The organism is Actinomycetospora callitridis, from assembly GCF_028737265.1.
In the GTDB taxonomy this organism is placed as follows: domain Bacteria; phylum Actinomycetota; class Actinomycetes; order Mycobacteriales; family Pseudonocardiaceae; genus Actinomycetospora; species Actinomycetospora callitridis.
This window is the reverse complement of record NZ_JAQZAK010000001.1, coordinates 621707-851040: the sequence shown is the minus strand read 5'-3', so window position 1 is coordinate 851040 and position 229334 is coordinate 621707. Positions and strand designations below refer to the sequence as shown.

206 protein-coding genes, 3 tRNA genes and 1 pseudogene (2 of these 210 running past the window's edge) are annotated in these 229334 nt (G+C 74.2%); 78 read left to right on the top strand and 132 right to left on the bottom strand.

Annotated elements, in window-relative coordinates; all coding sequences use genetic code 11:
- Window positions 1-255: the 3' portion of a MerR family transcriptional regulator gene (locus tag PH191_RS04080; RefSeq protein WP_274193334.1), read on the top strand. Its footprint begins 144 nt before the window's first position; 255 of the gene's 399 nt are visible here — the last part of the coding sequence; the start codon falls outside the window, past its left edge; it ends in the stop codon at window positions 253-255.
- A 27-nt stretch (window positions 256-282) separates the two neighbouring features.
- Here PH191_RS04080 and PH191_RS04075 read toward each other — a convergent pair whose 3' ends face one another.
- Window positions 283-2202, bottom strand: coding sequence for a S9 family peptidase (locus PH191_RS04075; protein WP_274193333.1), 1920 nt, complete (start codon window positions 2200-2202; stop codon window positions 283-285).
- Window positions 2203-2363: 161 nt separating this feature from the next.
- On the opposite strand from PH191_RS04075, the gene PH191_RS04070 reads away from it, so the two are divergent.
- Both PH191_RS04070 and PH191_RS04065 read left to right on the top strand, forming a co-directional pair.
- Window positions 2364-3197 carry an SAM-dependent methyltransferase gene (locus tag PH191_RS04070; protein WP_274193332.1) on the top strand — a complete coding sequence of 278 codons (834 nt, stop codon included), beginning with the start codon at window positions 2364-2366 and terminating at the stop codon, window positions 3195-3197.
- A gap of 11 nt (window positions 3198-3208) precedes the next feature.
- The gene (locus PH191_RS04065; RefSeq protein WP_274193331.1) at window positions 3209-3673 is read left to right on the top strand and encodes a GNAT family N-acetyltransferase; all 465 of its coding nucleotides are present in this window, start codon (window positions 3209-3211) and stop codon (window positions 3671-3673) included.
- Between the two features lie 55 nt (window positions 3674-3728).
- On the opposite strand, the gene PH191_RS04060 is transcribed toward PH191_RS04065, so the two are convergent.
- Window positions 3729-3801, bottom strand: a tRNA-Glu gene (locus tag PH191_RS04060).
- Between the two features lie 48 nt (window positions 3802-3849).
- A tRNA-Gln gene (locus PH191_RS04055) sits at window positions 3850-3921 on the bottom strand.
- Window positions 3922-4097: 176 nt separating this feature from the next.
- Between PH191_RS04055 and ileS the strand changes: the two genes are divergently transcribed.
- Window positions 4098-7283, top strand: coding sequence for an isoleucine--tRNA ligase (ileS, locus tag PH191_RS04050; RefSeq protein ID WP_274193330.1), 3186 nt, complete (start codon window positions 4098-4100; stop codon window positions 7281-7283).
- 3 nt (window positions 7284-7286) lie between these two features.
- On the opposite strand, the gene PH191_RS04045 is transcribed toward ileS, so the two are convergent.
- The gene (locus tag PH191_RS04045; protein WP_274193329.1) at window positions 7287-8582 is read right to left on the bottom strand and encodes an MFS transporter; all 1296 of its coding nucleotides are present in this window, start codon (window positions 8580-8582) and stop codon (window positions 7287-7289) included.
- A 205-nt stretch (window positions 8583-8787) separates the two neighbouring features.
- Here PH191_RS04045 and PH191_RS04040 point away from each other — a divergent pair, with 205 nt between their 5' ends.
- Window positions 8788-9537 carry an AIM24 family protein gene (locus PH191_RS04040; protein WP_274193328.1) on the top strand — a complete coding sequence of 250 codons (750 nt, stop codon included), beginning with the start codon at window positions 8788-8790 and terminating at the stop codon, window positions 9535-9537.
- 17 nt (window positions 9538-9554) lie between these two features.
- Here PH191_RS04040 and lysS read toward each other — a convergent pair whose 3' ends face one another.
- From lysS to PH191_RS04000, 8 genes are all read right to left on the bottom strand, one after another.
- Window positions 9555-11213, bottom strand: a complete 1659-nt coding sequence (lysS, locus tag PH191_RS04035) for a lysine--tRNA ligase (protein WP_274193327.1) — start codon at window positions 11211-11213, stop codon at window positions 9555-9557.
- A 55-nt stretch (window positions 11214-11268) separates the two neighbouring features.
- Complete coding sequence (locus PH191_RS04030; protein ID WP_274193326.1) at window positions 11269-12060, bottom strand: fumarylacetoacetate hydrolase family protein; 792 nt, start codon at window positions 12058-12060, stop codon at window positions 11269-11271.
- A gap of 28 nt (window positions 12061-12088) precedes the next feature.
- On the bottom strand, window positions 12089-12724 hold the full coding sequence (locus tag PH191_RS04025) for a hypothetical protein (protein WP_274193325.1): 636 nt from the start codon (window positions 12722-12724) through the stop codon (window positions 12089-12091).
- 363 nt (window positions 12725-13087) lie between these two features.
- The gene (locus PH191_RS04020; RefSeq protein WP_274193324.1) at window positions 13088-14134 is read right to left on the bottom strand and encodes a 3-isopropylmalate dehydrogenase; all 1047 of its coding nucleotides are present in this window, start codon (window positions 14132-14134) and stop codon (window positions 13088-13090) included.
- Between the two features lie 184 nt (window positions 14135-14318).
- On the bottom strand, window positions 14319-15914 hold the full coding sequence (gene serA / locus PH191_RS04015; protein ID WP_274193323.1) for a phosphoglycerate dehydrogenase: 1596 nt from the start codon (window positions 15912-15914) through the stop codon (window positions 14319-14321).
- Between the two features lie 238 nt (window positions 15915-16152).
- On the bottom strand, window positions 16153-17175 hold the full coding sequence (ilvC, locus tag PH191_RS04010; RefSeq protein WP_274193322.1) for a ketol-acid reductoisomerase: 1023 nt from the start codon (window positions 17173-17175) through the stop codon (window positions 16153-16155).
- 56 nt (window positions 17176-17231) lie between these two features.
- Complete coding sequence (ilvN, locus tag PH191_RS04005) at window positions 17232-17738, bottom strand: acetolactate synthase small subunit (RefSeq protein WP_274193321.1); 507 nt, start codon at window positions 17736-17738, stop codon at window positions 17232-17234.
- Entirely contained in the window at window positions 17735-19648 is a 1914-nt protein-coding gene (locus PH191_RS04000) for an acetolactate synthase large subunit (protein ID WP_274193320.1), read from the bottom strand. Before PH191_RS04000 ends, ilvN begins: the two co-directional genes overlap by 4 nt.
- 336 nt (window positions 19649-19984) lie before the next feature.
- Between PH191_RS04000 and PH191_RS03995 the strand changes: the two genes are divergently transcribed.
- From PH191_RS03995 to ilvD, 5 genes are read left to right on the top strand one after another with little or no spacing between them, the layout of a single operon-like run.
- On the top strand, window positions 19985-20302 hold the full coding sequence (locus PH191_RS03995) for a hypothetical protein (protein ID WP_274193319.1): 318 nt from the start codon (window positions 19985-19987) through the stop codon (window positions 20300-20302).
- 11 nt (window positions 20303-20313) lie between these two features.
- Window positions 20314-21210 (top strand): hypothetical protein, encoded by an 897-nt coding sequence (locus PH191_RS03990; protein ID WP_274193318.1) that lies wholly within the window; start codon window positions 20314-20316, stop codon window positions 21208-21210.
- Window positions 21191-21961: a hypothetical protein gene (locus PH191_RS03985; protein WP_274193317.1), complete on the top strand. Its 771-nt coding sequence runs from the start codon at window positions 21191-21193 to the stop codon at window positions 21959-21961. Before PH191_RS03990 ends, PH191_RS03985 begins: the two co-directional genes overlap by 20 nt.
- A gap of 54 nt (window positions 21962-22015) precedes the next feature.
- Window positions 22016-22633, top strand: a complete 618-nt coding sequence (locus tag PH191_RS03980) for a PH domain-containing protein (protein ID WP_274193316.1) — start codon at window positions 22016-22018, stop codon at window positions 22631-22633.
- 57 nt (window positions 22634-22690) lie between these two features.
- Window positions 22691-24541 carry a dihydroxy-acid dehydratase gene (gene ilvD, locus PH191_RS03975; protein WP_274193315.1) on the top strand — a complete coding sequence of 617 codons (1851 nt, stop codon included), beginning with the start codon at window positions 22691-22693 and terminating at the stop codon, window positions 24539-24541.
- 57 nt (window positions 24542-24598) lie between these two features.
- Here ilvD and PH191_RS03970 read toward each other — a convergent pair whose 3' ends face one another.
- The 3 genes from PH191_RS03970 to PH191_RS03960 form a co-directional block, all read right to left on the bottom strand.
- A complete protein-coding gene (locus PH191_RS03970) occupies window positions 24599-24781 on the bottom strand; it encodes a hypothetical protein (RefSeq protein WP_274193314.1) in 183 nt (60 codons plus the stop codon).
- Between the two features lie 106 nt (window positions 24782-24887).
- Window positions 24888-25817: a 2-hydroxyacid dehydrogenase gene (locus PH191_RS03965; protein WP_274193313.1), complete on the bottom strand. Its 930-nt coding sequence runs from the start codon at window positions 25815-25817 to the stop codon at window positions 24888-24890.
- A gap of 24 nt (window positions 25818-25841) precedes the next feature.
- Window positions 25842-26477 carry an alpha-ketoglutarate-dependent dioxygenase AlkB family protein gene (locus PH191_RS03960; RefSeq protein ID WP_274193312.1) on the bottom strand — a complete coding sequence of 212 codons (636 nt, stop codon included), beginning with the start codon at window positions 26475-26477 and terminating at the stop codon, window positions 25842-25844.
- 140 nt (window positions 26478-26617) lie between these two features.
- Between PH191_RS03960 and PH191_RS03955 the strand changes: the two genes are divergently transcribed.
- Entirely contained in the window at window positions 26618-27787 is a 1170-nt protein-coding gene (locus PH191_RS03955) for a PQQ-dependent sugar dehydrogenase (protein WP_274193311.1), read from the top strand.
- Between the two features lie 117 nt (window positions 27788-27904).
- Here the strand turns inward: PH191_RS03955 and PH191_RS03950 are convergent, their stop codons facing one another.
- From PH191_RS03950 to gatC, 4 genes are all read right to left on the bottom strand, one after another.
- A complete protein-coding gene (locus tag PH191_RS03950) occupies window positions 27905-28393 on the bottom strand; it encodes a hypothetical protein (protein ID WP_274193310.1) in 489 nt (162 codons plus the stop codon).
- Between the two features lie 180 nt (window positions 28394-28573).
- Window positions 28574-30094, bottom strand: coding sequence for an Asp-tRNA(Asn)/Glu-tRNA(Gln) amidotransferase subunit GatB (gene gatB / locus PH191_RS03945; protein WP_274193309.1), 1521 nt, complete (start codon window positions 30092-30094; stop codon window positions 28574-28576).
- The gene (gene gatA / locus PH191_RS03940) at window positions 30091-31644 is read right to left on the bottom strand and encodes an Asp-tRNA(Asn)/Glu-tRNA(Gln) amidotransferase subunit GatA (RefSeq protein WP_274193308.1); all 1554 of its coding nucleotides are present in this window, start codon (window positions 31642-31644) and stop codon (window positions 30091-30093) included. The genes gatB and gatA overlap by 4 nt, the downstream gene beginning before the upstream one ends.
- The gene (gene gatC, locus PH191_RS03935; RefSeq protein WP_274193307.1) at window positions 31641-31937 is read right to left on the bottom strand and encodes an Asp-tRNA(Asn)/Glu-tRNA(Gln) amidotransferase subunit GatC; all 297 of its coding nucleotides are present in this window, start codon (window positions 31935-31937) and stop codon (window positions 31641-31643) included. The genes gatA and gatC overlap by 4 nt, the downstream gene beginning before the upstream one ends.
- A gap of 299 nt (window positions 31938-32236) precedes the next feature.
- On the opposite strand from gatC, the gene PH191_RS03930 reads away from it, so the two are divergent.
- On the top strand, window positions 32237-32896 hold the full coding sequence (locus tag PH191_RS03930; protein WP_274193306.1) for an ACT domain-containing protein: 660 nt from the start codon (window positions 32237-32239) through the stop codon (window positions 32894-32896).
- Window positions 32897-32902: 6 nt separating this feature from the next.
- Here PH191_RS03930 and PH191_RS03925 read toward each other — a convergent pair whose 3' ends face one another.
- The 6 genes from PH191_RS03925 to PH191_RS03900 all read right to left on the bottom strand — a co-directional run bounded on the left by PH191_RS03925 (window position 32903) and on the right by PH191_RS03900 (window position 40398).
- Window positions 32903-34294 carry an FAD-binding oxidoreductase gene (locus PH191_RS03925; RefSeq protein WP_274193305.1) on the bottom strand — a complete coding sequence of 464 codons (1392 nt, stop codon included), beginning with the start codon at window positions 34292-34294 and terminating at the stop codon, window positions 32903-32905.
- 182 nt (window positions 34295-34476) lie between these two features.
- A complete protein-coding gene (locus PH191_RS03920) occupies window positions 34477-35295 on the bottom strand; it encodes a 3-keto-5-aminohexanoate cleavage protein (RefSeq protein WP_274193304.1) in 819 nt (272 codons plus the stop codon).
- A 234-nt stretch (window positions 35296-35529) separates the two neighbouring features.
- Window positions 35530-37731, bottom strand: a complete 2202-nt coding sequence (gene ligA / locus PH191_RS03915) for an NAD-dependent DNA ligase LigA (protein ID WP_274193303.1) — start codon at window positions 37729-37731, stop codon at window positions 35530-35532.
- A gap of 48 nt (window positions 37732-37779) precedes the next feature.
- Window positions 37780-38727: an NAD(P)-dependent oxidoreductase gene (locus PH191_RS03910; protein ID WP_274193302.1), complete on the bottom strand. Its 948-nt coding sequence runs from the start codon at window positions 38725-38727 to the stop codon at window positions 37780-37782.
- 28 nt (window positions 38728-38755) lie between these two features.
- Window positions 38756-39832, bottom strand: coding sequence for a uroporphyrinogen decarboxylase/cobalamine-independent methonine synthase family protein (locus PH191_RS03905; protein WP_420791741.1), 1077 nt, complete (start codon window positions 39830-39832; stop codon window positions 38756-38758).
- 395 nt (window positions 39833-40227) lie between these two features.
- The gene (locus PH191_RS03900; RefSeq protein WP_274193301.1) at window positions 40228-40398 is read right to left on the bottom strand and encodes a hypothetical protein; all 171 of its coding nucleotides are present in this window, start codon (window positions 40396-40398) and stop codon (window positions 40228-40230) included.
- A 102-nt stretch (window positions 40399-40500) separates the two neighbouring features.
- Here PH191_RS03900 and PH191_RS03895 point away from each other — a divergent pair, with 102 nt between their 5' ends.
- Window positions 40501-41382: a 3-methyladenine DNA glycosylase gene (locus tag PH191_RS03895; protein ID WP_274193300.1), complete on the top strand. Its 882-nt coding sequence runs from the start codon at window positions 40501-40503 to the stop codon at window positions 41380-41382.
- Here the strand turns inward: PH191_RS03895 and mrf are convergent.
- Window positions 41363-43030 (bottom strand): ribosome hibernation factor-recruiting GTPase MRF, encoded by a 1668-nt coding sequence (gene mrf, locus PH191_RS03890; RefSeq protein WP_274193299.1) that lies wholly within the window; start codon window positions 43028-43030, stop codon window positions 41363-41365. The two genes, PH191_RS03895 and mrf, sit on opposite strands and share 20 nt — an antisense overlap.
- 59 nt (window positions 43031-43089) lie before the next feature.
- On the opposite strand from mrf, the gene rpmG reads away from it, so the two are divergent.
- From rpmG to ykgO, 3 genes are read left to right on the top strand one after another with little or no spacing between them, the layout of a single operon-like run.
- On the top strand, window positions 43090-43254 hold the full coding sequence (gene rpmG / locus PH191_RS03885) for a 50S ribosomal protein L33 (RefSeq protein ID WP_274189482.1): 165 nt from the start codon (window positions 43090-43092) through the stop codon (window positions 43252-43254).
- Between the two features lie 55 nt (window positions 43255-43309).
- Window positions 43310-43615, top strand: coding sequence for a 30S ribosomal protein S14 (rpsN, locus tag PH191_RS03880; RefSeq protein WP_274193298.1), 306 nt, complete (start codon window positions 43310-43312; stop codon window positions 43613-43615).
- Window positions 43616-43630: 15 nt separating this feature from the next.
- A complete protein-coding gene (gene ykgO, locus PH191_RS03875) occupies window positions 43631-43753 on the top strand; it encodes a type B 50S ribosomal protein L36 (RefSeq protein ID WP_274193297.1) in 123 nt (40 codons plus the stop codon).
- On the opposite strand, the gene PH191_RS03870 is transcribed toward ykgO, so the two are convergent.
- Window positions 43744-44037 (bottom strand): DUF222 domain-containing protein, encoded by a 294-nt coding sequence (locus PH191_RS03870; protein WP_274193296.1) that lies wholly within the window; start codon window positions 44035-44037, stop codon window positions 43744-43746. The two genes, ykgO and PH191_RS03870, sit on opposite strands and share 10 nt — an antisense overlap.
- A 16-nt stretch (window positions 44038-44053) precedes the next feature.
- Window positions 44054-45358, bottom strand: coding sequence for an HNH endonuclease signature motif containing protein (locus tag PH191_RS03865; RefSeq protein WP_274193295.1), 1305 nt, complete (start codon window positions 45356-45358; stop codon window positions 44054-44056).
- Window positions 45359-45505: 147 nt separating this feature from the next.
- Here PH191_RS03865 and PH191_RS03860 point away from each other — a divergent pair, with 147 nt between their 5' ends.
- Together PH191_RS03860 and PH191_RS03855 are read left to right on the top strand one after the other, a co-directional pair.
- Window positions 45506-46441: a helix-turn-helix domain-containing protein gene (locus PH191_RS03860; RefSeq protein WP_274193294.1), complete on the top strand. Its 936-nt coding sequence runs from the start codon at window positions 45506-45508 to the stop codon at window positions 46439-46441.
- A gap of 97 nt (window positions 46442-46538) precedes the next feature.
- On the top strand, window positions 46539-47765 hold the full coding sequence (locus PH191_RS03855; RefSeq protein ID WP_274193293.1) for an acyl-CoA dehydrogenase family protein: 1227 nt from the start codon (window positions 46539-46541) through the stop codon (window positions 47763-47765).
- On the opposite strand, the gene PH191_RS03850 is transcribed toward PH191_RS03855, so the two are convergent.
- Window positions 47762-48292 (bottom strand): PadR family transcriptional regulator, encoded by a 531-nt coding sequence (locus PH191_RS03850; protein ID WP_274193292.1) that lies wholly within the window; start codon window positions 48290-48292, stop codon window positions 47762-47764. The two genes, PH191_RS03855 and PH191_RS03850, sit on opposite strands and share 4 nt — an antisense overlap.
- A gap of 97 nt (window positions 48293-48389) precedes the next feature.
- On the opposite strand from PH191_RS03850, the gene PH191_RS03845 reads away from it, so the two are divergent.
- The 5 genes from PH191_RS03845 to PH191_RS03825 are packed head-to-tail and all read left to right on the top strand — an operon-like array spanning window position 48390 to window position 55170.
- Entirely contained in the window at window positions 48390-49922 is a 1533-nt protein-coding gene (locus PH191_RS03845; RefSeq protein ID WP_274193291.1) for a class I adenylate-forming enzyme family protein, read from the top strand.
- On the top strand, window positions 49922-52321 hold the full coding sequence (locus tag PH191_RS03840) for a xanthine dehydrogenase family protein molybdopterin-binding subunit (protein WP_274193290.1): 2400 nt from the start codon (window positions 49922-49924) through the stop codon (window positions 52319-52321). Before PH191_RS03845 ends, PH191_RS03840 begins: the two co-directional genes overlap by 1 nt.
- On the top strand, window positions 52312-53091 hold the full coding sequence (locus PH191_RS03835) for an enoyl-CoA hydratase/isomerase family protein (protein ID WP_274193289.1): 780 nt from the start codon (window positions 52312-52314) through the stop codon (window positions 53089-53091). The genes PH191_RS03840 and PH191_RS03835 overlap by 10 nt, the downstream gene beginning before the upstream one ends.
- Before the next feature lie 43 nt (window positions 53092-53134).
- Window positions 53135-53977, top strand: coding sequence for an FAD binding domain-containing protein (locus PH191_RS03830; RefSeq protein ID WP_274193288.1), 843 nt, complete (start codon window positions 53135-53137; stop codon window positions 53975-53977).
- Complete coding sequence (locus PH191_RS03825; protein ID WP_274193287.1) at window positions 53974-55170, top strand: xanthine dehydrogenase family Fe-S subunit; 1197 nt, start codon at window positions 53974-53976, stop codon at window positions 55168-55170. The genes PH191_RS03830 and PH191_RS03825 overlap by 4 nt, the downstream gene beginning before the upstream one ends.
- A 34-nt stretch (window positions 55171-55204) precedes the next feature.
- Here the strand turns inward: PH191_RS03825 and PH191_RS03820 are convergent, their stop codons facing one another.
- The 3 genes from PH191_RS03820 to PH191_RS03810 are packed head-to-tail and all read right to left on the bottom strand — an operon-like array spanning window position 55205 to window position 59501.
- Window positions 55205-55438 carry a hypothetical protein gene (locus tag PH191_RS03820; RefSeq protein WP_274193286.1) on the bottom strand — a complete coding sequence of 78 codons (234 nt, stop codon included), beginning with the start codon at window positions 55436-55438 and terminating at the stop codon, window positions 55205-55207.
- A complete protein-coding gene (locus PH191_RS03815) occupies window positions 55435-57423 on the bottom strand; it encodes a hydantoinase B/oxoprolinase family protein (RefSeq protein ID WP_274193285.1) in 1989 nt (662 codons plus the stop codon). Before PH191_RS03815 ends, PH191_RS03820 begins: the two co-directional genes overlap by 4 nt.
- Window positions 57420-59501 carry a hydantoinase/oxoprolinase family protein gene (locus tag PH191_RS03810; protein WP_274193284.1) on the bottom strand — a complete coding sequence of 694 codons (2082 nt, stop codon included), beginning with the start codon at window positions 59499-59501 and terminating at the stop codon, window positions 57420-57422. Before PH191_RS03810 ends, PH191_RS03815 begins: the two co-directional genes overlap by 4 nt.
- A gap of 122 nt (window positions 59502-59623) precedes the next feature.
- Here PH191_RS03810 and PH191_RS03805 point away from each other — a divergent pair, with 122 nt between their 5' ends.
- On the top strand, window positions 59624-61276 hold the full coding sequence (locus PH191_RS03805; protein WP_274193283.1) for a helix-turn-helix domain-containing protein: 1653 nt from the start codon (window positions 59624-59626) through the stop codon (window positions 61274-61276).
- On the opposite strand, the gene PH191_RS03800 is transcribed toward PH191_RS03805, so the two are convergent.
- Window positions 61236-62324, bottom strand: coding sequence for a LacI family DNA-binding transcriptional regulator (locus tag PH191_RS03800; RefSeq protein WP_274193282.1), 1089 nt, complete (start codon window positions 62322-62324; stop codon window positions 61236-61238). The genes PH191_RS03805 and PH191_RS03800 overlap by 41 nt on opposite strands.
- A gap of 16 nt (window positions 62325-62340) precedes the next feature.
- On the bottom strand, window positions 62341-63273 hold the full coding sequence (kce, locus tag PH191_RS03795) for a 3,5-dioxohexanoate:acetyl-CoA acetone transferase (protein ID WP_274193281.1): 933 nt from the start codon (window positions 63271-63273) through the stop codon (window positions 62341-62343).
- A 297-nt stretch (window positions 63274-63570) separates the two neighbouring features.
- Here kce and PH191_RS03790 point away from each other — a divergent pair, with 297 nt between their 5' ends.
- Genes PH191_RS03790 through PH191_RS03775 form a run of 4 tightly spaced genes read left to right on the top strand, consistent with a single transcriptional unit; the run spans window position 63571 to window position 68279 of the window.
- Window positions 63571-64470, top strand: coding sequence for an FAD binding domain-containing protein (locus PH191_RS03790; protein WP_274193280.1), 900 nt, complete (start codon window positions 63571-63573; stop codon window positions 64468-64470).
- Window positions 64463-64963 (top strand): (2Fe-2S)-binding protein, encoded by a 501-nt coding sequence (locus PH191_RS03785; RefSeq protein WP_274193279.1) that lies wholly within the window; start codon window positions 64463-64465, stop codon window positions 64961-64963. Before PH191_RS03790 ends, PH191_RS03785 begins: the two co-directional genes overlap by 8 nt.
- Window positions 64960-67389 (top strand): xanthine dehydrogenase family protein molybdopterin-binding subunit, encoded by a 2430-nt coding sequence (locus PH191_RS03780; protein ID WP_274193278.1) that lies wholly within the window; start codon window positions 64960-64962, stop codon window positions 67387-67389. Before PH191_RS03785 ends, PH191_RS03780 begins: the two co-directional genes overlap by 4 nt.
- Window positions 67386-68279, top strand: a complete 894-nt coding sequence (locus PH191_RS03775; protein WP_274193277.1) for a cyclase family protein — start codon at window positions 67386-67388, stop codon at window positions 68277-68279. The genes PH191_RS03780 and PH191_RS03775 overlap by 4 nt, the downstream gene beginning before the upstream one ends.
- Before the next feature lie 4 nt (window positions 68280-68283).
- Here PH191_RS03775 and PH191_RS03770 read toward each other — a convergent pair whose 3' ends face one another.
- The 6 genes from PH191_RS03770 to PH191_RS03745 all read right to left on the bottom strand — a co-directional run bounded on the left by PH191_RS03770 (window position 68284) and on the right by PH191_RS03745 (window position 73452).
- The gene (locus tag PH191_RS03770) at window positions 68284-68640 is read right to left on the bottom strand and encodes a PRC-barrel domain-containing protein (protein ID WP_274189469.1); all 357 of its coding nucleotides are present in this window, start codon (window positions 68638-68640) and stop codon (window positions 68284-68286) included.
- An 11-nt stretch (window positions 68641-68651) separates the two neighbouring features.
- On the bottom strand, window positions 68652-69116 hold the full coding sequence (locus tag PH191_RS03765; RefSeq protein WP_274193276.1) for a hypothetical protein: 465 nt from the start codon (window positions 69114-69116) through the stop codon (window positions 68652-68654).
- Between the two features lie 83 nt (window positions 69117-69199).
- The gene (mnmA, locus tag PH191_RS03760) at window positions 69200-70273 is read right to left on the bottom strand and encodes a tRNA 2-thiouridine(34) synthase MnmA (protein ID WP_274193275.1); all 1074 of its coding nucleotides are present in this window, start codon (window positions 70271-70273) and stop codon (window positions 69200-69202) included.
- Window positions 70274-70343: 70 nt separating this feature from the next.
- Entirely contained in the window at window positions 70344-71531 is a 1188-nt protein-coding gene (locus tag PH191_RS03755; RefSeq protein WP_274193274.1) for a cysteine desulfurase family protein, read from the bottom strand.
- Between the two features lie 148 nt (window positions 71532-71679).
- Window positions 71680-72639 carry an electron transfer flavoprotein subunit alpha/FixB family protein gene (locus PH191_RS03750; protein ID WP_274193273.1) on the bottom strand — a complete coding sequence of 320 codons (960 nt, stop codon included), beginning with the start codon at window positions 72637-72639 and terminating at the stop codon, window positions 71680-71682.
- Window positions 72640-72669: 30 nt separating this feature from the next.
- Window positions 72670-73452, bottom strand: coding sequence for an electron transfer flavoprotein subunit beta/FixA family protein (locus tag PH191_RS03745; RefSeq protein WP_274193272.1), 783 nt, complete (start codon window positions 73450-73452; stop codon window positions 72670-72672).
- A 261-nt stretch (window positions 73453-73713) separates the two neighbouring features.
- Here PH191_RS03745 and PH191_RS03740 point away from each other — a divergent pair, with 261 nt between their 5' ends.
- Window positions 73714-73884: a hypothetical protein gene (locus PH191_RS03740; RefSeq protein WP_274193271.1), complete on the top strand. Its 171-nt coding sequence runs from the start codon at window positions 73714-73716 to the stop codon at window positions 73882-73884.
- A gap of 39 nt (window positions 73885-73923) precedes the next feature.
- Here PH191_RS03740 and PH191_RS03735 read toward each other — a convergent pair whose 3' ends face one another.
- The 11 genes from PH191_RS03735 to PH191_RS03685 all read right to left on the bottom strand — a co-directional run bounded on the left by PH191_RS03735 (window position 73924) and on the right by PH191_RS03685 (window position 85947).
- Window positions 73924-74937: an ABC transporter substrate-binding protein gene (locus PH191_RS03735; RefSeq protein ID WP_274193270.1), complete on the bottom strand. Its 1014-nt coding sequence runs from the start codon at window positions 74935-74937 to the stop codon at window positions 73924-73926.
- 29 nt (window positions 74938-74966) lie between these two features.
- Window positions 74967-76631 carry a condensation domain-containing protein gene (locus PH191_RS03730; protein WP_274193269.1) on the bottom strand — a complete coding sequence of 555 codons (1665 nt, stop codon included), beginning with the start codon at window positions 76629-76631 and terminating at the stop codon, window positions 74967-74969.
- A gap of 98 nt (window positions 76632-76729) precedes the next feature.
- Complete coding sequence (locus PH191_RS03725; protein ID WP_274193268.1) at window positions 76730-77770, bottom strand: FecCD family ABC transporter permease; 1041 nt, start codon at window positions 77768-77770, stop codon at window positions 76730-76732.
- A complete protein-coding gene (locus PH191_RS03720) occupies window positions 77767-78840 on the bottom strand; it encodes a FecCD family ABC transporter permease (protein WP_420791740.1) in 1074 nt (357 codons plus the stop codon). Before PH191_RS03720 ends, PH191_RS03725 begins: the two co-directional genes overlap by 4 nt.
- Window positions 78837-79535: an isochorismatase family protein gene (locus PH191_RS03715; RefSeq protein WP_274193267.1), complete on the bottom strand. Its 699-nt coding sequence runs from the start codon at window positions 79533-79535 to the stop codon at window positions 78837-78839. The genes PH191_RS03720 and PH191_RS03715 overlap by 4 nt, the downstream gene beginning before the upstream one ends.
- A complete protein-coding gene (locus PH191_RS03710) occupies window positions 79532-81253 on the bottom strand; it encodes a (2,3-dihydroxybenzoyl)adenylate synthase (RefSeq protein ID WP_274193266.1) in 1722 nt (573 codons plus the stop codon). Before PH191_RS03710 ends, PH191_RS03715 begins: the two co-directional genes overlap by 4 nt.
- Window positions 81250-82500, bottom strand: a complete 1251-nt coding sequence (locus PH191_RS03705) for an isochorismate synthase (protein ID WP_274193265.1) — start codon at window positions 82498-82500, stop codon at window positions 81250-81252. The genes PH191_RS03710 and PH191_RS03705 overlap by 4 nt, the downstream gene beginning before the upstream one ends.
- 75 nt (window positions 82501-82575) lie before the next feature.
- On the bottom strand, window positions 82576-83337 hold the full coding sequence (locus tag PH191_RS03700) for an SDR family oxidoreductase (RefSeq protein ID WP_274193264.1): 762 nt from the start codon (window positions 83335-83337) through the stop codon (window positions 82576-82578).
- The gene (locus PH191_RS03695) at window positions 83334-84779 is read right to left on the bottom strand and encodes a lysine N(6)-hydroxylase/L-ornithine N(5)-oxygenase family protein (RefSeq protein ID WP_274193263.1); all 1446 of its coding nucleotides are present in this window, start codon (window positions 84777-84779) and stop codon (window positions 83334-83336) included. Before PH191_RS03695 ends, PH191_RS03700 begins: the two co-directional genes overlap by 4 nt.
- A gap of 217 nt (window positions 84780-84996) precedes the next feature.
- Window positions 84997-85305 carry a hypothetical protein gene (locus PH191_RS03690; protein WP_274193262.1) on the bottom strand — a complete coding sequence of 103 codons (309 nt, stop codon included), beginning with the start codon at window positions 85303-85305 and terminating at the stop codon, window positions 84997-84999.
- 228 nt (window positions 85306-85533) lie between these two features.
- Window positions 85534-85947, bottom strand: coding sequence for a DoxX family protein (locus tag PH191_RS03685; protein WP_274193261.1), 414 nt, complete (start codon window positions 85945-85947; stop codon window positions 85534-85536).
- Window positions 85948-86055: 108 nt separating this feature from the next.
- Between PH191_RS03685 and PH191_RS03680 the strand changes: the two genes are divergently transcribed.
- Window positions 86056-86814: a class I SAM-dependent methyltransferase gene (locus tag PH191_RS03680; RefSeq protein ID WP_274193260.1), complete on the top strand. Its 759-nt coding sequence runs from the start codon at window positions 86056-86058 to the stop codon at window positions 86812-86814.
- On the opposite strand, the gene PH191_RS03675 is transcribed toward PH191_RS03680, so the two are convergent.
- On the bottom strand, window positions 86792-87082 hold the full coding sequence (locus tag PH191_RS03675) for a hypothetical protein (protein WP_274193259.1): 291 nt from the start codon (window positions 87080-87082) through the stop codon (window positions 86792-86794). The two genes, PH191_RS03680 and PH191_RS03675, sit on opposite strands and share 23 nt — an antisense overlap.
- Before the next feature lie 152 nt (window positions 87083-87234).
- Here PH191_RS03675 and PH191_RS03670 point away from each other — a divergent pair, with 152 nt between their 5' ends.
- Both PH191_RS03670 and PH191_RS03665 read left to right on the top strand, forming a co-directional pair.
- Window positions 87235-88782: a 1,4-alpha-glucan branching protein domain-containing protein gene (locus tag PH191_RS03670; RefSeq protein ID WP_274193258.1), complete on the top strand. Its 1548-nt coding sequence runs from the start codon at window positions 87235-87237 to the stop codon at window positions 88780-88782.
- A 70-nt stretch (window positions 88783-88852) separates the two neighbouring features.
- Window positions 88853-90085, top strand: coding sequence for a glycosyltransferase family 4 protein (locus tag PH191_RS03665; RefSeq protein WP_274193257.1), 1233 nt, complete (start codon window positions 88853-88855; stop codon window positions 90083-90085).
- A gap of 28 nt (window positions 90086-90113) precedes the next feature.
- Here the strand turns inward: PH191_RS03665 and PH191_RS03660 are convergent, their stop codons facing one another.
- The gene (locus tag PH191_RS03660; protein ID WP_274193256.1) at window positions 90114-90860 is read right to left on the bottom strand and encodes an acyltransferase; all 747 of its coding nucleotides are present in this window, start codon (window positions 90858-90860) and stop codon (window positions 90114-90116) included.
- 23 nt (window positions 90861-90883) lie between these two features.
- On the opposite strand from PH191_RS03660, the gene PH191_RS03655 reads away from it, so the two are divergent.
- The 3 genes from PH191_RS03655 to PH191_RS03645 are packed head-to-tail and all read left to right on the top strand — an operon-like array spanning window position 90884 to window position 93304.
- Complete coding sequence (locus PH191_RS03655; RefSeq protein ID WP_274193255.1) at window positions 90884-91747, top strand: ribokinase; 864 nt, start codon at window positions 90884-90886, stop codon at window positions 91745-91747.
- Window positions 91735-92682 (top strand): nucleoside hydrolase, encoded by a 948-nt coding sequence (locus PH191_RS03650; protein ID WP_274193254.1) that lies wholly within the window; start codon window positions 91735-91737, stop codon window positions 92680-92682. The genes PH191_RS03655 and PH191_RS03650 overlap by 13 nt, the downstream gene beginning before the upstream one ends.
- A 52-nt stretch (window positions 92683-92734) precedes the next feature.
- Complete coding sequence (locus tag PH191_RS03645) at window positions 92735-93304, top strand: DUF5709 domain-containing protein (RefSeq protein ID WP_274193253.1); 570 nt, start codon at window positions 92735-92737, stop codon at window positions 93302-93304.
- 69 nt (window positions 93305-93373) lie between these two features.
- Here PH191_RS03645 and PH191_RS03640 read toward each other — a convergent pair whose 3' ends face one another.
- From PH191_RS03640 to PH191_RS03620, 5 genes are read right to left on the bottom strand one after another with little or no spacing between them, the layout of a single operon-like run.
- Window positions 93374-93715, bottom strand: coding sequence for a TraR/DksA family transcriptional regulator (locus PH191_RS03640; protein WP_274193252.1), 342 nt, complete (start codon window positions 93713-93715; stop codon window positions 93374-93376).
- Window positions 93716-93729: 14 nt separating this feature from the next.
- Window positions 93730-94950 carry a THUMP-like domain-containing protein gene (locus PH191_RS03635; RefSeq protein ID WP_274193673.1) on the bottom strand — a complete coding sequence of 407 codons (1221 nt, stop codon included), beginning with the start codon at window positions 94948-94950 and terminating at the stop codon, window positions 93730-93732.
- Window positions 94947-95888 (bottom strand): class I SAM-dependent methyltransferase, encoded by a 942-nt coding sequence (locus PH191_RS03630; protein ID WP_274193251.1) that lies wholly within the window; start codon window positions 95886-95888, stop codon window positions 94947-94949. The genes PH191_RS03635 and PH191_RS03630 overlap by 4 nt, the downstream gene beginning before the upstream one ends.
- Window positions 95885-96664 carry an enoyl-CoA hydratase/isomerase family protein gene (locus PH191_RS03625; protein ID WP_274193250.1) on the bottom strand — a complete coding sequence of 260 codons (780 nt, stop codon included), beginning with the start codon at window positions 96662-96664 and terminating at the stop codon, window positions 95885-95887. The genes PH191_RS03630 and PH191_RS03625 overlap by 4 nt, the downstream gene beginning before the upstream one ends.
- A gap of 39 nt (window positions 96665-96703) precedes the next feature.
- Window positions 96704-97468, bottom strand: a complete 765-nt coding sequence (locus PH191_RS03620; RefSeq protein ID WP_274193249.1) for an ABC transporter ATP-binding protein — start codon at window positions 97466-97468, stop codon at window positions 96704-96706.
- Between the two features lie 153 nt (window positions 97469-97621).
- Here PH191_RS03620 and glgX point away from each other — a divergent pair, with 153 nt between their 5' ends.
- Complete coding sequence (glgX, locus tag PH191_RS03615) at window positions 97622-99673, top strand: glycogen debranching protein GlgX (RefSeq protein WP_274193248.1); 2052 nt, start codon at window positions 97622-97624, stop codon at window positions 99671-99673.
- Window positions 99674-99725: 52 nt separating this feature from the next.
- On the opposite strand, the gene PH191_RS03610 is transcribed toward glgX, so the two are convergent.
- Window positions 99726-100637, bottom strand: a complete 912-nt coding sequence (locus tag PH191_RS03610; RefSeq protein WP_274193247.1) for a DUF559 domain-containing protein — start codon at window positions 100635-100637, stop codon at window positions 99726-99728.
- Between the two features lie 116 nt (window positions 100638-100753).
- Window positions 100754-103291 (bottom strand): alpha-glucan family phosphorylase, encoded by a 2538-nt coding sequence (gene glgP, locus PH191_RS03605; protein WP_274193246.1) that lies wholly within the window; start codon window positions 103289-103291, stop codon window positions 100754-100756.
- 1841 nt (window positions 103292-105132) lie between these two features.
- Here glgP and PH191_RS03600 point away from each other — a divergent pair.
- The 6 genes from PH191_RS03600 (at window position 105133) to PH191_RS03575 (ending at window position 114812) form a co-directional block, all read left to right on the top strand.
- Window positions 105133-107229 carry an alpha-1,4-glucan--maltose-1-phosphate maltosyltransferase gene (locus tag PH191_RS03600; protein WP_274193672.1) on the top strand — a complete coding sequence of 699 codons (2097 nt, stop codon included), beginning with the start codon at window positions 105133-105135 and terminating at the stop codon, window positions 107227-107229.
- Between the two features lie 104 nt (window positions 107230-107333).
- Window positions 107334-107834, top strand: a complete 501-nt coding sequence (locus tag PH191_RS03595) for an FxsA family protein (protein WP_274193245.1) — start codon at window positions 107334-107336, stop codon at window positions 107832-107834.
- A 66-nt stretch (window positions 107835-107900) separates the two neighbouring features.
- Window positions 107901-109709 (top strand): maltose alpha-D-glucosyltransferase, encoded by a 1809-nt coding sequence (gene treS, locus PH191_RS03590; protein ID WP_274193244.1) that lies wholly within the window; start codon window positions 107901-107903, stop codon window positions 109707-109709.
- Window positions 109709-111157: a maltokinase N-terminal cap-like domain-containing protein gene (locus tag PH191_RS03585; RefSeq protein WP_274193243.1), complete on the top strand. Its 1449-nt coding sequence runs from the start codon at window positions 109709-109711 to the stop codon at window positions 111155-111157. Before treS ends, PH191_RS03585 begins: the two co-directional genes overlap by 1 nt.
- Window positions 111154-113382, top strand: a complete 2229-nt coding sequence (glgB, locus tag PH191_RS03580; RefSeq protein WP_274193242.1) for a 1,4-alpha-glucan branching protein GlgB — start codon at window positions 111154-111156, stop codon at window positions 113380-113382. The genes PH191_RS03585 and glgB overlap by 4 nt, the downstream gene beginning before the upstream one ends.
- Before the next feature lie 47 nt (window positions 113383-113429).
- Window positions 113430-114812 (top strand): neutral zinc metallopeptidase, encoded by a 1383-nt coding sequence (locus tag PH191_RS03575; protein WP_274193241.1) that lies wholly within the window; start codon window positions 113430-113432, stop codon window positions 114810-114812.
- Between the two features lie 157 nt (window positions 114813-114969).
- Here PH191_RS03575 and PH191_RS03570 read toward each other — a convergent pair whose 3' ends face one another.
- Both PH191_RS03570 and PH191_RS03565 read right to left on the bottom strand, forming a co-directional pair.
- The gene (locus PH191_RS03570; RefSeq protein ID WP_274193671.1) at window positions 114970-115926 is read right to left on the bottom strand and encodes a tetratricopeptide repeat protein; all 957 of its coding nucleotides are present in this window, start codon (window positions 115924-115926) and stop codon (window positions 114970-114972) included.
- Window positions 115927-116016: 90 nt separating this feature from the next.
- Window positions 116017-116334 (bottom strand): thiamine-binding protein, encoded by a 318-nt coding sequence (locus tag PH191_RS03565; RefSeq protein WP_274193240.1) that lies wholly within the window; start codon window positions 116332-116334, stop codon window positions 116017-116019.
- Between the two features lie 46 nt (window positions 116335-116380).
- On the opposite strand from PH191_RS03565, the gene PH191_RS03560 reads away from it, so the two are divergent.
- The gene (locus PH191_RS03560) at window positions 116381-116884 is read left to right on the top strand and encodes a MarR family winged helix-turn-helix transcriptional regulator (RefSeq protein ID WP_274193239.1); all 504 of its coding nucleotides are present in this window, start codon (window positions 116381-116383) and stop codon (window positions 116882-116884) included.
- Here PH191_RS03560 and cydC read toward each other — a convergent pair.
- The 3 genes from cydC to PH191_RS03545 form a co-directional block, all read right to left on the bottom strand.
- Window positions 116860-120150 (bottom strand): thiol reductant ABC exporter subunit CydC, encoded by a 3291-nt coding sequence (gene cydC, locus PH191_RS03555; protein WP_274193238.1) that lies wholly within the window; start codon window positions 120148-120150, stop codon window positions 116860-116862. The two genes, PH191_RS03560 and cydC, sit on opposite strands and share 25 nt — an antisense overlap.
- A gap of 107 nt (window positions 120151-120257) precedes the next feature.
- Window positions 120258-121220: a cytochrome d ubiquinol oxidase subunit II gene (cydB, locus tag PH191_RS03550; RefSeq protein WP_274193237.1), complete on the bottom strand. Its 963-nt coding sequence runs from the start codon at window positions 121218-121220 to the stop codon at window positions 120258-120260.
- Window positions 121221-121229: 9 nt separating this feature from the next.
- A complete protein-coding gene (locus PH191_RS03545) occupies window positions 121230-122663 on the bottom strand; it encodes a cytochrome ubiquinol oxidase subunit I (protein WP_274193236.1) in 1434 nt (477 codons plus the stop codon).
- Between the two features lie 87 nt (window positions 122664-122750).
- On the opposite strand from PH191_RS03545, the gene PH191_RS03540 reads away from it, so the two are divergent.
- Both PH191_RS03540 and PH191_RS03535 read left to right on the top strand, forming a co-directional pair.
- The gene (locus PH191_RS03540) at window positions 122751-123191 is read left to right on the top strand and encodes a BlaI/MecI/CopY family transcriptional regulator (protein WP_274193235.1); all 441 of its coding nucleotides are present in this window, start codon (window positions 122751-122753) and stop codon (window positions 123189-123191) included.
- A 67-nt stretch (window positions 123192-123258) separates the two neighbouring features.
- A complete protein-coding gene (locus PH191_RS03535; protein WP_274193234.1) occupies window positions 123259-124158 on the top strand; it encodes a M56 family metallopeptidase in 900 nt (299 codons plus the stop codon).
- Between the two features lie 7 nt (window positions 124159-124165).
- Here the strand turns inward: PH191_RS03535 and meaB are convergent, their stop codons facing one another.
- Window positions 124166-125119 carry a methylmalonyl Co-A mutase-associated GTPase MeaB gene (gene meaB, locus PH191_RS03530; protein ID WP_274193233.1) on the bottom strand — a complete coding sequence of 318 codons (954 nt, stop codon included), beginning with the start codon at window positions 125117-125119 and terminating at the stop codon, window positions 124166-124168.
- 115 nt (window positions 125120-125234) lie between these two features.
- On the opposite strand from meaB, the gene mce reads away from it, so the two are divergent.
- From mce to PH191_RS03515, 3 genes are all read left to right on the top strand, one after another.
- Window positions 125235-125684, top strand: a complete 450-nt coding sequence (gene mce, locus PH191_RS03525; protein ID WP_274193232.1) for a methylmalonyl-CoA epimerase — start codon at window positions 125235-125237, stop codon at window positions 125682-125684.
- A gap of 85 nt (window positions 125685-125769) precedes the next feature.
- Complete coding sequence (gene ccrA, locus PH191_RS03520) at window positions 125770-127101, top strand: crotonyl-CoA carboxylase/reductase (protein WP_274193231.1); 1332 nt, start codon at window positions 125770-125772, stop codon at window positions 127099-127101.
- A 64-nt stretch (window positions 127102-127165) separates the two neighbouring features.
- Window positions 127166-128323 (top strand): DivIVA domain-containing protein, encoded by a 1158-nt coding sequence (locus tag PH191_RS03515; RefSeq protein ID WP_274193230.1) that lies wholly within the window; start codon window positions 127166-127168, stop codon window positions 128321-128323.
- Here PH191_RS03515 and PH191_RS03510 read toward each other — a convergent pair whose 3' ends face one another.
- The 7 genes from PH191_RS03510 to nucS all read right to left on the bottom strand — a co-directional run bounded on the left by PH191_RS03510 (window position 128324) and on the right by nucS (window position 135021).
- Entirely contained in the window at window positions 128324-128602 is a 279-nt protein-coding gene (locus PH191_RS03510; RefSeq protein WP_274193229.1) for a hypothetical protein, read from the bottom strand. It abuts the gene before it with no gap.
- A gap of 14 nt (window positions 128603-128616) precedes the next feature.
- Window positions 128617-130401 carry a 3-hydroxyacyl-CoA dehydrogenase family protein gene (locus tag PH191_RS03505; protein WP_274193228.1) on the bottom strand — a complete coding sequence of 595 codons (1785 nt, stop codon included), beginning with the start codon at window positions 130399-130401 and terminating at the stop codon, window positions 128617-128619.
- A gap of 59 nt (window positions 130402-130460) precedes the next feature.
- Window positions 130461-131921: an MFS transporter gene (locus PH191_RS03500; RefSeq protein WP_274193227.1), complete on the bottom strand. Its 1461-nt coding sequence runs from the start codon at window positions 131919-131921 to the stop codon at window positions 130461-130463.
- Window positions 131918-132097 (bottom strand): hypothetical protein, encoded by a 180-nt coding sequence (locus tag PH191_RS03495; protein WP_274193226.1) that lies wholly within the window; start codon window positions 132095-132097, stop codon window positions 131918-131920. The genes PH191_RS03500 and PH191_RS03495 overlap by 4 nt, the downstream gene beginning before the upstream one ends.
- A gap of 128 nt (window positions 132098-132225) precedes the next feature.
- Entirely contained in the window at window positions 132226-133734 is a 1509-nt protein-coding gene (locus PH191_RS03490; RefSeq protein ID WP_274193225.1) for an aldehyde dehydrogenase family protein, read from the bottom strand.
- Between the two features lie 130 nt (window positions 133735-133864).
- A complete protein-coding gene (locus PH191_RS03485; protein WP_274193224.1) occupies window positions 133865-134356 on the bottom strand; it encodes an HIT family protein in 492 nt (163 codons plus the stop codon).
- Between the two features lie 5 nt (window positions 134357-134361).
- Window positions 134362-135021: an endonuclease NucS gene (gene nucS, locus PH191_RS03480; RefSeq protein ID WP_274193223.1), complete on the bottom strand. Its 660-nt coding sequence runs from the start codon at window positions 135019-135021 to the stop codon at window positions 134362-134364.
- 94 nt (window positions 135022-135115) lie between these two features.
- On the opposite strand from nucS, the gene PH191_RS03475 reads away from it, so the two are divergent.
- On the top strand, window positions 135116-135601 hold the full coding sequence (locus PH191_RS03475) for an NUDIX domain-containing protein (protein ID WP_274193670.1): 486 nt from the start codon (window positions 135116-135118) through the stop codon (window positions 135599-135601).
- 107 nt (window positions 135602-135708) lie between these two features.
- Window positions 135709-136770: a methyl-accepting chemotaxis domain-containing protein gene (locus tag PH191_RS03470; RefSeq protein WP_274193222.1), complete on the top strand. Its 1062-nt coding sequence runs from the start codon at window positions 135709-135711 to the stop codon at window positions 136768-136770.
- Between the two features lie 7 nt (window positions 136771-136777).
- Here PH191_RS03470 and PH191_RS03465 read toward each other — a convergent pair whose 3' ends face one another.
- The gene (locus PH191_RS03465) at window positions 136778-137458 is read right to left on the bottom strand and encodes an alpha/beta hydrolase (RefSeq protein ID WP_274193221.1); all 681 of its coding nucleotides are present in this window, start codon (window positions 137456-137458) and stop codon (window positions 136778-136780) included.
- A gap of 94 nt (window positions 137459-137552) precedes the next feature.
- Window positions 137553-137960, bottom strand: a complete 408-nt coding sequence (locus PH191_RS03460; RefSeq protein WP_274193220.1) for a PaaI family thioesterase — start codon at window positions 137958-137960, stop codon at window positions 137553-137555.
- 117 nt (window positions 137961-138077) lie between these two features.
- Between PH191_RS03460 and PH191_RS03455 the strand changes: the two genes are divergently transcribed.
- Window positions 138078-138449 carry a nuclear transport factor 2 family protein gene (locus PH191_RS03455; protein WP_274193219.1) on the top strand — a complete coding sequence of 124 codons (372 nt, stop codon included), beginning with the start codon at window positions 138078-138080 and terminating at the stop codon, window positions 138447-138449.
- A gap of 22 nt (window positions 138450-138471) precedes the next feature.
- On the opposite strand, the gene PH191_RS03450 is transcribed toward PH191_RS03455, so the two are convergent.
- Window positions 138472-140487 (bottom strand): protein meaA, encoded by a 2016-nt coding sequence (locus tag PH191_RS03450; RefSeq protein WP_274193218.1) that lies wholly within the window; start codon window positions 140485-140487, stop codon window positions 138472-138474.
- A 150-nt stretch (window positions 140488-140637) separates the two neighbouring features.
- Between PH191_RS03450 and PH191_RS03445 the strand changes: the two genes are divergently transcribed.
- Window positions 140638-140934 carry a hypothetical protein gene (locus PH191_RS03445; protein ID WP_274189415.1) on the top strand — a complete coding sequence of 99 codons (297 nt, stop codon included), beginning with the start codon at window positions 140638-140640 and terminating at the stop codon, window positions 140932-140934.
- Between the two features lie 4 nt (window positions 140935-140938).
- Here the strand turns inward: PH191_RS03445 and murA are convergent, their stop codons facing one another.
- The 4 genes from murA to PH191_RS03425 are packed head-to-tail and all read right to left on the bottom strand — an operon-like array spanning window position 140939 to window position 145207.
- The gene (gene murA / locus PH191_RS03440) at window positions 140939-142207 is read right to left on the bottom strand and encodes a UDP-N-acetylglucosamine 1-carboxyvinyltransferase (RefSeq protein WP_274193217.1); all 1269 of its coding nucleotides are present in this window, start codon (window positions 142205-142207) and stop codon (window positions 140939-140941) included.
- A gap of 12 nt (window positions 142208-142219) precedes the next feature.
- Window positions 142220-143071: an ABC transporter ATP-binding protein gene (locus PH191_RS03435; protein ID WP_274193216.1), complete on the bottom strand. Its 852-nt coding sequence runs from the start codon at window positions 143069-143071 to the stop codon at window positions 142220-142222.
- Window positions 143072-143090: 19 nt separating this feature from the next.
- Entirely contained in the window at window positions 143091-144164 is a 1074-nt protein-coding gene (locus PH191_RS03430; protein ID WP_274193215.1) for a FecCD family ABC transporter permease, read from the bottom strand.
- The gene (locus PH191_RS03425; RefSeq protein WP_274193214.1) at window positions 144161-145207 is read right to left on the bottom strand and encodes a FecCD family ABC transporter permease; all 1047 of its coding nucleotides are present in this window, start codon (window positions 145205-145207) and stop codon (window positions 144161-144163) included. The genes PH191_RS03430 and PH191_RS03425 overlap by 4 nt, the downstream gene beginning before the upstream one ends.
- A gap of 125 nt (window positions 145208-145332) precedes the next feature.
- Here PH191_RS03425 and PH191_RS03420 point away from each other — a divergent pair, with 125 nt between their 5' ends.
- From PH191_RS03420 to PH191_RS03405, 4 genes are read left to right on the top strand one after another with little or no spacing between them, the layout of a single operon-like run.
- Entirely contained in the window at window positions 145333-146328 is a 996-nt protein-coding gene (locus tag PH191_RS03420; RefSeq protein WP_274193213.1) for an iron-siderophore ABC transporter substrate-binding protein, read from the top strand.
- A gap of 19 nt (window positions 146329-146347) precedes the next feature.
- Entirely contained in the window at window positions 146348-147721 is a 1374-nt protein-coding gene (locus tag PH191_RS03415; RefSeq protein ID WP_274193212.1) for a M14 family zinc carboxypeptidase, read from the top strand.
- Window positions 147722-147725: 4 nt separating this feature from the next.
- On the top strand, window positions 147726-148313 hold the full coding sequence (locus PH191_RS03410; protein ID WP_274193211.1) for a cob(I)yrinic acid a,c-diamide adenosyltransferase: 588 nt from the start codon (window positions 147726-147728) through the stop codon (window positions 148311-148313).
- Window positions 148310-149059: a glycoside hydrolase family 16 protein gene (locus tag PH191_RS03405; protein ID WP_274193210.1), complete on the top strand. Its 750-nt coding sequence runs from the start codon at window positions 148310-148312 to the stop codon at window positions 149057-149059. The genes PH191_RS03410 and PH191_RS03405 overlap by 4 nt, the downstream gene beginning before the upstream one ends.
- Here the strand turns inward: PH191_RS03405 and PH191_RS03400 are convergent.
- Window positions 149050-150219, bottom strand: a complete 1170-nt coding sequence (locus PH191_RS03400) for an alanine racemase (protein WP_274193209.1) — start codon at window positions 150217-150219, stop codon at window positions 149050-149052. The two genes, PH191_RS03405 and PH191_RS03400, sit on opposite strands and share 10 nt — an antisense overlap.
- Before the next feature lie 23 nt (window positions 150220-150242).
- Here PH191_RS03400 and PH191_RS03395 point away from each other — a divergent pair, with 23 nt between their 5' ends.
- The gene (locus tag PH191_RS03395; RefSeq protein WP_274193208.1) at window positions 150243-151547 is read left to right on the top strand and encodes a D-arabinono-1,4-lactone oxidase; all 1305 of its coding nucleotides are present in this window, start codon (window positions 150243-150245) and stop codon (window positions 151545-151547) included.
- Window positions 151548-151635: 88 nt separating this feature from the next.
- Here PH191_RS03395 and PH191_RS03390 read toward each other — a convergent pair whose 3' ends face one another.
- The 3 genes from PH191_RS03390 to PH191_RS03380 all read right to left on the bottom strand — a co-directional run bounded on the left by PH191_RS03390 (window position 151636) and on the right by PH191_RS03380 (window position 155309).
- Window positions 151636-152610: a TauD/TfdA family dioxygenase gene (locus PH191_RS03390; RefSeq protein ID WP_274193207.1), complete on the bottom strand. Its 975-nt coding sequence runs from the start codon at window positions 152608-152610 to the stop codon at window positions 151636-151638.
- A 61-nt stretch (window positions 152611-152671) separates the two neighbouring features.
- Window positions 152672-153682 carry a 2,3-diaminopropionate biosynthesis protein SbnA gene (sbnA, locus tag PH191_RS03385; RefSeq protein ID WP_274193206.1) on the bottom strand — a complete coding sequence of 337 codons (1011 nt, stop codon included), beginning with the start codon at window positions 153680-153682 and terminating at the stop codon, window positions 152672-152674.
- A 175-nt stretch (window positions 153683-153857) separates the two neighbouring features.
- Window positions 153858-155309 carry a serine/threonine-protein kinase gene (locus tag PH191_RS03380; RefSeq protein ID WP_274193205.1) on the bottom strand — a complete coding sequence of 484 codons (1452 nt, stop codon included), beginning with the start codon at window positions 155307-155309 and terminating at the stop codon, window positions 153858-153860.
- A gap of 158 nt (window positions 155310-155467) precedes the next feature.
- Between PH191_RS03380 and PH191_RS03375 the strand changes: the two genes are divergently transcribed.
- The gene (locus tag PH191_RS03375) at window positions 155468-156073 is read left to right on the top strand and encodes an FHA domain-containing protein (protein WP_274193204.1); all 606 of its coding nucleotides are present in this window, start codon (window positions 155468-155470) and stop codon (window positions 156071-156073) included.
- Between the two features lie 14 nt (window positions 156074-156087).
- Here PH191_RS03375 and sbnB read toward each other — a convergent pair whose 3' ends face one another.
- The 3 genes from sbnB to PH191_RS03360 are packed head-to-tail and all read right to left on the bottom strand — an operon-like array spanning window position 156088 to window position 164658.
- On the bottom strand, window positions 156088-157116 hold the full coding sequence (gene sbnB / locus PH191_RS03370) for a 2,3-diaminopropionate biosynthesis protein SbnB (RefSeq protein WP_274193203.1): 1029 nt from the start codon (window positions 157114-157116) through the stop codon (window positions 156088-156090).
- A gap of 43 nt (window positions 157117-157159) precedes the next feature.
- On the bottom strand, window positions 157160-159775 hold the full coding sequence (locus PH191_RS03365; protein WP_274193202.1) for an amino acid adenylation domain-containing protein: 2616 nt from the start codon (window positions 159773-159775) through the stop codon (window positions 157160-157162).
- 26 nt (window positions 159776-159801) lie between these two features.
- Window positions 159802-164658 (bottom strand): Pls/PosA family non-ribosomal peptide synthetase, encoded by a 4857-nt coding sequence (locus PH191_RS03360; RefSeq protein ID WP_274193201.1) that lies wholly within the window; start codon window positions 164656-164658, stop codon window positions 159802-159804.
- Between the two features lie 300 nt (window positions 164659-164958).
- On the opposite strand from PH191_RS03360, the gene PH191_RS03355 reads away from it, so the two are divergent.
- Window positions 164959-166656 carry a heparan-alpha-glucosaminide N-acetyltransferase domain-containing protein gene (locus tag PH191_RS03355; protein WP_274193200.1) on the top strand — a complete coding sequence of 566 codons (1698 nt, stop codon included), beginning with the start codon at window positions 164959-164961 and terminating at the stop codon, window positions 166654-166656.
- A 75-nt stretch (window positions 166657-166731) separates the two neighbouring features.
- On the opposite strand, the gene serA (PH191_RS03350) is transcribed toward PH191_RS03355, so the two are convergent.
- Window positions 166732-167931, bottom strand: a complete 1200-nt coding sequence (gene serA, locus PH191_RS03350; RefSeq protein ID WP_274193199.1) for a phosphoglycerate dehydrogenase — start codon at window positions 167929-167931, stop codon at window positions 166732-166734.
- Between the two features lie 105 nt (window positions 167932-168036).
- On the opposite strand from serA (PH191_RS03350), the gene PH191_RS03345 reads away from it, so the two are divergent.
- A complete protein-coding gene (locus PH191_RS03345; protein WP_274193198.1) occupies window positions 168037-168585 on the top strand; it encodes a hypothetical protein in 549 nt (182 codons plus the stop codon).
- A 55-nt stretch (window positions 168586-168640) separates the two neighbouring features.
- Here the strand turns inward: PH191_RS03345 and rutA are convergent, their stop codons facing one another.
- From rutA to PH191_RS03305, 8 genes are read right to left on the bottom strand one after another with little or no spacing between them, the layout of a single operon-like run.
- Window positions 168641-169693 carry a pyrimidine utilization protein A gene (gene rutA / locus PH191_RS03340; protein ID WP_274193197.1) on the bottom strand — a complete coding sequence of 351 codons (1053 nt, stop codon included), beginning with the start codon at window positions 169691-169693 and terminating at the stop codon, window positions 168641-168643.
- A gap of 24 nt (window positions 169694-169717) precedes the next feature.
- Window positions 169718-170791, bottom strand: coding sequence for an LLM class flavin-dependent oxidoreductase (locus PH191_RS03335; RefSeq protein WP_274193196.1), 1074 nt, complete (start codon window positions 170789-170791; stop codon window positions 169718-169720).
- Window positions 170784-172175 carry an MmgE/PrpD family protein gene (locus PH191_RS03330; RefSeq protein WP_274193195.1) on the bottom strand — a complete coding sequence of 464 codons (1392 nt, stop codon included), beginning with the start codon at window positions 172173-172175 and terminating at the stop codon, window positions 170784-170786. Before PH191_RS03330 ends, PH191_RS03335 begins: the two co-directional genes overlap by 8 nt.
- Before the next feature lie 54 nt (window positions 172176-172229).
- Window positions 172230-173618: an amidase gene (locus PH191_RS03325; RefSeq protein ID WP_274193194.1), complete on the bottom strand. Its 1389-nt coding sequence runs from the start codon at window positions 173616-173618 to the stop codon at window positions 172230-172232.
- Window positions 173615-173821 carry a hypothetical protein gene (locus PH191_RS03320; RefSeq protein WP_274193193.1) on the bottom strand — a complete coding sequence of 69 codons (207 nt, stop codon included), beginning with the start codon at window positions 173819-173821 and terminating at the stop codon, window positions 173615-173617. Before PH191_RS03320 ends, PH191_RS03325 begins: the two co-directional genes overlap by 4 nt.
- An 11-nt stretch (window positions 173822-173832) precedes the next feature.
- Window positions 173833-174996, bottom strand: coding sequence for an acyl-CoA dehydrogenase family protein (locus PH191_RS03315; RefSeq protein WP_274193192.1), 1164 nt, complete (start codon window positions 174994-174996; stop codon window positions 173833-173835).
- Window positions 174996-176225, bottom strand: a complete 1230-nt coding sequence (locus PH191_RS03310; RefSeq protein ID WP_274193191.1) for a CaiB/BaiF CoA transferase family protein — start codon at window positions 176223-176225, stop codon at window positions 174996-174998. Before PH191_RS03310 ends, PH191_RS03315 begins: the two co-directional genes overlap by 1 nt.
- Entirely contained in the window at window positions 176222-176749 is a 528-nt protein-coding gene (locus PH191_RS03305; protein ID WP_274193190.1) for a MaoC family dehydratase, read from the bottom strand. The genes PH191_RS03310 and PH191_RS03305 overlap by 4 nt, the downstream gene beginning before the upstream one ends.
- 64 nt (window positions 176750-176813) lie before the next feature.
- On the opposite strand from PH191_RS03305, the gene PH191_RS03300 reads away from it, so the two are divergent.
- Complete coding sequence (locus tag PH191_RS03300) at window positions 176814-177554, top strand: FadR/GntR family transcriptional regulator (protein ID WP_274193189.1); 741 nt, start codon at window positions 176814-176816, stop codon at window positions 177552-177554.
- Between the two features lie 4 nt (window positions 177555-177558).
- On the opposite strand, the gene PH191_RS03295 is transcribed toward PH191_RS03300, so the two are convergent.
- The 26 genes and pseudogenes from PH191_RS03295 to argS form a co-directional block, all read right to left on the bottom strand.
- Complete coding sequence (locus tag PH191_RS03295) at window positions 177559-178002, bottom strand: DUF2550 domain-containing protein (protein WP_274193188.1); 444 nt, start codon at window positions 178000-178002, stop codon at window positions 177559-177561.
- 19 nt (window positions 178003-178021) lie between these two features.
- Window positions 178022-178420 carry a F0F1 ATP synthase subunit epsilon gene (locus tag PH191_RS03290; protein WP_274193187.1) on the bottom strand — a complete coding sequence of 133 codons (399 nt, stop codon included), beginning with the start codon at window positions 178418-178420 and terminating at the stop codon, window positions 178022-178024.
- A complete protein-coding gene (gene atpD / locus PH191_RS03285) occupies window positions 178420-179874 on the bottom strand; it encodes a F0F1 ATP synthase subunit beta (protein ID WP_274193186.1) in 1455 nt (484 codons plus the stop codon). The genes PH191_RS03290 and atpD overlap by 1 nt, the downstream gene beginning before the upstream one ends.
- Window positions 179875-179885: 11 nt before the next feature.
- A complete protein-coding gene (locus PH191_RS03280; protein ID WP_274193185.1) occupies window positions 179886-180926 on the bottom strand; it encodes a F0F1 ATP synthase subunit gamma in 1041 nt (346 codons plus the stop codon).
- Between the two features lie 149 nt (window positions 180927-181075).
- Window positions 181076-182686: pseudogene (gene atpA, locus PH191_RS03275) on the bottom strand (F0F1 ATP synthase subunit alpha); the annotation flags it as partial.
- Between the two features lie 43 nt (window positions 182687-182729).
- Window positions 182730-183578, bottom strand: coding sequence for a F0F1 ATP synthase subunit delta (locus tag PH191_RS03270; RefSeq protein ID WP_274193184.1), 849 nt, complete (start codon window positions 183576-183578; stop codon window positions 182730-182732).
- Window positions 183575-184189 (bottom strand): F0F1 ATP synthase subunit B, encoded by a 615-nt coding sequence (gene atpF, locus PH191_RS03265; protein ID WP_274193183.1) that lies wholly within the window; start codon window positions 184187-184189, stop codon window positions 183575-183577. The genes PH191_RS03270 and atpF overlap by 4 nt, the downstream gene beginning before the upstream one ends.
- Window positions 184190-184229: 40 nt before the next feature.
- Window positions 184230-184436: an ATP synthase F0 subunit C gene (atpE, locus tag PH191_RS03260; RefSeq protein WP_116706531.1), complete on the bottom strand. Its 207-nt coding sequence runs from the start codon at window positions 184434-184436 to the stop codon at window positions 184230-184232.
- An 85-nt stretch (window positions 184437-184521) separates the two neighbouring features.
- Entirely contained in the window at window positions 184522-185301 is a 780-nt protein-coding gene (gene atpB, locus PH191_RS03255) for a F0F1 ATP synthase subunit A (RefSeq protein ID WP_274193182.1), read from the bottom strand.
- 44 nt (window positions 185302-185345) lie between these two features.
- Window positions 185346-185651, bottom strand: coding sequence for an AtpZ/AtpI family protein (locus PH191_RS03250; protein WP_274193181.1), 306 nt, complete (start codon window positions 185649-185651; stop codon window positions 185346-185348).
- A 90-nt stretch (window positions 185652-185741) separates the two neighbouring features.
- Window positions 185742-186236: a Cg1360 family ATP-synthase-associated protein gene (locus tag PH191_RS03245; protein ID WP_274193180.1), complete on the bottom strand. Its 495-nt coding sequence runs from the start codon at window positions 186234-186236 to the stop codon at window positions 185742-185744.
- Between the two features lie 38 nt (window positions 186237-186274).
- Complete coding sequence (locus PH191_RS03240; RefSeq protein WP_274189581.1) at window positions 186275-187408, bottom strand: glycosyltransferase family 4 protein; 1134 nt, start codon at window positions 187406-187408, stop codon at window positions 186275-186277.
- Between the two features lie 54 nt (window positions 187409-187462).
- Window positions 187463-188749, bottom strand: coding sequence for a serine hydroxymethyltransferase (locus tag PH191_RS03235; protein WP_274193179.1), 1287 nt, complete (start codon window positions 188747-188749; stop codon window positions 187463-187465).
- 78 nt (window positions 188750-188827) lie between these two features.
- Complete coding sequence (locus PH191_RS03230) at window positions 188828-189472, bottom strand: L-threonylcarbamoyladenylate synthase (RefSeq protein ID WP_274193178.1); 645 nt, start codon at window positions 189470-189472, stop codon at window positions 188828-188830.
- Window positions 189473-189483: 11 nt separating this feature from the next.
- Window positions 189484-190323 (bottom strand): peptide chain release factor N(5)-glutamine methyltransferase, encoded by an 840-nt coding sequence (prmC, locus tag PH191_RS03225; protein ID WP_274193177.1) that lies wholly within the window; start codon window positions 190321-190323, stop codon window positions 189484-189486.
- Between the two features lie 5 nt (window positions 190324-190328).
- A complete protein-coding gene (gene prfA, locus PH191_RS03220; RefSeq protein ID WP_274193669.1) occupies window positions 190329-191426 on the bottom strand; it encodes a peptide chain release factor 1 in 1098 nt (365 codons plus the stop codon).
- A 129-nt stretch (window positions 191427-191555) separates the two neighbouring features.
- Window positions 191556-191777 (bottom strand): 50S ribosomal protein L31, encoded by a 222-nt coding sequence (gene rpmE / locus PH191_RS03215; RefSeq protein ID WP_274189378.1) that lies wholly within the window; start codon window positions 191775-191777, stop codon window positions 191556-191558.
- 137 nt (window positions 191778-191914) lie between these two features.
- The gene (locus PH191_RS03210) at window positions 191915-193456 is read right to left on the bottom strand and encodes a phenylacetate--CoA ligase family protein (protein WP_274193176.1); all 1542 of its coding nucleotides are present in this window, start codon (window positions 193454-193456) and stop codon (window positions 191915-191917) included.
- Window positions 193456-194523 (bottom strand): nitroreductase family protein, encoded by a 1068-nt coding sequence (locus PH191_RS03205; protein WP_274193175.1) that lies wholly within the window; start codon window positions 194521-194523, stop codon window positions 193456-193458. Before PH191_RS03205 ends, PH191_RS03210 begins: the two co-directional genes overlap by 1 nt.
- A 45-nt stretch (window positions 194524-194568) precedes the next feature.
- Window positions 194569-195009, bottom strand: a complete 441-nt coding sequence (locus PH191_RS03200; protein WP_274193174.1) for an SRPBCC family protein — start codon at window positions 195007-195009, stop codon at window positions 194569-194571.
- A gap of 98 nt (window positions 195010-195107) precedes the next feature.
- Window positions 195108-197342 carry a transcription termination factor Rho gene (rho, locus tag PH191_RS03195; protein WP_420791762.1) on the bottom strand — a complete coding sequence of 745 codons (2235 nt, stop codon included), beginning with the start codon at window positions 197340-197342 and terminating at the stop codon, window positions 195108-195110.
- 420 nt (window positions 197343-197762) lie between these two features.
- Window positions 197763-198656 carry a homoserine kinase gene (gene thrB, locus PH191_RS03190; protein ID WP_274193172.1) on the bottom strand — a complete coding sequence of 298 codons (894 nt, stop codon included), beginning with the start codon at window positions 198654-198656 and terminating at the stop codon, window positions 197763-197765.
- A 32-nt stretch (window positions 198657-198688) separates the two neighbouring features.
- Complete coding sequence (gene thrC, locus PH191_RS03185) at window positions 198689-199705, bottom strand: threonine synthase (RefSeq protein ID WP_274193668.1); 1017 nt, start codon at window positions 199703-199705, stop codon at window positions 198689-198691.
- Window positions 199706-199800: 95 nt separating this feature from the next.
- On the bottom strand, window positions 199801-201162 hold the full coding sequence (locus PH191_RS03180) for a homoserine dehydrogenase (protein ID WP_274193171.1): 1362 nt from the start codon (window positions 201160-201162) through the stop codon (window positions 199801-199803).
- A complete protein-coding gene (gene lysA / locus PH191_RS03175) occupies window positions 201163-202587 on the bottom strand; it encodes a diaminopimelate decarboxylase (protein WP_274193170.1) in 1425 nt (474 codons plus the stop codon).
- A 40-nt stretch (window positions 202588-202627) separates the two neighbouring features.
- The gene (argS, locus tag PH191_RS03170) at window positions 202628-204304 is read right to left on the bottom strand and encodes an arginine--tRNA ligase (RefSeq protein WP_274193169.1); all 1677 of its coding nucleotides are present in this window, start codon (window positions 204302-204304) and stop codon (window positions 202628-202630) included.
- A gap of 157 nt (window positions 204305-204461) precedes the next feature.
- On the opposite strand from argS, the gene PH191_RS03165 reads away from it, so the two are divergent.
- Both PH191_RS03165 and PH191_RS03160 read left to right on the top strand, forming a co-directional pair.
- A complete protein-coding gene (locus PH191_RS03165; RefSeq protein WP_274193168.1) occupies window positions 204462-205349 on the top strand; it encodes a DUF3105 domain-containing protein in 888 nt (295 codons plus the stop codon).
- Window positions 205346-206128: a DUF305 domain-containing protein gene (locus PH191_RS03160; protein WP_274193167.1), complete on the top strand. Its 783-nt coding sequence runs from the start codon at window positions 205346-205348 to the stop codon at window positions 206126-206128. The genes PH191_RS03165 and PH191_RS03160 overlap by 4 nt, the downstream gene beginning before the upstream one ends.
- A 168-nt stretch (window positions 206129-206296) precedes the next feature.
- Here the strand turns inward: PH191_RS03160 and PH191_RS03155 are convergent, their stop codons facing one another.
- On the bottom strand, window positions 206297-207295 hold the full coding sequence (locus PH191_RS03155) for an NAD(P)-binding domain-containing protein (protein WP_274193166.1): 999 nt from the start codon (window positions 207293-207295) through the stop codon (window positions 206297-206299).
- Between the two features lie 51 nt (window positions 207296-207346).
- Here PH191_RS03155 and PH191_RS03150 point away from each other — a divergent pair.
- Window positions 207347-207421, top strand: a tRNA-Arg gene (locus PH191_RS03150).
- A gap of 258 nt (window positions 207422-207679) precedes the next feature.
- Window positions 207680-208159, top strand: coding sequence for a DoxX family protein (locus tag PH191_RS03145; protein ID WP_274193165.1), 480 nt, complete (start codon window positions 207680-207682; stop codon window positions 208157-208159).
- A 120-nt stretch (window positions 208160-208279) separates the two neighbouring features.
- On the opposite strand, the gene PH191_RS03140 is transcribed toward PH191_RS03145, so the two are convergent.
- Complete coding sequence (locus PH191_RS03140; protein ID WP_274193164.1) at window positions 208280-208969, bottom strand: TetR/AcrR family transcriptional regulator; 690 nt, start codon at window positions 208967-208969, stop codon at window positions 208280-208282.
- Between the two features lie 134 nt (window positions 208970-209103).
- Here PH191_RS03140 and PH191_RS03135 point away from each other — a divergent pair, with 134 nt between their 5' ends.
- A complete protein-coding gene (locus tag PH191_RS03135; RefSeq protein ID WP_274193163.1) occupies window positions 209104-209691 on the top strand; it encodes a hypothetical protein in 588 nt (195 codons plus the stop codon).
- Here PH191_RS03135 and PH191_RS03130 read toward each other — a convergent pair.
- Both PH191_RS03130 and PH191_RS03125 read right to left on the bottom strand, forming a co-directional pair.
- Window positions 209676-210203 (bottom strand): formaldehyde-activating enzyme, encoded by a 528-nt coding sequence (locus PH191_RS03130; protein WP_274193162.1) that lies wholly within the window; start codon window positions 210201-210203, stop codon window positions 209676-209678. The genes PH191_RS03135 and PH191_RS03130 overlap by 16 nt on opposite strands.
- Complete coding sequence (locus PH191_RS03125; RefSeq protein ID WP_274193161.1) at window positions 210200-211330, bottom strand: zinc-binding dehydrogenase; 1131 nt, start codon at window positions 211328-211330, stop codon at window positions 210200-210202. The genes PH191_RS03130 and PH191_RS03125 overlap by 4 nt, the downstream gene beginning before the upstream one ends.
- A 197-nt stretch (window positions 211331-211527) precedes the next feature.
- On the opposite strand from PH191_RS03125, the gene PH191_RS03120 reads away from it, so the two are divergent.
- The gene (locus PH191_RS03120; RefSeq protein ID WP_274193160.1) at window positions 211528-212466 is read left to right on the top strand and encodes a LysR family transcriptional regulator; all 939 of its coding nucleotides are present in this window, start codon (window positions 211528-211530) and stop codon (window positions 212464-212466) included.
- Between the two features lie 6 nt (window positions 212467-212472).
- On the opposite strand, the gene PH191_RS03115 is transcribed toward PH191_RS03120, so the two are convergent.
- A complete protein-coding gene (locus tag PH191_RS03115; protein ID WP_274193159.1) occupies window positions 212473-212991 on the bottom strand; it encodes a L,D-transpeptidase in 519 nt (172 codons plus the stop codon).
- 262 nt (window positions 212992-213253) lie between these two features.
- Between PH191_RS03115 and PH191_RS03110 the strand changes: the two genes are divergently transcribed.
- The 3 genes from PH191_RS03110 (at window position 213254) to PH191_RS03100 (ending at window position 214286) form a co-directional block, all read left to right on the top strand.
- The gene (locus PH191_RS03110; RefSeq protein WP_274193158.1) at window positions 213254-213625 is read left to right on the top strand and encodes a DUF488 domain-containing protein; all 372 of its coding nucleotides are present in this window, start codon (window positions 213254-213256) and stop codon (window positions 213623-213625) included.
- 62 nt (window positions 213626-213687) lie between these two features.
- Window positions 213688-213969 carry an amphi-Trp domain-containing protein gene (locus PH191_RS03105; protein ID WP_274193157.1) on the top strand — a complete coding sequence of 94 codons (282 nt, stop codon included), beginning with the start codon at window positions 213688-213690 and terminating at the stop codon, window positions 213967-213969.
- A gap of 29 nt (window positions 213970-213998) precedes the next feature.
- Window positions 213999-214286: an amphi-Trp domain-containing protein gene (locus tag PH191_RS03100; RefSeq protein WP_274193156.1), complete on the top strand. Its 288-nt coding sequence runs from the start codon at window positions 213999-214001 to the stop codon at window positions 214284-214286.
- Here PH191_RS03100 and PH191_RS03095 read toward each other — a convergent pair whose 3' ends face one another.
- On the bottom strand, window positions 214287-215597 hold the full coding sequence (locus tag PH191_RS03095; protein ID WP_274193155.1) for an aspartate aminotransferase family protein: 1311 nt from the start codon (window positions 215595-215597) through the stop codon (window positions 214287-214289).
- Window positions 215598-215765: 168 nt separating this feature from the next.
- Between PH191_RS03095 and PH191_RS03090 the strand changes: the two genes are divergently transcribed.
- Window positions 215766-216506, top strand: coding sequence for a helix-turn-helix domain-containing protein (locus tag PH191_RS03090; RefSeq protein WP_274193154.1), 741 nt, complete (start codon window positions 215766-215768; stop codon window positions 216504-216506).
- A 59-nt stretch (window positions 216507-216565) separates the two neighbouring features.
- Here PH191_RS03090 and PH191_RS03085 read toward each other — a convergent pair whose 3' ends face one another.
- Both PH191_RS03085 and PH191_RS03080 read right to left on the bottom strand, forming a co-directional pair.
- Window positions 216566-217291 carry a 2OG-Fe(II) oxygenase gene (locus tag PH191_RS03085; protein WP_274193153.1) on the bottom strand — a complete coding sequence of 242 codons (726 nt, stop codon included), beginning with the start codon at window positions 217289-217291 and terminating at the stop codon, window positions 216566-216568.
- Window positions 217288-217554 (bottom strand): Ada metal-binding domain-containing protein, encoded by a 267-nt coding sequence (locus PH191_RS03080; protein ID WP_274193152.1) that lies wholly within the window; start codon window positions 217552-217554, stop codon window positions 217288-217290. The genes PH191_RS03085 and PH191_RS03080 overlap by 4 nt, the downstream gene beginning before the upstream one ends.
- 144 nt (window positions 217555-217698) lie before the next feature.
- On the opposite strand from PH191_RS03080, the gene PH191_RS03075 reads away from it, so the two are divergent.
- The 6 genes from PH191_RS03075 to PH191_RS03050 all read left to right on the top strand — a co-directional run bounded on the left by PH191_RS03075 (window position 217699) and on the right by PH191_RS03050 (window position 222509).
- A complete protein-coding gene (locus tag PH191_RS03075; RefSeq protein WP_274193151.1) occupies window positions 217699-218352 on the top strand; it encodes a hypothetical protein in 654 nt (217 codons plus the stop codon).
- 43 nt (window positions 218353-218395) lie between these two features.
- Window positions 218396-218839, top strand: a complete 444-nt coding sequence (locus PH191_RS03070; protein ID WP_274193150.1) for a helix-turn-helix transcriptional regulator — start codon at window positions 218396-218398, stop codon at window positions 218837-218839.
- A gap of 5 nt (window positions 218840-218844) precedes the next feature.
- Window positions 218845-219264 (top strand): VOC family protein, encoded by a 420-nt coding sequence (locus PH191_RS03065; RefSeq protein WP_274193149.1) that lies wholly within the window; start codon window positions 218845-218847, stop codon window positions 219262-219264.
- Between the two features lie 29 nt (window positions 219265-219293).
- A complete protein-coding gene (locus tag PH191_RS03060) occupies window positions 219294-221690 on the top strand; it encodes an excinuclease ABC subunit UvrA (RefSeq protein WP_274193148.1) in 2397 nt (798 codons plus the stop codon).
- 33 nt (window positions 221691-221723) lie between these two features.
- Window positions 221724-222233 (top strand): GNAT family N-acetyltransferase, encoded by a 510-nt coding sequence (locus PH191_RS03055; protein ID WP_274193147.1) that lies wholly within the window; start codon window positions 221724-221726, stop codon window positions 222231-222233.
- 123 nt (window positions 222234-222356) lie between these two features.
- Complete coding sequence (locus tag PH191_RS03050; protein WP_274193146.1) at window positions 222357-222509, top strand: hypothetical protein; 153 nt, start codon at window positions 222357-222359, stop codon at window positions 222507-222509.
- Between the two features lies 1 nt (window position 222510).
- Here PH191_RS03050 and PH191_RS03045 read toward each other — a convergent pair whose 3' ends face one another.
- The gene (locus PH191_RS03045) at window positions 222511-223956 is read right to left on the bottom strand and encodes a DHA2 family efflux MFS transporter permease subunit (protein WP_337994036.1); all 1446 of its coding nucleotides are present in this window, start codon (window positions 223954-223956) and stop codon (window positions 222511-222513) included.
- A 134-nt stretch (window positions 223957-224090) separates the two neighbouring features.
- Between PH191_RS03045 and PH191_RS03040 the strand changes: the two genes are divergently transcribed.
- The gene (locus PH191_RS03040; RefSeq protein WP_274193145.1) at window positions 224091-225008 is read left to right on the top strand and encodes a siderophore-interacting protein; all 918 of its coding nucleotides are present in this window, start codon (window positions 224091-224093) and stop codon (window positions 225006-225008) included.
- On the opposite strand, the gene PH191_RS03030 is transcribed toward PH191_RS03040, so the two are convergent.
- Window positions 225005-229334: the 3' portion of an amino acid adenylation domain-containing protein gene (locus PH191_RS03030; protein ID WP_337994035.1), read on the bottom strand. The gene runs 2807 nt beyond the window's last position; the window shows 4330 of its 7137 coding nt (coding positions 2808-7137); the start codon falls outside the window, past its right edge; its stop codon occupies window positions 225005-225007. The genes PH191_RS03040 and PH191_RS03030 overlap by 4 nt on opposite strands.

Here is a 229334-nt window from a genome sequence, read left to right as displayed (position 1 = left end):
GTCCGCACCCTGCTGGCCGCCGGGCTGTCCACGACCACCATCGGCGAGCTCCTGCCCTGCATGGGCGCCGACGGCGAGCGCCTCATCGCGAGCTGCCCGGAGCTGCTGGACGACCTCCAGCGCGAGCGGGACCGCCTCACCGCCATGATCGACGAGCTCACCGGTGCCCGTGACGGGCTCGACGCGGTCATCGCCACGGCGGTGCCGGACGAGGAGCCGGACGAGGTGCCGGCCTCGTCGGCGGGCCGTTCGTGATCCGGACCCGAGGGATCGAGCCCCGGCTCAGCCGATCCCGCCGCGCCCCCCGAGGTGCTCGGCGAAGTGCCGCTCGATCGCGCGGTAGAGCCGGATCCGGTTCTCGGGGTTCGCGAACCCGTGACCCTCGTCCTGCGCGACGAGGTACTCCACCGGGACCCCGCGCTCGCGCAGCGACGCGACGATGTTGTCGGACTCCGCCTGCACGACGCGGGCGTCGTTGGCACCCTGGGCCACCAGCAGCGGGGTGCGGATGCGGTCGACCATGGTGATCGGCGAGCGCGCCAGCATGTCCGCCTCCTGCTCGGGGACCTCGGGGTCGCCGACGTAGCGGTACCAGTTGGCCACCATGTAGGGCTTCACGAACGGCGGCAGCGTGCGCATGAAGTTCGCCAGGTCCGAGATGCCCACGTAGTCGACGGCGGCGGCGAAGCGGTCGGGCGTCACCGTCACGCCGACGAGTGCGGCGTAGCCGCCGTAGGACCCGCCGTAGATGCCGACGCGGTCCGGATCGGCGTAGCCCTCCCCCACGGCCCAGTCGACGGCGTCGAGGAGGTCGTCGTGCATCGTGCCCGCGAGCTCGCCGATCGCGGCGAGCGTGTGCCGCCGTCCGTAGCCCGAGGAGCCGCGGAAGTTGACGTGCAGCACCGCGTAGCCCCGGTTGGCCAGGAACTGCGCCTCCGGGTCGTAGGACCACGAGTCGTGCGCCCACGGCCCGCCGTGCACGACCAGGACCAGCGGCAGGCCCGCCGGCTCGACGCCGACCGGCAGCGTCAGGAACCCGTGCAGCGGCAGCCCGTCGCGGGCCGGGAAGCCCACCGCCGTGCGCGGCGCCAGGTCGGCCGGGTCCAGGTGCGGGAGCGGCCGGAACAGCAGCCGGCTCTCGCCGGTGCCGTGGTCGTAGAACCAGGTCAGGCCGGGCTCGCGGTCGTGGAGGAACGACGCGACCCACCGCTGCCCGCTCTCGTCCGACGACAGCGTGCCCAGCACCCCGTCGGAGAGCTGCGAGAGCGCGGCGTACACCTCGGCGAAGTGCGGGTCCACCACCTCGATGACGGACCGGTCGCCGACGAAGCGGGCCGCGAGGACCTCACCGGTGGCGCGGTCGGTGAACACGGTGGGCGGCATGCCGGGGGCGGCCGTGCCCATGATGTCCAGGCTGTGTCCCTCGACGGCCGCGACCACGGTCTCCTCGCCGGTCTCCCGGTCGATCCGGACGAGCCGCAGGTCGTCGGAGTCCTGGTAGATGCCCACCAGCAGGCCCGTCCCGTCGGGCGTCACCCTCTGCGGCTGGATCCCCGTCGGGTGCTCCGGCCCGCCGACCCGACGCAGGAAACGCTTCTCCCCGGTCTCGGCGTCCACCGCGGAGAACTCCTGCGTGCCGTCGTCGGCGAGGTAGGAGTAGAAGGCCGCCCGGCCGTCGCGGTCGACCAGGAAGTCGCCCCGCGGCTCGGGCTGCTCGAGGTGCACGGTCGTCTCGCCGGTGGCGACCTCGACCCAGAAGAGGTCGAGGAACATCGGCCGGCGGTTCATCGAGACGAGCACGTACCCGGGCGCCGACCGGACCGGCTCGAAGCCGACCACGCGCGACCCCGCCGGCAGGGGCGTCAGGTCGAGGGCCGGCGTGTCCGGCGCCTCGAGATCGACCCGGTGGAGGTGCCAGTCCTCGTTGCCGTCGGTGTCCTGGAGGTAGAGCAACCAGCGCGGGTCGTCGGTCCAGGAGAAGGTCGTGATGCCGCGCCGGGCGTCCTGCGTCACGCACACCGCGTCCGCGTGCTCCTCGTCGATCCCCCGCACCCACACCTGGCGGCGGCCGTACCGCGGCGCCAGGTAGGCCAGGCGCGTCCCGTCCGGCGAGATCGACGGGTGGGAGAACGCCGGATCGGCGAAGAACTCCTCCACCTCGATCGGCCTCGGCAGGGTGGCGACACGAGCGGTGTCGGTCATCGGACACTCCGTTCCCTCGGTGTGTGCGAGCAGGTCCGAGAACGACGGAACACCGTGCCGTCGCGGCACACTCAAGCCCGAGCGGTGCGCCCCACACCCGTCCGACCGATCCGGTGCGACGATCCCCTCGCCGGGTGGCGTGCGCAGGGACGGAGCGTGTCTTGACTGCTGGAACGGGCGACGAGCACCGTTGGCCGGAGCCCGAACGAGCGCTGGAGGCCGGCATCGACTTCGACCGCGCCAACGCCGCCCGGATCTACGACTACATGCTGGGCGGGGCGTACAACTTCGCCGTCGACCGCGAGCAGGCCGCGAAGATCCTCGCCCAGAACCCGGACATGGACTACGTCTGCCGCGCGAACCGGGACTTCCTGCGCCGCGCCGTGGAGTGGTGCCTCGCCCAGGGCATCGCGCAGTTCCTCGACCTCGGCTCCGGGGTCCCGACGGTCGGCAACGTCCACGAGATCGCCCTCGCCCAGCGTCCGGACGCCCGGGTGGCCTACGTCGACTTCGAGCCCGTCGCCGTCGCCCACGCGCGCGAGCTGATCGCGGGATACGACCAGGTCAGCGTCACCCGCGCCGACATGCGCGAGCTCGACGGGGTGCTCGGCGCCCCGGGCGTGCGGGATCTCCTCGACCTGACGCGGCCGGTCGCGCTGCTCACGGTCGCGGTGCTGCACTTCGTCCCCGACCCCACGCTCCCCGCGATCCTGGGCCGGTACCGGGACGCGCTGGCCCCGGGCAGCGTGCACGTGATGTCGCACGGCAGCGCGGACCACGACGACCCCGATCTCGCCGCGCGGACGCGCGCGATCCAGGACGGCTACCGGGGCAGCGCCACCGAGGTCGTCCTGCGCTCGCGCCCGGAGATCACCGAGCTCCTCGGCGGGCTCGACCTGGTCCCGCCCGGCATGGTCGACATCGTCGACTGGCCCACCGCCCGCCCCGGCGAACGCCCCACCGGGGGCTACGCCGCGATCGCCCGCGTGGTCTGAGCGGTCCGGCGATGACCGCGCCCACCCCCTGGTCCCTGCGGGACGCGAGCCCCGACGACCTCGACGACGTGCTCCGCGTGTGGCGACGCGCGGTCGAGGCCACGCACGACTTCCTCGCCCCGGCCGACGTCGACGGGTTCGAGGTGCAGCTGCGCCGGGAGCTCCCGCGCCTCGTCCTGCGGCTCGCGACCGATCCCGGCGACGGGTCGGTGGTCGGCTTCCTCACCGCGCGCGGCGGCGAGGTCGACGGGCTGTTCGTCGACCCCTCCGTGCACGGTCGGGGTGCCGGGACGGCGCTGCTCGAAGAGGTGGCCGCCCACCACCCGATCCTCACGCTGGACGTCAACGAGCAGAACCCCGCGGCCCGCGAGTGGTACCGCCGGCGGGGCTTCGTCGAGGTCGGGCGCTCCGCCACCGACGCCGACGGCAAGCCGTTCCCGATCATCCACCTGCGGCGCTCCGCCCCTCGCGAATGAGCCGGAACGACGAACGCGGTGCACCGGAGAACCGGTGCACCGCGTCGGTGTGGTGTAGCCCCGAGGGGATTCGAACCCCCGCTACCGCCTTGAGAGGGCGGCGTCCTAGGCCGCTAGACGACGGGGCCCTAGGAGAACGGTGACGACCCTAGATCACGGTCCGGCACCGCTCGCAGCTGGGGTACCAGGACTCGAACCTAGAACAACTGAACCAGAATCAGCCGTGTTGCCAATTACACCATACCCCATGGCGATCACCGAGCGTGACGAAGCGCTGCGCTCGACGACGCCGACAAGTCTAAGACATCGGCCTAAGCGGGTTCGACACCCCCCGCGACCGCGCCGGGCCCGCAGGTCAGAACCGCCTCGGAGCCCCCGGTAGGCTGGCTGAGTTGGGCTGCCGCACCACCAGGAAGATCGAGACGTGAGCTCTCCGCCGTCCCCCGCCACCGGCAAGGCCGCGTTCGCCGCCCTGCCCGCGAGCGTGGACCTGCCCGCCGTCGAGCGCGAGGTGCTGGCCCGCTGGGCCGACCGCGACGTGTTCCGTCGCAGCCTCGAGCGCACCGCGGGCGGTGAGCCGTGGATCTTCTACGAGGGCCCGCCGACGGCCAACGGCCAGCCCGGCACCCACCACGTCGAGGCCCGGGCGTTCAAGGACCTCTTCCCGCGCTTCAAGACGATGCGCGGCTACAGCGTCCCGCGCCGCGCCGGCTGGGACTGCCACGGCCTCCCGGTCGAGCTCGCGGTGGAGAAGGAGCTCGGCTTCACGAGCAAGGGCGACATCGAGAAGTACGGCATCGCGGAGTTCAACGCCGCCTGCAAGGAGTCGGCGCTGCGCAACGTCTCGGCGTTCGCGGCGATGACCGAGCGCATGGGCTACTGGGTGGACCTCGACGAGGCCTACCTGACCATGGCCCCGCGCTACGTCGAGAGCGTCTGGTGGTCGCTCAAGACCATCTTCGACAAGGGCCTGCTGGTCGAGGACCACCGCGTCACCCCGTACTGCCCGCGGGACGAGACGCCGCTGTCCGACCACGAGGTCGCCCTCGGGTACGAGGACGACGTCGACCCCTCCGTCTACGTGCGCTTCCCCCTGACGGACGGGGTCTGGGGGGCGAGCGGAGCGACGGGGGAAGAGACTGCCGGCGCCGACCTGCTGGTCTGGACGACGACACCCTGGACGCTGCCGTCGAACACCGCCGTCGCCGTCGCCCGCGACATCGTCTACGTCCGGGCGACGACCGCCGCCGGGGACGACCTCGTCGTCGCCGAGGACCTGCTGTCCGTGCTCGGTGAGGACGCCCGGGTGACCGACCGCCTCGCGGGATCCGACCTGCTCGGCAGCCACTACCGCCGTCCGCTCGACCTGATCTCCGACGAGCGCTTCGGAGACGCGCACCGCGTCGTGCACGGTGACCACGTCACCACCGAGGCCGGCACCGGCCTCGTGCACATGGCGCCCGCGTTCGGCGCCGAGGACCACCTCGTGGCCAAGGCCGAGGGCCTCGAGATGGTCAACCCGATCGGTCCGGACGGGCACTTCTACGCCGACGTCCCGCTGGTCGGCGGGATGTTCTTCAAGGGCGCGGACCCGACGCTGGTCGACGAGCTGCGCGCACGCGGCGTGCTATGGCGCTCCGAGTCCTACGAGCACTCCTATCCGCACTGCTGGCGCTGCCACACGCCGCTGATCTACTACGCGCTGCCCTCGTGGTTCATCCGCACCACCGAGATCCGCGACCGCCTGGTCGAGGAGAACGAGCGGACGAACTGGTACCCGCCGCACATCAAGCACGGCCGTTACGGCGGGTGGCTCGAGAACAACGTCGACTGGGCGCTCTCGCGCAACCGGTACTGGGGCACGCCGCTGCCGATCTGGCGCAACGACTCCGACCCCTCGGAGATGGTCTGCGTCGGCTCGCTCGCGGAGCTGGGCCGCTGGGCCGGCGAGGACCTCTCGGAGCTCGACCCGCACCGCCCGTTCGTCGACGACATCACGTTCCCGGCGCCGTCGGGCAGCGGCACGATGCGACGGGTCACCGACGTCATCGACGTCTGGTACGACTCGGGTGCGATGCCGTTCGCCCAGTGGGGCGCGCCGCACCACCACGAGGCCGACTTCGAGCAGGCCTACCCCGCGCAGTACATCTGCGAGGCCATCGACCAGACCCGCGGCTGGTTCTACTCGCTGATGGCCGTGGGCACGCTGGTGTTCGACCGGTCGTCCTACGAGAACGTCGTCTGCCTGGGCCTGCTGCTCGACGAGCAGGGCCGCAAGATGTCGAAGCACCTCGGCAACGTGCTCGACCCGTTCGAGCTGTTCGACTCCCACGGCGCCGACGCCGTGCGCTGGCTGATGCTGGCGCAGGGCTCGCCGTGGGTCGACCGCCGCGTCGGGCACGAGGCGCTCCGCGAGATCGTCCGCAAGGTCCTGCTGACCTACTGGAACACCGCGTCGTTCCTGGTCACCTACGCGAACGCCTCGGGCTGGCGGCCCACCGGCGAGCCGGTCCAGACAGGGAAGCACGCCGATAGGTCCCACCCGATGGACCGCTGGGTGCTCGGCGAGCTCGCGGGCTGCGTCCGTGAGGTCACGCGTGCGCTCGACGACTTCGACTCCTCGAGCGCCGGGCGCGCGATCACGTCGTTCGTCGACGGCCTGTCGAACTGGTACGTGCGCCGCTCGCGCCGCCGCTTCTGGGCGGGCGAGCCCGAGGCCCTCGCCACGCTGCACCACTGCGTCGAGACGCTCTCGCGGCTGATGGCGCCGTTCACCCCGTTCACCACCGACCACCTCTGGACGCTGCTCCAGGGCGACGTGGTCGTGGGCGCTCCCGACTCGGTGCACCTCACCGACTGGCCCGAGGTCGACGAGTCCGCGATCGACCGTGGGCTGGCCGACCGGATGGCGCTCGTGCGCCGGGTCGTCGAGCTCGGACGCTCGACGCGCGCCGCCAGCGGCGTGCGCACCCGCCAGCCCCTGGCCCGCGCCGTCGTGGCCGCGAACGGGTTCGGCGCCCTCGAGGACGGCCTGCTCGCCGAGATCGCCGAGGAGCTCAACGTCGCGCGCGTCGAGGCGGCCGGTGCGGACCTCGTCGAGGTGACGGTCAAGCCGAACTTCCGGGCGCTGGGCAAGCGGTTCGCGAAGCGGACCCCGGTCGTCGCGGAGGCGGTCAAGGCCTCCACCGACACCCCGGTCGACGGCACGCTCACCGTCGTCGTCGACGGCGAGGAGATCACGCTGTCCGGCGACGAGATCCTCGTCGAGGAGAGCCCCCGGGAGGGCTGGGCGGTGCGCTCCGAGGGCGGCCTGTCGGTCGGCCTCGACACCGAGCTCACCGACGAGCTGCGCGCCGCCGGCCTCGCCCGCGACGTCGTCCGGGTGGTGCAGGAGGCCCGCAAGACCCGCGGGCTCGAGGTGTCCGACCGGATCGCCCTGACCTGGACCGCCGGGCGGGCCGACGTCGCCGACGCGGTGCGCACGCACGCGGGCACCATCGCCGAGGAGGTCCTCGCGGTGTCGATGACGGAGGGCACCGTGAACGGGGACGCCGCGGCGCACTCCGACGACCTCGCGCTCGCCGTCGCCATCACGCCGACGGAGGTCTGACCCCTACCGCGCCGGGACCTGGTCCGTGGACCGCGCGGACCCCTCCCGGAGCCCGAAGACCGCGACGAGGCTCAGCAGCGACAGGGCCGTGACGTAGAGCGCGATCGGCGTCGACGAGCCGGTGGCGCCGAACAGCGCGGTGGCGACGAGCGGGGTGATGGCCCCGCCGACCATCCCCCCGACCTGGTAGGCGATCGAGATGCCGCTGTACCGCACGCGCACCGGGAAGATCTCGCTGAACAGCCCGCCCTGCGCGCCGGCCATGATGCCCTGGACGATCGCGGCCACCGCGAAGGCGAGGCCCGCGAGCCCGGCGGATCCGGTGTTGACCAGTGCGAACATCGGGACCGGCCAGATCACCGCCGTCACGGCACCGATGATGAACACGCGTCGCGAGCCGTAGCGGTCGGACAGGAGCGCCGCGACCACGATCGTCGCCACCCACACGACCGTCGAGAGCATGATCAGCGTCAGCAGGGTGGTGCGCTCGTAGTCCAGCGCGGTCGTGCCGTAGCTGAGCATGTAGACGATGACGGTGTAGCCGACGGCGGGCGGTGCGATCGAGGCGAGGCTCGCCAGGGCCAGCACCCGGGGATGGCGGCGCAGGAGCTCGGTGAAGGGCACCGTGCTCGTCTCCCGCTTCGCCTTGACCTGCTCGAACTCCGGCGCGTCCTGCAGGCGGCTGCGCACGACGAAGCCGACGACGACGAGCACCACCGACAGCAGGAACGGGATGCGCCAGCCCCAGGACACGAACGACTCGTCGGGCAGGCCGGCCACGGCGAGGAAGGCGAGGTTGGACGTCAGCACGCCGATCGGCACACCGAACTGCGCGAAGCTGCCGTAGACCGCGCGCCGCCGAGGGGACGCGTGCTCGGTGGCGATGAGGACCGCGCCGCCCCACTCCCCGCCGACGCCGAAGCCCTGCAGCAGACGCAGGAGCACGAGCAGCAGGGGGGCGGCGACGCCGATCGCCGCGTACGTCGGCAGCAGGCCGATGAGCGCCGTCGCGCCGCCGGTGAGCAGCAGGGTCAGGACGAGCATCGCCTTGCGGCCGATGCGGTCCCCGTAGTGCCCGATCACCGCGGCGCCCAGCGGCCGGGCGATGAACCCGACAGCGAAGGTGCCGAACGCGGCCAGCGTGCCGGCGACGGAGGAGAACTGCGGGAAGAAGAGGGTCCCGAACACCAGCGCCGCGGCGGTGCCGAAGATGTAGTAGTCGTACCACTCGATCGACGTGCCGATGAAGCTCGCCGCGAAGATGCTCCGGCGGGACGGTGCGTTCGGCGAGCCGGCCACGGGCGTCCTCCTCGACTCCGGGTCTCGGGTTGGACGGGATGGAAGCGCACCCGGACGGGTGAGGGCAACTGTCCGCGCCAACGTCGTCGTCTTCGCGTCCCCCGCTGACGTCGACGTTGACTCCTCGTGTTCGGCAGCGGAATGATTCCGCCGGATGCTCCCCCCGGCGAGCACTCCCTGTCACGCAAGGTCACGAGGAGCCCCGATGCGCAGCAACCTGTTCGCCCCGGAGAACCAGGAGCAGGAGTCCGCGCAGCCGGGTCTGCGACTCCAGAACGGGAAGATGCTCAAGGTCGAGCTCAACGGCGACTGCCTCGCGCGCCAGGGCTCGATGGTCGCGTTCCAGGGACAGGTGCACTTCGAGGCCCTCGGGTCGGGCGGGATCGGCAACTTCCTCAAGCAGCAGTTCACCGGGGAGGGCGTGCCGCTGATGAAGATCAGCGGCCGCGGTGACGTCTTCCTGGCCGACGCCGCCTCGGACGTGCACCTCATCGACCTCGAGGGCTCGGACGACGCGCTGACGATCAACGGGAAGAACGTGCTCGCGTTCGAGCCGTCGCTCTCCTACGACATCGCGATGGTGCAGGGCGCCGGATCGATGTCCGGGGCCGGGCTCTTCAACTGCGTGTTCCGGGGACGCGGCCGGCTCGCGATCACGTGCAAGGGCTCGCCGGTGGTGCTCGACGTGGACCAGCCGACGTACGCCGACCCGCAGGCCGCCATCGCGTGGTCGGCCGGCCTGCAGGTCGGGGTGCACCGCGCCGACCAGCTCGGCCTCGGCACGCTGCTCGGCCGCACGACCGGCGAGGCCTTCACCATGGGCTTCGCCGGCCGCGGCTTCGTCATCGTCCAGCCCTCCGAGGAGGTGCCGGTCAGCGGCGTCGCCGGCCAGGGCAGCGGCCAGCAGGCCGGCCAGAGCGGCGTCGGCGGCGTGCTCGGGAGCTTCCTGCGGTAGTGGCCCTGCAGCCGGGATCAGCCGCCCAGCAGGTGCCGCACCCGCTCGGGGCCGGCGGCGAGGAGCAGGGTGGGCAGGCGCGGGCCGGTGTCGGCGCCGATCAGCAGCCGGTAGACCGTGACGAAGAAGCGGCGCTGCGCGGCCTTGAGCTCGTCGGTGGGCTTGACGTCGAGCGGGAGCCCCGCCTGCTTCTTGGGCACGCCGTAGACCAGCGTCGTCAGGCCGTCGAGCGACCAGTCGTCGGTGAGGTGGTCGCGCAGCATCGCGACGGCCTCGCGGTCCTGCTCGTCGAGCTCGCCGAGCAGACCGGCGTCCGGCTCCCCGCGCAGCCGGGTGTGCGCGTCCTCGGGCATGTAGGTCGCGACCCAGGCGGCGGCGCGGTCGAGGCGCGGGCGCGCGCCGTCGGGCGTCGCGTCCAGCCCGGCCAGGATGCGCTCGAGCTGGGCGGGGTCGCCCGCGGTGATGTCGACGACCGACGCGAGCGTCCGGTAGGCCACCGGCTCCGGGGTCGTCGGCAGCGCGCGCTCGGCCGTCGTCACGGCGCGGAGGTGGCCGGTGGTCTCGATGCCACCGGCCGTCCCGGCGGCCACCTTGCGCCCCAGGGCGTCCCACTCGTCGTAGAGGCGGTGGATCTCCTGGTCGAACGCGACCTTGATCGCCTGGTTGGGGCGGCGGCGGGCGAACAGCCACCGCAGCACCGGCACCTCGAGGATCTCGAGGGCGTCGCCGGGCGTGGGCACCGACCCGCGCGAGCTCGACATCTTCGCCTGCCCGGTGATGCCGACGAACGCGTACATGGGGCCGATCGGGGCCTCGCCGCCGAAGACCTCGTCCACGATCAGCCCGCCGACCTGGAACGACGAGCCGGGCGAGGAGTGGTCGACGCCCGAGGGCTCGAAGTGCACGCCCTCGTAGGCCCAGCGCATCGGCCAGTCGACCTTCCACACGAGCTTGCCGCGCGTGAACTCCCGCAGCAGCACCGTCTCGGAGGACCCGCACGCGCACGTGTAGGTCATCTCCGTGGTGTCGTCGTCGTAGGCGGTGACCGTGGTGTCGTCGCGCCCGCAGGCCCCGCAGTAGGGCTTGAACGGGAAGTACTCGCTCCCGGTGACGACGTCGCCGCCGTCATCGGGGTCGTCGTTCTCCGGGGTCTCCTTCTTCTTCGTGCGGAAGCGCCCGAGGATGCCGTCGATCCGGGCGCGCTCGCGCATCGCGAGCAGCACCTGGTCGCGGTAGGCGCCCGACGTGTACTGCTCGGTCTGGCTGATCCCGCGGTAGGGCACGCCCAGCTCGTCGAGCGCGGCGATCATCGGCGCCTTGAAGTGCTCCGCCCAGTTCGGGTGCTCGCTGCCCGCCGGCGCCGGCACCGCGGAGAGCGGCTTGCCGATGTGCTCCTCCCACGCGGGGTCGATCCCGGCGGGGAGGCGGCGGAAGCGGTCGTAGTCGTCCCACGAGATCAGGTGCTCGCAGTCGTACCCGCGGCGGCGGATCTCGTCGGCGACGAGGTGCGGGGTCATGACCTCGCGCAGGTTGCCCAGGTGGATCGGGCCCGAGGGGCTCAGGCCGGACGCGCAGACGATCTTCTGGTGCGGATGGCGCCGCGTGGCGGCCTCGATCACCTCGTCGGCCATCGTCGACACCCAGTCCGGCTCCGGTGTCCCGGCCGTCTCCACCACCTGCGCGCGCCCCTTCGGTCCCGACGAATCGATCCCGTCCAGGGTACGGGGCGGCCTAACGCGCCTGGACGGGGTTGGTCAGCGAGCCGATGCCCTCGACGGTGACGCTGACCTGCTGGCCCGACGCCATCGGCCCGACGCCCGCCGGGGTGCCGGTGAGGATCACGTCGCCCGGCAGCAGGGTCATCACCCGCGAGATGTAGGCGATGAGCTCCTCGACGGGGTGCAGCAGCAGGTGCGTGCGGGAGTCCTGGCGGACCTCACCGTCGAGCTCGGTGCGGATCGCGAGGTCACCGGGGTCGATGGTCGTCTCGATCCAGGGCCCGAGGGGGCAGAAGGAGTCGTAGCCCTTCGCCCGCGTCCACTGCCCGTCGGCCTGTTGGAGGTCCCGGGCGGTGACGTCGTTGGCCACCGTGTAGCCCAGGACGACGTCGCGGGCGCGGGCCTCGGGGACGTCGCGGCACGGCCGGCCGATGACGATCGCGAGCTCGCCCTCGTAGTCGACGCGCTGCGAGTCGGGCGGCAGCTGGATCGCGACGCCGGGGCCGATGACCGTGGTCGAGGGCTTCATGAAGATCAGCGGCGCGGGCGGGGCCTCGCCGCCCATCTCGCTGACGTGGTCGGCGTAGTTCTTGCCGATGCACACGACCTTGGTGGGCAGGATCGGCGCGAGCAGCCGGACGTCGGCCAGCGGCCAGGTCCGTCCGGTGAAGGTCGGGTCGCCGAACGGGTGCTCGGCGATCTCGGCGCAGATGTCTCCGCCGTCGGGCTCACCGCCCGCGGTGGTGGGCGACTGCAGGGCGGCGAACGACACACCGTCCGCGTGGGTGATCCGGGCGAGACGCACGGGCGCGGACCCTATCCCGACCCGCGTCTCACGGCTCGCCCGCGGCCGTCGGGGGCTGCTCGTCGACCCACTCCCAGGGCTCGCTGCCGGCCAGCTCGGCGTTGAGCGCCTCCACCGTCGTCCCACCGCGCAGCGCCGTGATCCAGACGCCCTGGTCGACCCAGAGCCAGGCGAGGCGCCGCCCCCGCGCGTGGGCGGCGCGCGCCACGGTGAGGTGGACGACGGTGCTGGGGTACTTCGCGGCACCGCGGTAGTCGAGATCGTGGACGTCGTCACCGAGGCGGAGGGCGATGCGGTGGCGCTCGCCGATCTCGAGGTGCTCGAGGCGCACGGTCAGCGCGTCGCCGACCAGCCGGGCGAGGTCGTCCACGTGGCCGGCCACGGTGTCGGCGAGCTGCTCGCCGTGGCCGTCGTGGAAGGCCAGGGCGGCGAGGTACTCGTCGGCGTCGACGCCGGGGTGCCAGTACTCGGCCTCCTGGAGCGCCCCGAGCACCGTGCCGGCGGTGACGGGCTCGCCGGCGTCGGCCACGGACTCCCGCAGGTCCGCGGGGTCGGGGAGCCGGGGCGCGAGGATCCCGGCGCGCCCGAGGATCTCGACGATCCGCGCCAGCTCCTCGTACCCGTGCTTCGACAGCGCGGGCGGGGCTTGGGGTGGGGGCGGCACACGGGGTGTGCCAGCGCTGCGTCCACGCTTGCACTCAACGCCAGGAAATCCGCTTCGATCATGTGCGGGAGCCGGCGCGGCTCTGGCGCGGCGCACGCTGCGCCACGCCATCGTGCCGAGCACCCCGAGGCCCAGGGGCGGCGAGCAGGAACGGGGACGCGCGGTCCGGCGCCGACCGGTCCGGGGCACCGTCCGCAATGAGCCCGAGAACGACGAAGTACGCCGCGACCCCGATGCCGCACGCCAGCTCCACCCCGGCGACGACGAGGTCCCACCGCCGCGCACTCATGATCGACGCGGGTTTCCTCGCACCCAGTGCAAGCGTGGACGCAGGGCTTGCACCGACCGGTGCGGTCCCGACTACTACGCCGGGGTGCGGGTGCCCGCGGCGGAGGAGACCAGGGCGGCGAGGCGGTCGCCGACCGCGTGGGTGCCGCCCGGGTTGGTGTGGTCGCGGGTGGCGAGGTCGAACGCCACGGCGGCCTCGACCCGGCGGGCCAGCTCAGGCTCGCCGAGGTGGTCGAGCAGCAGGGCCACCGAGAGGATCGCGGCCGTGGGGTCGGCGATGCCCTTGCCCGAGATGTCGGGCGCGGACCCGTGGACCGGCTCGAACATGCTCGGGTTGGCGCGCGAGACGTCGAGGTTGCCCGACGCCGCGATGCCGATGCCGCCGGTGACCGCCGCCGCGAGGTCGGTGAGGATGTCGCCGAACAGGTTGTCGGTGACGATCACGTCGTAGCGGCCCGGGTCGGTGACCATGTGGATCGTCGTCGAGTCGACGTGCTGGTAGTCGACGGCGACGTCCGGGTGCTCGAGCGAGACCTCCTCGACCACGCGCGACCACAGCGAGCCGGCGTGGGTGAGCACGTTGGTCTTGTGCACCAGCGTCAGCTTGCGGCGCGGACGCAGCGAGGCGCGGGTGAAGGCGTCCCGCACGACGCGCTCGACGCCGAACGCGGTGTTGATGCTGACCTCGGTGGCGATCTCCTGCGGGGTGTCCTTGCGCAGCAGGCCGCCGGTGCCCGCGTACGGGCCCTCGGTGCCCTCGCGGACCACGACGAGGTCGATCTCCTGGGCCGCCGACAGCGGCCCGCGCACCCCGGGGTACAGCCGGGCGGGGCGCAGGTTGACGTGGTGGTCGAGCTCGAAGCGCAGGCGCAGCAGCAGCCCGCGCTCGAGGATGCCGCTGGGCACCGACGGGTCGCCGACCGCGCCGAGCAGGATCGCGTCGTGCTCCCGCAGCTCGGAGAGCACCGATTCGGGCAGCAGCTCACCCGTCGAGTGCCAGCGCGCCGCACCGAGGTCGTACTGGGTGGTCTCCACCGAGGGAGCGACCTCGTCGAGGACCTTGAGCGCTTCGCCGACGACCTCGGGACCGATGCCGTCGCCGGGCACCACCGCGAGTCGCATCCGCAACAACCTCCACGAGCGGGTCGCCCCGCGACGGGGTGACCGGGGCCGACTCGCGGAGACTACTAGGCGTGTCGGTCGATCACGCAGCCGGATCGCCGGATCGTTGGAGTTCGTTGTCCGACCGGGTTGCTGCGCCCGGCGGGGTTTGGGCCACGGGCCCTCACCCCACCGGACGAAACGGTCACCCGAAGCTGATCAGCCGCGTCGTCCGCGCCCCGAGGGTCGCCCCGATGGGCTCGAGGACCTCCGTCGCGACCGGCTGGTCGACACGGAGCAGCATGATCGACGACGACTTGTCCCGCGTCTGCGACATCTGCGCGGCCTCGATGTTGACGTCCGACTCGCCGAGCATCGTGCCGACGACGCCCATCGCCCCGGGGCGGTCCGAGTACTCGAAGAGCAGGACGTCGCCCTCGGCGCGCAGGTCGAAGCTGCGGCCGTTGATCTCGACGAGCTTCTCGACCTCGTCCTCGCCGGTCAGCGTGCCCGACACCGAGATCGCGTCGCCGTCCTCGCGCACCGCGCGCAGGGTGACCATGCTGCGGTGGTTGGGGCTCTCGCTCTCGGTCTCGACGGCGACGGTGACACCGCGCTCCTCGGCCAGGGCCGGCGCGTTGACGAAGGTGACCGGCTCGTCGACGACCTCGCCGAACACCCCGCGCAGGGCGGCGAGCGACAGCACCGAGACGTCCTCGTGGGCGAGCTCGCCACGCACCAGCACCTGCAGCTCGCGCGGGGCGCCGACCAGGTCGGAGAGCAGCACGCCCAGCTTCTGGGTGATGCCCAGCCACGGCCGGACCTCCTCGCCCACCGCGCCGCCGGAGACGTTCACGGCGTCGGGCACGAAGTCGCCGCGCAGCCCGGCGAGCACCGAGTACGCGACGTCCGTGCCGGCGCGGTCCTGGGCCTCCGCGGTCGAGGCGCCGAGGTGCGGGGTCACCGTGACCCGGGGGAGCTCGAAGAGCGGGCTCGAGGTGGTCGGCTCGGTGACGTAGACGTCGACACCCGCGCCCGCCACGTGCCCGGAGCGCACGGCCTCGGCCAGCGCCTCCTCGTCGACGAGCCCGCCGCGTGCGGCGTTGATGATGATGACGCCCGGCTTGGTCTTGGCCAGCGCCTCCTTGCCGATGAGGCCCTGCGTCTCGGGGGTCTTCGGCAGGTGGATCGTCATCATGTCCGCACGGCCCAGGAGCTCGTCGAGCTCGACGAGCTCGATGCCGAGCTGGGTGGCGCGGCTCTGCGGCAGGTACGGGTCGTAGGCGATGACGTGCGTGCCGAACGACGCGATGCGGCTCGCGAACAGCTGCCCGATCTTGCCGAGGCCGATGACGCCGACGGTCTTGCCCTGGATCTCGACGCCGGAGAGCTTGCTGCGCTCCCACTTGCCGGCCCGCAGGCTCGCGTCGGCCTCGGGGATGCGCCGGGCGGTGGCCAGCAGCAGCGCCAGGGCGTGCTCGGCGGCGGAGACGATGTTCGAGGTCGGCGCGTTGACGACCATGACGCCGTGCGAGGTCGCGGCCGGGACCTCGACGTTGTCGAGCCCGACGCCGGCGCGCCCGACGATCTTCAGCTGCTTGGCGGCGTCGAAGACCTCGGCGTCGACCTGGGTGGCCGAGCGGACGAGCAGGGCGTCGGCGGTCGCCACGGCCTCGAGCAGGGCCGGGCGGTCGGTGCCGTCGACGGTGCGGATCTCGACCTCGTCGCCGAACACCTCCAACGTCGACGGCGCGAGCTTCTCGGCCATCAGGACGACGGGCTTGCTGGCGGCGGTGGTCATCGGTGAGTTCGCTCCAGGGGTCGGCGGTGGGTTCACGCCGACGAGCCCTGCACCTACCCGATGTCAACACACGCCGACGTGCTGCGGGGCATCGTCCCGCACTGACCGGGACCGTACCGACCCGGCGTGAACCGATTCACATGATCGGCGCGGAGCTCGCCGGGAACGAGCGAAGGGCACCATCCGCCGCTCTGTGCGGCTGATGGTGCCCTCCGCGCGGAGAGGAACCGGGCGCGACTCAGGTGGTCGGGCGGGCCATCCAGGGCATGAGGCCGCGGAGCTTCGCGCCGACCTGCTCGATCTGGTGGGCCTTGCCCTCCTCCTCGAGCTTGGTGAAGTTCGGGCGGCCGTTGTCGTCCTCGGCCACCCACTCGCGGGCGAAGGTGCCGTCCTGGATCTCGCCCAGGATCTTGCGCATCTCCTCCTTGACCGCGTTGTTGACGATGCGCGGGCCGCGGGTGAGGTCGCCGTACTCGGCGGTGTCGCTGATGGAGTACCGCTGGCCGTAGATGCCGTTCTCGTACATGAGGTCCACGATCAGCTTGAGCTCGTGGAGGCACTCGAAGTAGGCGATCTCGGGCTGGTATCCGGCCTCGACCAGCGTCTCGAACCCGGCCTGGACCAGCGCCGACGTGCCGCCGCAGAGCACGGCCTGCTCGCCGAAGAGGTCGGTCTCGGTCTCCTCGGTGAACGTCGTCTTGATGACGCCGGCGCGGGCGCCGCCGATGGCCGCGGCGTAGGCCAGCGCGAGCGCCTGGGCCCCGCCCGTCGCGTCCTGCTCGACGGCGATGAGGCACGGCACGCCCTTGCCGTCGACGAACTGGCGACGCACGAGGTGGCCGGGCCCCTTCGGGGCGACCATCGCGACGTCGATGTCCTTCGGCGGCTGGATGAGGTCGTAGCGGATGTTGAAGCCGTGACCGAAGAAGATCGCGTTGCCCGACTCGAGGTTCGGGGCGATGTCGTCGGCGTAGATCGTGCGCTGCTTGGTGTCCGGCGCGAGGATCATGATCACGTCGGCCTCGGCGGAGGCCTCGGCCGGCGTGACGACGCGCAGCCCCTCCTCCTGGGCGGCCGCGCGGGACTTCGACGCCTCCGGCAGGCCGACCCGCACGTCGACACCCGAGTCGCGCAGAGACAGCGCGTGGGCGTGACCCTGGCTGCCGTAGCCGATGACGGCGACCTTGCGTCCCTGGATGATCGAGAGGTCGGCGTCGGAGTCGTAGAAGACCTCGGCGTTGCCGGTGGTCGGGGCACTCATGGGCAGTACTACTTCCTTCCGGGAATGACGACCAGGCGTTGCTGGCTGGGTCGAACCTAACGGTGGTGTGCGGCGATGGAGCGCGGCCCACGGGACAGCGCGACCATCCCGGACTGCACGATCTCGCGGATGCCGTACGGCTCGAGCATGCGACGCAGGGCGTTGAGCTTGTCCTCGGTGCCGGTGGCCTCGACGGTGACCGCCTCGGGGGCGACGTCGACGACCTTGGCCCGGAACATCTGCGTGACCTCGAGGACCTGCGAGCGCACGCTCGCGTCCGCGCGGATCTTCATCATGACGAGCTCGCGCTGCACCGAGGTCGTCGGCTCCAGCTCCACGATCTTGATGACGTGGACGAGCTTGTTGAGCTGCTTCGTCACCTGCTCGAGGGGGAAGTCGTCGACGGTCACGCAGATCGTCATGCGCGAGATCCCCTCCTCCTCGGTGGGGCCCACGGCGAGCGACTGGATGTTGTAGCCGCGCCGCGAGAACAGGCCGGAGATGCGTGCGAGCACGCCGGGCTTGTCCTCGACGAGGACGGACAGGGTGTGTGTGGTGGTCATGCTGTCCCCCTCTCCTTATTGGCAACCTCGTCCGCTCCGCCCGCTTCCGGGTCGTCGAACAGCGGCCGGATGTCGCGGGCCGCCATGATCTGGTCGTTGCCCGTCCCGGCCGCGACCATCGGCCAGACCTGCGCGTCGGCGCCGACGGTGAAGTCGATGACCACCGGGCGGTCGTCGATGGCCATGGCCTCCGCGATCACCCGGTCGACGTCGTCCTTCGACCCGCAGCGCAGGCCCACGCACCCGAGCGCCTCGGCGAGCATGACGAAGTCGGGCACGCGGTGCTTGTGCGTGCCGAGCTCGGTGTTCGAGTAGCGCTCCTCGTAGAACAGGGTCTGCCACTGGCGGACCATGCCGAGGTTGCCGTTGTTGATGACCGCGACCTTGATCGGGATGCCCTCGATCGCGCAGGTCGCGAGCTCCTGGTTGGTCATCTGGAAGCAGCCGTCGCCGTCGATGCACCACACGGTGGTGTCCGGCCGGCCGACCTTGGCCCCCATGGCGGCGGGCACGCCGTAGCCCATGGTCCCGGCGCCGCCGGAGTTGAGCCACGTGCGCGGCTTCTCGTAGCGGATGAACTGCGCCGCCCACATCTGGTGCTGCCCGACGCCCGCCGCGTAGATGGCGTCGGGGCCGGCGATCGCCCCGATCCGCTCGATGACGTACTCGGGCGAGAGCGTGCCGTCGGGCGGGTCGTCGTAGCCCAGCGGGAACGTCGACCGCCAGCGCTCGAGCTGGTCCCACCAGTCGCGCTGCTGCTCGTGACGGCCGCTGCGGGCGTCCTCCCCCGCGGCCCGCAGGGCGCTCGTGAGCTCGATGATGACCTCGCGGGCGTCGCCCACGATCGGCACGTCCGCCGGCCGGTTCTTGCCGATCTCGGCCGGGTCGACGTCCGCGTGGACGATCTTCGCCTCGGGGGCGAAGGTCGAGAGGTCGCCGGTGACGCGGTCGTCGAACCGCGCCCCGAGGGCGATCAGCAGATCGGACTTCTGCATCGCCGCGACGGCGGCGACGGTGCCGTGCATACCCGGCATCCCCAGGTTCTGGCGGTGGCCATCGGGGAACGCGCCTCGGGCCATGAGGGTGGTGACCACGGGCGCGCCGGTCTCGTCGGCGAGGTCGAGGAGCTCGGTGGAGGCCTCGGCCTTGATCACACCGCCGCCGACGTAGAGCACCGGGCGACGCGCCTCGCCGATCAGGCGGGCGGCCTCCCGGATCTGCTTGGAGTGCGGCCGGGTGGTCGGCCGGTAGCCGGGCAGTCGGGTCTCGACCGGCCAGCTGAAGGTGGTCTGGGCCTGCAGGACGTCCTTGGGCAGGTCGACCAGGACCGGGCCGGGACGCCCGGTGGAGGCGATGTGGAACGCCTCGGTGATCGCCCGCGGGATGTCCGCCGGGTCGGTGACCAGCATGTTGTGCTTGGTGATCGGCAGCGTGATGCCGCAGATGTCGGCTTCCTGGAACGCGTCGGTGCCGATGAGCTTGCGGCCCACCTGCCCCGTGATCGCGACGATCGGCACCGAGTCGAGCATCGCGTCCGCGAGCGGCGTGACGAGGTTCGTCGCCCCCGGGCCGGAGGTCGCGATGCAGACGCCGACGCGGCCGGTGGCCTGCGCGTAGCCGGTGGCGGCGTGCCCCGCCCCCTGCTCGTGGCGCACGAGGATGTGGCGCACGAGCGTGGAGTCGTAGAGCGGGTCGTAGGCCGGGAGGATCGCGCCGCCGGGAATGCCGAAGACGACGTCGCAGCCGACGGCCTCGAGCGAGCGCACGAGGGACTGGGCCCCCGTCGCCGGGGAGGGGTCGACGCGGGCAGGACGAGGAGCGGCCGGACGGGTCGCGGGTTGCGCGGCCTGGTCCTGCTGCTCGGTCGGCACGCCGGAGCGCGGCGCCGGGCGCGGTCTGGCTGTGGTCATCGGTGATCAGCCTCTGGGGGATCAGGTACGAGTGTGTGAACGAGCCCCGGACACGAAAAAGCCCTCGCCGCCAGGAGGCGGAGAGGGCCGGCGCGTCAGCGAACTAGGCAGCGAGCACGAGGCTCGTCAGGCGCTGACGCGCCCGGCGAGTACGAGAATTCGCTGCATGCAAGGACCGTAGCACGCCCCGTCCCCCACCCAGCCACCGTGCCGTCGTGATCCGTCCCGCTCCCCGGGCGGCACCACGGAGCACCACGGATTGCGCAATCGGCCCTCGACGACCCCGGTCCGCTCGTACAGTCGGACGCCGCGCAGCACCGGGTGAGGGAGGGCCACATGACCGCGCCGGGCGGTGGGTTCCGGGTCGATCCCGCCGTCGTCGACGCCGCGGCCGTCGCGACGGGCGCCGCCGAGTCGACGATGCGGGCCTTCGGCGAGGAGATCGCCGCGGCGGCCACCGTCGCGGGGGGCGCGGCGGGCGAGGGGCCCCTCGGGGACGTCCTCGCCGCCTTCGGCGCCGGGGCACGGAGCCGCTCGGACGAACGCGGCCGCGAGGCCCGGGAGCTGTCGCAGGACCTGGCCGACAGCGCCGAGGCCTACCGCGGGCGTGACGGCGCGGCCGCGGCGTCCCTCGACACGGTCCCCGGCGGCTGAGTCGCACCGGGATGCCCCGCACTCTCGCCGGCGATCCCGTGGCGCTGCGCGCCGCCGCCGCCCGGCTGCGCGACGCGCGACGGACCGCGGAGGACGCGGCGCGCCAGGTGCAGGACGCGCTCGAGCGCACCACCGGCTCGTGGACCGGACGGGCCGCCGAGGCGTTCGCGGTCGCCGCCGTCGCCACCGCGGCGCGGTTACGGGCCGTCGCCGTCCTCGCGGACGCGGCCGGGCCGCTGGAGACCTACGCGGCCGAGCTCGAGGCGGCGCAGGGCCAGTGGGACGCGCACTTCGCCGCGGCGGCGGACAGCTACGGCACCGTCGGCTACGAGCCGGCCACCCGGGCGCTGACCGACGCGCAGGACCGCGCGCGGGCCGCCAACGAGCGCGCCGCCGCGGAGGTCGAGCGCATCGGGTCGGCGGCGAGCGACGCCCTGGCCGTCGAGCAGTCGCTGCGCACCACGACCAGCTTCGCCGTGGGCACCGGGCTCGGCGCGGTCGGCGCGCACCAGAACCTGCTGCGGGAGGCCGCGGCGGCGGCCCTGGACCCGGCGGCGAGGGCCGCGGCCGGCGCGCGGTACGCCGACGTGACGACGCTGGGCAACCGGCTGGCCTTCGTCGGCCCCGCCGCCGGGCAGTTGCTCTCGGACGCCGACAACCCCCGCTTCAGCACGGCGGAGCGCGCCGGGCGCGCGGCGGCGCAGGGCGCGACGGTGGGAGTCGGGGCCGTCGGTGGGGCCGCCGCGGGCGCCGCCCTCGGCACGCTGCTGTTCCCCGGTGTGGGCACCGCCGCGGGGTTCGCGCTGGGCGCCCTGGGCGGCTGGGGCGGGGCGGTGCTGATGGACGAGGTCAACGACGACGCCGTCGACCGGGTCGGGGAGCAGACCGATGACGTCGTCCCCGAGTGACGTCCCGCCGGTGCAGGGCTGGGCGGCCCTCGCCCTCGGCCTGGGCTGCGTCGTCGTGACGGTGCTGGTCTGGCGCGGCACGTGGCGCAGCTGGGTGGGCGGCCCGACCGGTTCGGCGCCGCTCTTCGTCTTCCCCGCCGGCGCCCTGCTCGCGTTCGACTACGCCGCGACCTTCGTCCTCCCCGAGGGCCGGACCGGGTCGCGGATCGCCGCGCCGTTGCTGCTCGCCGCGGTCCTGGTGATCATCCTCGGGCTGTGGGGCCCGTCGTGGTTCGGGCCGCGGTGGTACCGCCGACGCCACGCGCGGGGCACGGCGACGGCCGCCGCGGACCGGCAGCCGGCGCCTGAGCAGAACAGCGAGGCACTCGCCCGCAGCGCGCGCCGTCCGGCGAAGCCGGGCCGTCGGCGGCAGGCGGCGCTGCTCGAGCCCGGGCTCGGCGCCCCGGAGGGCACCGGCGAGCCCGACCTGGTGCCCGGGCACCTGCTCCTCTACCCCGACGAGATCGTGTTCTGCGCCGAGGCCGCCGACGACGCCGTGCGGCCCGGACCCACGATCCGCGCGATCCCCGCCGGCTCGGTCGTGACGATCGAGGTCACCCCGACCGCACGGAGGTGGGCGGCCCAGATCCGCTTCCCCACCGTCGCGATCCACACCCTCGACGGGACGACCCACCGCTTCGAGTGCGCCCGCGCCGGGGCCGTCGCCGACGACCTCGTCGGCCTCTACCGCGCCCGCCGCGCCCCGGGCTGAGCGCTCCGGCGGCACACCGCGCCCGGACACCGGCCTGCTGGCACCATCGTGGGAGTGAGCACCGAGCGGGGGACGACGGCAAGGACATCGGCGAGCACGACGGCGGCTACGACCGACGAGGTGCCGGCCCGCCCGGCGACGTTCCGGGCCGTCCCGATGCCGGCGCTGATCGCCGTCGGCTTCGTCGCGATCTGCATCTCCCCGATCGCGTTCCTCGGCGGCCCCTGGTTCCTGGTGTTCCTCCTCCCCCTCGCCCTGGGCTGGTGGGTGGTGCGCACGCGCACGACCGTCGACGTCGAGGCCCTGCGGGTGCGCTCGGCCTGGGGCTCGCACCGGCTCGCGTGGGACGACCTCGCCACCCTGCGCGTGGTCGAGCGCGGGTGGGTGCGCGCGGTGCGCGGCGACGAGACCGAGCTGGCGCTGGTTGGCGTCCGCACCCGCGACCTCGGCCGCGTCGCGCAGGCCAGCGGCGGGCGGATCACGATGCCGACGCCCGAGGAGGTCGAGGACGCCGCCGCGCACCAGCGCGAGCTCGAGGCCACGCGGATGCGGATCGCGAGGCTCCGCGAGGCCGAGCAGCAGACCGACCAGCAGACCGACCAGCAGACCGAGCAGGACACCGACCGGGACGCCGCCGACGCGACCCCGGGCGAGGGATCCGAGCGGGCGTAATCTCGGGCGGTCGTCCCCTGATCGTTTCCGCCACCTGATCGTCCTGTGAGGTCACCTGTGCCGCCGCTCCGCTCGCGCGTCACCACCCAGGGCCGCAACGCCGCCGGGGCGCGTGCCCTCTGGCGCGCCACCGGTCTCACCGACTCCGACTTCGGCAAGCCGCTGGTCGCGATCGCCAACTCCTACACGCAGTTCGTGCCCGGGCACGTGCACCTCAAGGAGATGGGCGAGCTGGTCGCGGGCGCGGTGCGCGAGGCCGGCGGCATCGCGCGCGAGTTCCACACGATCGCCGTGGACGACGGCATCGCCATGGGTCACGGCGGGATGCTGCACTCGCTGCCGTCCCGCGAGGTGATCGCCGACGGCGTCGAGCACATGGTGCAGGGCCACGCCGTGGACGCCCTGGTGTGCATCTCGAACTGCGACAAGATCACCCCGGGCATGCTCAACGCCGCGCTGCGGCTCAACATCCCGACGGTGTTCGTGTCCGGCGGACCGATGGAGGCCGGCAAGGCCGTCGTGGTCGAGGGCCTTGTCGGCTCAGCCCAGGCCCCGACCGACCTGATCACCGCGATCTCCGCCTCGGCGTCGGGTGCGGTCTCCGACGAGGGGCTCACCGAGGTCGAGCGCTCCGCCTGCCCCACCTGCGGGTCGTGCTCCGGGATGTTCACCGCGAACTCGATGAACTGCCTCACCGAGGCGCTCGGGCTCTCGCTGCCCGGCAACGGCTCCACGCTCGCGACGCACGCGGCGCGCCGCGAGCTGTTCCTCGACGCGGGCCGCACGGTCGTCGACCTGGCCCGGCGCTACTACGCCGAGGACGACGACTCGGTGCTGCCGCGGAACGTCGCGTCGCGCCACGCGTTCGAGAACGCGATGGCCCTCGACGTCGCGATGGGCGGCTCGACGAACACCGTGCTGCACATCCTCGCCGCCGCCCACGAGGCCGAGCTCGAGTTCTCGCTCGCCGACATCGACGCCGTGAGCCGGCGGGTGCCGTGCGTCTCGAAGGTCGCGCCGAACTCGTCGCACCACATGGAGGACGTGCACCGCGCCGGCGGCATCCCCGCGATCCTCGGCGAGCTCGACCGCGGCGGCCTGCTGCACCGCGACGTGCACACGGTGCACGCCCCCTCGCTCGACGCGTGGCTCGGCGCCTGGGACATCCGGGGCGGCTCGCCGTCCGAGGAGGCCCTCGAGCTGTTCCACGCCGCGCCCGGCGGGGTGCGCACCGTCGAGCCGTTCTCGACGACCAACCGGTGGTCGTCGCTCGACACCGACGGCGCCGACGGGGTGATCCACGACGTCGCGCACGCGTTCTCGGCCGACGGCGGGCTCGCCGTGCTCACCGGCAACCTCTCCCCCGACGGCGCCGTCATCAAGAGCGCAGGCCTGCCCGAGGACGGGCGGTTCTTCCGTGGCCCCGCGCGCGTGGTCGAGAGCCAGGAGGAGGCCGTCTCGATCATCCTCGGGAAGCAGGTGCAGCCCGGCGACGTGATCGTCGTGCGCTACGAGGGCCCCGCCGGCGGCCCCGGCATGCAGGAGATGCTGCACCCGACCGCGTTCCTCAAGGGCGCGGGCCTCGGCGCGGTGTGCGCGCTGGTCACCGACGGCCGGTTCTCCGGCGGCTCGAGCGGCATCTCCGTCGGGCACGTCTCCCCCGAGGCGGCGGCCGGCGGCACGATCGGGCTCGTGCAGGAGGGCGACGAGATCCTCCTCGACGTCGACGCCCGCCGCATCGAGCTGCTCGTCGACGACGAGGTGCTCGCCGAGCGCCGCGCCAAGATGGAGGCCTCGGAGCGTCCGTGGCAGCCCGCCGTCGACCGCAACCGCCACCTCACCAGCGCCCTGCGCGCCTACGCGAAGCTCGTCACCTCGGGCGCGACGGGCGCGGTCCGCTCCGTCTAGGTCGCTTCTCCGGTGGCGAATCCCGCGCTGGGCGCGGGGTTCGCCACCGAGGTCCCGTCACCGCGCCGGAGACCGGTGCGATGCCGCGCGCAGCGCGTCGGCGATCCGGCGGCACTCGTCGCGCGTGAGCACGACCGTGTGCCGGCCCAGGGCCATCACCGCGAACGGGTCGCCGTCCTCGACCTCGACCCGCACGATCTCCTCGCCCGCCCCTGTGCTGACGCTCGTCCACGCTGTCATCGCCCACTCCGCTCCGACGTCGTCCACGTCTCGACGCGTGGGCGTACCACCCTTTGTACATACTTGCGTGCTGCCTAGCAAGTAAGACATCAGGGTGGGTGAGCGCTCAGTACCCGTTGATGACCAGGTTCGGCGGGTCCTCCCCGCGGGCGACGGCCTCGAGCTGGGTGTGCACGACGCGGTAGGCCCGCTCGAGGTGCCCGGGGACGCTGCCGCCGACGTGCGGAGTGATCAGCAGGTTCGGCGCGGACCACAGCGGGTGGTCGGCGGGCAGGGGCTCGGGGTCGACGACGTCGACCGCGGCGCGCAGGCGCCCGGACCGCAGCTCGGCGAGCAGGGCGTCGGTGTCGACCACCGGGCCGCGCGCGGCGTTGACCAGCAGCGCGCCGTCGGGCATCGCGGCGAGGAAGGCGGCGTCCACGAGACCGCGGGTCTCGTCGGTCAGCGGGACGAGGAGCACGACGACGTCGTGGTCGCCCAGCAGGTCGGGCAGCTCCGAGGTGGCGTGCACGCCCTCGCGGGCCCGCCGCCCGACGCGGGTGATGGTGGCGACGTCGAAGGTCTCCATCCGGCGCGCGGTCTGGTCGGCGAGGTCGCCCGCGCCGACGAGCAGGACGCGCTTGCCGGTGAGCGTGTCGGTGATGTGCTGGTCCCAGCGGCCCTCGTCCTGGGCGCGCACGAACGGCGGGATCTCGCGCAGCACGGCGAGGGTCGCGGCGAGCACCCACTCGGCGGTGACCCCGCCGTGCGCGCCCTGGCAGTCGGAGAGCTGCACGCCGTCGGGGAGCCGGCCCACCCACATCTCCGCGCCGGCCGAGAGCAGCTGCACCAGCCGCAGGTCCGGGCAGCGTTCGACCAGCTTCAACGCGTCGGTCGTCGCGAGGAAGCCGGGGATGAGCACCGCGGCCCGTTCCGCGGCGTCGGGCAGGGAGGCGGCCTGCTCGTCGTAGCGGACGAGCTCGAGGCCGTCGATGTCGGCGAGCGCGGCCTCTCCCTCGTCGTGGGGCACCAGCACGGTCACGGGTTCGGCGCTCACGGGGCGGGAGGGTAGTCGCCGGCGTCAGTCCTGCAGGCCGGACACCCGCAGCGTGATGTTGATGCGGCCCTCGGGCAGGCCGATGTCCTCGACGGCGAAGGACGGCACCATCCTCGGCACCCCGTGGTAGGCCAGCCGGTTCTCCCGTCCGAACACCACGAGGTCCCCGGAGTCGAGCACCAGGTCGGTGTACGGACGCCCGCGGTTCTCGGTGTTGCCGATGCGGAAGACACACGCCGCCCCGAGGCTCAGCGACACCACCGGGTCGTCGGCGGCCTCGTCGCGGTCCTGGTGCATACCCATGCGCGAGTCCGCGCCGTAGAAGTTGACCAGGGCGATGTCCGGGCGGTAGCCGGCCCCGGCCGCCGGGTCGTCGTACGCGGCGGCGACCGCCTCACGCCCCAGGTCGGCGAGCCACGTCGGGAGAGGCAGGACGGCGGAACCGTCCTGGTCGTCGCGGGTGCGCGAGTAGCGGTAGGGAATCCAGTGCCAGCCCAGGCACACCGTCTCGACGCTCATCTGCCCGCCCCGGGGCAGCCGTGCCGCCCGCGCCCCGGGCCCGTGGGCGGCCCACCGGCGGCACGCCGCGACGAGACCGCGCCGGCGCTCGACGTCGAGCCAACCGGGTACGTGCACGACGCCGGGCGCCACCTCTCCCATGCCCTCAGCCTCCCGTGTGCCGCCCCCCGAGGGAGGAACACCGTCCGCCCCGCGTCGGTGGCCGTGGTGATCTCGTGGCGATCTCCGTCGTGCCCCCGTCTCACGGCCGGCACAGCAGGGGACGCCTAGTGTGTCGAGCCGTGTCCGGTCCGTCGCGGTACGTGCTGCTGATCGCCGCGCTGACCACGCTCGCGGCGCTGCTCGCCGGCTGTGCGCAGTTCCCCGACGCCGGGCAGCAGCCCTGGCGCGAGCGCCCCGACCTCTCCGCCGAGCGGGCGCCGCAGCCGCAGCTGCCCGAGACCGGCGAGCCCACGCCGGCACCGAACTCGGACGGGCCCTCGGTGCCCCCGCCGTGCGTCGACCCCGACCCGCAGGTCGTCGCCACCTGCCTCGCGCCGATGTCCGCCGTCGTGACGCTGCCGGGCGGGACCGCCGCCCTGGTGGCCGAGCGCACGACCGGGCGCATCCTGCGCGTCGCCCCCGAGGAGACCCCCGAGACCGTGGCGACGGTGCCCGTCGACGCGGCGGGCGACGGGGGGCTCACCTCGCTGGCACTCTCCCCCTCCTACGCGGAGGACCAGCTCCTCTACGCCTACGCCACCACCCCGGGCGGCAACGCCGTCCTGCGGATCGCGCCCGGGGACGTGCCCAAGACGGTGCTGGGCGGCATCCCGCGCGGGGCGTCGGGCAACAGCGGCGCGGTCGGGGTCGAGCCCGACGGCACCCTGCTCGTGGCCACGGGCGACGGCGGCGACCGGGCGGCGGCGGCCTCGCCCACCTCGCTGGCCGGCAAGCTCCTGCGCATCGACCCGTTCGGCCGGCCCGTCCCGGGCACGCCGGACCCGGCGTCGCCGGTGGTGGGCAGCGGGCTGCACGCCCCCGGCGACGTGTGCGCGGACGCGGCGACCGGCGTCAGCTGGGTCACCGACCGGGCGGGACCGCGCGACGTCCTGCTGGCCGTGCGGCCCGGGGTCGCGCCGGGCCCGAACGCGGCCGCCGCCCCGGCCTGGACGTGGCCCGAGCGACCGGGAGTGGCCGGGTGCGCGGCGCTGCCCGGCACCCTCGTCGTCGGGCTCCGGGGCTCGAGCGCGATGTTCGTCCTGCGGCCCACGCCCCAGGGCGGGTTCGTCGGCACCCCGCAGGCGGTGCTGGCGGGCACCTACGGGCGGATCACCGGCACCGACGTCGCCTCCGACGGCCTGATCTGGTTCACCACGGCCAACAAGGACGGCGGCGGCCCCGTCACGCCCACCGACGACCGCGTCGTGCGCATCCGTCCGCCCTCGGGCGGAGCCAGCGGGGCCGACTAGCGGTCCTGAGGAGCGTGCCCTCGGAGGGAACAGCCCCCGGACGCACCGCGGCCCCGGTCCTCCCCCGGGCAGGGAGGAGGACCGGGGCCGCGGGTCCGTCCTGATCTGGGGAGCGGATCAGGAGAACGAGAGCATGCTGGAGCCGCTCGAGATCGCGTCGTCGATCTGCTGGGCACCGGAACCGGTGGCGTCGTGGACGTGACCGGAGACCTCGTTGACCGAGCCGGAGATCTCCTGCTCGGTGTCGGTGGCCTGGCTGCCGACCGGGATGCCGTTGTCGTTCGCCGCGGTCTGCAGGTCCGAGGTCACCGCCGAGGTGATGCGGTTGACGTCGTGCTGGGCCGCGGAGGCGTGGCCGCCGACGAACTCCTCGCCGCCCTTGACGGTCGTGGGCACGTCCGTCTCGGGGAGCTCCTGCAGGCCCTCGACGTTGCTGGTCGCCACGTCCTCGAGGGTGGACGACGTGTTGTCGAAGTTCGGCGCCTCGGCGGCGAACGCGAACGACGCAGTGCCGCCCGTCAGCGCGAGCGCCGCGGCCGCGGTCAGTGCGCCCCGGCCGGCGATCTTGCCGACCGTGCTCGCCTGGCGGGCACTGTGTGCACCCATTCGACCCTCCTGGGTAGTTCATCTGGCTTCGGGGGATGAACCGGACGGTCGTACACCACCGATCGATGGTGACGCCCGGTTCAGAAGCCGCTACACGCTGCTTCCTGAATCACCCAACGGAGGGATCTCGTTCGGGTTACGGGGAGGTCTCGAAAAAGATGTTGTCCGGACGATTCCGAATCACTGGCAGCGCTCGAGCACCAGCTCCTGGACACGGGCGGCGTCCGCCTGCCCCCGGGTGGCCTTCATCACCGCGCCGACGATCGCCCCGGCCGCCTTGGTCTTGCCCGCGCGGATCTTCTCGGCCACGGCCGGCTGGGCGGCCAGCGCCTCGTCCACCGCGGCGGCCAGCGCGCTCTCGTCGCTGACCACGGCCAGTCCCCGCCCGGTGACCACGTCGTCGGGCTCGCCCTCGCCCGCGAGGACGCCGTCGACGACCTGGCGCGCCAGCTTGTTGGTCAGCGTGCCCTCCTCGACCAGCGCGATGACCCGGGCGAGCTGCGCCGGCGTGATCGCGAGCCCGGTCAGGGCGACGCCCGCCGCGTTGGCCTGCTGGGACAGGTACGAGACCCACCACGAGCGCGCGGCCTCCGGCGGGGCGCCGGCGTCGACGGTGTCGGCGACGAGGTCGAGCGCGTCGGCGTTGACCAGGTCGCGCAGCTCCTCGTCCGAGAGGCCCCAGTCGGTCTGGATGCGCGCGCGACGCTCCCAGGGGCGCTCGGGCAGGGCGGCGCGCAGCGTCTCCACCCAGTCGCGCGAGGGCTCCAGCGGCGGGAGGTCGGGCTCCGGGAAGAAGCGGTAGTCGGCGAAGGTCTCCTTCGGCCGGCCCGGCGAGGTGGTCCCCGACTGCTCGTCGAAGTGCCGGGTCTCCTGGCGGATGGTGCCGCCGGAGAGCAGCACGCCGGCGTGGCGGCCCATCTCGTAGCGGACAGCGCGCTCCACCGACCGCAGCGAGTTGACGTTCTTGGTCTCGGTGCGGGTGCCGAACTCCGTCGCGCCCTTCGGCATGAGCGACACGTTGGCGTCGCAGCGCATCGAGCCCTGGTCCATCCGGACGTCGGACACCCCGAGCCCGCGCAGGACGTCGCGCAGCGCCGTGACGTAGGCGCGCGCCACCTCGGGGGCGCGGACGCCGGCCCCGATGATCGGCTTGGTGACGATCTCGATCAGCGGGACGCCGGAGCGGTTGTAGTCGAGCAGCGAGTAGTCCGCGCCGTGGATGCGCCCGGTGGCCCCGCCGACGTGCAGGGACTTGCCGGTGTCCTCCTCCATGTGCGCGCGCTCGATCTCCACGCGCCAGGTGGTGCCGTCGTCGAGCGGCACGTCGAGGTAGCCGTCGAAGACGATCGGGTCCTCGTACTGGGAGATCTGGAAGTTCTTCGGCATGTCCGGGTAGAAGTAGTTCTTCCGGGCGAAGCCGGAGCGCTCCCGGACCTGGCAGTTCAGCGCCAGGCCGATCTTGATCGCGGACTCGACGGCGGTGCCGTTCAGCCGCGGCAGCGAGCCCGGCAGACCCAGGCACACCGGGCAGACGTGGGTGTTGGGCTCCGCGCCGAAGGCGTTCGCGCAGCCGCAGAACATCTTCGTCTCGGTGTTGAGCTCCACGTGCACCTCGAGCCCCATGACGGGGTCGAACTGCTCGCAGACCTCCTCGACGGTGTAGGGAGCGGACTCGACGCCAGGGGTCGACACAGCCGTCATCGGGAGCCCTCCAGAGCACGGAGTTCGGGGATGCGGGGCCCGGCGTCCGACGCCGACGCGCGCGCGGTCTCGTAGGCCGCCGCGACCCGGTAGGCGCGGTCGTCGGCCAGGGCGGGCGCCATGATCTGCATGCCGACCGGCAGCTGGTCGTCGGCCGCGAGGCCGCAGGGCACCGAGAGCGCGGCGTTGCCGGCGAGGTTCGACGGGATCGTGCAGAGGTCGGCGAGGTACATCGCCAGCGGGTCGTCGGTGCGCTCGCCGATCGGGAACGCCGTGGTGGGCGTCGTCGGCGAGACCAGCACGTCGCACGTCTCGAACGCGGCGGTGAAGTCGCGGACGATCAGCGTGCGGGCCTTGAGCGCCTTGCCGTAGAGCGCGTCGTACGAGCCGGCCGACAGGGCGTGCGTCCCGATCATGATGCGGCGCTTGACCTCGGCGCCGAACCCCTTCTCGCGCGTCTGGGACATCACCTCGTCGGTGGACTGCGAGCCGTCGTCGCCGACTCGCAGCCCGTAGCGCATGGCGTCGAAGCGGGCCAGGTTGCTCGAGGCCTCGCTCGGCGCGATGAGGTAGTAGGCCGGCAGGGCGTAGGAGAACGACGGGCACGAGACCTCGACGACGTCGGCGCCCAGCTCACCCAGCACGCGCACGGCGTCGGTGAACGCGGCGAGCACGCCGGGCTGGTAGCCCTCGCCGGAGAACTGGGTGACGATGCCGACGCGCACCCCCGCGAGGTCGCCCCGGGCACCGGCCAGCGCGGCCTCGACCACCGGCGGCAGCGGGCCGTCGACCGACGTCTGGTCGCGCGGGTCGTGCCCGCCGATCACCTCGTGGAGCAGCGCGGCGTCGAGCACCGACCGGGCGCACGGCCCGATCTGGTCCAGCGACGACGAGAACGCGACGAGCCCGTAGCGCGAGACCGTGCCGTAGGTGGGCTTGACCCCGACGGTGCCGGTGACCGCGCCGGGCTGGCGGATCGAGCCGCCGGTGTCCGACCCGAGGGCCAGCGGCGCCTCGCCCGCGGCCACCGCCGCCGACGACCCGCCGCCGGAGCCGCCGGGGATGCGCGCGAGGTCCCAGGGGTTGCGGGTGGTGCCGAACGCCGAGTTCTCGGTCGAGCTGCCCATGGCGAACTCGTCGAGGTTGGTCTTGCCCAGCGGGATCAGGCCGGCCGCCCGCAGCCGGGCGACGACGGTGGCGTCGTAGGGCGGACGCCAGCCGTCGAGGATCGCCGACGCGCAGGTGGTGGGCATGTCGGTGGTGGTCATGTTGTCCTTGACCGCCACCGGGACGCCGGCCAGGGGCGAGACGGGCCCGCCCTCGGCCACCGCGCGGTCGACCGCCTCGGCCGCCGCGAGGGCGCCCTCGGCGTCGACGTGCAGGAAGGCGTGCACGCCGCCGGGGCCGTCGACGGCTTCGATGCGCTCCAGGTGGGCCCGGGTGACCTCGACCGACGAGACCTCGCGGGCGTGGATGCGCCGGGCCAGCTCACCGGCGTCGAGGGAGATCAGCTCGCTCTGTCCTCCCGTCGCTGCGCTCGCCTCGCTCACAGCTCCTCCCCCAGGATCCGCGGCACGCGGAAGCGGCCCTCCTCGGCGGCGGGTGCGCCCGCCAGAGCGGTCTCGCGCGGCAGCGAGGGCTCCGTGGTGTCGGGGCGCAGCACGTTCGTCCGCGGCACCACCTGCGCCGTCGGCGGGATGTCGTCCGGGATGTCGCCCACCGCCGAGACCGTGTCCACGATCGCGTCGATCTGGCGCGAGAACGTGTCCAGCTCGTCGTCGGTCACCGCGAGGCGGGCCAGGCGGGCGAGGTGGGCGACGTCGTCGCGGGTGATGTCGGACATGTCCCTCCGGGGTCGTGCACGATGGTCGGGTCGAGATCCGCGCGGCGCCGGGTGAGAGGTCGTCTCCCGGGACGTCGGGCCGAGCTCCGTTGCGTCTCCCGCACGCGAAACACCCAGTCTAGGACCGCGCCGACCCGGGCCTCGACGAGGTTTGCCCGGAGGCGTCGTGTGATCGTCACTCGCCCCCGCGGGGGTCGGCCTGGGAGGATGCGCCGGGTCCGCGGCGGGTACCAGGCCGCACGCGGGGTCCACGTCGGTGTCGGGAGACTCGCGAGAGTCTCGGGGGGTCGAGGAGGGCCGTGACCTACTTGCTGCGCGTGGTGCTGCCCGACAGGCCCGGCACCCTCGGGGCCCTGGCCTCGGCGCTCGGTACCGAGGGCGCGGACATCCTCTCCGTCGACGTCGTCGAGCGCGGCGCCGGGACGGCCGTGGACGACCTCGTCGTGGACATGCCCAGCTCGCGGCCCCCCGACGTGCTCATCACCGCCGCGGAGTCCGTGCACGGCGTGGTGGTCGAGTCGGTGCGGCCGTTCGCGGGCGCCCTGGACACCACGCGCGAGCTGGAGCTGGTCGAGGCCGTCGCCGCCCGACCCGAGATGGGCGTGACGCTGCTGGCCGAGGGCGTGCCGGGCCTCTTCCGCTCGGCGTGGGCGCTGGTCACCGAGGCCACGGGCACCGGGGCCGGGGTGCGCCGTGTGGCCTCGAGCGCCGCGGCGCCGGAGACCGAGGCCACCGAGCTCGCCTGGCTGCCGCTGGACAAGGCGACCGTGCTCGACCCCGCCGGCGGGCACGTCGTGCCGGAGGCCTGGACCGCCCTCGACACCGAGCTGGCCGCCGCGCCCGTCGGCCGGCCCGAGCGGGCGCTGGTCGTCGGCCGCCCCGGCGGGCCCGCGTTCCGGCCGTCCGAGCTCGCCCGCCTCTCCCACCTCGCCGGGATCGTGGCGACGATCGTGGGCTGACGACCCTCAGGGCGCGGGCAGGATGTTCGTGTTCCGGTGGAACACGTTCTCCGGGTCGTACGCCGCCTTGATGCGCTGCAGGCGCGGGTACTTCGTGCCGTAGGCGCTCGGCACGCGGTGGCCGTCGTCGCCGCCCAGCGCGTTCACGTATGCGCCCGTGCCCATGGCGTGGGGCGCGAGCGCGTCGAAGAAGCCGCGCACCCAGGCGCGCTCGGCCGACTGCGCGCCGGCGTCGGGCGCCATCCCGATGATGAAGGTGCACAACCGCGGCGAGCGCCCCCCGCTGAACGCCGTGCTCGCCTCGTCGGCCGCGGAGAACGCCCCGCCGAGCGCGAAGAAGTGGACGGCCGACATCGGCGAGACCATGTCGGCAGCCCGCTCGACGATCACGTCGACGGCCTCGTCGGTGAACGCCTCGAGGTAGAGGGACTTCTCGTAGGCGTGGGCACCCCAGGCGAAGCCCTCGTCGAACATCTGCTGCAGCGCGGTGTAGGGCATGGGTGTGACCAGCTCGAAGAGCGGCGGCAGGGCACTCCGCAGGCGGTCGACGACGCCACGGTGGCTCTCCTCGCCGCCGAAGCCCACCGCGACGAGAGCGAAGACGAGGCGGGAGTGGTGCTCGTCGGGCACGAACGGTTCGGGCGGCGCGTGCAGAGCCACCACCTGGAAACTCACGTCGGGCGGGAGATCAGGAATGACCCCGCGCGCCATCCGCAGCGCGTCGGCCGCCCGGTCCATGCCGTAGAAGAGCATGGCCAGGTCGATCTGCGGGCCCACCTCGTGCAGCGCGAACTCGAACTCGGTGACGATCCCGAAGTTCCCGCCACCACCGCGAATGGCCCAGAACAGGTCCGGGTTCTCGTCCGCCGCCGCGCGCACGACCCGTCCGTCGGCGAGGACGACCGTCGCCGACACGAGGTTGTCGATCGTCAGCCCGTGCTGGCGCGTCAGCCAGCCCATGCCGCCACCGAGGGTGATCCCGGCGACCCCGGTGTGGCCGATCTCGCCGGACGGCACGGCCAGCCCGTGGATCTGGGTGGCGGCGTCGAGGTCCCTCAGCAGCGCACCGCCCCCGACCGTGGCACGCCGGGCCTCCGGATTCACCTCGACGTCGTTCATGCGGCTCAGGTCGATGACGATCCCGGCGTCCCCGACGCACATCCCCGCCATCGAGTGGGCGCCGCTCCGCACGGACATCTCGAGCGAGGAGCCGCGCGCGAAGGACACCGCCGTCGCGACGTCCTCGGTGGTGGCGCAGTAGACGAGGACGGCCGGTCTCCGGTCGATGTCGGCGTTCCACACCCGCCGGGCCTCGTCGTACCCCGGGTCCTCCGGGGTGACGACGGTGCCGGACAGCGAGGCGCGCAGATCGTCGAACCGCGAAACGACGTAGGTCATGGTCGTGCTCCGTCCCCGTGGATCGCGTCAGCGGAGCGATCTGGGTCCGGGGCTCCTGACGTCCCGACGGACTCCGGCCGCGCGACTCTCCGTATCGTCGCGCTGGGCCGGACGAGGTCCCATACGTAGAACTACGCAGGGCCCTGCGCCCGCACGGTGACGCGGTGTGACGACCGCAGGGATCAGCGGCGGTGCTCGGCCCGGGACCCGGGCCAGAGCGGCGAGGACCGCAGGCCGCCCGCGCGGGTGCCGTTGCGGCGGCGCTCGTAGCGCCCGGCCACGTCCTTGCCCAGGGCGTAACGCACGAGCTCCTCGTTGCCCGTGGCGAGCCACGTGCCGTCGGGACCCTTGAGGGTGTCCTCGAAGCCGATGCGGGTGTCGAGGTTGTTGCGCTTGGCGTACTCGAGCACCGGCCAGGCGCCGGCCTCCTCGCCGTGCAGCAGGATCGGCGCGGGCACGGGACCGAGGGCCTTGAGGATGCGGACGGCCTCGGCCACCGCGGTGTCGGGATCGGTGACCGTGACCTCCGCGAGGACGCGGGCGGTGCCCCGCGGAAGGCCGGCCTGCTTGAGCTGCACGGCGTCGCCGGTGGTCCAGACACCCAGCTCGATGCCGATGTCGACGGCGTCGAGCGCCTCGCAGACCCGCTGCCAGCCCCGCTCGTGCACGTTGACGGCAGCGACGTCGGGGCGGGCGTGCTCGGGCAGGCGGCCCCACTGGGCGATGATCTCGGTGCGCCGCATGGGGTCGGGCTCGACCCACCGCGCGGTGGTGACCCCGATCTCGATCTCCGGGGCCTCCCGGCGGATGGCGTCGACGACCGTGCCGATCACCCGCGGGTCGAGGCTCTCCTGGCCGTCGCGATCACGGGGATGGACGTGCAGGCTCGCGACGCCGAGGGCGGCCACGGCGCGGGCGTCCCGGGCGAGGTGGCGTGGGCTCATGGGGACCGCGGGGTACACGTCGGCCGGTCGGGCACCGTTGAGGCAGCACTGCAGCACCGCGGCGACCCTCCCTCCACCTGCGACCCAGGGCCCTGAGTTCCAGCTGGTGTCCAGCTTCGACGCTCTCGGCGACGAGGGCAACGCCGAGCCACGCGTCGTCGCGCCGCCAGCGGCTCGAATCGCCACTGCCACCCGGACGGTCGCATCTCTCGTCACCCGTCGGTGTGAGTGTGCCGCACGCGGCCACGGATGCCCCAGCGCCCTCGGACCTCGGGTGATCTCCGTCCGCCCTCAGCCGCCCTCGTCCTCCTCCGCCGGCGCCTCACCCGCCCCGGCGGCCCCGTCGGCCTCGTCCGCCCCGTCCGTCCCCGTGACCAACGCGACACCGGCCGCCGCGTCCGGCCCCTGCTCCAGGAGCACCCGGAAGCCGTCCTCGTCGAGGATCGGCACCTTGGCGGCGACCGCCTTGTCGTACTTCGAGCCCGGCTCCTCGCCGACCACCACGAACGCCGTCTTCTTCGACACCGAGCCGGCCGCGCGCCCCCCACGAGCGAGGATCGCCTCCTTCGCCTCGTCGCGCGAGAGCGTGGGCAGCGACCCGGTGACGACGATCGAGAGCCCCTCGAGGTTGCGGGGCACCGACTCGTCGACCTCCTCCTCGAGCTCGACGCCCGCGGCGCGCCACTTCTCGACGACCTCGCGGTGCCAGTCGACCGAGAACCACTCGCGCACCGCGTGGGCGATGGTCGGGCCGACCCCGTCGACCGCGGCCAGCTCCTCCTCGCTCGCGGCGTCGATGGCGTCGACCGACCGGAAGTGCCGCGCCAGCGCCTGGGCCGCGGTGGGCCCGACGTGCCGGATCGACAGGCCCACGAGCACCTTCCACAGCGGGCGGTGCCGGGCCGTCTCGAGGTTGGTCAGCAGCTTGCGGCCGTTGGTCGAGACGTTGCCGGCCTTGGTGCGGAAGAGGTCGACCCGGCCGAGGTCGTCCTCGGTGAGGCGGAAGACGTCGCCCTCGTCCTGCACCACGCCGGCGTCGAGCAGCGCGGTGGCGGCCTCGTAGCCGAGCACCTCGATGTCGAACGCGCCGCGGCCGGCGACGTGGAACAGCCGCTCCCGCAGCTGCGCGGGGCAGGAGCGGGCGTTGGGGCAGCGCAGGTCCTTGTCGCCCTCGCGCATCTGCCGCAGCTCGGTGCCGCACTCGGGACAGTGCGTCGGCATGACGAACGCGTACTCGTCGCCGGTGCGCGCCTCGACGACCGGGCCGAGCACCTCGGGGATGACGTCGCCCGCCTTGCGGATGATCACGCGGTCGCCGATGAGGACGCCCTTGCGCTCGACCTCGCCCGCGTTGTGCAGCGTCGCCAGCGAGACCGTCGACCCGGCGACGAGCACCGGCTCCATCTCGGCGAACGGCGTCACGCGTCCCGTGCGCCCGACGTTGACGCTGATGCCCTTGAGCGTCGTCGTCGCCTGCTCCGGCGGGTACTTGTAGGCGATCGCCCACCGCGGGGCCCGCGACGTCGACCCGAGCCTGCGCTGCAGCGAGACGTCGTCGACCTTGACGACCACTCCGTCGATCTCGTGCTCGGCGTCGTGGCGGTGCTCGCCCCAGTACCCGACGTGCTCGATGACCGCGTCGACGCCGTGCAGCACCCGGGTGTGCGTGGACACCGGCAGCCCCCACGCCGCCAGCGCGTCGTAGGCCTGCGACTGGCGCACCGGGGTGAAGCCGCGCCGCTTGCCCAGACCGTGGCAGATCAGCCGCAGCGGGCGCGTCGCGGTGACCCGCGGGTCCTTCTGGCGCAGCGACCCGGCCGCGGAGTTCCGGGGGTTGGCGAACGGCTGCTTGCCCGCCGCGACGAGGCCGGCGTTGAGCTCCTCGAAGTCCGCGAGGCGGAAGAACACCTCGCCACGCACCTCCATCAGCTCGGGCACCGGGAACTCGTCGGTGCCCGTCAGCTCGGTGGGCACGTCGGCCAGCGTGCGCATGTTGAGCGTGATGTCCTCGCCCGTGCGCCCGTCGCCGCGGGTGAGCGCGCGCGTGAGGTGCCCGTCCTCGTAGAGCAGGTTCACGGCCAGCCCGTCGATCTTGAGCTCGCACAGGTAGAGCAGCTCCTCGGTCGGGTGGTCGAGCTCGCGCTGCACCCGCAGGACCCACTCGCGCAGCTCCTCGGGCGCGAAGGCGTTGTCGAGCGAGAGCATCCGCTCGAGGTGGTCCACCGCGACGAAGTCGGTGGAGAAGCCGCCGCCCACCCGCTGCGTGGGCGAGGCGGGCGTGACCAGCGACGGGTGCTGCTCCTCGAGGCCCTGCAGCTCGCCGAAGAGCTCGTCGAACTCCCCGTCGGTGACGATCGGGGCGTCGAGGACGTAGTAGCGGAACTGGTGGTCGGCCACGACCTCGGACAGCTCGCGGTGGCGCTGCGCGGCCTCCGCGGGCACGTCGGTCTGCCCCGTCCCGGCTGGCGCGATCGGTGCGGTCTCGCTGGTCACGGGGGCGAGATTAGCCGCCACCCCCGACAACGAACCGTCCTCGACGCGCTAGAGATCCCGTCCGAGGTGGCGTTCCACCGACGCCACGAAACCGCGGGCGATCCCGGCGTAGGAGGTCTCGGTGACGCCGCCGACGTGCGGGGTGACCGCCACGTTCTCCGCGAGCAGCTCCTCGTCCGGGTCGATCGGCTCCACCCACGTGACGTCGAGACCCGCGCCGGCCACCCGTCCCGCGCGCAGCGCCGCGAGCAGGGCGTCGCGGTCGACCACCGGACCGCGCGCCACGTTGACCACGTGCCCCCGGGGACCGAGCGCCTCCAGCGCGTCGGCGCCGACGATCCCCCGCGTCTCGTCGGTGAGCGGGCAGGCCACGACGAGGTCGTCACAACGGGCGAGGGCGGCGAGCAGGTCGCCGGTGCGGTGGTAGTGCTCGTCGTCGAGCAGCGTGGCGGCCCGCGGCGTCTCGGTCCGCGGGCGACGCCCGATGCCGACGGGCACGGCGTCGAAGGCGCGCAGCCGCACGATCACCTCGGCGCCGATGTCGCCGACCCCCAGGACGCCGACCGTGCGGCCCGCCAGCGTCGTGCCCGACGGTTCGCCGACGACGCGGCGCGCGACGTTCGCCCGCGCCTCGGCGAACCGGCGCAGGAGGGCGAGCAGGTGCAGCAGCGCGATCTCCGCGACGGCGACGGCGTTGCCCGACTCGGCGCCCGAGACGTTGTCGACGGGGATCCCGCGCCCGGCGGCGGCCGGCATGTCCACCCCGGACAGGCCCACCCCGAACTGCTGGACCATGCGCGGCGTCGTCGCGTCCATCAGCGCTCCGGAGATCGAGCTGCCCATCGGGCACAGCACGTCGACCCGTTCGAGCCCGCCCGGCGGCACGTCCACGGGGACGTCGACGATCTCGATCCCCGCCCACCCGACGTCCTCGAACGCCGTGGCGAGGGCTCCGCTCAGGGCGGCGAACCCGCCGCCCACCAGTCCGATCCGCACGTCCCTTAGTGGATCACCGCGCGCGGGGTCACCAGCTCGCGGGTGGGTCGACGAACGCGCGGGCGAGCTCGACGGTCGTGCCCATCGCCGTCCGGGCCCACCGCGGGCTCGCGCCGGCCAGCCCGCACGCCGGGGTGATGACGGCACGGTCGGCGAGGCGGGCGCGGTCGAAGCCGAGGCGGTCGGCCAGCCCGAGCGCGGGCGTCGCGAGGTCGTGCAGGGCCGGCGGCGCGCCGGGGTCGGTCGACGGGACGATGCCGAGCCAGAGCTCGGTGCCCGCCTCCCAGAGCTCGCCCAGGGCGTCGAGGACCTCCTTCGGAGCGTCGGCGCCGCCCAGCGCCCCGAGATCGACGGCCACGGCGTCCGCGCCGACCGCGCCGAGCAGCGCCAGCGGCGGCGTGGGGTGGCAGCAGTGCACGACCACCTGCGCCGCGCCCGCGTCCCGGGCCGCGGCGACCGCATCGGCCAGCACGGCGCGGGCCTCGCCCCCCGGTACCGCGCCGACGGTGCCGTAGCCCGACGGGGTGCTCAGCGAGCCCGCGAGGACGGCGGGCAGCGTCGGCTCGTCGATCTGGACGACGACGGGGGCGTTCGCCCGCCGTCCGAGCTCCGCGATGTGGACCCGGAGGCCCTCGGCGAGGCTCGCCGCGAACTCGGTGACGGCGCCGCGGTCGGTGAGCACCCGGTGCCCGGTGTGCAGCTCGACGCCGGCGGTGAGCGTCCACGGGCCCGCGACCTGGCACTTCACGGCGGCCGGCGTGGCGCCCGCCTCGCCCAGCGCCTCGTCGAGGGCGTCGACGTCGCGGGCGAGCAGCTCGACCCCGCGCCGGTGGTCGCCGCCGGGCCGGCGCACGACGCGGTAGCCCGACGGCCAGACCTCGGTGGCGATGTCGACCAGGAGGGCCGCGGTGCGCCCGACCATGTCGGCGCCGACGCCGCGCGCGGGCAGCTCGGGCACGTGGGGCAGGCCGGGGAGCTCGCCGACCACCGTCCGCGCGACCTCCCGGACGTCGGTGCCGGGCCACGAGCCCAGGCCGGTGGCGCGGTCGCCGGGCTGAGGCTCGCGGGGGGCACGGTGGACCACGGTGTCGGTCGTCTCGCTCACGTGCCCAGCGTCCTCCCCGGCGGGCGACCGTGGGCGGCGCGGGCCGGGCCGGTTCCGCGCGAAGGGCACCTTCGGCCGACGAGCGGCGAAGGACGCCCTCGCCAGGCGCTCAGCGACCGCCAGCGCCGACCCGGGCGAGGTCCGCGGCCGGCGGCGGCCAACCGACCCCGAGGCTCGCCGCCAGCCCGGCGATGCCGTCGTCGGTGACCCGCAGCGCCCGGTGGCCGGGGGTGGAGCGCAGCCAGCGTCCGCGTCGAAGCGAGCGGGCCAACGAGGTGGTGGCGCTGTTCGGTCCGGTCGACGCAGCGGCGCACGGCGGTCAGCCCGGTGGGCACCGGGACGCCGAGCCCCGCGAGCCCGTCGCGGCCGGCGTCGGTGAGGCGGTGGGCCCGGCGTCAGCGGTCGTCGTCCTCCACGAGGTGCTCGACCTCGCTCGCGCCGCCCGTGGGCAGCACGTCCGCGGGGTCGGGCTGGTCGGGCTCGGCGGGCCGGCCGGTCAGGGGCGCGGCGTCGGGGACGACGGTGGCGCGGTCGGTGCCCGTCTCGGTGTCGGGGCGCTCGGTCATCGGTGACCTCCTCGCTGGTGGGACACCCGCGGGTTACCCGCGTCACATCCCGGCCGACCGCCTGGATCGATGCCGCCGCCGCCGCTGGCAGCATGGGTCGTGATGCGGATCGTGGCGGAACGGGAGTGGCGGGCGCGGGCGGACGCGCACGCCGCCCGGGCCGACGACCTGACCGCTGGGCACCGTGCGCGGAAGGCGCGGGGCGAGAGCCACCCCGTCGAGGACTTCCTCTACACCTACTACCCCACCCGCCCGTCGTGGCTGCGCCGCTGGCACCCGGGAGCGGGGACCGTCCTCGTGGGCGCCGGCGAGCGCGCCGGTTGGCGGCACTACGTCGCGCAGGACGAGGGCGTCCGCGTCGACCACGCGACCCTGCTCCGCGAGCGGGCCGCCACGGTCGACTTCGTCGCCGGGCTGCTGCGGGCCACCGCGGACCGGGCGCCCCAGCTCGGCTGCTTCGGCCTGCACGAGTGGGCGATGGTGCATCGCGACGACGCCACCCGGCACCCCGTCCCGCTGCGGCTCGGCGCGGCCGGCACCGACGAGGTCGTCGAGACCCACCGGATCCGCTGCTCGCACTTCGACGCCTACCGCTTCTTCACGCCCACGGCCGCGCCGCGGAACACCCTGCGCCCGACGCGGGAACGCCAGGTCGAGCTCGAGCAGCCGGGGTGCCTGCACGCCGGGATGGACCTCTACAAGTGGGCGGACAAGCTCGGCCCGCTCGTGCCCGGCGAGCTCCTGCTCGACGCGTTCACCCTCGCCCGCGACATCCGCGAGCTCGACATGCGCGCCTCGCCCTACGACCTCGCCGACCTCGGGTACGCGCCGGTGCGCATCGAGACACCCGAGGGCAAGGCCGCCTACGTCGAGGCCCAGCGCGCCTTCGCCGACCGGGGCGGGGCGCTGCGCACGCGGCTGCTCGCCGTGCTCGATCCCCTCAGCACTCCCCTCAGCGATCCCCTCACCGCCCCGGCGGGCTGACCGCGTCGAGGTGCGGCGGCAGCGGGTCGGCGGCGCCGGCGGCCAGCCAGGAGCACAGGTCGTCGACGTCGGCCGGCTCGTGCAGCGGACCGGCCATCACCGCCGGGCGCGTGGGCATGCGCTCGTGGTCGCAGGGCTGCACCAGGACGAGGGCACCGGCCCCCACGGGCGCGGTGCCGTGACCGCACGCCGTCGCGGTGAGGCAGGACGCGCGTACGAGCACGCCGTGCGGGCAGCGGCGCACCGCCCCCCGGAGCGCGTCACCGACGGCCTCGGCGTCCGGCGCGGGACGCTGGTGATGGGGACAGCCCGCGGCGCCGCAGTGCACGGCGGTGAACCCGACGGTGTCGCTCATCCCCACCCCTCGCCGCGACGGCTCTCCACGCCGGTGTCGAGGCCGGAGTCGAGGTCGGGGCACGGGTCGGTGTGCCGCTGCTCGAACGGGTCGGGGAGGCGACGCCAGGCGACCTCGCCGAGGGCCAGCTCCTCGTCGGTGAGCAGCGCGGCGTCGAGGGCCTCGACGAGCCCCGCCCGGGTCGGCGTCGTGCACGAGGGCCACGAGCTGCTGCTCGCGGTCGCCCCAGCGCTCGTGCCAGGACAGGGAAGCGGCGGCGCGGCGCTCGTCGTCGGCGTCGTCCCACGCCGTCGGGTCGGCGGCGAACCAGGTGCCCGCGACGCCGATCTGCAGGGCGCCGCCTGCGGACTCGAGCCACAGCACGTGCTCGGGCTGCGAGGCCACCCACACCCGGCCGCGGACCCGGATCGTGCCGTGCAGGAGCACGTCGATCGCCGCGTGCAGGCGCTCGGGGTGGAAGGGCCGCCGGTGGCCGATGTGCAGCAACGACACCCCGGCGTCGCGCGCCAGGGGCGGCTGCCCGCGCAGGAGCGACACCTGCGCGTCGTCGGGGACGCCCCGCCGCGCGTCGCCGGGCAGGTCGTCGAGCAGGCCGTCGACCCGTGCGGCGATCTCGGCCTCGCGCCCCTCGCCCGGTCCGTCGACCACCGTCACCTGACGGGCGCGCGGCGCGAGCCGGTCGAGCACGGCGTCGAGCCGGACGCGGTCCCAGGTGCCGGCGCACCGCCCGCCGACGACCAGGACGTCGGCGAACTCGGCCTGTCCCACCACGATCTGCGCGACCGTGCGCTCGTCGTCGGCGGTGAGGGCGAGCCCGCGCTCGACCAGCGCGTCGTCGCTGCCGGCGTCGTCGAGCCAGGTGGCGGCGTCGAGCACGGCGACCACACCGCGCACCGCGAACAGGTCGGTGACCGGGCGATCGAGCCCCTCGGGGACGAGACCGTGCAGCGCCTCGCAGGTCGCCTCGACCTCCACGCCCGGGTCGAGCAGCAGCACCACGTGCGCCACGTCCGGGTCGCGGGCGAGACGGACCAGCAGCGGCAGCAGGTCCTCGCGCAGCGTGCAGGACACGCAGGCGTGGGCCAGCTCGAGCACCGCGTCGTGCTCGCCGTCGTCCTCCACGACCCGCCGACGCACCACGCCCTCACCCAGCGCGCGCATGTCGTGGGTGACGAGCACGGCCGTGCTCGTGTGCCGAGCGCGCAGCGCCGCCGCGACGCCGGCCGCCGCCATCCGATCCACGCCGCACACCACCGTCAGCCGGGTCAGCTCGGTCTCCGGACCCTCGGGCATAGAGCTCCCTCCGTCTGCGTTAACGTGAACGATAATCATTCTCAAATAGGAGGCAAGCGGTGGCCCGCAACGACATCCGTCCGATCGTCAAGCTCCGCTCGACGGCCGGGACGGGCACGACCTACGTGACCCGCAAGAACCGCCGGAACGACCCCGACCGCCTCGTGCTCAGCAAGTACGACCCGCGCGTGCGCCGGCACGTCGACTTCCGCGAGGAGCGTTGAGCCGCCGCGTAGACACCGTCGAGGCGCGCCTGCGCGCGGCCGGGGAGCGTGTCTGATGGCGAAGAAGTCGAAGATCGCTGCGAACGAGCGTCGCCAAGTCGTCGTCGCCCGGTACGCGCCGCGCCGGGCCGAGCTCGTTGCGACGATCAAGCACCCGGCGACGTCCGACCAGGAGCGCGCGTCGGCCCGGCGCGAGCTCGACGCCCAGCCGCGCGACGCGAGCGCCACGCGCATCCGGAACCGGGACGCGGTGGACGGCCGCCCCCGCGGCCACCTGCGCGCTTTCGGACTCTCCCGGGTGCGGATGCGCGAGTACGCCCACGCCGGCTACCTGCCGGGCGTGACGAAGTCCAGCTGGTGACCCGAGGAGGTCGACATGAAGGTCCGCGCATCGTTGAAGGCCCTCAAGCAGAAGCCGGGATCGAGCGTCGTGCGCCGTCACGGACGGGTCCTGGTGATCAACAAGAAGAACCCGCAGTGGAAGGCTCGTCAGGGCTGATCCGCTTCACCGGTGTCGGTGACCCGCAGCAGTAGGGCGATGAGCGCGTCCGCGTGCAGGTGCCCGCCGCTGCGGGGCCGCACGCCCCGTCGCTCGTCGTCGGCGCGCAGCTCGTCGGCGACGGTCTCGAGCGCGCGGACGAGGGGGTCCGAGAGCTCGGGTGGCACCTCGCCGACGAGCTCGAGCGACCCGTCGTCGTGGCGGTGCGTGCTCAGGTGCGCGAGCGCCTCGCGCAGCACGGAACGGGGCTCGCCGGCCACCAGGTCGGCGTGGGGTGTCGTCATGACGGCCTCTCTCGATCTACAGGGGAACGCGGGGTCGTCCGCCGAGGCGGGGTTGCTGGTCGGGGTCGATCCAGGGCGGCGGGGTGAACCACGGCAGCCCGTTCTGGATCTCGACGTTCCAGTGTCCGGCGTGGATCAGCTGGTGGTGGAAGCGACACAGCAGCACCAGGTTGTCCAGGCGTGTCGGACCACCGTGGAACCAGTCACGGATGTGGTGGGCGTGGCAACGCCGGGGTGGGCGGTCGCAGCCGGGGAAGGCGCAGCCACCGTCGCGGATGTTGAGCGCCCGGCGGATCGCATCGGTGACGGTGCGCTGCAGGCGCCCGACGTCCAGCGGCTCCGAGCGGGACCCGAGGACCACCGGAACGACCTCGGCATCGCACGCCCACCGCCGCACCGTGCGCGGGTCGACCAGCGCCTCGGAGCCAAGCACCCCGTAACCGGTGGCGAGCTGCAGCCACCGCAGATCCATCGTGATCGTCAACAGGGCCCGCCCCGGACGCTCCGGACGGCCCTTCTCAGGCTCGGGACGGCGGGGCGCCGGGATCAGTGCGTCATCGTCCGACCCCGGCTGCTCGTCGCCGACGCCGGCCGCGACTCCCCCGGGCCGCTGCGCGCCCTCGACGACGTCCTTGAGCGCGTCAGCACGACGCCGCGCGAGGCTGCGGGTGTCGTCGGGTCCGCAGGGCTCTGCGAGCGGATCGATGGCCCCGAGGAACACGTCGCCGTCCACCGGGTCGTTCAGCCGGCCCTTGAACTCCAACCGACCGTCCTTGCGGCGCATCACGTGCAGCTCGTCCCGGCAGTCGTCCCCGTCGGGCGGCGCGGCGCCGTCCGGGTCGAACGTCGCCAGCAACCGGGTCGCGGCCCGCTGCAGCATCCGTGGAGGCAACCTGGTGGCCTCGCCGGCCAGGAACCGCTCCGCAGCCACCCAGTCCTCCATCGACACGGTCTCGAGGCGTCCCAGACGTTCCATCGTGTTGCGGATGATCGCGATGTGCACCGGGCCGACCTCGCCGTCGGCGGCCACGGTGGCGGTGCACGGCAGACGTGGCGACACCAGCTCCCCCGACAGGGAACGGCGTGGCGTGAGATCGGCGGCCTCCTCGGCCAACCGGGTGGCCTCGTGCGCATCAAGGGTGCTCAGGTCCTGCAGCACACGCCGCGTGGCGCGGTCCCCGGTCTGCTCGGCCACCCCGAGCCGCTCCAGTTCCGCGATATCCTCCAACAACCGGTACTGCTCGGCGCGCAACGCGACCATCCGCGTGCGGGCACGGTCGAGCGCCTCCCGCTCCACCACCCCCAGCACCCGTTCGCTCATGTGTTCGATTCTAGAACCGACCCCTGACAACGCCGGGGCACTTCCGGCAACCCCGGAGCAGAAATCTCACGAGCCGGACCGCCGGGCCCTTCGCTCACGTCGCGCCGGGTCGTACCGTCCGGCGAGGGGCTTCGGAGGGAGTGCGCGATGGGCGTCTGGGACATCGCGGCGCTGCCCGAGCGGGAGCAGTTCAGCTACTGGCACGAGGTCATCTGCCAGGCCTTCGTCCCGCTGACGCCCCACCGCACGCTGGACGAGGAGGGCTTCGCCGCGAAGGTCGAGACCCGGCGCCTCGCGGGGATGAACCGGGCCCGCCTGCGCTCCCGCCCGCAGCGCACCGACCACGGCCCGCGCGAGGTGGCACGGACCGACGGCGCGTACTACTTCGTCAACCTCCAGCTCGCGGGCCGCTGCATCACGACCGTCGAGGGGCGCACCACCATCGTCCGGCGCGGCGAGATCGTCGTCGTCGACACCGCCGAGCCCTACTTCTTCCACCTCGACCGGCCCTGGCAGATGCTCTCCTTCCGGGTGCCGCACGCCGCCCTCGACGACGCCCTGCGCGGACGGCGCCCGGACCTCGGCCGGCCCGTGACCGCGACCGGGGCCGGCGCGGCGGTGCGCGCCCTGATGCCCGCCCTCTGGTCGCTCGACGCCGCCACGCCGGGCGCCGGCGAGCTCGTCGACTCCTTCGCCACCGCCGTCGCCGCCGCCACGAGCACCACGACCACGAGCACCACGACCACGAGCACCGGGACGGCGCCCCCCGGCGTCACCCGCGCCGCCATCCTCGCCCACGTCGAGCGCCACCTCGGCGACCGCGACCTCACCGTCACCGGCGTCTGCCGCCGCTTCGCGATCTCCCCGCGGACGCTGCACAACCTGTTCGCCGACGCGGACACGTCGTTCGCCGCGACGGTGCGGAACCTCCGTCTCGAGCGGGCCGCGGCGGCGCTGGCGGACCCGGGCACCGGGGCGACCGTGCTCGAGATCGCCGCCGCGAACGGCTTCGACGACCCCACGGCGTTCAGCCGCGCGTTCCGCCGCCGCTTCGGGATCTCACCACGGGAAGTACGCCCCTGAAATCCCGTGCACGAACGGCACGGCACCGCTGCACGGACGGCCGAGACGGCGACCTCCCGCGGGCCCAGGCTGGAGACCCCGCACACGAGGAGTCCCCATGGCCGTGTCGTTCCTGCTGAGCCCCGAGCAAGAGCAGCTCAAGGCCGCGGCGCGCGGCTTCGCCGAGGAGCACCTGCGCGGCCTCGCCGCCGCCGTGCGTGCCGAGCCGGACCCGCTGACCCGGGCGATGCTGGCCCGCCCGGTGATCGAGAAGGCGGTCGGGCTGGGCTTCCTCAAGGGCCTCGTCCCGGCACCGTTCGGCGGCTCCGCGTCGAGCGGCGTCGACGCGGCGATCTTCATCGAGGAGTGGGCGGTGCACAGCCCCGACCTCACGATCTCCCTGGCCGGCCCACTCATCGCGCTCGCGCCCGTCTACGAGGCCGGGACGCCGGAGCAGATCCGGCGCTTCGTCGCGCCGTTCCTCGCCGACTCCGGTGCGCCGCTGGCGGCGATGGCCTTCAGCGAGCCCGAGGGCAGCGCCAACTTCGACGCGCCCACCGGCACGCGCACGACGGCGACGCCCGACGGCGACCACTACGTGATCAACGGCCGCAAGGCCTGGGCGTCCCACCTGTCGGGCTGGGACGGCGACGGCCCCGACCTCATGACCATCGTCTGTCGCGCCCCGGGCGGCGTCTCGCTGATCGTCGCCGAGCATGAGCACCTGGCCGGGCACATCGAGGTCGAGGAGCACTACGACCTGCCGGGCCTGCGCGGGTGCCTGACCTCCCGGGTCCGCCTGCACGACGTGCGGGTGCCGCGCGCGAACCTCCTCGGCGCCGAGGGCCAGGGCGTCGCGCTGACCCGCAACGCCTTCCTGCCCAGCGGCGCGTCCATCGGCATCTTCGCCGTCGCCGCCATGCGCGGGGCCTTCGACGTCGCCCTGCGCTTCGCGACCACCGAGACCCGCGGCGGCGCCGTCCCGATCATCGACCACCAGGCGGTGTCCGACGTCCTCGCCGACGCCAAGGGGAAGATCGAGGCCGTCCGCCTCCTGACCTGGCGCGCGCTCGACGCCGTGATGTCCCAGCACCCCGCGGCGCCCGAGCTGGCCCTGCACGTCAAGGTCTTCGGCTCCGAGACCGGCGTCGAGGTGCTCAACGACCTGGTCAAGCTGGTCGGGGTGACCGCGTACGACGCGACGAACCCGATCGTCGAGTACCTGCACGAGGCGCTCGCCTACCCGGTGATCGAGGGCAGCAACATCGGCGTGCGACGCCGTCAGCTCCAGGACCTCCTGCGCACGCCGGGCTACGACCCGCTCGCCGCGTCGGGGATGAGTTAGCCGACCTCGTCGAGCAGCGCCGACCAGAAGCGCAGGGCGGCGTGCTCCATCTCGAGCCCGAGCCGCAGGGTGATCATGCGCTTGGCGACGGCGTCGAGGTCGGCGTAGCGCGCCTGCATGTCCTCGTAGACCGCGATCCGGTCACGGTGGGCGGCCACCTGCTCGCGCGCGAGCCGGGCGACGTCGCAAGGATCGCCGACCTCGTTGAAGAACAGCTTGAGCTCGGCGATGTCGCGCATCTGGAAGTGCTCGGGCGTCGGCTCGGCGAGCCACGCGCGCAGTTCCTCCCGGCCCGCGTCCGTGAGACGGAACGTGCGCCGACGGCGGCCTTCGGTCTCGGTCTCGGCGTCGAGCAGGCCGAGCTCGACCAGCCGCTGCGGCTCGGAGTAGAGCTGCGCGTGCGGGAAGTGCCAGAAGTAGCCGATGGACCGCCCGACGGCCCGCTTCAGGTCGTAGGAGGTCGACGGGCCGCGGAGCGCGATCGTGCCGAGCACGACGTACGAGGTCGGGGACAGCCGGTCGGCCACGAGCACGGAGCGTACCGATCCTTGCCCTCTCAGCATACGTGCCATACCGTCCGAAACAGATCGTATGCGCCGGAGCATGATCGGGAGGCGGGCTCCGATGGACCTCGCGACGGCCTGGGCCTGGGCGGTCGAGCGCCATCCGGCGCGTCGCGCCGTCGGCGGACCGCGACCGATGACCTACGCCGAGTGGGACGCCCGCACCGCCCGCCTCGCCCACGCGCTGACCGACCTCGGGGTGCGCCCCGGCGACCGGGTCGCCCTCGTGCTGATCGGCGGCGAGCCCGCGGCGTCGCTGCACCTCGCGCTCCAGCGGCTCGGGGCGATCGCGGCGCCCCTGTCCCACCGGTTCGGCCCGCCGGAGCTGGCGCACTGCCTGGCCGACGCCGCACCCGCCCTCGTCGTCAGCGAGCCCGCCACCGCCGAGGCGACGGCGACCGCCCTCGCCGACGAGCGCATCCGTCCGGTGACCCACCTCGACCTCGCCGAGCTCGAGCGCCGGGCCGCCGACCGGTCCGACGCCGCCCCGCTCGTCACCCCGAGCCCGGACGACCTCAGCGTCATGCTCTTCACGTCCGGCACCACCGGCCGGCCGAAGGGCGTGCCGCGCACCCACCGGGCCGAGCACGCCGCGGCCGTCGCGCACCTCGTGCAGACCGGCCAGCGCTCCGGTGAGGTGGCGCTCGGCGTCATGCCGCTGTTCCACACCATGGGTCTGCGCACGCTGCTCGCCACCGTCCTGGCGGGCGGCACGTGGGTGCCCCAGGCCCGGTTCGACGCCGGCGAGGCCGCCGAGCTCATCGTCCGGGAGCGGATCAGCTCGCTCTACCTCGTCCCGACGATGTACTGGTCGCTGCTGCGCGACGCCGACCCGGCCGCGCTCGCCGGCGTCCGGCGGCTCGCCTACGCGGGCGCGGCGATGGCGCCGGTGCTGGCCCAGCAGCTCACCGAGGCGGTGTCCCCGGAGACGTTCGTCAACCACTTCGGCTCCACCGAGATCTACACGTTCACCATCGGCCCGGACGTCGCGGCGAAGCCGGGCTGCGCGGGCCGGCCGGGGATGTTCAGCCGGGTCCGTCTCGTCGACCCGTCGCCCGGGGCCTCCCCCGACGCCGAGGTCGCGGCGGGCGAGCCGGGGCAGGTGGTGGTGTCGATGGCGAGCCCCGAGGCCTTCGCCGGCTACTGGATGCGGCCCGACGCCACGGCGCGGGCGGTCCGCGACGGCTGGTACTTCACCGGCGACCTCGCCGTGACCGACGACGACGGCGACCTCTGGGTCTCCGGGCGCGTCGACGACATGATCAACACCGGCGGCGAGAACGTGTACCCCGACGAGATCGAGGCGGCGCTCGTGTGCTGCCCGGCGGTCGCCGACGTCGTGGTGGTCGGGCTCCCCGACGAGCGCTGGGGCCAGGCGGTCACGGCGTTCGTCGTCCCCGCCGCCGACGTCGCCCCCGGCGAGGCCGTGGCCGCGACGGACGCCTGGGCCCGCCGGATCCTGCCCTCGCTGCGACGCCCCAAGCGCGTGGTCGCCGTCGACGCCGTGCCCCGCTCCGCGGTCGGCAAGACGCTGCGCCGCGTGCTCGTCGACGGCGACTTCGTCCCCCTCGCGGACACCGCCGGGGTCGCGTGATGACCTGGACGCCCGCCCGCGACGAGGACGCCGCCCTGGTCAGCGGCGCCGGCCGTTTCGTCGACGACCTCGACCCGCTGCCCGGGACCCTGGTGGCGGCGATCGTGCGCAGCCCGCACCCGCACGCCCGCGTCCGGGGCGTCGACCTCGCGCGGGCCCGCGCGCACCCCGGCGTCGCCGCGGTCATCGGCCCCGAGGAGGTCCGCGCGGCGGTGCGCCCGTTCCCGCTGTCCACCTCGACGCCCATGCCCTACCTGCCCAGCGCCGTCGACACCGCGCGCTACGTCGGCGAGCCCGTCGCGGTGGTCGTCGCGGGCGACCGCTACGTCGCCGAGGACGCCGCCGAGCTCGTCGAGGTCGACTACGAGCCGCTCGACGTCGTCGTCGACACCCGCGCGGCCCTCGAGCCCGAGGCGGTCCTGCTGCACCCGGAGGCGGGCACCAACGTCGCCACCGACCGCACGTTCTCGTTCGGGCCGGTCGACGACGCCTTCGCGCGCGCCGACCACGTCGTGCACGGCGAGTACACGTTCCCGCGCTACTCCTCGGTCCCGATGGAGTGCTATGGCGTCGTGGCGCAGTGGCGTGACGAGTCCGAGGGCCCCGCCGTCGAGTGCTGGGCGAACTTCCACGGGCCGTTCACGATGGTGCCGGTGGCGGCCGGCTCCCTCGGCGTGCCCGTCTCGCGGTTCCGGCTGCACGTGCCGGCCGACATCGGCGGCAGCTTCGGCATCAAGTCGGGCATCTACCCTTATGTCGTGCTGATGGCGCTGGCGTCGAAGCACGCCGGGCGCCCGGTGCGCTGGACCGAGGACCGGTCCGAGCACCTGCTGGCCAGTTCGTCGGGGGCGGGACGCGCGATGGCGTTCTCCGCCGCCGTGTCCCGCGACGGGGCCGTCGAGGCGTTGCGCGCGGACCTCATCGACGACGTCGGGGCCTACCTGCGCCCGCCGGAGCCGAGCACGCTCTACCGCTGCTTCGGCAACATCACCGGCGCGTACGACGTCCCGGCGGTGGCGATCCGGGCGCGCGCTGCCGTCACCAACCGCGCACCGACGGGCCTCAACCGCGGCTTCGGCGGCCAGCAGCTCTACTTCGGGCTCGAGCGCCTGATGGACGCGGTCGCCGCGCGGACCGGGCTCGACGTCGCCGAGGTGCGGCGCCGCAACCTCGTGCGCGCGTTCCCGCACCGCACCCCGACCGGTGGCCTCTACGACTCCGGCGACTACCCGGCCGCACTCGACCTGCTGCTCGCCGAGGGCGGGTACGACGAGCTGCGCGCCCGCCAGGAGGCCGCCCGCGCCGACGGCGCGTACTACGGCGTCGGCCTGGCGCTCGTCGTCGACCCGTCGGGCACCAACATCGGCTACGTCGGGCTCGCGACGCCCGCCTCCGAGCGCAAGCCGGGGCGGGACAAGTCCGGCTCGACCGAGATCGTGCGCGCCTCCGTGGACCTGCAGGGTGTCGTGACGGTGCTGCTCGGCTCGGTCCCGCAGGGCCAGGGCCACGCCACCGTGGCCCGGCGGGTGGCCGCACGGCGGCTGGGCCTGCCGGTCGAGCAGGTGCGCGTGGTGGTCGACATGGACACCGCCTCGACGCCGTGGACGGTGACCTCCGGCAGCTACTCCTCGCGGTTCGCGCCGCTCGTGACCAGCGCCGTGGTCGCCGCGGTGGACCGGCTCGCGGAGACGGTGCGCGCCGGGGCCTCGGTCCTGCTCGGCGTCGACCCGGCCGGGCTGGAGCTGGCGGACGGCTCCGTGCGCGACCCGTCGTCCGGGGCGTCGTGCCTCTTCCGGCACGCGGCCGGGGTCGTGCACTGGGACCCGGGGTCGCTGCCGGAGGGCGCGCCCGCGCGGCTGGCGACCGAGGGCGAGTTCGTGCCGCCCGAGGCGGTCGCGGCGACCGCGGAGGACAGGATCAACTCGTCGCTCTGCTACGGCTTCGTCGCGGAGATGGTCGGCGTGCGCATCGACCCCGACACCCTGCTCGTCACCCTGGACCGGGTCGCGACTGTGCACGACGCGGGCACGGTGCTCGACCCGGCGCTGCTCGAGGGCCAGGTGCTCGGCGCGCTCGTCCACGGCCTCGGCGGCGCCGCGTACGAGGAGTTCCGCTACTCCCCCGCCGGCCAGCCGACCTCGGCCACGTTCCTCGACTACCTCTGCCCGACCAGCGCCGAGACGGTGTTCGAGCTGGTCTCCGACCACGTCTCGTCCCCGTCCCCGCTCACGCCGCTCGGCGCCAAGGGGTGCGGCGAAGGGAGCTCCATGAGCCTGCCCGTGGCCTACGCCAACGCCGTCGCCGACGCCCTCGCGCCCGCCGGCGTCACGATCGACTCGCTGCCCCTGCACGGCGAGGTCGTCCACCAACTCCTGAGGGGAGACGTCTCATGGCGCTGACCGGTGGCGAGGTGCGGCTCGAGCGGTCGCACGACGGGCGGGTCGCGGAGGTGACCCTGTCCCACGGCCGCTACACGGTGATCACCTGGGAGATGCGCCAGCTGATGGCCGAGCGCTTCGCCGAGATCGACCGCGACCACGACGTGCGGGTGGTGGTCATCCGCTCCGACGGCGAGCACTTCTCCTCCGGCGGCGACATCGCGGGGTTCATGGAGGTCGACCCCGTCGACTTCACCGACCTCGGGCACAACGTGACGGCCCCGGCGCGCAGCACGAAGCCGGTGGTCGTGGCGGTCGACGGCTACTGCTTCGGCGTCGGCCTGGAGCTCGCGCTGTCCTGCGACATCCGCCTGGCGACCGAGCGCAGCCGCTTCGCCCTGCCCGAGATGAACCTCGGCATGATCCCCGGCTCCGGCGGCACGCAGCGCCTGTCCCGGCTGATCGGGCTCTCGCGCGCGAAGCACCACATCATGACGGCGCGACGCATGACGGGGCAGGAGGCCGCGGACTGGGGGGTCGTCGCCGAGCTGCACCCCGACCGCGCGGCGCTGGACGAGGCGACCGAGGCCCTGGTCACGACGCTGCTGGGCTTCTCCCCGATGGCGCTGCGCTCGGCCAAGGAGGTGCTCGACCGCGGGATCGACGCGCCGCTCTACTCGGGCATCGAGCTCGAGCGCAAGGCCTACGCGATGTTGCGCGCGAGCCACGACTTCGCCGAGGGCGTCGCGGCGTTCGGCGAGAAGCGCACGCCGTCGTTCACCGGGCGCTGAGACGAGGACGCCGAGATGAAGGCGCCGAGATGAGGACGCTGAGATGAAGGCCGCACCCTTCGCCTACCACCGGCCGGACTCGGTGGACGAGGCCGTGGACGCCCTGGCCGGCGGGGACGCCAAGGTGCTCGCCGGCGGGCAGTCGCTGGTCCCGGTGCTCGCGATGCGCCTCGGGCGGCCCGGGACACTCGTCGACATCACCCGGGTGCCCGGGCTGGACGACCTGGAGGTCACGGGCGGGGTCCTGCGGATCGGCGCGGCCGTGCGCCAGCGCACGGTGGAGCGGTCCGAGGCCGCGCGGGCGGTCCCGCTGATCGGGCGCGCGATGCCCTTCGTCGGGCACCGCGAGCTGCGCAGCCGCGGCACCGTCTGCGGCAGCCTCGCCCACGCCGACCCGGCCGCCGAGCTGCCCGCCGTCGCCGCCTGCCTCGACGCGACCGTCGTGCTGCGCGGTCCGCGCGGTACGCGGGAGGTCCCGGCGCGCGAGCTCGTCGTCGGCGCGATGACCACCGCGGCCGGTCCGGACGAGCTGATCACCGAGGTGCGCTTCCCGGCGGCGGCGCCCGGGGACGGGTTCGGCTTCGCCGAGATCGCGCGTCGGCACGGCGACTTCGCGCTCGCGGGGGTGGCGGTGCACGTGCGGCGCGGGGGCGGGGCGACGCTCGCCGCGTTCGGGGTCTCCGACCGCCCGGTGGTGCGCGACGTGACGGCCCTGCTCGGGACCGACCCGACCGAGGCCGGGCTGCGTCCGTCGACCGACGCCCTGGCCGACGAGATCGTCGACACCGCCGGCGACTCCCACGGCTCGCGCGGCTACCGGGCCCGCCTACTGGGCGTGCTCGCCGCACGGGAACTGGTCCGCGCGTACCGGGAGGCACACGCATGAGGGTCGAGGCGGACGGCACCGTCGACGTCACCGTGACCGTCAACGGGCGCGCGGTGACGCTCGCCGTGGCGCCGCGCACGACGCTCTCCGACGTCCTGCGCGACCGGCTGGGGCTCACCGGCACGCACGTCGGCTGCGAGCACGGGGTGTGCGGGATGTGCACGGTGCTGCTCGACGGCGAGGCGGTGCGCGCGTGCCTGCTGTTCGCCGTGCAGTGCGACGGCGCGTCGCTGACCACCGTCGAGGGCCTGGGCTCCGCCGACGATCAGCACCCGCTGCAGCAGGCGTTCTCCCACCACCACGCCCTGCAGTGCGGGTTCTGCACGCCGGGGATGCTCATGAGCTCCTACGACCTGCTCGCGGGCGGCACCTACTCCCGCGACACGCTGGCCGAGGACATGTCGGGCGTGCTCTGCCGCTGCACCGGCTACCGGGGGATCCTCGCCGCGGTCGCCGACGTCGCGGAGACCCACGCCGACGGCGTCCCGCCACCCCGCGCCGCCGTGCCGCCGGCGCTCGTCGGGCGCACCTCCGGTGCAAGCCCTGCGTCCTCGCTGGCACTGAACGCCAGGAAATCCGCTTCGTCGGACACCTCGCCGGCCGAGGCCCCAGGCGAGATCCCGCCGGAGATCACGGCGCCCACGGGGCCGCCCACCGCCACCGTCGAGGTCCGCAGCGAGCTCGCGTCCGGGGTGGACGACGTGTGGGCCGTGCTCGCCGACTTCGATCGCCTCGCCGCCTGCCTGCCCGGCGCGGAGATGACCGCCGACCTCGGCGACGACCGCTACCGGGGCCGCGCGACCGTCGGCCTCGGACCCGTGTCGCTGCGCTTCGACGGGCTCGCCCACGTCGTCGAGCACGACCCGGTGGCGCGCCGGATGCGGGTGCTCGCGCAGGGCACCGACCGCGGGGGCTCGAGCACGCAGGCCGTCATCCGCCTGGCCGCGGACCCGGCGGAGGGCGGCGGGACGGTGCTGTGGGCCGACGCCGACGTGCACCTGTCCGGCCGGGTCGCGCAGTTCGGCCGGGCGCTCGCGGGCGACGTCTCCCGGCGCCTGTTCGAGCAGTTCGCCGAGGCCGTCGACGAGGCCGCCCGCACCGGAGAGGCGCCCACCACGAGGACGAGCCCGCTGCGGCTCGCCCTCGGCGCCCTGCTCGCCCGGATCCGCCGTCTCGTTCAGCGCCGCCGGTAGCGCCGCGAGCCCTCCAGGGCGTCAACGTCGATCATCATCGCAGGTGGACGCTGTAGGGCACGTAGCTGAAGCCGAACGGCGTCGGGCTGGGTTCGCGGCGGAGCACGTGCAGGCAGTCGGCGCAGCGCGCGACGAGGCACCAGCCGGTCACCTCGAGCAGCGGGTAGCCCTGCACCGCCGTGCCCCCGCACGACGGGCAGGTCTCGTCGAGGTCGGCCCGCGTGACGGTGAGCTCCGGCTCCTCGGGCCGCCCGAACAGCATCGTCACGAGCCCTCCTCCGTCGTCGGGGTCCGTCGCGCGGCGTCTCTCCGCAGCGCTTGCGTCGCCTCGCGGTCCACGGTCAGCTCGTCGGGCCCCTCGTCGACGTCGCCCAGGATCACCACGCCGTAGTCGACGCGGGCGCCCTCGAACGTCACGAAGCCGTCGCGCACGTCGCGCAGGACCGCGTCCGGGTCGCGGGCGAACGCCGCTCCCCAGCCCCCGGCCCCCGGCGTGCGCACGCGCAGGAGCGTCCCCGGGGTGGCGGCGATGTCGGCGTTCCCGGAGTGCCACCGTCCCTCGTACGGCGCCGCGGCCGCCCCCGAGTCGTCGAAGTACCCGCCCAGCGGCCGGATGTCCTCGTCGGACGAGCGCAGCCACCGTGCGGCGGCGGAGCCTCCGTCCGGCTCCCCGATCCAGGCCCCGCCGGGTCGCCCGGCGCCTCCGCCGTCCGCACCCCAGGGAAGGATCCGCAGGTGCAGGAGCATCGGGTAGACGTCGGCCTCGCCGACGAGCATCCGGTCGTAGACGACGCCCGCACCGCCGCGGTGCGCGCCGGGTCCGGCGGTGTCGGCGACGAACTCCTTGCGCAGGACGACGACGGGGTGGTCCTCCTCGATCGACTCGATCGACATGTCCATGAGGTTCTGCTGGCTCATCGACACGAAGTTCTCGCCGTCGCCCTCCGCGGACGCCCCGAAGCCCCCGAGCGCCAGCATCGGCGCGACGAACAGCTTGCGTCCCGACCCCGTGGGGTCCTCCAGCACGACCGGGATCGACTGGGTCGCCGCGGCGAGGCGCTCCGCGATGCCGTCGCCCGTGTTGCGACGGGGCCCGGACGGCGGGGCCGTGGTGCTGCCGGTCATCAACAGGCCCATGTTCGACCCGTAGTGCCCACCGAAGCCGGACCCCGGCGGAGCACCGGAGATGATCGCCTTGGTGACGGCGTTGAACACCGCCTCGGCCGCGTCGAAGTACATCGTCGTCGCCGCCGGCGGCCGCGCCGTGATGAACGTGCCCTCCGGCGCGACCACGGTGATGCACCGGAACGCCCCGGCGTTGTTCGGGTTGTGCGGGTCGCAGAGGAACTTCAGCGCGGTGTAGACGCCGTTCGCGGCGTCGAACACCGAGCAGTTCACCGACGACGCCGCCTCCCGCGTGGAGCCCGAGAAGTCGACCTCGACCTCGTCGCCGCGCTTGCGGACGGTGGTGCGCACGACGTACGGCTCGTCGTGGAACGCGTCGGCGTCGATGCCGTCCTCGCCGACGAAGTCGCCGTCGGGCAGCGCGCGCAGGCCCTCGCGCATCGAGCGGTCGGCGTAGTCGAGCGTGTAGGCCATCGCGTCGTGCACGGTGTCGACGCCGTGGGTCTCCGCGAGGGCGTGCAGGCGCTCCTCGGCGAACGTGCAGGCACTGTGCATGGCCTGCAGGTCGGCGATCATGTTGTCGGGCAGCCGGGAGTTGTCGAAGTACAGGTTGAAGCCCGGCGTCCACGGACGGTCGTCCTTGTAGACGGGCACGCCCGCGATGACGACGCCCTCCTCGAACAGCGACCGCTTGCGCGTCGAGTAGCCGCCCGCGGTGACCCCGCCCATGTCCATCAGATGCGCCTTGACCGCGACCCCGCCGATGAGCCGGTCGCCGACGAAGACGGGCTTGTAGAACCCGTTGTCGTAGACGTGGTTGCCGCCCTTGAAGGGGTTGTTCACCGCGATCATGTCGCCGGGGCGCAGGTTCTCGACGCCGTACTCCCAGAGCAGGTTGCGCACCATGAACGGCATGACGCCGGAGAAGTGCGCGAGGCTCTCGTTCATCGCGACGACGTCGTGCGCGAGGCCGCGCTCGAGGTCCTCGGGGCCGATCAGCGTCACGCAGAAGTCGAACGCGTCGCGGATGATCGGCGAGAAGCTCGACCGCAGGATGATCCGGCCGGCCTGGCGCACGGTCGCGAAGAAGGCGCTGCGGATGATCTCGAGCGCGACCTGGTCGCTCATGCCCGCCCCCACGTGATGATCATGTGGCCGGTCCCGTCGACGGTCATCACGTCGCCCGCCTCCAGCACCGTCGTCGCCGTCGGCTGGACGATCAGCGCCGGGCCCTCCACCCCCGCCCCCGCCGCGAGCCCGTCGCGCGCCAGCACCGGGACCTCCTGCCACCGCCCGTCGAGGTGCACGCGCGCGCTCCGGGGGGCGCCGATCCCGTCGACCACCACGGGCGCCGGTGCGTCGGGCGTCCCGAGCTCGACGGTCGCGGTGACCCGGGCCATCGTCGCCTTCACGTCCGCGCGCGGGACGGCGTAGCCCCAGGTGCGGCGGTGGGTGGCGTCGAAGTTCGTGCGCAGCTCGTCGATGGCGGCGTCGTCGAGGGGGCGCTCGGGCACCGGGACGCCGTTGGTCTCCCAGGTCTGGCCCTGGTAGCGGCCGTCGAGCCAGCGGGTGTAGGAGATGTCCCGCTCGCCGTACCCGGCCTCCGGCGCTGCGGCTGCGCTGCGCTGCGTGCGGCCCAGCGTCCGCGCCGCGTCGTCGCGCAGGCGCGTGTAGGCCGCCTCCAGCTCGTCCGGCACGAGCGCGCCCAGGGCCCGGACGACCGGCTCGCCGACGTCCATGCGCAGGTCGGCGAGCGCGAGCCCGTAGGCGCTCAGCTCCCCGGGCTGCGGGGGGACGACCACCGACTCGCTGCCCAGTGCCCGCCCGATCCGCGCGCCGAAGACCGGGCCCGCCGAGCCGTAGACGTAGAGCCCGAAGCGGCGCGGGTCGATGCCGTTGTAGACCGACACCTCGCGGGCCGCCTCGACCATCGCGGCGGTCGCGATGTCCAGGACCGCTCGGGCGGCGGACTCGGTGCTCAGGTCCGTGGCCCGCGTGATCGGCGCGAACGCCGCGCGCGCCGCGTCGGTGTCGAAGGTCGACGTCCCGCCCATGAACCGCGCCGGGTCGAGGATGCCCAGGACGGCCAGCGCGTCGGTCACCGTGGGCTCGGTGCCGCCGCGCCCGTAGCAGGCCGGGCCGGGGTCCGCGCCCGCGCTGCGCGGGCCGACCCGCAACGCTCCGCGCCGGTCGACCCAGGCCAGCGAGCCGCCGCCCGCGCCGATCGAGTGCACGGCCATCGCCGGGAGCGCGATGATCACGTCGTGCTCGATCTCGAGCTCGGTGGTCACGACCGGCTCCCCGCCGACCACGACCGCGCAGTCCGCGCTCGTCCCGCCGATGTCGAGCGTGATGAGGTCCGGCGCCCCGAGGCGCTGCCCGCCCCGGTGGGCGCCCGTGACGCCCCCGGTCGGCCCGGACTGCAACGTGTACGCCGGGCGTTCGCGGGCGGTGCCCACCGGGAGCACGCCGCCGTTGGACTGCATCACCATCAGCGGTCCGGTGTAGCCGGCCTCGGCGAGGCGGCGCTCGGCGCGGTCGAGGTAGCGCTGCACCGGCGGCCCGACGTAGGTGTTGACCACGGCCGTCGAGAAGCGCGGGTACTCCTTGAAGCACGGGTGCACGCCGGTCGACGTCCAGACCGGCACCTCGGCCAGCTCGGCGGCGATCGACGCCGCGCGCCGTTCGTGCTTGTCGTCGGCGTAGGCGTTGAGGAAGCAGACCAGGATCGCCTCGACCCCGCGCCCGACGAGGAACCGGACCTCGTCGGCCAGCGCCTCCTCGTCCAGCGCGACGACCTCGCGCCCGGTGCGGTCGATCCGCCCGGGCACCGTGCGGCGCAGCCAGCGCGGGCAGAACGGCTCGCGGGCGTCGCCGAACGCCCGCTGCCAGCGCGGGTTGAACTGGTCGCCGCTGGGGCGCTGTCCCCGGCCCATGGCCAGGACGTCGCGGAACCCCTCGGTCGTGATCACCCCGATCGTCGCACCGGTACGCGTGAGCACGGCGTTGAGCCCGACGGTGCAGCCGTGCAGGACCAGCGAGATCTCCGCCATCGGGATCCCGAGCGCGGCGATGCCGGCGAGGAACCCCTCGGACTGGTCGTGGGAGGTGGTGGGCACCTTGCACGTCGTCACCGCGCCGGTGACCTCGTCCACCGCCACGCAGTCGGTGAAGGTTCCCCCGACATCGATCCCGACCCGGTACACCAGGGCGCCCCCTCCGTCGACGAGTGACCGGGACACAGGGTCGTCCGGACGGCGCGGCTACGCTATGGCTCCCCGACCAACGGGGACGGGGGTCGGTTGTGCCGGCGACGCACGCGGAATGGATGACGGCGGCCGCGGACATCCTGCGCGCGCTCAACGCCGACGAACCCCGCGAGGCCCTGCTGAGCCGGATCGCCCGGCACACCTGCGCGCTCGTGCGCACCGACTCGTGCTCGGTGATGCTGCTCGACGACACCGGCGAGCGTCTCGTGCTGACGGCCGGTCACGCGCTGACCGAGCGCTACCGCCGCGACCTCGAGCGGCAGGCCCCGCTGCTGGTGCACCCCAGCGGGCGCGAGTCCGACCTGCCCGCCGCCCGGGCCGTCCGCGAGCGGCGCACCGTCGTGCTCCGCGACGTGGGCGCCACCGACGCCACCTGGCCGTGGCGCGAGCTCGCCCTGACCGAGGGCATCCGCTCCCTGCTCGCCGTGCCACTGGGCGGACTCGACGGCCGGGACCTGGCCGGCGTGCTCGTCGGCTACACCGGGCACGTGCGCGACCTCGCGCCGGACGAGCTCGCCGCCGCCGAGCTGATGGCCCAGTACGCCGGAACGGTCCTGCGCACCGCGGAGCTCCGCGCCGCGGAGCAGGCCACCATCCGGCGCCTGGAGCGGGCCGAGCAACAGGACCGCGAGCTGATGCGGCTGCTGCTCGACGACGCCGGGCTCGACGGCGTCCTCGACGCCCTCGCCGCCGCGCTGGACGCGTCGGTGACCCTGGAGACCCCGGAGGGCTCCCCGCTCGGCCGGGCGGGCCCGGAGGTGGCCGGGGTGCCGCCGACCGCGCGGTCCCGGGCGCTGCGCCGGACGCTGGCCGCCGCGGACGCCCACCGGACGATGGTGCAGGTGCCGCTCGGCGGGTCGGCAGGGGCCTGGGTGGCCCCGATCGCCGTCGCCGGCGAGCTCGTCGCGCGCCTCTGGGTGGCCCGGGTCGACGGCTGGGCCGACCGACCGGTGATCGAGCGCTTCTCGCTGCTCGTCGCGCTGGAGATGCTCCGGCGCCGCCAGGCCGTCGAGACCGAGCTGCGGCTCACGCGTGACCTGGCGGTGGAGCTGGTCAGCGGCACCGGCGACGAGCGCAGCCTGCTCGACCGCTCCGACGCCCTGCACCACGACCTGCGCCGCCCGCACACCGTCGTGCTGGCCCCGACCGGCACCGCGCCCGTGCTCGGCGGGTCACCCCTGGTCGGCGAGCACGAGGGCGCCCTGGTCGTCCTGGTCCCGGAGGCCGACCGGGCCCGGCTCGCGGCGGCGTTCGCCGGGGTCCCCGGTCCGGTGGTGATCGGTCCGACGGTGACCGCCACCGACGGCTATCCGCCGGCCTGGCGGATGGTCCGCACGGCCCACGCGCTGGCGGCCGAGGCCGGCACGACCGGCGTGCTCGACCTCGACGACCTCGGCGTCGCCGCGCTCCTGCTCGAGACCGGCACCCCCGACGGGCTGCGCCGTCTGGCCGACCACCGGCTGGGCGCCCTCGAGGAGCACGACCGCACCCGGGGCACCGACCTCGTCGCGACCCTGCGGGTCTGGGTGCGCAGCGGGTGCTCCACCGCCGACACCGCGCGCACGCTGCACGTGCACCCGCACACGATCAGCTACCGCCTGCGCCGCGTCGCCGAGCTCGCGGGCACCGACCCCCGGCGTCAGGAGGGCCTGTTCGAGCTCCAGGTCGCGCTCATGGTGCGCGCGGTCCAGGTCGGCGCGGCCCGGCCGTGACCGAGCGGGGGCAGCCGCAGCTCGTGCCGATGCGCAGGGTGTGGGGCACGGTCTCGTCCAGGGCGATGCCCCCGTGCCCGTCGATGCGCCGGATGAGCTGTTCCACCGCGGACTGCGCCATGGCGCGCCGCGCGAGGGTGATGGTCGTGAGCTCGGCCAGCATCGACGCGCCGGGGAAGACACCGTCGATGCCGGTGACGGCGACGTCGTCGGGCACCCGGATGTCGTGCTCGCGCAGCGTCCCGATGACCCCGGAGGCGATCGCGTCGGACCCGCACGCGATCGCGCGCGGGAGGTCGTCCGCGTCGATGAGGTGCTGCGCGACGCGCCGCCCGCCCTCGGCGTTGAGGAAGGCGATGAACCGCCGGTGCGGGGGCAGCGGGACCCCGAGCTCGGCGGCGGTGGCGACGAAGGTCCGGGCCCGCTCCGCCGACGACGACGAGCTCTGCGAGCCGGTGATGATCGCGAGATCGGTGTACCCGTGGCCCAGGAGGTGGCGCAGGATGTCGGACGAGAGCGCCGTCTCGTCCACCCCGATGAAGTCGGCCCGCAGCCCCGGAATCCGGCGGCTCACCTGCACGAACGGCATCTCGGCGCGGCGCAGCGTCCGGATGGCGTCGCCGTCGTCGGTGTGCAGCGAGGTCAGGACCATCCCGTCCACGCGGCGGGCGATCATCGTCCGGATCACCGTGTCCAGCGTCGGCGAGCTCTCCTGGGTGTGGGCGACGAAGACCTCGTAGCCCTGCGCGCGGGCGATGTCGATCGTCCCGGCCGAGAACTCCGAGTAGAACGGGTTGCTGATGTCGGTGAGCACCAGCCCGAGCACCCGGGAGGGCTCGGGCTCTTGCGTGCGTTCGTAGCGGTCGAGCGGATGACCGAGCTCGGCCGCCGTCGCGAGCACGCGGGCCCGCACCTCCGGCGAGACGCCGGGCCGGCCGTTGAGCGCGTAGGAGACGGTCGCCGCCGACACCCCGGCCCGGCGGGCGACGTCCGCCGCGGACACGCGCCGCGCGCGGATGCCCGTGCGGGGCCGCGCGTCGCCGGTCACCCGGGACAGCCTGCCGTCAGAACCCGACCGCGTCACGGCCCTTCAGCCCGAGGACGGCCCGGGCCTCGTCCGGGGTGGCGATCTCGAGGCCGAGGGACTCGACGATGTCCCGCGCGCGTCCCACCTGCTCGGCGTTGCTCTCGGCGAGCCGGCCCGGGCCGATCCACAGCGAGTCCTCGAGGCCGACGCGGACGTGCGAACCGGCCGCCGCCCCGATGGCCGCCAACGGCATCTGGTGACGGCCGGCGCCCAGGACCGACCACTCGTGGCCCTCGCCGAACAGGCGGTTCGCGGTGCGGCGCAGGTGCATGAGGTCCTCGGGGTGCGGCCCGATCCCGCCGAGGAGCCCCATCACGGTCTGGACGAACAGCGGGCCCTGCGTCAGGCCCCGGTCCCGGAAGTGCGCGAGGTTGTAGAGGTGGGAGGTGTCGTAGCACTCGAACTCGAACCGGGTGCCGCCCGCCCGCCCGATCTCGAGGACGGTCTCGATGTCGGCGAAGGTGTTCTTGAAGACGAGGTCCCGGCTCTTCTCCAGGTGCTCGCGCTCCCAGGCGTGCTCGAACTCGGTGAACCGGCCCAGCATCGGGTAGAGGCCGAGGTTCATCGACCCCATGTTCAGCGAGGCGAGCTCGGGCGCGAACTCCCGCGCCGGCCGCATCCGCTCGTCCACCGTCATGTGCGGGGAGCCGCCGGTGGTCAGGTTGACGACGGCGTCGGTGTGGCGCTTGAGCTCCTCGAGGATCGGCACGAAGTGCGCCGGGTCCTGGGACGGCCGGCCGTCGTGCGGATCGCGGGCGTGGAGATGGACGATCGCCGCGCCCGCCTCCGCGGCACCCAGGGCGGCCTCGGCGATCTCGCCCGGCGACACCGGCAGGTACTTCGACATCGACGGCGTGTGGATCGCGCCGGTCACGGCACAGGTGATGATCACTTTGCGCGGTGCGGGCATGGCGACCGCCTTCGGGCTCGAGTCGCGTGGGGGCCGCGTCAGCGTTGGCCCGCCCACGACCGTTAAGCAACGTTAAGGCTGCCCGTCGCAGCGGCGAGGGCCATTCGGACGCCGTGGGGCGAACGGGTCCGACTTAACGTTGCTTAAGTCCGGGCCCACCCGCCAGCATCGGCGGGCGCTGTGATCTGAGGCACACCTCACGGTGCGATCCGCCGACATCCGTCCACCACCCGTCGGCCTCCCCCACGACCCGGCATCGGGACGTCGGTCGCGCACACCAGCACCCCGGAGGTGCCCATGAAGCCTGCGCCGTTCGAGTACGCGGCACCCCGAGAACTCGACGAAGCGCTCGACCTCCTCGCCGAGCACGGCGACGAGGCGCGCGTGCTGGCGGGCGGGCAGAGCCTCGTGCGGATGATGAACGCGCGCCAGGTCAGCCCGGCCGTGGTGATCGACATCAACCGGGTGCCGGGGCTGGACACGCTCGGCCTCTTCGGCGACAACGGGTCGTCCACCCTGCGTCTCGGGGCCACGGTCCGCCAGCGCACCAGCGAGCTCTCCGGAGAGGTCGCCGCGTACGCCCCGCTGCTGGCCGAGGCCGGCGCGCAGGTCGCCCACGCGCCGGTGCGCGCCCGCGGCACCGTCGTCGGCAGCGTCGCCTTCGCCGACCCGTCCGCCGAGCTGCCGACCGCCCTGCTCGCGCTCGACGGGCTCGTCAAGGTCCGCAGCCGCGCCGCCGAGCGGACCGTCGCCGCCGACGACTTCTTCACCGGCCCGTTCCGCACCTCGCTCGCGCCCGACGAGATGGTGGTGGCGGTCGACGTGCCCGCAGCGCCCGGCCGCACCGGGAGCGCCTTCGTCGAGCTCACCCGCCGGCACGGTGACCTGCCGGTCTGCGGGGCCGCCGCCGTCGTCGGCGTCGGCGACGACGGACGGGTCTCCCACGTGCGCGTCGCGCTCTGCGGCGCCGACGAACGCCCGATCCGTGTCCCCGCCGTCGAGGCCGCGGTCCTCGGTGCCGACGGCCCGGCCGCGTTCACCGAGGCCGCGGCGGTCGCCGCCGACGGCACGAACCCGATCCCGAGCTGCCACGGCTCGGCCGACTTCCGCCGACACCTCGCCCGCGTGCTCACCGCCCGCGCCCTGCGCACCGCCTTCGCCCGTGCGGCCTCGCCGAAGGAGACGACCGATGCCTGACAAGGTCCGCGTCCGGATCACCGTGAACGGCACCCGCCACGACCTCCTCGTCGAGCCACGCACCCTGCTGGCCGACCTGCTGCGCAACGACCTGGCCCTCGCGGGCACGCACCTGGGGTGCGAGCAGGGCGTCTGCGGCGCGTGCACGGTGATCGTCGACGACACCGCGACCCGCTCCTGCCTGGTCTTCGCGGCGCAGCTCGACGGCTCGTCCGTGCGCACCGTGGAGTCGCTGGCCGCGGCCGACGGCACCCTGCACCCCATCCAGCGGGCGTTCACCCAGGAGCACGGCCTGCAGTGCGGCTTCTGCACCCCCGGGATGCTGATGGGCGCCTGTGAGCTGCTCGAACGCGTCCCCGAACCCGACCGCGAGGACGTCGAGGAGGCGCTGGGCGGCAACCTGTGCCGCTGCACCGGCTACCAGAACATCGTGCGGTCGGTGCGCACCGCCGGGCGGATCATGGCCGACGAGCAGAGCGAGGTCCGCGCATGAGCACCATCGAGGAGCCCGCCACCGAGACCCGTCGCTGGGTCGGGCAGAGCGTCCCCCGCAAGGAGGACCCGAAGCTGCTGACCGGGCGCGCCGGCTACATCGGCGACGTCGTCCTGCCCGGGATGCTGCACGGCGCGGTGCTGCGCAGCCCGCACGCCCACGCCCGGATCCTCTCGATCGACACGTCGGAGGCCGAGGCGCTGCCCGGCGTCGTCGTGGTGCTCACGGGCGCGACGGCCACCGGGTACGTCGACCCGATGCCGGCGTTCTGCGCCGAACCGGTGGAGCAGCGCGCGATCGCCGTCGACCGCGTGCGCTACCCCGGCGAGGCCGTCGCCGCCGTCGCGGCCACCGACCGCTACATCGCCGAGGACGCCTGCGCGCGGATCCGCGTCGAGTACGAGGTCCTGCCCGCCCTCGTCGACCCGGTCGCGGCGATGGACCCGTCGGCGACGAAGGTGCACGAGACCCTGGACTCGAACGTCGTCTTCCACCGCAGCCTGGACTGGGGCGAGGTGGACGCGGACCTGGCCCGAGCGCACACGATCGTCCGGTCGAGCGCGCGGTGGCACCGGATGGGGGCGCACCCGATCGAGACGGCCGGAGCGGTGGCCCACTGGGACCCGTTCGGCGAGTCGATGACGGTCTGGTCGAACAGCAACTTCATCAACTTCCTGCCGTGGGCGTTCGCCGGGATCCTGCGGGTGTCGACGAACCGGCTGCGCATGATCCCGTGCACGGTGGGCGGCAGCTTCGGCAGCAAGCACCTGATCACCAAGGTCATCTCGATCACCGGGGCGCTCAGCAAGGCCTGTGGGCGTCCCGTGCAGTACCTCGAGGACCGCGCCGACAACGTCGCGGCGAACGACAACGTCGGCTGCGACCGGATCTACGACGCGGAGCTGGCGCTGGCCGAGGACGGCGAGATGCTCGGCCTGGTGCTGCGGATCATCGACGACTACGGCGCCTACTTCCAGTTCGCCCACGGCCAGCACGGCAACGCGGTGGCCCAGCCCGTCGGCCCCTACCGGATCGGGAGCCTGCGCTACGACGTCTCGTGCGTGCTGACGAACAAGGTCCAGCAGGGCTTCTTCCGCGGGGCGGGCGCCGACCCGGGCAACTTCATCCTGGAGCGGCTGGTCGACAAGGCCGCCCTGGAGATGGGCATCGACCGCGTCGAACTGCGCCGGCGGAACTTCATCCAGCCCGACCAGTTCCCGTACAAGATCCCGACGGGCAACATCTACGACAGCGGCGACTACGAGGCCGTCCTCGACCGCGCGCTCGAGATCGCCGGGCTCGACGCGTGGCGCACCGAGCAGGAGCGGCTGCGCGCCGAGGGCCGCTACCTCGGCATCGGCCTGGCCACCTGCCAGGAGCGCTCGGGCTACAACGCCTCGGAGTGGTGGTTCCTCTACGGGGACGAGGCGCCGCTCCCGGCGACCAGCACCCCGGAGAGCTGCAAGATCGACGTCGACGCCATGGGCGGCGTCCGCGCGACGATCGGCTGCCCGCTGTGGGGCAACAGCCCCGAGACCGTCGTCGGCCAGGTCGTCGCCGAGGAGTTCGGCATCGACCCGTCGTCGGTCTCGGTCGCCTACGCCGACTCCACGAGCGGCGCGATCTCGGCCGGACCCGGCGGCAGCCGCGTCACGATCATGCTCTCGGGCGCGACCCGCGGCGCGGCGCGGACCGTCAAGGACAAGATGATCCGGGTCGCGGCGAGCGCCATGGAGATGGACGCCGAGGACGTCGAGTGCGTCGAGGGCGTGTTCCGCGCGAAGGGGGCGCCGGGCACGTCGATGACCATGGCCGAGGTCGGGATGCGGGCCCACCTGTTCAACGACGGCACCAGCAAGGCCGAGAGCAGCGGTCTCGTCGCGGTGCACACCTACGACCACCCGTACTTCACGCCGCCCACCGACGACCGCAGCGACCTGGGCGCCTTCTACCCGATGGTCTCCCACGCCTGCCACATCCCGATCGTCGAGGTCGACCCGGAGACCGGCGAGGTGACGCTGCGCGCCTACTACGTCGTGAACGACTGCGGCACCGTGATGAACCCGGCCCTGGTCGAGGGGCAGGTCGTCGGCGGCATCGTGCAGGGCATCGGGGCGGCGCTGATGGAGGAGTACCGCTACGGCGACTCCGACGGGACGCTGGAGACCCCGACGCTGCGGGAGTACCTGCTCCCGAGCATGCACGAGGTCCCCGAGATCGTGCTCGAGCACCTGGAGACGCCCTCGCCGTTCACCACCTACGGGGTGAAGGGGGCCGGGGAGGGCGGCCGGCTGGTGGCCCCGACGGCCATCGCGAGCGCCGTCGACGACGCGCTGCGTCCCCTCGGGGTGTGGGTGGACGAGCTGCCGATGACGCCCGAGCGCGTGGTCGGCATGGTCGCCGACGCCCGGGAGGGCCGACGGTGAGCGTGGTCGACCCGGAACGCGGGCCGGCGGCCTTCCGCAGTCCCGAGGAGATCCTCGCCGCGCTGGCCCTGCCCACGCGCGGCGAGGTCTTCTCGCTGGCGGTGCCGCGGTTCACCGACATGCCGCTGTTCGGCGCGCACCCGCCGTTCCGGGTGAGCATGGCGCGCACCCCCGGTGGGCTGCGCGCCGAGGGCGCCCAGCCGTGGGGTCCGCGCAACGGCGTCGGCTACGGGTACATGGCCGAGCTGCTCAGCGCGACGTCGCACAGCGGAGCCCACGTCGACGCCCTGGCCCACGTCACGATCGGCGACGACGACCACTGGTACGGCGGCGGCAACCCGCGCGAGCACCTCGGTGACAGCGGCCCGCGCCACGGCGACGCCTCGAAGCTGCCGCCCTTCGTCTCCCGCGGCGTCCTGCTCGACGTCCCGGGCCACCGCGGGGTGGACGCCCTGCCGCGGTCGTCGGTGGTGGACGCCGACGAGCTGGCGGCCGTCGCGGCGCACCAGGGCGTCGAGGTCCGGGCCGGCGACGTCGTGCTCATCCGCACCGGGTACCTCGGGCACTGGCCGGACACCGAGGCGATGACCCGTCACGCCACCGCCGGCCCCGACCTCTCCGCCGCCCGCTGGCTGCTCGACCGCGGGGTCGTGGCCGCGGGCAGCGACACCGAGACCTTCGAGGTCCAGCCGCCCCCCGACTACGGCGACCCCGCCAACCCGCAGCCGGTGCACAGCCTGCTGCTCATCGAGCACGCGATCTACCTCTTCGAGTCCATCTACCTCGAGGAGCTCGCCCGGGCCGGCGCGTACGAGTTCCTCTTCGTCGCGTTGCCCCTCAAGATCCAGGGTGCGACCGGCTCGATGCTGGATCCGGTCGCGATCGTCTGACGGCTCAGCGCCGGGCGAGGCGGCGTGCGGCGCCGACCGAGGCGGCCGGCAGGCCGTAGTGCTCGAACACCGCCGGCTCGTCCTCGGCGGCGAGCTCGCCGTCGGTGTCGATCGACGGCGCGTGCTTGGCGAGGTCCTTGGCCACCGTCACGCGCACGTGGTCCGGGGCGACCGTCGCCCCGGTCAGCGGCACGAACGCCAGCCGGCGGCGCCCGACCATGCCGACCACGACCGTCGCGAACACGGGCTCGTCGGACACCGTGTCGACGTAGATCGCCTCCAGGCTGCCGATCTTGCCGCCCGCGGGGTCGACGACGGACCTGCCCTGCCAGTCGCGGATGTTCTCCGCCTCGAAGCCCATGGCCGCGCAGCCTAGGGCGAGCGCCGCGCCGAGGAGAGGATCCGCACCGCGAGGCTCTCGGTGATGCCCAGCCGGGGCGTGTTCTGCCGGGCCCGCTCGACGATCTGCCGGGGCGAGAGGCCCATGTCGGCGTAGAGCCGGACGATGTTCTCCTGGGCGGGGGTCCAGGACGGCGTCGCGGCGCGGACCGGTCGCGCCTGCCGGGGCCGTCGGGGCGCCGGGATGTGGGGGGTCGCCTCGTGCACGGTCCCCAGGCCGGTGTTCTTCGTGGCGTACTCGCCCGCGGCGGCGCGCGCGGCGATCTCGTCGGGCTCGGCGACGCGGAAGGCGTCGCCGCTCTTGTTGACGGCCACCGCGGTGACGGTCGGGCCCCGGCGGTACTCGGCCTGGCAGGCCGGGGCGGTGCAGTAGGTGTATCCGAGTTCGGCGCGCTCCGCGTCGAGGACGACGCCGCAGCCGATGCAGTGCGTGCTCATGCTGAGCCCGATTCTACTCCTGACGCTAGACGCCCGGGGCGGCTCAGAGCGGCTCAGAGCGGCCCAGAGCGGCCCGGCGTGGCTCAGCGCGAGGTGGTGGCGATCGTGGCGCTGCCGAGCACGACGTCCCCGTCGGCGTCCGGCCGGTAGAACACGGCCGCCTGGCCGGGTGCGACCCCGCGCAGGGGCTGCTCGAGCACGACGTCGACGCCGTCGTCGCCCACCCGCACGGTCGCCGCGACGAGCCCGCCGTGGGCGCGGACCTGGACGGCGCAGGCGAGCGGACCGACCGGCGGCTCGACGAGCCACACGGGGTCGGAGGCGGTCAGCTCCGTGACGTCGAGCTCCTCGGCCGGGCCGACGCGCACCGTCCGGCTGACCGGCTCGAGACCCAGGACGTAGCGCGGCCGCCCGTCGGGGGCGGGACGGGCGATGCCGAGGCCGTGGCGCTGGCCGACGGTGAAGTCGTGGACGCCGCGGTGGTGCCCGACGACCGCGCCGGAGGGGTCGACCATCTCCCCCGGCGCCTCGTCGATGCGCTCGGCGAGGAACGCCTGGGTGTCGCCGGAGGGGATGAAGCAGATGTCGTGGCTGTCGGGCTTCTCCGCGACGACCAGCCCACGCTCGGCCGCCTCCGCGCGGACCTGCGCCTTCGGGCTGTCGCCGAGCGGGAAGAGCGCGCCCTCGAGCTGGTCGGGGCGCAGCACGCCGAGGACGTAGGACTGGTCCTTGTCCGGGTCGACGGCCCGGCGCAGCAGGCCGTCCTCCAGCCGCGCGTAGTGACCCGTCCCTACCGCGTCGAAGCCCAGCGCCCGGGCCCGCTCCAGCACCGCCGAGAACTTGATCTTCTCGTTGCACCGCAGGCACGGGTTGGGCGTGCGCCCGGCCGCGTACTCGGCGACGAAGGGCTCGACGACGTCGTCGCGGAAGCGGGTCGCGAGGTCCCAGACGTAGAACGGGATGTCGAGGACGTCCGCGCAGCGCCGGGCGTCGCGGGAGTCCTCCACCGAGCAGCAGCCCCGCGCGCCCTCGCGCATCGTCGCGGGCTTCGCCGAGAGCGCGAGGTGGACGCCGGTGACCTCGTGGCCCGCGTCGCGCAGCCGCGCCGCCGCCACCGCCGAGTCGACCCCGCCGCTCATCGCGGCCAGGACCCTCACGGTGCGCTCCGCGCATGTGAGCACTTCGGAGTGCTCCAGCACTCCGAAGTGCTCACATGCCGAAGGCACCTCATGACCGCGCCAGCGCGTCCCCGGCGCGGCGGGCGCGCTCGACGACGGGGCCGATCGCCTCGACGACGGCGTCGACGTCGGCGGCCGTGGAGTTGTGGCCGAGCGAGAAGCGCAGCGAGCCGCGGGCGAGGTCGTCGTCGAGGCCCATGGCCAGCAGGACGTGGCTGGGGCGGGCGACGCCGGCGGTGCAGGCCGAGCCGGTGGAGCACTCGATGCCCCGGGCGTCGAGCAGCATGAGCAGGCTGTCGCCCTCGCAGCCGGGGAACGACAGGTGCGCGTTGCCGGGCAGGCGCTCGCCGGGCCGGTCGAGCGGGACGCCGTTGAGGCGGGCGTCGGGCACCTCGGCGACCACGCGCGCCACGAGGTCGTCGCGCAGGGCGGTGAGGGTGGCGGTGCGCCGCTCGATGTCGCCGACGGCGGCCCGCACGGCCGTCGCCAGGCTCATCACGCCGGGCACGTCGAGGGTGCCGGAGCGGACGTCGCGCTCCTGCCCGCCGCCGTGCAGCAGCGGGGTGCAGGCGGCGTCGCGGCGCAACAGCAGGGCGCCGGCGCCGACGGGCCCGCCGAGCTTGTGGCCGGTCAGCGACAGCGCGTCGACGCCGCTGGCGGCGAAGTCGACGGGCACGGCGCCGACGGCCTGCACGGCGTCGGTGTGGAACGGGACCCCGTACTCGTGCGCGACCTCGGCCAGCGCCCGGACGTCGTTGACGGTGCCGACCTCGTTGTTGGCCCACATGACGCTGACCACGGCGACCTCGCCGGGATGGGCGGCGAGCGCCTCCCGCAGGGTCGCGACGTCGACCCGGCCCGTCGCGTCGACGCCCAGTACGTCGAGGGTGGCGCCCTCGTGCTCGGCGAGCCACTCCCCCGCGTCGAGCACCGCGTGGTGCTCCGCGGCCGAGACGAGCACGCGGGTGCGGCGGGGGTCGGCGGCGCGGCGGGCCCAGTAGAGGCCCTTGACGGCGAGGTTGTCGGCCTCCGTGCCCCCGGTGGCCAGCACGACCTCGGACGGCAGGGCGCCGACGGCCTCGGCGATCGACTCGCGCGACTCCTCGATCGCCCGCCGCGCCCGGCGGCCCGCCGAGTGCAGGGACGACGCATTGCCGACGCGCCCGAGCGCCTCGGTGAGGGTGGCCGCCGCCTCCGGCAGCATCGGCGTGGTCGCCGCGTGGTCGAGATAGGTCATCGACCGGCCAGCGTAATCCCCTCGTACACGATCGGCTCCCCCGCTCCGGGGTTCCGTCTCGCCCCGTGACGAGTCAGGAACGAGCGAAGGGCACCTCCGCTCGGAGAGATCGAGCGGAGGTGCCCTTCGGACACGAAACGCCGCGCGCCTAGGAGCTGCGCTTGCCGACCTCCTCGGTCAGCTGCGGGCTGATCGAGAAGAGGTCGCCCACGACGCCGAAGTCGGCGATCTCGAAGATCGGGGCCTCGGGGTCCTTGTTGACCGCGACGATCGTCTTCGAGGTCTGCATGCCGGCGCGGTGCTGGATCGCGCCGGAGATGCCGAGTGCGATGTAGAGCTGCGGCGAGACCGTCTTGCCGGTCTGCCCCACCTGGAACTGGTTGGGGTAGTAGCCGGAGTCGACGGCGGCGCGCGAGGCGCCGACCGCGGCGTGCAGCGAGTCCGCGAGGGTCTCGACCACGTTGAAGTTGTCCGCCGAGCCGACGCCGCGGCCGCCGGCCACGACGACGTTCGCCTCGGTGAGCTCGGGGCGGTCGCCGCCGACGATCGGCGCGCGGTTCGACACCTTGGCCGACTTCGCCTCGTCGATCGCCGGGACCTCGACGTTCTCCTGCGTGCCCGCCCCGGCGTTCTCCTCGATCTCGATCGAGCCCGAGCGCCACGAGATCACCGCGGTGTCGGTGGTCGCGCGCGACTGCACGGTGAAGGCGCCACCGAAGATCGAGTGGGTGCCCTCGCGCTGGCCGTCGACCTCGACGAGGTCGTTGAGCCAGCCGGAGTTGGTGCGGACGGCCAGACGCCCGGCGACCTCGCGGCCGTCGGCGCCGGCGGCGATGAGCACGGCCGGCGGGGAGACCCGCTCGACCAGCGCCGCCAGGGCGTCGACCTGCGGGGTCGACAGGTAGTTCACCGCGTCGTCGGACTCGGCGACGTAGACCTTCTCGGCGCCGTGCGCCGCGAGGCCCTCGGCCAGCTTGGCCGCGGTGCCGGGGGTGCCGACGACGACGGCCGCGGGCTCGCCCAGGCGGCGGGCCGCCGTGAGCATCTCGTACGTGTTCTTCTTGATCTCCCCGTCGACGTGGTCGACGAGGACCAGGACCTCAGCCATGGTTCTCCTCTGCGGTGTCGGTGGGGCGGATCAGATGAGCTTCTGGCCCACGAGGAACTCGGCGATCTTCTGGCCGCCGTCGCCCTCGTCCTCGACCTTCTGGCCACCGGACTTCGGCGGGCGCGGGGCGAACGAGTCGACCTGCACCAGCGAGCCGGCCAGGCCGACCTCGCCGGCCTCGAGCCCGAGGTCGGAGATGCCGAGCGCGCTCACCGGCTTCTTCTTCGCGGCCATGATCCCCTTGAAGGAGGGGTAGCGCGGCTCGTTGATCTTCTCGCCGACGCTGACGACGGCAGGCAGCGACGCGGTGACGTCGCAGGTGCCCTCGTCGGTCTCGCGCTTCACGCTCGCGGTGCCGTTCTCGACGGTCAGGGAGTTCGCGTGGGTCAGCGACGGCCAGCCCAGGATCTCGCCGAGCATCCCGGCCATCGCGCCGCTGCGGCCGTCGGTGGCCTCGTTGCCGGCCAGCACGAGGTCGACGTCGCCGACCGTGCCGACGGCCTTGGCCAGCACCTTGGCGGTGGTCACCGCGTCCGAGCCGTGGATGGCCTCGTCGTTGACGTGCACGGCCTTGTCCGCGCCCATCGAGAGGGCCTTGCGGATGGCGTCGGTGGCGCGGTCGGGGCCCACGGTGAGGACCGTGACCTCGGCGTCGCCGGCCTCCTTGATCTTGAGAGCCTCCTCGACGGCGCGCTCGTTGATCTCGTCGAGCACGGCGTCGGACGACGCACGGTCGAGGGTCTTGTCGGAGTCGGAGAGGGTGCGCTCCGACCAGGTGTCGGGCACCTGCTTGATCAGCACGACGATGTTCATGGGCCTCCTGCGACCTCCTGTGCTCGCATCCGTCCCGCGGACGTGTGGCTACCGACGGGTAGCTTACTTGTCGGTAACTTGCGTTCTGTCCCGACTCTCCCACGCCGGCGCGCGGAGAGCAGCGTGGCGTATCCCTCTCATGTTACCGGTGAGTAGGGTGTAGGAGCCTACTGACGAGTAACCTTAGGGCGCCCGAAATGGGGATATCCTGAGCCCACGCCGGGGCGGACAGGACCGCCCCGACACCCCCAGGGAGTCGTCGTGCCCGGTCTGTTCTCGAAGGTCCAGGAGTTCCTGCGCAGCCCGCAGGGCCGCAAGTACACCGACCAGGCGAAGCGCTACGCGTCGGACCCCAAGAACCGCGAGAAGGCTCAGGGGATGCTCAACAAGTTCCGCGGCAAGGGCGGCCACGGCGGCGGCGGCCACCGCTGACCCGCTCGCGCTGACGATCGCCGTGCCGCGGGTGCTCCCTCAGACCCGCGGCACGATCGTCTCGAGGTAGCTCTGCACGGCCTCGCCCTGCTTGTAGTGGCTGCAGTAGTAGTTCGGCAGCGGGAAGAGCCGCCCCTCGCGCACGGCGCGGACCTGCTGGAACGCGGGCTGGGCGAGCAGGGTCTGGGTGTTGGCGTCGACACCGCCCCGGGTGTCCGCGAGGTGCAGCACGACGTCGCAGTCCTCGAGCTGGGCCGGCGCCTGCTCGTAGGACAGGCGGCCCCCGGCGCCCGTCCTCCCCTCCGCGAACTGCCCGAACCGGAAGCCCGCGTCGGCGAGCACCACGCCGCTCCAGGACGTCGGGTAGTCGCTGAAGAACCCGCCACCGGACGAGCCCCGCACCAGGGCCCACCGCGTGCGTCCCAGGGTGGCGGCGTACTGCTCGCGGATCCGCGTCGCGTGCTGGTCGTAGCTCGCCTTCAGCTGCTCGCCCTGCGGGAGGCGGTTCACCGCGTCGGCGGTCCGGAGCGCCCGCTCGCCCCAGCTGCCCGGGTTCGCCGCGGCCGGGAGCAGGAGCGTCGGCCCGATGCCCGACAGCTGGTCGCCGAGGTCCGCGGGCAGCGACGGCACCAGGGTGCCGAGGATGAGATCGGGCGACTGCGCCGCGATCGCCTCGAAGTTCAGCGCGGTGGGCGTCCCGACCTTGGGGATGGCGTCGTAGGCCTGCTGGTACTCCGGCAGCACCCCGCCGACCGTGGCCTGCGCGGTGCCGGCGGGCGTCACGCCGACGTCGAGCAGGGCGTAGGTCGTGTAGAAGTCGGTGCACACGATCCGCTGCGGGTTCGCGGGGATCTCCACGGGTCCCGACGCGCCGGTGACGGTGCGCGTCGCGCCGCCCGCTCCGCCCGCGTCCCCGCCGCCGCACGCGGCGAGCACGAGCGTGGCGGCCGCGCCGCCGGTGCCGGCCAGGAAGCCGCGGCGCGACAGTGCGCTGCGGACGGCCGGGGGGACCGTCGGGCGGCGCGTCGGTCGGGTCGGCGTGGCGGTCGCCATCAGGGGCACTCCTCGGGGTCGGGGCGTTCTCAGGGGGTGGGCACGGCGGCGGGGAGACGCGCCGCCAGGGCGGCGACGGTCGGCGCCTCGAAGACATCTCGGACGGTGAGGGTCACCCCGAGCTCCTCGGAGACGCGGGCGAGGAGGCTCAGGGCCAGGAGCGACTGGCCGCCGAGGGCGAAGAAGTCGTCGTCCGGGCCCACCGCGTCGAGGCCGAGCACCTCGGCGACGATCGCGCCGAGGGCCTCCTGCACCGCAGGGTCGGCCCCGCGCCGGGCCGGCGTCCTGACGGGCGGAGCCGCCGGCAGCCCGGTCCCGTCGTCGATCTCCACGGGACCGTCGAGCAGGGGCACGTCCGCGAGCAGGCGGTCGGCCGGGGTCTCGACGAGCGTGCGCAGGAGGGCGTCGAGGCCGTCGCGGTGGGCCTCGACGGCGGCGGCGGCGTACGTCGCCGGGTTGGCGTCGACGTCGAGCGAGAGGCTGCCGTCGGGGCGGCGCTGCACGTGGACGGCGAGGTCGTGCACCGGGCCGCCGGAGACCGGGCGGCCGGTGCCCGTCGTCCGGGCGCCGAAGCGCAGGGACTCGGTGGGCAGGACGTCGACCCACGGACCCACCAGCGCGGCCTCGCCGCGGGGACCCGCACCGTCCGGCCCCGCCCCGCCCGATCCCTGAGGGGCGTCCAGCCGCAGGTCGCGGCGCAGGTCCTCGAAGCGGTGGTGCTGGTGCGCGCGGACGGCGGCGAGCTCGGTGACGACGTCGGCGAGGAGCTCGCCCACCGTCGTCGCCGGGCCCGGGTGCAGGCGCAGCGGCACGATGTTGACCAGCATCCCCGGCGTGCGGGCCGCGGGCTGACCGGTCCGGCCCAGCCGTCCCATCATCGGGACCCCGAGCACGATGTCGGGCGCGTCGGAGCGCCGGTAGAGGTACAGAGCGACGGCGGCGAGTACCAGCTCGGGCCAGTGCCCCGACCTGGCGCGGGCGGCGATCTCCATGTCCGCGACGACCCCGGCGGGCAGGGTGCTGCTGCGGCGCAGGAAGGTCCCCGACACGCGCCGCGTGCGGCCGGCGAGCGTCGCGGTCGCGGGCGCCCGGGGGAAGCGCTCCGCCCAGAACGCCCGGTCCTCGTCCGCGGTGCTCCGGCGCGCCTCGGCGTCGGCGGCCACCAGCTCGGCCAGCGTGCCGGCCCGCGACGGCGGTGCGGCGTCGGCCGCGAGGCGCGCCGTGTAGAGCGTCGCGACGCGGCGGGCGATGAGGGAGAAGCCGTACGCGTCCATCACCACCTGGTGGTAGCGGTGGAACCACACGTGGTGGGCCTCGTCCAGGCGCAGGACGGCCTGCGCGAAGAGCGGGCCGCCGTCCAGGTCGGCGGGCTCGGCCAGGGCGCGGTCCATCCACGCCACCGCGGCGGCCTCCGGATCGGCCTCGTCGCGCAGGTCGACCCGCGCCACCGTCCACGCCGGGCGCTCCGCCGGCGGCAGCGGCACCTGGCGGGGCGCCCCGTCGCGCACGACGAAGCGCACGTGCAGCGCCTCGGTCTCCTCGACCGCGTCGTGGATGGCGGTGGCGAGCACGTCTCCCGCGAGCGGGCCGGTGATGTCGATCCGCTCGCCGGTCGTGTGGATCGGATCGAGGTGGTGGGCGAACCAGATGCCCTCCTGGGCACCCGTCAGGGCCAGATCGCGCGCAGCGGTCACCACCGGCTCCTCGCCTGTCGATGCCCCCCGGTCGCTGTGAGTTTGGCAAGGCTTACCTATGAAGGACAAGGTGCCCGGACGCGACGAAGCGCACGCGGTCACCGGCCCGCCCTCCACTCGCGGGCGAGCAGCCACACGAGGTAGAGCCCGCCGATCGCCGCGGTCATCGCCCCCGCCGGGAACTGCAGCGGCGCGACGAGCCGCTGGCCGAGCACGTTGCCGGCGAGCAGCAGGACGCCGCCCATCAGCCCGGCCGCGATCACGGTGGGGCCCGTGGTGCCGGCGAGCCTGCGGGCGAGCTGCGGGGCCGCCAGCGCCACGAACGCGACGGGACCGACGGCGGCCGTCGCCACCCCGACGAGCGCGACGCCGGCCAGCAACGTCACCACCCGCGTGCGCCCGACCGTCACGCCCACCCCCCGGGCGAGCAGGTCGCCCATCCCGAGGAGGTCCAGGCGCCCGCTCACGCCGACCGCGACGGGCACGAGGACGGCCAGCGCGATCGCGGTGGCGAGCACCTCGGTCCAGCCGCGCCCGTTGAGGGTGCCCACGAGCCAGCTCTGCGCAGCGACCGCGGCCGGCAGATCGGCGCGCAGGATGAGGACGTTGTTGAGCGCGGCGAGCACCGCGTTGACGCCGATCCCGACGAGCACGAGGCGGTAGCCGCCGGTGGCCCCGCCCAGCAGCGCCTGGACCGCCAGCATCGTGACGACGGTGCCGATGAGCGCGCCCGCGGTGGTGCCCGCGGAGCCGCCGCCCACCAGCAGGATCGCGATGAGGGCCCCCGACGCCGCGCCGGTGGTGAAGCCGAGCAGGTCCGGGCTCGCGAGGTCGTTGCGCGCCAGCGACTGGAAGAGCGCCCCGGCCACCCCGAGCGCCGCGCCCACGACGAGCGCGAGCACCACCCGGGGCGCGCGCAGGTCCAGCACCACGTACTGCTGGGCGCGCGAGCCGGTGCCGGTGAGCGCGCCGACCACCTGGCCGACCGAGAGCTGGTAGTCCCCCAGCGTCATCGCCAGCGCGCCGAGGACCACGGCGGCGACGAGCAGGCCGAGGGTGGCGGCGACGGCGCGGGGCCGGACCCGGACGGACAGACCGCCGGCCCGGAGCACGGGGACGCGGTACGGGGTGGCCGTCACAGCTCCACCACCCGCCGCCGGCGGGCGATCGCGAGGAAGACGGGCGCGCCGACGAACGCGGTCACCACGCCGACCTCGAGCTCGGCCGGGATCACGACCACGCGGCCCACCACGTCGGCGCCCACCACGAGGAGCCCGCCGAGCACCATCGACCAGGGCACGACCCAGCGCTGGTCGGGGCCGGTGATCCCGCGCGCGAGGTGCGGCACCGCGAGCCCGACGAACGCGATCGGCCCGCAGGCCGCGGTCGCGCCGCCGCAGAGCAGCACGATCCCGACCCCGGTCATCGCCCGGACGCGCGTGACGGGGACGCCGAGCGCGCGAGCCGTCGTCTCGCCCAGCGCCAGCGCGTTGAGCGCGCGCGAGAGCCCCAGGGCGAGCAGCGCGCCGACGGCGAGGAACGGCAGCACCTGCAGCAGCGCGCCGGGGTCCCGGCCGGTGAGGGACCCGACGCGCCACACCCGGAACTGGTCGAACGTCGTGGGGTCCACCAGGGCCACCGCGTAGATGACGCCCTGCAGCGAGGCGCCGACCGCGGTCCCGGCGAGCGCGAGGCGCACCGGGGTGGCGCCGCTGCGTCCCGTCGCCCCGAGCAGGTAGACCAGGACCGCGACGGCGGCCGCGCCGGCGAGCGAGAACCAGACGTAGCCGTCGAGCGTGGTGATGCCGAACAGCACGATGCCGCCGACGATCGCCGCCGAGGCGCCCCAGTTGATGCCCAGCACGCCCGGGTCGGCCAGCGGGTTGCGGGTGAGCGCCTGCATGAGCGCGCCGGCCGCGCCCAGGGCGATGCCCACGGCCAGCCCGAGCAGGGTCCGCGGCAGCCGCTGCTCGAGGACGATGACGGCGTCGGTGTCGGTGGGCGAGGCGGGCCCGTGCAGGAGCGCCTCGAGCACGGCGGCGGGCGGGACGCCGCGGCTGCCGACGACGAGGCTCGCCACCAGGGCCGCGAGCAGCAGGACGGTCGCGAGGACCAGTCCGCCCGCGCGGGTGCTGGTCCGCCGGGCGGCGGCGGGGGGCGCGGGTGCGGTGCGCCGGGCGCCGGTGGTGTCGGCGTCCGGCAGCGTCACGCCGGCGCCTCCCGCTCGGCCCCCGTCGCCGCCACGGCGTCGGGCCCGCGCCCCAGCGCGTCGAGCGCGCGGTCGGTCGAGGTGACGACGCCGCACCGCTGCGCGGTCCAGGTGATCGCCTGCTCGTGGTGGGCGCGGGAGAAGTCGGCCGTCGCGTCGGCCACCAGGAACGGCTGCACGTCGCGCATGAACGCCTCGACGGCGGTCACCATGCAGCCGATGTGGGCGTAGATGCCCGTGATCAGCAGCTGGTCGCGGCCCGCGTCGGCGAGCAGCTCGGCGAGGTTGCTGCGCTGGAAGGCGCTGTAGCGCCACTTGGTCAGCACCTCGTCGCCGGGCTCGGGCGCGAGCTCGTCGAGGATCGCCACCACGCCGGGGTCCTCGGCGTAGGCGGCGGCCGGGCCGCGGCCCCAGAAGTCGTCGAGCAGGCCGCGCTCCGCGGGGGGCTGCTCGCCGGGCTGCGCGGTGTAGACGACGGGGACGCCGAGGACCCGGGCGCGGGCCGCGAGCGCGGCGATGTTCTCGACGCAGCGGCTCACCGGCTCCTCGGTGCGCGAGAACGGGGCCACGAAGTAGCGCTGCATGTCGTGCACGAGCAGGACCGCCCGCGCGGGGTCGGGCGACCAGTCCGGGCGGCTCGCCGGCAGCTCGTGGGCCTGCGGCAGGGCGTAGGGCGTGATGGTCGGCAGGCTCACGACGGGCTCTCCTCGTCGGGGTCGGGGGCTCCGGGTGTCGGGCGGCGCGCGTGGTCGGCCAGCGCGGCCCGCAGCGCCCCGCGGCTGGTCTTGCCCACGCCGGTCGCGGGGAAGGCGCCGACCACCTCGACGGTGTCGGGCACCTTGTAGGCGGCGACGCCGCGGTCGCGCACGAAGCGGCGCAGCACCGCGGGGCGCGGGGGCTCCCGGTCGGGCACCGGGATGACGTAGGCGCGGGTGCGCTCGCCGAGGAAGTCGTCCGGCACGCCGACGACGGCGGCGTCGACGACGTCGGGGTGGGCGAGCAGGTGGTTCTCCACCTCCTCGGCCGCGATCTTCTCGCCGCCGCGGTTGATCTGCTCCTTCACCCGCCCCGAGACGATGATGTTGCCGCCCGGATCGAGCCGGACCAGGTCGCCGGTGCGGTAGAAGCCGTCGGCGGTGAAGGCCGTCGCGTTGTGCTCCGCCGCGCGGTAGTAGCCGCGGATCGTGTACGGCCCGCGGGTCAGCAGCGCGCCCACCTCGCCCGGGGCGACGTCGCGCTCCTCGGGGTCGTCCGGCACGACCACGCGGATCTCGTCGTCCGGGGAGATGGGGCGGCCCTGGGTCTCGACGACGACGTCGTCCGGGTCGTCGGCGCGGGTGTAGTTGACCAGCCCCTCGGCCATCCCGAAGACCTGCTGCAGGCGCGCCCCCAGCACGGGCCCGATCTTCCGTGCGAGCTCCGCGGCGCACTTGGCCCCGCCGACCTGCAGCTCCTGCAGGCTCGAGAGGTCCCGCGCGGTCGACGAGGCGGCCTGCACCCACGCCGCCGCCAGCGGCGGCACGACCGCGGCCAGCGTGACGCCCTCGGCCTCGATCAGCCCGAAGCACGTGTCGGCGTCCGGCGAGGGCGCGAGCACCGAGGTGCCGCCGGCGTGGACCACGCCGAGCAGGCCCGGCGAGCTCATCGTGAAGTTGTGCGAGGCGGGCAGGGCCGCGAGGTACACCGTGTCCGGCGTCAGCCCGCAGATCTCCGCGCTGGCCCGGACGCTGTACAGGTAGTCGTCGTGGGTGCGCGGGATCAGCTTGGGCAGGCCCGTGGTCCCGCCCGAGAGCTGCAGGAACGCGATCGACGACGGGTCGGCGTCGTCGCCTGGCAGGGCGCCGGGCGGGGTGCGGCGCAGCGAGCCGAGGGTGACGACGCCGGACGGCACCTCACCGGCGGACGGCGCGGCGATCACCACGTGGCGCACGGAGTCGACGGCCGCGGCGACCTCGAGCGCCGCCGCGGCGTGGTCGAAGCGGTCGTGCCGGCCGACGGTCACGATCGCGGTCGCCTCCGCGTGCTCGGCGAAGTAGCGGATCTCGCTGGCGCGGTGCGCGGGCAGCGCGAACACCGGCAGGGCGCCCAGGCGGAACAGCGCGAAGACGACCTCGAGGTACTCGGGCACGTTCGGCAGCCACACGACGACGCGGTCGCCCGGGGCCACACCGAGCTCGCCCAGCCCGGCGGCCAGTCCGCGGGCGCGGGCGTCGAGCTCGTCGTAGGTCCAGCGCTGCGGTCCCGAGGGGCCGGTGCCGACGACGGCCGTGCGCGGGCCGTGCACGGCGACGGCGGCGTCGAGCAGGCCGGCGAAGGTCTGGCCGGTCCAGTAGCCCGCGGCCCGGTAGCGCTCGGCGACCTCCGGCGGGTACGGGACGACGCCCTCCTCCACGGGGCGGGCGGTGGTCGTCACGGCGTCGCCTCCAGCCCGAGCGCCGAGAGCAGCGTGCGGAACTTGGCGCTGGTCTCCGCCAGCTCCGCCTCGGGGCGGGAGCCCTCGACGACCCCGGCCCCCGCGTAGACGCGCACCGCGCGCCCGGCGACCTCGGCGCAGCGGATCGTGACCGCCCACTCGCCGTCGCCGTCGGCGTCGCACCAGCCGACGAGGCCGGAGTAGAAGCCGCGGGGGAACTCCTCGAGCTCCTCGATGGCCGCACGGGCGGCGTCGGTCGGCTCCCCGCACACGGCGGGCGTGGGGTGCAGCGCCTCGGCGAGCTGCAACGAGGTCGGCGCGGGGTCGCGCAGCGTGCCCTCGATGCGGGTGCCGAGGTGCCACAGGGAGGCGGTCCGGGTGACGCTCGGGGCGGCCGGGACCTCCAGCGACGTGCAGTAGGGCGCGAGCCGCTCGGCGACCCGGTCGACGACGAGCGCGTGCTCGCGCAGGTTCTTGGCCGACGACGCGAGCTCCTCGCCGCGGCGGGCGTCCTCGTCGGGGTCGGGGCATCGCGGGGCCGTCCCGGCGAGCGGGTGGGACACGACGAGGTCGCCGCGCCGGGCCGCGAGCAGCTCCGGGCTGTTGCCGACGAGGGTCCGGGGAACGGGGCCATCTGCCGGGTCGGTGACGTCCGCGGCGAACACGTAGCCCCTGGGGTTGCGGGCGGCGAGGCGCTCGAGGATCACGGCCAGGTCGAGGGGCGCGGGCGCGGTGAGCGTCGCCGCGCGGGCGAGCACGACCTTCTCCAGGTCACCCTCGGCGATCATCTCCAGCGCGCGGCGCACCGCGGCCGCGTAGCGCGGCGGCGGCGGCTCGGCGCGGAAATCCCACCGGGTGCCCACCGACGCGGGCGCCGAGGGCGGCGCGTTCAGCGGCGGCGCGGGCGGGGCGTCGCTCTCCTGACGCGCGATGGTCGGCGTGCGGTGGACGTGCCCCGGGACCACGAGGCGGGCCTCGCCGGGCGCGAACCCGACCGCCCCCACCACCAGTGGATCGGGGTTGCCGGCCGCCCGCTCGGCCGCGAGCGTCGCCGCGGCCATCGCACCCACGGAGCCCGGCGAGGCGTCCGGGACGCGGGTCCGCACCCCCGTGGTCCGCAGCGTCACCTCGCGGGTGGAGAAGAGGAAGGCCCCCGGACCGGAACCGGGGCCGGGCGGGACGTCGACCGACACGTCGTCCCCCACGGGCTCGAGCTCCGGACCGGCGCTGGTCGGGGTGCTGGTCATCGGGGTCCTCTCACGATGCGGGCCGAGGGCTGTGGTCGGGCGTGCGGGGACGGCAGCGGTGGCGGAGAGGTCGGCTCAGGGCCCGAGGGAGGCCCCGCCGTCGACGTAGACGGTCTGGAAGGTGACGTGACGGGCGGCGTCGGAGGCGAGGAACGCGACGACCTCGGCCACGTCCTGCGGGTCGGCGATCCGCCCGAGGGGGATGCCGAGCTTGAACGTCTCGGCCGAACCGCGGACGAGGGCGGCGTGGTCGGCGGGCAGGTCGCCCATCGCCTCGAGCATCCCGGTGTCGGTGGAGCCCGGGCACACGACGTTGGCGCGCACGCCCTGCCCGGCGAGCTCGAGGCCCAGGACGCGCGTGAGGGCCACCGCGGCCGCCTTCGACGCGGCGTACGCGGCCATCCCCGTGCGCGGGACGCCGGCGGCGTTGGACGCGACGGTGACGACGGAGCCGCGTCCGCGGTCGGCGAGCCGCGCGCCGACGGCGCGGCAGGCGTGCATGACGCCGGTGGCGTTGACATCGAGGCAGTGCCGCCAGTCGGCGTCGTCGAGCTCGGTGACCCGGCCGACGTGCAGGACGCCGGCGACGTTGACCAGCGTGTCCAGCGGCCCCAGCGCCTCCTCGGCGGCGTCCACCGCCTTCTCGACGGCAGCCGCGTCGGTGACGTCGGCGGGCACCGCGACCGCGGTGCCGCCGTGCTCGCGCACGGTCGCGGCGGCCGCCTCGACGGCCTCGGCGTCGCGGTCGAGCAGCGCGACCGGTGCGCCGGCGTCGGCGAGGCGCCGGCAGACAGCGAGCCCGATGCCGCCGGCGGCTCCCGTCACGAGGGCCGTCACGACGTCACCACCCCCGGGTCGCCCCACCGCTGCCCGACGGTCGCGGGCTCGCCGCTCTCGTGGGCGACCGGCAGGTCGGGCTCGGGACGCCGGTGCCCGAGCACCGAGTCGAGGATCTCGCCCGCCCGCACGGCCGTGGTCGAGAGCAGCGTGGAGCTGATGCCGTGGGTGTGCTCGGTGGGTCCCTGCAGGTAGACGCCGGCCGTGAGCGGCTCGACGGTGTGCAGCCGGTAGTCGCGGTCGACCAGCAGCTCGCCGTCGTCGGCCCGCCGGCACCAGGCGCCGACGTCGCCGAGCAGCCCGCTGGGGTCGATCGGCCGGTAGCCGGTGGCGTAGACGACGACGTCGGCGGTGATCGTGTGGTGGTGGCCGGTGGTCAGGACCTCGACGTCGACCTCGATGTCGGGGCCGTCGGCACCCGCTCCGGGCCCGTCGCCGTCGACGTCCGGGTCCGGGGAGCGCACGCTCGACACCCGCGACGCCCCGTGCACGTGCAGGCGCCGCGGCCCGCGGACCTGCTCCTGGTAGGCGCGCCGGTAGAGCTCGGCGATCAGCTCCGGGTCGACCACCGAGTAGTTCGTGTTGGCGTGGTAGTCGAGCAGCATCTGCTTGACCTCGCCGGAGGCCGCGAAGAAGTGGTCGACCGCCTCGGGATCGAAGATGCGGTTGGCGAACGACGTGTCGTCGGCCGGGCTGTAGCCGTAGCGGGAGAACACGGAGTGCACCTCGGCCGCGTCCTCGCGGTCGTGCAGGTGCGCCGTCGTCTCCGCCGCGCTCTGCCCGGCGCCGATGACGACGTAGCGGCGGCGGCGCGGACCGACGGGCGGGAGCTCGCCCAGGCGGGAGAGCAGCTCGCTGTTGTGCCAGATCCTCCTGCCGCGCTGGACGCCCTCGGGCAGCCACGGCACCAGGCCGGTGGCGAGCACGAGGTTGCGGGTGCGCACGACGCGGGAGCCGGCGCCGTCTCCCTGGGCGTCGCGCAGGACGACGTCGATCTGGTCGATCTCGCCGTCGGGCCCGGTCACGGGGTGCACCGCGACCGCCCGCGTCCCGTACGAGACGAGGTGGCGGACGTCGGCGGCGCACCACTCGAGGTAGTCGTGGAACTCGACCCGCGAGGGGAACAGCGACTTGTTGTTGATGAAGTCGGCCAGCCGGCCCTGGCCCTGCAGGTAGTTGAGGTACGACCGCGGGCTCGTCGGGTCCCGCATCGTCACGAGGTCCTTGAGGAACGACACCTGCATGGTGGCCCCGTCGAGGAGCATCCCGCGGTGCCAGCCGAAGGCGGCCTGCTGCTCGACGAACGAGGCGCGGATCCGCGAGGAGTCGGGCGTGCGTTCGTTGTGCTCCTGCACCGCCAGGGCCAGCGCGAGGTTCGAGGGCCCGAACCCCACCCCGAGGACGTCGACGACATCCCCGGGCGATCCCGGTTCGCGATTCATCGTTCTCCCCGACGTCGACACAAGATCGTTAGGAAACCCTAACCTAACCAGACGGATGCGGCGACGACCATGTCAGCCCTCCCACATCGCGTAGTCGGACGTTCACGGGGTGTTGTAGACGCGGGCCAGCTCCGGGTCAGCACCGGTCGCGGAACGCAACGGGCCCGGCCCCCCGATCGGTGGGGCCGGGCCCGGTCGTGGACCTCGGGAGCGCTCCTCAGAGCACGCTGATGGCGATGTCGTTGCCGCTGAGGTTGTCGTTGAGGATCCGGTTGCAGACGACGTTGCCGAGGTTGGCGCCGCCGACGGGCGCCTGCGTGAGGACGTTGCCGAGCGCCGAGTCGCCGTCGATGCCGCCGTCGGCGGTGGCGCTGCCGCCGGTGACGTTGCAGTCGCTGTCGCTGCTGCTCTCGTGGCTCGAGTGGTGCTCGGAGTCGTCGTGGCACTCGGTGGCCGACGCGAACGGGGCGGCCACCATGAGACCGGCCGCGACACCGACGGTGACGACACCCATCTTCTTCAACATCAGGACTCCTCGGGAGGCTGGATCTGGGGAGCGGGACGCCCCGACCGCCTTCTCCCGGCGACGTCCCCCCGTCGCTCCCGAGCGAGCCCGGTCCGGCCCGTGCGGTGACGACCACCACTCAACGAGGGGACCTCGCCGGAGTGACGCAGCGATGTCGACAGTGACCTTCGGTCACCTTCTGTGGCGTTCGCCGGTGGGTGCTCACCCTGTCGCCGAGGCCTGCTGGGCTCAGCGGCGCCGCGCACCGGGGAGCAGGCCGCCGGCGTGCAGCGCGGTCGCGCACAGCACGGGCTGGAGGAACAGGCGCCCGAGACGCTTGCCGTCGGTGTCGAGCCCGAGACCGTCGACGCGGTGGCGGTACTGCGCGATGTTGCCGGGGAACACGGCGACGAGGAACGCGGCCGTCAGCGCCGCCATCCGGCGGCGCTCCTTCGGCAGGACGAGCAGCCCGAGACCGAGCGCGATCTCCGCCGCCCCACTGAGCAGCACGACGTCGTCGGCGTCGATCGGTACCCAGGGCGGCACCTGCGACCGGAACTCCTCGCGGACGACCGTGAGGTGCCCGGTCCCGGTGAGCACCAGGCCGACACCCCACCCCCACCGGACCAGTTGCTGGGTGATCGGCGGCGTCTCGGCGGCCATGGTCTGCACCTTCCTCGTGGGGACTCGCGACGGCGTACCCGATCGACCCTCACACACCCACCCGGGCCTCGACGGGGAGCGGCACGGGGTGCGCCCGCGACTGCCAGGATGGCCGGCGTGAGCCTCCCTCTCACCGGCGAACGCACGGTGCCCGGGCTGGACGTCGAGAACTACTGGTTCCGGCGCCACGAGGCCGTCTACCTGGCGCTGGCGTCCGCGTGCGCGGGGGCGGTCGTGCTCGACGCCGGGGTCGGCGAGGGGTACGGCGCAGCACTGCTGGCCTCGTCGGCCCGCCGGGTGGTCGGTGTCGAGCTGGACGCGGCCGTCGCCGCCCACGTCGCCGCGCGCTACCCGGCCGTGGGCGTGACGCGGGCCGACCTGCAGGCCCTGCCGGTGGCCGACGGGACGGTCGACGCGCTCGTGACGCTGCAGGTGATCGAGCACCTGTGGGACCAGCCGGGCTTCCTCGCCGAGTGCGCGCGCGTCCTGCGTCCCGGCGGGCGGCTGTTCTGCGCGACCCCGAATCGGCTGACCTTCTCGCCCGGCGCCGGGCCCGAGGACCGTCCGCTCAACCCGTTCCACACCCGCGAGCTGACCGGGCCCGAGCTCGCCGGGCTCGTCGCCGACGCCGGCCTGGCCGTGGAGTCGCTGACCGGCCTGCACCACGGCCCGGCGCTGCGCGCGCTCGACGCGCGCCACGGTGGCTCACTCATCGACGCGCAGGTCGCGCTCGCGCTCTCCGGGGCACCGTGGCCCGACCAGTTCGCCGCCGACGTGGCCTCGGTGTCGGCCGGGGACTTCGAGCTGCGCGCCGACGACGTCGACGCCTCGCTGGACCTCCTGGTCAGCGCCGTCCGACGGCCGTGAGGGCCGGGTTGACGACCTCCTCGGGCAGCGCCTGACGCATCGCGCCCGCCGCGGCCTCGCCGACCACCACGTCGCCCGTGTCGCCGCCGCCGGTGCAGGTCAGGCCGCCCCCGGTCAGCCTCCCGCCGCCGCCCGTGCACTGCTCGGCGGTGGTCACCGGGACGCCCGGGACGGGCGAGGCGACGGCCGTGCCGGCGAGCCCGAGGAGGGCACCGCCCGCCGAGACGGTGGCGAGTGCTCCGGCGACGATCCGAGACGTGCTCCGCATGGGGTCCCTTCCGGGTTCGGGGGTGACGCTCACGGCCCAACGAGGCGCGCCCGCTCCCGTGATGGCCCCGGCCGCCGCTCCGCCGTCCGGGGTGGTGGGAAACTCTGCCGTCGGGGTCGCACCGAGGGGGTCGGACGGCGGGAGGGACGGACGTGTCGAGGGAACCGGTCGGCACGTTCTGCCTGGTCCTGCACTCCCACCTGCCCTGGCTGCTGCGCCACGGCGCCTGGCCGGTGGGCGAGGACTGGCTCTACCAGGCGTGGGCGCACGCCTACCTGCCCGTCGTCGAGACCCTCGAGCGCCTGGCCGTCCGCGGGCAGCGTGACGTGCTCACCCTCGGCGTGACGCCGGTGCTCGCCGCCCAGCTCGACCACCCCGCGGCGCTGCGATCGATGCACACCTGGCTCGCGGACTGGCAGTTGCGCGCGCACGAGGCGCGGGATCCCGCGCTGTCGACCCGCGAGCACCGCGCCGCCGCCCACGCGCTCGAGGTCTTCGAGCGCGACTGGCGCCACGGCGCCTCGCCCGTGCTGGGGCGCCTCGCCGACGCCGGGGTCGTCGAGCTGCTCGGCGGGCCCGCCACGCACCCGTTCGCCCCGCTGCTGCCGGGGCGCGTGCGGCGGTTCCTGCTCGACGCGGGCCTGCGCGACGCTGACGTGCGCCTGGGTCGTCGGCCGGCGGGGATCTGGGCGCCCGAGTGCGGCTACACCCCCGGGCTCGAGCACGACTACGCGGCGGCGGGCGTCGAACGCTTCCTCGTCGACGGCCCGGCGCTGCGCGGCGACACCGCGGCCGCGCACCCCGTCGACGGCACCGACGTCGTGGCCTTCGCGCGCGACCTCGAGGTCACCTACCGGGTGTGGTCGCCGCGCGCGGGCTACCCGGGCGGCCCCGACTACCGCGACTTCCACACCTACGACCACGACACCGGCCTCAAGTCCGCGCGGGTCACCGGCCGGCGGGTCGCGACCGGGGACAAGAAGCCCTACGACCCCACCCGCGCCGCCGCGGCCGTGGCGCGCGACGCGCAGGACTTCGTGGGCGTGGTCCGGGCGCGGCTCGAGGCGTTGCGGGCGCAGCGGGGGCGGCCGGGCCTGGTCGTCAGCGCGTTCGACACCGAGCTGTTCGGGCACTGGTGGCACGAGGGTCCCGCGTGGCTCGAGGCGGTGCTCGCCGCGCTGCCGGCGGCCGGGGTCCGCGTGACGACCCTGCGCGGCGCGGTCGAGGCCGGCCACGTCGAGGAGCCGGTGGTGCTGCCCGCGTCGTCCTGGGGGTCGGGCAAGGACTGGCGGGTGTGGGACGGGCTCGCGGTGCGCGACCTCGTGGCCGACAACGAGGACGTGGCGCGCCGCCTGCTCGCCGCCGTCGACGGCGCCCCGCCGTCCGCGGGCCGCGACGCCACCCTCGACACCCTCGCGACCCAGGCCGCGCTGGCGCTCTCGAGCGACTGGGCGTTCATGGTCACCAAGGACTCCGCGGCGCACTACGCCCGCCGTCGCGCCGCGCAGCACCGCGACCGCGTCCGCGAGCTGACCGACCTGCTCCCCGCCGGCCGGCACGACCTCGCGGCGTCCCGTGCCGCCGGGTTCGCCGCCCAGGACGACGTCTTCGGGCGCCTCGACGCCCGGGCCCTGCGCCGCCGCCCCGCGGACGACCGCCGCGCCGCCCCTACCTACTCCGGAGTAGGGTCGCTCGCCTGATCCACCAGCCTGGGGACCACGCTGACGTTCAACGTCAGCAAAGCCCCCACGATCATGAGCGGGGTCGCCCGTGCGCGTGCTGATGCTCTCCTGGGAGTTCCCGCCGGTGGTGGTCGGCGGTCTCGGGCGCCACGTCCACGCGCTGGCGACGGCCCTGGGCGACGCGGGGCACGACGTGGTCGTCGTCTCCCGCCACCCCGCCGGCACCGACGCCGAGACGCACCCGACGGCGATCGAGCGCGTCGACGGCGTGCGCGTCCTGCGCGTGGCCGAGGACCCGCCGCACCTGGAGTTCGTCCGCGACCTCGTCGCCTGGACCCTCGGGCTGGGCCACGCGATGCTGCGCGCGTCGGCCGGCCTGCTGCGGGACTGGACGCCCGACGTCGTCCACGCCCACGACTGGCTCGTCGCCCACGCGGCGATCGCGCTCGCGGACCTCACCGGCGCGCCGCTGGTCGCGACGATCCACGCCACCGAGGCGGGCCGGCACGGCGGCTGGCTCTCGCAGCCGCTCAACCAGCAGGTGCACTCCGTGGAGTGGTGGCTCGCCCGCCGCGCCGACACCGTCGTCACCTGCTCGCAGGCCATGCGCGCCGAGGTCTCCGGGCTCTTCGACCTCGACCCGGACGACGTCGCCGTCGTGCACAACGGCATCGACCCCTCGGGGTGGGCGGGCCGCGCGGCGCCGGAGCGCGACGGCCCGCCGCGCCTCGTCTACGTCGGGCGCCTCGAGTGGGAGAAGGGCGTGCACGACCTCGTCGCCGCCCTCCCCGCGATCCGCCGCGCCCACCCCGGCACGCAGCTGCTCGTCGCGGGCACCGGCTCGTGCTCGGACTGGCTCGCCGAACGGGCGCGGGCCGCGCGGGTGCGACGGGCGGTGCGGCTGCTCGGCCACGTCGACGACGCCACGCTGCGCGACCTCCTCGCCGGCGCCGACGCGGCCGTGCTGCCCAGCCGCTACGAGCCGTTCGGCATCACCGCGCTGGAGGCCGCCGCGGCCGGCGCGCCGCTGGTCGCATCCCGGGCGGGCGGGCTGGGCGAGGTGGTCGTCGACGGCGTCACGGGCCTGTCCTTCGCGCCCAGCGACGCGCCGGGGCTGGCGGCCGCGGTGATCCGCTGCCTCGACGACCCCGTGGCCGCCCGCGCGCGTGCCGGCGCCGCCCGCCGCCGCCTCGACACCGACTTCGCCTGGCCGTCCATCGCCGCCGAGACGGCGGCCATCCATGCCACGACGAGACCCGGTCCCCCGCGCGTCCTGGGCCGCCCCAAGATCCCGACGGGCAACGTCTTCGGCACCCCGTGAGCGATGTTCACGGCTATAGCCGTGAACATCACTCACGTACGGCCGGCTCGCCCGCCGACGTGCCCGGTGCGCCGTCCGGGGAGGCCACCGCCTGCCCCGCCGCCAGGGCCGTCTTGCGCGCGATGTCCGCCAGCGCGGCGCGGTCGGCGGCCGCGGCCTCGTAGTCGGCCATCCGGTCGCGGACCACGCGGGCCGGCGCGCCCACGGCGACAGAGTGGTCGGGGACGTCGCCCCGCACCACGGCGTGCGCGCCGAGCACGCAGCCGCGCCCGACCCGCGCCCCGCGCAGCACGGTCACCTTGGTCCCGATCCACGTCTCCGGCCCGATGCGCACCGGCGACTTGACGATGCCCTGGTCCTTGATCGGCACGTGCACGTCGGCGTAGCGGTGGTCGAAGTCGCAGACGTAGATCCAGTCGGAGAGCAGCGTGGCCTCGCCGAACTCGATGTCGAGGTAGCAGTTGATCGTGTTCTCGTTGCCGAACACCGACTTGTCCCCGATGCGCAGCGAGCCCTCGTGGCAGCGCACGCGGGTGTTGTCGCCGATGTGCACGAACCGGCCGATCTCCAGCCGCCCGAACCCCTCGCGGGCCTCGAGCCGCACGCCCTTGCCCAGGAACACCAGCCCGTGCATCACGATGTGCGGCTGGCGCACCCGAACCTTGATCATCCGCCAGTACCGCACCAGGTAGAACCACGACCACGCGCGGTGGCGCACGATCCACCGCAGCGACGCCCAGGTGAGCAGTCGCGGCTGGCGCGGGTCCGACCTCACGGGTGTGACCCTACGATCGCGCCGTGGCGTCCCCCCGATCCGGCCCGACCGTCGCCGTGGTCGGCAGCGTCAACCTCGACCTGGTGGCCCGCGTCGAGCAGCTGCCGGCGCCCGGGGAGACCCTCACCGCGCGCAACGTCACCCGCGTCCCCGGCGGGAAGGGTGCCAACCAGGCCCTCGCCGCGGCCCGGCTCGGCGCGCGCGTGCGGCTGTTCGCCGCCGTCGGCACCGACCCCCTCGCGGGTGAGGCACTGACCCTGCTGCGGACCGGTGGGGTCGACCTCAGGTCCGTCCGACGGGTCCGGGACGCCCCCACGGGCACCGCGATGATCCAGGTCGACGACGACGGCGAGACCACGATCGTCGTCGACCCCGGCGCCAACGCGGCCCTGACCGTCGACCCCGCCGCCCTCGACGCCGACGTCGTGCTCACCGTGCTCGAGGTGCCCGACGAGCCCGTCGCGACGGCGATGGCGGCGTCCGGGTTCACGGTCCTCAACGCCGCGCCGGCCCGGGCGGTCGCCGGCGACGTCCTCGCCGGGCTCGACCTGCTCTGCGTCAACGCCGGCGAGTACGGCGCCCTCGCCGCGCACGCCGACCTCGAGGACGTCGTCGCCGTCGCGATCACCCACGGCGCCGCGGGGGCCGAGCTGCGCCGCCGCGGGCGGGTCGTCGCCCACGTCGCCTCGCCACCGGTCGACGCCGTCGACGGCACCGCCGCCGGCGACGCGTTCACCGCTGCGCTCGCGATCGCGCTGGCCACCGGCGTCGACGACGAGAGCGCCCTGACGCGGGCCTGCCGGGCGGGCGCGCTGACCGCGACACGTCCCGGCGCCCAACCGTCGCTGCCGACCTTCGAGGAGATCGACGTCCCGTGGCCCCGCTGATCGTCGACACCGACCCCGGCGTCGACGACGCCTACGCGCTCGCGCTCGCCGCGCGCGCCCCCGAGGCCGATCTCCGGGCCGTCACCGCCGTCTTCGGCAACGTCGACCTCCCGACCACGACGACCAACGCGCGCCGCCTGCTCGGCATGCTCGGGCGCGGGGACGTGCCGCTCGGGGTGGGCGCCGACCGGCCGCTGATCCACCCCACCACGCAGCGGGCCGCCGACGTCCACGGCGACGACGGGCTGGGCGGGATCGCCGAGCGCTTCGGCCCGCTCGGTCCCGAGCCGGCCGGACGGGCGCTTGAGGTGATCACCCGGGTGCTGGAGACGAGCACCGAGCCCGTCGTCCTCGCCGCGATCGGCCCGCTGACCGACGTCGCCCTCCTGCTCGCGACCCGCCCGGACCTCGCCGAGCGGATCGGCCGGCTCGTGGTCATGGGCGGCTCGATCGGGGCCGGCGGCAACGTCAGCCCGGCCGCGGAGTTCAACGTCTGGTCCGATCCCGAGGCCGCGCGCCGCGTGCTCGTCGAGGAGCGGGTGCCGACGACGTTGGTGCCCCTGGACCTCACCCACGAGGTGACCGTCGACCGCGCCTGGCTCGACGCCCTCGCCGCGTCCGGGCCGGTCGGCGAGGCCCTGGCCGCGACCCGTGACGTCTACGCGCACGGTGAGGCACTCGGCGTGGACCGCGTCCCGATCCACGACGCGGTCGCCCTGCTCGAGGCGATCGTCCCCGGGACGCTGGCGACGGTGCCGCTGGAGGTCGAGGTCGACACCTCGCTCGGGCCCGGACGCGGGACGGTGCACGCCGACCGCCGGGGCCGGGCTCCCGGCGGCCGGACCGTCGACATCGCACTGCCCCAGGACACCGACGTCGACGCGGTCCGCGACGCCCTGTTCCGGCGCCTGGCCGGTGACGACCCTGACCGGTAACGACCCTGACCGGTGACGACATGGCCGGGCGAGCGGTCGGGTAGCCACACCCATGACCGAGCCCGAGCACCGTGACGACGTCCCCGAGTCGCCCGACCTGGGCGCGAGCATCCAGCTGGAGTCGGGCGAGTCCCTGGACGGCCGACCCGGCACCGACGGCCTCGACGCCGGCTACGTCTCGCCGAACCGCCCCTTCGGCCTCGACGACCCGGACACCACCCCCGCCGGGCAGCGTGAGCGCGAGACGGTGGACGAGCGCCTCGCGCGCGAGATCCCCGACGACACCGGCGGCGCGGCCACCGCGCCCGGACCGGAGCTCGCCGAGGGCGAGATTGGGTCCGAGGCCGGACAGGGTCGGTCCGGGCGTCTCACCGCCGCGGAGCCCGACCCCGACCAGGTACCGGGCCGGTCCCTCGCCGCCGTCGACGTCGGCATCTCGGGCGGTGCCGCCTCCGCCGAGGAGGCCGCGGTGCACGACATCGAGGAGGACGAGATCGTCGATCCCGAGGACGCCGACCGGGCGCTGGGCGCCGACCCCGGCGAGCGCCTCGAGGGCCCGGAGGTGCGTCTGCGCGACGACGACGTCGACCCCGCGAGCGGTGTCCCCGACACGTCGCTCTGAGCCCTGGCCTCTGAAGTCTGACCGCACCCGCGGCCCGGCCCTCGCGAGGACCGGGCCGCGGGCACGACGTTACGCGGCGTCGGCGTGCTCCCGGCACGTGTCGGCCTGCGGGCGCGCCTCGAGACGCTCGTCGTCGATGTCCGCGCCACACACACGGCACCGACCCCAGGTGCCGTCGTCGAGACGCGCGAGGGCGGCGTCGATGTCGGCGATCTGGCGGCTGCTCTCGTCGGCGAGACCCTGGCGCTCCATGGACTCCTCGACCTCGGAGCCGTAGTCGCCCGGGTGCTGCCCCAGCGCTCCCTCCTGCTGCACGGCCACGGTGGGTGCGTGCTCGCGGGACCACGAGCCCATCTCACGCAGCCGGTCGCGCTCCTCACTCAGCACGCGGCGGGCCTTCTCGGCGTCCATGGGCTGGTGCCTCCTCATCGTGGGTCGGAGATCGCGGATACCCGGTCGCTCACCGCCTCGCACACGTACGCCTCCGGCCCGGTCTCGAGGCGGGCCAGGACGACGGTCGCCTCCTGCGAACCGGCGAGCTTGAGGCGGGGCCGCAGGGCGTTCGGGTCGACGTCGAGGCCGCGGACGAGGATCTCGACGCGGCCCACGCCGCGCCGGCGCAGGGTCGTGCGCAGCGTCTTCTCGCTGTAGCGCCCGTGCTCGAGCACCCGGAACGCCCGGATGCCCGGCGGCGGGGCGTCGCCGGTGAGGTAGGCGAGGTGCTCGTCGACCCGCCACAACCCGTGGCGCGCGCCGTACTGGCGCACCAGCCCGGCGCGGACGACGGCGCCGTCGGGGTCGACGATCCACTCGCCCGCCGGGCCCACCGGGCAGTCGTCGTCCTCGGCGTCGGTGACCTCCCAGCCCGGGCCGCGGCTCGACAGCACGGTCGCCCGCCGGCGGGTCGTCGCGAGCCCCGCGGACCACAGCGCCGCCTCGCGGACCCGGCCGTCGAGGCTCACGAGCTCGACCTCGGCCGCCCAGGGCACGAGCGCGGGATCGAGTCCCGGGGCCGTCGACACCACCACGTCGTGTGCGTGGCGATACGGACGCTCGACGTCAGCGGCGCCACGCCGCGGACATGTCCCGGCCGCCTCCACGAGCTCATCCAGCGGCGGCACGAAGTCGGCGGGGCGCCAGGTCCGGCGGCCGGAGGCCGTGCGGCGCGCCGGGTCGGCGACGAGGACCGTGTCCCGGGTGACGGGCGCGAGGGCGTCGGCGCGCACCAGGGGCACGCTGGGCACGTTGACGCGCGCCATCGCCAGGCGCACCGGGTCGAGGTCGGAGCCCACCAGCCGCGAGGCCGTGTGCCGCAGGGCGTCGAGCTCCGCGCCCACCGAGCAGGTCACGTCGTGCACGTCCCGACCCGCGAGCCGCGACGCCCGGTGCGCGGCGACCGGCGCCGCGGTGGCCTGCTCGGCGGCGTCCGCGGTCAGCAGCCAGCCGTCCGGGACGCGCCCGCGGACCCGCGCCTGCAGCAACGCGGTTTCGAGCACGGGTGCGGCCCGGTCGCCGAGACGCTCGCGCAGCACCGTCACCGCCCGCAGACGGTCGTCGCCCACCAGCTCGGACGCCCGGAGGACGGCCTCTCGCCCCGCCGACGACGCGAGGTACGCGACGTCGTCGAGGGTGAAGGAGTACGTCAGAGCGACACCGGATCGGGCGGCCGCACCCCGGTGACCAGCGCGTTGTAGAACAGCGAGCGGGGCACGACCTTCGACAGCACGTGCTCGTCGACCCACGAGAGCCGCTGCCAGGTGCGGTAGGCGAACATCGCCCACCCCATGCCCAGCTTCTCGGGCGGCACCGCGGCCTCGAACGTGCGCACCGGCCAGCCGAACACCGCCGCCGAGAGCTCCTCGGTGACCACCCGGACGTCGACCGCGCCCGCGGCGTGGGCGTAGCGCTCGAGGCGGTCGGGGTCGAAGACGTGCTGGTCGACCACCGACTCGAGCGCGGCCGCCCGCGACGACTCGTCGAGCTCGGCCTGCGGCTTGAGCCACGACGACGGCGCCAGCCGCGTCGTCGCCCACCACGTCGCCTGGCCGAGCTTGCGGGCGTAGAGGTCGCCGAGCCGCGTCGGCTCGCCCGCGAAGACGAACCGCCCGCCCGGCTTGAGCACCCGCAGGATCTCGCGGAACGCCGTGTCGAGGTCGGGGATGTGGTGCAGCACCGCGTGCCCGACGACGAGGTCGACCGACGCGTCGGGCACCGGGATCGTCTCGGCGTCGGCCACGCGGCCCTCGACATCCAGGCCCAGCGCAGACGCGTTGCGCGTCGCCACCTCGACCATCCCCGGCGAGAGGTCCGTGACCGTGCCCCGGCGCGCGATCCCGCCCTGCATCAGGTTGAGCAGGAAGAACCCGGTGCCACAGCCCAGCTCGAGGGCGTGGTCGTAGGTCTCTGCTCCCGGGCTCACCGCCCGGAAGCGGTCCACCGCGAACGTCGTGCAGCGCTCGTCGAACGAGATCGACCACTTCTCGTCGTACGAGACCGACTCCCAGTCGTGGTAGAGGACGTTCGCGAGCTTGGGGTCGTCGCGGGCCGCGTCGACCTCGGCCTGCGACGGGTGGGACACGCTCATCGGCCCAGGAACTGGGCCTTGCCGGGCCCGTTCTCGGCGAACGACCGCATGCCGATCGTCTGGTCCTCGGTGCCGAACAGCGCCGCGAACATCTCGCTCTCGAGGTTCAGGCCGGTGCGCAGGTCGGTGTCGAGCCCACGATCGATGGCGGCCTTGGCGGCGGCGATCGCGCGGGTCGGGCCGTTGACGAACTGGGTCGCCCACGCGTGCGCCCGGCTGTAGACCTCGTCGGGGGCGACGACCTCGTCGACCATCCCGAGCGCCAGCGCCTCCTCGGCCTTGTACATCCGGCCGGTGAAGATCACGTCCTTGGCCTTCGACGGGCCGATGAGCCGCGCGAGTCGCTGCGTCCCACCGCCGCCGGGGATGATCCCGAGCAGGATCTCCGGCTGGCCGACCTTGGCGTTGTCGCCCGCGATGCGGCGGTCGCACGACAGCGCCAGCTCGAAGCCGCCGCCGAGCGCGTAGCCGGTGATCGCGGCGACCACCGGCTTGGGGATCGTCGAGACGGCGCCGAACCCGTTCGACAGCTCGTGGGCCCGCTCGGCCATCTCGGAGTAGGTGAGCGCGGCCATCTCCTTGACGTCCGCCCCGGCGGCCAGCACCTTCTCCCCGCCGTAGACCACGACCGCGCGGACGTCCGTGCGCCCCGCGGCCTCGGCCGAGATCTCGGCCAGCTCCAGGTTCAGCTGCCGGTTCACCGCGTTCATCGGGGGCCGGTCCAGGCGGATGGTGCCCACCCCGCCCTCGACCTCGAGCCGCACGAACTCCGTCACCGGTGAGCCTCCTCGATCTGCATGAATCCGGCCGCGACCCTATCTGCGGATCGCGGTGAAGCGACCGCGGCGGCTCGCGAGCTCGAGCGGCTGCCCGAACGTCGCCGACAGGTTCTCCGACGTCATCACGTCGTCGAGCAGGCCCTGGGCGACCACCCGGCCCTCGCGCAGCAGCATCGCGTGGCTGTAGCCCGGCGGGATCTCCTCGACGTGGTGGGTGACCATCACCGTCGCCGGACCCGCCGGGTCGGCGGCCAGCTCCGTGAGCAGCTCCACGAGGTCCTCACGGGCGCCGAGGTCGAGACCCGCGGCGGGCTCGTCGAGCAGCAGGAGCTCGGGGTCGGTCATCAGCGCCCGGGCGAGCAGCACGCGCTGGCGCTCGCCGGTGGACAGCGTCCCGTAGCGCCGGTCCGCGAGCCCGATGACGCCCATCGCGTCCATCAGGCCGGCGGCGCGCCGGTCGTCCTCGGGGTCGTACTGCTCGCGCCAGGTGCCGAGGACGCCGTAGCCGGCGCTGCGCACGACGTCGTGGGCGAGCTCGTCGGGCGGCACCCGCCCCGAGAGGCTCGCCGAGGCGAGCCCGATGCGCGGACGCAGCTCGAAGACGTCGACACGCCCGAGCCGCTCCCCGAGCAGCTCGACGGGGCCCGTCGTCGGGTGCATCTCGGCCGCGGCGAGCCGCAGGAGCGTCGTCTTGCCGGCCCCGTTGGGTCCCAGCACCACCCAGCGCTCGTCGAGCTCGACGGTCCAGTCGAGGTCGGCGAGCAGGTCGTTGCCGCTGCGGCGCACGCCCACGCCGGTCATGCGGATCACGGTGTCCGGATCGGGCACGTGCTCGGTCACTCGCTGGGTCACCCCGTGGATTCGCGCCGGTGTCCACCTCGGTCACCGACATCCTGTCGGATCACACTCCGCTTCGGGCGACGGCCCGCCCCCGATCGGGCACGATCCCCTCCGATGTCCACCACCCCGATCGACGTCGGCGAACGCGGCACCCACCTGGAGGGCGACGTGCTGCGCGCGTGCGTCCCCGCCGGGCCCACCGTCGAGGCGGTGGAGCTCTGCCTCCCCGGCCCGGGCGGCGAGCGGCGCGTCGAGCTGGGCCGTTCCGGCGACGGGTGGTGGCGCGGCAGCGCCGACGGCGTCGCCCCGGGCGACCCGTACGGCCTGCGCGTCCACGGCCCGTGGGAGCCGGGGCGCGGGGTGCGCACGAACCCCGCGAAGTTCCTCGTCGACCCCTGGACGCGTCGCGTCGAGGGGTCGGTCACCTCCCTGGCGGCCGCGCGCGCCTTCGACGGCACCGACCCGTTCTCCGCCCGCCCCGACCACCACGACTCGGCGGGGTCGGTGCCGCACGGCATCGTCACCGTCCCGCTGGAGCCCATGACGGGCGCGCGGCCGGGGGTGCCGTGGCCGGACACGGTGATCTACGAGACCCACGTCCGCGACCTCACGATGCGCCACCCGGACGTCCCCGAGCACCTGCGCGGCACCTACGCCGGGCTCGGCCACCCCGCGGTGATCGACCACCTCGTCGGGCTCGGGGTGACGACGCTGGAGCTGCTGCCGGTGTTCGCCCACGCCGACGAGCCGAGCCTGCTCTCCCGCGGGCGCACCAACCACTGGGGCTACTCGACGCTCGCCTACCTCGCCCCGCAGCCGCGCTACGCGTCGACTCCCGGCCGCGAGGTCGAGGAGTTCCGGGCGATGGTCGCGACCCTGCACGCCGCGGGCCTCGAGGTCGTGCTCGACGTCGTGTTCAACCACACCTGCGAGGGCGGCGCCGACGGCCCGTCGCTGTCGTGGCGCGGCCTGGACGCCGCGGGCTGGTACGCCCTCGACGCGCGGGGCCGCGACGTCGACCTCACCGGCTGCGGCAACACCCTCGACGCCGCGTCGCCGCTGGTCCGGAGCCTGGTCGTCGACTCGCTGCGCCACTGGGTGACGACGATGGGCGTCGACGGCTTCCGCTTCGACCTCGCCTCGACCCTGGGACGACCCCGCGGCGGCGGCTTCGACCCGTCCGCGCCGTTGCTCACCGACATCACCTCGGACCCGGTGCTCTCGACCGTCAAGCTGATCGCCGAGCCCTGGGACGCCACCGGCGAGGGCTACCAGGTGGGCGGTTTCGGGCCTGCGTGGGCGGAGTGGAACGGACGGTTCCGCGACGACGTGCGCGACTTCTGGCGCGGCCACGGCCCGCTCTCGGCGATCGTCACCCGCATCGCCGGCTCCTCGGACCTGTACTGGCCCGCCCGCACCCCGGCCGCGTCGGTCAACTTCGTGACCGCGCACGACGGCTTCACCCTCGCCGACCTCGTGTCCTACGAGCACAAGCACAACGAGGCCAACGGCGAGCAGGGCCGCGACGGCACCGACGACAACCGGTCGGCCAACCACGGCGTCGAGGGGCCGACCTCCGACCCGGCGATCCTGGCGCTGCGGGACCGGCAGGCGCGCAACCTGCTCACCACGCTGCTGCTCTCGGCCGGCACCCCGATGCTCCTGGGCGGCGACGATCTCGGCCACACCCAGCACGGCAACAACAACGCCTACTGCGCCGACGACGAGACGTCCTGGCGCGCGTGGGACTCGTCGGAGCTCGTCGACTTCATCGCCCGCGCGCTGTCCCTGCGGCGCGCCACCCCGGCGCTGCGGCGCACCGACTTCTTCTACGGCCGCGCCGACACCGACCCCGACGACGCCGCCCCGGACATCGCCTGGCTGCACCCCGACGGCCGCGAGTTCACCGAGCCCGACTTCCACGCCCACGGCCGGACGCTCGTGGTCCGCGTCGACGCGGCGCCCTCGCTGCTGCTGGTGCTCCACTCCGGCGACGCCCCGGTCGACGTCCTCCTGCCCGCCGCCTTCGGCGACGCCGCCTGGACCCCGGTGCTCGACGCCGGCACGCCCGGCGGCGCCCCGGAGACCACCGACCCCCTGCCCGCCGGCGAGCCCCTCGCCGTCCCGGCCCACACGGCCCTGGTGCTGCGGGCGGTGCCGTCCTAGATCTCTGTTCGTGGAGCGTGCGTTCCGCTGAGCGGAGCGTTCGCTCCAGGTATCAGGATCTTGCCCGCAACGTCCTGCGGAGACGGGCGAAGAACGTCGCCGGGTCCTCGCGGAGCTCGTACCAGTGGGTGCGCAGGACCACCCAGCCCTCGGCGGCCAGCGCCGACTGGCGGGGCCCGTCGACGAGGAAGGCCCGCAGGCCCCGGTGGTACGCCCACCCGTCGACCTCGACGATCACCTTCTCCTCCTCGAACACCACGTCACCGAGCGCCCGGCCGTAGCCGGGCAGGACGATCTCGGTGTTCGCCGACCACCCGGTGATCCCCGCCCGGTCCAGCCCTCCGTGCAGCGCCCGCTCCGCCCACGACCGCGCGCCACCGTCCGCGAGGGCGATGAGTTCGGCACCGAGCACCGCTCCGCGGCGTCCCGCTGTCCTCGTGTGCGTGTCCCGCAGGCTCTCGAGGCTCACCGACCCCCTCTGCAGGGCGCGGTCCGCCACTCGCGCCCCCTCCTCGAGACCGAGGACCGTCGCGGCGTCGAGCACCGTGAGCGCCCTCGTCGTCACGGCGACGCCGCCGACCCGGGTGCGGTCGAGCGGGTCGATCACACGGCGAGAGACGGCGACGTCGTCACGCGGTCGTGGACGGCGGCCCGGCGGTACCGCGGCACGAGGTCGCCCGGGCGCCGTGTCGTGCAGCCCCCACCACCACGCGGCGGAGGTGTCGACGAGCGTGGCGTCGGGTCCCAGCGACAACAGGGCCGCGACGGCGCGGGACCGCGGGGTCTCGTCGTGCTCGGCCACCTGGTACACCCGCGGGCCGGCCGGGAACCACGCCTTCGCCGCGACCTTGCGGGCCACCGCCTGGCGCGAGTAGCCGGCAGCTCTCGCCTGGTCGAGACTCACCACCCCGTACTGGCGGCGGATCAGTCGGCGGAGCGTGATGAGTTGCGCGTCGGTACTCACGTCCCCTTCGACGCACCCGCGCGATCCCCGGATCCATACCGGATCCGAGCAAGATCCGGAATCGTGGAGCGAACGCTCCGCTCAGCGGAACGATCGCTCCACGATCGGAGATCTTGCTACGCCGGCAGCACGACCCGGCCCAGCTCCGCGGGGGCGGCGAGGAGGTCGTGGCGGGGCAGCACGCGCACCGTGTAGCCCAGGACGCCGGCGTGCGGAAGGGCGACGACGGCCTCGAAGCGGTGCGAGCCGTCGTGGCCCGGGCCGATCGAGGTCATCGGCTGGACCGTCGACTCCGAGAGCTCGTCGGCGTCGTCGGCGCGGCCCACGACGGCCTGGACGAGCACCTCGGAGGGGTCGAGACCTCCGAGCACGACCTCCGCGCGCACGGTCATCGGCGCCCCGAGCACCGGGGTGTCCGCGCCGCCCGAGGCGTCGACCTCGGCGACGGTCACCGACGACCAGGCGGCGTCGAGGCGCGCGCGGTAGGTCGCCAGCTCCTTGGCGCCGGCCCACCCGTCGGCCACGACGCGCGCGGCGGACCGGGCGGCGGGGGCGTACCACTGCTCGACGTAGTCGGTGACCATCCGCGTCGCCTGAACCTTCGGCGAGAGCGTCGCGAGCGTGTGGCGCACGAGTGCGGTCCAGCGGTCGGGCACGCCGTCGGCGCCGCGGTCGTAGAACAGCGGCGCGACCTGCGTCGAGAGCAGGTCGTAGAGGGCGTTCGCCTCGATGTCGTCGCGGCGGTCGGGGTCGTCGACGCCGTCGGCGGTCGGGATCGCCCAGCCGTTGCGGCCGTCGTAGAGCTCGTCCCACCAGCCGTCGCGCACCGACAGGTTGAGCCCGCCGTTGAGCGCCGACTTCATCCCCGACGTGCCGCACGCCTCGAGCGGGCGCAGCGGGTTGTTCAGCCAGACGTCGCAGCCCCAGTACAGGTACCGCGCCATCGACATGTCGTAGTCGGGCAGGAACGCGATCCGGTGGCGCACGCCGTTGTCGTCGGCGAAGTGGACCATCTGCTGGATGAGGGCCTTGCCCGACTCGTCGGCCGGGTGCGACTTGCCCGCGATCACGAGCTGCACGGGGCGCTCGGGGTCGAGCAGGATCGACCTGAGCCGCTCGGGGTCGCGCAGCATGAGCGTCAGCCGCTTGTAGGTCGGGACGCGGCGCGCGAAGCCGATGGTGAGCACGTCCGGGTCGAAGATGCGCTCGGTCCACGCCAGCTCCGGCTCGGACGCGCCGCGCTGCAGCCACGACGCCCGCACCCGCCGGCGGACCTCCTCGACGAGACGCCGGCGCAGCGTCCCGCGCAGCTCCCAGAGCAGGGAGTCGGAGACGCCGAACAGCTCCGGGCTGCCCGAGGCCTCGACCCCGGCGGTGAGCCCACCGATCTCGCGGGCGGTCCAGGTGGGGCCGTGGACGCCGTTGGTCACCGAGCCGATCGGCACCTCGGGGGCGTCGAACCCGCCCCACAGGGACTGGAACATCCCGCGCGAGACCTCGCCGTGCAGCTGCGAGACACCGTTCGAGCGCTGCGCGAGGCGCAGGCCCATGTGCGCCATGTTGAACATGTCGCCGGCCGGCTCGCGGCCGAGCGAGAGGACCCGGGACGGCTCGATGCCCGGCAGCATGTCGGCGGTGAAGTAGTGCTCGACGAGGCCGACCGGGAAGCGGTCGATGCCCGCGGGCACCGGGGTGTGGGTGGTGAAGACGGTGCCGGCGCGGACGGTCGCGAGCGCCTGCTCGAAGTCGAGGCCGGCGTCGGCGACGAGCTCGCGGATGCGCTCGAGCCCGAGGAAGCCCGCGTGGCCCTCGTTGGTGTGGAACACCTCGGGCGCCGGGTGCCCGGTCAGCCCGCAGAACGCGCGGACCGCCCGCACACCGCCGATGCCGACGAGGATCTCCTGGCGGATGCGGTGCTCGGCGTCGCCGCCGTAGAGGCGGTCGGTGATCTGGCGCAGGTCGGGGTCGTTCTCCTCGATGTCGGCGTCGAGCAGCAGCAGCGGCACGCGGCCGACCGACGCCACCCACACCCGCGCGCGCAGCGTCCGGCCGCCGGGCATCGCGACGCCGATCAGGACCTGCTCCCCCGAGGAGTCCGCGAGCAGGTGCAGCGGCAGGCCCTGGGGGTCGAGCGCCGGGTACTGCTCCTGCTGCCAGCCGTCGAGCGAGAGCGACTGGCGGAAGTAGCCGGAGCGGTAGAGCAGGCCGACCGCGACCAGCGGCACGCCGAGGTCGCTCGCCGCCTTGAGGTGGTCGCCCGCGAGGATGCCGAGCCCACCGGAGTAGTTCGGCAGGACCTCGCTGACCCCGAACTCCATCGAGAAGTAGCCGATCGCCGACGGCAGGCCCTCCGAGGCGCGGCCCTGGTACCAGCGCGGCTCGCGGAGGTAGGCGCGCAGGTCCTCGGCGCGCTCCTGCACGCGGCCGACGAACCCGGCGTCCTCGGCCAGCTCGGCCAGACGCTGGGGACGGACCTCGCCGAGCATCCGGACGGGGTCGCCGCCGCAGGAGCGCCACACCGCCTCGTCGACGCCCGCGAACAGGTCCTGCGTGGGCCCGTGCCACGTCCAGCGCAGGTTCATCGCGAGCTCCTGGAGGGGCGCGAGAGCGGCCGGGAGCTGGGCACGGACAGAGAAGCGACGCAGAGCCTTCACGTGGCCGGAGCCTACGGCTCGACCCGCGACGCGCCGTGCGGGCCCACCTTCCCTGGATCGATCCCATGACTACGCTGCGTGGCGTGAGTGCGTTGGGGAGATGGTGGCGGTCCGGACGACGTTCCGAGGAGGCGCAGGGCCGGGACGAGGCCCCGCCCGAACCCTCGACGGAGCCGCCCCGCGACGTCACCGGGGAGCAGGCCACCGTCGGGTCCGACGGCGCCAGCAGCCCGCCCTTCCTCGGCGGTGGCGCGACCGAGACCGGCAGCGGGACCGGAGAGGTCGAGACCGGCCCGCCGTCGGGTTCCTGGCGCCGCAGGCGACGGGGCTGGGGTTCGGCCGAGGACGTCGAGGTCGGGCCTCCCCCGCCGCCCGACGCCCGCCCGCACGGGCCCACCACCGGCCCGTTCCCGATGCCCGGGCGCACCACCGGCCCGCCGGCCGGCGGCATCCCGATGCCCGGCCGCCCGGCCGGCCCGCCCTCGGGGGGCTTCCCGTCGCCGATCGAGCGATCGGAGCGGCCCACCGAGCGACCCCTCGTCCCGCCGTTCGGGACGTACGGCCCCACGCCCCCGACGTCCGACGACCCGGTGACGCCCGCCAACGGCTTCCACGCGGTCGGCGGGGACATGCCCGGCATGCCGACCGGGACGGAGACCGGCGGCTCCCCCACCCCGACGCTGCCGCCGTGGCGCCGGCCCGCGACCCCGCCCTGGGGCGTCGCCACCGGTCGGCCCGCCACGCGCCCCTCGTCGCACCCCGACCGGCCGTCCGCATCGATTCCGCCGGTTGCGGGTAGCGGACCAGGCATGACCTCGTCGTCGGACCGCGATCACGACCAGACGACCGGACGTGTGACCCCGCCGGTCGGGGACCGTCCTGCCCCGGATCGTCCCGCTGCGGACAGGCCCGAGCTCCCCGCCGACGACGCGTCCTGGTTCATCCCCCGGACGCCCTACGCGCCCGTCGGCTCCGCGGCTCCCACGAACGACGAGCCCGAGACGACGACCGTGAGCACCGGCGACGCCTCGCAGGACTCCTCGACCGACGGTGCGACCGACACCGCGACCGGCTCCGGCCCGGGCTGGCGTACCGCCGCCGCGGGCGCCGCAGGCCTGGGCGTCGCCGGGCTCGCGGCCGGGGCTGCCTCGCGGTCCGGCGACCGCCCCGAGGAGCAGGCGAGCGCCCCCGAGAGCACCACGGCGAGCGCCCCCGAGAGCACCCCCGAGAGCACCCCCGAGAACACCACTCCGCCCCGCACGCGTCCGTGGCCGGACACCTCGGGCCTCGGGTCGCCCGCGGCGAGCACGCCCGACCCCGCCGACCCGCCGGCGACGACCGTGTCCTCGGGAGACGGTGCCGACCCGACCCCCTCGTCGAGCACATCCGACCCCGTCGACCCGCCGGCCACGACCGTGTCCTCGGGACACGGTCGCCACCTCGTCCCGGACGACGACGACCCCCTCGGCATCGGACCGCTGCCGGTCGACCCCGCCGACGACCCCGACGACGACCCCGACGACCACGCGGGCTCGGGGCTCGCCCCCGACCACCCGCGCGACGAGGTCCCGGCCGTGGACACCGCGGCGTCCGCCGACACCGACCTGCGTGGCGGTGACGCCCCCGGCGACGTCACCGTGACCGACCCCGACGGTGCGGACGTCCCGGCCGAGGAGCCGGCCGGCGCCCCGGCGACGGACGCCGACGCGGTCTCGCCCACGGCCGCCGCGCCCGCCACGAGCCCCGACACGACCACGACAGAGGCCCCCGCGACGACGGACGCCACCCCCACCCCGGCGCCCCGCGCCGGCATCCCCGCCGACGCGATCGACCGGCACGCCCTGCCCCAGGGCCGGCTCGGGATCGACGAGGTCACGCCCGAGGTCTCCGGCGGGCGGTTCCCGTCGAAGGCCGTGGTCGGCGAGGTCGTCCCGGTCGAGGCGACGGTGTGGCGCGAGGGCCACGACGCCGTCGCGGCGACCCTGGTCTGGCAGCGCTGCGGCGTCCGGAGCCACGGGCAGGATCCCGACGCCACGATCCCGTGCGGCGACGAGGCCCCGCGGAGCACGCGCATGGTGCCGACGGGCCCACTCACCGACCGGTTCGCCGGCCAGGTGGTCCCCGACGCCGAGGGCCTGTGGAGCTTCCGCATCGACGCGTGGAGCGACCCGTGGGCGACGTGGCGCCACGCCGTCGACGTCAAGACGCGGGCCGGCCAGGGGGCCGCCGAGCTGTCCAACGACCTCGAGTCCGGTGCCCGCCTGCTCGAGCGGGCGGCCGACGGCATCGAGCAGCGCCTGCGCGACACCCCCCGCATCGCGGAGGACGACCCCGCGAGCGAGCGCACGGGCGGCATCGCGATGCCCCCGGTGCTCGACCTCGCCCGCACGCTGACGAAGGCCGCCGCGGAGCTGCGCGACACCGACCTCGAGCTGCCCCAGCGCGTCGGGCTCGCGCTGTCGGTGCCCGTCCACCGCACCATGACCGAGTACCCGGTGCGGGAGCTCGTCACCGAGGGCGAGACCCACCACGTCCAGGTCGAGCGCTCGCTCGCCCTGGCCGGCGCCTGGTACGAGTTCTTCCCCCGCTCCACGGGCGGCTGGGACGCCGAGGGCCGGCCGGTGCACGGCACGTTCGCCACCGCCACCCGCGAGCTGGATCGCGCGGCCGCCATGGGTTTCGACATCGCCTACCTGCCGCCGATCCACCCGGTGGGCACGGTCAACCGCAAGGGGCCGAACAACACCCTGACCCCCGGGCCCGAGGACGTCGGCTCCCCGTGGGCCATCGGCTCGGCGGCGGGCGGTCACGACGCGATCGACCCGAACCTCGGGACGATCGAGGACTTCGACGCGTTCGTCGCCCACGCGCACGAGCTGGGCCTCGAGGTGGCCCTGGACCTGGCGCTGCAGTGCGCGCCGGACCACCCCTGGGCCCTCGAGCACCCGGAGTGGTTCACGATCCGCCCCGACGGGACGATCGCCTACGCCGAGAACCCGCCGAAGAAGTACCAGGACATCTACCCGGTCAACTTCGACACCGACCCCGAGGGCATCTACGCCGAGGTCCTGCGGATCGTCCTGTACTGGATGGAGCACGGCGTCCGCGTGTTCCGGGTGGACAACCCGCACACGAAGCCGCCGAACTTCTGGAACTGGCTGATCGCCGAGGTGCACCGCCGGGACCCGGGCGTGATCTTCCTGGCCGAGGCGTTCACCCGCCCCGCGCGGCTGTTCGGGCTGGCCAAGGCCGGCTTCAGCCAGAGCTACACGTACTTCACGTGGCGCACGGGCCGCGACGAGCTGCGCGAGTTCTTCGAGCTGCACCGCGACCGGCTCGACGAGTGCCGACCGAACTGCTTCGTCAACACCCCGGACATCCTCCACGAGTCGCTGCAGGTCGGCGGCCCGGGCATGTTCGCGATCCGGGCGGCGCTCGCGGCCACGCTGAGCCCGAGCTGGGGCGTCTACGCGGGCTTCGAGCTCTTCGAGCACCAGCCCGTGCGCCCGGGCAGCGAGGAGTACCTGGACTCGGAGAAGTACCAGCTGCGCCCCCGCGACTTCGCCGGCGCGCTGGCCGAGGGCCGCAGCCTCGAGCCGTGGATCACCCGGCTCAACCAGCTGCGCCGCGACCACCCCGCGCTGCGCCAGCTGCGGACGGTGCGGTTCCACGACACCGACAACGAGGCGCTGCTCGCCTACTCGAAGACCGACCCGCTCACCGGGGACACTCTGCTGTGCGTCGTCACGCTCAACCCCTTCGGCATCGAGGAGGGCAACCTGCACCTCGACATGTCGGCCCTGGGCCTCGAGCGCCACGACCGGTTCGGTGCGTACGACGAGGTCAGCGGGCAGACCTTCGAGTGGGGCGAGACGAACTACGTGCGCCTCGAGCCGTGGCGGGACGTCGCGCACGTCATCTCGGTGCTGCGCCGATAGCCGGGAGACCCGCAGACCCTGTGCGCCCGCTGAGAACCGGGCGCATCGGGCACGATCCGGGGGCGCCGGGCGTTGCACCGGACGAGAGCCCTGGGAGGTCCACCGTGCGCGTACTCGTCGCCCTGGCGGTCGGTCTGGCCGTCGAGATCACCGTCCTCGTCCTGGTCGGACAGGCCATCGGGTTCTGGGGTCTGCTCGGGGTCCTGGTCCTGTCCGCGGTCGTCGGCTTCTGGGCCCTGCGTCACGAGGGCCGGCGCTCGCTGGTCGAGCTCGGTCGCGCCGCGCGCTCCGGGCGGCCCGCCGAGGCCGAGGTCGCCGACGGCATGTACGTGGCGCTCGCGGGCGTCCTGCTGGTGGTGCCCGGCCTGCTGTCCACCCTCGCCGCGCTCGTCCTGCTGGTCCCTCCGGTGCGCCGGGCGCTCGCCCGCCGCGCCGCCGACCGCGCGGTGCGCGCCGGCAGCGCGCGGATGGGCCCGACGGTCACCGTCGCCGGCGTCGGCGGCCCCGCCGGTCCGACCTGGGGAGCGCGCCCGGACCCGGCCGGCACCCGCTCGTTCCGCGGCACGGTCATCGAGGCCCGACCGGCCGACGACCCCGACTCCTGACGGTCGTCGGGCCGCTGTCCGCCCGGTGCCGCGCGTGGCCGGGCTGGACCACTAGCGTGACGCCTGATGAACGAGGGAGTCAGTACCGAGGCGGGCACGGTGGCGAACGAGGAGTCCGGCGCCCACGTCCGGGACCACACCGAGGACAAGGGCGCCCACGCCGTCGAGGAACCGAGCGCCGCGGCGTTCCGGCACGCGCGGACACTGCCCGTCTCCGGGGACTGGTACAAGCGCGCCGTCTTCTACGAGGTGCTGGTCCGGGCGTTCGCCGACTCCAACCGCGACGGGTTCGGCGACCTGCGCGGGCTGATCGAGAAGCTCGACTACCTGGCCTGGCTCGGCGTCGACTGCCTGTGGCTGCCACCGTTCTACGACTCGCCGCTGCGTGACGGCGGTTACGACATCCGCGACTTCCGCAAGGTGCTCGGCGAGTTCGGCACGGTCGAGGACTTCGTCGAGCTGCTCGACCAGGCGCACGCCCGGGGCATCCGCGTCATCACCGACCTCGTCATGAACCACACCTCGGACCAGCACCACTGGTTCCAGGAGTCCCGTCGCGACCCCGAGGGGCCCTACGGCGACTTCTACGTCTGGTCGGACGACGACACGCGCTGGTCCGAGGCCCGGATCATCTTCGTCGACACCGAGGCCTCGAACTGGACCTACGACTCCCAGCGCGGGCAGTTCTACTGGCACCGGTTCTTCTCCCACCAGCCCGACCTGAACTTCGACAACCCCGCCGTGTGCGAGGCGATGCTCGACACGCTGCGGTTCTGGCTGGACCTCGGGATCGACGGGTTCCGCCTCGACGCGGTGCCCTACCTCTTCGAACGCGACGGCACGAACGGCGAGAACCTCCCCGAGACGCACGCGTTCCTCAAGCGGGTGCGCAAGGTGGTCGACGACGAGTACCCGGGCCGCGTCCTGCTGGCCGAGGCCAACCAGTGGCCGTCGGACGTCGTCGAGTACTTCGGTGACGCCGAGATCGGCGGCGACGAGTGCCACATGGCGTTCCACTTCCCGCTGATGCCACGCATCTTCATGGCGGTGCGGCGGGAGTCGCGCTTCCCGATCTCGGAGATCCTGGCCCAGACGCCGGAGATCCCGTCGAACGCGCAGTGGGGCATCTTCCTGCGCAACCACGACGAGCTGACGCTCGAGATGGTCACCGACGACGAGCGCGACTACATGTACGCGGAGTACGCCAAGGATCCGCGGATGAAGGCCAACATCGGCATCCGCCGGCGCCTGGCCCCGCTGCTCGACAACGACCGCAACCAGCTCGAGCTCTTCACCGCCCTGCTCCTGAGCCTGCCCGGCAGCCCCGTCCTCTACTACGGCGACGAGATCGGGATGGGCGACAACATCTGGCTCGGCGACCGCGACGGGGTCCGCAGCCCGATGCAGTGGACGCCGGACCGCAACGCCGGCTTCTCCCGGTGCGACCCGGGCCGGCTCAACCTGCCGGTGATCATGGACCCGGTCTACGGGTACCAGGCGGTGAACGTCGAGGCGCAGTCCAACTCGACGGCGAGCCTGCTGCACTGGAACCGCCGCATGATCGACATCCGCAAGCAGCACCCGGCGTTCGCCCTCGGCTCGTTCCACGAGCTCGGCGGCACGAACCCGAGCGTCCTCGCCTACCTGCGTGAGCACACCGACGCAGAGGGCACCCGGGACGTCGTGCTGTGTGTGAACAACATGTCGCGCTTCCCGCAACCGGTGGAGCTCGACCTCATCGCCTGGAAGGGCATGGTCCCCACGGAACTCACCGGCGGGGTGCCCTTCCCGCCGATCGGTGAGCTCTCCTACCTGTTGACGCTGCCCGGCCACGGCTTCTACTGGTTCGCGATCCACCCGGCCGAGGAGCGCTGATGACCCCAGTCACGCCCGACGGGACACCCGACGGGTCCGCCGACCCGCTCGCCGGACTCCACGACGCCCTCATCGCCTGGCTGCCCTCGCAGCGCTGGTTCCCCGCGAAGGGCCGGCAGGTCGCCGGCGTGCGCACCGCCGCCCACTCCGTGATCTCCCGGCCCGGTGAGACGCCGACCGTCGAGCACGCGGTGATCACCGTGTCGTTCGCCGACGGGGCCGCCGAGGAGCGCTACCAGCTGGTCCTCGGGGCGCAGCACCAGCCGCCCGGCGACCTCGAGCACGCCGTGATCGGCCGGCGCTCGGCCGACCACGGCGACGACGTGGTCTACGACGGCCTCGCCGACGGACGGATCAGCCGGCTGTTCCTCGCGCTCATCACCGAGAACGCGACACGCGAGCCGCTGCGCTTCGTCGCCGAGCCCGACACCGAGCCGGTGATCGTGGGCCCCGGACGCCCGCTGCAGGGCGAGCAGTCGAACAGCTCGGTGATCTACGGCGAGCGCGCCATCCTCAAGCTCTTCCGCCGCGCGACGACCGGGCTCAACCCGGACCTCGAGCTGCACCGGGCCCTGCGCCGCGAGGGCAGCGCCGAGGTGGCGCCCCTGCTCGGGGCGATCGAGGGCTCCCTGGACGGCGAGCCGATGACCGTGGCGATGCTGCAGGAGTACGCGGCCAACTCGGCCGACGGCTGGTCGATGGCCCTGGCCAGCGTGCGCGACCTGCTCGCCGAGGCCGACCTGCGCGCCGACGAGGTCGGCGGCGACTTCGCCGGCGAGGCCCACCGGATCGGCAAGACGGTGGGCGCGGTGCACCGCGAGCTCGCCGCGGCGCTGGGCACCCGCCCGCTCGACGCGGAGGTGGCCACCGAGGTCCAGGCCTGGATGCTCGAGCGGCTCGACCGCGCCGCGGCCGCCGTCGAGGGCGTCGCCGAGCAGCGCGACGCGATCGCCGCCGTGTTCCGCGGTGTGAGCGACGCGGGCCCGACGACGATCCAGCGCATCCACGGCGACCTGCACCTCGGTCAGGAGCTGCGCACGCCCACGGGCTGGCTGGTGATCGACTTCGAGGGCGAGCCGTCGAAGCCGCTGGCCGACCGGGTGCGTCCCGACTCCCCGCTGCGCGACGTCGCCGCGATGCTGCGCTCGTTCGACTACGCCGCGTTCCACCAGCTCTCCGAACGGGAACAGGCCACCGACGATCCCGATCCGCAGCTCGGGCACCGCGCGCAGGAGTGGGCCGACCGCAACCGGTCGGCGTTCTGCGACGGCTACGCCGAGGTCGCGGGGACCGATCCCCGGGACACGCCCGAGCTGCTGCGGGCCTACGAGCTGGACAAGGCGGTGTACGAGGTGCTGTACGAGACCCGGAACCGGCCGGGGTGGGTGTCGATCCCGCTCCGGTCGATGCGCCGGCTGCTCACGCCCGCAGGGCGGAGCCAGCGATGACCCGGTCCCGTCCCCTGACCCCCGCCCCCTCGGACCTCGACGTCCACCTGCTCATGGAGGGCTCGCACCGCGACCCCCACTCGGTGCTCGGGCCGCACCGCGACCCCGAGTCGCCGGGCACCGTGATCGTGCGTGCCCTGCGCCCGGGCGCCGACGCCGTCGACGTGGTGATCGACGACGGCCCGACGGCGGGGCGCTACCCGCTCGCCGAGGTGCACGCGGCCGGCGTGTTCGCCGCCGGCGTGCCCGGGCCGCTGCCGCGCTACCGCCTCGCGACCCGGCGCACCGACGAGACCACCGGCGAGACCGTCGAGACGATCGCGGACGACCCGTACCGGTTCTCCCCGGTGCTCGGGCCCGTCGACCTGCACCTCATCGGCGAGGGCCGCCACGAGCGGCTCTGGGACGCGCTCGGCGCGCACTTCCGCCGGTGGCCCACGCCCGCGGGCCCCGTCGAGGGCACGTCGTTCGCCGTCTGGGCGCCCCACGCCCGCGGCGTGCGGGTGTGCGGCGACTGGGACGGCTGGGACGGCACGGCGACGCCGATGCGCGCGCTCGGCTCCGGCGTCTGGGAGCTGTTCGTCCCGGGCATCGGCGACGGCGCCCGCTACGGCTTCCGCATCCTCACCCCGGACGGCAACTGGCTCGATAAGGCCGACCCGATGGCCTACGCCGCCGACCTGCCGCCCACGCCGGCGTCCGTGGTCACCACGTCGACGCACGAGTGGACCGACCAGGCGTGGATGACCGCGCGGGACGCCTCGGCCCCGCACAGCGAGCCGATGAGCATCTACGAGCTGCACCCGGGCTCCTGGCGCCAGGGTCTCGGCTACCGCGAGCTCGCCGAGGAGCTCGCCGAGTACCTCACCGAGACCGGCTTCACCCACGTCGAGCTCCTGCCCGTCGCCGAGCACCCGTTCGGCGGCTCGTGGGGCTACCAGGTCAGCTCGTACTACGCGCCGACCTCGCGCTTCGGCACCCCGGACGACTTCCGGTACTTCGTCGACCGCCTGCACCGCGCGGGCATCGGCGTGATCGTCGACTGGGTGCCCGCACACTTCCCCAAGGACGAGTGGGCGCTGGCGCGCTTCGACGGCACGCCCTGCTACGAGCACGGCGACCCGCGTCGCGGCGAGCAGCTCGACTGGGGCACGCTCGTGTTCGACTTCGGGCGCTCCCAGGTGCGGAACTTCCTCGTCGCCAACGCCCTGTACTGGCTCGACGAGTTCCACATCGACGGCCTGCGCGTCGACGCCGTCGCCTCGATGCTCTACCTGGACTACTCGCGCACCGAGTGGACCCCCAACCGCTACGGCGGTCGCGAGAACCTCGAGGCGGTGTCGTTCCTCCAGGAGGTCAACGCCACCGTCTACAAGCACCACCCGAGCGTCGTGACGATCGCCGAGGAGTCCACGGCGTGGCCCGGTGTCACGCGCCCGACGCACCTCGGCGGGCTCGGCTTCGGCTTCAAGTGGAACATGGGCTGGATGCACGACACGCTCGACTACATCGGGCGCGACCCCGTGCACCGCGGCTACCACCACAACCAGATGACGTTCTCGATGACGTACGCGTACAGCGAGAACTACGTGCTGCCCCTGTCGCACGACGAGGTCGTGCACGGCAAGGGCTCGCTGTGGACGCGCCAGCCCGGTGACGACGACCGCAAGGCCGCGGGCGTGCGCGCGCTCTTCGGCTACATGTGGGCGCACCCCGGCAAGCAGCTGATCTTCATGGGCGGCGAGTTCGGCCAGGTCCGCGAGTGGTCCGAGGAGCGCTCGCTGGACTGGGAGCTGCTCGACGACCCCCGTCACGGGGGCCTGCGCCGGCTGGTGGGCGACCTCAACGCGGTCTATCGGGCGACGCCGGCCATGTACGAGCTCGACGTCGACCCGGCGGGCTTCTCGTGGATCGACGCCAACGACGCCACGGGCAACGTGCTGTCGTTCCTGCGCCACGACCGCGAGGGCAACGCCGTGGCGTGCCTGGTCAACTTCGCCGGCGTCGACCACCCGAACTACCGGGTGGGCCTGCCGCAGGCGGGTCGCTGGCGCGAGGTCATCAACACCGACGCCGACGTCTACGGCGGGCGCGGGGTCGGCAACTACGGGGCCGTCATCGCCTCGTCGAGCCCGTGGCACGGACGTCCGGCGTCCGCGGAGGTCACCCTCCCGGCGTCCGGGGTGATCTGGCTGGCCCTCGACCGCAGTTCCCCGGCCCTCTGACCCGGAACCGCACGCGCGGTGCCGACGGGCCGGGCATGATGTCGGCCGTGCGGGGATCGCTCGGGCGAGCGCTGGTCGTGACGTGTTCGGTGCTGGCCGTGCTGCTGACGTCGGCGTGCGCGTTCCCCGTGGACGGGCGGGCGATCCCCAGCCGCGAGGTGACGGTCGGGGCCGACCCGTCGTTCATCTCGGGCACCAACGGCAGCGAGGAGGACCGCCTCGCGGCCGCCACGATGCGCGACCTCGAGGGGTTCTGGGGCCAGGCGTTCCCGCCGCTGGCCGGCGGGCGGGCGTTCCCGCCGCTGGCCGGCTACTTCTCGGTCGACCCGCAGGGCCGCGGCGAGCGCCCGGTGCCGTGCCTGCCCAACCCCCGGGAGATCGAGGGCACCGCCTTCTACTGCCCGCGCTCCGACGTCATCGCCTGGGACCGGACGAACCTGCTCCCGCAGCTGCGCCGCGAGTTCGGGGACGCGGCCGTGGTCGTCGTGCTCTCCCACGAGTTCGGGCACAGCGTGCAGGGCCGGCTCGACCAGGACGGCGCCCTCGCCGCCGCGCCGACGATCCTGCTCGAGGCGCAGGCCGACTGCTACGCGGGCGTGTTCCTGCGCCGCGTGCGCGACGGTGCGCTGCCCGACCTGCGCACGGGCGCGACCGGCATCGACGGGGCCATGGGCGCGCTGATCACCTTCCGCGACCCGGTGGGCACCTCGCCCCGCAACGCCGACGCCCACGGCAACGCCTTCGACCGCGTCTCGTCGTTCCAGGACGGCTTCGACGGCGACCCCGCGGCCTGCGCCTCGATGGGTCGCGAGCGGGTGTTCACCCAGCAGTCGTTCCGCTCCGCCGCCGACGAGAGCTCCGGGGGCAACCTCGGCGTCGAGGAGCTGATCCGGGCGATGGTCCCCGACCTCGACCGCTGGTTCGGCGACGAGGTCCGCCGCCGCGGCGGGCAGTGGACCGCCCCCGGCGCCGAGCGCGGCGACCCGACCTGCCCCGGGACGGACAGCGACGTCCAGGGGCCCGTGGCCTGGTGCGGCGGCGAGGGCGAGCCGTCGGCGGTGCGCATCGACACCGGCGGCACGCTCGCCGCCGACCACGCCCGCATCGGCGACTTCTCCACGGGCACGCTGCTCGCCTCGCGCTTCGGCTCCGCCGCGCTCGCCGCGCTGGGGCGGCCCACCACGGGCCCCGAGGGCGGGCGCGCCGCGCTCTGCCTCGCCGGCGCCTACAGCGCCGCCGTCGGCACGGGCGACAGCGCGTTCGGCCTGTCCCCCGGCGACCTCGACGAGTCGGTGACCCTGCTGCTCGGCGAGGACACCGCCTCGCGCGGCACCGACGGCGTCGCCGCCGCCAACACGGGCTACGAGCGCATCCGCGTCTTCCGCGCCGGCATCACCGGCGGCCCGGACGCGTGCCTGCGCGGGGTGTAAGCGTCCCTGCTGAGTTAGCAACGAACGCGCTGTTCGCTGCTTCTATGCGCGCGAACTCCCCGTTTGCACGGTCACCGAGGGCGGGTTCTCCGCGCCGGAGATCGCTGGGTAGCGCGACGGAGGAGCGCTGACCACCGCATCTCCTCGGCGCGACCGACTAGTACAGGGCGCGCGCCAGGGCCCGTCGGGCGGTGGTGACGCGCTCGTCCTCGGTGCCGAAGAGCTCGAACAGCTCGACGAGGTGGGTGCGCGCGCGGTCGCGGTCGTCGCCCGCGGTGCGCGCGACCGTCTGCACGAGCCGGTCGAACGCGCCGGTGACGTCCTGGGCGGCCACCTGGGCGTCCGCGGCGGCGATCTGGGCGTCGACGTCGTCGGGCGCGGCGTCCGCGCGGCCGATGGCCGACGGGTCCGCCGACTCGGCGCGCTGGAGGAACTTCACCTGCGCGAGCGCGGCCGCCGCCTCGGCGTGGGCCGGCTCGCTCGCGAGGATCTGCTCGTAGGCCTGGGCGGCCGCGGCGTAGTCGCCGCGCTCCAAGGCCTCCTCGGCCGCGACGATGCGCGGGTCCTCGGGCTCCTCGACGGGCTCGGCGTCGACCTCACCGCCGGCGCGGGCCTCGGCCTCCGCGATGCCGGGCATCTGGTCGCGCAGCGCGTCGAGCAGCTGGGTGATCCACTGGCGCAGCTGGGGCTCGGGCTGGGCGCCGTTGAACGACGTCACCGGCTGGCCGCCGGCCACGACGACGACGTGCGGGATCGACTGCACCTGGAAGGCCTGCGAGATGCGCGGGTTCGCGTCGACGTCGATCTTCGCGAGGATCCACGCGCCACGGCCCTCGGCCGCGAGCTTCTCCAGCACCGGCGAGAGCTGCTTGCAGGGCCCGCACCACTCGGCCCAGAGGTCGACGACCACCGGCACCTGCATCGAGCGCTCGATGACCTCGGCCTGGAACGTCTCCTCGGTGACGTCCAGGACGACGGCCGGCGCGGCGCCGCCACCGGCGGCGGGCGGGCCACCGCCGCCCGCGGGGTCGGCGGGACGCTGCGGGGCGCCGCCGGCGGGGGTGCGCTGCTCGGCGCGGGCCTTGAGGCCGGACAGATCGACGGCTCCGGCCATCGCGGACGAGAGCGCTGCGGCCTGGGCCGCCTGGCGGGAATCGGGACGTGCCACGAGGTCGAGTCTGCCAGGTGCGGCGAACCCTCGTGGTCAGCCCTGCAGGCGTTCCTCGACGCGCGCGATCTTCGCCTGCATCTGCCCGGTGTGGCCGGGGCGGATGTCCGCCTTGAGCACGAGCGAGACGCGCGACCCGTAGCGCCCGGCCGCCTCGGTGGCGCGGCGCACGACGTCCATCACCTCGTCCCACTCCCCCTCGACCGACGTGAACATCGACGAGGTCTCGTGCGGGAGGCCCGACTCGCGCACGACGCGCACCGCCGCCGCGACGGCCTCGGACACCGATCCGTCCTCACTCGGCGAGCCGTCGACACCGACACCGGACGGGGAGACGCTGAACGCCACGATCACGCGTCCAGCCTGCCACGTCGCCCACGCTGATAAATTCGCCGACGCCATGACCGCGTCCGCACCGCTGCCGTTCGACCCGATCGCGCGCGCCGCGTCCCTCTGGAACGAGCGGATCGGCGAGCCGCGCGCGATGGCGGCGGTCACGAGCGTCATGCGGGTCCAGCAGATCCTGCAGCAGGCGGTCGACGCGGCCCTGCGCCCGCACGGCCTGACCTTCGCCCGCTACGAGGCGCTGGTGCTCCTGCGGTTCTCACGGGCCGGGGCGCTGCCGATGCGGATCATGGGCGAGCGGCTGCAGCTGCACCCCACGTCGATCACGAACATCGTCGACCGCCTCCAGGGCTCCGGCCTCGTGGTCCGCCGGCCGCACCCGACGGACGGGCGCACCACGCTCGTGGAGATCACCGACGCCGGGCGGGAGCTGTGCGCCGCGGCGACGGCGTCGGTCACCGCCGTCGACTTCGGGCTGGTCGGACTCGACGAGGGCCAGACCGAGATGCTGACGAGCCTGCTCGCGAGCGTGCGTCACGCCGCGGGCGACTTCGCCTGAACGCTCCCCCGGACGGTCTGCAGCACCCCGTCCTCGAGATCGGCGACCTCGTCGACGAGGTCGAGGCCCTCGCCCCGGTGGGCGAGCAGGACGACCGTGCGGCCCGCCGCCCCGTCGACGAGGTCGGTGACGAGCGCGCGGGCGGTGGCCGGGTCGAGGCCCTCGGTCGGCTCGTCGAGCACGAGCACGGCGGGGTCGACGAGCAGCGCCCGGGCAGCGGCGAGGCGCCGGCGCTCGCCGCCGGAGACGCGTCCGCCGTCCAGCCAGGTGTCGAGGCCGTCGGGCAGGCCGGCGAACCAGTCGCCGAGCCGGACCCGGTGCAGGACGGCGACGAGGTCGGCGTCGGTGGCGGCCGGGGCGGCGAAGCGCAGGTTCTCGCGCAGGGTGGTCGCGAAGATGTGGTCGTGCTCGCCGACGAGGGCGACCGCGTGGCGCCAGCCGTCGCCGGGCACGGCGGCGGCGTCCACCCCACCGAGCGTCACGCTCCCGGCCGGCGGGTCGAGCAGGCGCATGAGCACCGCGGCGAGCGTCGACTTGCCCGAGCCCGAGGCGCCCGTGATGCCGAGGCGGTGGCCGGCGGGGAGGTCGAGGTCGAGGTGGCGCAGGGCCGGCACGGGGCCCCAGCCGGCGGTGACGTCGTGGAGCACCAGGCGGCCCCGGCGCGGGGCATCCGCCGGGTGCTCGGGCTCGCTCGCCGGTGGGGTCGGCGCGCTCAGGGCCGCGAGCCGGGCGCGGGCCCGCCGTCCCCGGACCACGGCGGCCGCTGCGGCGGGGAGCGCGAGGACGGTCTCGCCGAGCGCGAGCGGAGCGAGCACCGCGACCGCGGCGAGCTCCGGCGTCACCGCGCCCGGGGCGGCGAGGGCCGCGCCGACCGCGGCCGCGCCGAGGCCGAGCTGCGCGAGGGCGGCGGCGAGGGCCCCGCCGGCGGCGTCGCCACGGCGGGCGCGGGCGAGCGCGGCGGCCCGCGCGCGGGGCACGGCGCGCAGCGCCTCAGGGCCGCGGGCGGCGAGCTCGTCGCGGGCGGTGTGGGTCTCGACGACCGCGGCGCGCAGGTCGTCGGTACCGCGCTCGACCGCGGGCCCGTGGCGGCGCGCCAGCACCGCGGCGACCAGGGGCGCGCCGACCACCGCGAGCGCCAGCCCCGGCAGGAGCGCGCCGGCGACGCCGGGCCCGATCAGCGTCGCGGCGCCGAGGAGCACGGGCAGGGCGAGCGCGGCGACGGCGAGCGGCAGCACGCCGCGCACGAGGCCGTCGAGGCGCACGTCGACGTCGTCGGTGACCCGGGCGAGCAGGTGGCCCCGACGGCCGGCGACCGCGCCGGGCACACGCTCGGCGAGCGCCGCGACGACGTCCCGGCGCCAGCGCACCATCCGGCCGAGACCGTCGGCGTGCGCCGCGACCCGCTCGAGGTGCCGCAGCAGCGGCCGGGCGATGGCGAAGCCCCGCACGGCGACGACCGCGATCGACAGCGTGAGGATCGGCGGCTGGCCGGCGGCCCGGGCGATCAGCCACGCCGCCGACGCCGTGAGCGCCACCCCCGCCAGCGCCGCCCCGGCACCGAGCGCGATCGCGCGCGGCATCCCGCCGGGCCTGGTCGTCGCAGCGAGGGACGCCCCACCTGCGTCCGAGGCAGTGAAGGCGTCCCTCGCTCCCACGGGGCCCGCGGCGGGCGCCGCAGCGAGGGAGGCCTCACCTGCGTCGGAGGCAGCGAGGGCGTCCCTCGCTCCCGCAGCTCCCGCGGCTCCCGCAACGACCGGTCCGGGGGCGAGGTCGACCACGCGGTCGGCGGCGTGGCGCAGGGCGTCGCGGTGGGCGACGGCGAGCACGAGCGCGCCCGCCCCGGTCAGGGCCCGCAGCTCGGCGACGACGGCCTGCTCGCTCGCGGCGTCGAGGTGCGCGGTGGGCTCGTCGAGCAGGAGGACGGTGCCGGCGGGGTCGGTGGCGGCCTCGCCGAGCACCCGGGCGAGCGCGAGGCGGCGGCGCTGGCCCGAGGACAGCGAGCGCCCGGCCTCGGCGAGCGGAGCCCCGAGGTCGAGGTCGAGGCCCAGGCGCCGCAGCACGGCCGGCGAGCCGTCGCCCAGCGCCTCGCCCACCGTCGCGGCGTGCGGGAGCTGCGGATGCTGACCGAGCACGACGAGGCGCCCGCGCACCTCCACCTCGCCCACCGCCGACGCGGTGTCGTCGAGCGTCCCGGCGAGCGCGCGCAGCAACGTCGTCTTGCCGACGCCCGAGGGCCCGGCGACGACGAGCAGCTCGCCCCCGGTGCCGTCGAGCCGGGCGAGCGACGGGGAAGCCGCGGCACGTCCCGGGTGCCGGACGACCAGGTCCCGCACGGCCACGCGCGCACGACCCGCCGACACCGACCGCTCGAGCGCCGACCCTACGGGCGCCGACGAGGACCCCGCGAGCACCGCGTCCCGCTCGTCGAGCACCGCCGTCGCCCGCGCCGTGTCGTGGAAGCGCGCGCCGGCCTCCCGCACGGGGCGGTGGGCCTCGCCCGCGAGCAGGATCGCGACCAGGGCGGGGTAGAGCGCCACCGTGCCCTCGACCAGGCGCACCCCGGCCCCGACCGCGACGAGCCCCACCGACAGCGTCCCGAGCAGCTCCAGGGCCGTCGACGACAGGAACGCCACGCGCAGCACGCGCACCGACGCCTCGCGGTGCCGCTCGCCGAGCGCGGCGACGGAGTCGACGGCCCGCCGCCCGCGCCCGAACAGGCGCAGCGTGGCGAGGCCGGAGACGGTGTCGAGGAAGTGCCCGGCCAGCCGCTCGCCGGCCACCCACTCGCGGCGCGCCCGGGCCCGCGCCGCCCACCCCAGCAGCACCGCGAACACCGGCACCAACGGCAGCGTCGCGGCCACGACCAGCGCCGACGTCGGGTCGGCGAGCGCGAGCACCACCAGCACCGCCGGCGGCAGCACCACCGCGAGCACGAGCGCGGGCAGGGTCGCGGTGAACCACCCGCGCAGCGCGTCGACGCCGTGCCCGGCGAGCCCCACGACGGCGGGCGCATCGTCGTGGCCGAGGCGGTCGAGCAGCCGCTCACGCTCGCGCTCGACCACCTGCTCCCCGGTGCGCGCCGCGAGCCACGGCTCGAGCCAGGCCAGCAGCGCGCGCACGACCACCACGAGCGCGAGCACGGCGATCGCGCCGCGCGGGACACCCTCGGTGCCCGTCACCAGTGCCGTGACGACGGTGGCCGCCGCCAGCGCTGCCGCCACGGTCCCGGCCGCCTGCGCGACCCCGACGAGCACCAGCCCGGTCACGCCGGACCACGCCCCGCGGGCGAGCGTCAGCAGCCGCGGATCGACGGGGCCCCTCCGATGGGTCGAGCTCCGCTCCCCTGTCGGCGTGCTCTGCCGGATGTCTCCCGTCAAGTCGCCACCCGCTCACTGGCCACGCGCCGGCGGAACACCCAGTACGAGAACGCCTGGTAAGCCACGACGCCGGGCAGCACGAGCACCGCGGCGATCGTGATCAGCCGCAGCGCGCCCGGGCTCGCGGCCGCGCCGGCGACCGTCAGCGAGAACGCCGGGTCCAGGGTGCTCGGCAGCACGACGGGCAGGTGCGCGGCGAGCACCGCGACGACGCCGCCGGCCACGGCCACCGAGGTCGCCGCGAACGCCAGCACCTCGCGCCGGGCGGCCACCAGGACGGCCGGCACCCCGACGGCCACCAGCCCGAGGGGCGCCACCACCGCGACCAGCACCGCCACCGGCACCAGCGCCCCGAGCGCCGCCACCCGCGCCCGGGCCCGCAGCGGGCCCGTGGTGCGCAGGCCCAGGAACGTCGCCCCCTGCACGAGCGCGACACCGAGACCGAGCGCCGCCCCCAGCAGCGCCGGCGTCGACACCAGCGGCGCCACCGAGCGCCCGAGGCCCGACCCGACGACCTCCCCGTCCGCGCCCAGCGCGAGCCCGGTCGCGAGCACCCCGAGCACCGCGCCCCACAGGGCCGCGACCAGCAGCGACGAGCCCGCGAGCACGGCGTCGCAGACGCCGCGCCAGCGCGCGGTGCCGCCCTTGGACCGGAACTCCAGGGCCACCCCGCGCGCGGCGAGCGCGAGCAGGATCAGCACGAACGGGAGGTAGAGCCCGCTCATCAGCGCGGCGTACCAGTCGGGGAAGGCGGCGAACGTGACGCCGACCGCGGCCACGAGCCACACCTCGTTGCCGTCCCAGACCGGGCCGATCGTCGTCACCCCCGCGCCGCGCTCGTGGTCGTCGCGCCCCAGCGCGCCCGCGAGCACCCCGACGCCGAAGTCGAAGCCCTCGAGCACGAAGAACAGCACCCAGCAGGTGACCGCCAGGGCGAACCACAGGGTGGGGAGGTCCATCGCGGGCTCCTAGTAGGACGGGACGAGGGGACGGTCGGGCTCGACGGCCGCTGCGGGCTCATCGGGCTCGTCGGAGGCGGTCCGCGCCACCCGCAGCACCAGGCGCACCCAGACGACGGCCAGCAGGCCGTAGACCGCGGCGAACCCGGCCAGCGAGGCGACGATCTCGACGGGTGTCAGCCCGGGCGAGACCCCGTCGGCGGTGCGGAACAGGCCGAAGACGAGCCAGGGCTGGCGGGCGGTCTCGGTGAACAGCCAGCCGGCGGTCGCGGCGAGGGCGGGCAGGACGGGGACGACCCAGAGCCCGCGCAGCAGCCAGCGGTCCACCAGCGCGAACAACCCACTCTCACCGGGCGAGAGGTCCCGCCCCCGCCGCATCCGCCACAGCACCCAGGCCGCGACGATCGTCGCCACCACACCGAACCCGATCATGAAGCGGAAGCTCCAGTAGGCCATCGGCACGACCGGGACGTAGTCGCCCGGCCCGAACTGCGCGACGTACTGGGCCTGCAGGTCGTCGATGCCCTGGACCGTCGCCGTCGGGTCGCCCGTCGCGAGGAACGAGAGCAGCCACGGCACGTCGAGCGAGAAGAACGGCTCCTTGTCCCCCGGCGCGCCCACGGCGAACAGCGAGAACGGGGCCCCCGCCTGCGTGGCGTAGAGCGCCTCGGCGGCCGCCATCTTCATCGGCTGCACGCTGGTCATGACCTTGCCCAGCAGGTCGCCGGTCAGCGCGACGGCCGTTCCCGAGACGAGCGTCGTCCAGGCACCGACGCGTACGAGCAGGCGCCACTGGCCGGTCACGTCGCCTCCGGCCGAGCGCCAGCGCCGGAACCCCCCGATCGCCAGCAGCAGCGCCCCGCCGCCGAGGAAGGCGCCCGCGATCGTGTGCGGGAAGGCGGCGAGGACGACCTGGTTGGTCAGCAGGTCGGTGAAGTCGCCGAGGCGTGCCCGGCCGGTGACCGGGTCGAGGGTGTAGGCCACCGGGTTCTGCATGAACGCGTTGGCCGCGAGGATCACGTACGCCGAGATCAGGGTGCCGACGGCGACGATCCAGATTGTCGCCAGGTGCAGCGCGGGGCGCAGCCGGTCGGCCCCGAACCACCACAGCCCCAGGAACGTGGCCTCGAGGAAGAACGCGAGCATCCCCTCGATCGCCAGCGTTGGGCCGAAGACGTCGCCGTAGAAGCGGGCGAAGTCCGACCACGAGAGCCCGAACTGGAACTCCTGCACCAGCCCGGTGACGATCCCGACCGCGAACGTGATCATGAGCAGCTTGCCCGCGACCAGCGTCAACCGCTGCCAGCGCGGGTCCTTGCTGCGGTACGCGAACGTCTGCAGCAGCGCCGTCAGCGTCGCCAGCGAGATCGACAGTGGGACGAACAGGTAGTGGTACACGGTCACGACCGCGAACTGCAGTCGGGACAGCTCCAGTGCGGTCATTGACGACCTCCCACCTACGACACGACGTCGTATCTACGACCAAGCGTAGTACGACGGGTTGCGTTGGCAAGGGGATCCACGGTTAGGATGAGTGTCGTGGCCCTCGGTGAGCTGGAGCGCGCAGTGATGGGGCAGTTGTGGGCCGCTCCCGGCCCCCTGACCGTGCGTGAGGTGCACGACAGGCTCGAACGGGAGCTCGCCTACACGACGGTGATGACGGTGCTCGGGCGCCTCGCGAAGAAGGGCGTCGTCCGGCAGGAGCGCGACGGCAAGGCCTACCGCTACGCCGCGGCCTCCACCCGCGAGCAGCTGACGGCCTCGCTCATGCTCGACGCCCTGGGCGACGTCGGCGACGACCGCACGGCCGCCCTCGTGGCCTTCGTCGACCGTGTGGGCCCGGAGGAGGCCGCCGCCCTGCGCGCGGCCCTGCAGACCGGGCCGGCCCCGGCCCCGGCCGCGGAGATGCCGCCGATGCCGCAGGTGCCCCAACCACGCGTCGACGGGGACGAACGCGCCGCCGACTCGTGATCACGGGCGCACCCTGATGGTCCGGCTCTGCTGCGCGTCGTGTCCTCCGGGCCCAGACTGACCGACCATGGCCTCGGTGTGGCTGGCCGTGCTCGCCCTCGTGCTGGCCGGCCCCGTCCCCTCCGCGCTGGCCCGCGCCCGCTGGCCCGCGCGGGTGCCCCGCGCCGCGATCGTGCTGTGGCAGGCCGTGGCGCTCGCGGCCGTGCTCGCCGCCGTGGGCAGCGCGCTCGCCGCGCCCGAGGAGCTGCTGCGCGCCCTCGGCCCGCAGCAGCGCACCGGCACCCCGCTGCTGATCGCCGTCGCCGTCGCCGCGACCATCGCCGGGCTGATCGTCCTGCGCCTGGCCGTCGTCCTCGTCCTGCTGGGCGTGCGCACCCGCCGGCGCCGCGCCCGGCACCGGGACATGGTCGACCTGCTCGACCGCGCCGAGCGCAGCGCCACGGTCGGCAGCCCCGGCGCCCGCGCCGTGCTGCGCGTGCTCGACGGCGCCGTGCCCTTCGCCTACTGCGTGCCCGGGCGCGCCCCCCGCGTGGTGGTCACCGAGGCGGCGCTCGACACCCTCGCCCCCGAGGAGCTGCGCGCCGTCCTCGCCCACGAGCAGGCCCACCTCGACGCGCGCCACGACCTCGTCCGCGAGAGCTTCGTCGCCCTCCACCAGGCGTTCCCCGTGCTCGTGCGCAGCCGCCAGGCCCGGGACGCCGTGGGCCTGCTGCTCGAGATGCTCGCCGACGACGCCGCCCGCGCGAGGTCCTCGGACACCGCGATGGCCGGCGCGCTCGAGGCGTTCGTCGTCACCGGCGACACCGAGGTCGCCGCCCGGCTCGAGCGCGTGCGGACGCTGCGCTGCGGCGACCGCCGCCTCGCCACCGGCGTCTACCTCACGGCGGCCGCGGTGGTCGTCGTGCCGACGGTCGCCGTCGTCATCCCCTGGCTCTCCGCGGCGCTCCCGGCCGCGGGCCTGCAGTGACAGGCTCTCAGGTCCGCACCGAGGCCACGACCTCGTCGGCGGCGGCGTAGGGGTCGAGCGAGCCGGCGACCACGCGCTCGGCGAGGGCCGGCAGCGTCGCCGAGCCCGACAGGTCCCGGATGCGCGTCCGCAGGTCGGCCAGGGCGATGGCCTCGATCTCGGCGCGGGCACGGCGGCGGGGCCCCTCGGCGAGGAGGCCGTGGTCGACCGCCCAGGTGCGGTGCCGGTCGAGCGCGGCCACGAGCTCGTCGATCCCCTGCCCCGACGCGGCCACGGTGCGCACCACGGGCGGGCGCCAGGACGGGCCGTCGACCTCGCGGCGGTTCAGCGAGATCATGTGCTGGAGCTCCTGCACGGTGGCGTCCGCGCCGTCGCGGTCGGCCTTGTTGACCACGAAGACGTCGGCCACCTCGAGGATCCCGGCCTTGGCCGCCTGGACGGAGTCCCCCATGCCGGGGGCCAGGAGCACGACCGTCGTGTCGGCCAGGGCGACGACCTCCACCTCCGACTGGCCCACCCCCACCGTCTCGACCAGGATCACGTCGCACCCGGCGGCGTCGAGGACGCGCAGGGCCTGGGGCGTCGCAGCCGCCAGACCACCCAGATGGCCGCGGGTGGCCATCGATCGGATGAACACACCCGGGTCCGTCGCGTGCTCACCCATCCGGACCCGATCGCCGAGCAGCGCGCCGCCCGAGAACGGCGAGCTGGGGTCGACCGCGAGCACGCCGACGCGCCGGTCGTCGGCCCGCAGGGCGGAGACCAGCGCGGACGTCGTCGTCGACTTCCCGACACCCGGAGAGCCGGTCAGGCCCACCACGCGGGCGCGCCCGGTGTGCGGGGCGAGGGCGGCGGCCAGCTCCCGGAGTCGGGGACTGCCGTCCTCGACCAGCGAGATCAGCCGGCCCACCGCCCGTGGGGTGCCCTCGCGGGCGTCGGCCACCAGACGGTCCAGATCCACGGCGCGCCACGTTACCCACCGCGACCGGACCGCATCGCCGGACGCAGCTTGGGAAATCAAGCGTGCGCTGCGTCACGGGGTCGGCAGTTCGATTCAGATGGTTAGGGTGCGCGCCATGCCATCCGACGACCTGAGCGCGAGCGGGATCACGACGATCGACCACGTGGGGATCGCCGTGCCCGACCTCGACGCCGCGATCGCCTGGTACGCCGAGAACCTCGGCCTCGTCGCGACGCACCAGGAGGTCAACGAGGAACAGGGGGTGCGCGAGGCGATGCTCCACGCACCCGGCGACGACGCGGGCCCGGCGGTGCAGCTGCTGGCACCGGCGAACGAGTCGTCGACGATCGCGAAGTTCCTGGACCGCAACGGCCCCGGTCTCCAGCAGGTGGCCTACCGCGTCACCGACGTCGAGGCCAGCGCCGCGGCGCTGCGGGAGAAGGGACTGCGCCTGCTCTACGACGCCCCGCGCCGGGGCACCGCGGGCTCCCGCGTCAACTTCGTCCACCCCAAGGACGCCGGCGGCGTCCTCGTCGAGCTCGTCGAGCCCGCGGCCGAGCACTGAGCCACCGACCCGCTCACACCCCGGTCCCCAGAAACGTTACCCACCGGTAGCCTGCGGCGACCGCACACATCCGGAGGCAAGAACCGTGCAGGACATCCGCGACGCCATCCTCGCCGACGACACCGCCGCCCTCGCCGGTCTGTCGGTCCCCGAGTCCTACCGGGGCATCACCGTCCACGCCGACGAGGCCGACATGTTCGAGGGGATGGCCTCGCGCGAGAAGGACCCGCGCAAGTCGCTGCACCTCGACGAGGTGCCGACGCCCGAGGTCGCGCCCGGTGAGGCCCTCGTCGCCGTGATGGCGAGCGCGATCAACTACAACACCGTGTGGACCTCGATCTTCGAGCCGGTGTCCACCTTCGGCTTCCTCAAGCGCTACGGCCGCATCTCCGAGCTCGCCAAGCGCCACGACCTGCCCTACCACGTCGTCGGCTCCGACCTCTCCGGCGTCGTCCTCAAGGTCGGCGCGGGCGTGCAGATGTGGAAGCCGGGGGACAAGGTCGTCGCGCACTGCCTCTCGGTGGAGCTCGAGAGCCCCGCGGGCCACGACGACACGATGATGGACCCGGAGCAGCGCATCTGGGGCTTCGAGACGAACTTCGGCGGCCTCGCCGACGTCGCGCTGGTCAAGACCAACCAGCTGATGCCGAAGCCGGAGCACCTCACCTGGGAGGAGTCCGCCTCCCCCGGCCTGGTGAACTCCACCGCGTACCGCCAGCTGGTCAGCCCCCACGGCGCCAACATGACCCAGGGCGACGTCGTCCTGATCTGGGGCGCGTCGGGCGGTCTCGGCTCCTACGCCACCCAGTTCGCGCTCAACGGCGGCGCGACCCCGGTCTGCGTCGTCTCCTCGCCCGAGAAGGCCGAGCTCTGCCGCAAGATGGGCGCCGAGCTGATCATCGACCGCTCCGCCGAGGGCTACAAGTTCTGGTCGGACCCCGAGACCCAGGACCCGCGGGAGTGGAAGCGGTTCGGCTCGAAGATCCGTGAGCTGACCGGTGGCGACGACCCCGACATCGTGTTCGAGCACCCGGGCCGCGAGACCTTCGGCGCCTCGGTCTACGTGGCCAAGCGCGGCGGCACGATCGTCACCTGCGCCTCCACGTCGGGCTTCATGCACCAGTACGACAACCGCTACCTGTGGATGAACCTCAAGCGGATCATCGGGTCGCACTTCGCGAACTACAAGGAGGCCTACCTGGCGAACCGCCTGGTGGCCCAGGGGAAGATCCACCCGACGGTGTCGAAGACCTACGCGCTGGAGGAGACCGGCGAGGCGGCCAACGACGTCCACCACAACAACCACCAGGGCAAGGTCGGCGTCCTCTGCCTCGCCCCGGAGGAGGGTCTCGGCGTCACGGACACCGAGAAGCGCGCGCAGCACGAGTCCTCCATCAACCGCTTCCGCGGGGAGTGAGGACCATCCGTTCGGGCTCACCCGTCCGTGGAGCGGCCCCCGCGCCGCCGGTACCGTGACTCGCATGCCGTCCGACGAGCACGAGCTGTTGCCGCTGGGGACCGGCTTCGACGTCGTGCGCCGCGGATACGACCGCGGCCAGGTCGAGGAGCACCTCGACCGCGTCGAGGCCGACCTGCGGATCCTCACCGCCGACCGCGACGCCGCGGTGGCCCAGGCCACCGAGCTCGCCCGCGCGCTGGACCACCACCGCGCGTACGTGGAGGACCTGCGGGCCCAGGTCGACCGGCTCTCCGCGCCGCCGGACACCATGGAGGGGCTCTCGGAGCGCCTCCAGCGCATGTTGCGCCTGGCCCAGGACGAGACCCGCGCGATGCGCGACGACGCCGCCGAGGCGGCGCGTAGCGTCCGGGCGGACGCCGACGAGTACGCCCGCCGCAAGACCGGCGAGGCGGACGAGCACGCGCGCACGGTCGTCGCCGGCGCCGAGGACCGCGCCCGCCGCACGGTCGAGCAGGCCGAGGAGCAGGCCCGCGCCACGGTGCAGGAGGCCGAGGAGCAGGCCCGCGGCACGCTCGACGAGGCCCGCCGGCAGGCCCGTGAGCTGCACGAGCGCGCCGAGGCGGACGCCGAGCGGGCGCGCACCCGCTACGACGAGGGCCTCGCCGACAACGACCGGCGCCGCCGGGCGATGGAGGACGAGCACCGCGTGCTCATGGACGGGGCGCGGGCCGAGGCCGCGCGTCTGCGCACCGAGTCCGAGCAGGAGCGCGACCGCCTCGACGCCGAGGGCCGGGCGACCCGCGAGCAGGTCGAGACCGACTTCTCGGTGGCCATGGCCGCCCGTCGCCGCGAGGCGATGCGCCAGCTCGAGGCCGACGAGCAGGTCTCGAAGGAGCGCGCCGAGAAGTACGTGCAGGACGCCGCCGAGGAGGCCCGCCGCCGGCTGCGCGAGGCCGACGCTGAGGTCGCCGAGATGCGGCGCCTGCGTGACCGCGTGGGCGGGCAGCTGGCCACGCTGCGCGCGGCGCTGGGTGCCCTGCCCACCGTCGACACGTTCCCGGACGAGGGTGCCACCGAGCAGCGCCCGGTCCTGCCCGACCCGCCGGCGCCCGCCTCGCGTCCCTCACCGACCCCGCACGGCGAGGCCGGCAACGGGCACGGCGGCGACCTCGGCGGCGCCCAGGCGCCCGAGCAGCGCACCGGCGCGCCCTCGCGCTAGCTAGCCGGACCGCCCGCGCTCCCGGCGCCAGCAGCCGGTGTGCCAGTGCCGGCGCTCGACGTTGTCGTCGTCCTCGACCTCGTCGGCGGGCCAGGCCACCACGTGCGGCGTCCCGGGCACGATCTCCTGGTGGCAGCCCGGACAGCGGTAGGTCTTGGTGGCGGCCGTCCCGCTGATCGAGCGCACCCGCCAGCCGTCCTCCTCGCGCACCCAGCCGCCCCGCAGCGGCGGAGGTGCCGGTGCGGGGCGGGCGGGGTGGCGACGCGAGCGGCGGGCCATCGGGCGCGGGAGACCTACTTCTTCTGGTAGTCCCGGAAGCCCTGGCCGGTCTTGCGACCCAGGCGGCCGGCGGTGACGAGGTGCTCGAGCAGCGGCGCCGGGGCGAACCCGGGCACGCGGAACTCCAGGTAGAGCGACCGCTCGATCGCGAGCGACACGTCGAGGCCCACGACGTCGAGCAGCGCGAACGGGCCCATCGGCAGGCCGCAGCCGTTCTTCATGGCCGAGTCGATGTCGTCGGCGGTGGCGTAGTTCGCCTCGAGCATCGCCGTCGCGTCGTTGAGGTACGGGAAGAGCAGCGCGTTGACGATGAAGCCGGCGCGGTCGCCGCAGAGCACCGGGTGCTTGCCGATCTTCGCGGTGACCGCTCGCACGGTCGACGTCACGTCCGGCGAGGTCGTGATCGGGCTGACGATCTCGACCAGCTTCATCACCGACGCCGGGTTGAAGAAGTGCATCCCGATGACGTCGTCGGGGCGCTGCGTGGCCGCCGCGCACTCGACCACCGGCAGCGACGAGGTGGTGGTGGCGAGGATGGCGCCGGGCTTGCAGACGTCGTCGAGGGCACCGAAGACGGCCTGCTTGACCTCGAGGTCCTCGGCGACGGCCTCGACGACGAGGTCGCAGCCGGCGAGGTCGTCGAACGTCGTCGTCGGGCGGACGCGGGCGAGGGTCTCGTCGCGGGCGGACTCGCTGAGCTTGCCCTTGACCACGGCCTTGTCCAGCGACTTGCGGATGCCGGCGACGACGCCCTCGCCCTTGGCCTCGGTACGCGCGCGGACGACGACGTCGTAGCCGGCCTTGGCGAACACCTCGGCGATGCCGGTGGCCATCGTGCCGGTGCCGACGACGCCGACCGTCGAGATCGTGCGCTGGTCGCCGGGCTCCTGGCCGGGCGGGGGCGGGGTCAGCGAGTCCGCGACGACATCGTGCGACCCGGGGGCGGCGTAGGTGTAGAAGCCGCGCCCGGACTTCCGGCCCAGCAGGCCGGCGGTGATCATCTGCTTGAGGATCGGGGCCGGCGCGTGGCGCTGGTTGCGCGACTGCTTGTACATCGTGTCGAGGATCTCGTAGGCCGTGTCGAGGCCGATGAGGTCCATCAGCGCGAGCGGGCCCATCGGGTAGCCGCAGCCGAAGCGCATGGCCGCGTCGAGGTCCTCGCGCCCGGCGTAGTGGGCCTCGAACATGCCCACGGCCTGGTTGAGGTAGGTGAAGAGCAGGTTGTTGGCGATGAAGCCTGCGCGGTCGCCGCACACCACCGGGCTCTTGCCCAGCCGGACCGCCAGCTCGGTGACCTCGGAGAGCACCTCGGGGTCGGTGACGACCGTGCGCACCACCTCGACCAGCTTCTGCACCGGCGCGGGGTTGAAGAAGTGCATGCCGACGACCTGCGACGGGCGCTCGGTGCGCACCGACAGCTCGGTGATCGACAGCGACGAGGTGTTCGACGCGAAGATCGTCTCCGGGCCGCACACCTTGTCCAGCGCGCCGAACACCTCGGCCTTGAGCTCGAGGCGCTCGGGGACGGCCTCGACCACGAGGTCGGCGTCGGCGAGGTCGTCGAGGTTGGTGGTGACGCGCACGCGGGAGAGCAGCGCCTCGCGGTCCTCGACGGCGAGCTTGGAGCGGTCCACGGCCCGCTGGGTCGAGGCCTCGAGGGTCTCGCGGCCGCGGTCCGCGGCGGCGGCCTCGACCTCGACGGCGACCACCTCGATCCCCGCGCGGGCGAACACCTCGACGATGCCCGCCCCCATGGTGCCGAGACCGACCACTCCCACCCGGGCGAATTCGCGCGCCACGTCAGACCTTCCTGCCGACGACCGTTGCCGGGCGCGATCCTGCCATGCGTGGGGGCGTCTCACCCCGACCCGAGGGATGGGTCTCTACTCGCGGGTAGCTTGACCGTTCCGGTAGGGACGGATGTGTCGCGCCGGGCCAGCAGGGTGGCCCCGACCAGCGCGGCGAGCGCGAACGCGACCGCCGCGACCCAGAACCCGGCGGCGATCCCGGAGGGCGCGGCGGTCTGCCCCGGTGTCTCCCCGTCCGCCGCGATCACCACGGCGCCGATGACCGCGATGCCGAGCGTGCCGCCGAGCTGGCGCACGGTCTGGACCACCCCGCTGGCCTGGGTGCGCTCGCCCACGCCGACGCGGGCGAGCGCGTCGGTGTTGGTCGGGGACAGCGTCAGCCCGAGGCCCACGCCGACCAGGGCCATCCCGGGCGTCTGGAGGGCGTAGTCGAGGCCCGGCAGCGCGAGCAGCCAGAGGACGGTCCCGACCGCGCAGAGGACGAGCCCGGTGATCACCGGGCCGCGGACGCCTGCGCGGTCGAACCAGCGTCCCCCGAGCTGGGCGGCCACGGTCAGCGGCAGGATCAGCGGCAGGACGGCGAGCCCGGCCGCCATGGGCCCGAAGCCGAGCAGTTCCTGCAGGTAGATCGAGCTGTAGAGCACCAGGCCGAGCAGCCCGAACTGCACGAACCCCATGACGGCGGCGTCACCGGTGAAGGCGCGGTCGGTGAACAGCCGGACGTGGATCAGCGGGTCGGTCGCACGCACCTGGCGCACGACGAACCAGGCCGTCGCCGCGAGCCCGCCGACGAGCAGGGCCAGGACCAGCGGCGAGGAGAGGCCGTCGGTGCCCGCGAGCTGGATCCCGAACGTCGTCGCCGCCAGGCCCGCCACCACGAGCACCACGTCGAGGGGCTGGATGCGGGTGCCCGCGACGCGGGCGCCGGGGACCGGCGCGATCGCGACGAGCACGAGCGTCGTGATCCCGACCGGGACGTTGAGGAAGAACACCGCGCGCCAGGACACGTACTCCGTGAGGAGCCCGCCGATGAGCGGTCCGAGCGCCACGAAGATCTGACTGATGCCGGCGAAGATCGCCATGGCCCGCCCGCGCTCCCGCGGGCCGAACGAGGCGATGACGATCGCGCCCGACACCGGCACCATCAGCGCCGCGCCGGCCCCCTGCAGCGTGCGGCAGGCGAGGATCGTCGCCTCGCCGAACTCCCCCGCCGGAGCCAGCCCGCAGCCCACCGAGGCGAGGAAGAACAGGGTCACGCCGGACCGGAACGCGCGCCGCGGCCCGAGGAGGTCGGCGGCCTTGCCCCCGAGGGCGACCAGGGCCGCCAGGGCGAGCACGTAGGCGTTGACCACCCACTGCTGGCCGGCGGCGTCCAGCGACAGGTCGCGCCCCATCGTCGGCAGCGCGACCGACACCACCGTCTGGTCGAGCATGATCATCGACAGCGAGCCGGTCATCGCGACGAGGACCAGCCACCGCTGGGGCGATCCCTCGCCCGCCGGTGCGCTCACCTGTCCCGTCCCCGCAGCTTCCCGCCGACCAGCGCCGCGGCGGCCGGGAGGAGGGCGAGCCCGTGGGGCGTCCCGGCGACCGGCTCCGGGTCGACCGGCCCGGGGCGCGACCAGGGCTGGTCGTCGTGGAGGACGGTGCGGTCGACGAGGTTGCCGAGGGTGTGCTCGCCGGGCATCGCGGTCCTCTCCGGGGCGGCCGTTCGACCGTCTCCGGACAAGCATCGCTACTCGGACACCCGGTGTTCCACTCAGGCACCCGTCCGTGGAGTGCGGAGGACGAGGACGTGCAGGCGGGAGCGGCCCGTCAGCGCCGCCGGCCGTACAGCACGCTGACCAGCCCGGCGAGGACCTTCACGACCCAGCCCGGGCGGTCGAAGGTCATGACGTTGACGCTGCGGAAGCGGCGCTCGGAGATCGCGAGCGGGCGGGTGAACTCGCGCAGCCCGTCGACGCCGTGGATGCGCCCGAAGCCGGAGTCGCCGACGCCCCCGAAGGGCAGCGACGGGATGCCCGCGAAGGCGATGACCCCGTTCACCGACACCATGCCGGCGCGCAGCCGGCGGGCGATCTCGTGGCCGCGGGACTTGGCGAACACCGAGGCGCCGAGGCCGTAGCGCGAGGCGTTGGCGCGGTCGACGGCCTCGTCGATGTCCCGGACGCGGTTGACGACCACGGTGGGACCGAAGGTCTCGTCGGTGACCGCGGAGGAGTCCTCGGGGACGTCGGCGAGCACCACGGGCTCGACGTAGGGCGCGCGCACGGAGTCGCGCCCGCCAACTACGGCCCGCCCACCCCGGGACAGCGCGTCGTCGATCTGGCCGGAGATGACGCCGAGCTGCGAGGGCATGGTGATCGGCCCGTAGTGGGCGTCGGGGGCCCCGCCGGGCGCGATGGTGGCGGCGCGGGCGGCGACCCGGTCGAGGAGGTCCTCGGCCACCGCGTCGACGACGTAGACCCGCTCGACGCCGACGCAGGTCTGGCCGGCGTTGGACATCGCGCCCCACACGACGGCCGCAGCCGCGTCGTCGAGGTCGGCGTCGACGTCCACGAGCAGGGCGTCCTTGCCGCCGCACTCGACGAGCACCGGCGTCAGCGTCTCGGCGCAGGTGGCCATGACCTTCTTCGCGGTGGCCGTCGACCCGGTGAACGCGAGCTTGTCGACGCCGGCGCGGCACAGCGCGGCCCCGGTCTCGCCCTCACCGGTGATCAGCTGGAACACCGCGTCCTCGCCGACGGCCTCGGCGAAGCTGTCGACCAGCCACTTCCCGACGCCCGGGGTGAGCTCGCTGGGCTTGAACACCACGGTGTTGCCCGCGGCCAGCGCGTAGACGATCGAGCCCATCGGCGTGAAGACGGGGTAGTTCCAAGGGCCGAGCACGCCGACGACGCCCATCGGCGGGTACTCGACGCTGGCCTTGTGGTTGACCATCAGCAGGCCGGCCGCCGCGTTGCGCGGGCCGAGCACCTTGGCGGCGTTCTTGGCCGCCCAGTGCAGGTGGTCGAGCGCGAGGATGCCCTCGATCCGGGCGTCGTCGAGCGGCTTGCCGGTCTCCCGGCTGACCACGGCGGCGAGCTCGTCGCGCCGGCGGTCGAGCAGCTGGCGCCAGGCCGCGAGCTTGCGGGCCCGGCCGTCGAACCCCAGGTCGGTCCACCACCGCGACGCCCGCCGCGCCCGCGCGACGACCTCGCCGACCTGCTCGGGCGTGTGTCGCGGGTAGCTGGCGATCACCTGGCCGTTGCGGGGATCCAGGGAGTCGAAGGTGTCCGGCTGCTCGCTCGCGGGGACCGACACCGCGTCGCGGGTGCTCGTCATGGCGCGAATCTACGCACCGGTAGCCGTCAGGCGCGACCGTTTGAGCCATGTCCGCGGAGTGCCGTCGCAGACACCCAGCTGTGTCCGATCAGGGGGAGCACGCCGATAGGGCCACGCACTCGATCCGCGCTCAGGTCAGGGTGGCGCGGATCCGCTCCGCGGTGGCGTCGAGGCGTGCCCGCTCCGGACGGGTCCAGGCGGCCAGGAGGCGCAGCCCGTCACCGCGCCGGCGCGGGATGACGTGCAGGTGGACGTGCCACACCGTCTGCCAGGCGACCGCGCCGTCGGCCAGCAGGAGGTTGACGCCGTCGGCGAGGCCCGCCGCCCGCAGACCCGCGGCCACGCGCGCCGCGAGCGACCACATCGCGGCGCCGTCGACGTCCTCGACGTCGGCGAGGTGCGCGGCGTGCGCCCGCGGCACGACGAGCACGTGGCCCGGGACGAGGGGCTGCAGGTCCAGGAACGCGACGGCACGGTCGGAGGACGCCACGACGCTCGCCTCGCCGCGCCCGTCGACGATGCGGCAGAAGATGCACTCGCCGTCGACCTCGGCGGGCAGGTGCTCGCGCAGACGGCCCCGTCCTACGCGCCGGGCGAGCGCGCGCGAGAGACGGCCACCCACGGGCGTCAGAACAGCCGGAACTCGTCCACGACGGCCCCGCGCAGGGCGTCGTAGTCGAGCGTGACGCAGCGGATGCCGCGGTCGTTCGCGAGCACCTTGGCCTGCGGCTTGATCTGCTGCGCCGCGAAGATGCCGGCCACCGGGGCGAGCAGCGGGTCGCGGTTGAGCAGCTCGAGGTAGCGGGTCAGCTGCTCCACGCCGTCGATCTCGCCGCGGCGCTTGATCTCCACGGCGACGGACCCGCCGTCGGCGTCGCGGCAGAGCAGGTCGACCGGACCGATCGCGGTGGGGTACTCGCGCCGGACCAGCGTCCACCCGTCCCCCAGCGTCGTGACGTGCTGGGCGAGCAGCTGCTGGAGGTGCGCCTCGACGCCGTCCTTGACCAGCCCCGGGTCGACGCCGAGCTCGTGGGACGAGTCGTGCTGGATCTCCTCGAGGGTGATCGTCAGCGTCTCGTCGGCCTTGTTCTTGACGGTCCAGACGCCGGGAGCTTCCGTGAGCCAGCACGGCGGGCTCATCCAGTTCAGCGGCTTGTAGGCGCGGTCGTCGGCGTGGACGCTGACCGACCCGTCGGCCTTGACGAGCAGCAGCCGCAGCGCGCTCGGCAGGTGGGCGGTGAGGCGGCCGTCGTAGTCGACCGTGCATCGGGCGATGACGAGGCGCACGACCCGAACACTAGGAGACGGCCGACGTGGATCATCCCGGGGTGTGGAGCACCCCGTCACGACGAGCACCCGCGAGGTCTACGCCAACCCCTGGATGACCCTGCGCGAGGACACCTTCCGCCGTCCCGACGGCGCCGAGGGCGTCTACGGGGTGGTGGACAAGCCCGACTACGCGCTGGTCGTGGCCCTCGACGGGGACCGGCTGGCCATGGTCGAGCAGTACCGCTACCCGCTGGGTCTGCGGCGCTGGGAGTTCCCGCAGGGCACCGCCCCCGACCGCGCGGAGATGCCCGCGGCGGAGCTCGCCGCCCGTGAGCTCCGCGAGGAGACAGGCCTGACCGCGGCCGCCTGGACGTATCTGGGCCTGCTCGACGTCGCTCCCGGGCTGTCGTCCCAGCGCGGGCGGGCCTACCTCGCCACCGACCTCACCGCCGGCGAGCCGGCTCGCGAGGACACCGAGGCCGACATGCGCTTCGCCTGGGTCGCCCGCACCGAGTTCGAGCGCCGGGCCCGCGACGGCGAGATCACCGACGCCCAGACCCTCGCCGCCTACGCCCTCCTGCTGCTCCGTTCGCTCTAGCACCGCCATGCAAGCCCTGCGTCCACGCTGGCACTGGACGCCAGGAAATCCACATCCTCGCGAGCGGCTTCGGCGTGATCGACCGCAGGCGCGGGCAGAGTGGGGGCATGGCGTTGGTGCGGATCGGTCCGCTGGCGGTGCCCTCCCCGGGCGAGGTGGTGGACACCGGACGATCGGTGCTCGGCTGGGTCGGCGAGGTCGTCGACGTCGGCGCGCGGCTGCCGGGGCGGGTGGAGGCGCTGCTCGACGAGGTGACGCGGCTGGTGGACGTGCTCGGCACGCTGGCCGACCGCGTCGACGGGCTGGTCGACCGCGCCGACGGGATCGTGGTCCGGGTCGACGGCGTCATGGAGCGCGTCGACGGCGTCCTCGGCGAGGCCCGGCGGATCACCGAGGGCGCGAACGAGGTGGTCGGGAGCGCCCGGTCCATCACGTCCGGTGCCGAGGAGGTCGTGGGCAGCGCCCGCTCGATCACCGCGGGCGCCGAGGAGGTCGTCGGCTCCGCCCGCTCGATCACCGCGGGCGCCGAGGAGGTCGTGGGCAGCGCCCGGTCGATCACGTCCGGGGCCGAGGAGGTCGTCGGCAGCGCCCGCAAGATCACGCTGGGCGCCGACGACGTCGTCGAGTCGGCCCGTCGCATCACCGGCGGCGCCGAGGAGGTCGTCACCTCCGCCCGCTCGATCACCAGCGGCGCCGACGAGGTCGTCACCTCCGCCCGCTCGATCACCAGCGGCGCGAACGAGGTCGTGGAGTCCGCCCGGTCCATCACGTCCGGCGCCGAGGGCGTGGTCGGCGACGCCAAGGAGATCACCGACGGCGCACGCGGGATCGTCGAGGGCGCCGGGGAGACGAGCCGGTCGGCGCAGGAGCTGCTCGGGCTCTACCAGCCGATGCTCGAGCGGGCCGCGCCGCTCGCGGGCCGGTTCGTCGACGAGCTCAGCCCGGAGGAGGTCGACGCGCTGATCAAGCTCGTCGACGAGATGCCCCAGTTCACCGAGCACATGGTCACCGACATCATGCCGATCCTCGCGACCCTCGACCGCGTCGGACCGGACCTCCACGAGCTGCTCGACGTCACGAAGGACCTGCGTCAGGCCATCGACGGCATCCCCGGCTTCGGCTTCCTCAAGAAGCGCGGCGCCGCGAAGGACGACGAGGAGGAGAGCTGACGGCGGCTCAGGTCGCCACCCCGCGCACCACCGACGCCACCTCCTGCGGGCGCGACATCGCCGCGGAGTGCCCGGCGTTGAGGTGCACGACGGCGCCGGCCCGCTGGGCCATCGCCTCCTGCGCGAACGACGGGATCGCCGCGTCGCGGTCGCAGACGACGTAGGTGCTCGGGATGTCGTGCCAGGCGGCCCGCGTCAGCGGCGTCTCGGTGGCGGCCCGGCTCAGCAGCCCGAGCCGCCCGGCCGCCGACGCCGCGGTGGCGGGATCCAGGTCGTTGTAGAAGACGGCTTCGGGGGTCCTCGCGACGATGTGCCGCTCGTGCACCTCCCACCACGGCGGCGGGGTGCCGCCGGCCGCGGCCAGCAACGACTCCCCCGCGTCCAGCATGAACGCGCAGAGGTAGACGAGGTGCGTGACCTGCCCGCCCGCTGGACCAGGGACTCCCTCCGACACCGGCAGCCCGCCGTAGGAGTGCGCGACCACGACGACCGGGCCGTCGATGCCCGCGACCGCCGCCCGCACCGTCTCCGCGTCGTCCTCCAGGCCGCCCAGCTCGTCGGGGCCCCCAGTGCAGCTGGGCAGGTCGACGGTGCGCACGTCGAACTCCCCGAGCTCGGAGATCAGCGGCTCCCAGAACCAGGAGCCGTGCCAGGCGCCGTGGACGAGGAGCAGGGTGGGGCGCGGCATCGGTCCTCCGAGATCGCCGGGATCGGTCGCCGCGGATCGTGGCCCGGGCCACACCACGCGCAGGGCAGCGTTTCCGGTCTCCGGAAGGCCGGGGTCAGGCCGGCAGCACGGCCTGCGTCTGGGTCGTCCGCGCGACGAGGCGGCCCCGGTCGTCGGTGACGTCGGTCTGCACGACGATCTGGGAGCGCCCGGAGTGCACGGGACGGGCCGTCGCCCGGACCTCGCCACCCGAGGAGCCCGAGGAGCCAGACACCGCCCGCAGCAGGTGCGTGCCCGACTGCGTCGTCGCCGTCCGCGCCCCCGCCGGCAGCCCGAGGAACGCGCAGACGGCGCCCGCGGTGTCGGCCAGGGTCATCAGCGCGCCGCCGTGCAGCAGGCCGCCGACGGTGGTGTGCGCGTCGGACCAGGGCAGGACCGCGACGGTCTCGTGGGCGCCGGCGGTCTCCAGCCGGATCCCGAGCCCGGCGGCGAAGGGCATGGACGCGATCAGGTCGTCGCTCATGGCGGGGAGCCTCGCGGGACCGGGCGCTGATCGTCCATGACCCACGAGGTCATCGACCCGCCTACCGCCCCGCGGTCAGGGTTCTCCTCGTCAGCACGACGCACCGAGGAGGACCCCATGACCGACAACGCCGCCCTCGTCCAGCGCTATCTCGCCGCCTGGAACGCCACCGACCCCACCGCGCGCCGCAAGGCGATCGCCGCGGCGTTCACGCCCGACGCCCGCTACGTCGACCCGATGGCCGACGTCCGGGGCCACGACGGCGTCGACGCCCTGATCGCGGGCGCCCAGGAGCAGTTCGCCGGCCTGACCTTCACCCCCGGCGAGGTGCTCGACGCCCACCACGACGTCGTCCGCTTCACCTGGCACCTGGGCCCGGCGGGCAGCAAGGACGCCGAGCCCGTCGTGATCGGGTTCGACGTCGCCGAGGTGGCCGAGGACGGGCGTCTCGAGCGCGTCCACGGCTTCCTGGACCGCGTGCCCGGGTGACCTCGGGCGGGGACGCGTCGGCTCACACGGCCGCCGGCGCGTCCAGCCCGTGCGCCTCGCGGATCACGTCGACGAACTCGCCCATGATCCCGGTCAGCGAGTAGGACTTCGGCGTCACGACGCGGTGCACGCCGAGGCGCTGGAGCTGCTCGGCGTCCTTCGGCGGGATGATGCCGCCGACGACCACCGGGATGTCCTCGGCGCCCGCGCGGGCCAGCCCGTCGAGCACGGCGGGGACGACCTCGAGGTGCGAGCCCGACAGCACCGACAGGCCCACGACGTGCACGCCCTCCTGCACGGCCGCCGCGACGATCTCGGCGGGCGTGAGGCGGATGCCCTGGTAGATCACCTCGAAGCCGGCGTCGCGGGCGCGCACGGCGATCTGCTCGGCGCCGTTGGAGTGCCCGTCGAGGCCCGGCTTGCCGACGAGCATGCGCAGCGACGCCGTGCCCATCTCCTCGGCGGTCGCCTTGACGCGGGCGCGCACCGCGGCCAGGTCCTCGGGCGCCTCGCCGGCGCCCGAGGACGCTGCGGACACCCCGGTGGGCGCCCGGTAGGAGCCGAAGACGTCGCGCAGCGCCCCGGCCCACTCGCCGGTGGTGACCCCGGCCCGGGCGCACGCGAGCGTCGCCTCCATGAGGTTCTCGTCGGTGGTCGCGGCCTCGCGCAGGCGGTCGAGCGCGGCGTCGGCGTCGACCTGGTCGCGGCCCGAGCGCCACTCCTGCACGGCCTTCGCGGCCTCGTCCTCCACCGACTTGTCGACGGTGAAGATCGCCTCGGCGCCTTCGGCCTGCAGCGGGCTGGGCTCGGTGGAGGTGAACTTGTTGACGCCCACCACCACGTCCTCGCCGGACTCCAGGCGCATCCGCCGCTGCGCCAGCGACGAGACGAGCTGCGACTTCATGTAGCCGGAGTCGACGGCGGGCACGGCGCCGCCCATCTCGGCGACCTTCTCCATCTCGGCGCGCGCCCCCTCGGCGATGGCGGCCGTCTTGGCCTCCATGACGTGCGAGCCCGCGAAGATGTCGTCGTGGTCGAGCAGGTCGGTCTCGTAGGCCAGCACCTGCTGCATCCGCAGCGCCCACTGCTGGTCCCACGGGCGCGGCAGGCCCAGCGCCTCGTTCCACGCCGGCAGCTGCACCGCGCGGGCCCGGGCGTCCTTCGACAGCGTCACCGCGAGCATCTCCAGCACGATGCGCTGGACGTTGTTCTCCGGCTGCGCCTCGGTGAGCCCCAGCGAGTTGACCTGCACGCCGTAGCGGAAGCGCCGCATCTTGGCGTCCTCGACGCCGTAGCGCTCGCGGCACAGCTCGTCCCAGAGCTGCGAGAACGCCCGCAGCTTGGCGATCTCCTCGATGAAGTGCAGGCCCGCGTTGACGAAGAACGAGATGCGCCCGACGACCTGGCCGAAGTCGTCCTCGGGCACCTGGCCCGAGTCGCGGACGGCGTCGAGCACCGCGATCGCGGTCGACAGCGTGTAGGCGACCTCCTGCGTCGGCGTCGCCCCCGCCTCCTGCAGGTGGTAGCTGCAGATGTTGATCGGGTTCCACTTGGGGACGTTCGTGTACGTCCAGGCGATCATGTCGGTGATCAGCCGGACGCTCGGCCCGGGCGGGAACGCGTAGGTCCCCCGCGAGAGGTACTCCTTGACGATGTCGTTCTGGGTGGTGCCCGCGAGCTTCGCGCGGTCGGCACCCTGCTCGTCGGCGACGGTGACGTAGAGCGCGAGCATCCACATCGCCGTGGCGTTGATCGTCATCGAGGTGTTGGCCTCGTCGAGCGGGATGCGGTCGAACAGCGCCCGCATGTCCCCGATGTGCGACACGGGCACGCCGACCTTGCCGACCTCGCCCTTGGCCAGCTCGGCGTCGGGGTCATACCCGGTCTGCGTGGGCAGGTCGAACGCGACCGACAGGCCGGTCTGCCCCTTCTCCAGGTTGCGCCGGTAGAGCTCGTTCGACGCGCGCGCCGACGAGTGGCCGGCGTAGGTCCGCATGACCCAGGGCCGGTCGCGGGCGTCGTCGCTGGGGTAGGGCACGTGGGACCTCCTCATCGTGTCACCTGGCAGCATCGCGTCACCTGGCAGATGACCCGCTGATGTTACCGACGGGTCCGGCCCGCGGGGCGGCCCACGGGATGCCGTCAGCCACAGGATCGGTCAGGATGGTCGGGTCCGGAGGAGACACACATGATCGGCTCGATCGGCGAGATCCTGATGGCGATCTCGCTCATGATCTTCATCGCCGGGCTGCTGCGCTGGACGTTCGGCCGGGGCCCCCAGGGCGCGCTGCCCGACGAGAACGGCGACCTCGGCCTGCTCGAGACCGTCGCCGTGGTGCCCACCCGCGAGGCCGCCGACGTGCTCGTCGGCAAGCTGGCCCGCGAGAAGGTGCGGGTGACGGTCAGCCACCGCGAGGACGGCTGGGCCCTGCTGGCCTTCCCCCGCGACGCGAACGACGCCCGCCTGGTGCTGCACGCCCTGTGAGGGATCAGCGCACCGGCGGCGCGACCACCCGGTGAATGGCGCCGCCGAGGGCGGCGAGGTTCTCGACGAACAGCGGGTAGCCGCGGTCGATGTGGGCGACGTCCCAGACCTCGGTCTCCCCGTCGGCGCACAGCCCGGCGAGCACGAGCCCGGCGCCCGCGCGGATGTCGGACGCCCAGACCGGTGCCGACGAGAGCCGCCGCACGCCGCGGACGACGGCGTGGTGGCCGTCGGTGCGGGCGTCGGCGCCGAGCCGGACCATCTCCTCGACGAACCGGAACCGGCCCTCGAACACGTTCTCGGTGATCATCGAGGTGCCCTCGGAGATCGCGGAGAGCGCGATCGCCATGGGCTGGAGGTCGGTGGCGAAGCCCGGGTAGGGCAGCGTCACCCAGTCCACCGAGCGCGGACGGCTCTCCATGACGACCCGGAAGCCCTCGTCCTGCGCGCTGACCTCGGCGCCCGCCTGGGCGAGGCGGTCGAGCACGAGGTCGAGGTGGTGGGGGTCGACGCCGCGCACGGTGACGTCCCCGCCGGCCATGGCGGCGGCGAAGCCCCAGGTCGCGCCGACGATGCGGTCGCCGATCACCCGGTGGTTCGTGGGCGTGAGCGCCCCGCCGCCGTGGACGGTGAGCGTCGACGTGCCGCCGCCCTCGATCTTGGCGCCCATCTGCTGGAGCATCGTCACGAGGTCGACGATCTCGGGCTCGCGCGCGGCGTTGTCGATCACCGTCGTGCCGTCGGCGAAGACGGCGGCCATGAGGATGTTCTCGGTGGCCCCGACGCTGGGGAAGTCGAGCCAGATCTGGGCGCCGCGCAGCGTCTCGGCGTCCGCGACCACACAGCCGTGCGAGATCTCGCTGGACGCCCCGAGCAGGCGCAGGCCCGCCTGGTGCATGTCGAGGGGCCGCGAGCCGATGGCGTCGCCCCCCGGCAGGGGCACCACCGCGCGGCGGCAACGGGCGACGAGCGGCCCGAGCACGCACACCGAGGCCCGCAGCCGCGAGACCGAGCGGTAGTCGGCCTCGGAGGTCAGGTCGGCCGGCACGTCGATCGTCACGGTGGCGCCGTCGACGTCGACCGTGCAGCCGAGGCTGCGCAGGACGTCGGCCATCAGCGGCACGTCGAGGATCTCGGGACAGTTCGTCAGGATCGTCCGGCCCTCGGCCAGCAACGCCGCCGCCATGAGCTTGAGCACGCTGTTCTTGGCGCCGACGACGTCGACGGCCCCGGACAGCGGGCCTGAGCCGCGCACCACGAAGTGCTCGTTCATCGCGGCAGGACGCTACCCGTCGGCCCGGAGGGCGCCGTCGGCGGCGCCGGTGCGGGCCCCCTTCTCCGACGCCGGGCCGCGCAGCGGACGCCGCGGGACGACCATCGGGGTGCCGGTCTCCGGGTCCGGCACCACCCGACACGCGAGGCCGTAGACGTCGGTGACGAGCTCCTCGGTGAGCACCTCGGCCGGCGGCCCGCTCGCGGCCACCACCCCGCCCGGGCGCAGCGCGATCAGGTGGGTCGCGTAGCGCGCGGCCTGGTTGAGGTCGTGGAGCACCGCGACGAGGGTGCGCCCGGACTCGTCGTGCAGGCGGGCCAAGAGCTCCAGCACGTCGACCTGGTGGGAGATGTCGAGGTAGGTCGTCGGCTCGTCGAGCAGCAGGATCGGCGTCTCCTGGGCCAGCGCCATCGCGAGCCAGACGCGCTGGCGCTGGCCGCCGGAGAGCTCGTCGACGGCGCGGTCCGCGAGGTCGGCGACGTTCGTGAGCGTCATCGCCTCGACGACGGCCTTCTCGTCGTCGTCCGACCACTGTTTGAGTAGCTGCTGGTGCGGATAGCGCCCGCGGGCGACGAGGTCGCCGACGGTGATGCCGCCGGGCGCGCTGGCCGTCTGCGGCAGCAGGCCGAGGCGGCGCGCGACCTCCTTGGACCGGTAGCTCGAGATCGCGTGCCCGTCGAGCACCACCGCGCCCTCCTGCGGTGCGAGGACGCGTGCGAGGGCCGCGAGCAGCGTCGACTTGCCGCACGCGTTCGGCCCGACGATCACGGTGAACGAGTCGTCCGGGATCGCCACCGAGAGGTCGGTGGCGACGGTGCGTCCCTCGTAGCCCAGCGTCACGTCCTGGGCGAGAAGGCGGGTCATGAGACTCCCTGGAGTGCGGTCACGTGGTGCTCCCCCGCCACATGCGGACCAGCAGGGCGATGAGGTAGAGGCCCCCGAGCAGGCCGGTGGCGACGCCCACGGGCAGCGGGACGGGCGCGAAGAGGCGGGTCACGGCGAGGTCGCTCACCACGAGCATCGCCGCCCCGAGCAGCGCCGACGGGACGAGGACCGGCGTCGCCGACCGGCTGAGCCGGCGGGCGATCTGGGGTGCGGCGAGCGCGAGGAACGGGATCGGGCCGGCCGCGGCGGTCGCGGCGGCGGCGAGCCCGACCGCGGCGAGCAGCGCGACGTTGCGGGTGCGGGTGACGTCGACGCCGAGGCCGCCCGCCGGGCGGTCGCCGAGCTCGAGCAGGGCCAGGCGGCGCGCGCCGGCGAGCACGATCGGCAGCAGGAGCACCAGCGCGACGGCGAGCGCCACCACCTGCGTCCAGCCGCGGTTGGACAGGTCCCCGAGCAGCCAGGCCTGCGCGTCCACCGCGGTCTGCAGGGCGGCGCGGGTGATCAGCCAGCTGTTCACCGCGAGCAGCATCGCCCCGACGCCGATGCCGATGAGCACCAGGCGCAGGCCCTGCGTCCCCCGCCCGGCGGCGAGGCCGACGACGACGAGCGCGGTGACCACGCCGCCGATCAGGGCGCCCACCGACGTCCCGAGCGTGGTGGCCCCCAGCACGACGATGGCGACGAGCGCGCCCGTCGCGGCCCCGGTGGTGAAGCCGATGACGTCCGGGCTGCCGAGCACGTTGCGCGAGAGGCTCTGCAGCACCGCGCCGCTGACCGCCAGCGCCGCGCCCACCCCGATCGCCAGCAGCAGGCGCGGCAGGCGCAGCGTCAGCACGACGAACTCGGTGGACCGGCTGCCCTGGCCCACCAGCGTCTCGCCCACCTCGACCAGGCTCAGCGGGGCCTCGCCGGTGGTCAGCGAGACCACGGCGCCCACGACGACGACGAGCAGCGACACGACGCCGACGGCGACCGACCGCGGACCCACGCGCAGCGTGACGCGCCCGCCGGCGAGGCGGACGAGGCGGCCGGTGACGGGCGGGGCCGGACGCGGCCGGGGTGGCGCGCTCACACGCTCACCAGCCGGCGCCGGCGGCACAGGGCCACGAAGACGGGCACGCCGAGCACGGCCGTCGTGACCCCGACCTGGATCTCCCCGGGCGGCGCGAGCACCCGGCCCACGACGTCGGCGACGAGCAGCACGATGGCTCCGAGCACGGCGCTGTAGGGCAGCACCCAGCGGTGCGCGGGCCCGACCAGGAACCGCACCGCGTGCGGCACGGCCAGCCCGAGGAAGGCGATCGGCCCGACGGCCGCGGTGGCCGCACCGGCGAGCACCGTCGCCGCGACGCCCGCATGGACGCGGGTGCGCCCGACGTCGAGCCCGAGGGCGGTGCCGGCCCGGTCGCCGAGCACGAGGGTGTCGAGGGCGCGGGACATCGCGAACGCCGCGACCGCGCCGACGGCGATGAACGGGGCCACGGCGAGCAGCACGTCGACGCCCCGGCCGGACAGCGAGCCGAGGTTCCAGAAGCGGAACGAGTCGAACGTGCGCGGGGAGAGCACGAGCGCGGCGTTGACGAGGGCGATGAGCACCGCGGTGACGGCCGCGCCGGCGAGCACGAGCCGGTCGGGGGTGCCCGACGAGCGTCCGGTGGCCCCGAGCACGTGCACGGCCATCATCGCCAGCGCGGCGCCGACCAGCGCGAACCACACGTAGCCGGTCACCGTGCCGACCCCGAAGGCGCCGATGGCGACGACCACCGCGGTCGCGGCACCGGCGTTGACCCCGAGCAGGCCGGGGTCGGCGAGGGGGTTGCGCGACAGGCCCTGCATCACCGCGCCCGAGAGGCCCAGCGCGGCGCCGACGGCGAGGGCGAGCAGGCCGCGGGGCAGGCGCAGGTCCCGGACGATCGCCGCCTCGGTGCCGGTGGCGTCACCGCCGTCGCCGCCCCAGAGCAGCGACCAGGACTGGGCGAGGCCGATGTCGCGCGAGCCGACGCCGATGCTGATCAGCAGCACCACGACGGCCAGGGCGACGAGCCCCACGAGCCCGAGGACGCGCGCCGCCGACCCCGGGCGCGCGCCGCTACGGGTCTCCCCGGGGGACGTCACCTCCGCGACCACCGCGCTGCACGCCTCCCACCGATCGCGAACCCCCGACGACGCGCGCACCCTACCCGTTAGGGTTGCCTAGCCTTCGGATGTCCGAAGTGTCCCGTCCGACGTCAGGAGTCCCCGTGGTCCGCCGCCTCGCCCTCGCGGCCTGCGCCCTCGCCCTGCTCGCCGTCGCCGCGTGCGGTGGCGGCGGCTCCGGCGCCGGCGGCGCCCCCGCCGGCTCGGCGGTCGGCAGCGCCTACCCCGCCACGATCGACACGATGTTCGGCCCGGTCACCGTCGAGGAGCCACCGCAGCGGATCGTGGCGCTGGGCTGGTCGGACGCCGAGACCGCGCTGACCCTCGGGGTCCAGCCCGTCGGCGCGTCGGACTGGCTCGCCTTCGGCGGCACCGGCGTCGGCCCCTGGTCGCCGCCGTACACGACGCCGCCGACGATCCTCGGCACCACGCAGCTCGACTACGAGGCCGTCGCCGCCCTGCGGCCCGACCTCATCCTCGACACGCGTTCCTCGGGCGACCGGCAGCGCTTCGACACGCTCAACCAGATCGCGCCCACCGTCTCCCCGCCGCCCGGGCTCGCCGCCTCCTACGGGACGACGTGGCGCCAGCAGATGACGATGGTGTCGGCGGCGCTGGGCAAGCCCGACGAGGGCGCCCGCCAGATCGCCGGGCTCGAGGAGAAGTTCCGCGCCACCACCGCCGCGAACCCCGGGTTCGCGGGCCGGCCCGCCGGCGTCGGCGCCTCCTTCGGCGGTCAGTGGGGCGCCTACGTCCCCGGCGACTCGCGGGTCGACGTCATGAACGAGCTCGGGTTCACCACCCCGCCGCAGATCGAGGCGCTCGCGGGCAGCGCGAACGGGTCGTTCTACGTGCCGCTCTCCGGCGAGCAGGTCGGCCTGCTCTCCTCCGACCTCACCGTCGTCTTCCCGATCAACGCGAGCGCCGACGCGATCCGCACCGACCCGGTGCTCTCGCGGACCCCGGCCGCGCAGGCCGGGCACCTCGTCGTCCTCGACGACAAGACCACGAGCGACGCGTTCTCCTCGGGCTCGGTGCCCGGCACCGCGGCCGCCCTCGACCGTGCCGTGCCCCAGTTCGCGGGGGCGCTGAGCCGCTGACGCTGGCACCCTCCGGGCCGTGACCGCTCCCCTGCCCGGCTGGCTCGTCGCGGAGATGGCCGCGGTGCCGCCCCGCGACGCGCTGGCCGGGGCCGACGAGCTGGCGGCGGAGTCGGCGCGGCTGGCCGCCGAGCACCCCGGCGTCGTCACCCATCGCCGGATCGGCACGTCGGGCCAGGGCGAGCCGCTGACGGCCCTGACCGTCGGCGGGCCGGGGCCGTCCGAGCCATCCGGGCTGGTCATCGGCCTGCCGCACCCGAACGAGCCGGTGGGCGGGCTCACCGCGCTGCACCTGGCGCGGCGTCTCGCGGAGGACGACGGCCTGCGCGCCCGGCTCGGGCTCACGTGGCACGTCGTCCCGTGCATCGACCCGGACGGCCTGCGGCTCAACGAGGGCTGGCTCGCCGGGCCCTTCACCCGCGAGCACTACGCGCGCCACCTCTACCGGCAGGCGGGCACCGAGCAGATCGAGTGGAGCTTCCCGCTCGCCCACAAGGACGCGTGGTTCGACGCGGTGCTGCCCGAGACGCTCGCCCTGATGCGGCTCGTCGACGAGCACCGCCCGGTACTCATGGCGTCGCTGCACAACGCCGAGGTCGGCGGCGTCTACCACTACCTGAGCCGCCCCGAGCCCGACCTGCACCCGGTGCTCCAGGCCGTCCCCGCCGAGGTCGGCCTGCGTCTGCACCGCGGCGAGCCCGAGGCCCCGTGGATCCCGCTGCTCGCCGAGGGCATCTACCGCTCGCTCGACATCCGCGACGCCTACGACCACCTCGAGGTCACCGGGGAGCACGAGAACCTCGCGGGCGGGAACTCCACCGGCGCCTACGCCGCCCGTCACGGCACGTTGACGCTGGTCACCGAGGTGCCCTACTGGCGCGACGACCGCCTCGGCGACGACGCCGCGAGCGGCCACGACCGGGCGACGCTGCTGCGCGGGGCCGCCGAGGCCGTCGACGACCTCGCGACCACCCTCACCGGCGCCCTCACCGCGCTCGCCGGCCTCGTACACGAGTCGCCGTTCGTGCGCGCCACCCGATTCTTCGCCCCGTTCCTCGCGGGCAGCGCGACCGACCTGGCGCGCCGGGCCACCCAGGACCCCGACCGGCCCGCGACCGTCGCCGAGCACGCCTCGCTGGACGAGGTGGTCGACATGGCCCGGCTGCGCTACGGCGGCATGCTCCTGCGGGCGCTCGACGCCGAGCACGCGCTCGGCAACGTCCGGCCCGCGGTGCGCGCGGCCCGCGCCGACCTCGCGGCGCGCTTCGCGGTGTGGTCGGCGGAGGCCGCCGGGCGCGCGCCGGCCACCCGGGTCCCGCTGCGCGACCTCGTCGCCGTCCAGGCCGCGTCGGTGCTCGGCGCCGCCGCGCACCTCGCCGCGTCCCTAGACTGACGCCGTGGCCGTACACCTGACCCGGATCTACACGCGCACCGGCGACGACGGGACGACGGGCCTGTCGGACTTCTCGCGCGTGCCCAAGACCGACCCGAGGCTCTCGGCCTACGCCGACTCCGAGGAGGCGAACGCCGCGATCGGGGTCGCGCTCTCGGTCGGGTCGCCGCCGGAGGCGATCGTCGCCCCGCTGCGCCAGATCCAGAACGACCTCTTCGACGTCGGCGCCGACCTCGCCACCCCGGTGATCGAGAACCCGGAGTACCCCCCGCTGCGCGTCACCGAGCGCCAGGTCGAGCGGCTCGAGGGCTGGTGCGACGAGTTCAACGAGGACCTGCCCAAGCTCAACTCGTTCATCCTGCCCGGCGGCACCCCCGCGGCCGCCTACCTGAACATCGCGCGCGTGGTCACCCGCCGTGCCGAGCGCAGCACCTGGGCCGTGATCGCGGCCGATCCCGACCGGACCAGCAGACTGCCCGCGCACTACCTCAACCGGCTCTCCGACCTGCTGTTCATCCTCGGACGCGTGGCCAACCCGGGCGGCGACGTGCTGTGGGTCCCGGGCGGCCCGGAGGAGCAGCGGGACGGGTGACCGGGTTCGAGGAGCGGTTCGACCACGGGCTCGACCCCGGCGTCTGGACGCCGTCCTACCTCCCGGCGTGGAGCTCGCGCGAAGCCGCCGCGGCGACGTGGTCGGTCGACGACGAGGGCCTGCACCTCACGATCCCGCCCGAGCAGCCGCTGTGGTGCCCGGACGACCACGACCCGCCGCTGCGTGTCTCGGGCGTGCAGTCGGCGAACCGGTCGGGGCCGGTGGGCAGCACCGACGGCCAGCAGCCGTTCCAGCCCGGACAGACCGTGCGCGAGGAGCAGCCCACCGTCCTCGGGCTCACCCCGGGCGACGGGACCGTCGCGGTCGAGTGCCGCGCGGGTCTCGGGGTGTCGTCGATGTTCTCGGCCTGGCTCATCGGCCTGGAGGACGCTCCGGAGCGGTGTGGCGAGATCTGCCTGGTGGAGGTGTTCGGCGACACCGTGACCGGCACGCACGCCACCGTCGGCTCGGGCATCAAGGCCTTCCGCGACCCGCACCTCGTCGAGGACTTCGTCGCCGAGCCCCGCGACCTCGACGTCACCGCCTGGCACACCTACGCCGCACGCCGCAGCCCCGGCCGCGTCGAGCTCTCGATCGACGGCGTGCCCACCCGGACGCTCCACCAGGCACCGGACTACCCGATGCAGCTGATGATCGCGGTGTTCGACTTCCCCGCGCACGACCCCGCCCCGGACCTCACCGCGGTCCCGGAGCTCGTGGTGCGCCAGGTGCGGTATCAGCCGTAGGCCTTCCCCTCGCCGCGGTAGGTCGGCACGGTGCGCACGACGCGGTCGCCCACGACGAGGTGGTACGCGGTGAGGTGCTCGGCGAGCTCGCCGGCCTTGGCCGGACGCATCCACACACGGTCACCGAGGGCGGGGACGTCGCGGCCCCGGACCGGCGTCTGCACCTCCCCGGCGCCCTCGGTGCCGGTCAGCGCGAGGTCCGTGCGGACCGGGGACGGGAGCCGCGAGGAGGCCGCCGGCCCCGAGGCCACCCAGCCACCGCCGGCCAGCGTGGCCGTCCGGTCGTCGGGACGCCGCACCACGGACAGCGCGTAGGCGAGCGCGGGCCGCGGGTGCATGCGCGTGTAGCCGTCGAAGAGCGTGGAGCCGATCAGCGCCGAGCCCGCGGCGATCTCCGTGATCGACGGGTCCGCGCGCGTGGACTCCACGCTGCCGCTCCCGCCGCCGTTGACGAACTCCAGGTCGGCGACCTCGCGCACCGCCCGCACCACCGCGCCCCGGCGCTCGGCGAGCTCGGCGGCGGACCGTCGCTGCATCCACCGCACCGCCGCGTCGCGGGCCCGCGAGCCGGTGGCGTCCGGCACCCCGGCGATCTGGCCCTCGTAGGCCATGAGCCCGACGAGTCGGAAACCCGGACGTGCCGCGACCGCCCGGGCGAGCCGGGCGGCCTCGTCAGCGGTGCGGACGGGTGAGCGGCGGGCGCCGACGTGCACGCCGCGCACGGGGCGCCACGCGGCGTCGAGATCGAGGCACACCCGCAGCTCCCGGTGCCGGGCGCCCACGGCGGCGTCGACCAGGTCGAGGTGCTCGACGGAGTCGACCATGAGCGTCACCTCGGCCCGGGCGTCCTCGTCGCCCGTGAGGTCGCACAGCGCGGCGCGGTCCACCGTCGGGTAGCCGACGAGCAGGTCGTCGCCGGTGCTGTTCCCGACGTGCCAGAGCGCCTCGCGCAGCGAGTAGCACATCAGCCCCGTGACGCCCGGCCGGTCGACGGCGCGCTCGATGAGGGCGCGGCACCGCAGGGACTTGGTGGCGAGCCGGATCGGGAGCCCCGCCGCCCGCGCGACGAGGTCGTCGAGGTTGGCGTCGAAGGCGTCGACATCGACGATCGCGAAGGGCGGGTCGAGGTCGGCGGTCGCGCGATCCCAGCGGTCGATCACACCGGCGACGCTACGGTGCCGAGGTGACTCGCGGTACGTGGCGGAACTGGGCGGGGACGGTGGCCGCCACCCCGTCCCACGTGCACCTCCCCCGCTCGGTCGACGACGTCGTCGCCGCGGTGCACGCCGCCCGGGGCTCGCACCTGCGGCCCCGCGGCAGCGGCCACTCGTTCACCGCGCTCGCCGCCACCGACGACCACGCGATCGATCTGCGGCACTGGACGGGCCTCGAGTCCCTGGACACGACGACCCGGCGCATCCGGGTCCGCGCGGGCACCACGCTGCGGGCCCTCAACGCCGCCCTCGACGCGCACGGCCTGGCGCTGGCGAACCTCGGGGACATCGACGCCCAGACCGTCGCCGGGGCCGTCGCCACCGGCACGCACGGCACCGGCGCCCGGCTCGGCGGGCTGGCCACGCAGATCACGGCGCTCGACCTCGTGCTCGCCGACGGCACAACCGTGCACGCCGACGCCGCCGAGCGCCCCGAGCTGTTCGCCGCCGCCCGCGTCGGGCTCGGCGCGCTGGGCGTCGTCACCCACGTGACCCTGCAGGCCGTGCCCGCGTTCACGCTGCGGGCGAGCGAGCGCCCGGAGCCGCTGGACGAGGTGCTCGGCGACCTCGACGGCCTGCTCACCGGCACCGACCACGTCGAGTTCTACTGGTTCCCGTACGGCGACCACGCCCTGGTCAAGCGCAACCACCGCGTGCCGGCCGCCGAGGCGCCGCCGCCGCTGCACCCGGTGCGGCGCTTCGTTGAGTACGACCTCGTCGAGAACGCCGCCTTCGGGGCCCTGTGCCGGGTCGGGCGCGCGCTGCCCCGCACCGCCGTCCCGCTCGGCCGCGTCGCCGGCGCGGTGCTCTCGGCCCGCGAGTACGGCGACCGCTCCGACCGGGTGTTCACGACGACGCGCCGCGTCCGGTTCGTGGAGTCGGAGTGGGCGCTGCCGCGGACGCGCCTCGGTGAGGTGCTCACCGAGCTCCGCACCCTCGTGTCCCGCCTGGAGCACCCCGTGCTCTTCCCCGTCGAGGTGCGCGTCGCCGCCGCCGACGACGTCTGGCTCTCGACCGCCCACGGCCGCGACACCGCCTACGTCGCGATCCACCAGTACGTCGGCGCGCCGTACCGGGCGTACTTCGCGGCGTTCGGCGACGTCGCCGCAGCGGCGGGCGGGCGCCCCCACTGGGGCAAGGAGCACCACCTCGACGCCACGGATCTGGCCCGGCGCTACCCGCGCTTCGACGACTTCCGCCGCGTGCGCCGCGACGTCGACCCCGCCGGCCTGTTCGGCAACGACCACCTTGACCGCATCCTGGGCCCGGTCTGAGCACCTCGTCCGGGTCCGGCAACGCTTCGATCTCCGAAGCATCCCTGCTGGAGGAGGTCGCCTGCGTCCTCCCCTCGAGGGGCCCGATTCACCCCAGGCGGATCGCGTCCGCCATCCCGACGACCACCTCGCGGTCGCCCTGGTAGGGCTCGCGGCCGTGGGCGGTGCGGATGTTGTCGACGACCATGACGTCGCCCGCCTGCCACGGCTCGCTCACGGTGTGGGCGGCGTACGCGTTGTTGATCAGGTTCACCACGTCCTCGCCGATCGGCTCGCCGTTGCCGAAGCGCGTGGTGAACGGCAGGCCGTCGGGTCCGTAGGACTCCACGAGGTACTCGCGGATGTCCGGGTCGAGCGTCCACTCGTTGAGGAACGCGACCTGGTTGAACCAGCACGGGCGTCCGTCGACGGGGTGGCGCACCACGGCGCGGCGGCGCTGACGGGTGCTCAGGCCGTCGCCGTTCCAGGTGAACTCGATGCCCTGGCTCCGGCAGTAGTGCTCGACGGCGCCGCGGTCGCTGGTGCCGAAGGCCTCGGCCCACGACGCGCCGATCTCGTCGTTGTAGTTGCGGACCAGCAGCCAGCCCTCGTGGTCGAGTCGCGCCACCAGGGGCTGGGGCAGCGCCTGGAGCACGGCCGAGGCGTCGCCGACCGGGGTGGCACCGCCGGAGGCCGGCGGGGTCAGGCAGGCGAAGAACATGAAGGCGGGCGGGTCGGGCAGGTAGCTCAGCTCGTTGTGCAGGCACATCTGCTGGGTCGCCGGCCACTGGGTGGACGAGTACAGCCCGTTCCCGAGCGCGGTGCGGGGCGCGAAGGGCTCACGCTCGGCGAGCAGGCCGACCGCCGCGAGGCGGCCGAACACGGCGGCCGTCTGCGCGTGGTCGCGGACCCCGAGCCCACGGATCATGACCGAGCCGTGGCGGGCCACGATCTGGCGCACGTCGTTGCGGAAGTGCGCCGCCCAGCCGACGGGGTCGGGGCCGGGGTTCGTCCACAGGATCGGGGGACGGCCGGGACGGAGGTCGAGGTTGCCGGCGGCGGGCTGGTGCATCGTGGACGACATTGGTGACTCCGGTCGGGATCGAGCTGTCTGGTGGGGGCTGGGCGGGCTGTCGTGGGCGGGATCAGGCGGTGGACGCCGGCGGGGCGGTGGGCAGGTTGTCGGGCAGGACGTGACGACCCGTCAGGCGGGCGCGGGCGCCGTAGTGCTCCTCGCGCCAGAGCGGGGCGTAGACGGTCTCGAGGTAGCGCTCGCCGGAGTCCGGCGCGAGGGTCACGGCGGTCATGCCGGGCCACCCGTTCCGGCCCATCCAGTCGGCGGCACCCGCGACGACGGTGCCGGTGGAGCCGCCGAACAGGAACCCGCGCATCGCGAGGCGCTGGCACATCCGCAGGGTCTCGGTCTCGGGGACGATGACGACGTCGTCGATCATCGAGCGGTCGAGCGCCGGCGGGGTCATGCCCATGCCCAGCCCCGGGATGCGGCGGTTGGCGGCCGGGCCGCCGAAGCTGACCGAGCCCTCGACGTCGATCGCGACGATCTTGACGTCGGGCCGGTGCTGCTTGAACCAGCGGGCCGTGCCCATCAGCGTCCCGCAGGTGCCCGCGCCGACGAACACGACGTTGACGTGGGGGAACGTCCGGGCGATCGCGGGCCCGGTCTGGGCGTAGTGGGCTCCCGCGTTGGCCGGGTTCTCGTACTGGTTGAGCCAGACGGCGTCGGGGTTCTCCGCGCAGATGGAGTCCAGGTGCTCGAGGCGGGCGCCGAGCAGGCCGGTCTCGGGGTGGGGTTTGTCGACGACGTGGACCTCGCCGCCGAAGGCCTCGATGAGCTTGCGCGTCTGCATGTTGCAGCGGTCGTCGGTGACGCAGACGAAGCGGTAGCCGTAGTTCGCGCAGACCATCGCGAGGGCGACGCCGAGGTTGCCCGACGACGACTCGACGACGATCGACCAGGGGTTGAGCCTGCCCTCGGCCTGGGCCGCGCCGATCATCGAGGCCGCGGCCTTGAGTTTCACGGAGCCCGCGAAGTTCATGCCCTCGACCTTGAGGAAGAGGTGGCGCTCGACGATCGCGTTGAGGTCCACGAAGAGGTCGTCGGTGTTGTACTGCTGGGGCGCGGAGATGATGGTCATGGCGACCTCCTCGGTTTCGCTGTCGTCGTTCCGGTGTGACGCCAAGGATGGGCCGGGCCGTCCCGCCTCGACATCGCCGCGCGGCCACCCTTCCCGCTGCTCGGGGTCAGGGTTCTGTCACCGCGGAGCAAGGGTCGGCGTGGCGTCGGGACGTCGTCCATCGCGAGACCTCCGATCAGCCGGCGGCGGGCGTCAGGAGCACCGCGACGTACACGGCGCCCGCGACGACCAGCGCCACGAGGAGGACGGACAGGACGATCCACAGCGCCTTGCGCAGGAGGCGTCGCCGCTCGGGCGAGGCCGACGGGGCCGGGTCGGTGGGCGGCGGCGGTTCGGGGGCCGGACCTGCCACCGAGACGGCACGGGGCTGGTGGACCCGGAGGTCGGACGTGGGATCCGCGGGGGCGGGCGTCCGCGCCGGCGGCGCGTGGGCCCCGGCCGGCCGGCCGGCTCCCGGTGCCGCGCCCGTCGGACGCCGGGCCCCGCTCCCCGCCGGCGGCTGCTGCCCCGGGGTCCAGCCCGGGCGCATCGCCGTCCGGGGCGGGCCGCCGGGACCCCGGGGTGGGGCGTGGGCGGCGCCCGTCGCCCGCGCTGCCGGCCGCAGGACCGTCGTGGCGTCGGCGGGGGCCGCGTGGCCGGCGCCCGTGGCGGGCACGACCGTGGTGGGCACCTCGATCGGTGCGGAGGCGGCCGACTGCTGGGTGCCGCCCCGGCGGGGCACGGCGGGCGTGGCGAGCTCCGCCTCACTCCGGCGCCACTGCGCCGTGGTGGGGGTGGACGGCTCGGCGCGGCCGGCGCCGGCGTCGAGGGCCGCCCGGGCCGCGGCGGCGAGCTCGCCCGCGCTCGCGGGCCGCTTCGCGGGGTCCTTGGCCAGGCCCGAGGCGATCAGGGTGTCGAACGCCGGGTCCAGGCCCGGCACCGAGCGCGACGGCGTGGGCGGGGTCCAGGTGAGGTGCGCGGTCATCAGCTCGACGGGCTCGTCGATCGGGTAGGGCCTGCTCCCGGTGAGGCACTCGAACAGGAGGCACGCCAGCGCGTAGACGTCGATCCCGTGCCCGCCCTCGCCCGAGAACCGCTCCGGGGCCATGTAGTCGAGGCTCCCGATGAGGACGCGGGTGCCGGTGAGCGGTGCGCTCTCGTCGCCGCCGACAGAGCGGGTGATCCCGAAGTCGACGAGGTAGACGAAGTCGTGGGCGCCGACCCCGTCGTCGATGAGGACGTTCGACGGCTTCACGTCGCGGTGGATGAGGCCCGCGTGGTGGGCGGCGTCCAGCGCGGACGCGACCTGCTCCACGATCGCCACCGCGCGCGCGGGCGGGAGCCGGCCCTCGGTCTGGAGGACCTGCTCGAGATCCGCGCCCCCGACGAGACGCATGTCGAGGAACAGCTGCCCGTCGATCTCGCCGTAGGAGTGGATCGGGATGACGTGCGGGCTGCGCAGACGGGCGACCAGCCGGGCCTCGCGGCGGAAGCGCCGCTGGTACTCGTCGTCGCCGGCGGCCTCGGCCGCGAGGCGCTTGAGGGCGACGACCCGGTCGTGCTCGGTGTCGTGGGCCTCGAACACCTCACCCATTCCGCCCCGGCCGACCACGCGGAGTAGCTCGTACGGCCCGAACTTCTCGGTCACACGGGTCACCCCCTCCCGTCGATCGACCCTGATGACACTATGTCGCACACGCCCTCGAACGTGATAGACCGTCTGGCGTACTCTCACTCGAATGTGACGGTCGGTGACTGCCGGCGGCGATCGCGGCGGTGTGACCGGCTCGTGTCGAGGAGGCGAGGGTGACCAGCGACGGGGCGCGCGCGCCGAGCTTCCTCGAGGTGTGGCGGCCCGGCGGCGTCGAGGTGGTCCTCCTCGACGGGCCGACGATGACCATCGGGCGGGACGAGGGCAACGGGGTCGTGCTCGACCACGACGGCCAGGTGTCGTCCCTGCACGCCGTGCTGCAGTCCTACGGGGCGGGCTGGGCGATCCGCGACCTCGGCAGCACCAACGGGACCGTGGTGGCGGGCGAGCGGCTCATCGCCGAGCGCGCCCTGCGTCACGGCGACGCGATCCAGGTCGGGTCGACGCGGCTGGTGTTCCGCGGTCCGGCGGGCCGCTCGGCGCCCACGACCGCACCGCACCGGCCCCCGGAGCTCACCCGCCGCGAGCGCGACGTCCTCGTGGCGCTCTGCCGGCCGCTGTTCTCCGGTGCGGTGTTCACCGAGCCCGCCACGGCCCGCGCGGTCGCCACGGAGCTCGTCGTCTCCGAGGCCGCGGTCAAGCAGCACCTGCTGCGCCTCTACGACAAGTTCGACCTGGACCCGGCGAGCACGCGGCGCCGCGTCGAGCTCGCCAACGCGGCGCTGCAGCGCGGTGCGGTCACCCCCGGCGAGCTCACCTGAGCCCATCCGGCGCCCTAGCCGTACCGCTTGAGCTCGTGGAAGAAGTCGTCGACCACGTGCAGGCCGCCGGTCTTCCGGACGTGGTCGTAGACGTCCTTGCCCAGCGCGAGGTCGAGGATGCCGAGACCGAACGGCGAGAACACGACGGTCCGGTCGGTCGGCAGCGTGATGCGCCCCTCGAGGACGTCGCCCAACGTGCCGTCGATGTGGTCCCGGTTCCCGGTCTCCTGCTCCACCAGGTGCACCGAGGTGTTGGCGCGCAGGCAGTGGTCGACGTCGTCGACGATGTTCGTCGACGCCTGCACCACCTCGGGCCCGAGGTCGCGCAGCGAGACGTGGAGCACCAGCGGGTGGTGGTCGAACCACGCCGGGTCGTGCACGTGGGGCGTCCCGGCGACCGTGGCGAAGACGACCAGGTCGCTGCCCCGGATCAGCGACTCGGAGTCGTCGTGGACGGTGATCGTGCCCGTGCCCTCCTGCGTCTCGAGGTAGCCGCGGAAGCCCTCGGCGCTCTCGGTCTTCAGGTCGAACACGCCGGTCTCGTCGAACGTCCACCCGGTCGTCGCCAGGTACTTGTGCAGGTAGCGGGCGATGAGCCCCACCCCGAAGAAGCCGACGCGGCGGGGACGCTCCCGGCCGCGGGTCAGTCGGTCGGCGGCCAGCACCGCCGAGGCCGAGGTGCGGCTCGCGTTGATGATCGACGCCTCGAGGCAGGCGAAGGGATAGCCCGTGTCGTGGTCGTTGAGGATCAGCACGGCCGACGCGCGGGGCACCCCCGCCGCCACGTTCTCCGGGAAGCTCGAGACCCACTTGATCCCGTCGACGTTCACGTCGCCCCCGACCGACGCGGGGAGCGCGATGATCCGCGAGGTCGGGCGGTCCTCGAAGGTCAGGAAGTACGACGGCGGGTTGTGGGTCCGGCCGGCGTCGTGGAGCCGGTAGGTCTCCTCCATGAGGGCGACGACCTCGGGTTCCCGTCCCTGCAGCGCCTCCCCCACCTGTGCACCCGGGATCACCGCGAACGGCGGCACCGTCACCGACATGAGTGGCTCCTTCGCAGTCGTCTTTCCGGGGTCTTCTCGGGGGTCACGACGAGGGGGTGAGGCCGGAGGGCTGCAGGCGGACGGTCGGCGCCTCGTCCTCGGCCACGGAGGCGGGCACAGCGGCGGGCGCGGGGGCCGGGACGTCCGCGGTCGTGCTGTCGATGAGCGCGGCGAGGTCGGCGAGCACCGGGTTCCGCACGATGTCCGGCAGGCTCACGGCCTTCTTCAGCCCGACGGCCATCTTCACCGCGAGCAGCGAGGAGCCGCCGCGGTCGAAGAAGTGGGTGTCGCGCCCGAGCGCCGAGGCGTCGACGCCCAGCAGCGGCGCCCAGACCGCGGCCACCCGCGCCTCGGTCGGCGTCAGGGGGGTCACGTCGGCGTCGGCGGCGGGGGCCTCCGGCTCGTCGAGGGCGAGCGCGAGGGCCGTCAGCGCCTTGCGGTCGATCTTGCCGTTCGGGGTGAGCGGCAGGGTCTCCTGGTGGTGCAGCACCGGCGGGACCATGTAGGCGGGCAGCGCCGCGCCGAGGGTCGCGCGCAGCACCTCGGTCTCCACCGGCGCGGCGGCGCCGTAGAAACCGACCAGCTGCTTGCCGCGCCCCGGCCGCTCGGCGACGACCACCGAGGCGTCGCGCACCCCGGGCGCGCGCAGCAGGGTGTTCTCCACCTCGCCGATCTCGATGCGGAACCCGGAGATCTTCACCTGGTGGTCGCGGCGCCCGAGGAAGTCGAGCTTGCCGTCGGGGAGCCAGCGCCCGTGGTCGCCGCTGCGGTACAGGCGCTCGCCCGGGCGCAGCGGGTCGGACACGAACGCCTTCGCGGTGCGGTCGGGGTCGTTGACGTAGCCGCGGCCGACGCACACCCCGGAGAACACGATCTCCCCCGGCGCGCCGAGCGGGACCGGGTTCAGCGCCTCGTCGACGACGTAGACCCGGACGTTGGGGACCGCGGGCCCGAGCGGTACGCGCTCGCCGGCGGGCACCTCGGTGAGGATCTCGTGGTTGGTGTCGTCGCAGGTCTCGGTCAGCCCGTAGGCGTTGACCACCGCGACGTCGGGACGTACGGAGAACCAGCGGGCCACCAGCTCCTTCTTGACGGCCTCGCCGGTGACCGCGAGGCGCCTCAGCGCGGGCAGCACCTCGGCGGCCGGGGCGTCCTGCTGCTCGAGGTAGGAGACGACGACGTCGAGGTAGGACGGCACGAGCTGGGCGACCTCGACCCGGCGGCGGGCCAGGAGGTCGACGAACGACGGGACGTCGAGGATCGTCTCCTGCTCGACGAGGACCGTGGTGCCGCCCACCAGCCACGGCGCCACGAGCTGCCAGAGCGAGATGTCGAAGCACTGCGGGGCGGTCTCGGTGACCACCGTGCCCTCGGTGATCCCGAGGTCCTCGATCTTCGCGTACAGGTGGTTGACCATCCCCGCGTGCTCGCACATGGCGCCCTTCGGCTCGCCGGTGGAGCCGGAGGTGAAGTACAGGTAGGCGAGCCGGTCGCCGGCGATCTCCACCCGCGGGACCGCGTCACCGTGCTCCTCCGCGACGGCGTCGTCGACGAGCAGGCGCTCCGGGGCCGCCGCGCCGAGGCTCGCCAGGGCCTCGTCGAGCGTGGTCGTGCTGCCCCGCTCCCCCAGCACGAGCCGGGCCTGGGCCCGCGTCAGCACGGTGGCGATCCGGTCGGGCGGGAAGTGGGGCTCCAGGGGCAGGTACGCGGCGCCCGCCTTGAGGATGCCGAGCACGCTCGCCGCCCAGTCGAGCGTCCGCTCGGCCACCACCGCGACGATGCCCTCGGGGGGCAGGCCGCGGGCCAGCAGGGCGCGCGCGATCCGGTCGGTGACCTCGTCGAGCTCGCGGTAGGTCCACGAGCGGTCGCCGTGCACGACGGCGACGCGGTCGGGGTCGGCGGCGGCCCGCGCCCGGATGATCTCGTGGGCGGGGAGGTCGGGACGCTCGCGCTCCGGGCCCGCGAGGCCGTCGACCTGGAACGCCAGCTCCTCGGGACCGACGAGGCCCGCCGCCCCCGGCGCCGCGTCCGGGTCGGCGCACAGCTGCCCGAGGGCGGTGAGGTGGTAGCCCGCGAGCCGCTCGGCGGCCTCGACGTCCAGCTCGCGCGGGCGGTGGACGACCCGCAGCAGGTCGCCCGCGGGACGGTCGACCCGGAACACGGTGTCGTCCGCGAGGGGGGCGCTCTCCCCGGCTCCGAGCCCCAGGACGGTCTCGGGCCAGAGGCCCGCGAGGTCGCGTCGCGCCCGGGCGAGGGCGGCCGCCTCGTCGGCGCTGTCCGCGGCCGTCAGCGAGGTCACCGCCGTCGCCGCGTCCGCGACCAGGGCCCGCCACGACGCGACGTCCGTGTCGAGGCGGCACGGCAGCATCCGATCGGTGACCACGACCCCGGCGAGCACCTCGCGCTCGGCGGTGAGCGCCGCGAGGACCCGTGCGTGCGCCGCGAGCAGCAGGGCCTCGGGACCGACGCCGAGGGCCTCCGCCTGCGCGGACACCGCGGCGGCCAGCTCGCCCGGCACGGCGACGGTGGTCGCGACGGGTCCGTCGCCGGACGTCCCGGGGGTGCGGCTCCACCGCGGCACGGCGGTGGCGCCACTCGCCAGGACGGCACGCCAGCGGGTGTCGTCGGTGACTGCGCACGTGGTCGTGGCCTGGGTCATGGGTCCGTCCGTCCTCGGGGTTCGGGTCAGTCGCTGCCGCGGGCGGGGTTGCCGCCCCAGGACTCCGCGGGCGGCACCTCCTCGCCCTTCATCAGGAAGGTGTCGGGCGCGAGGATCGCGTCGTCGCCGATCGTCGTGCCGTAGTGCACGAAGGAGGAGACGCCGAGCGTCACGCGGTTCCCGATCACCACGTGGTCGGACTTGAACCCGCCGTCCTCCTGGGAGTGGCACTGGACGATGCAGCCCTCGCCGAGGGTGACGTCGTCGCCGATCGTCGTGAAGCCCTTCTCGGTGAGGTTGACGCCGTCGTCGAACACCCGCGCGCCGATGTGGACACCGAGCAGGCGCCAGACCAGGGGCTTGAACGGCGTGCCGTTGAACAGCTGCACCCAGTCGGGCGCGGGCACCTTCCAGTAGCGCTCGTGGCGCAGGAAGGCAGGGTCGTAGATCGAGCACCCCTGCGGCGCGAGCGACTTCAGGGGGGACAAGACGCGCTCCACCAGCGCGAAGTAGCCGACCAGCACGACGAGGCCGACCAGCTCGGCCAGGACGACCTCGCCGGGGCCCGCCGCGATCGGCAGCGAGGCGATCACCGCGATGCTCACGAGCGCCAGGTAGAGGAAGAACCACCGCACCAGCAGGTGCAGCGCCATCGAGACGCCGTTGTGGCGGTTCTTGCGGCGCAGCGCGGCGGCCAGCTCCTGCGGGTCGGCGACGTCGAGGGCGCTGTCGCGCGCCACCGTCCGCGGGATCTCGAAGCTCGGGGAGCCGAGCAGGCCGACCCCCGTCCGGACGGGTCCGTGCAGCGGGACCTGCACCTTCGTCGCGAGCAGGCAGTCGTCGCCGGTGCGGCCCTGGGGCGGGTAGGCGATCTTGTTGCCGAGGAAGTTGTTCGCCCCGATCGCCGTCTGCGAGACGCGGAAGGACGTCGCGGAGTACTCGGCGTTCATCACCGACAGGCCGTCGGCGACGACGGTGCCGCGCCCCACGCTGGTGAGGTAGGGGTTCTCGTGCGCGACCGCCATCCCGAAGTTCGAGCCCGTCTGCTCGATCGGCCGGAGCCGGTAGCCGATGAGCACCAGGTAGTGGGCGATCGCGGAGCTGTCCCCGAACAGCTCGACGAAGGGCTTGACGTTGGTCAGGGCCCCGATCGAGCGGTGCAGCCAGTAGCGGACCCCGTAGAGGGGGTAGACGACGTCGGGGCGGACCCCGAGCGCGAACAGCCGCGGCACCGTCGTGCTCACGAGCAGACCCAGCACCAGCGCACCGAAGTAGAGCAGGGCGCTGAGCGCGAGCAGGTCGACGTGGAACGCCGGGATGGCGAGCGCGCCGGGTGCGGGGGCGAGCAGGGCGGCGAACTGCGGCACGAGGGAGTAGAGCGCGCCGGCGATCAGGAGGGCGGCGGGCGAGGCCACGGCGAGGACGAACACGCCCAGCACCGTCGAGTACAGCGCCCGGCGCGACCGGCTGCCGGGGGCGGGCGGCACCGCCGGCAGCGGGCCGTCGGCGCGGCGTCCCGGCGAGCCGTGCCAGACCTCGCCCGCGGGGATCGCCTGCCCGGCGTGCAACGACGAGCTGTGGGCGAGCGACGCCCCGTCGCCGACGGCGGTCCGCACGTCGAGCACCGTCGCCTCGCCGACGAAGGCGCCCGCGCCGATGCTGACCCCGCCGATCTCGATCCGGCCGTCGTGCGCGCGGTAGCACGCGACGACGCTCTCCTTCCGCACGAGGCTGCCGTCGCCGATGCTGAACAGGTCGGTGCACACCGGCACCTGGCCACTGAGGTAGACGACGTCGCGACCGACCTTCGCCCCCAGCGCGCGGAGGTAGAGCGTGAACGCGGGCGTCCCGGCGAACAGCACCATCGGGCTGGCGCGGACCAGCGTCTTGACCACCCAGAACCGCAGGTAGGCGGGGCTCCACACGCGGATCGAGCCGGGCTGCCAGCGCCCGATCAGCGCCCACTTCGCGGCGATCGGCACCACGCTGAGCGTCACGAACCCGATGACCCCGGCGAGGAGGGCACCGAGGTATCCCCCCACGACCCCCGTCGCCGCGGTGACCGCCTCGAACCCCCACACGAGGATGAGCGCGGCGAGGTAGCTGTACGCGAGCACGCAGGCCAGCTGCGCCGCGCCGCACAGGACGAACGCGGCTGAGGTCGCGCGCGGGCCGGTGGGCTCCTCGCTCTCGGTCGCCGGCGGGCCCGCGGGCCCGGAGCGGACCCGGTCGGGGTCCGCGCCCCCGTCGAGCGCGGCGGTCAGGCTCGCGATGGTCGGGTTCCGGTAGACGTCGGGCATCCCCACGGACGGGAGGTCGTCGCGCTTGCGCGTGCGGGCGCAGAAGCGGGCCATCAGCAGCGAGTCCGCGCCGAGCTCCTCGAAGAAGTTCGCGTGGGGCGGCACGTCGGGGCGCTCGAGGACCTCGGCGAGCACCGCGCCGAGTCCGGAGGTCGTGCGCGCCGCGCCGGAGGCGTCGGACTTCTTCGGGGTGGGCGCGAGGGCCACGGAGAGCTTCGCCAGCGTCGGGTGCTGGTAGATGTCCTGCATCGCCGCCGACGGCAGGTCGGGGTGCTTGCGGATCCGCGCGCAGAAGCGCGCCATGAGCAGGGAGTCGGCGCCCAGGTCGTCGAAGAAGTTGCCGTCCTTCGGCACGTCGGGGCGACCCAGGATCTCGACGAGGATCTCCCGCAGGAGCGCCTCGGTGGCGCCGGGAGCCCCGGCCGGGGCACCACTCGGTGCCCCGGTCGGGGTCTTGGCCGGAGCGGACGGCGCGAGCGCGGCGAGCGGTCCCGGGGCCGGCGAGCCGCCGGGACGGCCGGTCGCCGGGGGTCGGACGCCGGGTCCGGCGGGACCCGGTCCGTTCGGTCGGCCGGGCGCGCCGGGGCGGGCGGGCGCGCCCGGGGGGACGGGCCCGCCCTGTCGGATGGGCGGGCCCCAGCGCGGGGGCGCGGACCGCCCGCTGGTGCCCGGGATCCCCGGTCCGGGGGTCGAGGGCCCGGGAGTCGTGTGGCCAGGAGTCGTGTGGCCAGGAGTCGTGTGGCCAGGAGTCGTGGGACGGCGCCCGGGAGGGGCCTGGGGCCGGAACGCCTGCGGGGCCGCCGGGGGCGGCGTCGCCCGGACCGCGGTCGTCGGCGCGTCGACCGCGTTCGGCGGTGCGGACGTGGGCGCGGGAGCGGCCCCGGGGCGCCGGTGCGGCGTCGTCCCCTGGCCGGCATCGTCGCCCGCGTCCGGTGCAGCGTCCGGTGCAGCAGGTGCGGGATGCGGCGCCGTCCCCTCGGGAGCGACGTCGTCGGCCGGCTCCGGGGACTCGACAGCCGGGGCGTCGACCGCCGGAGCATCGACAGCCGCAGCGTCGGCACCCGGAGCATCGACCGCGGCGTCCTCCGCCGGCTCGGCCGCGTCGACGGACGGGGCCGGCAGGGTCATCACGGTCGTGCGGTTCGACCGCCGGGGCGCCGGCCGCGGCGGCGGTCGCACCCCGGACGGCGGAATTCGTTCCCCCCGCCCGCCGGCGCCGTCCATCCGCGCGATGCGCTCGACGTCGCCGGCCGGCGTGATCCGGCCGAGGTCGCCGGTGCGGAACATCAGTGCCGGACCCCGGCCGGGAGTGGAGGGGCCGGGTGCGGGGACGAACGCCTCCGCGGTGAGGTCCCGGCGCCCGACGTAGCCGCGCGCCACGCCGGGACCGGTGATGGCGATCTCGCCGATCCCCCCGGCGGGCAGCACGCGCCGCGGATCGGCGGGGTCGGCGATGACGACGCCGTAACCGGGCAGCGGGCGCCCGAGGGTCGCCGGACGGTCGGGACGGAGCTCGGTGCCCAGGGAGGCGACCGTGGTCTCGGGGGCACCGTGCAGACCGACGATCCGGCGGCCGGTCCGGTGCCAGCGGGCGAGGAGCGTCTGCGGGCGGTCGGTGCCGGACAGCAGCAGCAGGCGCAGGTCGGGCAGCGTCTCCTCCACGCCGTCGAGGTCCTCGGAGCTCGCGCGCAGGACCGTGACGCGCTGGTCGCGCAGGTGGCGCCCGAGCTCGGCGCCGCGCAGCCGCGGCCCCGCCGGCGGGGTGACGACGGTGGCCCCGCACGACCAGGCGAGCCACGTCTCGAGGACCGCGAGGTCGGAGCCCGCGCGGGGGTCGTGGTGGACGCGGTCCTGGGCCCCGATCTGGAGGAGCCCGGCCGCGCCGCGCAGGAAGGCGGCCGCCGCCTCGTGCCCGACGGCCGTGGCGCGCAGGCCGCCCTGGGCCCCGCCCGAGCGGTCGGCGGCGTGGACCACGACGTAGGCGGGCTTGTCGGCGACCGAGCCGCGCTCGGCCGCGGTCAGGCGCTGCGCGTCCTCCTTCTCGACCCGGGCGCGGACGCGGTCGAGATAGATGGCGTCGACGTCGGACCGGTCGAGCCGTCCCGCCGCGTCGGTCGTGGTGAGCACGACGCCGGCACCGGCCGCCTCGAGCACGGCCGCGAGCGCCACGTCGGGCAGCCGGGCGTCCAGCGGGACCCAGACGGCAGCGATCCGCGCGACCGCGAGCTGGGCGACGAGGGCGTCCTCGGGACGATCGAGCAGGAGCGCCACCCGGTCGCCCGCGGCGATCCGGCGCCGTCGTAGGTAGCGCGCCAGCCGCACGGCGGCGGTCTCGAGCGCCACGTAGGACACCGGGCCGTCGGCGGTCTCCGCGGCGTTGCTCGTCGCCCGGCCGTGGCGGCGGAGCTCGTCGCAGGTCCGCTCGAACAGCCGGTCGATCCGCTCGTCGGTGGGTGCGGGCGGCGCGCCCCCACCGGGGCCCAGCCCGGGACCGGGACGACGGCGCGACCCGGTCCACCGGCGCCGCGTCGCCGGCGGCACGGGGTGCGCCGTGGCGACGCCGTGCGTTGCGCCGGCGACCATCGCGACCCCCACGTTCGTCCCGTGACTCTCTGCGCAGGCGCGCACCAGACCCCGGCATCGTCACGTACAGGAGTGTCGTCGCACACCGTCATCACTCGAATGAAGTAATGCTGGTCGGCACTTTCCCGGGGCCGACCGCACCGAGCGCCGGTTCGGACACTCTCGGTGAGCCTTACCCGAGGGTGACAAAGCTATGGCCCCGGGCAGCGGGAAGGCTGACCGCGCGGCGATGGTCCGTGCCGTCCGGCCGGCGGACGCTGATCCTCACAGAAAGCTCGCCGAGCTCCGAGGAGTCACCCGATGGCCAGGACCGCCGCACTGCCCCGTGTCGAGGGCCTGGCGCCGTCGACGGCGACCCGAGGGGCGACACGAGCAGCGGCTCCGGGCACGGTGCACCTCCGCCGTCCGGTCGCCGACCCGCGGACGGCTCGCGGTGACCGCGGGGCGACGTTCCTCCCGGAGCAGCGACTGCCCGCCGAGGGGCCGCCCGACGCCCCGACCGTCCGTCTGCCCGTGGCCCGTGACGCCGGCGCCTCCGGGTCCCGGGTCCGGGGCATCGACGCGGCCCGCGGGCTGGCCCTCCTGGGGATGATCGCGGTCCACACCCTGCCCCTGTCCGAGAACGGCGAGCTCACCACCGTCGGCCTCCTCGCCGGCGGGACGTCGGCGGCGCTCTTCGGCCTCCTCGTCGGGGTGTCGGTCGCCCTGCTGACCGGTCGTCGGCAGGTCACCGTCGGCGCCGGGACGTTCGGGACCCACGCCCTGCGCCTCGCGGTGCGGGGGCTGGCGGTCGGCGTGCTCGGCCTGGCGCTCGGCGAAGCGGCGCTCGGCGACGTCGACATCATCCTGACCTACTACGGGGTGCTGTTCCTGCTGGCCGTCCCGCTGATCCTGCTGCCGACGCGTGCCCTGTTCGCGCTCGGTGCGGCTCTCGCCGTGGTCGCCCCGATCACGAGCCACCTCGTCCGCACCGGCATGCCCCCGGCCGAGCTGATCGACCCGTCGTTCACCGCGCTCGTCACCGACCCCGCCGGCCTCCTCACCACCCTGTTCCTCACCGGCGCCTACCCGATCTGGCCCTGGCTGACCTACCTCTGCGTCGGCATGGCGGTGGGACGCTGCTCGCTCGCCACCACGCGCACCGCCGCCGTGCTCGCGGCCTCCGGTGTCGCGCTCGTCGCGGCGGCCGCGGCCGTGTCCCACCTGGCGCTCGTGACCGCCGGCGGACTGGGCCGGATCCTCGCCGACCCGGGCCTGCCCGCCGAGGAGCTGCAGACCGCGCTCGTCGAGGGACCGAACGGCGTCACGCCGGCCACCAGCTGGTGGTGGCTCGCGGTGGACTCCGCGCACTCGTCGACCCCGCTCGACCTGGCCCGCACCGTGGGCACCTCGCTGGCGGTGCTCGGCGCCATGCTGCTGCTGGACCGGGCGCTCGCCCGGGGAGGCTCGTCCTCGTGGGGCCGGATCGTCGACGCGGCGCGGTCCCCGCTGGCCGCGGCCGGCTCGATGACGCTGACCTTCTACACCCTCCACGTCGTCGTCGCGGGCCTCGCGGGGGAGGCCGCCGCGCCCTGGACCCTCTACCTCGTCCAGGTCGTGGTCGCCCTGGCCGTCGGCCTGCTCTGGCAGCGCTTCGTCGGGCGCGGTCCCCTCGAGGCCGGGGTCAGCACGCTCACCGACGTCGTCGCCCCCTCGCCCTCGGGCCGGGCGGCCGGCCGACCCGCGCCGACCCGCCCGTGGCGGGCGGGCCTCGTCGCCGCGCTCGTGCTCGCGGCCATCGTCGCCGGCGCCTTCGCGGTCGCCGGGGACCCGACGGCCGAGTCGTCCTCGTCGTCGGCCACGAGCGAGCAGGTCGACGGTGCAGAGCTGGACGATGCAGGGGTCGACGGCCAGGAGTCCGACGCCCCCGCGGCCGACCAGCCGGTCCCGTCCGACGAGCAGGACGCGTCCGCCCCGCAGGACGAGGGATCGTCCGGGACCGCGGACGAGGACGACTGAGCCCCACCCCGACGGAGCCCCACCCGGCGGAGCCTCACCCCGACAGCAGCCCTGGCGCCGGCCCGACGGCCGGCGTCAGGGCGTCCAGGTGCGCAGCCACACGGTGTGCGGTGAGCGGCGCAGCTCGGCGAGCGTGTCCTCGGGGACGGGGCTGTCGGTGTCGGTGAGCACGTAGCCGCGCTCGCCGCGCGTGGACAACGCCTGGCTCACCACGTTCACCCCGCTGTCGAGCAGGACCTGGTTGATCCCGGCCAGCACGCCCGGCGTGTTGGTGTGCAGGTAGCCCATGCGCGACGCCGTCGGCGCCGCGGGCAGGGCGACCTCCGGCATGTTCACCGACAGCGCCGTCCGGCCCGTGCCGATGAACTGCAGCAGCTTGGTGGAGACGAAGCCGCCGATCTCCTCCTGCGCCTCCTGGGTGGACCCGCCGACGTGCGGGGTCAGGATCACGTTGTCCAGCCCACGCAGGGGCGACTCGAAGACGTCGCCCTGGGCCTTGGGCTCGATCGGGAACACGTCGAGGGCCGCCCCGGCGATGTGGCCCGAGAGCAGGTGCTCCCGCAGCGACTCGTCGTCGATCACCATGCCGCGCGAGGCGTTGATGAAGATCGACCGCGGCTTCATCAACGCGAACTGCTCGGCGCCGAACAGGCCCGCGTTCCCCGGCCGCCCGTCCACGTGCAGGCTCACGATGTCGGCCTCGGCCAGCAACGCCTCCAGTGACTCGACCTTGCGGGCGTTGCCGTGCGCGAGCCGGTCGGCGGTGTCGAAGAAGATCACCCGCAGCCCGACCGCCTCGGCGATGTTCGACAACTGGGTGCCGATGTTGCCGTAGCCCACGATCCCCAGGGTCCGGCCACGGAACTCGTGGCTGCCCCGGGCGGACTTGTCCCAGATGCCCTCGTGCATGCGCGCGTTCTTCTCGGGAAGGCGCCGGACCAGCGCGATGATCTCCCCGAGCACCAGCTCCACGACACTGCGGGTGTTCGAGAACGGGGCGTTGAACACCGCCACCCCGCGCTCGGCCGCCGCACCCAGATCGACCTGGTTGGTACCGATGCAGAAGCACCCCACGGCCAGCAGATCCTTGCCGGCCTCCAGCACGTCGGGGGTGATCGTGGTGTTCGACCGGATCCCGAGCACCGACACCCCGGACAGGGCATCAGCCAGCTCGGGCCCGCTCATCGCGCCCGAACGCGCGTCGACGTCGACACCCTGGGCACGGAACGCATCCGCGGCCACGGGATGGATGTTCTCCAGGAGCAGCGCCTTCACACTCCGAGAGTAAGGCAGCGGTGAAGCCTGTCACATACTGCAGCCCGGTCCATCGCGTCCGGCAGATCGGTGAACGGCGTCGCCGGGCGTGCGGACGCTCCGGCGTTGACCCCCGCCCCCGGCTGCAGCAACGTGATCGCCGTGGCCGCCCGCAACCTGACGCCCCGGCCCCTCGCGGTCGAGGAGCTCCCGCCCGCGATGGCGGCGTTCATCCGCGCCCAGGCCGAGCTCCGGGGGCTGGACCGCGACCCGCTCCCCGACACGACGCACGGGCTGCGCACCGACGAGGAGACGCTGGGCCCGCGCCCCGGCGGCCGGGGCCTGCAGACCGAGCGCCACACGGTGGAGATGCTCCTGACGCCCGAGCTGCTGATCATCTCCTACCGCGAGGGCGGCGACGACGGCGGCGAGAGGATCGGGCCCACGGCGCGCGTCAGCTTCCACCGGCTCGCCGAGCTCGAGGTCGCCACACCACCTGCCGGGATGCAGCGGCGGACGCACGGCAGCCCGCCGGCGCCGCCGAAGGACGCCCTGACGGTGACGAGCACGCCGCTGGGCGCCACCCGGCGCACGACCCGCCACGTCCCGACCGGCAGCGGCCCCGACGTCACGCGGTTCCGCGAGGCGGTGCTGGCGGCCCAGGAACGCGCCTGAGCCCGTGCCCCCGGTGACGGACCCCGCGGGGGGTACGGGGTCCGCCACCGGAGTCCTATCCGAGCAGGGGCTTCACGCGCGTGCCGAAGTCGTGCACGCCCTGCTCGAAGTCGTCGAAGGTGAACATCATCCCCTGCACGCCGGGCATCTTGGCGACCTCGTCGACCTGTCGCGCGACCGACTCGTAGGAGCCGACGAGGGTGGCCATGTTGAAGTTGACCGCGCCCTCGGGGAGGTTGATCGTCCGCGCGGTGCCCGACCCGTCGGCGGTCGTGTCCGCGTTGCCCTCGTCGGCCATGTAGCCGAGCGCTCCGGCGTCGGCGCCCTCGTTGTAGGAGCGCCACTTCGCGTGGGCCTCCTCGTCCGTCTCGGCCATGATCGCCATGAACAGCGGCAGCGAGCGGACGTCGCGGCCGGACTCCTTGGCGAAGGAGGCCAGGCGCTCGGTGGGCTCCCGGTAGACCTCCGGGTTGTTCACCCCGGGCGAGAGGATGAAGTTGTAGTCGCCGTACTCGGCGCAGAACTTCATCCCGCGCTCCGACTGCCCGGCGCAGACGATGTCGACCTTGCCCGAGGGCTGCGGGGAGAGCACGCAGTCGTCCATCTGGAAGTACTGACCGTCGAGGTCGCAGCGTCCGGTCTCCCACAGGTCGCGCAGGACCTTCACGTACTCCGTGGAGTAGTCGTAGCGGTAGCCGAAGTAGTCGTCGCCGGGCCACAGGCCCATCTGCTCGTACTCGCCCTTGGCCCAGCCCGAGACGATGTTGACGCCGAAGCGGCCGGGCGCGATCTGGTCGATCGTCGACGCCATCCGCGCGACGAGGGCCGGCGGCAGCGTCAGCACCGCGGTCGAGGCGTAGAGCTTGATCCGGTCGGTGACCGCCGCGAGGCCCGCCATCAGCGTGAACGACTCGAGGTTGTGGTCCCAGAACTCGGTCTTCCCGCCGAACCCGCGCAGCTTGATCATCGAGAGCGCGAACGCGAAGCCCTGGCGCTCGGCCTCCTGCACCACGTTCTTGTTGAGCTCCCAGGTCGGCATGTACTGCGGGGAGTTCTCCGAGATGAGCCAGCCGTTGTTGCCGATCGGGATGAAGACGCCGAAGTCCACGAGGGAGCTCTCTTTCCTGCGGGGTCAGGGAACCGGGAGGGGGAGCGCGCGCAGCGCCGGGACCACCTCGCGGGCGAGGAGGTCGAGCGAGGTCCGCGCCGCCTCGACCGGCATGCCGGCCCAGTCGGTGCGGAACACGAAGTGGTCGACGCCGAGCTCGTCGCGCCACGGGAGGAGTGCCGCGGTGCAGTCCTCCGGAGACCCCACCACGAAACGATCGCGGGAGAGGTCGTCGTAACCGACCCGGAACGACTCCGTCCCGGGCATGACACGGTCCTGGCCCCAGTCGGCGTAGACCTCGTACTTCCGCGCCAGGTACGGCATGGCCTGCTCGAGGGCCTGCTCGCGCGTGGGGGCGCAGAACACCTCCCGGATCAGCGGGAGCTCGTCGACCGGGCCCCGCCCGGCGCCCTCCCGCTCGGCCCGGAACAGCTCCAGCTGCCGGGCGACGGTGGCCCGGGTGGCGTGCGGATTGATCATCCACGTGTCGGCGAGACGGGCCGCCCGCCGCACCGCGCCGTCGGAGTTGGCCGCCATCCAGATCGGCGGTCTCATCGGTGGGGATGGCCGGGCCACGGGGCGGAACGTCGTGCGCACGCCGTCGAGGCGCGTCCAGGGCAGGTCGGCCGACACGGCCTCGCCGCGCCAGAGCGCCTCGACGATCCGCAGGTTCTCGGTGAACCGCCGGACCTTCTGCTCGGGCGGGACACCGAAGGCGTCGTACTCGACCTGCCGGTAGCCGAGCCCGACCCCGAGCACCGACCGGCCGCCGCACACGACGTCGAGGCCGGCGTAGGCCTCGGCGGTGTCGACGGGGTTGTGCAGGGCGAGCAGGTGGATCCCGGTGCCGACGGTCATGTCGCCCGCCTCGGCGGCCAGCCGCGCGAGCCACGGCAGCGGCTGGATGTGCGCCATCGACTCGGCGAGGTGGTGCTGGCCGGCGAAGACCGAGTCCATCCCCGCGTCTCGAGCGGTGCGCACGAGGCCGAGCTGCTCGTCGAGGGCGACGAGGGGATCGCGGCCCGGCGGCTGCTGATGGGTGAGGAAGACCCCCGCCCGCACCCGTCGTCCGCCCACGGGGTCGGCGGGGTCAGCCACGGCACGCCTCGGCGAACTCGGCGGCAGGACGGTCGTCGCCGAGCGACAGCACCGCGGCGCGCACGCGCTCGGCCGTCGCGGCGTCGGCGACCCGCCCGATCGTCCCCTCGAACTTCTCGACGATCTCGGCGTTGGTCAGCGGGCGCTGGTCGTGGCCCCGGTTGACCTGCTCGCGGTGCGCGACGACGCGGCCGTCGGCGAGCTCGATCTCCACGCGCCCGGAGTAGGCGTCGGGGAACAGGCCCTCGTGGTCGTCGACGACCTCGACCTTTCGCGCCAGCGCGAGGATCCCGGGGTCGGCGAGGGCCTCGTCCTCGAGCTCCGCGAGCGTGAACCGCCCGCGCGCCAGGGCCGCCGACACGGCGAACGGCAGGCTGAACTTGGCGTCGTACTCGTCGCGCGGCGCCCACTTGTTCTCCGGGGGCTGGCAGACGACCTTGCCCGGCACGGGGTGGATCGCGCAGCGGATCGCGCGGACGTCGGCGGCGTCGATGCCGTGCTCGTCGCGCAGCAGCAGCGCCGCGTCGGCGAAGGCGTGGTTGAAGTGGCAGATCGGGTACGGCTTCACGGCGGTGCGCATCAGCTCCCAACGGGTGCCGAGGTCCTCCCCCACCGCCTCCGGGCGGCTCGTCCGCCCGGCGAGGTGGGTGGCGTAGAGCCCGAAGCGGCCCTCGTACACGGCGGCCGGGCCGGTCCAGCCCGCGCGGGCGAACGCCGCGGCGGTCAGCCCGCACATGGCCGCCCACCCGGGGTGCAGGCGCTTGGTCCACGACCCGTCCTCGAGGAACTCCAGCAGGCCCGCCGACATCGACCCGACGACGCCCTGCGCGGCGACGAGGCCGTCGGCGTCGAGCCCGGTCAGCCGGCCCGCCGCGACCGCGGCGCCGAACGCCCCGGCGACGGCCGTCGGGTGGAAGCCGACGTCGTGGAAGCCGCCGGCGCCGCCGAGCCCGACCCGCGCCGAGACCTCGACGCCCAGGACGTAGGCCAGCAGCATCTCGCGCGTGCTCGCCCCGGACACCGTCGCCGCGGAGAGCGCGGCCGGGAGCGCGGCGGCGGAGACGTGGGTGACGGCGGGGATGTGGGTGTCGTCGAAGTCCATCCCGTGCACGAGCACACCGTTGAGCACCGCGGCGTCGCGCGGGGAGAGCCGGTCGGGCATGCCGAGCACCGGGTGGTCGCCGCCGCCGAACGTCGCCAGCGCGTCGCGAGCCACGCCGGAGAAGCGGTAGGCGGTGGAGGCGTACGCCAGGCCGACCGCGTCGAGCACCAGGTGGCGGGCGCGCTCGAGGACCTCGTCCGGGACGTCGGCCGGGTCGAGCGCGGCGGCGAAGTCCGCGACGCGGCCGGCCAGGGCGGTCCGGGTGGGGCTCTCCAACGACACGAGCCGCTCCAGGTGGGTGCGGTGACCGGGGCCACAGCAACATACGTCAGACGTTTAGAGCACGGAAGGGGGCGCCAGGAGGTGGTGGCTCGTGCGCTCCTGGAACACGCGTGCCGCCCACAGCGCCGTGGCCTCCCGGTGCGGGGCGGCCACGAGCTGGGCGGAGACCGGGCAGCCGTCGGGCGCGAGCCCGGTGGGCACGGCGAGCCCGGGGGCGCCGGTGAGGTTGCCCAGCATCGTCGAGCGCGACTGGGCGGCGTAGAGCGGGAACTCCTCGCCGTCGACGAGGACGGTGCCCTCGGGCAGCCGGGGCGCGGTGGACGGGCAGGTCGGCACCACGAGGAGGTCGGCGTCGGCGAACACCGCGTCGAGCTCGCGCTGCAGCTCGACGCGGAACTGCAGGGCGCGCAGGTAGTCGACCGCCGGGGTGACGATCCCCTGGCTGATCCGCCGCACCACGACCGGGTCGTAGCGGTCCCAGCGGTCGGCGTCGACGCGGTGCAGCGTCGCCGCCTCGGTGAACACGACCTGGTAGCCGATCGGCAGCGCCTCGCCCGCCGACGGGACCTCGCCCGCGACGACCTCGGCGCCGGCCGCGACGAGCACGTCGACCAGGTGCGCCACCCCGGCGCGCACGGCGGCGTCGCAGAGCTCGGTGAACGCGCCCCCGGGCACGGCGATCCGCAGACCGATGAGGTCGCCGCCGTCGGGGACGTCCCACGGGGGCAGCGGCCCGCTGCGCGGGTCGGCGCCGTCGGGTCCGCGCAGCACCGCGAACAGCCGCTCCGCGTCCCGGGCGCTGCGGGCGATCGGGCCGACCGTCTCGGTGGTCCACGACAGCGGGAAGACCCCGGTGCGCGGGACCGCGCCCGCGGTGGGCTTGAGCCCGTTGAGCCCGCACCACGCCGAGGGCAGGCGCACCGACCCGCCGACGTCCGTGCCGAGCGCGCACGGGACGGCGCGCGCGGCGACCGCGGCCGCCGACCCGGTCGACGACCCGCCTGCCCAGCGCTCGCGGTCCCACGGGTTGCGCACGGCGCCGAAGCGCGGCGGGTGCGGGCCGCCGACGGCGAACTCGGTGGTCGCGTCCTTGCTGACCGCGATGGCCCCGGCGTCCTCGAGGCGCCGTACGACGGTCGCCGACGCCGTCGCGGGCTCGTCGCCGTGGCACCACGAGCCGGCCGTGGTCGGTACGCCCGCCACGTCGATGACGTCCTTGACCCCGAACGGCACCCCCTCCAGGGGCCGCGGGGTGCCGGACGCCCACCGGTGCGCGGACTCCTCCGCCGCGGCGCGGGCGCGGTCGTCGAGGACGCGGATCGTGCAGTTCAGCGCCTCGTGCGCCGCCGCGAGCCGGGCGAGTGCGTCGTCCACCGCCTCGACGGGGTCGAGATTGCCCGTGCTGTACGCCTCGAGCAACCCGGTGACGTCGAGGTCGCTCACCGACGCAACCAGGCGTCGCCGTGCGCCGGGTCCGCCGCCCCGTCGGCCGGCAGCGGGCGGGCCCGCAGCCTCGCGACGGCGTCCTCGGCGCCGACCACCGCGGCCCGCAGCGCGAGGACGACCTCGTCGTCGACCCGGTAGCCGAGGCGGGCCGCGAGGGCGGCCAGCTCGGCCGTACCGGGAACGCCCTCGGGCACGCTCACCGGATTCCCCGTCATCTGATCGAGGCCTTCCCGGCCAGCAGGGACTTCGCGACGACGGTGCCCAGCATGTCGTTCGTGCCCTCGCCGATCGACATCAGCGGGGCGTCGCGGTAGAGCCGCTCGACCTCGAACTCCGTCGAGTAGCCGTAGCCGCCGTGGATGCGCATGGCGTCGGTGGCGCACTCCAGCGCCGCGTCCGAGGCGAAGATCTTCGCCATGCCCGACTCGGTGTCCATCCGCACGCCCTCGTCCATGCGCGACGCCGCCCAGTAGGTCATCAGGCGGGCGGCCTGCAGGCGCACCGCGATGGCCGACAGACGCAGCTGCACGGCCTGGAAGTCGCCGATCGCCTGCCCGAACGCCTGGCGCTCGCGGGCGTAGGACAGCGACTCGTCGTAGGCGCGCTGGGCGATGCCCACCGAGCGGGCCGCGATGTTGATGCGCCCCGTCTCCAGCGACGAGAGCGCCTGCTGGAGCCCGCGGCCCTCGACGCCGCCGAGCAGCTGTGTCGCCGGCACCCGCACGTCGTCGAGCACCACCTCGCAGGACTCGGTGCCCTTGTAGCCGAGCTTGCCCATGTCCTTGGTGATCTCGAGCCCGGGCGCGCCCGCGTCGACGAGCAGCATGCTCATGCCGCGGTGGGCCGGCTCGGCCGCCGGATCGGTCTTCACGAGCACCGGCAGCGGGTCGGCGTGGCGGGCGTTCGTGATCCACATCTTGGTGCCGCGGACGACGTAGTCGTCACCGTCGCGGCGCGCCGTGGTGGTGATGCTCTGCAGGTCGGTGCCCGCGCCCGGCTCGGTGAGCGCGATCGCGGTGCGCCGCTCCCCCGTCGCGAGCTCCGGCAGGTAGCGCTGCTTCTGCTCCTCGGTGCCGTGGCGGGCGATCATCCAGCAGGACACCGAGTGGCTGCCGAGGATGCCGGCGATGCCCATCCAGCCGCGCGAGATCTCCTCGAACGTCAGCGCGAACGACACGGTGTCCGCCTCGAGCCCGCCGTAGGCCTCGGGCACGGCGAGCCCGAAGAGCCCGAGCCCGCGCATGCCCTCGACGATCTCGGTCGGGTAGCGGCCCTCGTGCTCCCAGTCCCGCGCGACCGGCACGATCTCGCGGTCGACGAACGAGCGCAGGGTGTCGCGGAAGAGCCGCTGTTCGTCGCTCAGCCGGAAGTCCATCAGCGGTCCTCCCCGAACCCGATGTCGTGGGTGCCGAACGCGCCCGCGTCGCGCAGCGCGGCCAGCTGCTCGTCGTCGTAGCCGATCCCGCGCAGCACCGAGCGGGTGTGCTCGCCCATCGCGGGCCCGCTGCGGGCCGGTCGCGTGTCGTCCCCGGGTGGACCGACGCGCACCGGCGAGCGCAGCGACCGCACGGTGCCCCAGTGGGCGTGCGCGGTCTCGGCCACGAGCCCGCGGGCGGCGGTGTGGGGGTCGGTGAGGGCCTCGCCGACGTCGTGGATCGGCGCGCACGGGATGCCCGCCGCGCCCATCGCCGCGATCCAGACGTCCACGGCGCGCGCCGCGAACAGCTCCTCGAGCAGCGGGACGAGGACGTCGCGGTGCACGTCGCGGTCGCGGAACGTCGCGAAGCGGGGGTCCTCGGCGAGGTCGGGGCGCTCGAGCACGACCGTGAGCCGCTGCCAGAACTTCTCCTTGGCGCACCCCACGACGAGCCAGCCGTCGGCCGCCTCGAACGCCTGGAACGGCACGAGCGACGGGTGGGCCGAGTGGTGCGTGCGCGCCGGCGTGTAGCCCTCGGTGAGGTGCCACGTCGCGGGGTAGGTCAGCAGGCTCACCGCGGTGTCGTAGAGCGACAGGTCGCAGTCGGTGCCGACGCCGTCGCGGCGGGCGGCGTGGATGCCGGCGAGCAGGGCGATCGCGGCGACGAACCCGCCGCTGTAGTCCACGAGCGACAGGCCCGCCTTCTGCGGCGCGCCGCCGGGCTCCCCGGTGAGCGACATCCAGCCGCCGAGCGCCTGCAGCACGTAGTCGTAGCCGGGCTCGCCGGAGCGCGGACCGGTCATGCCGAAGCCGGTCAGCGAGCAGCAGACGATCCGCGGGTTGACCTCGGCCAGGTCGGCGTACCGGATGCCGAGCTTCGCCGGGACGTCCCCGCGCAGGTTGGAGTAGACGGCGTCGGCGCTGCGGACCAGGTCGTGGAACACCTCGCGCCCGGCGTCGGAGCGGATGTCGAGCAGCACCGACGACTTGTTCTTGTTGAACGACTCGAAGAACAGCGAGTCGCCGTCCTGCGCGTACGGCGGGACGTAGCGCCCGACGTCGCCGCCCGACGACGGGTCCTCGATCTTGATGACCTCGGCGCCGAGCTCGGCGAGGTGCATCGACCCGAACGGCCCGGCGCCGTACTGCTCGAGCGAGACGATCCGGATGTCCTCGAGCGGCTTCACTGCTCGTTCTCCAGGGACAGCGGGACCGCGGCCTGCGGGAACGGCGCCGCCGCGCGCGGGGCGTCGCGCCGGTGCACGTAGAAGGCGCGCTTGAACGTCAGGACCTCGACACCGTCCTGGTTGAGCCCGCGGGTGCGCACCCCGACGATGCCGGCGTCCGGGCGGCTGCCCGAGCCGCGCGCGGAGAGCACGAGCGACTCGGCGTAGAGCGTGTCGCCCGCGAACACCGGCGCGGTCAGGCGCAGCTCGTCGATCCCGAGGTTCGCGAACGCGTTCTGGCTGGTGTCCGACACCGACTGCCCCATCACGATCGAGATCGTCAGGGGCGACGCGACGAGCATCCGCCCGAACTCGGACTCCGCGCCGACCTGGGCGTTGAAGTGCGCCTGGTTCGTGTTCATCGTCAGCAACGTGAACCAGGTGTTGTCGGTCTCGGTGATCGTGCGCCCCAACGGGTGCTGGTAGACGTCACCCACCACGAAGTCCTCGAAGAACCGGCCCTGCCACCCCGCCACGACGGCCATGCCCGGGGACGCTAAACGTCTGACGTATCTGCCACAAGCGTCGGCGACGGTCTACGCTCCTCCCGTGCCCCCGCAGCCGCCCGCTCCGGTCGCACACCTGCGTGTGCAGCGCGTCCGTCCCGCCTACCGACAGGTCGCCGACGAGCTGCGCACCCAGATCCTCGCCGGCACCCTGCCGTCCGGCACCCGGCTGCCGAACGAGGCCGAGCTCGGGCGGGCGTTCGGGGTCAGCCGCAGCACGGCGCGCGAGGCGCTGCGGGTGCTGTCCAGCCAGCACCTCGTCGAGACCCACCGCGGCGTCCAGGGCGGCACGTTCGTCAGCGAGCCCGACCCCGCACGCGTCGTCGAGGACGTGGGCAGCGCCCTCGGCGTGCTCGTGATGACCCCGCAGCTGCACGTCAGCGACCTGCTCGAGGCCCGCCTGCTCCTGGAGCCCGCGGCCGCGCGCCTGGCCGCCCAGCGGGCCGACGCCGAGACCGTCGAGGCCGTGCGCACCGCGGCCGCGGCCCGGCGCGACGACCGGGACCCGAGCGGCTTCGTCGGGCACCTCGACTTCCACACGACGCTGCTCATGGCCACGGGCAACCTGATGCTGACGCTCATGGGCCAGCCGGTGAACGACGTGCTGCGCACCCGCCTGCGCCGCTCCGGTGTCGAGCCGGGCGAGTGGGACAAGGTCGACGCCTGCCACCGCGAGATCGCGGAGCACGTCGCGCAGGGGCGGGCGGGCGAGGCCGAGGAGGCGATGCGCGACCACATCGTCGAGCTCCGGCGGCTCTACGAGCGCGACGGCTTCTGGACGTGAGTCGCTAGCTCGCCTGCCGGTACCCCGTGGACCGTCCCGGCGGCGTGGACTCGAGCCACGACGAGAAGCCGGTGAGCGCGTCGGCGTTGATCGCCAGCTCCCACACGTCGGCACCGTCGCGGCAGATCAGCACCGTCGAGCCGGCGGGGTGCATCTCGCCGTCGATGGGGTCGCGGCGGTCGGTGATCTCGAGGCGGGTGCGGTCGAGGACCACGTTCGCCCCCGAGCTCAGGCCGCTGATGCGGTACCAGCGGAACTCGTTGCCCCGGTAGCGCCCGAGCCCCGAGTGCCACCCGCGCAGGTCCTCGGTGTCCCGCGCGGGGCGCAGGGCCACGTCGACGCCACCCCGGCGCAGGAGCCGGATGCGGCGCAGGACCAGCAGGGCGACGACGAGCAGCACCGCGAGCACGACGATGGCCGCCAACTCGGCGATCATCGTCACGCCCACGGGTGCTGCTCGCCGTCCCTCAGCGGTCCGGGGACTCGCCGGCGGCCCGGAGACGCGCTCGCGCCCTGGCCGCGGCGGCTGCCGCGTCGTCGAAGTCGTCCCCGCCGCCCTCGGCGCGCTGGAGCTCGTCCCGCGCCGACGCGACGTCGATCTCCTCGGCCATCTCGGCCAGCTCGGCGAGGATGGTCACCGACTCCGCGGTGACCGAGAGGAACCCGCCGAACACCGCGGCGTGGAACGACTCGCCCTCGCTGGGGTCGATCCGCACCACACCGGCCTCGTCGAGCGCGGCGATCATCGGCTGGTGCCCGGGCAGCAGACCGATGTCGCCGTCGACCGTGCGGGCCGAGACGAAGCTCGCCTCCCCCGACCACAACCGCTTCTCGACGCCGACGATGGCGACCTCCATGGTCGCCATCAGGAGGAGTACTTCTTCGCGTTGGCCTCGACGTCGTCGAGACCGCCGGACATCGCGAAGGCCTGCTCCGGGTAGTTGTCGTACTCGCCCTTGGCGATCTTGTCGAACGCCTCGACGGTGTCCTTGACGTCGACGAACGAGCCCGGCTCGCCGGTGAACTGCTCGGCGGCGTACATGTTCTGACCGAGGAAGCGCTCGATGCGCCGCGCGCGGGCGACGGTGAGGCGGTCCTCCTCGGAGAGCTCGTCGATGCCCAGGATCGCGATGATGTCCTGCAGGTCGTTGTAGCGCTGCAGGATCCGGATGACCTCACGGGCGACCCGGTAGTGGTCCTCGCCGACGTACTGCGCGTCGAGGATCGTCGAGGTCGAGGTCAGCGGGTCCACCGCCGGGAAGATGCCCTTCGCGAACACGCCACGGGAGAGCTCCGTGGTCGCGTCGAGGTGGGCGAACGTGGTGGCCGGTGCCGGGTCGGTGTAGTCGTCGGCGGGCACGTAGATCGCCTGCATCGAGGTGATCGAGCGGCCGCGGGTCGAGGTGATCCGCTCCTGCAGCTCGCCCATCTCGTCGGCCAGCGTCGGCTGGTAACCGACGGCCGAGGGCATGCGGCCGAGGAGGGTCGAGACCTCCTGGCCGGCCTGGGTGAACCGGAAGATGTTGTCGATGAACAGGAGGACGTCCTGCTCCTGCACGTCGCGGAAGTACTCGGCCATCGTCAGGGCCGACAGGGCGACGCGCATGCGGGTGCCCGGCGGCTCGTCCATCTGGCCGAAGACGAGCGCGGTGTCCTTGAGGACGTCGGCCTCGCCGAGCTCGACCCACAGGTCGTTGCCCTCACGGGTCCGCTCGCCCACGCCGGCGAACACCGAGGTGCCACCGAAGTTGCGGGCGATGCGCTGGATCATCTCCTGGATGAGCACCGTCTTGCCGACGCCGGCACCGCCGAAGAGGCCGATCTTGCCGCCCTCGACGTAGGGGGTGAGCAGGTCGACGACCTTGAGGCCGGTCCAGAGCACCGAGGTCTTGCCCTCGAGCTGGTCGAACGCCGGCGGGTCGCGGTGGATGCTCCAGCGCTCGGCGTCCGAGGCGTAGCCCGGGTCGTCGAGGCAGTCGCCCAGGGTGTTGAACAGGTGGCCCTTGACGACGTCGCCGACGGGCACCGTGATCGGGCGGCCGAGGTCCTGCACGTCGTGGCCACGCACGACACCGTCGGTCGGCTGCATGGAGATCGTGCGGACCTGGTTGTCGCCGAGGTGCTGGGCGACCTCGAGCGTCAGCGTCTTGGTGTTGTCGCCGAGGGTGACCTCGGTGGTCAGCGCGTTGAAGAGCTCGGGCACCTCGCCGCGCGGGAACTCCACGTCGACGACGGGGCCGAGGATGCGGGTGATGCGGCCGACGGCACCCTGCGAGCCGTTCTGCTCGGTGCCCTCGGCCGGGGCGGTGGACTGGGTCATCGTCAGCTCCCCTACTCGGCGAGGGCGTTGGCGCCGCCAACGATCTCGCTGATCTCCTGCGTGATCTGGGCCTGGCGGGCCTGGTTCGCCTCCCGGGTCAGGTTGTCGACCAGGTCGTTGGCGTTGTCCGTCGCCGCCTTCATGGCGCGCTGCCGGGCCGCCGACTCGGACGCCGCGGCGTCGAGCAGGGCCGCGAACACGCGCGCGCGGAGGTACTTGGGCATGAGCCGGTCGAAGAGCACCTCGGGCTCCGGCTCGAACTCGTACTCGGCCTGCCGCTCCTGCGAGTCCCCCGAACCGGACCCGTCGGACTCGCCGTCGGAGGACTCGTCGTCCTCCTCCAGCTCCAGCGGGGCGATCTGCGAGGAGGTGACCCGCTGGCTCGAGAGGGAGTTGAACGCGGTGTAGACCACGTGCAGCTCGTCGACCCCGTCGAGGCCCTCGGCCTCCTTCGGCGGGACGAACGAGGAGGACCGCGAGGCGCCCTCGCCACCCTCGCCGGAGCCGTCGCTCGACCCCTGCTGCTCGTCCTCGGACTCGCCCTGGACCGTCTCGGCGCTCCCGGCGAGGAAGCAGGCGGTCATGGTGTCGGCGGCCCGGGTGGCGTTCGGGTAGTCGGGGACCTCGGAGAAGCCCGTCCACTGCCCGGCCATGTCCCGCTTGCGGAAGCGGAAGTAGGCGGTGCCCTTGCCGCCGATGACGAACAGCTGGGGCTCCTTGCCCGCGCTGTTCAGCTCGCGCATGAGCCGCTCGGCCTCGCGCAGCACGTTGGCGTTGTAGCCGCCGCACAGACCGCGGTCGCTCGTGACGACCAGGACGCCCGTGCGGCCCGGCTCCTCGCGCGCCACCAGCAGCGGGTGGTCGCTGGCGCCGGCCTTCGCGGCCGTCTTCAGGACGTGGGTGAACTCGTCGGAGTACGGCCGCGCGGCGTGGACGCGGTTCTGCGCCTTCACGATGCGCGACGCCGCGACCATCTCCATCGCCTTGGTGATCTGGGCGATGTTCTTGGTCGACCGGATGCGCCGTCGCAGGACGCGGAGGGATGCGGCCATGCCGTCTAGCTCCTCGCGCCCGAGTCGGCGTTCTCGTCCGAGCCCTCGGCCCCGCCCGAGCTCTCGCTCGCGTCGCCGTCCGAGTTCTCGCCCGAGGTCCCGTCCGAGCCCCGCGTCGACTCCGACGACCCCTCGGAGGAGCCGTCGGACGACTCGTCGGACGAGTCGTCGCCGGTGGGGAGCTCGCCGGTGCCACCGTCGTCCTCGACGCCCTCGCCGGACTCCGTGGAGAACTGCTGCTTGAACTCGGAGACGGTCTTGTTCAGCCGCTCCTCGTTCTCGTCCGAGAGCTTCCCGGAGTCGCGGATCTCGGCGAGGATCCCGCCGTCGCGACGCACGTGCTCGAGGAACTCCGACTCGAAGCGGGCCACGTCCTCCACCGGCACCGAGTCGAGGTGACCACGGGTGCCGAGGAAGATGCCGACGACCTCCTCCTCGACCGGGTACGGCTCGCCCTGGCCCTGCTTGAGCAGCTCCATGAGGCGGGCACCGCGGTCGAGCTGCGCCTGCGAGGTGGCGTCGAGGTCGGAGCCGAAGGCCGCGAAGGACTCCAGCTCGCGGTACTGCGCCAGCTCCACGCGCAGACGGCCGGCGACGGACTTCATCGCCTTGATCTGGGCGTCACCACCGACGCGCGAGACCGAGTTCCCGACGTTCAGCGCGGGCCGCTGGCCCTGGTTGAACAGGTCGGCCTCGAGGAAGCACTGGCCGTCGGTGATCGAGATGACGTTCGTCGGGATGTAGGCCGCGATGTCGCCGCCCTTGGTCTCGACGATCGGCAGGCCGGTCAGCGAGCCCGCGCCCAGCTCGTCGTTGAGCTTCGCGCAACGCTCGAGCAGCCGGGAGTGCAGGTAGAAGACGTCGCCCGGGTAGGCCTCGCGGCCCGGCGGGCGGCGCAGCAGCAGCGAGATCGCGCGGTAGGCCTCGGCCTGCTTCGACAGGTCGTCGAAGACGATCAGGCAGTGCTTGCCCTGGAACATCCAGTGCTGGGCGATGGCCGAGCCGGCGTACGGGGCGATGTACTTGAAGCCGGCCGGGTCGGAGGCCGGGGCGGCGACGATGGTCGTGTACTCCATCGCGCCGGCGTCCTCGAGGGCCTGGCGGACACCGGCGATCGTGGTGCCCTTCTGGCCGACGGCGACGTAGACGCAGCGGACCTGCTGCTCCGGGTCGCCGGTCTCCCAGGCCTCGCGCTGGTTGATGATCGTGTCGGTGCAGACCGCGGTCTTGCCGGTCTTGCGGTCGCCGATGATCAGCTGGCGCTGGCCGCGGCCGACCGGGGTCATGGCGTCGATCGCCTTGATGCCGGTCTGCAGGGGCTCGGTGACGCCCTGGCGCTGGACGACGGTGGCCGCCTGCAGCTCCATCTCCCGCTCGCCCTCGGACTCGATGTCGCCGAGCCCGTCCAGGGGCTGGCCGAGGGGGTTGACCACCCGGCCGAGGAAGTTGTCGCCGACCGGCACCGACAGCACGCGGCCGGTGCGGGTGACCTGCTGGCCCTCCTCGATGGTCTCGTACTCACCGAGGATGACGACGCCGATCTCGCGCTCCTCGAGGTTCTGGGCCAGGCCCAGCACGCCTCCGGGGAACTCGAGGAGCTCGTTGGTCATGGTCGAGGGAAGGCCCTCGACGTATGCGATGCCGTCGCCCGTCGAGGCGACGATGCCGACCTCCTGACGGGTCGAGTCCGCGGAGTACGAGGACACGTAGTCCTCGATCGCGCTACGGACCTCGTCGGAGGAGATGGTCAACTCGGCCATGGCTTCCGCTCTCGCTAGTCGTTAGGGGGGTTCGTTGGTCGACTCAGCCGAGCCTGCGGCCCAGTTCGTCGAGCCGTCCGGCCACGCTGCCGTCGATGACCTCGTCCCCCACCTGGATCACGAGACCGCCGACGATGCCGGGGTCGACCTCGAGGTGCAGGGTGATGTCCCGACGGTAGATGCGCGTCAGGGCGTCGGCCAGTCGCTGCTGCTGCTGGTCGGAGAGGGCGATGGGCGAGCGCACCGTGGCCACCGACCGCTCGCGGCGCTCGGCCGCGAGCTCGGCCAGGCGCTCGAGGCCCTGGGCGACGCCGCGACCCACCGGGTGGGCCACGAGCTGGGCGGCGAGCTTGCGGGTGACGGGCTCGGCCCGGTCCGCGAGCAGCTGGTCGAGGACCCGCTGCTTGCCCTCGGGGTCGGCGGCCGGGTCGGCCAGCAGACGCTCGAGGTCGGGCGACCCGCCGACGATGCGGCCGAGCCGGAACAGCTCGTCCTCGACGGCGTCGAGCCGGTCGTCCCGCTCGGCCGACACGAGGAGGGCCTCACGGGCGACGGTGCGCAGGCCCGTGACGAGGTCCTCGGGCCGCGACCAGGACGACGACACCGCGGTCTTCACGATGTCCCCGGTGGTCGAGGTGACCTGACGACCGATCAGCCGGTCGGCGAGGCCCTCGCGGTCCTCGGCGGTGCGCGACGCGTCGGCGAGCGTGCGCCGCAGCTCGCTCTCGCGACCGAGCAGGTCGGCCACGGAGTCGAGCTGCTCGGCGACGGTGTCGAGGTCGCCCGCAGCCGCCTGCGCCGTGGCCTCCGAGAGGCGACGGCGCGTGGCCTCGAGCGCGTCACGGCTCGCGGCGTGGAAGTCGGCGAGGACGCCGGCGGTGGAGGCACTCATGCCTGACCCCCGTTCCCGCGGGCACCGTCGCCGGTCCCGCCTGCTGGCGCACCCGCGGATCCAGCTGTGGAGCCACCCATGGCCTCGAGCTCGGCGAGGAAGCGGTCGACGCTCTCCCCGCGGCTCCGGTCGTCGGACAGCGAGGACTCGACGATGCGCCGGGCCAGCTCCACCGACCGGTGGCCGGTCTCGGCGCGCAGGTCCGAGATCGTGCGCGAGCGGGACGCGTCCAGGGACTGCTGCCCCTGGGCCTTGATGCGCTCGGCCTCGTCGGCCGCCTTGGCGTCCATGTCCTGGCCGATGCGCTCGGCATCGGCCCGCGCGTCGTCACGGATGCGCGCGGTCTCGTCGTCGACACGGGCGAGCCGCTCACGGCTGCGTGCGAGCTCCGCCTTGGCGTCGGCCTCCATGGCCTCGGCCCGGGCCATGCCGCCCTCGATCTGCTTCTTCGTGTCCTCGTGCGAGGTCACGACGTTCGGCCACGCGAACCGCCCGATCACGTACACGAGCAGCGAGAAGGCGATCAGGCCGACGATGATCTCCGCGACGTGCGGGAACGCGGCGTACGGCTCGCCCGCCGGCTGCTCGGCGAGCACCTCGATGGCGCTCATGTGTTCACCTCCCGCCCCTCCGGCGACCGGTCAGGGGGACTCAGATGGCGAACGCGAGGACCAGACCGATGATCGCCAGCGCCTCGGAGAGGGCGAAGCCGATGAAGGCGATGGTCTGCAGCTGGCCGCGGGCCTCGGGCTGACGCGCCACGCCGTTGATGAACGCGGCGAAGACGATGCCGACGCCGATACCGGGGCCGACGGCGGAGAGGCCGTAGCCGACCATGTTGAGGCTGCCCTGAACCATGAGGGGTTCCTTTCCGGTGTTCGTTCTGTGAATCGGGGGAGGGACGGCGCCGGTGGTTTCGACGACCCGGTGGATCAGTGTCGACTCAGTGCTCGTCGGCCAGTGACGCACCGATGTACGACGCCGTCAGGACCGTGAAGATGTAGGCCTGCACCACCTGGATGAAGGCCTCGAAGAACGTCATGACGATCGCGAAGAGGAACGCGAACGGCGAGAGGACGTTGAGGACGAGATCGTCCGCGACGGTGAGCATGTACTCGCCGCCGAAGATGAAGACGAGCAGCAGCAGGTGGCCCGCCAGCATGTTGCCGAAGAGCCGCAGGGAGAGCGTGACCGGCCGCAGGATGAAGTTCGAGAGGAACTCGATCGGGGTCAGGATGACCCGTACCCAGGCCGGCACACCGGGCGGCCAGGTCATGAGCTGCACGTAGCCGCCGAAGCCCTGCTTCTTGATGCCGACGTAGTTGTAGATCAGCCACGTGATGGCGGCGAGCGCGTACGCCATGCCCGGGTGCGAGAACGACGGGAACTGCACGAAGGGCAGGATCCCGAAGACGTTGTTCACCAGGATGAACGAGAAGAGTGCCACCAGGTAGGGCACGTACTTGCGGAAATCAGGACCGATGTTGTCCCGGGCGATCTGGTCCCGGACGATCCCCTGGAACTTCTCCGCGAGGAACTGCAGCCGTCCGGGGACCACCTTCGGGTCCTTCGTCGCGAGCGCGAAGAAGGCCCACACGAAGAGGGCGGCGACGATGAACTGGATCGAGACCTTGTCGACCCACTCGAGGACCGGGATGCCCTCGAAGATCGGGGGGAGGTTGAAGTCCTCGACGCCGGGGGCCTTGAAGCCCTCGGCAGGCATCGGAGGCGGGACCGGTGGCGCCGGTACCTGCGTCAACGACGAGATCACCCGTGCTGCTCCTTCCGGTCCTCCGGGCCGGCGGGTTCACCGGGTCGAGGGAGGGGCTCAGGGGGGATGTAAAGGTATCGGATGTAGATCAAGCTGAAGGACGCGGCCCCACCGAGCAGGAGCCCGACCAGCAGGAACCAGCGCGTCGAGAGCAGGGTGTCGATTCCCCATCCGGCCAGTCCGAACACCAGGATGCCGGTGATCAGATGGGAGAGGACCGTCCAGGCCTCCGACGGTGACTGGTCCGCAGACCCCTTCGGAGGGGTGCGTCCCGCGTCACCGCGGAGGCTGTCCTGCGCCATCGGGCGCACCATATCAGCAGGTTCGTCCCCGTCCACTACGGGCCGTCGGAGGCCACACCGCCGAGTAGGGGACGACCGTCCGGGCGACGATCACACCGCGATCGTGGGCGTCTTCAGCCGCGCGAAGGCGATCACCTCGCCGACGATGAACGCCAGCGCCGTCGGGCCGAGGGCGAGAGCGGCGATGCGCGTGTCGACGACGCCGAGGGCCTGGAGCACGAGGAAGACGACCAGCAGCAGGCCGAGCTTGCCCATCATCGAGACGAGCGCGGCGGCCATGACGACCATCGGGTCGGCGGCGGCGGTCCAGCGCATCACCAGCGGGCCGAGCGAGCAGACCGCGATGACGACGACGGCGCCGACGATCGCCGCGACCACCCCGGTGGTGCCCGCGAGCAGCCCGGCGACCACCGCGGCGAGCACTGCGACGCCGATCGCCGGCCACAGGCCGCCGAACAGCATCGCCCGGCTGGCCTCGAGGACCTGGGCGGTGTTCGCGGGCGTCGCCGAGGGGTTGAGCGGGTTGGACGTCGTGCCGGACGCCGGGGTCACGGGGGGTGTGGGGTCGGGCTCGGGGCTGGTCATCGGGTCTGTCATCGGTTCCTCGGGGAGGTCTCGGGAAGTCAGGCGCGGGGGCGCAGGCGGGGGACGGCGGAGGCCAGCACGGCGACGAGCACGCCGACGGTGACGATCCAGACCACCACGAACGCGTTGTCGATCAGTGCCAGGGCGACGGCCCCGAACGCGAGCACCCCGGCCCACAGGTAGATCAGGAGCACGGCCCGGCGCTGGGAGTGGCCGATCTCCAGCAGCCGGTGGTGCAGGTGCATCTTGTCCGGCGCGAACGGGCTGGTGCCCGCCCGGGTGCGGCGCACGACGGCCATGAGCAGGTCGAGCAACGGCACGAAGACGACGGCCGCGACGACGATCAGCGGCGTGACCAGCGCGAGCGCGCCGGTGGCGCCGGTGGTCGAGTAGTTGGTGCGGCCCGACGCGGTGGTGGTGGCCGCGGCGAGCGTCAGCCCGATGAACATCGAGCCCGAGTCGCCCATGAACAGCCGCGCGGGCTGGAAGTTGTGCGGCAGGAAGCCGGCGCAGGCCCCGGCGAGCACCGCGGCGATGAGGGCCGGCGGGTAGGCGTTGACGTCACCGTTCTGCTGGCCGAGCAGCCCGAGCGCGAACGCGCAGGTGGCGGTGGCCGCGATCGTGCCGATGCCCGCGGCCAGGCCGTCGAGCCCGTCGACGAAGTTCATCGCGTTGACCAGCAGCACGCACAGGAACACCGTGATGAGCACGCCCTGGTCCTGCCCGAGCAGCAGCACCGACCCGGTGCTCCCGCCGGTGCCGCCCCAGGGCAGGTACACCGCCGTCCACTGCACGCCCATGAGCACGAGGACGCCCGCGGCGGTGGCCTGACCGGCGAGCTTGGTCAGCGCGTCGAGGCCGTAGCGGTCGTCGAGGGCCCCGACGGTGACGATGAGCCCGCCGGCGACGAGCACCGCGACCGTCTCGTTCGAGTAGTCGAAGGCGCGCCGCAGCACCGGGAGCTGGCTGGCCACGAACACCCCGGCCACCACGCCGAGGTAGATCGCGATGCCGCCGAGGCGCGGGATCGGCACCGTGTGCACGTCACGCCCGCGGGGCACCGCGATCGCACCGGCGCGGATGGCGAGGCGGCGGACCAGCCCCGTGAGCAGGTAGGTGACGACCGCCGCGCAGAGCCCGACCAGGAGGTACTCCCGGATCGGGAGCCCCATCGGGGCGAAATCCGCTGACGGGCCCACGGAGCCCGAGGGTAGACCCGCTCGCGTCTAGCGGGGGTACGCGGGGAAGCGCGACACGAGGGCCGTCACCTCGTCGCGCACGTCGGCGAGGGCCTTCTTGCCCACCTCGCTGGTCTCGTCGGCCGTCACGGCGGACGCGATCAGCCGCGCGACGTCGCTCATCTCGGACTCCGTCATGCCCTGCGTGGTGATCGACGGCGACCCGACGCGGATGCCCGAGGCCGTCATCGGCGGCTGCGGGTCGTACGGGATCGCGTTCTTGTTCAGCGTGATGCCGGCGAGCCCGCTGCGGGCCTCGGCCTCCTTGCCCGTGACCCCGAGCGGCTGCAGGTCGAGCAGCGCGAGGTGGGTGTCGGTGCCGCCGGAGATCGCGCGCATGCCCTGGGACTCGAGGCCCGAGGTCAGGGCCTGGGCGTTGGCGATGACCTGGCGGGCGTAGCGCTGGTAGTCCGGCGTCGCCGCCTCGGCCAGGGCCACGGCCTTGCCGGCCACCGCGTGCATGAGCGGCCCGCCCTGCAGGAACGGGAAGACGGCCTTGTCCAGGGCCTTCGCGTGCTCCGCCTTCGAGACGAGCATGCCGCCGCGCGGGCCGCGCAGGACCTTGTGCGTCGTGAAGGTGACGACGTCGGCGTACGGCACCGGGCTGGGGATGGCCTGGCCGGCGACGAGGCCGATGAAGTGCGCGGCGTCGACCCAGAGCTTCGCGCCGATCTCGTCGGCGATCTCGCGGAACTTCGCGAAGTCGATGAGGCGCGGGTAGGCGGTGGCGCCGGCGACGATCATCTTCGGCCGGTGCTCGAGCGCGAGGTCGCGCACCTGGTCGTAGTCGATGCGGCCGTCGTCCTCGCGGACGGTGTAGGGCACCGGCTCGAACCACTTGCCCGAGAAGCTGACCTTCGCGCCGTGCGTGAGGTGCCCGCCGTGGGGCAGCGACATCGCCAGCACCTTGTCGCCGGGCTGGCAGAACGCCGCGTACACCGCGAGGTTGGCGTTGGCGCCGGAGTGCGGCTGGAGGTTGGCGTGCTCGGCGCCGAAGAGCGCCTTGGCGCGCTCGATGCCGATCTCCTCGGCGCGGTCGACGACCTCGCAGCCGCCGTAGTAGCGGCGGCCGGGGTAGCCCTCGGCGTACTTGTTCGACAGCGTCGAGCCCAGCGCCGCGAGCACGGCCGGGCTGGTGAGGTTCTCGCTGGCGATGAGCTGCAGTCCGCCGCGCAGCCGGGTGAGCTCGTCGTCGACGACCTGGGCGATCTCGGGGTCGACGGCCCGCAGGGCGTCGTAGTCCGGTCCCCAGAAGTGCTGCGAGTCGGCTGCCATGACGCCTCACGTTACCGGCCATTCACGGCGACGCGCCCTGCGCCTGGAACCTGGGTCACATCCCCACGTGCGCGACGTTCACAAGGAGACGGGGGTGCCGATGACCTCGGAGACCTGGTCGGCCGTGACGGCGCCCTCGCGGCGCAGGCGCGGGACCTCGCCGGTGAGGTCGACGATCGTCGAGGCCACGCCCGTCGCGCACACCCCGCCGTCGAGATAGACCTCGACGCTCTCGCCCAGCTGCTCGCGGGCGTCGGTCACCGTGGTCGCCGGCTCGCGCCCGGAGACGTTCGCGCTGCTCACGGCCATGGGGCCGACCTCGCGCAGCAGCTCGAGGGCCACCGGGTGCAGGGGCATGCGCAGCATGACGGTGCCGCGGGTGCGCCCGAGGTCCCACGCCAGGCTCGGGGCGTGCGGCAGGACGATCGAGAGCCCGCCGGGCCAGAACGCCTCGACGAGGTCGCGCGCGACGCGCGGCACGGCGCCGACCAGCCCGTCGATCGTCGACCAGCTGCCCACCAGCACCGGGACGGGCATGTCCGGTCCGCGCTGCTTGGCGGCCAGCAGGTCGGCCACCGCGCGGGCCGAGAAGGCGTCCGCGCCGATCCCGTAGAGGGTGTCGGTGGGGACGACGACGAGCCGTCCCGCCCGCACCGCCGCGGCCGCCGCCGCCAGCCCGGTGGGTCGGGTCGCGGGGTCCTCGCAGTCGTACGTCGTGCTCACGGCGCGCCAGCCTAGGACCCGTGGAGCCGGCGCAGCGCCGTGGCCACGCGGGGGCGCCCGGTGAGGTCGTCGTGGGTGGTGACGTCGGCGAACCCGGCCGCGGTGAGCACCTCGCGCACGGCGGCGGGGTGGGAGTCGTCGTGCTCGAGCGCCACCGCTCCCCCGGGCCGCAGCAGCCGGTGGGCCAGCGCGGCGACGGGACGGATCACGTCCAGGCCGTCGGGGCCGGCGAACACCGCGCCGGGCGGGTCGGCGTGCACCTCGGGCGGGACGGCCAGCCCCTCGGGCACGTACGGCGGGTTGCAGGTCACGAGGTCGACGGTGCCGTCCAGCGCCGTGAGCACCCCGGGGCGCGTGACGTCGGCGTCGTGCAGCGTGACGCCCGAGCCGGCGAGGTTGCTCCCCGCCCAGGTCAGGGCCTCGGGCGCGGTCTCGACGGCGTGCACCACGGCGTCCGGGCGGGCGCGGGCCAGCGCCAGGGCGAGGGCGCCGGTGCCCGTGCAGAGGTCGACGACCACGGGCCGGTCGGCACCGAGCACCGCGAGCGCGCGCTCCAGCAGCACCTCGGTCTCGGGGCGCGGCACGAAGACGCCGGGACCCACGGCCACCTCGACCGGACCGAGCACCGCGGTGCCGAGCAGGTGCTGCAGGGGCTCGCGGGCGGCGCGGCGCGCGACCAGGGCCTCGAGCGCCGCGCGCTGCGCGTCGTCCGGCGGGTCGGCGAGCAGCAGGCGGCCGCGCGGGACGCCCAGGACGTGGGCGACGAGGAGCTCGGCGTCCACGCGTGGGGAGGCGACCCCGGCCTCGGCGAGCCGGGCGGCCGCCCGGGCGACGGTGTCCACGGGGCTCACGGGGCTCAGGAGCGCGGCTCGTCCGCCGCCGGCCCGGACCGTGCCATCCGCTCGGCGCGGTCGGCGGAGCGCAGGGCGTCGAGCACCGCGTCGAGGTCGCCGTCGAGCACCCGGTCGAGGTCGTGCGACTTGTAGCCGACGCGGTGGTCGGAGATCCGGTTCTCCGGGTAGTTGTAGGTGCGCACGCGCTCGGAGCGGTCGACGGTGCGGACCTGGCTGCGGCGGTCGGCCGACGCCTGGGCCGCCTCGGCCTCGTCGGCGATCGCCTGCAGGCGGCTGCGCAGCACGTCCATCGCGCGGGCCTTGTTCTGCAGCTGCGAGCGCTCGTTCTGGCAGGACACGACCACGCCGGTCGGCAGGTGGGTGATCCGGACCGCGGAGTCGGTGGTGTTGACGCCCTGGCCGCCCTTGCCCGACGACCGGAAGACGTCGACGCGCAGGTCCTTCTCGTCGATCTCGACGTCCGCGGCGGCGTCCACCTCGGGGTAGACGAGCACGCCGGCCGCCGAGGTGTGGATGCGGCCCTGGGACTCGGTGACCGGGACGCGCTGCACGCGGTGCACCCCGCCCTCGTACTTCAGCCAGGCCCAGACGCCCTCGGGCTCATCACCCGGCGCGGTGACGGCGACCGTGACGTCCTTGTAGCCGCCGAGGTCGGACTCCGTCGCCGAGAGCACCTCGACCTTCCAGCCACGGCGCTCGGCGTAGCGGGAGTACATGCGCAGCAGGTCGCCGGCGAACAGCGCCGACTCCTCGCCGCCCTCCCCCGACTTCACCTCGACCACGACGTCGTTCGCGTCCGCCGCGTCGCGGGGCACGAGCTGCTCGGACAGCCGGTCGCGCAGCGGCCCGACCCGCGCCTCGAGCTCCGTGACCTCGGCGGCGAACGCGGGGTCCTCCCGGGCGAGCTCACGGGCGTCGGCGAGGTCGGCCTCGGCCCCGCGAAGCTCCTCCACGGTGGCGACCACCGGGGCGAGCGCGGCGTAGCGCCGGCCCAGGGAGCGCGCGAGCGCCTGGTCGGCGTGCACGTCGGGGTCGGCGAGGCGCGCCTCGAGCCCCGCGTGCTCCTCGAGCAGGGCCGTGACGCCGGGCGACCGGGTCATTCCCTGGGTCATCGGGTCCGCCGGTACCTGCGATGCCATCGCGCGCCTCCTCTCGTGAGCCTGGCCCCGAACACGCAGAACGCCCGCCGCCCCGCGCGCGTGGCGCAGGGGCGACGGGCGTCGCGGGAGCTACTTCTTGGTCGGGGTGCGCTTGCCGTAGCGCGCCTCGAAGCGGGCCACACGACCGCCGGTGTCCATGATCCGCTGCTTGCCCGTGTAGAACGGGTGGCACGCGGCGCAGATCTCGACGGTGATGTTGCCACCGGGCTTCGTGCTGCGGGTGGTGAACGAGTTCCCGCAGCTGCAGAGCACCGAGGTCTCGTGGTAATCGGGGTGGATGCCGCTCTTCACGGTCTGGTCCTCTCGCGTCGTGGTCGCCGGGTCCCCGAACGCGGCGGGGTGAACCGGTACCTGATGTGCGGGCCATTCTCGCAGGACCGCCCGCTGAGCTGCACAACCACCTGGGGGGTCGTGTTGTTCCCGACCCGTCAGGCCGTGCGGGCGGCGACGACCTGCTCGTCGAGGCCCGCCGCCTCGGCGCCCGGGGCGTCGAGGATCCACACGTACTCGTTCTTGAGCCTGCCCCCGTCGCCGGCGAAGACGCCGGTCCGGAAGGGGTAGACGCCGACCGTGGGCTCGGTGCCCGGCGAGCTCGTCCGGATCGCGTTGTCGAGGTCGCGGTTGGCGCGCCGCATCGCCGCGAGCAGCCGGTGGGCGGCCGCCGTCGGGTCGGCCAGCGTGCGGCCGTCGGCGAGCTGGAGGGCCAGGTGCAGGCGCCGGTCGCCGGCGCGGTCCTCGAACGAGACGACCCGGTGGTTCTCGACGGCCTCCACCAGCTCGGCGTCGCCGGCCACGGCGTCGCGGACCCCGTCGGGCGGCACGACCGCGCCGTTGTAGTCCACCGAGTGGTCGCTGCGTCCGTACTGCAGCAGCAGGGGCAGGTCGAGCACCCGCTCGTCGAGCACCTCGGTGAGCCCGGCACGGCGCAGCACCGGCAGCACGTCGCGCATCCGCAGCACGTGCCCGCGGTCGTGGATGTTGTAGCGGATCCGGGGGTCGACGTTCTGCGGGCGGGTGATCGTGACGACCAGCTCGCCCTCGTCGTTCTCCTCGACCAGGTAGGCGTACGGGTTGAACTGGAAGATGTTCGGCAGCACGCCGTACTCGTCCTGCCTGGTCAGGGCGGTGGCGAGGGCCGGGTCGGCGGCGATGGCCCGGCGCAGCGCGATCGTGAACTCGGTCTCGACGGCGATGCTGATCTCGAGGTCGCTGGCCCCGTAGGCGCCGACGACCTTCCGCGCGCGGCGCAGGATGTGGTCGCGCATGCCCTCGCTGATCCCCTCGCCCCCGAAGGCGCAGACCACGTCGTAGGCCGACCAGTCGAGCCGGTCGTCCTCGAGCAGGCCCTTGAGGAACGGCGGGTAGCTCGTGATCACGTACGTGTAGCCGGTGCCGAACTCCCGCATCGTGTTGAGGATCTTGTCGCGGTCGGGCCCGCAGGACTTGATCGTCGAGACCCGGGTCAGCGCGGCGGTCACGTTCATCCCCGTGGCCCACGCCCCGAGGGAGAAGGCGTTGATGACGAACACCGGGCGGTCCGGGGTGGTGTGGCGCAGGAAGCCGACGCGCAGGACCTCGCGCGACGCCCGCCGCTCCACCGGGCCCCGCACCCAGCTGGTCGGGGTGCCGGTCGAGCCCGAGGACTCGTCGACGACGACCCCGCGGCGCGGGAGCCGCCCGCCCACGCACCGCTCGGGGATGGGGTACCGGGTGATGTAGCTGCTCTTGTCCGTCTCGGGCAGGGCCGAGAGGGAACGCGGGAGGGCGCGCGACGTGACGCCCCGCTCGGCCAGGAAGGCCCGGTAGGCCGGCACCCGGCGGACGGTGCGGGCGACGGTGCGCCGGGCGCGGCGGCGGCCGAGCCACCAGCGCAGACGCTCGAACCCGGGGGCGAGCAGCAGGGCGTGGGTCGTCGGGAACCGCCCGAGGAGGTCGACGAGCACCTCCTGGCACCACCAGAACAGCCTCATCACGCCACCGCCGTCGTCTCGCGGCCCAGCAGCATCGCGTCGAGCGTGCGCCGCCAGGCCCGCGGCGGGGGCTTCCCGGTGCCGTAGCGGAAGAGCATCCAGGCCATCTGGCCGCCGGACTCGTCGATCCCGGTCCGCTCGACGAACGCGGCGTGGGAACGCGGGTTGGTGATGACGGTGCCGAAGGGGTGCAGGTCGATGCCGTGGCGGGTGAAGGCGAGCCAGAGGCGCAGGAAGCAGCGGCCGGCCTCGACGTGGTCGCCCGGGGTGTCGAAGGGGCCGGTCAGCCAGCCCAGCTCGCGGACCCCGCGCATCGTCGACAGGTAGACCCGGCGGAAGAGGCCCCCGACCAGGGGCAGGTCCCACAGCCACCGGTGGTGCATCGCGAACCGGAGCAGGGGGCCGGGCATCAGCATGGTCTCGGCGGAGAGGCCGTCACGGGTGGCGGCCGCCTGGCGCTTCGACGTGCGGATCCAGGTGAGGATCTCCTCGTGGACCGCGTCGTCGCGCAGGTCGTCGAACAGCGTCTCCTGGTTGATCCGGATGAGGTCGTCGACGAGGACCTGCTCGTCGGTGCACCCGAACCGCTGGCCCATGCCGCCGGCGATCGCCGCGACCTCCTCCAGGACGGCCCGGTCCACCAGCCGGCGGTCGTACGGGCGGCGCGAGGTCCGGCGCCTGCGGAACGCCGCCATCTGCTCGCGGGCCGCGTCGGTGACGGGGACGGGCGTGAGCTCCAGGCCGCCGAGCAGGTGCTGGCGCTGCGGGGACGAGAAGTCCATCTCGGCGAGGCGCAGGGTCTCGCGGACCGCCCAGCCGTGCGCCGCGGCCACGGTCGCGAGGGACTCGAGGAACACCCCGGCGCAGACGTGCGCGAACGGGATGCCGAAGTTCTCGGCGGGCAGGCCGCGGTCGAGGCCGTAGCAGAACTCCGCCCGGCGGTCGTCGTGCACCCGCACGGTGATCGGCTGGGAGTTGTGCGGCGAGGGGTAGCGGCGCGCCTCGTCGAGGATCGCCGTCCAGGGACCGGGGAGGGCGGGGAGGCCGGCGCCGGGCTGCTCTGTCATGCCGTGAAGCCTCGCCGCGGACCCCGCCCCGGGTCTGCGGTGGAACTACTCAACCCTCGCCGCGAGCCGTTCGAGCGAGGCCGCCAGCCGGTCGGACGTCGTCGCGCGCGCCCGGGCGAAGCGGCCCTCGTCGGACAGCTGCGTCCAGTCGTACGTGTGCGTGACCGCGGTGCGGCCCGGGCCGCGCGGCTCGAGCTCCCACCGCCACCGGTGACCGGCCGGCGGCGAGCCCTGGTCCGACGGCTGCCACGCCAGGACCCGGCCCTCCTCGAACTCCACCACGTGGTTGTCGCGGAGGCCGCCGTTGGTCAGCCGCATGGTGAAGACGTCGCCGACGGCGCGCACGCGCTGCCCCGGCCCGGCCTCGGCGAGGTTGTCGTTGCCGTCCCACTCCGGCTGCCGCGCCGGGTCGGCGATGAACTCGAAGATCACCTCGGCCCCGGCGTCGATCTCGCGGCGGGCACTCACCACCTGGTCCTCGTCCATGGGGACCATCATCGCGGCGGGGCCCGTGCGGAGCGAACGGCACGGTCGCTTCCGACGAAGCGGACGTGCCGGTCGCTCCACGAGCGGGGGTCGACCGGCTACTCGTCGTCCTTGCCGGGCGTCGTCTTGGCGACCTGCATGAGGAACTCGATGTTCGTCCGCGACTTGCGCAGGCGGTCGAGGACCAGCTCGATGGCCTGCTGGGAGTCCAGCGCGGCCAGGACGCGCCGCAGCCGGTGCGTCACCGCCATCTCGTCCGGCGAGAGCAGCAGCTCCTCCTTGCGCGTGCCCGACGGGTCGGGGTCGATCGCGGGGAAGATGCGCTTGTCGGCGAGCTTGCGGTCGAGCTTGAGCTCGGCGTTGCCGGTGCCCTTGAACTCCTCGAAGATCACCGTGTCCATCGTCGACCCGGTCTCGACCAGGGCCGTCGCGAAGATGGTCAGCGAGCCGCCGTCCTCGATGTTGCGCGCCGCACCCAGGAACCGCTTGGGCGGGTAGAGCGCCGTCGAGTCGACACCACCGGACAGGATGCGCCCGGACGCCGGGGCCGCGAGGTTGTAGGCGCGGCCGAGGCGGGTGATGGAGTCCAGCAGGACCACGACGTCGTGACCCATCTCGACCAGGCGCTTCGCCCGCTCGATGGCCAGCTCCGAGAGCGAGGTGTGGTCCGACGGCGGCCGGTCGAAGGTCGAGGCGATGACCTCGCCCTTCACCGAGCGCTGCATGTCGGTGACCTCCTCCGGCCGCTCGTCGACGAGCACGACCATGAGGTGGACCTCGGGGTTGTTCGTGGTGATCGCGTTGGCGATCGCCTGCAGCACCATCGTCTTGCCGGCCTTCGGCGGCGAGACGATCAGCGCGCGCTGGCCCTTGCCGACGGGCATGACCAGGTCGATCACGCGCGTGGTCAACAGGTGCGACTCGGTCTCGAGGCGCAGCCGCTCGTTGGGGTAGAGCGGCGTGAGCTTGGTGAACTCGGGGCGCTTGCGCGCCGCCTCCGGGTCGAGCCCGTTGATCGAGTCGATGCGGACCAGCGGGTTGAACTTCTGCCGGTTCTGCTCGCCCTCGCGCTGCTGACGGACCTGGCCGGTGACGGCGTCACCGCGGCGCAGGCCGTGCTTGCGCACCAGCGACATCGAGACGTAGACGTCGTTCGGCCCCGACGCGTAGCCCGAGGTGCGGACGAACGCGTAGTTGTCGAGCACGTCGAGGATGCCGGCGACCGGGATGAGGACGTCGTCGTCGCGGACCTCCGGCTCGCCCCCGCCGCCGCCCTGACCACGGTCGTTGCGCTCCGGGCGCTCCCCGCGGTCGTTGCGGTTGCGGCGACGGTCACGGAAGCGACGGCCGCGGCGACGGCCGCCGCCGTCCTCGTCATCGTCGTCGTCGTCGCGCTGGTTCGTCTGCTGCTGGCCGCCACCCTGCTGGCCCCCACCCTGCTGGCCGCCACCCTGCTGGTTGCCGCCCTGCTGGTTGCCGCCACCCTGCTGGCCGCCGCCCTGCTGCTGGCCGCGGCCGCCGCCCTGCTGGCCGTTCTGGTCGGGCCGGCCGCCCTGCTGGCGGTCGCGGTCGCGGTCGCGGTCGCGCTGGCGACGGGACTGGCCGCCGCCCTGCTCGCCGCCCTGCTGCCCGCCTTGTCCGTCACCGTCGGTGTCGGTGTCGGGGGTGGTCTGCTCGGTGGAGGTCGCCGCGGCGGCCTCGACGTCCGAGGACTGGGCGGCGGTCTCTCCGGGGGTCCCCGCGGGCGCCTCGGCAGCCGCGGCCGGAGCGCTGCCGGCGTCGGCGTCGCCGACGCCCGGACCCGCCTCGCGGCGTGCACCGCGACGGCCGCGCCGGGACGAGCCGGAGCTCTCGGACGAGGCGGAGGAGCCGGACGGGCCGGTCGAGGACGGCGCCTCGGTGGCCGCGGCCGCGGCGGCCTCGGCGCCGGGCACCGCGTCGGAGGCGGCCGTCACGGCGACCTCAGGAGCCTCGGCCGGGGCCGGGGTGGAGGCCGCGGGCGCGTCGCCGCTGCTCGCGGGCGCCTCGTCGCCGGCCGGCGGGGGGCCGGAGGCGGCGGTGGCGCGGCGGCGGGTGCCACGACGGCGCGTGGGGGCGCTCTCGGCCGCCGGCTCGTCGGCCGGGGCCGGGCTCTCGGCGGGGCTCGCGGCGGGGCTCTCGGCGGGGGCGCTCGAGCCGTTCGATCCCCCGGAGGCGTCCTCGGCGAGGGGGAGCTGGTCCCCGCTGCCGGACTGCCGCCGCTTGATCTCGGAGATGAGGTCGTTGCGTCGCATCCCGGTGGTGTCGGAGACGCCGAGCGAGGTCGCGAGCTCGCGCAGTTCGGCCAGCACCATGCCGGAGACACCTCCCCGACGGCGCCGCTCGGGCGCAGAGGCCGAGGATCCCTCGGCGTCGGTGGAGATGACGTCGGTTTCGGTCACGCAGGTCCTTCCTGACCGGCCCGGGGACCACCCTGACCAGCGGATGTGTCCGCCCCGCACGGGGCGGGACGTCTCGCGGGTCCGGGCCGGTCCGGCGGTCCGATGAGGATCATCGGCCCCGGGCGGGAGGACCCGCGGAGTTGTCGTACAGCGATCATGAGTGTCCGGCCGCCAGGCATCCCGGCGACTGAAGGAGAGATTGGCCCCGAACGATGACGGAACCAGGGCACCGACGCGCCACACGCGTGGTCGCTGTGACGGTCAGGGTAGCCCCCGTCGTGGGCACCGGCAACAACCACCCCCCGCGTGGCGGTGTCGGGCGGCGACGCCCGGTCAGCCCGTCTCGACCCGCGCGCCCTCGGTGTCCACCGCGAGCGGGCGGACGGCGAAGCCGGTGGTGTCGAGGTCGTCGGGCAGCCGTCCGTCGAGGGTCAGCGCGAGCACCGTCGGCCCCGCCCCGGAGACCACGGCGGGGATGCCGGCCGCCCGCAGGTGATCGACCGCCGCCGCGGTCTCGGGGTACGCCGGACGCCGGTAGGGCTGGTGCAGCCGGTCCTCGGTGGCGGCGAGCAACAGCTCGGGCTCGCAGGTCAGCGCGTGGACGATCAGCGCCGACCGGGCCGCCGTGAACGCCGCGTCCGCGTGCGGGACACGGTCGGGCAGCAGCCCGCGCGTGGCCTCGGTGGAGCTCGAGCGGTCCGCGACCAGCGCCACCGGTCGCAGCGCCGGGTGCGGCGTCAGGTGGGCGGCGTGCCACGAGCCCTCGTGGCCCCAGCTGACGACGAGCCCGCCGTAGAGGCAGGCCGCGACGTTGTCGGCGTGGCCGTCGAACCCCGCGGCGAGATCGAGCACCGCGGCGTCGTCCAGCGGGTGGGTGTCGGCGAGCAGCGCGCGCGCCGCCACGATCCCCGCGACGGCCGCGGCCGCCGACGAACCGAGGCCCCGGCTGTGCGGGATCGCGTTGCGACACCGCAGGTGCAGCGAGGCCCGTGGCGCGCCGGCCCGGTCGAAGGTGGCGTGCGCCGCCCGGAGCACGAGGTGCCGGCCGTCGCGGGGCACCCGGCCCGCGCCCTCGCCCTCGACGTCGACGCGGCAGGACGGCGCGTCGACGACGCCGAGCTCGACCTCGTCCCACAGGCCCAGGGCCAGCCCGAGCGTGTCGAAACCGGGGCCGAGGTTGGCCGACGTGGCCGGCACCCGGACGCGCGCGGTGGCGCGGGCCGGCACCGCCGGCTCCTGCGCGACCTGCGCCCCGGCGCTCAGCGCAGGCCCAGGGCGTCGGCCACCGCGTCCACGTGCGGGGGGAGCACGACGGGCTCGGCGGCGTCCGCGAGCGCGGTGGCGGGGTCCTTCAGTCCGTGCCCGGTCACCGTCGCGACGATCAGCTGCCCCGTGTCGAGGCGCCCGGCCCGCGACTTCGCGAGCAGCCCCGCCACCGAGGCGGCCGAGGCCGGCTCGACGAACACGCCCTCGCGGGCCGCCAGCAGGCGGTAGGCCTCGAGGATGGCGTCGTCCTCCACGGCGGTGATCTCGCCGGCGGACTCGTCGCGCGCCGCGATCGCCCCGTCCCAGGACGCGGGCGAGCCGATGCGGATGGCGGTGGCCAGGGTCTCCGGGTCGGTCACGGGCGCACCGTGCACGAGCGGGGCGGCGCCCGCGGCCTGTACGCCGAACATGCGCGGGGTGCCGGCCACGACGCCGTCGCCTGCGTACTCGGTGTAGCCGCGCCAGTAGGCCGTGATGTTGCCGGCGTTGCCGACGGGCAGCGCGTGGACGTCCGGCGCGCGGCCCATCTGGTCGCAGATCTCGAACGCCGCGGTCTTCTGCCCCTCGATGCGCGCCGGGTTCACCGAGTTGACCAGCGCGATCGGGTACTGCTCGGCGGCCCGACGGGCGAGCTCCAGGCAGGCGTCGAAGTTGCCCTCGAGCTGCAGGATCCGCGCGCCGTGCACCGTCGCCTGGGCGAGCTTGCCGAGCGCGATCTTGCCCTGGGGCACGAGGACGGCGCAGGTCAGGCCGGCGCGCGTCGCGTAGGCGGCCGCCGACGCCGAGGTGTTGCCCGTCGACGCGCAGATCACGGCCTTCGCGCCACCCGCGAGGGCCTCGGTCATGGCCACGGTCATGCCGCGGTCCTTGAACGAGCCCGTGGGGTTCGCGCCCTCGATCTTGAGGTGCACCTCGCACCCGAGCAGCTCGGAGAGGTGCGGCGCGGGCAGCAGCGGTGTCCCGCCCTCGCGCAGCGTCACGACCTCCCAACCGTCCTGGACCCGGGGCATGCGGTCGCGGTAGGCGGGGATGATCCCGGGCCACTCGACGCGGGCGCCGAGCGCCACCGCCGGCCCCCCCACGACGGCCCCACCGACCACTCCGGTCACGACGCACCACCCAACTCGGTCACGGGACGACCCAGCCCCTCGACGCGCAGCACGCCGGCGACGCCGCGGACGGCGTCGAGGCCGGTGAGCGCCTCGACGGTGCTCGCGAGGGCCGCATCCGTCGCCGAGTGGGTCACGATCACCAGTGTGGCGTCCCGGGTGTTCGGGACGCCATCGTCCGCGTCACCCCCGTTCTGGCCCCGGCCCTCCTGGCGCACGGTCGCGATGCTCACGTCGTGGTCGGCGAACACGCCCGCGACCTGGGCCAGGACGCCCGCGCGGTCGGTGACGTCGAGCGCGACGTGGTAGCGGGTGCGGGTCTCGCCCATGCTCAGCACGGGCAGGTGGGCGTGGGCGGAGTCGCGCGGCCCGCGCCCGCCGATGACGCGGTTGCGCGCCGCCGCGACGAGGTCGCCCAGCACGGCGCTCGCGGTCTCCGGACCGCCGGCGCCCTGCCCGTAGAACATCAGCTGGCCCGCGGCGGCGGCCTCGATGAACACCGCGTTGTAGGCCCCGGAGACCGAGGCCAGCGGGTGCGACCGCGGGATCATCGCCGGGTGCACGCGGGCCGTCACGGCGCCGTCGACCTGCTCGCAGATCGCGAGGAGCTTCACCGTGCACCCCAGCGCCTTCGCCGCGGCGATGTCGGCGGCGGAGACGTCGCGGATGCCCTCGCGGTAGACGTCGTCGGCGGTCACCCGGGTGTGGAAGGCGAGGCTGGCCAGGATCGCGGCCTTGGACGCCGCGTCGTAGCCGTCGACGTCGGCGGTTGGGTCGGCCTCGGCGTAGCCCAGCCGGCCGGCCTCCTCGAGCGCTTCGGTGTAGTTCGCGCCGGAGGTCGCCATCGCCGAGAGGATGAAGTTGGTGGTGCCGTTGACGATGCCGGCGACCCGCCGGATGCGGTCACCGGCCAGCGACTGCTGGATGGGGCGCAGCAGCGGGATCGCCCCGGCGACCGACGCCTCGTAGTAGAGGTCGGCGCCGGACTCGTCCGCGGCCGCCGCGAGCGCCGCGCCGTCCTCGGCCAGCAGCGCCTTGTTCGCCGACACCACCGACTTGCCGTTCTTCAGCGCCGTGAGCAGCAGCCCGCGCACGGGCTCGATGCCGCCGACCAGCTCGACCACGATGTCGACGTCGTCGCGGGCGACCAGCCCGGCCGCGTCGGTGGTCAGCAGGTCCGCGGGCACGTCGGCGTGCCGCTGGGGTCGCCGGACCGCGATGCCCACGAGGTGCACCGGCGCCCCGACCCGGGCGGCCAGCTCGTCGGCCTGCTCGGTGAGCAGCCGGACCACCTGCGACCCGACGACGCCACAGCCCAGGAGTGCGACGTTGATCGCTCGCCCCTCGTTGCCGACCATTCATCCCACCTCCAGTCGCGCCAGGTCGTCGAGGGTCTCGCGCCGCAGCAACGTGCGCGACGTGCCGTCCGCCACCGCGACGACGGCGGGCCGCGGCACCTTGTTGTACGCGCTCGACATCGCGTAGCAGTAGGCGCCGGTCGCGGCGACCGCGACGAGGTCGCCGGGCGCGACGTCGGCGGGCAGCCAGCAGTCGCGCACGACGACGTCGCCGGACTCGCAGTGCTTGCCGACCACCCGCGAGCGCACCGCCGGCGCCCCGGTCGCGTGCCGCGAGACCAGCCGGCAGTCGTAGTGGGCGTCGTAGAGCGCGGTGCGGATGTTGTCGCTCATCCCGCCGTCGACGCTGACGTACCGCCGCCGCGCACCCCCGCCGAGCTCGACGTCCTTGACGGTGCCGACCTCGTAGAGGGTCACGGTGCCCGGCCCGGCGATCGCACGCCCGGGCTCGACCGCGATCCGCGGCGGCACGAGGTCCACCCGGGCGGACTCGCGCTCGACGATCGCCCGCAGCTCGCCGGCCAGCCACGCGGGCGAGCGGGGCTTGTCGGCGACCGTGTACGCGATGCCCATGCCGCCGCCGAGGTCGACGGTGGTCAGCGCGTCGGCGACGGCCTCGCCGTGCTCGTCGCGCATCTCGGCGAGCAGCCCGATCACCCGGCGGGCGGCGAGCTCGAAGCCGTCGGCGTCGAAGATCTGGGAGCCGATGTGGCTGTGGAGCCCCACGAGGTGCAGCCCCGGCGACTTCAGCACCCGGCGCACCGCCTCGGCGGCGTCGCCCGCGGCCAGCGAGAACCCGAACTTCTGGTCCTCGTGCGCGGTGGCGATGAACTCGTGGGTGTGCGCCTCGACGCCGACCGTCACCCGCACCATGACCTGGGCGCGGACGTCGCGGTCGCGGGCGATCTCGTCGAGGCGGCCGATCTCGACGTAGGAGTCGAGCACGATCGCGCCGACCCCGGCGTCCAGCGCGGCGGTGAGCTCCTGGCGGCTCTTGTTGTTGCCGTGCACCGTGATCCGCTCGGGCGGGAAGTCCGCGCGCAGCGCCGTGAGCAGCTCGCCCTCGGTGCAGACGTCGAGCCCGAGGCCCTCGTCGGCCACCCAGCGCGCGATCTCGGTGGTCAGGAAAGCCTTGCTCGCGTAGTGCACGAGCGCGGGGTCGCCGTAGGCGTCGGCGTGCTCGGCGCACCGGGACCGGAAGTCGGCCTCGTCGACGACGAACAGCGGGGTGCCGTGCTCGCGGGCGAGGGTGGTGACGTCGACGCCGGCGAGGCGGACGACGCCGTCGGCGTCGCGGGCGGCGTTCCGGGGCCACACGGCGGCCGGCAGGGCGTCGAGGGCGGCCTCGGGCGGCGGGCCACCGGCGTCCTCGTGCTGCGGGATCACGTCGGCGTGGCGGGGCCCGGCAGGGTGGGCGCGGGTCATCGTGGGTTCAACCAGACCTGGTGGGTGGACGGGTGGTGGGTCACATGCGCTCGGGCGCGCTCACACCGAGCAGGCCGAGACCGTTGGCGAGCACCTGGCGCGCGGCGGAGCAGAGCGCGAGGCGGGCGGTGTGGATCGCCGACGGCTCCTCGTCGCCCTGCGGCAGGACGCGGCAGGTGTCGTAGAACCGGTGGTAGGCGCCCGCCAGCTCCTCGAGGTAGCGCGCGACGCGGTGCGGCTCGCGCAGCGCCGCGGCCGACGACAGCACGCGCGGGAACTCCCCCAGCGTGCGGATGAGGTCGCCCTCGCGGGGGTGGGTCAGCAGCGCGAGGTCCGGGTTCTCCGCGGAGACGCCCAGGTCGGCGGCGTTGCGGGCCAGCGACGCGAGCCGGGCGTGGGCGTACTGCACGTAGAACACGGGGTTCTCGTTCGTGCGGCTCGAGATCAGGTCGAGGTCGATCTCGAGCACCTGGTCGACCGACGAGCGCGCCAGCGTGTAGCGCGCCGCGTCCACGCCGACGGCGTCGACGAGGTCCTCCAGCGTGATGATCGTGCCGGCGCGCTTGGACATCTTCACCGGCTGGCCGTCGCGCACGAGGCTCACGAGCTGGCCGATCAGCACCTCGACGCGCGCCGGGTCGTCGCCGAACGCCGCGGCCACGGCCTTGAGGCGGTGGATGTAGCCGTGGTGGTCGGCGCCCAGCATGTAGATCGCGAGGTCGGCGCCGCGGGCGCGCTTGTCGCGGTAGTAGGCGATGTCGCCCGCGATGTAGGCCGGACGCCCGTCGCTCTTGATGACGACACGGTCCTTGTCGTCGCCGTGGTCCGAGGAGCGCAGCCACCACGCGCCGTCGGCGAAGTACAGGGCGTTCTCGTCCTTGAGCTGCTGCACCGACCGCTCGACCGCGCCGGAGCTGTGCAGCGCCTGCTCGGAGGACCAGACGTCGAAATGGGTGCCGAACGACTCCAGGCTCGCCCGCATCTCCTCGAGCATCGCCTCGACGCCGAGGCGCTTGAACGCGGCGAGCTTCTCGTCCTCGGGCTGGTCGAGGAGGCCGGCTGTGCTGCTGTCCCCCACCCCACCCGAGGCCTTCAGGACCTTCTGCGCGACCTCCGCGACGTAGGCCCCGCCGTAGCCGTTCTCGGGCACCGGGCGCCCCTCGGCCGCCGCGAGCAGCGACTCGGCGAACCGGTCGATCTGCGCGCCCGCGTCGTTCACGTAGTACTCGCGGGTGACCGCGGCGCCCTGCGAGGCGAGGACCCGGCCCAGCGCGTCGCCGACCGCGGCCCAGCGCGTGCCCCCGAGGTGGATGGGGCCGGTGGGGTTCGCCGAGACGAACTCGAGGTTGATCGCCTGCCCGGTGAGGGCGTCGGTGTGGCCGTAGGCCTCGCCCGCGGTGAGCACCGCGTCGACGATCCCGGCCTGCGCGTCGGCGGCGAGGCGCAGGTTGAGGAAGCCGGGGCCCGCGACCTCGGCGGTGGCGATGGCGTCGGTGTCCTCGAGGCGCGTCGCGAGCCAGCCCGCCAGCTCGGCGGGCGCCACCCCGGCCTTCTTCGCCGAGCGCAGCGCGAGGTTGGTGGCGTAGTCGCCGTGCTCGGGGTTGCGCGGGCGCTCCACCGTGACCGTGTCCGGCAGCACCGCCGTGTCGAGGCCGCGCTCGGTGAGCACGTCCACGGCGACGGCGTGCAGCAGGTCGGCCAGGGCAGCGGGGGTCACCCCGCTGATTCTAGGGACCGGGGCGCGGCTGATCCCCGGGCCCGGCCTGGCCGTGCGTCACACGCTGCGGTGATGGCCGCGTGAAGCACGAGCGGTGATCACCGCGGGTGTGCACCCGTCCCTCGAGCGTCACCGCGTGCTCCGTAGACTCGGTGCCATGGCGAGTGGTGGATCCGGTCGTCGATCCGGGTCGGCCGGGTCGGGAACGCCGTCCTCGGGGCGGTCGTCCTCGGGCGGGCAGCGCAGACAGAACGGCCAGGGCGGCGCCAGGGGCGGCGCGAAGAACGGCCAGCGCCCGGGCGCGAAGCGGGGCCCCAACCCCGTCACCCGTGGCAAGCGTCCCGCCGCCGGGACCCGCCGCCAGGTGCCGTGGCTGCTCATCGGTGCGATCACCGTCGTCGTGCTGCTCGCCGTGGGCGTCATCGGCTTCGCGCTGATGCGCGAGGGCGAGGTCAGCGCGTGGCGCCCGAGTGACGACAACCGCGACCCGTCGCTCGCGATCCCGGGCATCGTCACCGGCCAGTACGCGGGCCAGCAGCACGTCACCGCCCAGCAGCGCGTGGCCTACGACCGCTCGCCCCCGTTCGGCGGCCCGCACGACGCCTACTGGGCGGCCTGCACCGGCGTGGTCTACCCGACCCCGGTGCGCACCGAGAACATGGTCCACTCCCTCGAGCACGGCGCGGTGTGGATCGCCTACGACCCGGCGCGCGTGCAGGGGCCGGGCGTGCAGGCGCTGGCCGGCCGGGTGCAGGGCCAGGACTACACGATGATGTCGCCGTACCCGGGCCTCGACCGGCCGATCGCGCTGCAGTCGTGGGGCCACGAGCTCAAGGTCGACGACCCGAACGACCCGCGGATCGACCAGTTCATCCAGTCGCTGCGCCAGAACCAGTACCAGTACCCCGAGGTCGGGGCGAGCTGCGACGCCCTCGGTCCGGGCTACTTCGACCCGGACAACCCGCCCCCGTTCGACCCCTCGCCCCCGCCGCCGGACGCGGTGACGATGGACGGTCGCGGCGCGGCCGCGGGCAACGGCGGATGAGCGCCACCCCCACCGAGATGACGGACACCCCGGTGAGCGACACCGACCGCACCGACCCGCCGCCGCCCCCGGTCGACGACGACGGCGCGGGCGACGGCGGCTCCGGCGGCGGCTGGTGGTCGGCGAGCCCGACCTGGGCGAAGGCGTTCGTCGCCGGCGGGCTCGCGCTCGTGCTGGTGCTCGCCGGCGTCATCGGCGGCATCGCCCTGGGGCGCTCCACCGCGACGACCTACGGGCCGGCCGAGGGCTCGGTCGACGTCGGCTTCCTGCAGGACATGGACGTCCACCACGGCCAGGGCGTGGAGATGGCCGTGTGGGCGCGGAACAACACCGCGAACCCCGAGATCCGCCAGCTCGCGTTCGACATCGAGTCGACCCAGACCGCTCAGGTCGGGCGCATGCAGGGCTGGCTGACCCTGTGGGGCGAGCCGCTGACCCCGCCGTCCGGGCAGTTCATGGGCTGGATGGGCATGCCGACGGCGACGATGCCCGGTATGGCCTCGCCCGAGGACCTCGCGCGGCTGCGCGCCTCCACCGGACCCGCGCTCGACGTCGTGTTCCTCCAGCTCATGCTGCGCCACCACCAGGGCGGGCTGCCGATGATGCAGGCGGCCGCCGACGAGGCCTCGGTGCCGGCGGTCCGGGCGCTCGCGCAGAGCATGGCGACGTCCCAGAGCTCCGAGGCGGCGGTGATGACGCAGATGCTCGCCGAGCGCGGCGCCGCTCCCCTGCCCGCCCCGGCGGACATGCACGCCGGCATGCACACGATGCCCAACTGACCTGGCGGGACCGCCCCTGGCTCAGCACCGTCCCGGTGTCAGCCTGGGGGCCACGCTGACGTCCAGGACATCCACCCGCTCGGGCCGGTCGGGTCCCCGGGACGCAAGATCGCGAGTTCGGTGACGAAACCACTCGTATCTGAGCGGCTTCGTCACCGAAACGGTGATCTACGGGTCCAGGCGGGCGCGGACCTCGGCCTCGGCGGTCGCGAGCCGCGTGGTCCCGACCTCGTTGCGCATCGCGTCGAGCCGCTCCCCCGCCTCGGGACGGCTCCACTCCTGCGCGAAGGCCCCGGACAGGATGTCGTGGTGCATCACGCGCCGGAAGCGGTCGGCCAGCTCGCCGCCCTCGTCGAGCCCCGACAGCGACCGCAGCTGCCCGTACTGCGAGGTCCGCGAGTGCAGCCCGAGCTGGCCGAACAGCCCGTCGCGGGCCATGTGCGCGAACACCTCGGCCGGCTCGGCGGACAGGTAGAGCTCGTTGAGCACGGCCTCCTCGGTGAACCCCGCCTCCACGGCGACCCGGTGGGCAGTGCGCACCACGTCGAGGATCGCGGGCCAGATCGCCTGCTCGCTGAACAGGTCCAGCGCCGCCTCCTCGCGGGCGCTCGAGACGATCGCGCCGCCGAGCGTGCCCCCGATGGCACGGGCGATCGCCATCGTCGTCTCCCACGCGTGACCGCTCGCGTCGCGCTCGACGGAGACGAAGCAGGGGAAGCCGTGCCGGTCGACGTAGCGGTCGCGCACCGCCGCGCCGATCATGCGCGGCGCGACCATGACGACGTCGACGCCGTCGGGCACCTCGAGCAGCCCGAAGTGCCAGTTGTAGCCGCTGGCGACGACGAGCGTGTCGCCCGCGCGCAGCCCGGGCGCGACCTCGGTGCGCACGAGCTCGAGCTGCTCCTCGTCGGGGACCAGCAGCAGCGCGATGTCGGCGGCGGCCGCCGCGTCGGCGATCGGGCGCAGGTCGAAGCCCTCCTCCGCGGCCGACGTCGCGTACTCGTCGTCCCGGTTGCCGACCAGCGGGGCGAACCCCGAGTCGCGCAGGTTCGCCGCCTGCGCCGCGCCCTGGTTGCCGAAACCGATCACCGCGATCGTGCGTCCGGACAGGGCGGCGAGGTCTCCCGCATCGATGCGACGGTCCCGATGGATCTCTGCGTGTGCCATCACCCGAGCGTCGGTCCTCGGCGGCCCGTGCGCTAGGCTCGCGGTCGGTCCGCCCCCGTAGCTCAGGGGATAGAGCACCGCCCTCCGGAGGCGGGAGCGCAGGTTCGAATCCTGCCGGGGGCACCACCGCTGACCAGCGACAACGGCTCGTTGCGATGATCGGCCGGCCCGGGTCCGCGTGGGACGAATGCTTCTGACGGGGGCCGGCGGGTGGTCGCCGACGGCAGTCGCCCCACATCGCCGGGGAGAAGCACCGTGGCCGCGTCCTGCACCGGCCGGGCGACCGTCGTGTCGTGCCGTGCTCTCGGACCTGGGTCGTGGCACCGTTGACCTCAAACGATGCTGACCACGGCGCGCGGTTGCTCGATCAGAAGGAGCACGGCCATGGCCGGTGGCGGGAATGTCGAGCACCACTCTGACCGCGGCCCGACCCAGCGGTTCTTCAGCACCCGGGTCCGCGGAGGGGTCGCGGAGGCCACGGCGGTGCTGCGTATCGCGACCGGCCTGGTGTTCGTCCTGTTCTCGCTGCCGAAGTTCCTCGCTCACGAGTACGAGCTCGCCGAGTTCGTCCGCTACGGGCTCCCCGACTCCAGTGTGATCGTCTACCTGGTCGGTGCGCTCGAGCTCGGAGCCGGACTGATGCTCATCCTCGGGATCGGCACCCGGTTGGCCGCGCTGGGGCTGGCCCTGAACATGGCCGGCGCCATCGCGACCGCCGGAGTCCAGGTGGGTGGCCCCTTCCACCTCGGTGTGGCACCGGCGCTGCTGCTCTCGATGGTGTACCTGCTCTGGGCAGGGTCCGGGGCAGCGGCGCTGGACCGCGCACTGGCGGCGCGGTCCGCGCCGACCTCCGGCCGCATGTAGCGCATGAGGCAGGGCCGGCCACCACACGGACCGCAGCACCCGGTCCCACTCCGAGCGGCCCCGACGGGTCCAGGGAGTCGCCGACCACCTCCCGCAAGTAATCACGCCCGCCGCATGCCCTCACCGACGACCCCCGCGCCGCGGGTCGATCGGCCGGCCGTCGAACTCCGTCGGGTGGACGACGTGGAGCAGCCCGTCCACACCTCGGCGCAGGACGACCCCGACGTCCGCGGCACCGTCGATCTGGGCGCCCGCCATCGCGCCGTCGCGCATGACGATGAAGTGCTGGGCGGCCTCGCGGGGGTCGGGGCGCTCGACGTCGGTGTCGAAGATCCGGGCGAACAGCTCCGTGATCGTGGCGGCGTACCAGGCCCGGTGCTCGAGCACGGCCCGATGGATCGGGTCGTCGGGGTCGGGGAACTCGGTGGCGGCCTTGAGGAAGGCACACCCACGGAAACCGGGCGTCGCCAGGCTCTGCACGATCGAGTCGCCGATGGCCCGTAGCGCCTCGGCCGGTGTGGCCGCGCCGTCGATGTCGGCGTGCACCCCGTCGCGCGTCTGGGCGTCGACGCCGCGCAGGTAGGCCACGACGAGGTCGTCCTTGGACGGGAAGTGGCGGTAGAAGGTGGCCCGCGTCGTCGGGACCTCGGCGAGGATCCGCTCGACACCGACCGCGCGGATGCCCTCGCCGTAGAAGAGCCCACTGGCGACGGACAGCAACCGCTCACGAGCCGGCGAGCGCCCGGCGTCTCCCCCGCCGGCCGGGGCGCTGACCTGGCCCGGCGGATCGGTCTCGCGGCTGACGACCATGCCTCACGCTAACAGAAAGAACGATCGGTCTTGCGTGCGCGGACGACGAGGGTCCATGCTGGCGGAACAGAAGAGAGAACGGTCTTTCTACATCGCGGCGTGGGTCGCCCACGCCGCACGAGGGGAACCCCGTCATGACCACCGCCACCACGCCCGTCCCCGTCGCGTCCGGCGACCCGTCCACCCTGCGTCGCCTCCACCTCGCCCGGTTCGGCTTCGCCGTGGTCTGGGCCCTGCTGCTGGTCGTGGTCGGGTCGCACCTCGGCCCGCTGACCGCGGTCCTGCTCGTGCTCTACCCGCTCGTCGACGTGGCGGCGGCGGCGGTCGACGCGCGGTCGTCGCGAGCCGCGGCCCCGGAGACCTGGAACGCCGTGGGCCTCCGGGCCACCATGACCATCAGTGCCCTCGCCGCGATCGGGCTGGTCGTCGCCCTCTCCTCGGGCGTCCCGGCCGTCCTGCGCGTGTGGGGTGCGTGGGCCGTCGTCGCCGGCATCGTGCAGCTCGTCGTCGCGATCCGTCGTCGATCCCTGGGCGGGCGGGGCGCGATGATCGCGAGCGGGTCGATCTCCGTGCTGGCCGGGGTCGCCTTCGTCCTCACGGCCTCCGCCGCCGGGGCGTCGCTCGCCGGCCTCGCCGGCTACGCCCTGCTGGGCGGCATCTTCTTCCTCGTCTCGGCGCTGCGACTCGGACGCGCGCCGCGGCCGGATCACTCCCCGTCGTAGAACGGGTGTCGCACCGAGTCGCGGTCACGGACGAGGCGTGCGACCGCCTCCCCGTCCCGGCCGCCGGCCGCCTCCCGGACCGCCGCGGAGGTGGCCGTCCGGGCGTTCGCGCACACAGTGGTCTCGTCGTCCGCCGCGCTGTCGAGCCACAGCGAGACCAGGACGAGGGTGTCCTGGTCCGCGTCGACGGCGCCCTGCGCCACCGCGTCGAGCACGCCCCGCGAGATGCCGGAGGCGCAGGCACCGAAGAGGAGCTTCTCGTGCGTGTCCCCGGCAGGCGGGGTCTTGTTGACGATCACGGTGGGCGGGTGGAGCGTCTCGTAGGTCTGCTGGGACTCCCCGACGCTCGCGAGCACGGGCGTGATCCCGGCGGACGGGTTCGTGAACGCGCCGGCCACGACGGCGGCGGTGGGACCGCCCCGCCGGGCGAGCAGCACGTTGACGTGCACGCCGTTCGGCGAGACCCCTCCCCACCCCTGGGCGAACCGGCCGTCGACGTCCTCGGCGCTCATGCGGCGGCCGCCACGGCGTCGTCCCGGACGGGGAGCCCCGCCAGTTCCTCGTCGAACACGACGACGCCGCGCTTGAGCTTGCCCTCGCGCATGTCCACGAACGCGTCGTTGATCTCGTCGAGCCCGTAGGACCTGGTGATCATCCGGTCCAGGGGGAGGGTCCCCGCGGAGTACTGCCGCAGGATCGTCGGGATGTCGATGCTGGGCCGGGAGGAGCCGTACAGGCTGCCCGTCACGATCTTCTCCTCGCGGACCAGCTCGGGCCCGGGCAGCGACGGACGGGCCGCGACGCCCGGCATGCCCACGCAGACGATCGTCCCGCCGGGAACGGTCGCCGCGAACGCCTGCCCGAGGATGCCGTCGGCGCCCGCGGCGTCGATCGCGTAGTCGACGCCGCCGCCGGTGATCTCCCGGATGCGCTCGACGAGGTCGTCGGACGGCAGCAGACCGTGCGTCGCGCCGAACAGCTCCGCCTCCTCGAGCTTGGCCGCGACGGGGTCGCAGACGAGGATCTGCTCGGCTCCGCTGACGCGGGCTCCCATCACCGCGCTGAGGCCGACGCCGCCGGCGCCGAAGACGACCACCGAGCTCCCGGGGCCGACCCTGGCCCGGTTCACCACCGCGCCGTAGCCGGTGAGGATGCCGCAGCCGACGAGGCTCGCCACCGCGAGCGGGATGTGCCGCCCGATCCGGATCGCGCTCGACGCGGGCACCACCGCGTGCGTGGCGAAGGTCGACAGGAACGAGTAGTGGCTCACCGGCTGCCCGCCCCGGCGCAATCGGACGGTGCCGTCCAGCAGGGTGCCGGCGAGCAGGGCGGGGGCCGCGGCGGCGCACAGGACCGGTCGCCCCGAGACGCAGTGACGGCACACCCCGCAGCTCGGCATCCACGACAACGCGACGTGGTCCCCCACCGCGACGTGGCCGACGTTCGACCCGACGCGCTCGACCACGCCGGCCCCCTCGTGCCCCAGGACGCAGGGCGAGGGCGAGGGAATGCGGCCGGAGTGCGTGTGCGCGTCGGAGGCGCAGATGCCGGTGGCCGCGAGCCGCACGAGCACCTCGTCGGCCCGCGGGTCCGAGAGGTCCAACGAGACCGTCTCCAGCGGCTCGTCGGTATGGGTCATGAGAGACGCCGTGATCTCCATCGGGCAATTCCATTCACGGAGGAAGAACTGGTGACGAGGACGCGTCGGTCCGCCGTGCGCATTCGACGACGGAATGGAGCGCACATCTGCGGGGCGCGTCTCTCGACGACGAGTCTGCCGCACCGCTGCCGTCAACGGCAGTGACAGCTGCTCCAGCTCTGGTTCAGGATGACTTCATGCCGATCGACCCCCACCGGCTCCTCGTCCTGCGGGCGGTCCACCGGACGGGAAGCGTCCAGGCGGCGGCGACGGCCCTGCACCTGACGGCCTCCGGCGTCTCCCAGCACCTCACGCGACTGGAGGTGGAGGCCCGGATCCCCCTGCTCGACCGCACCCAGCGGGGCGGCGGTCGCACCGTCCGCCTCACCGAGGCCGGGCTGGCCCTGGCGCAACGCGCCGACGACGTGGCGGTCGCCCTGGCGGAGGCACAGCGAGAAGTCGATCGACTACGGGAGGGAACGGCGGGGTCGGTCCGCATCGGAGGATTCGCGACCGCTCTGGGACAGCTCGTGGTGCCGACCCTGAAACAGCTCGCCATCACCGATGCCGCACTGCAGGTCCAGGTGATCGAGGTGGGCGCGCGCGAGGGCGTGAACCTCCTGCGCGCCGGCGATCTCGATCTGTTGATCGGTGAGCAGTACACCGAGTCGACGACGCCCGCGCCGGCTCCCTATCCCGGTCTCATCGAGATCGAGCTCTACCGCGAGGCGTTCCGCATCGTCCTCCCGGAACTGTGGGCGACGCCCGGGAGCATCGAGGAGCTGCTGGCCGGGACGTGGGTGACGTCCGCCAGCCACCAGCCCCCGCGCCAGATGCTCGACCGGCTCTGCTCCCGGTACGCGGTCACCCCCGGGCAGCAGCACATCTGCTTCGAGTCGCAGACCATGTTCGCGCTCGTGGCCGCCGGTCTCGGCGCCGCCATCGTCCCGGACCTCACGCTGGCCTACCTGAGCACCGAGGGCGTGACGATCTACGCGTCGGCCGTCGACGTCGGCACCCGCATCCTCACGGTCACGGGATCACGCCGGGAGCACCTCGCCCCGGCCCCGCAGCGGTTCCTCGCCGCGCTGCAGGAAGTGATCGGCCGCACGACGACGTCCGGGATCACCGGGTGATCGGTCCTACGACGGCTCGCCCCGCGCCGCCCGCTCCTGCGAGCCGTTGACGACCTGCACCTTGTCGCCCTTCTGCAGGTCGTCGAACACGGCCTCGGCGTCGGCGGCCTTCATGCGGATGCACCCGGCCGACGAGCGCGAGGGGTCGCCCCCGTGGAAGGCGATCCCGCCGTCGGCGAAGAACGTCGAGAAGGGCATCGGGGCGGGGCGGCCGTCGGCGGTCCGCGACTCCCCGCTGACGTGGTCGCGGTCCTTGCGGTACACGCGGAACGAGTGGCCCACCGGCGTCGCCCGTCCCTCGCCACCGGAGGAGATCGTCATCGGCCCGCGGGTCACCTTGCCGTCGCGGATCAGCCAGGCCCGCTGGGACTCCAGGTCGACGCACGCCCGCGCCGACACCGAGCAGGGGGTGCCGGGCACCAGCGCCTCGGCGTGCGTCTCGCGGGCCACCTGGCTCGACTCGGGGCTGTCCGACGCGGCATCGGCGAGCGCCGGGCCGGCGAGGAGGCCGACGGTCGTGGTCACGGCGGCGCCCGCGAGCGCGATCGTCAGGCCCCGGCGTGGGCGGCGACCCGGGGACCGGGTGCTCTCCCACCGATGACGTCCGCTGCCCGACGTTGCTCCGATACCGATGACTGGACCTCCCGAGATCGCGGGGCGGGTGCCCTGCGCGTGCCGCTTCCCCGTCCCCATCGACCCGGACGGGTCATCCCCGGAGCCTCCGAACGGGTGACGGCGAGTCGCCGCCGGGTCGGAGGATCGTCGGGCTCGGGACGAGGATGAGCGCGTGCCGTCACCGGACATCGACGTGGGCCGGGTCTACGACCCGCGCCGGCCCGACCGCCTGCGGGTCCTCGTGGACCGGCTGTGGCCCCGGGGCCTGCGCAAGGACGCGGCCGACCTCGACCGGTGGGCCAAGGACGTCGCGCCGTCGAACGAGCTGCGGTCCTGGTACGGGCACGCCCCTGAACGCTTCGACGAGTTCGCGCGCCGCTACCGGGCCGAGCTCACCGAGCCGGAGCGGGCGCAGGCCCTCGACGACCTGCGCGCGTGGCAGGACGGCCGCGGCCTGACCCTCCTCACCGCCACCAGGGACCCGTCGGCGAGCCACGCGACCGTCCTCGCCGAGGTCCTCGCGGCCCGGCCTCGACGGCCGTGACCCTCGTCGAGCGCGGCCCGGCGGAGGAGAGTGGCCGGTTCCTCCGAGGAAGGAGCCGGGAGATGTCGAAGGACGAGATCGAGCAGAAGGCGACCCTGTCGCGCCAGGAGGTCGCGCGGTGGCTGGCGGATCTGGCGAAGGCGGTCGAGGACGGCGGCACCATGCAGGTCTCGCTGGCCGGCCCGCCCGTGACGCTGGAGCTGCCCGAGGAGTTCCGCTGCGAGCTGGAGATCGAGCCGCATGGCGAGACGGTCGAGCTGGAGATCGAGCTGAGGTGGCCGAGGACCCGCTCGCGAGCCCGTCACGACGGCCCCGTCGCCGCTACTCTCGCCGGGCCGGAGTGAGATCGTTTTCCCCAGGAGAGGAGCACCCCATGGCGGGTGGAAAGATCGAGCAGAGGGTCATCCTGTCGCGCCAGGAGGCCGCCAAGTGGCTCCACTCGCTCGCGAACGCCCTCGAGAACGGCGGCACGACGGAGGTGTCCCTGGTCGGACCCGGCGTGGCGCTCAACCTGCCTGACGAGTTCGAGGTCGAGCTGGAGCTGGAGCCCTACGGCGACAAGATCGAGCTGGAGTTCGAGCTCATGTGGCCGAACTCGGGCGCCGCGCCGGCGGCCGAGGAGAAGCGCACGAAGGTCGCGGCCGCCGACGGCCTGCGCTGATCAGCTCGTCTCGGCGGTCAGGGCCTCGTCGAGGATCGCGACCCCGCGGTCGATCTCGGCGTCGGAGGCCGTGAGCGGCGGGGCGATCCGGAAGATCCCGCCCAGGCCCGGCAGCTGCACGATGTTCATGTGCAGGCCGAGGTCGGCGCAGCGTCGGGTGACGGCGCCGCCGAGCGCGTCGGTGTCGCCCGATCCCCCGTCGTCCCGCCCCTCGTCGACCAGCTCGAGCCCCACCAGCAGCCCGCGCCCACGGACGTCGCCGATCACCTTGTGCCGCTCGGCGAGCTCGAGCAGCCCACCCTGCAGGCGATCGCCGAGCTCGCGGGCGCGCTCGTCGAGGCGGTCGCGGATCAGGACGTCGAGCACCGTGTTGCCGACGGCGGCCGGCAGCGGGTCGTTGACGTGGGTGGTGAAGAACAGGAACCCACGGTCGTGGGCCTCCTGCTCGATCGCCTCGCTGGTCAGCACGGCCGCCAGCGGCAGCCCGGCGCCGAGGGTCTTCGAGAGGGTCAGGATGTCCGGGATGACCCGGTCACGCTCGAACGCGTACCAGTCCCCCGTGCGGCACAGGCCCGTCTGCGCCTCGTCGACGATCAGCAGCATGCCGCGCTCGTGGCACTTGTCCCGCAGCGCGGCGAGGTAGCCGGGCGGGAGGTCGACGACGCCGCCGGAGCTCAGGATCGGCTCGACCAGGCAGGCCGCGAGACTGCCGACCGACTGCGCGTCGATCAGGTCGAACCCGAGGTCGAGCTGGCGGCGCCAGTCCAGGTCCCCGTCCGCGTCGACGAGGTCGGCCCGGAACCGGTCGGGCACCGGCAGGGCGAAGTTGCCGGGCGCGGCGGGGCCGTACCCGGTGCGCCCGGCGACGTAGGTCGCGTTCGCGGCGGCGCCGGTCATGCCGTGCCAGGACCGGGCGAACGAGACGATCTCGTGGCGGCCGGTGACGAGCTTGGCCATCCGCAGCGCCGCCTCGTTGGACTCGGCACCGGTGGTCAACAGCATCGCCTTCTCCAGCGGCGCCGGGAGCGTCTCCGCCAGCCGCCGGGCGAGGTCGAGGACCGGGCGGCTCAGCATCCCGCTGTAGAGGTGGTCGAGGCGTCCGACCTGCTCGCGGACGGTCGCCACGATCTCCGGGTGGCCGTGCCCGAGGATCGCGCTCATCTGCCCGGACGTGAAGTCGAGCAGCTCGCGCCCGTCCTCGGTGATCACCGTGCTGCCGCTGGCCCGGTCCGCGATCCCGGGGCTGAACCCGCCCCGGCCGGAGTACCGGATCAGGTGTCGCTCGCGGTCGGGAGGAGGGGACTCCGGCATGGTCGGCGACGCTACGGCCCGGACGTCGCCTCCGGCAGGTCCTCACCGCCGTGCCGGCGCGTGAGAGGGCCGTCACGGAACGGCGACGCTTGACCATGCCGCGGCGGCACGGTCTTCACTGTCGTCGGCACCCCGGTCCCGAGGTCCGTCGACAGGAGGAGCAGCACCATGGCGTGGAGCACCCGGCAGCTCGCCGAGCTCACCGGCACCACCCTGCGGACGGTGCGGCACTACCACGACGTCGGCCTGCTCGAGGAGCCGAAGCGGCGCGCCAACGGCTACAAGCAGTACGGCGTGGCCCACCTCGTGCGCGTGCTGCGGATCAAGCGGCTGACCGATCTCGGGCTCTCGCTCTCCGAGATCGCCGAGATGGGCGACGGCGACGAGCACCCCGAGGCGGCGCTGCGGAAGCTGGACGCGGAGCTCGCGGAGACCGTCGAGCGGCTGCAGCGGGTGCGTGCGGAGCTCGCCCTCATCCTGCGCGAGGCGGCGCCGACCGACCTGCCGCCCGAGATCGCCTCGGCCGCCGCCCGTGCGGATCTCTCGGACGCCGACCGCTCCTACATGGTCGTCCTCTCCCGGGTCCTCGGGCCGAAGGGCATCAAGGCCTACGCGGACCTGATGACGAACTACCAGCACGAACCCCTCATGACCGAGTTCGACGAGCTCTCCCCCGAGGCCGACCAGCAGACCCGCCAGGACCTGGCCGAACGGATGCTCCCCCACGTCCGCGCGCTGCGGGCCGAGCACCCGGAGCTGCGGACCGCGGACGAGGACGCTCCGCAGGGGGCGAAGTTCGCCGCCCGCACCATGGGTCAGGCGCTGATCGACCTCTACTCCCCGGCCCAGCTCGACGTCCTGAAGCGGGTGGGCCGGCTGAACGCCGAGGCGCCGGGCGAGGGGGCCTGATCCGGACGCTTCGGAAATCGAAGCGTCCGTCGCACGGGGTCCGGGTGGCGGCCGGCCCGTCACCGGGCGTTGTGGAAGATGATGCCGAGCACGTGGCGCTCGCCGCTGTGCACCGCCGAGACGCCGTGGCGCATCTGCACGCGGTGGTGGCCGCGGGAGCCCTGCTTCGGGCGGTGACGCACCGGGAAGACCACGGCCTGGCCGAGGCCGGGGCGCGCCACCATCGGGCGCGACTGCTGCCGGGGCCGCTGCTCGACGAACACGCTCTCCCCGCCGGTGAAGTCGACGTCGGGCGTGTTGAGCATGACGAGCACCTGCAGCGGGAAGGTCAGGACGCCGTAGACGTCCTGGTGCAGGCAGTTGTATCCGGTGGGGCCGTAGCGCAGCACGAGCGGCGTGGGCTTGTGCTGGCCCGCGGCCGCGCACGCCTCGACGAGCCCGTCGTGGTGCTCGGGGAACGTGTCCTCCCCGAGCAGGCCGGCCCAGCGGTTCGCGATCCGCGCGAGCGGCGGGTACAGCCGGGTGCGCAACGCCTGCACCAGTGCCGGGAGCGGGTCGGCGAAGTAGCGGTAGCGGCCCTCGCCGAACGACAGCCGCGCCATGTCGATCGTGGACCGGAACGCGTCCTCGTCGTCGAAGACGTCGATCATCTGCCGGCACTGCTCGGGGTCCAAGAGCGGCGCGGTCATCGCGAACCCGTCGCGGTCGAGGCGGGCGGCGAGGTCGTCCCAGTCGACGCGGTCGAGGGCGGGGAGCTCGTCGGTCGTGGTGGGGCTCGTCGTCATCGGTCCTCCTGGAGGGTCGTCCACTGGTCGTACTCGCGGGGCAGGCACACCGCACAGGGCCGGAAGCCCGCGGCGCGGGCGGCCGTCTCGTCGGCGAAGAACACCCGGTGGGCCGCGTAGTGGCCGCGGGCGAGCCACCGCAGGGCGCTCGGGCAGTCGAGCCGGCCGTAGATGCGCAGGCGGCGGTGGCCGCCGAGGGTGCCGGGCGCCGCCGACGCGCGGGACCGGCCGTCGGCCCCGAGGATTCGGTAGCGCCGGGTCACACGAGGGAGAACCCCGATCGGGTCACGGGCGTGGCACGCACGGGCCCGGGTGTCGGAGCGCGATGGCTCATGAGGCACCGTGCGGGACAGGCATTCCGCTGCGGAAACGGCGCCCGCCGAAGCGTCCTGGGAGGAATCAGACGTATGTCCGACACGAGTCGCCACGAGACCGTGGCGACGGACGATCCGCCGGCCGGGGACGGCACCCCCGACGAGGACGCCGACACCCCGGCTGGCGAGGCGGACACGACGACCGGGGCCGAGGCGGACACGACGGCCGACGACGAGCCGGCCGCCGTGAACGACACCGACGACACCGACGACACCGACACCCCGGACGACGACGACCTCACCGACGAGGACGACGAGGACGACGAGCCCGCGGGCCGTCCGATGGGCCTCGTCATCGCGCTCGGCGCCGTCGCCGCGATCGCGGTCGTAGCGCTGGCGGTGACCGCGCTGCTCTACCCCGGCTTCCTGGTCAACCCGGGCTCCCCGGACGACCGCGCCGCGGAGATCACCACCGCGCTGGCGACGAAGGACGGGGCGGCGCTCGACGCGGCGTCGTGCCGCACCCCGAGCGGTCAGCCGCTGAACCCGCTCACGCCGGACGCGCTCACGCTGATCCAGTCGGCGGTCCCGGCCGGGCCGGCGCAGCTCATGCTCGACACCCAGGCCCGGGCGCCGATCGACCTGACGCTGAGCGCCCAGGGCCAGACGCAGACCCTGCCCGCCGACCTGGTGCTCGGCGTGACCGACGGCGAGTGGTGCATGACGGGGCTCACCCAGCGTCAGTGAGGGTGATGGACGACGGGGAGCCGGGCGGGGAAGGATCGGCCCCGTGGACCTTCCGGACACCCACCGCCTGCGCGACCTCGCGCGGCTGCGCCGTGTCCGCGACCGGATCGACCGCGAGTACGCGCAGCCGCTCGACGTCGAGGCGCTCGCGCGCGGCGCCGCCATGTCGGCGGGGCACCTGAGCCGCGAGTTCCGGCGCGTCTTCGGGGAATCGCCCTACAGCTACCTGATGACGCGGCGCATCGAGCGCGCGATGGCCCTGCTGCGCCGGGGCGACCTCAGCGTCACCGAGGTCTGCTTCGCGGTGGGCAGCTCGTCGCTGGGCACCTTCAGCACCCGCTTCACCGAGCTCGTCGGGATGTCGCCGAGCGCCTACCGGAAGCAGGCGGCCGGCCCCGGTCCGGGGATGCCGCCGTGCGTGTCCAAGCAGGTGACACGACCGGTCAGGAATCGAGAAGCACGGGTCTCCGGGGCGCCCCTAGCGTGACCGCCATGAGCACACCCGACCTCACCATCCACCACGCCTTCCTCCCCCACCACGACCACGAGGCCTCCCTCGCCTTCTACCGCGACACCCTCGGCTTCGAGGTGCGCAACGACGTCGAGTGGAACGGGCTGCACTGGCTCACCGTCGGACCGGCCGGCCAGCCCGGGACGTCGATCGTGCTCTTCCCGCCCGCGGCCCAGCCCGGGATGACGGAGGAGGAGCGGCGCACCGTGAGCGAGATGATGGCCAAGGGCACCTTCGCGTCGATCAACCTCGCCACCACCGACCTCGACGGCACCTTCGAGCGCCTGCAGTCCGGCGACGCCGAGGTCGTCCAGGAGCCCACCGAGCAGCCGTGGGGCATCCGCGACGCCGCCTTCCGCGACCCCGCGGGCAGCATGATCCGAATCTTCGAGGTGAAGTGACGCAGCGACCCGCAGGAACGGAGCCCCCGATGAGCACGGCCACCAGCACGGACGCGCCGGCGCAGGCCGCGGCCGACAGCCACGACCTGATCCGCGTCCACGGCGCGCGCGAGAACAACCTGCGCGACGTGAGCGTCGAGCTGCCCAAGCGCCGCCTCACGGTCTTCACCGGCGTCTCCGGCTCGGGCAAGAGCTCGCTGGTGTTCTCGACGATCGCCGCCGAGTCCCAGCGAATGATCAACGAGACGTACAGCGCGTTCCTGCAGGGGCTGATGCCCACCCTCAACCGCCCGGACGTCGACGTCCTCGACGGGCTGACCACCGCGATCGTCGTGGGCCAGGAGCGGATGGGCGGCGACGTCCGCTCCACCGTCGGCACCGCCACCGACACCGGCGCGATGCTGCGCATCCTGTTCAGCCGGCTCGGCGAGCCGCACATCGGCGGGCCACAGGCCTTCTCGTTCAACGTGGCGTCGATCAGCGGGGCGGGGGCGGTCACCCTCGAGAAGGGCGGCCGCGAGATCAAGGAGCGCCGCGAGTTCAGCATCACCGGCGGCATGTGCCCCCGCTGCGAGGGCCGGGGCACGGCGTCGGACTTCGACCTCACCGCGCTCTACGACGACTCCAAGTCGATCGACGAGGGCGCGATCACGATCCCCGGCATGAGCATGGACGGCTGGTTCGGCCGGATCCTGCGCGGCTGCGGCTTCTTCCCGGCGGACAAGCCGATCGCGCAGTTCACGAAGCGGGAGCTGGACGACCTCCTCTACAAGGAGCCGACGAAGCTCAAGATCGAGGGCATCAACCTCACCTACACCGGGTTGATCCCGCAGATCCAGAAGTCGTTCCTGTCCAAGGACCGGGAGGCGATGCAGCCCTACGTCCGCGCGTTCGTGGACCGGGCGGTGGTCTTCGCGGAGTGCCCCGAGTGCGGCGGCACCCGGCTGTCCGAGGCCGCGAGGTCGTCGAAGATCGCGGGCGTCCACATCGGCGAGGTCAGCGCCTGGCAGATCAGCGACGTGGCCGAGTGGATCCACGGCCTCGACGCCCCGTCGGTGGGGCCGCTCCTGTCGTCGCTCTCGGAGACCCTGGACTCGTTCGTCGAGATCGGGCTCGGCTACCTGTCCCTCGACCGCCCGGCGGGCACGCTGTCCGGCGGCGAGGCGCAGCGCACCAAGATGATCCGGCACCTCGGGTCGGCGCTCACCGACGTCACCTACGTCTTCGACGAGCCCACCATCGGGCTGCACCCGCACGACATCGACCGGATGAACACGCTCCTGCTGCGCCTGCGCGACAAGGGCAACACGGTGCTCGTCGTCGAGCACAAGCCGGAGACGATCGCGATCGCCGACCAGGTCGTCGACCTCGGACCGGGCGCCGGCACCGCCGGCGGGGAGATCGTCTACCAGGGCAGCCTCGACGGGCTGCGGGCCAGCGGCACCCTGACCGGCCGGCACCTCGACGACCGCGCCACGCTCAAGACGTCGGTGCGCACGCCGGACGGCGCGATGGAGGTGCGCGGCGCGGACTCCCACAACCTGCGCAAGGTCGACGTCGACATCCCGCTGGGCGTGCTCGTGGCCGTCACCGGGGTGGCCGGCTCGGGCAAGACCTCGCTGATCCACGGCTCGGTGGCGAAGCGGGACGGCGTGGTGATCGTCGACCAGACCGCGATCAAGGGCTCGCGACGCAGCAACCCGGCGACCTACACCGGCCTGCTCGAGCCGATCCGCAAGGCGTTCGCCAAGGCCAACGGCGTGAAGCCGGCCCTGTTCAGCGCGAACTCCGAGGGCGCCTGCCCGAACTGCAACGGGGCCGGCGTCATCTACACCGACCTCGGGATCATGGCGGGCATCTCGACGCTCTGCGAGGTGTGCGAGGGCAAGCGCTTCGACGCCTCGGTGCTCGAGTACACCCTCGGCGGGAAGGACATCGCCGAGGTGCTGGCGATGCCGGTGTCCGAGGCCGTCGAGTTCTTCGGGGCCGGCGACGCGAAGACGCCCGCCGCCCACAAGATCCTCGTGCGGCTCTCCGACGTCGGTCTCGGCTACCTCACGCTCGGCCAGCCGCTGACGACGCTCTCGGGCGGCGAGCGCCAGCGGCTCAAGCTGGCCACGCAGATGGGCGAGCAGGGCGGCGCCTACGTGCTCGACGAGCCCACCACCGGCCTGCACCTCGCCGACGTGGAGCAGCTACTGGGCCTGCTGGACCGCCTGGTCGACTCCGGCAAGTCGGTGATCGTCATCGAGCACCACCAGGCGGTCATGGCGCACGCCGACTGGATCATCGACCTCGGACCGGGGGCGGGGCACGACGGCGGGCGGGTGGTGTTCGAAGGGACGCCGGCCGACCTCGTCGCCGACCGTTCCACCCTCACCGGCGAGCACCTGGCGGCCTACGTGGGGCGCCGAGACGGGGGCTGACGGAACCGGACACGGCCCCTACCCTCGGGCCGCATGCCGGTCGGACGGTCCTGGCCGCTGGTCCTCGCCGACGAGACCACGGTCGAGCTGCGCCCTGTCCGCAGCGACGACGCCGCGGCGCTAGCGGACGGCTATCAGCAGCTCAGCGCCCACTCGGCCTACAGCCGGTTCCACACCCTGTACTCCGAGCTGTCGCCGACGCAGCTCCGGTACTTCACGGAGCTCGACCACCACGACCACGAGGCCCTCGGGGCCGTCCTCCCGGACACGGGCGAGGGCCTCGGGATCGCCCGGTACGTCCGCGACACCGACGACCCGACGCACGCCGAGCTGGCCCTGACCGTGCTCGACGCCTGGCAGGGGCGGGGCCTCGGGCGCGGGCTCCTCGACGCCCTCGCCGCACGGGCGCGCGAGGAGGGCATCACCTGCTTCACCGCGGACGTGCTGAGCGAGAACCGCGCGATGCTCGAGCTCATGCGCCGCGCGGGCCCGGTCGAGATGGAGCGCGACGGCGACACGACCATCGCCCACCTCGAGCTCTGATCACGCGGCGCGACCGACGTCGTCATCAATGACGACATGCTGGGCCGAAAGTATGACAGAAGCTGGCCTCTCGACAGGAGAGCTGTCACCGTGGGTGACCTCGCATCGTCGTAGGAGGTCCTCGTGTCGCTGAGCACCCTGCCCCGGCCCGTCAGCACGCCGTCCCGGCCGCGCCACGAGCACGGCCGCTCCTGCTACTGGGACCACCTCGAGTGCCGGTGGGCCTGCGCACAGGAGCGGACCGTCCCCGCGCCGCGTCGGGCCTCCGAGCACTGACTCACTCCGTCGCCGACGAGCGGCGGGGCAGCCTCGTCGCCCCGATCACCGCGACGAGGCAGAAGGCGAGCGTCCACCAGAAGGTGTCGGCGAAGGCCAGCGCCACCCCCGGCTCCCCCAGGGGTGCGCGCGCCTCGAGCCGGGTCTGCAGGACCACGGCGAGGACCGCGGTGCCGATCGAGCCGCCGAGGACGTTGAGCAGGTTGAGCGCCCCGGAGGCCCGCGGGAGCTGGGCGTGCGGCATCGACGAGTAGACGATGTTCATCACCGGCGCCCCGATCATGCCGAGACCGATCCCGCGCACGAGCAGGGACGCGATGATGAGCGGGTCGGACGGCACGCTGCCGAGCTGGGTGAACAGCACCGTGCCGGCGGCGATCAGCCCGATCCCGGTGAGCACGAGGGTGCGCGGGGCCACCTTGTCGATCGTGCGGTTCACCACCACCGATCCGACGGCCGCCCCGAGGCCCTGCGGGACGAGCAGCAGGCCGGCGGCGAACGGCGTCAGGCCGCGCCCGACCTGGAAGTACAGCGGCAGCAGGAACACCGCGCCGTACACCGAGGCGCCGAGGATGACCAGCGCGCTCGCCGCGGCCCCGAACGGCGGGCGTGTGAACAACCGCAGGTCGATGAGCGGGACGCCGCGCATCCGCAGCGCGTGCACCACGTAACCCGTCAGCAGGGCGACGCCGCCGACCAGGCCGAGGAGCACCGGCAGGGAACCGAGGGAGCGGCCGTTGCCGACCTCCGTCAGCCCGAACACGAGCGCCGCCACCCCCGGCGGGAGCAGGGCCGCACCCAGGACGTCGAACGGCGCGCCCTGCGCCGCGGGCGGGTGGGGCGCGACGAAGCGCAGGGCCAGCAGCACGGCGACGATGCCGATCGGCAGGTTGACGTAGAACAGCCACGGCCAGCCGGCGACGCCGAGGATCGTGCCGCCCACGATCGGCCCGATCACCGGCGACAGCAGCGGGATGACCCCGACGATGCTGATGATGCGGCCGATGCGCTTCGGCCCGGCCTCGCGGGCCACCAGGGCCTGGCCGACCGGCGGGAGGAGCCCGCCCCCGAGCCCCTGGATCACCCGGAACACGACCAGGCTCTCCACCGACCACGCCAGGGCGCACAGCAGCGACCCGGCGAGGAACAGGACGACCGCGGAGATCCAGGTGCGGCGGCCCCCGAACCGGTCGACGATCCAGCCGGACGAGGGCACGGCGAGCAGGAGCGCGAGCAGGTACGCCGTCGTGACCCACTGGATCTCGGTCACCGACGCCTCGAACTCCTGCGCCAGCGTGTCGATGCCGACGTTGACGATCGTCGCGTCCAGCGTCGCCATGAAGGTGCCGAGGACGAGGACGAACGCCGTGCGCAGGAGTCGTCCGTCGATCTCGGTGGGCGCGGGCGGCGGCTCGGGGGCCTCGGGCGGGGAACCGGCGGCGGTCACGGGGTCGGGGTCCTCCGGGGTGTGGGCACGGGAGTGGGAGACGGGGACGGATCCGGGCTCGCCGAAGGATAGGGTGCCCTAACATCTGGTGCCCGGCGCGGCACCCGGCGTGACGACCCAGGAGGGACCGACCCATGGACCGCGAACGACCCCGCGAGCGCGTCGCGGAGGCCCGACTCGGCGCCGGGGGCGCGAAGGTGCCCTACCCCATCCGCATCCGCCGGCTCGAGGTCGTCGGCCGGCAGACGATCAGCCCGACCATGGTGCGCCTGACCCTCGGCGGTCAGGACCTCGTGGGCTTCGAGAGCCACTCGGTCGTCGACGAGCACGTCAAGATCGTCTTCCCGGACCCGGACGGCGGGCTGCGCGTCCCCGAGCCGAACGGGTCGATGGTCCGCTGGCCCCACCCCATGCCCCCGACCCGCGACTACACCGTGCGCCGGTACGACCCGGCGGCCGGCGAGCTCGACCTCGACGTCGTGCTGCACGCCGGCGGCCTCGCCTCGGAGTGGGCGGCGCGCGTGGGCCCCGGCGAGCCGGTGTGGGTCGCCGGGCCGCCCGCAGGCCTGGCCGTACCGGAGCACTACGACCGCTACCTGCTCGCCGGCGACACCACCGCGCTGCCCGCGATCGCGCGCTGGGTCGAGGGGATGCCCCCGGCCGCCCGCGGCTGGGTGTTCGTCGAGGTCGCCGACGCCACCGAGGAGATCGAACTCGCCGCTCCCGAGGGCGTCGTCGTCACCTGGCTGCACCGCGACGGCGTCGCCGCCGGGCGGAGCGACGTCCTGGCCCGCGCTGTGCGCGGCGTCGGGATCCCCGCCGGGGAGTCGGTGTACGTGTGGGTCGCCGGCGAGGCCGGGTCGATCAAGCCGTTGCGGCGCTGGGTGCGCGACGAGCTCCGCCTCCCGCCCGCCGACTGCTCGATCACCGGCTACTGGAAGGTCGGCCTCGCGATGTTCGACGAGGACCACAACCCCGGTGACGGCGAGGACCACGGCCACGGGCACGGCCACGGGCACGGCCACGAGCACGACGAGGCCGCCGCGGTCTAGCGGGCGGCCGCGTCGGCGAGGGCGTCGGCGACGATCGGCCCGATCACCGCCCACCCGCGGGGCGCCACCATGGCCGCGTGGTCGCCCTCGACGGGGTGGGCGACGAGGCGGTCGGGGCCGACGAGGTCCCGCCACGCGTCGGCCAGACGCTCGGCGTCGGTGCCGTCGGTGCCGGGTGCGCCCGCCGCCGCGAACAGCGTCAGGCGGCCGTCGTGGACCGGCGCGTGGGAGTTCGTCCGGATGGCCACGGTCCGTTCCACCGCGGACCGCACCGCCGCGAGCAGCTCCGGCGCGTCCTCGGCGGCGCCCGGGGGCAGCGCGGCCCGCAGCTCGCGCTCCACGACGTCCGCGGACGGCCCCCGCCCGTCGGCGCGCTCGGCGGCCAGCGGCCCGGAGTCGATCATCCCGGTGAAGGCGACCTCCTCGCCGTCGTCGGCGAGCAGGGCCGCGAGGGCGTGCACCACGTTGCCGCCGAACGAGTACCCGAGCAGGTGGTACGGGCCCTTCGGCTGGATCCCGCGGATCGTCTCGAGGTAGCTCGCGGCGAGCTCGTCGATCGTCGTCGCGGGCACCGGGGACCCCTCCAGCAACGGCAGCTGCAGCCCGATCACCGGCCGGTCGGACGGGAGCTCGCGCACCAGCCCGGTGAAGACGGTCGCGAAGCCGCCGGCAGGGTGGACGCAGAACAGCGGAGCCGGGCCGGTGCCGTCGGTACCCCGCAGGGTCAGGACGTGGTCGCGCGGCAGGTCGATCCCCGGTGCCCCCGCGTCGACGTCCTGCCCGACGGTGGCGAGCGCCGCGATCCCTGCGATCGTGCCGCCCTCGAGCACGTCGCGGACGGACAGGGCCACGCCCTGGCGCCCGGCCCGCGAGACGAGCGCGAGAGAGACGATGCTGTCGCCGCCGACGTCGATGAACTCGTCGTCGAGCTCGATCGCGTCGTTCTCCAGCACCTCGCGCAACACGCCCAGCAGCACGGACTCGGCCGGGGTGGCCGGCGCCCGCGACGGCGTCGACACGTGGTCGGGAGCCGGCAGCGCGCCGCGGTCGAGCTTCCCGCTCGGGCCCAGCGGCAGGCGGTCGAGCGGCACCAGCGCGGCGGGCACCATCGCGGTCGGCAGGACCGCCGCGAGGTCCGCACGGAGCGCGGCCGGGTCGATCCGCGCGCCGTCGACCGGGACGACGTAGCCGACGAGGCGCCGTTCGCCGGGACGGTCCTCGCGCACCTCGACGACGCCGGCCCGCACGTCGGGGTGGCGTGCGAGCGCGGCCTCGATCTCGGCGGGCTCGATGCGCACCCCGCGGACCTTCACCTGGTCGTCGGTGCGGCCGAGGTAGATGAGCTGACCGTCGGCGCGCCAGCGCACGCGGTCGCCGGTGCGGTACATCCGCTCGCCGGCCCGGCCGGACGAGTCAGCACAGAAGGGGTCGGCGACGAACGCCTGGGCGGTCTGCCCACGCAGGCCGAGATAGCCGCGGGCGAGGCCGGGCCCGGCGAGGTAGAGCTCGCCCACCATCCCGACGCCGACGGGCAGCAGGCCGCTGTCGAGGACGTAGGCGCGGACGTCGGGGTCGGGCCGACCGATCGGCAGCGCGGCGTCCTCGGCGTCCGGCCCGTCGGCGCCCCGGAGCTCTGCGGGGTCGTAGCGCCAGGTCACCGCGTTGATCGTGACCTCGGTGGGGCCGTAGGCGTTGAAGAGCGCCCGCCGCCCGTCGCCCCACCGCCGCGCCAGCGCCGGGTCCAGACGCTCGGCACCGACGACGAAGAAGACGTCCGGGTCGACCTGCGCGTCGTCGGGCATCGCGGCGAGGAACGACGGGAGCAGGTTGATCCCGGTGACGCGGTGCGCGGCGGCGTAGTCGAGCAGCTCGTGGCCGGGCAGCCGGACCTCCTCCGGCGCGATCACCGAGGTCCCGCCCGAGAGCAGCGGCAGCATCATCTGCCAGACCGCGACGTCGAAGCTCGTCGAGGCGAAGTGCAGGTAGCGCTCCCGGTCGGTGGCGCCGACGACGTCCTCCTGCAGCGCGATCAGGCCGGCGAACCCGGTGTGGCTCACCGCGACGCCCTTCGGGCGGCCCGTCGTGCCCGAGGTGTAGATGACGTAGGCGAGCGCGTCGAGGGTGAGGCCGCGGCGCGCGTCGACGGGATCCGCATCCCACGCCGACGGGTCGTCCCCCACCAGCTCCGGGTCGTCGAGGCGCAGCACGCCCACCGCGTCGGCGAAGGGCAGGCCCCCGAGGTCGTCCAGCACTCCGCCGGTGGTCACCGCCGCCACCGCGGCGGCGTCGCCGACCATGTACTCGAGCCGGTCCCGCGGGTAGCTCGGGTCCATCGGCACGTAGACCGCGCCGGCCTTGACGATCCCGAAGACGGCCACGACCATCTCGACGTCGCGCTCGAGCAGCACCGCGACCGGCTGCTCGGGCCGGACACCGCGCGAGATCAGGGCGTGGGCGAGGCGGTTGGCCCGCCGGTCGAGCTCCGCGTAGGTCAGCGCGCGGTCCCGGCACTCCACGGCGGTCTTGTCGGGACGGCGGCGCACCTGGGCGGCGAACTCCTCCAGGCAGCCGCCGCGGACGCGGTGCCCGGCGACGTGGTCGGTGCCCGCCGCGAGGACCCGGGCCTCCTCGGCCGGCTCGAGCAGCCGCAGGCGCGACACCGCCCGCTGCGGGTGGCTGATCATCTCGCGCAGCAGCGTGCGCAGGCGGTCGCTGTAGTCGCGCACGGTGGCGGCGTCGAAGGCGCCCTGGTAGCCGAAGCGGATCACGATCTCGGGTTCGGGCAGCACCACCACGTTCATCGGGTACTGGGTGCCGTCGTCGGTGTCGACCCCGGCCAGCTCGATCCCCGGCGCGAGCGTCACGCCGGTGCGGGCCGACATCGGCAGGTTCTCGGTGACCATGAGCGTGTCGAAGAGGTCGCCGACGCCGACCGCGCGCTGCACGTCGGCCAGGCCGACGTGGTGGTGGTCGGTCATCGCCATCGACTGCTCGTGCATCCCGCCGAGGACCTCCAGCACGGTGTCCCGGTCGGAGTAGGCGAGTCGGACGACGACGGTGTTGCCGAACTGGCCGATCATCGTCTCGATGCCGTCGACCTGGCCGGAGCGCCCCGACACCGGGCTCGCGAACACCACGTCGTGCCGGCCGGTGAGCCGCGCCAGCAGCAGGCCCCAGGCGGTCTGGACGACCGTCGCGAGCGTGAGGCCGTACTTCCGCGCGAAGGCCCGGATGCCCTCGCTGAGCTCGGCGTCGAGCGCGGTGTGCAGCCGCTCGGGCCGCTCCAGGGCAGCACCCCGCGCCGCGGGCGCCAGCCGGGTGCCCTCGTCGATCCCGCCGAGCAGCTCGCGCCACGCTGCCAACGACGCGCGGCGGTCCTGGCGGGCGAGCCAGCGCAGGAAGTCCGTGACGGGCGCGGTGCGCGGGGCGGGGGCGCCGCCGCCGATCTCGTCGTAGATCGCGAAGAGCTGGCGGCAGACCAGCGGCATCGACCAGCCGTCGAGCAGCGCGTGGTGGTTGGTGACCACCAGCCGGTGCTCGGTCGCCCCCAGCGTGACCAGCACGAACCGGATCAGCGGCGGCCGGGCGGGGTGCCACGGGCGGTCCAGCTCGGCACGGGCCGCCGCGGCCACCTCCCGCTCCTGCTCGACGCGCGGGCGGGACGACACGTCGACGTGCTGCCAGCCGAGGACGACGTCCTCGGGCACCACCTGGACGACGGCACCGGTGGCCGCGGTGGTCAGGATGCTGCGCAGCGCGGGGCTGCGGGCCAGCAGCTCCTCGGCCGCGTCGCGGAGGCGTCCCGGGTCGAGGACGCCGACGAGGTGGTGCACGCCCTGGACGAGGTAGACCTCGGCCTCGCGCTCGTCGCGGGCCAGGCTGTGCACCACGAGCCCGGCCTGCAGGTCGGTGGCGGGGAGGGCCTCGCGAATGCGCAGCCCGTCCTCCAGCGGGTCGACGTCGGCCGGGTCGACGAGGACCTCGGGCGCCTCCTGCTCGTCGTCCGCCCCCTCGTTCGGCTGCCGCGCGAGGGCGGCCAGGGACGCGACGTCCGGCGCCGCCAGCAGCTCGCGGGGACGGAGGTCGAGGCCGTGCGCCCGCAGGCGCGAGCACACGGAGATCGCGGTGATGCTGTCGCCGCCGATCCCGACGAAGTCGTCGTCCACCCCGACCCCGTCCAGCCCGAGGACGTCGGCGAGGACCTCGCAGAGGACCCGCTCCTGCTCGGTGCCCGGAGCCCGCCCCGTGCGGGTCGTCGGGGGCGCCGGGAGGGCGAGGCGGTCGAGCTTGCCGCTGGTGGTGGTCGGCAGCGCGTCGAGCACCACC

Bases quoted from the DNA above. Each gene is read 5' to 3' on its own strand.
- PH191_RS03130 (WP_274193162.1), bottom strand. From the start codon at position 210,203: ATGAGCGCCGAGGACGTCGACGGCCGGTTCGCCCAGGGGTGGGGAGGG.
- PH191_RS03180 (WP_274193171.1), bottom strand. From the start codon at position 201,162: ATGGTCGGCAACGAGGGGCGAGCGATCAACGTCGCACTCCTGGGCTGT.
- PH191_RS03510 (WP_274193229.1), bottom strand. From the start codon at position 128,602: ATGGCCCGCCGCTCGCGTCGCCACCCCGCCCGCCCCGCACCGGCACCT.
- PH191_RS03735 (WP_274193270.1), bottom strand. From the start codon at position 74,937: ATGGCGACCGCCACGCCGACCCGACCGACGCGCCGCCCGACGGTCCCC.
- PH191_RS03165 (WP_274193168.1), top strand. From the start codon at position 204,462: ATGGCGAGTGGTGGATCCGGTCGTCGATCCGGGTCGGCCGGGTCGGGA.
- atpB (WP_274193182.1), bottom strand. From the start codon at position 185,301: ATGCCTGCCGAGGGCTTCAAGGCCCCCGGCGTCGAGGACTTCAACCTC.
- PH191_RS03065 (WP_274193149.1), top strand. From the start codon at position 218,845: ATGAGCACACCCGACCTCACCATCCACCACGCCTTCCTCCCCCACCAC.
- mce (WP_274193232.1), top strand. From the start codon at position 125,235: ATGCCATCCGACGACCTGAGCGCGAGCGGGATCACGACGATCGACCAC.
- PH191_RS03865 (WP_274193295.1), bottom strand. From the start codon at position 45,358: ATGAGCGAACGGGTGCTGGGGGTGGTGGAGCGGGAGGCGCTCGACCGT.
- PH191_RS03245 (WP_274193180.1), bottom strand. From the start codon at position 186,236: ATGACCAGCCCCGAGCCCGACCCCACACCCCCCGTGACCCCGGCGTCC.
- PH191_RS03560 (WP_274193239.1), top strand. From the start codon at position 116,381: ATGACCGCGTCCGCACCGCTGCCGTTCGACCCGATCGCGCGCGCCGCG.
- PH191_RS03205 (WP_274193175.1), bottom strand. From the start codon at position 194,523: ATGACAGAGCAGCCCGGCGCCGGCCTCCCCGCCCTCCCCGGTCCCTGG.
- PH191_RS03445 (WP_274189415.1), top strand. From the start codon at position 140,638: ATGATCGGCTCGATCGGCGAGATCCTGATGGCGATCTCGCTCATGATC.
- PH191_RS03995 (WP_274193319.1), top strand. From the start codon at position 19,985: ATGACCGCGCCGGGCGGTGGGTTCCGGGTCGATCCCGCCGTCGTCGAC.
- PH191_RS03235 (WP_274193179.1), bottom strand. From the start codon at position 188,749: ATGGCAGCCGACTCGCAGCACTTCTGGGGACCGGACTACGACGCCCTG.
- ilvC (WP_274193322.1), bottom strand. From the start codon at position 17,175: ATGAGTGCCCCGACCACCGGCAACGCCGAGGTCTTCTACGACTCCGAC.
- PH191_RS03690 (WP_274193262.1), bottom strand. From the start codon at position 85,305: ATGTTGAAGAAGATGGGTGTCGTCACCGTCGGTGTCGCGGCCGGTCTC.
- PH191_RS03240 (WP_274189581.1), bottom strand. From the start codon at position 187,408: ATGGGGCTCCCGATCCGGGAGTACCTCCTGGTCGGGCTCTGCGCGGCG.
- PH191_RS03855 (WP_274193293.1), top strand. From the start codon at position 46,539: ATGGCCGTGTCGTTCCTGCTGAGCCCCGAGCAAGAGCAGCTCAAGGCC.
- PH191_RS03490 (WP_274193225.1), bottom strand. From the start codon at position 133,734: ATGACGAGCACCCGCGACGCGGTGTCGGTCCCCGCGAGCGAGCAGCCG.
- PH191_RS03100 (WP_274193156.1), top strand. From the start codon at position 213,999: ATGGCGGGTGGAAAGATCGAGCAGAGGGTCATCCTGTCGCGCCAGGAG.
- PH191_RS03090 (WP_274193154.1), top strand. From the start codon at position 215,766: ATGGCGTGGAGCACCCGGCAGCTCGCCGAGCTCACCGGCACCACCCTG.
- PH191_RS03155 (WP_274193166.1), bottom strand. From the start codon at position 207,295: ATGGCACACGCAGAGATCCATCGGGACCGTCGCATCGATGCGGGAGAC.
- treS (WP_274193244.1), top strand. From the start codon at position 107,901: ATGAACGAGGGAGTCAGTACCGAGGCGGGCACGGTGGCGAACGAGGAG.
- ykgO (WP_274193297.1), top strand. From the start codon at position 43,631: ATGAAGGTCCGCGCATCGTTGAAGGCCCTCAAGCAGAAGCCGGGATCG.
- PH191_RS03825 (WP_274193287.1), top strand. From the start codon at position 53,974: ATGAGGGTCGAGGCGGACGGCACCGTCGACGTCACCGTGACCGTCAAC.
- PH191_RS03745 (WP_274193272.1), bottom strand. From the start codon at position 73,452: ATGAACATCGTCGTGCTGATCAAGCAGGTGCCCGACACCTGGTCGGAG.
- PH191_RS03570 (WP_274193671.1), bottom strand. From the start codon at position 115,926: ATGGCCGGAGCCGTCGATCTGTCCGGCCTCAAGGCCCGCGCCGAGCAG.
- serA (WP_274193323.1), bottom strand. From the start codon at position 15,914: ATGACCACCGCCGCCAGCAAGCCCGTCGTCCTGATGGCCGAGAAGCTC.
- PH191_RS03835 (WP_274193289.1), top strand. From the start codon at position 52,312: ATGGCGCTGACCGGTGGCGAGGTGCGGCTCGAGCGGTCGCACGACGGG.
- sbnB (WP_274193203.1), bottom strand. From the start codon at position 157,116: ATGTCGGTGACGGTGCCGCCGTTCGCGGTGATCCCGGGTGCACAGGTG.
- PH191_RS03970 (WP_274193314.1), bottom strand. From the start codon at position 24,781: ATGACAGCGTGGACGAGCGTCAGCACAGGGGCGGGCGAGGAGATCGTG.
- PH191_RS03765 (WP_274193276.1), bottom strand. From the start codon at position 69,116: ATGAGCACGCACTGCATCGGCTGCGGCGTCGTCCTCGACGCGGAGCGC.
- PH191_RS04000 (WP_274193320.1), bottom strand. From the start codon at position 19,648: ATGACCACAGCCAGACCGCGCCCGGCGCCGCGCTCCGGCGTGCCGACC.
- PH191_RS03390 (WP_274193207.1), bottom strand. From the start codon at position 152,610: ATGTCGTCCACGATGCACCAGCCCGCCGCCGGCAACCTCGACCTCCGT.
- PH191_RS03270 (WP_274193184.1), bottom strand. From the start codon at position 183,578: ATGAGTGCCTCCACCGCCGGCGTCCTCGCCGACTTCCACGCCGCGAGC.
- PH191_RS03640 (WP_274193252.1), bottom strand. From the start codon at position 93,715: ATGGACGCCGAGAAGGCCCGCCGCGTGCTGAGTGAGGAGCGCGACCGG.
- PH191_RS03585 (WP_274193243.1), top strand. From the start codon at position 109,709: ATGACCCCAGTCACGCCCGACGGGACACCCGACGGGTCCGCCGACCCG.
- PH191_RS03770 (WP_274189469.1), bottom strand. From the start codon at position 68,640: ATGGGCTTCGAGGCGGAGAACATCCGCGACTGGCAGGGCAGGTCCGTC.
- PH191_RS03535 (WP_274193234.1), top strand. From the start codon at position 123,259: ATGGCCTCGGTGTGGCTGGCCGTGCTCGCCCTCGTGCTGGCCGGCCCC.
- PH191_RS03675 (WP_274193259.1), bottom strand. From the start codon at position 87,082: ATGCGGAGCACGTCTCGGATCGTCGCCGGAGCACTCGCCACCGTCTCG.
- PH191_RS03475 (WP_274193670.1), top strand. From the start codon at position 135,116: ATGACCCTGCGCGAGGACACCTTCCGCCGTCCCGACGGCGCCGAGGGC.
- PH191_RS03140 (WP_274193164.1), bottom strand. From the start codon at position 208,969: ATGGTCGTCAGCCGCGAGACCGATCCGCCGGGCCAGGTCAGCGCCCCG.
- glgB (WP_274193242.1), top strand. From the start codon at position 111,154: ATGACCCGGTCCCGTCCCCTGACCCCCGCCCCCTCGGACCTCGACGTC.
- PH191_RS03200 (WP_274193174.1), bottom strand. From the start codon at position 195,009: ATGGACGAGGACCAGGTGGTGAGTGCCCGCCGCGAGATCGACGCCGGG.
- PH191_RS03315 (WP_274193192.1), bottom strand. From the start codon at position 174,996: ATGGACTTCCGGCTGAGCGACGAACAGCGGCTCTTCCGCGACACCCTG.
- PH191_RS03705 (WP_274193265.1), bottom strand. From the start codon at position 82,500: ATGACCAGCACCCCGACCAGCGCCGGTCCGGAGCTCGAGCCCGTGGGG.
- PH191_RS03280 (WP_274193185.1), bottom strand. From the start codon at position 180,926: ATGGCCGCATCCCTCCGCGTCCTGCGACGGCGCATCCGGTCGACCAAG.
- rpsN (WP_274193298.1), top strand. From the start codon at position 43,310: ATGGCGAAGAAGTCGAAGATCGCTGCGAACGAGCGTCGCCAAGTCGTC.
- PH191_RS03250 (WP_274193181.1), bottom strand. From the start codon at position 185,651: ATGGCGCAGGACAGCCTCCGCGGTGACGCGGGACGCACCCCTCCGAAG.
- PH191_RS03470 (WP_274193222.1), top strand. From the start codon at position 135,709: ATGGCGTTGGTGCGGATCGGTCCGCTGGCGGTGCCCTCCCCGGGCGAG.
- PH191_RS04040 (WP_274193328.1), top strand. From the start codon at position 8,788: ATGCGCAGCAACCTGTTCGCCCCGGAGAACCAGGAGCAGGAGTCCGCG.
- atpE (WP_116706531.1), bottom strand. From the start codon at position 184,436: ATGGTTCAGGGCAGCCTCAACATGGTCGGCTACGGCCTCTCCGCCGTC.
- PH191_RS03460 (WP_274193220.1), bottom strand. From the start codon at position 137,960: ATGAGCGACGACCTGATCGCGTCCATGCCCTTCGCCGCCGGGCTCGGG.
- PH191_RS03040 (WP_274193145.1), top strand. From the start codon at position 224,091: ATGGACCGCGAACGACCCCGCGAGCGCGTCGCGGAGGCCCGACTCGGC.
- PH191_RS03630 (WP_274193251.1), bottom strand. From the start codon at position 95,888: ATGAGCGTGTCCCACCCGTCGCAGGCCGAGGTCGACGCGGCCCGCGAC.
- PH191_RS03095 (WP_274193155.1), bottom strand. From the start codon at position 215,597: ATGCCGGAGTCCCCTCCTCCCGACCGCGAGCGACACCTGATCCGGTAC.
- PH191_RS03780 (WP_274193278.1), top strand. From the start codon at position 64,960: ATGAGCACCATCGAGGAGCCCGCCACCGAGACCCGTCGCTGGGTCGGG.
- PH191_RS03685 (WP_274193261.1), bottom strand. From the start codon at position 85,947: ATGGCCGCCGAGACGCCGCCGATCACCCAGCAACTGGTCCGGTGGGGG.
- PH191_RS03755 (WP_274193274.1), bottom strand. From the start codon at position 71,531: ATGACCTATCTCGACCACGCGGCGACCACGCCGATGCTGCCGGAGGCG.
- PH191_RS03360 (WP_274193201.1), bottom strand. From the start codon at position 164,658: ATGGTCGCCGGCGCAACGCACGGCGTCGCCACGGCGCACCCCGTGCCG.
- glgX (WP_274193248.1), top strand. From the start codon at position 97,622: ATGTCCACCACCCCGATCGACGTCGGCGAACGCGGCACCCACCTGGAG.
- PH191_RS03870 (WP_274193296.1), bottom strand. From the start codon at position 44,037: ATGACGACACCCCACGCCGACCTGGTGGCCGGCGAGCCCCGTTCCGTG.
- PH191_RS03365 (WP_274193202.1), bottom strand. From the start codon at position 159,775: ATGACCCAGGCCACGACCACGTGCGCAGTCACCGACGACACCCGCTGG.
- prfA (WP_274193669.1), bottom strand. From the start codon at position 191,426: ATGACCCGGTCGCCCGGCGTCACGGCCCTGCTCGAGGAGCACGCGGGG.
- PH191_RS03900 (WP_274193301.1), bottom strand. From the start codon at position 40,398: ATGACCGAGCGCCCCGACACCGAGACGGGCACCGACCGCGCCACCGTC.
- PH191_RS03290 (WP_274193187.1), bottom strand. From the start codon at position 178,420: ATGGCGACCATGGAGGTCGCCATCGTCGGCGTCGAGAAGCGGTTGTGG.
- lysA (WP_274193170.1), bottom strand. From the start codon at position 202,587: ATGACCCGCGCCCACCCTGCCGGGCCCCGCCACGCCGACGTGATCCCG.
- PH191_RS03845 (WP_274193291.1), top strand. From the start codon at position 48,390: ATGGACCTCGCGACGGCCTGGGCCTGGGCGGTCGAGCGCCATCCGGCG.
- PH191_RS03645 (WP_274193253.1), top strand. From the start codon at position 92,735: ATGACCGAGCCCGAGCACCGTGACGACGTCCCCGAGTCGCCCGACCTG.
- PH191_RS03145 (WP_274193165.1), top strand. From the start codon at position 207,680: ATGGCCGGTGGCGGGAATGTCGAGCACCACTCTGACCGCGGCCCGACC.
- gatB (WP_274193309.1), bottom strand. From the start codon at position 30,094: ATGACGGCTGTGTCGACCCCTGGCGTCGAGTCCGCTCCCTACACCGTC.
- PH191_RS03960 (WP_274193312.1), bottom strand. From the start codon at position 26,477: ATGGGAGAGGTGGCGCCCGGCGTCGTGCACGTACCCGGTTGGCTCGAC.
- PH191_RS03125 (WP_274193161.1), bottom strand. From the start codon at position 211,330: ATGACCCATACCGACGAGCCGCTGGAGACGGTCTCGTTGGACCTCTCG.
- PH191_RS03160 (WP_274193167.1), top strand. From the start codon at position 205,346: ATGAGCGCCACCCCCACCGAGATGACGGACACCCCGGTGAGCGACACC.
- PH191_RS03075 (WP_274193151.1), top strand. From the start codon at position 217,699: ATGTCCGACACGAGTCGCCACGAGACCGTGGCGACGGACGATCCGCCG.
- PH191_RS03515 (WP_274193230.1), top strand. From the start codon at position 127,166: ATGCCGTCCGACGAGCACGAGCTGTTGCCGCTGGGGACCGGCTTCGAC.
- PH191_RS03135 (WP_274193163.1), top strand. From the start codon at position 209,104: ATGACCACCGCCACCACGCCCGTCCCCGTCGCGTCCGGCGACCCGTCC.
- PH191_RS03790 (WP_274193280.1), top strand. From the start codon at position 63,571: ATGAAGCCTGCGCCGTTCGAGTACGCGGCACCCCGAGAACTCGACGAA.
- ilvN (WP_274193321.1), bottom strand. From the start codon at position 17,738: ATGACCACCACACACACCCTGTCCGTCCTCGTCGAGGACAAGCCCGGC.
- PH191_RS04020 (WP_274193324.1), bottom strand. From the start codon at position 14,134: ATGCGACTCGCGGTGGTGCCCGGCGACGGCATCGGTCCCGAGGTCGTC.
- PH191_RS03060 (WP_274193148.1), top strand. From the start codon at position 219,294: ATGAGCACGGCCACCAGCACGGACGCGCCGGCGCAGGCCGCGGCCGAC.
- cydB (WP_274193237.1), bottom strand. From the start codon at position 121,220: ATGGACCTCCCCACCCTGTGGTTCGCCCTGGCGGTCACCTGCTGGGTG.
- gatC (WP_274193307.1), bottom strand. From the start codon at position 31,937: ATGTCCGACATCACCCGCGACGACGTCGCCCACCTCGCCCGCCTGGCC.
- PH191_RS03950 (WP_274193310.1), bottom strand. From the start codon at position 28,393: ATGGGTGCACACAGTGCCCGCCAGGCGAGCACGGTCGGCAAGATCGCC.
- sbnA (WP_274193206.1), bottom strand. From the start codon at position 153,682: ATGACCATCATCTCCGCGCCCCAGCAGTACAACACCGACGACCTCTTC.
- PH191_RS03305 (WP_274193190.1), bottom strand. From the start codon at position 176,749: ATGGCCGTCGTGGCGGGGTGGCAGGGCCGGTTCTTCGAGGACTTCGTG.
- PH191_RS03695 (WP_274193263.1), bottom strand. From the start codon at position 84,779: ATGAATCGCGAACCGGGATCGCCCGGGGATGTCGTCGACGTCCTCGGG.
- PH191_RS03210 (WP_274193176.1), bottom strand. From the start codon at position 193,456: ATGAGGCTGTTCTGGTGGTGCCAGGAGGTGCTCGTCGACCTCCTCGGG.
- PH191_RS03120 (WP_274193160.1), top strand. From the start codon at position 211,528: ATGCCGATCGACCCCCACCGGCTCCTCGTCCTGCGGGCGGTCCACCGG.
- PH191_RS03990 (WP_274193318.1), top strand. From the start codon at position 20,314: ATGCCCCGCACTCTCGCCGGCGATCCCGTGGCGCTGCGCGCCGCCGCC.
- PH191_RS03465 (WP_274193221.1), bottom strand. From the start codon at position 137,458: ATGCCGCGCCCCACCCTGCTCCTCGTCCACGGCGCCTGGCACGGCTCC.
- PH191_RS03545 (WP_274193236.1), bottom strand. From the start codon at position 122,663: ATGACCGCACTGGAGCTGTCCCGACTGCAGTTCGCGGTCGTGACCGTG.
- PH191_RS04075 (WP_274193333.1), bottom strand. From the start codon at position 2,202: ATGACCGACACCGCTCGTGTCGCCACCCTGCCGAGGCCGATCGAGGTG.
- PH191_RS03750 (WP_274193273.1), bottom strand. From the start codon at position 72,639: ATGGCTGAGGTCCTGGTCCTCGTCGACCACGTCGACGGGGAGATCAAG.
- PH191_RS03105 (WP_274193157.1), top strand. From the start codon at position 213,688: ATGTCGAAGGACGAGATCGAGCAGAAGGCGACCCTGTCGCGCCAGGAG.
- PH191_RS03830 (WP_274193288.1), top strand. From the start codon at position 53,135: ATGAAGGCCGCACCCTTCGCCTACCACCGGCCGGACTCGGTGGACGAG.
- atpD (WP_274193186.1), bottom strand. From the start codon at position 179,874: ATGACCCAGTCCACCGCCCCGGCCGAGGGCACCGAGCAGAACGGCTCG.
- PH191_RS03620 (WP_274193249.1), bottom strand. From the start codon at position 97,468: ATGACCGGCGTGGGCGTGCGCCGCAGCGGCAACGACCTGCTCGCCGAC.
- PH191_RS03085 (WP_274193153.1), bottom strand. From the start codon at position 217,291: ATGACGACGAGCCCCACCACGACCGACGAGCTCCCCGCCCTCGACCGC.
- PH191_RS03055 (WP_274193147.1), top strand. From the start codon at position 221,724: ATGCCGGTCGGACGGTCCTGGCCGCTGGTCCTCGCCGACGAGACCACG.
- atpF (WP_274193183.1), bottom strand. From the start codon at position 184,189: ATGAGCGCCATCGAGGTGCTCGCCGAGCAGCCGGCGGGCGAGCCGTAC.
- mrf (WP_274193299.1), bottom strand. From the start codon at position 43,030: ATGCCCGAGGGTCCGGAGACCGAGCTGACCCGGCTGACGGTGGTGTGC.
- PH191_RS03925 (WP_274193305.1), bottom strand. From the start codon at position 34,294: ATGACCTACGTCGTTTCGCGGTTCGACGATCTGCGCGCCTCGCTGTCC.
- thrC (WP_274193668.1), bottom strand. From the start codon at position 199,705: ATGCCCCGGGTCCAGGACGGTTGGGAGGTCGTGACGCTGCGCGAGGGC.
- PH191_RS03455 (WP_274193219.1), top strand. From the start codon at position 138,078: ATGACCGACAACGCCGCCCTCGTCCAGCGCTATCTCGCCGCCTGGAAC.
- PH191_RS03435 (WP_274193216.1), bottom strand. From the start codon at position 143,071: ATGACCCGCCTTCTCGCCCAGGACGTGACGCTGGGCTACGAGGGACGC.
- rho (WP_420791762.1), bottom strand. From the start codon at position 197,342: ATGGTGCTGGCCGAACTGCGCGAGCTCGCGACCTCGCTCGGCGTCTCC.
- PH191_RS03540 (WP_274193235.1), top strand. From the start codon at position 122,751: ATGAGTGTCGTGGCCCTCGGTGAGCTGGAGCGCGCAGTGATGGGGCAG.
- PH191_RS03355 (WP_274193200.1), top strand. From the start codon at position 164,959: ATGGCCAGGACCGCCGCACTGCCCCGTGTCGAGGGCCTGGCGCCGTCG.
- PH191_RS03860 (WP_274193294.1), top strand. From the start codon at position 45,506: ATGGGCGTCTGGGACATCGCGGCGCTGCCCGAGCGGGAGCAGTTCAGC.
- PH191_RS03495 (WP_274193226.1), bottom strand. From the start codon at position 132,097: ATGCCCGGCGAGCACACCCTCGGCAACCTCGTCGACCGCACCGTCCTC.
- murA (WP_274193217.1), bottom strand. From the start codon at position 142,207: ATGAACGAGCACTTCGTGGTGCGCGGCTCAGGCCCGCTGTCCGGGGCC.
- PH191_RS03785 (WP_274193279.1), top strand. From the start codon at position 64,463: ATGCCTGACAAGGTCCGCGTCCGGATCACCGTGAACGGCACCCGCCAC.
- kce (WP_274193281.1), bottom strand. From the start codon at position 63,273: ATGCCCGCACCGCGCAAAGTGATCATCACCTGTGCCGTGACCGGCGCG.
- PH191_RS03815 (WP_274193285.1), bottom strand. From the start codon at position 57,423: ATGAGCGACCAGGTCGCGCTCGAGATCATCCGCAGCGCCTTCTTCGCG.
- PH191_RS03840 (WP_274193290.1), top strand. From the start codon at position 49,922: ATGACCTGGACGCCCGCCCGCGACGAGGACGCCGCCCTGGTCAGCGGC.
- PH191_RS03985 (WP_274193317.1), top strand. From the start codon at position 21,191: ATGACGTCGTCCCCGAGTGACGTCCCGCCGGTGCAGGGCTGGGCGGCC.
- PH191_RS03805 (WP_274193283.1), top strand. From the start codon at position 59,624: ATGACGGCGGCCGCGGACATCCTGCGCGCGCTCAACGCCGACGAACCC.
- PH191_RS03680 (WP_274193260.1), top strand. From the start codon at position 86,056: ATGGCCGGCGTGAGCCTCCCTCTCACCGGCGAACGCACGGTGCCCGGG.
- PH191_RS03895 (WP_274193300.1), top strand. From the start codon at position 40,501: ATGCGGATCGTGGCGGAACGGGAGTGGCGGGCGCGGGCGGACGCGCAC.
- PH191_RS04065 (WP_274193331.1), top strand. From the start codon at position 3,209: ATGACCGCGCCCACCCCCTGGTCCCTGCGGGACGCGAGCCCCGACGAC.